Genomic DNA, 230686 nt, shown 5'->3' with positions numbered 1-230686 from the left:
GACAACAGAATCAACCGAGCCGCCCGATGCCGCTGCCCGGCATACGGCTCCAACAGCGAAAGCATCACGGAGTCATCCGCATCCCGATCCCCCACCAGCGCATACCCCACGATCCCCGGCAGATGAAGATCCCCCACGGTCACCGAATCCGCCGCACCATGACTCCGCTGCACGGTCTCCGCCGAGGTCCACGGCCCGATCCCGGACACCAACTCCAACCGAGCCTGCGCAGCCCCCGGCTCCATCCCCACCGCCTCCTCCAGCCGCCCCGCCACCCGAACGGCCCGCAGAATCGTCGACGCCCGCTTGTTGTCGACCCCGGCCCGATGCCACTCCCAGGAGGGAATCAGCGCCCACGTCCGCGGCTCCGGCATGACGGACATCCGCTCCGGCGCGGGCCCCGGCGCAGGCTCCCCGAACTTCCGTACGAGCAACCGCCACGCCCGATACGCCTCGTCCGTCGTGACCTTCTGCTCCAGAACGGACGGAATGAGCGACTCCAGCACCAGCCCGGTACGCGTCAGCCGCAACCCCGGCCGCCGATGCCGCGCGACGGCGACCAGCCGATGACGAGGCTCGAAGGCATCGGGATCGTCGGCCGCGCCGAGCATCTCGGGGAGCTGTTCGAGCAGCCATTCGCTCCCCGGCCCCCACGCCTCGCCCCGTACCACCCCACCCCGCGCCGAGACCCGCAGCGTCCCGGCCCCGGCGGGCGTCCGGCTGGTCCGCCACACGGCCCCGTCCGGCGTCGCACGGAAGGTCGGATCGCGGGGTCCACGGCGCAGCGGCCCGAGCACGAGCCCGAGATCGACCGGCCAGGGCGGCGTCCAGGTGCGCGTACGCCCAGGTGCGACCGCCTGTCGAGGCACCCCGCCGGAGGCATCCGCGGGCACGGCGACATGCCCGCCGCGCACAGTCGTACGCGTCGGCCGAGGAGCGAAACGTCCAGCCACGAAAGGGGTCCTAGGAAACTCGGGGTGCCCTACGAGAGTAGGCGCTCACCCTCTCCGAACACCCGACTCCCGACGCACACCACTCTCGACGTACAAGGCACACAACTCTCACCACACCGGACGCACCACACGCGGCCGAAGACAAGGGCTGTCACCCGACCTGACGCACCACACCGGGCCGAAGCCCCCCGCGCTCCTCGACAAGGACTGTCACCACCCCCCGGCACCCACTCTCAACCCCCCGGCACCCACTCTCACCGCACCTCGACAAACGCCCCGGCATCCCGCGAGGGCCGAGCCCGCGGCTCCTCCGCCGCATGTCCGACCGCCACGGCCCCCATCGGATCCCACCCCTCCGGCAGCTCCAGCACGTCCCGTACGACATCCCGGCAGAACATCGTCGACGACACCCACGCGGACCCGAGCCGCTCCCCGGCGAGCGCGACGAGGAAGTTCTGCACCCCCGCGCCGACGGCGACCACGAACATCTCCCGCTCGGCACCGTCCCGCCGCGGATCGCCGTACGTGTGCGACCCGTCCATGACGAGACACGGCACCACGAGGTAGGGAGCGTTGCGCAGCACATCACCGCGCCGCACCCGCTTGGCGATCGACTCCTCGCTCTTCCCGTCCCGCCGCAGATCCGCGATCCACGCGTCCCGCATGGCGTCGAGCAGCCGCGTACGCGACTCCTCGGACTCCAGGAGCACGAACCGCCAGGGAGTGGTGTGATGCGGCGCGGGAGCGGTGACCGCCGCGGCCACGGCCCGCCGCACGGCGCCCGGATCCACCGGCTCGTCGGTGAAGGCCCGTACGGTACGCCGCTGGGTCACGGCCTCCCGTACGGCCTCCGACGTGCCGAGCCGGAACATGTCGTCGCGCGCGCCCCGCACCATCGCCCGTGTCCCCTCGCCGTCGTCCTCGGCCACCACGTGGGGCAGTCCGCGCACGACGGCGACGGGCAGCCCGGAGGCCTTGCCCTTCACCAGGTCACCGGCGGCGGCGAGCTCGTCGGCGGTGGCGACGACGGTGGCGCTCAGCGGATTGCCGTGCGCGTCGGTGCCGCCGCGCAGATCGTCCAGCACCCGTACGCCCGCGGCGCCGATGGCGACATCGGTGAGCCCGGTGCGCCAGGGCCGCCCGAACGTGTCGGTGATCACGACGCCGACGTCGACCCCGAGGGTGTCGCGCAGCTCGTCCCGGATGGCCCGCGCGGACGCGTCGGCGTCCTCGGGCAGCAACAGGACGGTGCCGGCCGGGGTGTTGGAGGCGTCGACCCCGGCGGCGGCCATCACGAGCCCCTGCCGGTTCTCGACGATCCGCAGCGCCCCGCGGCGCGCCACGACCCGTACGGTCTCGGCGTCGATGGCGGCCTCCCGGTCGGCGGCCTCGACCAGGCGCCCCTCGGCCTTGGACACGATCTTCGAGGTGACGAGGAGAACGTCCCCGTCGACCAGCCCGGGCTCGGCGACGGCGATCAACTTGCCGAGATCGTCGCCCTGTCGAACCTCGGGGAGCCCGGGCAGTGCCCAGACCCGGTAACCGGGAGAGGCGACGAAGGCGTCCGCCTCCCGGTCGCCCGCGCGCCCTTGTCCGGGAGCGTGTTCGGGAACGTCTCCCGGAGCCTGCTCCTGAGAAGCCGGAGAGAGCCGTCCGCTCATGACTCCCGCACCTCCTCCGCCAGCGTCAGCGCCTCGCGCGCCATCTGCGCCGCGGTGTCCAGGTCGGACATCATCAGCGGCACGGCCCGGCACCTGATCCCGGCAGCCTCGACCTGCTCCACGGCGGACGCGTCCACCGTGTCGACGAGCCAGCCGTCGAGGAGCCCCGAGCCGTAGTGCTCGGCGACCGCCGTGGCCGTGGACTCGACGCCGACCGCCGCCAGCACCTTGTCGGCCATGCCCCGCACGGGCGCGTCGCCGACGATGGGGGAGAGGCCCACGACGGGCACGCCGGCGTCGGCGATGGCCTCCCGGATGCCGGGCACGGCGAGGATCGTGCCGATGGACACGACCGGGTTGGACGGCGGGAAGAGGATGACGTCCGCCTCCGCGATGGCTTCCAGGACACCCGGTGCGGGCTTGGCCTGCTCGGCGCCGACCGGCACCACGGCCTCGGCCGGCACGGATGCCCGCAGCCGCACCCAGTACTCCTGGAAGTGGATCACCTTGCGCTGCCCGTCGATCTCGACGGCGACATGGGTCTCCACCCGGTCGTCGGACATGGGAATCAGCCGGACGCCCGGCTTCCAGCGGTCGCACAGGGCTTCCGTGACCGCGCTGAGCGGATAGCCCGCGCTCAGCATCTGCGTCCGCACGATGTGCGTCGCGAAGTCGCGGTCGCCGAGCCCGAACCACTCGGGGCCGACCCCGTAGGCCGCGAGTTCCTCCTTGAGGTGGAAGGTCTCGTCGGTCCGGCCCCAGCCCTGTTCCTCGTTGATGCCGCCGCCGAGCGTGTACATCACCGTGTCGAGGTCCGGGCAGACCTTCAGGCCGAAGAGATGGATGTCGTCGCCGGTGTTGCCGATGACCGTGATGTCCGCGTCCGGCACGGCCCGCTGGAGACCACGCAGGAACCGGGCACCACCGATACCGCCTGCCAGAACCACAATGCGCATGGGGTTCAGTCTGGCAGGCGGGTACGACAACGCGTGAGGCGGTTACGAGACCGCGGGCGCCCTCAGGCCGTGACGACGGCCGGGGCGCACTGGGCCGAATGCATCGGCATCTCGGTAAGACCCGGGTAGTAAACGTGCAGGCTCACGGCCGGTTCCAGGGAGTCGTTCACGACCTCGTGGATGTACCCCGGCGCGAACACCCGCTGGGATCCTGCCCCCAACGCGCGGGTGTCGCGCTCCGTGCGCTCGGTCAACGCGCCCTCCAGGACGGTGAGTACGCCGGAGGAGCGCCCGTGGTCGTGGAGTCCGCTGCCCTGTCCGGGCACCCAGGACAGCAGCCACACCTCGTAGCCGGGTCCGGTGCGCAGCCGGTGGTACCAGCGGGAGGTCGCGTCGTACTGGACGAGGTGCTCCCACTGGGAGCGGTCGGCGGCGATGGAGCGGGCCAGGCCGACGAACTCGGACACGGTGGCGGGGTGCTCGCGCGGCGGCTGGAGCAGGTGCGGTACTTCGAGGATGTCGCCGGCGATCTGGAGGTCGCTGTCGCTGTTCATGGGTGCGGTGGTTCCTCGGCGGAGAGCTGGGGTGTCGCGGGGCCGTATCCGTCCGGGTCACGGACGGGGAGGGTGCCCTGGTACGGGCGAGCGCCCCGGAAACGGGGCGGGGATTCGCCTCAGTGGCGGCGAGGCAGCCGGAGCGCGGTACGGCTCAACAGCTGGGACAGCAACAACAGCTACAGCGAGCGCGGGCAGCACCGTGGGACCCGGCGGTGCGGGTCGAGGTGAGCGCCAAGTTCGCGAGCATGCCCATAAGGACACCGGTTCACACCTCGACTGTCAACTTCATGTCCGCTATATGGGAAATGTTTCACCTCATCCGGTTCATCTGTGTGACGAAAGGTTTGCTCTCGAGCCACCCCGGACACATGGCGCACAACCGGGCGCGCAAACCTCGATGTGATCCCGTGATCCAAATGTGATCCGGTTCGCATCGGAGTCCACGTCGGAACGAGATCGAACTTCTGGGCGTCCTCCCCAGTAGCGGGTCGGGAGTCCGGGCGCACCCTTTGGGGCTGTCAGGGTTTATGCCGATTTGAACACTTTCCGCATAGCCTTGGTTCCGCAGAGTGAATAAGGGGCCCAATAGCAGATCTCGGCTTGACTGGCCCGTATCGGCACACTTGTAATTTCACTCGTGTCGTTCAGCCGAAATCGGGAACGGCAGCATCACGGGGACGCGAAAGACAGACGAGGGGCGCACATGACCGAGCTGGTGCAGCAACTGCTGGTCGACGACGCGGACGAGGAACTCGGCTGGCAGGAGCGCGCGCTGTGCGCCCAGACCGACCCCGAGTCCTTCTTCCCCGAGAAGGGCGGCTCCACCCGCGAGGCCAAGAAGGTCTGTCTCGCCTGTGAGGTCCGCTCCGAGTGCCTGGAATACGCGCTCGCCAACGACGAGCGGTTCGGCATCTGGGGCGGTCTGTCCGAGCGCGAGCGCCGCAGGCTGAAGAAGGCCGCCGTCTGACCGCACGGCGTGCACCCCTCGTACCGATACCGGCAGGTAAGAACGGCCCGTCGCAGGTGGGTTATCCACAGGCGGCGGGCCGCTGTGTTGCCCAGCCGTTAGTGTGGGCCCTCGTCCGAGACGTCCCGCTGTCCCCGCCGGACACAGGCGTCCACCGCAGTCCATCGAACCGGGGCCCGTACCTCGATGTCCGTGCACAGCCATTCGGCAGTCCCACACGACGCCGCCACACCTGAGTTTCCGCGCCACGTGGTGACCGCGGTCCTCGTCTCCCACGACGGCGCCCGCTGGCTGCCCGAAGCGCTCGCCGGGCTGCTCGGCCAGGAGCGCCCGGTGCAGAACGCCGTGGCGGCCGACACCGGCAGCGCGGACGACTCCGCCCAGCTGCTGACCGACGCACTCGGCGCCGACCGGGTGCTGCACCTCGCCCGGCGCACCGGCTTCGGCCAGGCCGTCGAGGAGGCCATCCGCGGCGCTGGCGTGCTCACCCCGGATGACCTGCCCTATCTGAAGCGCCCCAGCGGCTGGGACCCGGTCACCCGGACCTGGCGCGACGACGCCTACGACATGCCGGAGCTCCCGCACGGCGAGCCCGAGCAGTGGCTCTGGCTGCTGCACGACGACAGCGCCCCCGAGCCCGACGCCCTGGCCCAGCTGCTCCGGGTCGTGGAGAGCGAGCAGGAGTTCGGCAGGGAAGTCGCCGTGGTCGGCCCCAAGCTGCGCGGCTGGTACGACCGGCGAGCGCTCCTGGAGATCGGCGTCACCATCGCCAACTCCGGCCGCCGCTGGACGGGCCTGGACCGCCGCGAGCAGGACCAGGGCCAGCACGACCACGTCCACCCCGTGCTCGCCGTGTCCACCGCCGGCATGCTGATCCGCCGCGACGTCTACGAGGAACTCGGCGGCTTCGACCGCCGGCTGCCCCTGATGCGTGACGACGTCGACCTGTGCTGGCGCGCCCAGGCCGCCGGACACCGCGTCCTCGTCGCCCCCGAAGCGGTCGTCCGGCACGCCGAGGCCGCCTCCCGCGAGCGCCGCACCGTCGACTGCGTGGGCCGCACCGCCGCCTCCCCGCACAAGGTCGACAAGGCGGGTGCCGTCTACACCCTCCTCGTCAACGCCCGTACGGCACAGCTGCCCTGGATCCTGATCCGGCTCGTCCTCGGCACCCTGCTGCGCACCGTCGCCTACCTCGTGGGCAAGGTCCCCGGACAGGCCGTCGACGAGATCCGCGGCCTGCTGGGAACCCTGCTGCGCCCCGAGCGGATCCTCGCGGGCCGCCGCAGACGCGGTCGCCCCCAGGTCGACAAGGGCGAGCTGCGCCCGCTGTTCCCGCCGCCCGGCGCCACCGTGCGCGCCACGGTCGAGCAGGTCGCGGGCAACTTCATGGGCAGTGACGACCCCGACGCCACCACCGGCGCCGGACGGCACGGCGGCGCCGTCGAGTCCGGACCCGGCGGCGACGACGCCGACTTCCTGCAGATCGAGCAGTTCGCCCGCCTCAAGCGCATCGCCCGCAACCCCGGCCCGATGCTCTTCCTGGTGCTGCTGTTCGTCTCCCTCCTGGCCTGCCGCGGCCTGCTCGGCAGCGGGTCGCTCGCGGGCGGCGCGCTGCTGCCCGCGCCCGCCGACGCCTCCGAGCTCTGGTCGCGCTACGTCGACGGCTGGCACCCGGTGGGCGCCGGCGGCACGGAGACCGCGCCGCCGTACCTCGCGATCGTCGCCCTGCTGTCCTCCCTGCTCCTCGGCTCCACCGGGCTCGCGGTCACCGTGCTCCTGGTGGCCTCCGTCCCGCTGGCCGGCTTCGCCGCGTACTTCGCCTCGCGCCCCCTGGTCGAGTCGCGCCTGCTGCGCGCCTGGGCGTCCGTGACGTACGCCTTCCTGCCCGCCGCCGCCGGCGCCCTCGCCGGCGGCCGCATCGGCACCGCCGTCCTCGCGATCCTGCTGCCGCTCATCGCGCGCGCGGGCGTCGCCGCCAGCGGGCTGACCCACTCCTCCGGCGCGCGCGGCAGCTGGCGCGCCACCTGGGCGTACGCCCTCCTGCTGACGTTCACCACCGCGTTCACGCCGATCGTGTGGCCCATCGCGCTGGTCCTCGGAATCGCCCTCCTCGTAGTGCGCCGAGGGGAAATCACCGCCTACGGGCCGCGTTTCCTGGCCCAGCTCGGCACCCCGCTGCTGGTTCTCGCCCCCTGGTCGCTGACGCTGCTCCCGTTCGGCTTCTTCAAGGAAGCCGGGATGCCCTACGGCGCGAGCGCGGCCTCCGCGCTCGACCTGCTCGGCGCCAGCCCCGGCGGTCCCGGCACGGTCAGCGGACTGATGCTCATCGGCATCGTGCTGGCGGCACTGGCCGCCCTGACGCGCAGCGCGCGGCAGCGCGCGGTGTGGGCCGCCTGGGTCGTCGCCCTGGTGGCGCTCGTCTTCGCCGTGCTGTCCAACAAGTCGGCCTGGGCGGGACCCGCCACCCTCGTCTACGGCCTCGCACTGCTCGCCGCCGCCACGGTCGGCGCCGACGGGGCACGCGCGCGGGTGGCCGAGCAGAGCTTCGGCTGGCGCCAGCCGGTCGCCGCGCTCATCGCGTTCGCCTCGGTCGCCGGCCCGCTGCTGGTGGCCGCCGGATGGGTCCTCGGCGGCGCCGACGGCCCCGTAGAGCGCCGCGACCCGGTGCAGGTGCCCGCGTTCGTCGCCGAGGAGAGCGGCACCCGCGACCAGGCCCGCACCCTCGTCCTCGACAGCGACTCCGGCGCCCGCGTCGGCTACACCCTCGTCCGCGGCTCCGGCGCCCGCCTGGGCGACGGCGAACTCGCGGCCGAGGGCGGCGAGAACAAGAAGCTCGACAAGGTCGTCGCCAACCTCGTCGCGGGCTCCGGCGCCGACCAGGCCAACCAGCTCGGCGGCTTCGCCGTGCGCTACGTCCTGGTCCGCAAGGGCGCGCCCCGCGAGATGAGCCGCGTCCTGGACGCCACCCCGGGCCTGACCCGGCTCAGCCAGCAGGACGGCAGCGCCCTGTGGCGCCTGGACAGCCAGGTCTCGCGCGCCTCGATCGTCCCGAAGTCCGGCGAGGCCCTGCCCATCGCCGCCGGGCCGGTCGAACTGCACACCACCATCCCCTCCGGGGGAGAGGGCCGCGTGCTGCGCCTCGCCGACACGGCCGACGCGGGCTGGACGGCGACCCTGGACGGAAAGCCGCTCACCCGCACCACCGTCGACGGCTGGGCGCAGGGCTTCGAACTGCCCGCGAGCGGCGGCAGGCTGGACGTCACCTTCGACGCCCCGATGAGCCACACCGGCTGGCTGTGGGCCCAGGGCGCGCTCGCCGTCGTCCTGGTGGTCCTCGCCCTGCCCGGGCGGCGCCGTGACGTCGACGACGACCTCCCCGACGAACCGGTCGTCCCCGCCCAGGACGTCACGGGCGAGGGCCGCCGCGCCCGCCGCCTGCGCGCCCAGGCCGAGGCGGAGCAGTCCGACCAGGCCGTCCAGGATGAGGGCGCCCTTCCTCCTCCGGAGGAGGAGGCCGAGCAGACGCCCGTATCGGTCCCGCAGCAGCAGGCGTACGACGAGTGGGACGCGTCGACCTACGCGGGCGCCGAGTACGGCACCTACGGCGGTGAGCAGTACCAGGGCCAGCAGCAGTACCCGGCGGGCACCTACGAGCAGCAGCCGTACCAGGCGGACCCCTACCAGGCAGGCCAGTACGACCCGTACGCCTACGGGGGCACGGCACCGTACGACCCGATGCAGACCTACCAGGGCTACGACGGGACTGGCCAGGGCTACGACGCCGCCTACGACCCGAACACGCCCCCGCAGCCGCCGCACGGCACCGACAGTGAGCGCCCCGACGGGAGCCAGCAGTGAACCGCACCACCCTGTCCCTGATCGCCGGCGCGACCGCGCTCGCCGCCGTCACCGGATTCGCCTCGCTCAACGCGCCGGCCGCCTCCGGCGACAACACCGCCAAGGCGGCCACCCAGCAGCCCGTGGAGCGCACCAGCCTGCTCTGCCCGCAGCCCAGTACCTCCGAGATCGCGAAGACGTCGTACACGTCGTACACGCCCGTCACCCAGGGCACCGCCGACAGCGGCAAGGCCGAACTGCAGGCCGCGGCCGTGGAGTCGGCGGACTCCACGAGCGGCAAGAAGGCCGGCAAGAAGACCGTCAAGCCCGCCCTGAAGCCGGCCGAGCCCGGCAAGCCGGCCACCGGTGACGGCTCCGGAGCCGAGCCGCCCGCCCTCGTCGGCACCGCCGAGGGCAAGTTCGCGCCCGGCTGGACCGTCCAGGAGACCACCGCGGTCGCCGTGGGCACCGGCCGCGGTCTGCTGGGCACCAACTGCACCGCTCCGGACACCGAGTTCTGGTTCCCGGGCGTCAGCACCGCCACCGGCCGTACCGACTATGTGCACTTGACCAACCCCGACGACTCGGCGGCCGTCGTCGACGTCGAGATGTACGGCAAGGACGGCGCCCTCAAGTCCACGGTGGGCGAGGGCATCACGGTCCAGCCGCACGCCAGCGAGCCGATCCTGCTGAGCACGCTCGCGAGCGGGCAGCAGACCGACCTCACCGTCCACGTGACCGTCCGCAGCGGTCGTGTCGGCGCCGCCGTCCAGGCCCTGGACGACAAGATCGGCGGGGACTGGCTGGCCGCCTCCACCGACCCGGCGGGCGGCCTCGTCATGCCGGGCATCCCCAAGGACGCCACGGCCGTGCGGCTGGTCGCCTTCGCGCCCGGCGACCAGGACGCCGATCTGAAGGTCCGCCTCGCCTCGCCCTCGGGCCTGATCACACCGGCCGGCAACGAGACGCTGCACGTGAAGGCCGGCATGACCGCGGCAGTCGACCTCGGTGACGTCACGCGCGGCGAGGCGGGCTCCCTGGTGCTCACCTCCACCGGAACCTCGGCGCCGGTCGTCGCGGCCCTTCAGGTGGTGCGCGGCAAGGGCAGCAAGCAGGAGATGGCGTTCATCCCGGCCACCAACCCGGTCGGCGCGCGCGCGACGGTCGCCGACAACAGCTCCAAGGGCACCACGCTCGCCCTGTCCGCCCCCGGCCAGAGCGCCCAGGTCAAGGTCACCGCGTCCGCCGGCAGCGAGGGCGGTACGGCGGCGACGAAGACGTACACGATCAAGGGCGGTACGACCCAGGACGTCGACGCACCGGTCCCGGCCGGCCTCAAGGGGACGTACGCCCTGACGGTCGAGCCCGTCTCCGGAGGCCCCGTCTACGCCTCCCGGACCCTCGCCTCCGCCCAGGAGGGCGTCCCCGGGTTCACGATCCAGACCCTCCCGGACGACCGCGGGACGGTGGCGGTGCCGGAGGCGGACCAGGATCTGTCGGTGCTGCTGAAGAAGTGATCCCGTACGGGTGATCCACCGGGTCCTCGAGGGGGATCCGGTGGCGCCGTGAGCCTGCTCCCGGTACCGCTCGGGCGGGCCTCAGTCCTCGCCGTAGCGCGGGTCCACCGTCTCCGGTGTCAGCCCCAGCAGCTCCGCGACCTGCTCCACGACGACCTCGTGCACCAGCGCCGCGCGCTCGTCGCGGCCCTTGGTGCGGATCTCGACCGGGCGACGGTAGACGACCACGCGCGCGGGATGGCCCTCGTGCGCCGGGATCGTGCCCCCCAGGGGCACCGCCTCGTCGCTCCAGCCCTCGCCGGAGCCGTCGAGGCGGGGCACTTCGAGGACCATGAAGTCGATGTCGGCGAGTTGGGGCCAGCGCCGCTCCAGCCGCTCCACGGAGTCCTGCACCAGGTCCGCGAAGACCTCGGCGCGGCTCGCGGCGAGCGGCACCTGGGGTGGCGCGACGGGGCCGCGCATGCCCCTTCCGTGGCGATCGCGACGGCGGGGCCCGGGTGCGGCGGCGGTGGGCGGTACGGGGGTGTCCATCACTGACGAAGAGTAGTCCCCACGAGGTCCGCGTGCCCGGCCCCCACGCGGCTGCCCGCGGCGCGGGGCAGGAAGCCCGGCGCATGTTCCGGATGTCGCAGGATGACCATTCCAGCCAAGCTTGGGCTCGATTCCGTATCCCTCCGGGACCGTCGCTCACATGGCAATTGACGTGGTTTGCACCAAGTGGTGACCGGATTCAGGTCCGTTCGGCGTCTCGTCGCGGGATGTCGCCCCAGGTCAGGACGGGTGATCCGAAGGCTTGTGTGGGTGGACTCACAGCACGACACGGTGGGGTGACCTGGGGGAGAGTCGTCGCGGCCCGCTCAAGAGTGCGGTACCGTCCAACGTCGTGAGCCCTGTACGTCGCTGTTCGCGAACCGCTTGCGGCCGTCCCGCCGTCGCGACGCTGACGTACGTCTACGCCGACTCGACCGCGGTCCTCGGCCCGCTCGCCACCTACGCCGAGCCCCACTGCTACGACCTGTGCGCCGAGCACTCCGAGCGTCTCACCGCGCCGCGCGGCTGGGAGGTCGTCCGGCTCGCCGACGCCTCCGCTCCCTCCCGCCCCAGCGGTGACGATCTGGAAGCGCTCGCCAACGCGGTGCGCGAGGCGGCCAGGCCGCAGCAGCGCGCCGCCGAGGCCGGTGGCGGCGCCCGCTCGGCGGACCCGATGGAGGTCGCGCGCCGCGGCCACCTACGGGTGCTGCGCTCGCCGGACAACTGAGCGTCCGCCCCCTCCGTATCCAGGGTCGCCCCCGAGCTTCCTCCCTCGGCTCCACCGAGTCGTGCACGCCCATCGACGAGGGCTTGTGGCGCACACGACGGATACCTCACCTGCGAGAACACGCTTTCCGCATCGCGGACCCCCCGCGCGGCGCAATCCGGCGAGGCGCTCGCGCACTGCCAGGAACTGGAACCCGTGGCCGACTCGCTGGCCGGCTGGCTCGCCTACGGCATGCCGGTCGGCCAGACACTGGAAGCCCTCGCGGGCTTCGGCGCGATGGGCACACCGGTCGTCGCCCTCGCCCAAGTCACCGGCCTGCCACTGGATTCCGTCGCCTCCGCGATGGTCCGTCAGACCCCGCTGCCGGCCTTCGTCGTGCCCCTGGTGCTCGTCGGACCGGTCGACGGTCGGCTCGGGTCGCGCGAGACCTGGGCGCCCGCCCTGGCGTGCGGAGTCGCCTTCGCCGCCGCCCAGTTCGCCGCCTCGAACCACGTCTCCGCGAATGGGCGGCGACGGTACGCGAGTTGAGGTTCGCGATCGACCTGCTGCGCGAAGTACTCCCGTGGAGCGCCGGGCTGCTGTTGATCATGTGCCTGATCGTGCTGGGCCAGAACTCACGCGTCCTCGACTGGATGCTGCCCTGACGGCCGGAGCTGCCTCCGTGCGTTACTCCCGGGTGACGGTTGGGGCTCCCAGGTGACGGGTGAGCGTCCGATCGGCCCCTTCACGGCGGGCTGTCAGCCGGTACGGGTAGTTTGGGGCGACCGAAGTGGACTTCTGGAAGGTTGGCCGTGACTGCTGATCTGTCGCAGCTCGTGAAGGCGTACGACGTACGCGGGGTGGTCCCGGACCAGTGGGACGAGTCGATGGCCGAGCTGTTCGGCGCGGCCTTCGTCCAGGTGACCGGAGCGGACGCCATCGTGATCGGGCACGACATGCGGCCCTCGTCGCCCGGCCTGTCGCGTGCCTTCGCACGCGGGGCGGCGGCACGCGGTGTCGACGTGACCGAAATCGGCCTGTGCTCCACCGACCAGCTGTACTACGCGTCCGGTGCGTTCAACCTGCCGGGCGCCATGTTCACGGCCTCGCACAACCCCGCCCAGTACAACGGCATCAAGATGTGCCGCGCGGGCGCCGCCCCGGTCGGCCAGGACACCGGCCTGGCCGAGATCCGCGAACTCGTCGAGTCCTGGCTCGACTCGGGCCTCCCGGCCTCCGACGCGACACCGGGAACGATCACGCAGCGTGACACGTTGGAGGACTACTCGGCGTACCTCCGCTCGCTCGTCGACCTGACCGACATCCGCCCCCTGAAGGTCGTGGTCGACGCGGGCAACGGCATGGGCGGGCACACGGTGCCGACCGTCTTCGCGGGCCTCCCCCTCGACCTCGTACCCATGTACTTCGAACTGGACGGCACGTTCCCCAACCACGAGGCGAACCCGCTGGACCCGGCGAACATCGTGGACCTCCAGCAGCGTGTGCGCGAGGAGAGCGCCGACATCGGCATCGCGTTCGACGGGGACGCGGACCGCTGCTTCGTCGTCGACGAGAACGGGGACCCGGTCTCCCCGTCCGCGATCACCGCCCTGGTCGCCGCCCGCGAACTCGGCAAGCACGGCGGCGGCACGGTCATCCACAACCTCATCACCTCCTGGTCGGTGCCCGAGGTCGTCCGCGAGCACGGCGGCACCCCGGTCCGCACCCGCGTCGGCCACTCCTTCATCAAGGCCGAGATGGCCCGCTCCGGCGCGATCTTCGGCGGCGAGCACTCCGCGCACTACTACTTCCGCGACTTCTGGAACGCCGACACGGGCATGCTGGCCGCCCTGCACGTCCTCGCCGCCCTCGGCGGCCAGGACGGCACGCTCTCCCGGCTCGTCGCCGAGTACGACCGCTATGTCGGCTCCGGCGAGATCAACTCCACGGTCGACGACCAGGCGGCCCGCCTCGCCGCGATCAAGGCCGCGTACGAGGGTCGCGAGGGTGTCACCATCGACGAGCTCGACGGTCTGACCGTCACCTTGGACGACTCGTGGTTCAACGTCCGCCCCTCCAACACGGAGCCCCTCCTCCGTCTGAACGCCGAGGCGAAGGACGAGCCGACGATGGCGAAGCTGCGGGACGAGATCCTGCACATCATCAGGGGCTGACCCCCTCCCGGGGTGCCGTCTCCGTCCGCCGGTTGTCCGGCTGCGGGTGGGTGGGGGCTGATCGCGCAGTTCCCCGCGCCCTTAAAAGCCTCGGTCCGCACGGCGTTGCGGGGCCGGGGCCGGGGCCGGGTCCGGGGCCGAAAACCAGACCCCACCCACCCCAGGCCCACCCCCTCAGCCGACCCGAAGACCGCACCCCGCCCACTCTGCCCATCCCACCCACCCCGGCCCGCACGTCCAGCCCGTCGGGCGTTTGAGGCCGGAGGCGGGAGGCCGTACCTCACCGACCCCGGCCTGCGCTTCCAGCCTGCCGGGCGTTTGAGGCCGGAGGCGGGAGGTCGTACTCCACCGACTCCGGCCTGCACCTCCAGCCTGTCCGGCGCGTGAGGCCGAGGTCGGGGGTCGATTCCCACCCACCCCCGGTCCACCCGCCCACCCCGGCCCGTATCCGTCAGCCTGTCGGGCGTGTGAGGCCGAGGCTGGGGGTCGATGCCCCACCCCCCGGTCCACCCCACCCACCCGGTCCCGTATCACTCAGCCCGTCCGGCGTTTGAGGACGAGCCCTTCGGGCGATGCGGGGGTCCGGGGGCGGAGCCCCTGGTGGGGTTGAAGGGGCGGAGCCCCTGGGGATGGGACGGGTAGGGGCGGCGGGGGCGAAATCACCACGTCCACACACCCCGCCACCCCACCCCCCACAGCGGTACGCTGACCAGGCCGCATCCACCCCGTTCGAAAGGACACCCCATGCCGCTCGAAGCCGGCCTCCTGGAGATCCTCGCCTGCCCGGCCTGCCACGCCCCGCTCAAGGAGCAGGAGAGCGAGCTGCTCTGCACGGGCCAGGACTGCGGCCTCGCCTACCCCGTCCGCGACGGCATCCCCGTACTCCTCGTCGACGAGGCCCGCCGCCCCGGTTAACACCCCACCGGCGACACCCGCCACACAGGCGAATCAGGCGACAGAGGCAACACACCGGCGATCGGGAGGCTGCCGACCCATGCTCGACGAATCGCTGCTCGACGACCCAGAGGCGCTCGCCCGCGCCGACCGTCGCGAGCTGCTCCGGGGCGCCGCGGAGGCGGGCGCCCGTGTGCGTACCGCAGTCCGGCACGCCGCGGAAGCCGGAATCGCGGAACTGAAGCCGGACGGCCGCCCACGCGCCGTCCTGATCGCCGGCCCCGGCCTGGCCGCCACCGGCGTCGCCGAACTGCTCGGCACCCTCGCCGGAGCCAGCTGCCCGATCACCCGGCTCACCCCCACCGGCGTCGCCCCCGCGGGCGGCGCCCTCCGCTGGGAACTGCCCGGCTGGGCGGGCCCGGTGGACCTCCTGCTGATCGCCACCCCCGACGGCAGCGAACCAGGCCTCGAACTCCTGGTCGAGCAGGCGTACCGGCGCGGCTGCTCCGTCGTAGCGGTGGCCCCCGCCGGCACCCCGATCGTGGAGGAGGTGCAGGGCACGCACGGCCTGTTCGTACCGATGGCGACCGCCCCCTACGAGCCGACCGAACCCCTCGCCGCCTCCGCCCCCGGCGTCCTGTGGGCCCTGCTCACCCCGTTGCTCGCGCTGCTGGACCGCACCGGCCTGGTCTCCGCCCCGCCCGAGGCGCTGGAGAAGGTCGCCGACCGCCTCGACCGCGTCGCCGAACGCTGCGGCCCGGCCATCGCGCCCTACAGCAACCCGGCCAAGACGCTCGCCGCCGAGCTCGCCGAAGCACTCCCGGTGATCTGGACGGAAGGCACCTCCGCGGGCCCCGCCGGCCGCCGCTTCACCGCCGCGCTCGCGGAACTGGCCGGCCGCCCCGCCCTCACCGCGGAACTCCCCGAGGCGCTCGCCGCCCACAGCGTGCTGCTCTCGGGCGCACTCGCCGCCGGCGCCGACCCCGACGACTTCTTCCGCGACCGTGTGGAAGAGGCCCAGGTCCTGCACGCGCGCGTGGTGCTCCTGCGCGACCGCCCGGCCGGCGGCCTCACCGCCGCCCCGGCCGCCCGCGAACTCGCCCTCAGCCACGACACCGCTCTCAGCGAGCTCGAACCGGAGGAGGGCCCCGAACTGGAGACCCTCGCGGAACTGATCGCCGTCACGGATTTCGCCGCCGTTTACCTGGCGCTCGCTTCAGGGGCCTGATCTTGTAGCCAGGCACCCGGGTCGGCCTCGGCCGACCCGGGACTCTTGACCAGCGCAGCGCACGTACGGAGAGAACGACACACATGGACCGCCTCGACAACACCGTCCGCCCCTACGCCTGGGGCTCGACCACCGCCATCCCGCGGCTGCTCGGCGTCGAGCCGACCGGTGAACCGCAGGCGGAGATGTGGATGGGCGCCCACCCGGGCGCGCCCTCCCGCACGGCGCGCGGCCCCCTCGACGAGGTTATCGGCGAGGACCCCGAGAAGGAACTCGGTCGCGCGGCCGTCGCCAAGTTCGGCCCCCGCCTGCCGTTCCTGCTCAAGATCCTCGCCGCGGGCGCGCCCCTCTCCCTCCAGGTGCACCCCAACCTCGAACAGGCGAAGGAGGGGTACGAGGACGAGGAGCTCCGCGGCATCCCGATATCCGCCGCCCACCGCAACTACAAGGACGCCAACCACAAGCCCGAACTGATCTGCGCCCTCACCGAGTTCGACGGCCTGTGCGGCTTCCGCAGCCCCGACGAGACCGCCGAACTGCTCGCCGGCCTGGACGTCGACTCCCTCAAGCCGTACGTCGACCTCCTGCACGCCCACCCGGAGGACGCGGCGCTGCGCGAGGTCCTGACGGCGGTGCTGAGCGCGGACCCCGACGACATGGCCCACACGGTCACCGAGACCGCGGCCGCCTGCGCCCGTCTCGGCGGCGCCTACGCCCCCTACGCCGACATCGCCCACCACTACCCGGGCGACCCCGGCGTGATCGCCGCGATGCTCCTCAACTACGTCCAGCTCCAGCCCGGCGAGGCGTTGTTCCTGGGCGCCGGCGTCCCGCACGCCTATCTGAACGGCCTCGGCGTCGAAATCATGGCCAACAGCGACAACGTCCTGCGCTGCGGCCTGACCCCCAAGCACGTCGACGTCCCCGAACTCCTGCGCGTCGTCCGCTTCGAGGCGAGCGACCCCGGCGTCCTGCGCCCGGAGGCGTCCCCCGACGGCGAGGAGGTCTACGCGACCCCCATCGACGAGTTCCGCCTCTCCCGGTACGCCCTCGCGGAGGGCGCCGCCCCGCACGACCTCACGCGCGACACCCCCCAGATCCTGCTCTGCACGTCGGGTTCCGTACACGCCGACGGCAACACGCTCGCCCCCGGCGAGTCGGTCTTCGTACCGGCGGGCGAAAAGGCAGAGGTGTCCGGATCCGGCACGATCTTCCGTGCGACAGTGGTGGCCTGACGAGGCGACTGTGGCGGCCAGACGTACCGCCGTCGGACCGGGCTGCAACAATGGCCCACCGCAAAGGGCGGGCAAAGCCCGGACCGGCGTACGAGCGTACGAACGGGGCCCGGACGGCGTACGAAGGGACAGCAGGAGCACATGAGCGCTTCAGGCGGCACCAGGGCGATCGTGGCGGCACTCGGCGCCAACCTCGCGATCGCGGCATCGAAGTTCGTGGCGTTCGCCTTCAGCGGCTCGTCCTCGATGCTCGCCGAGGGCGTCCACTCGCTCGCCGACTCCGGCAACCAGGCCCTGCTCCTGATCGGTGGCAAGAAGGCCCAGCGCGAGGCGACCCCCCAGCACCCCTTCGGCTACGGCCGCGAGCGCTACATCTACGCCTTCCTCGTCTCGATCGTCCTCTTCTCGGTCGGCGGCATGTTCGCCGTCTACGAGGGCTACGAGAAGATCAAGCACCCGCACCAGATCGAGCACTGGTACTGGCCGGTGGGCGTCCTGGTGTTCGCGATCATCGCCGAGGGCTTCTCCTTCCGTACGGCCATCAAGGAGTCCAACGAACTGCGCGGCACACACTCCTGGTCGCAGTTCATCCGCCGCGCCAAGGCCCCCGAGCTGCCGGTCGTCCTCCTGGAGGACTTCGGCGCGCTCATCGGTCTGGTCCTCGCCCTCGGCGGCGTCGGCCTCGCCCTGCTCACGGACGACGGCGTCTGGGACGGCATCGGCACGCTCTGCATCGGCATCCTGCTCATCCTGATCGCGCTGGTCCTCGCCGCCGAGACCAAGTCCCTCCTGCTGGGCGAGGCCGCGGGCGTCGAAGAGGTCAAGAAGATCGAGGCCTCCATCGTCGACGGCCACACGGTCACCGGCATCATCCACATGCGCACGCTCCACCTAGGCCCGGAGGAGCTCCTGGTCGCCGCGAAGATCGCCGTCCAGCACGACGACACGGCCGCCGAGGTCGCCACCGCGATCAACGCCGCCGAGTCCCGCATCCGCGCCGCCGTCCCGATCGCCCGCGTGATCTACCTGGAACCGGACATCTACAGCGAGGCGAAGGCCGCGAAGGGCCCGAACCCCGAGGCGACCCCCGGGGGCCCCGCCCAGACACCTTCCGAGCACTGACCCACCCGGCACTGCCCCCCGAACTCGCCCGCCCGAAGACGAGCCGCACACCTCGCCCGGAACGACCGTTGGCCGGAGCCGGACTGGGGCGGCCCGGGGCGACCGGTGTAGCTTGGTGGCTGAGCCAGACGTCGCTGCTGATGGCGGTCGGGCGGTCCCACCGCGGACCGGCCGAGGGAGAGAGGGCCTCCGACGGACTGCGCTGCGCGCACCAGGCACACATGTGCCCTGCTGCGGGGCACGTCCGTGCCCTGCTCGGGCATGCGTATGCCCCGCGCCGCGCAGACAGCCGTATCCACCTCGCCCCAATCCAGACCCCGAGGAGCAGCTCTCAATGACGACTGTCGACAACCGACAGGACTTCAAGGTCGCCGACCTCTCCCTGGCCGAGTTCGGCCGCAAGGAGATCACCCTCGCCGAGCACGAGATGCCCGGCCTGATGTCGATCCGCAAGGAGTACGCCGCCACGCAGCCCCTCGCGGGCGCCCGCGTCACCGGCTCCCTGCACATGACGGTGCAGACCGCCGTCCTCATCGAGACCCTCGTCGCCCTCGGCGCCGAGGTCCGCTGGGCCTCCTGCAACATCTTCTCCACCCAGGACCACGCCGCCGCGGCCATCGCCGTCGGCCCGAACGGCACGCCCGACAACCCGCAGGGCGTCCCGGTCTTCGCCTGGAAGGGCGAGACCCTGGAGGAGTACTGGTGGTGCACGGAGCAGGCTCTGACCTGGCCGAACACCCCCACCGGCGGCCCGAACATGATCCTGGACGACGGCGGTGACGCCACCCTCCTCGTCCACAAGGGCGTCGAGTACGAGAAGGACGGCAAGGTCCCGTCCGTCGACACCGCCGAGTCCGAGGAGCACCGCTTCGTCCTCGAACTCCTGCACCGCACCATCACCGACGGCTCGCAGAAGTGGACCCAGCTCGCCTCGGAGATCCGCGGCGTGACCGAGGAGACCACGACCGGTGTCCACCGTCTCTACGAGATGCACCGCGACGGCACCCTCCTGTTCCCGGCGATCAACGTGAACGACGCCGTCACCAAGTCGAAGTTCGACAACAAGTACGGCTGCCGCCACTCCCTGATCGACGGCATCAACCGCGCCACCGACGTCCTCATCGGCGGCAAGACCGCAGTCGTCCTCGGCTACGGCGACGTGGGCAAGGGCTGCGCGGAGTCCCTGCGCGGCCAGGGCGCCCGGGTGATCATCACCGAGATCGACCCGATCTGCGCCCTGCAGGCGGCGATGGACGGTTACCAGGTCACGACGCTCGACGAGGTCGTCGACAAGGGCGACATCTTCGTCACCACGACCGGCAACAAGGACATCATCATGGCCTCGGACATGGCCAAGATGAAGCACCAGGCGATCGTCGGCAACATCGGTCACTTCGACAACGAGATCGACATGGCCGGCCTCGCGAAGATCCCGGGCATCGTCAAGGACGAGGTCAAGCCGCAGGTTCACACCTGGAAGTTCCCCGACGGCAAGGTGATCATCGTCCTGTCCGAGGGCCGCCTGCTGAACCTGGGCAACGCCACCGGCCACCCCTCGTTCGTGATGTCCAACTCGTTCGCGGACCAGACCCTGGCCCAGATCGAGCTGTTCACCAAGCCCGACGAGTACCCGACCGACGTCTACGTGCTGCCCAAGCACCTCGACGAGAAGGTCGCCCGCCTCCACCTCGACGCCCTCGGCGTCAAGCTCACCACGCTCCGCCCGGAGCAGGCCGCGTACATCGGCGTAGAGGTCGAGGGCCCGTACAAGTCGGACCACTACCGCTACTGAGCACCCCGCCGAGCAGCGGTACCACCGCTCGGCGTACGGATGTCAGCAGGCCCCCGCCCCCGTGGCGGGGGCCTGTCCCCGATGAGGACCTGAACGCCCATGCCCCGCGGTCGCTATTCGCTCCATGATCCCCACGATCACACCCCCCTCGCCGAAGAACACTTCCATTGCGCGCCCGGCCCCTCCGGCTGGCGCTACGTCTCGCAACTGACCACCCCCTCCGGCGACCATGCCGGCTCGGTCGACCTCGCCCTCGACGAGCTCGGCCGCCCCATCCGTCTCGAACTGCACGCCGCGAGCTGGCAGGTCCGTGGCGCCGCCCTCGACGGCGTGACCTGGGTTCGCACCGACCCCACCGGCACCGAGGCCACCGAAGGCAATGTCCGCGCCCACGCCTTCACCGGCACATCCCCCGCCTTCCTCGTCGCCACCGCCCGCCTCCTGCGCCTCACCCCCGATGCCTCCGCAACCCGCGTACGCCTCGTCGCCTTCACCGACCCGGTCCTCGCCCCGCGTACCGTCGACCAGTCCTGGGCCTTGATCTCGAGAGAAACACACGCCACTGACAACGGCCCCCTGACCGTGGACGAATACCAGGTCACAGCCCTGGACACGGGGGAGCAGCACGCCGTACACCTCGCGGGAGACGTGGTCCTGGCGGCGCCCGGCGTGGAGCTCGAGCACCTCGAATCCCCGCCGTCGTTCTTCGCCTGACGACGCCGGGACACCGTTCGGAGCGGGTTCAGGCGGGCGGCGCGAACCCGGTCGACGGGCGTTCGACCGGCTCGTCCCGCGATGCCGCGGGCGGCGGCGCCTGCTGCGCCGACGCGGCCGTGCCCTCCGAGGCCGGGGACGCCGAGGGATAGGGATAGAGGTCCCGCGCCGAAGCGGGCGAGGAAGCACCTGCCTGCGGATAGGCCTGCGCGCCTGGCTGCCCCAGGACGGGGCCGCCGCCCGCGCCGGGCATCCCGGCGACGAACCCGCCCGGACCCCCTGGCACCGCCGGAGCGCTCCCGCCGGCGAAGGCCCGCCGAGCGTCCCGCGCCTGCCGTTCCTGCACCACGGCCGCCAGATAGGCGGCCGCCGGCACCCCCTGCGGCGCCGGAGCCCCCGTACGGGCGGCCAGATCGGACGCGAGCCGCTCCGCCATCGCCCCGCCGACCTGAGGGTCCAGCTGCCGCATCCGCGTCAGGTACTGACGAATGGCCAGCCACAGGCCGTCCGGCACGGCCGACAGATCAAGTCCGGAGAACCGCCCCGCCAGCCAGGGTGGCGGCGGAGGCACGAAGGCCGTATGTCCGACGGGAATCCGTTCCCGCACGACGAGGGTCCCCGCGAACACGTCACCGAGCCGCCGCCCTCGAGCCGACACGAGCGAGGCGATGCACGCGATGATCCCGAACGTCATCAGAATCTCGACCACACCGATCGCACCACGCACCAACGCGTGCCGGAACCGGATCGGCCCTCCGTCGTCCCGCACCACCCGCAGCCCGAAGGCCAGCTTTCCGAGCGAGCGGCCGTGACTCAGCGTCTCCACCGCGATCGGGCCGCCCACCAGCAGCAGAACGAAGCTCGCGATCGACACCGCGATCCGCGCCGCATCGTCCAAGGCCGCCGTCGCGGCCAGCAGGCCGATGGTGACGATCAAATAGGCGGTCATCGACACGGCCAGATCGAGCAACACCGCCAGCGCCCGGCTCGGCAGTTTCGCGGGGCGCAGCTCCAGCGCCACCGCCTCGCCCGTCACTAGCTCACTCACACTCGCCGTCCTTCCCCTGACCTGCCCTGAGAACGGTCAGTCTGCCAAGCTGAGGGCACATCGCGCCGCAGTACGACAAGCTGACACGCAGTACGAGAGGACGAGGAGCAGCAGAACCGATGGACCTCGACGTCTTCGTGTCCGCCCACCGCGCCGAGTGGGACCGTCTCGACGCCCTGCTGCGCCGCCAACGCCGGCTCACCGGAGCCGAGGCCGACGAACTCGTCGCCTTGTATCAACGTACGGCCACGCACCTCTCGCTGATCCAGTCCAGCGCGCCGGATCCGCAGCTCACCGGTCGTCTGAGCCAACTGGTGGCACGCGCGCGTGGTGCCGTGACAGGCAACCGCCGCGCGTCCTGGCGCGATGTCACCCGCTTCCTCACGCAGGGCTTCCCGGCGGCGGTGTACCGCTCACGCCACTGGTGGGTCCCCACGGCGCTCCTGTCGACGCTGGTCGGCGTCGTCCTGGGGTGGTGGATAGGTACGCACCCCGAGGTCCAGTCCTCGATCGCGGCCCCCAGCCAGCTGCGCCAGCTCACGCGCCCCGGCGGTGAGTACGAGACCTACTACTCGAGCCACCCGGCCGCGTCCTTCGCGGCCCAGGTCTGGACGAACAACGCCCAGGCCGCCGCGATGTGCCTGGTCCTGGGCATCTTCCTGGGACTACCGGTTCTCTGGATCCTCTTCCAGAACATGCTCAATCTCGGCGTGGGCATAGGCCTGATGTCGTCGGCGGGCCGCCTCGACACCTTCCTGGGCCTGATCCTTCCGCACGGCCTCCTGGAACTGACCGCCGTCTTCGTGGCCGCGGGCACCGGTCTGCGACTGGGCTGGACCCTGATAGACCCGGGCCCCCGCTCGCGCCGTACGGCACTCGCCGAAGAGGGCCGCGCCGCTCTCGGCATGGCGATCGGCCTGGCTCTGATCCTCTTCGTCTCGGGCGCCATCGAAGGCTTCGTCACCCCGTCCGGACTCCCCACCTGGGCCCGCGTCGGCATAGGAATCGCCGCTGAACTGGCCTTCCTCACGTACGTCTATGTCCTGGGCGGTCGCGCGGTACGGGCCGGCGACACCGGTGACGTCGACGAGTCCGAGCGCAGCGCGACTCTTCCGACGGCCGCTTGATGTGCGTTCACCGCCGTTGACCTGCTAGTCTCCTCTTCGCCCCACAGGAGCCGTTGACACGGAGCCGATGGGGAGGTAGATTCGAACAGTTGCCTAGAGCTGGACAAGTCCAGACGGTGGCAGTTAGGATCTGCCAGCTTCTTGTGAATGCGATTCCCAAGACGCACCTCCCGATTATTCAGGACTGAGCGGCCGGTAAGGCCGGTCAAAAACTTCTGATAAAGTCGGACTCGCCGAAAGAGAGCCGGAAGGCAATCAAATAGGCAAAGGCCCTCCAACGGCCACCGGAAATGAATTCCGACCGGAAACGGAACGGAAAACGGATCTGGTAAGGTTGGAAACACAGAAGGGAAGCGCCCGGAGGAAAGCCCGAGAGGGTGAGTACAAAGGAAGCGTCCGTTCCTTGAGAACTCAACAGCGTGCCAAAAATCAACGCCAGATATGTTGATACCCCGTCTCCGGCCGATCGGTCGGGGCGAGGTTCCTTTGAAAAAGTCCTGCCGGGCATGGTCTCGGTGGGCGCACAGCGAGGACGCTGTGAACCGAGGGGATTATTCCTCCCTTCGGTTCCGCTCTCGTGGTGTCGTCCCGATTACGGGAAAACATTCACGGAGAGTTTGATCCTGGCTCAGGACGAACGCTGGCGGCGTGCTTAACACATGCAAGTCGAACGATGAAGCCCTTCGGGGTGGATTAGTGGCGAACGGGTGAGTAACACGTGGGCAATCTGCCCTTCACTCTGGGACAAGCCCTGGAAACGGGGTCTAATACCGGATAACACCTGCCCGGGCATCCGGGTGGGTTAAAAGCTCCGGCGGTGAAGGATGAGCCCGCGGCCTATCAGCTTGTTGGTGAGGTAGTGGCTCACCAAGGCGACGACGGGTAGCCGGCCTGAGAGGGCGACCGGCCACACTGGGACTGAGACACGGCCCAGACTCCTACGGGAGGCAGCAGTGGGGAATATTGCACAATGGGCGAAAGCCTGATGCAGCGACGCCGCGTGAGGGATGACGGCCTTCGGGTTGTAAACCTCTTTCAGCAGGGAAGAAGCGAAAGTGACGGTACCTGCAGAAGAAGCGCCGGCTAACTACGTGCCAGCAGCCGCGGTAATACGTAGGGCGCAAGCGTTGTCCGGAATTATTGGGCGTAAAGAGCTCGTAGGCGGCTTGTCACGTCGGGTGTGAAAGCCCGGGGCTTAACCCCGGGTCTGCATTCGATACGGGCTAGCTAGAGTGTGGTAGGGGAGATCGGAATTCCTGGTGTAGCGGTGAAATGCGCAGATATCAGGAGGAACACCGGTGGCGAAGGCGGATCTCTGGGCCATTACTGACGCTGAGGAGCGAAAGCGTGGGGAGCGAACAGGATTAGATACCCTGGTAGTCCACGCCGTAAACGGTGGGAACTAGGTGTTGGCGACATTCCACGTCGTCGGTGCCGCAGCTAACGCATTAAGTTCCCCGCCTGGGGAGTACGGCCGCAAGGCTAAAACTCAAAGGAATTGACGGGGGCCCGCACAAGCAGCGGAGCATGTGGCTTAATTCGACGCAACGCGAAGAACCTTACCAAGGCTTGACATACACCGGAAAGCATTAGAGATAGTGCCCCCCTTGTGGTCGGTGTACAGGTGGTGCATGGCTGTCGTCAGCTCGTGTCGTGAGATGTTGGGTTAAGTCCCGCAACGAGCGCAACCCTTGTTCTGTGTTGCCAGCATGCCCTTCGGGGTGATGGGGACTCACAGGAGACTGCCGGGGTCAACTCGGAGGAAGGTGGGGACGACGTCAAGTCATCATGCCCCTTATGTCTTGGGCTGCACACGTGCTACAATGGCAGGTACAATGAGCTGCGAAGCCGTGAGGCGGAGCGAATCTCAAAAAGCCTGTCTCAGTTCGGATTGGGGTCTGCAACTCGACCCCATGAAGTCGGAGTTGCTAGTAATCGCAGATCAGCATTGCTGCGGTGAATACGTTCCCGGGCCTTGTACACACCGCCCGTCACGTCACGAAAGTCGGTAACACCCGAAGCCGGTGGCCCAACCCCTTGTGGGAGGGAGCTGTCGAAGGTGGGACTGGCGATTGGGACGAAGTCGTAACAAGGTAGCCGTACCGGAAGGTGCGGCTGGATCACCTCCTTTCTAAGGAGCATCTAGGCTGCCGGGCTTGCCCGGTGGTCCAGGGCCATTACGTCGGCACACGTTCGACGGTGGTTGCTCATGGGTGGAACGTTGATTATTCGGCATCTTCAGTCATCTCAGGCTGTGAGTACTGCTCTTCGGGGCGTGGAAAGCTGATCATGAGTGGCGGGGGTGTCGGGCACGCTGTTGGGTGTCTGAGGGTATGGCCGATTGGCTGCCTTCAGTGCCGGCCCCAGTGCACTCGAACCGGAAGGTTCGGGGTGATGGGTGGTTGGTCGTTGTTTGAGAACTGCACAGTGGACGCGAGCATCTGTGGCCAAGTTTTTAAGGGCGCACGGTGGATGCCTTGGCACCAGGAACCGATGAAGGACGTGGGAGGCCACGATAGTCCCCGGGGAGTCGTCAACCAGGCTTTGATCCGGGGGTTTCCGAATGGGGAAACCCGGCAGTCGTCATGGGCTGTCACCCATACCTGAACACATAGGGTATGTGGAGGGAACGCGGGGAAGTGAAACATCTCAGTACCCGCAGGAAGAGAAAACAACCGTGATTCCGGGAGTAGTGGCGAGCGAAACTGGATGAGGCCAAACCATATGCGTGTGAGACCCGGCAGGGGTTGCGTATGTGGGGTTGTGGGATTTCTCTTTCACGGTCTGCCGGCCGTGAGACGAGTCAGAAACCGTTGATGTAGGCGAAGGACATGCGAAAGGTCCGGCGTAGAGGGTAAGACCCCCGTAGTCGAAACGTCAACGGCTCGTTTGAGAAACACCCAAGTAGCACGGGGCCCGAGAAATCCCGTGTGAATCTGGCGGGACCACCCGCTAAGCCTAAATATTCCCTGGTGACCGATAGCGGATAGTACCGTGAGGGAATGGTGAAAAGTACCGCGGGAGCGGAGTGAAATAGTACCTGAAACCGTGTGCCTACAAGCCGTGGGAGCGTCGGGCAAGCACTTGTGCTTGCCTCGTGACTGCGTGCCTTTTGAAGAATGAGCCTGCGAGTTTGCGGTGTGTTGCGAGGTTAACCCGTGTGGGGAAGCCGTAGCGAAAGCGAGTCCGAATAGGGCGATTTAGTAGCGCGCTCAAGACCCGAAGCGGAGTGATCTAGCCATGGGCAGGTTGAAGCGGCTGTAAGAGGTCGTGGAGGACCGAACCCACCAGGGTTGAAAACCTGGGGGATGACCTGTGGTTAGGGGTGAAAGGCCAATCAAACTCCGTGATAGCTGGTTCTCCCCGAAATGCATTTAGGTGCAGCGTCGTGTGTTTCTTGCCGGAGGTAGAGCACTGGATAGGCGATGGGCCCTACCGGGTTACTGACCTTAGCCAAACTCCGAATGCCGGTAAGTGAGAGCGCGGCAGTGAGACTGTGGGGGATAAGCTCCATGGTCGAGAGGGAAACAGCCCAGAGCATCGACTAAGGCCCCTAAGCGTACGCTAAGTGGGAAAGGATGTGGAGTCGCAGAGACAACCAGGAGGTTGGCTTAGAAGCAGCCACCCTTGAAAGAGTGCGTAATAGCTCACTGGTCTAGTGATTCCGCGCCGACAATGTAGCGGGGCTCAAGCGTACCGCCGAAGTCGTGTCATTGCAGCAATACGCCCAACGGCGGCTGTGATGGGTAGGGGAGCGTCGTGTGCCGGGTGAAGCCGCGCCGGAAGGCAGTGGTGGACGGTTCACGAGTGAGAATGCAGGCATGAGTAGCGATACACACGTGAGAAACGTGTGCGCCGATTGACTAAGGGTTCCTGGGTCAAGCTGATCTGCCCAGGGTAAGTCGGGACCTAAGGCGAGGCCGACAGGCGTAGTCGATGGATAACCGGTTGATATTCCGGTACCCGCTGTGAAGCGTCAAACATTGAACCAGGCGATGCTAAGTCCGTGAAGCCGCCCCGGAGCCTTCGGGCAAAGGGGAGTGGTGGAGCCGACGGACCAGACCTGCAGTAGGTGAGTGATGGGGTGACGCAGGAAGGTAGTCCATCCCGGGCGGTGGTTGTCCCGGGGTAAGGGTGTAGGACGTCAGGTAGGTAAATCCGCCTGGCACATAGTCTGAGACCTGATGCCGAGCCGATTGTGGTGAAGTGGATGATCCTATGCTGTCGAGAAAAGCCTCTAGCGAGTTTCATGGCGGCCCGTACCCTAAACCGACTCAGGTGGTCAGGTAGAGAATACCGAGGCGTTCGGGTGAACTATGGTTAAGGAACTCGGCAAAATGCCCCCGTAACTTCGGGAGAAGGGGGGCCATCACCGGTGAGAGGATTTACTCCTTGAGCTGGGGGTGGCCGCAGAGACCAGCGAGAAGCGACTGTTTACTAAAAACACAGGTCCGTGCGAAGCCGTAAGGCGATGTATACGGACTGACGCCTGCCCGGTGCTGGAACGTTAAGGGGACCGGTTAGTCACTCTTCGGGGTGGCGAAGCTGAGAACTTAAGCGCCAGTAAACGGCGGTGGTAACTATAACCATCCTAAGGTAGCGAAATTCCTTGTCGGGTAAGTTCCGACCTGCACGAATGGCGTAACGACTTCTCGACTGTCTCAACCATAGGCCCGGTGAAATTGCACTACGAGTAAAGATGCTCGTTTCGCGCAGCAGGACGGAAAGACCCCGGGACCTTTACTACAGTTTGATATTGGTGTTCGGTTCGGCTTGTGTAGGATAGGTGGGAGACTTTGAAGCGGCAGCGCCAGCTGTTGTGGAGTCGTCGTTGAAATACCACTCTGGTCGTGCTGGATGTCTAACCTGGGTCCGTGATCCGGATCAGGGACAGTGTCTGATGGGTAGTTTAACTGGGGCGGTTGCCTCCTAAAGAGTAACGGAGGCGCCCAAAGGTTCCCTCAGCCTGGTTGGTAATCAGGTGTTGAGTGTAAGTGCACAAGGGAGCTTGACTGTGAGACCGACGGGTCGAGCAGGGACGAAAGTCGGGACTAGTGATCCGGCGGTGGCTTGTGGAAGCGCCGTCGCTCAACGGATAAAAGGTACCCCGGGGATAACAGGCTGATCTTCCCCAAGAGTCCATATCGACGGGATGGTTTGGCACCTCGATGTCGGCTCGTCGCATCCTGGGGCTGGAGTCGGTCCCAAGGGTTGGGCTGTTCGCCCATTAAAGCGGTACGCGAGCTGGGTTTAGAACGTCGTGAGACAGTTCGGTCCCTATCCGCTGCGCGCGTAGGAATATTGAGAAGGGCTGTCCCTAGTACGAGAGGACCGGGACGGACGAACCTCTGGTGTGCCAGTTGTCCTGCCAAGGGCATGGCTGGTTGGCTACGTTCGGGAGGGATAACCGCTGAAAGCATCTAAGCGGGAAGCCTGCTTCGAGATGAGTATTCCCACCCCCTTTGAGGGGTTAAGGCTCCCAGTAGACGACTGGGTTGATAGGCCGGATCTGGAAGGCGGGTAACCGCTGGAGGTGACCGGTACTAATAGGCCGAGGGCTTGTCCTCAGTTGCTCGCGTCCACTGTGTTGGTTCTGAAACCACGAACAACCCCGTTGTCGGGCCACGGCAATGGTGCGGTAGTTACAGTTTCATAGTGTTTCGGTGGTCATAGCGTGAGGGAAACGCCCGGTTACATTCCGAACCCGGAAGCTAAGCCTCACAGCGCCGATGGTACTGCAGGGGGGACCCTGTGGGAGAGTAGGACGCCGCCGAACTAATTGTAGGGAGAACCCCCGTACCGGGAAATCGGTACGGGGGTTTTCTGCGTTCGGGATCATTTTTTGGGGCCTCTCGATTCGAGAGGCCCCTTTTTTTGTGCCGGCTTACAGCCGTCCCGCCGCCTTGAGTGCCAGATACGCATCCGCGAGGGCAGGGGCCAGGTTGTCCGGAACCGCGTCGACGACGGTTACTCCGTGGCGCTGGAGTTGTTCGGCCGTGCGATGGCGTTCCGTTTGGGCCTGGGTCGCGGCTGCCGCCTCGTACACCGCCTCGGCACTTCCCCGAGCCGTAGCCATGTGTGCGATATGCGGGTCGGCCACTGAGGCCACGAGGACGGTGTGGCGGTGGGTGAGACCGGAGAGTACGGGGAGCAGGCCCTCTTCGATGGGGGCCGCGTCGAGGCTGGTCAGCAACACGATCAGGGAGCGGCGAGGGGCCGTACGGAGGGCCGTGGCGGTGAGGCCGCGGGCGTCCGTTTCGACGAGCTCCGGCTCCAGGGTCGCCATCGCGTTGACCAGGGAAGGGAGGACGTCGCCGGCTGAGCGGCCCTGGACCAGGGCGCGTACTCGGCGGTCGTATGCGAGGAGGTCCACGCGGTCGCCGGCCCGGGAGGCCAGGGCGGCCAGGAGGAGTGCCGCGTCCATGGAGGCGTCCAGACGGGGGGCGTCGCCCACGCGACCGGCGGAAGTTCGGCCCGTGTCGAGGACCAGGAGGATGTGGCGGTCGCGCTCGGGACGCCAGGTGCGTACGGCGACCGTGGTGTGGCGGGCCGTGGCGCGCCAGTCGATGGAGCGGGTGTCGTCGCCGGGAACGTACTCGCGCAGGCTGTCGAATTCCGTGCCCTCGCCGCGGGTCAGGACGCTGGTGCGGCCGTCGAGTTCGCGTAGGCGGGCCAGTTTGGAGGGGAGGTGCTTGCGGCTGGTGAAGGGTGGCAGGACTCGTACGGTCCAGGGCACCTGGTGGCTGCCTTGGCGGGAGAAGAGACCGAGGGGGCCGTACGAGCGGATGGTGACGCGGTCCGCCTGGCGGTCGCCTCGGCGGGTGGGGCGCAGGCGGGTGGTCAGGCGTCGACGCTCGCCGGCGGGGACCGTCAGACGGTGGCGGGAGGCGGCCACCTCGGTGCCCGGCTCCCAGCTGCTGGGGGGCCAGGCGTCACGGAGGCGGGCGCGCAGGAGGCGGCCGGAGGGATTGGTGACGGTCAGAGTGACATCGGCGGTCTCGCCGAGGCGTACGGAAGTGTCGCCGGAGCGCGCCAGGCCGAGGCGGCGTACGGGTGCGGCCAGGGCGGCGTCGCAGGCGCAGGCCAAGGCCAGGGGAGCGTTCACGGCGAGGATGCCCGTCCAACTCGGCTCCCAGATGCCGACGGGGAGGGTGCCGAGGGCCGCCAGCAGGGCGGCACGTCCGGTGAGTGCCATCAGCGGGGGACGGGGACGTGGGCGAGGATCGCGTTGATGACCGAGTCGGCCGTCACGCCCTCCATCTCGGCCTCGGGGCGGAGCTGGATGCGGTGGCGGAGGGTGGGCAGGGCCAGGGCCTTCACGTCGTCAGGGATGACGTAGTCGCGGCCGGTCAGCCAGGCCCAGGCGCGGGCGGTGGCGAGGAGGGCGGTCGCGCCGCGCGGAGAGACGCCGAGGGTGAGGGACGGCGATTCGCGGGTGGCACGGCAGATGTCGACGACGTAGCCGGTGATTTCGGGGGAGACCGATGTCTTGGCCACGGCGGCGCGGGCGGCCTCCAGGTCGGCCGGGCCCGCCACGGGGCGTAGGCCGGCGGCGCGCAGGTCGCGCGGGTTGAAGCCCTCGGCGTGGCGGGTGAGGACGTCGATCTCGTCCTGACGGGACGGAAGAGGGATCGTCAGTTTCAGGAGGAAGCGGTCCAGTTGGGCTTCGGGCAGAGGATACGTTCCCTCGTACTCGACCGGGTTCTGGGTCGCGGCGACCAGGAAGGGTTCCGGGAGCGGGCGGGGGGTGCCGTCGACGGTGACTTGACGCTCCTCCATCGCTTCGAGGAGGGACGACTGGGTCTTGGGCGGAGTGCGGTTGATCTCGTCGGCCAGCAGGAGGTTCGTGAAGACCGGGCCGGGCTGGAAAGAGAACTCGGCGGTGCGGGCGTCGTAGACGAGAGAGCCGGTGATGTCGCTCGGCATCAGGTCGGGAGTGAACTGGACGCGCTTGGTGTCGAGTTCGAGCGTGGATGCGAGCGCGCGGACGAGCAACGTTTTGGCGACTCCGGGGACTCCTTCCAGTAGAACGTGTCCGCGGCAGAGGAGGGCGACGACGAGGCCGGTCACGGCGGGGTCCTGGCCGACCACGGCTTTGGCGATCTCGGTGCGCAGGGCTTCCAGGGAGGAGCGGGCGGTGCCCGCATCCCCGGCGTACCCGGCGTTGTCAGTGGTCGGGGCCATCATGAACGGCGTACCTCTCTTTCGAGGGCGTCGAGTTGGTCGGCGAGGGAGATGAGGGCCGCGTCGTCGCTGGGCGGCGGGCCGAAGAGGAGGGCGTGCAGGGCCTGTCCGTCGCCGTCGAGGCGGGCGGGGAGCAGTGCCTCGGGCGCGTGCGCCTGAGCGGGGGATACGCCGATGAGGGGGGCGAGTCGGGTGCGGGTGGTGGAGCGAAGAGCGGTGGCCGCGCGGTCGCGGGCGTTGGCCTTGCGGTAGAGGCGGGCGCGGCCCTCGACGGTTTCGGAGGCGCGGATCGCGACGGGGAGGCGTTCGGGTACGAGGGGGCCGAGTCGGCGTGCCCGCCACAGGGCGGCCAGGCCTGCCGCGATGAAGAGCTGAAGGGTGCCCCAGAGCCAGCCCGAGGGGAGCAGGTCGAGGAAGGTCTTCTTGCCCGCGTCGGTGGCCGAGGTGTCGGAGAGGGAGGGGAGGTACCAGACCAAGTGGGGGCGGGAACCGAGCAGTTGGAGGGCGAGCGAGGCGTTGCCCTGCTTGTCGAGACGGTTGTTGTAGAGGATGTCGGGGGCGCCGAGGACGACGGTGTCACCGTTCCCGGTGGCCGCCGGGATGCGCAGCAGGGTGGGCAGGCCGTCGCTGGGGTAGCAGACATCGGCGCCGGGGGCGCTGGTGCTGTAGCGGATGCCGCCGGTGTCGGCGCTGCCCGCGCGGCGGGCGGCGGGCAGGTCGCAGCTGGGGGAGAGCGTCGAGCGGAAGCTGATCGCGGGATCGGCGGTGACTCCGGGGGCGAGGGTGCCGAGGGAGGGCGAGTCGGGGGCGATCAGGATCGTGCGGCCGCCGGAGTTCTTGGTCGCCGCGCGGAGGTCGGCCTGCTGATGGTCGGTCAGCAGGTCCGGGGCGGCGACGAGGAGAGTGGTGTCGGCGCCGGCCGCGGAGCGGGCCTCGTCCAGGGTGGTGACCACGCGCGTGGAGACCCCGCGGTCGCCGAGGAGTTCGGCGGTGGCGCGGCTGCCGTAGGGGTCGGCGGAGCGTGGGTCGAGGCGGCCGTGCTGGGCGCCGGAGCGGATCGCGGCGATCGCGACGGCGGCCGCCAGCAGGACCACGACGGCGAGGACGATGCCTCGGGTGCGGGTCCACACCTGGCGGGCGGTGGGCGAGGCCGAGGTGGACGTGAGGGTGGCCTCGGTCATGAGGCGGCCCCCTGGCGGCTGTTGTGGTCCGTGCTCTGGGCGCTGCTGGTGAGTACGGGTTTGGTGCGCTCGAGGTCGCGGTCGAGTTCGGTGAGGCGGTGGTATGTGTCGGAGCCCGCGGACCGGCCGCCGTATGTGACCTCGTCGAAGTCCCGGGCGGCGGCGCGCAGTCGGTCCGTGTGGGAGGGCAGTGTGCGGCCCGCTTCGGCGGCGGCCTCGTCCGCGGTGCGGCCGGGGCGTGGGTCGAGCAGAGCGCGTTCCTCGAGGGAGCGCACGACAGCGCGCATCCGTTCCTGGACGGCTTGGTTCCAGTGGCCCTGGGCGGCGTGTGCTTCGGCGGCCGCGCGGTGTTCGGCGGCGCTGCGGGGGCGGTCGTCGAAGAGCGTGGCGGAGGAGGTGGGGGTGCGGTGCGGGGTGCCGAGGCGCCACCAGAGGGCGGCCACGACCGCCAGCACCGCCACCACGATGACGACAAGGCCGAGCGTGCCGCCGGGAGTCGCCGTGGAGGCGGCGCTGAACAGTTTGTCGACCCAGTCCCAGAAGGCGTTCAGAGCGCGTTGCACCGGGCTGGGGTCGTTCTCGTGGTACATCCGTTTGGACAGTTCGCGCTTGGCCGCCTCCCGCGCGGGGTCGCGCGGGATCGTCACCGGTGGTTCGTCGTCGCGCGGCAGCGCGAGTACGGCCGTGGCGCTGGTGCGTGGCAGTGCCAGTACCGCTGTGAGAACTCCCCCCGCCGGACTCACCGCATCAACTCCCCGGAGTGGTGCGGGGGGAGTCGGAGCCGTAGTCCTGGACACCGGCGGCGCGGGCCAGGTCGAGGTCGAGGGCCTCGCGGCGGATGCGCTGGTCGATGTAGAGGAGCACGGTGACGCCCGCGGAGATCGGGAAGGTGATCATGGAGCCGATCACCGAACCGATTCCGCTGACGATGAGGAACGTCCAGCCGGGGCTGCCGCTGCTGCCGAGGAAGCCGGCGACGCCGTCGCCGCTCAGGGCGGAGGCGATGATCGCGAAGGGGATCACGACGATCGACGCCACGATGTTGGCGATGATCGTGGCGAGCAGCTGGATGCCGAAGACTCGCCACCAGGAGCCGCGGACGAGCTTCGCGGAGCGGCTCATCGACTTCAGGACGCCTTGCTTCTCCAGCATCAGGGCGGGCGAGGCGAGCGAGAAGCGGATCATCAGCCAGAGGGCGACGACGCCCGCGCCGAGCCCGCCGAGGACCGCGAGTGCGGCGCCCGCGCTGCTCGAGCCGGCGACGGCGACGAGCAGGCCGGGAAGCGTGCCGACGGTGATGATCGCGACGGCGATGAGCGGCAGCAGGAAGGTCAGGGCGAACAGCCTCGGCAGCCGGGGTCTGGCGTCGTGCCAGGCCTCGGCGGTGGTCACCGACTTGCCGAGCACCGCGCGGCTGGTCACGGAGGTGAGCAGGGCCGTGGCAACGATGGTGCCGAGCAGGCCGATGAGCACCACGACGCCGGAGCTCAGCAGGGTGTCGCCCAGGGCGCGGCTCAGCTCGCCGGCGGTGGCGTTCGGGTCGTTGAGGACGTCCGTGCTCGCGCTGTCGTCCAGGACCAGGCCCTGGAGCAGGATGACCGCGATCTGTGTGACGACGGCGACGGTGAGCGAGATGCCCAGGACAGTGCGCCAGTAGGTACGCATCGTGGAGACCGCGCCGTCGAGGATCTCGCCGACGCCGAGCGGGCGCAGGGGGATCACGCCGGGCTTGGCGGCGGGCGGCGGGCCGCCCCAGTTGCCGCCCCAGCCACTGGGACCTCCTGGGCCTCCGTAGCCACGGCCTCCCCAGCCGCCGCCCTGGCCTCCGTAGCCGCCCGCGCCAGGAGGCTGCCGACCGCCCCAGCCGGGGCCGGGGGGCGGTGGTGGCGGGGCCTGGCCGGGACCCTGTGGGCTGGGAGCGGACCACTGGCCGGGCGGGGGCTGCTCCTTGGACCACTTCGAGGGCGGCTCCGGCTGGTTCGTGCCACCTTGGTCCGCGGGCTGCTCCGGGGGCTCGGCGGTGCCGGAGTTGTCCGGCTCCTGCCCGTCGGAGGGGGCAGATCCGGGCGAGGCCCAGCCCGGAGTGTCTTTCATCGTCGCTCCTTCACGGTGCCCGTCCGCGGTCGCGGCGGCAGGTTGGCAGCCATCGTGCCACGGTGTGCCCGGCATGGGACCGGCCCCCGTATGGGGTGGACACCTTCAATTGTCCGCCTGCTACGGGGCAGACTGGGCGGATGGCTGATCAGTACGCGCAATTCCGCGAGGGCGACGGGCCACTGGAGATACCGGCGATCCGCTGGGACGAGCCGCCCGAAGGGCCGGTGGTGGTCCTCCTCGACCAGACACGGTTGCCGGCCGAGGAAGTCGAGTTGGTGTGCACGGACGCTCCCGCGCTGGTGGAGGCGATCCGCACGCTGGCCGTGCGAGGGGCGCCGCTGCTGGGTATCGCCGGGGCGTACGGAGTCGCGCTCGCCGCCGTGCGCGGCTTCGACGTGGACGATGCCGCCCGGGCGCTGGCGGGCGCCCGGCCCACCGCGGTGAACCTGGCCGTCGGTGTGCGCCGGGCGCAGACGGCGTATCGTGCCGCGCTCTCCGGCGGCGGTGATCAGGGGCAGGCCGCCGGGGCGGCGCTCGAAGCGGCGCGGGCGTTGCACCGGGAGGATGCCGCGGCCAGCGCACGGATGGCCGGGCACGGGTTGGCGCTGCTCGACGAGCTGTTGCCGGGTGGTGGGCATCGGATTCTGACGCATTGCAACACCGGGGCTCTGGTGTCCGGCGGGGAGGGCACGGCCTTCGCGGTGGCCCTCGCGGCGCATCGCGCGGGGCAGCTGCGGAGGCTGTGGGTGGACGAAACGCGTCCGTTGCTGCAAGGTGCTCGCCTGACGGCTTACGAGGCGGCGCGCCGCGGAATGGCGTACACCTTGCTCACGGACAACGCGGCGGGATCACTGTTCGCGGCGGGGGAGGTGGACGCGGTGCTCATCGGGGCCGATCGGATCGCTGCCGACGGTTCGGTGGCGAACAAGGTGGGGAGCTATCCGCTCGCGGTGCTGGCCCGGTATCACCATGTGCCTTTCATCGTGGTGGCGCCGGTGACGACGGTGGACCCGGACACCCCGGACGGAGCATCCATCGAGGTCGAGCAGCGTCCCGGTCATGAAGTGACAGAGGTCACAGCACCCCAGGTGCCTGTGGCGGGAGTGGAAGCGGGAGGCGGGATACCGGTGGCACCCCTGGGGACCCAGGCGTACAACCCGGCATTCGATGTGACGCCCCCCGAGTTGGTGACGGCGATCGTGACCGAAGAGGGCGCTGTGTCGCCCGTGACAGCAGAGGCACTCGCTGAGCTGTGTGACAGGTCACGCCAGGTAACGATTTAGTTAATGGGATGATGTCGTTTATGAAGGGACGAGTCCTTGTCGTCGATGACGACACCGCACTGGCCGAGATGCTCGGCATTGTGTTGCGTGGTGAAGGTTTTGAGCCGTCTTTCGTAGCAGACGGCGACAAGGCGCTGGCCGCTTTCCGTGAGACCAAGCCCGATCTGGTGCTCCTGGACCTGATGCTTCCCGGCCGGGACGGTATCGAGGTGTGCCGCCTGATCAGGGCGGAGTCCGGGGTGCCGATCGTGATGCTCACAGCGAAGAGCGACACCGTCGATGTCGTGGTCGGCCTCGAGTCCGGCGCCGACGACTACATCGTGAAGCCGTTCAAGCCAAAGGAGCTGGTGGCGCGGATCAGGGCGCGGCTGCGTCGTTCCGAGGAACCGGCGCCCGAGCAGCTGGCCATCGGCGATCTTGTGATCGATGTGGCCGGTCACTCTGTGAAGCGGGAGGGGCAGTCGATCGCCCTGACGCCGCTGGAGTTCGATCTGCTCGTGGCACTGGCCCGCAAGCCGTGGCAGGTGTTCACACGGGAGGTGCTCCTGGAACAGGTGTGGGGCTACCGGCACGCGGCGGACACCCGACTGGTCAATGTCCACGTCCAGCGGTTGCGCTCCAAGGTCGAGAAGGACCCGGAGCGGCCGGAGATCGTGGTGACCGTTCGCGGTGTCGGCTACAAGGCCGGACCGAGCTGACATGTCCCGGGACAGTGCCGCTTCGGCGCCCGGCGAGTCGGGGGTCCGTTCGGGGCGGCCTGTCGGCCGGAAGGTGACGGGCTCCCGTTGGGGACGTTTCTTGGAGGGCGGGCTGCTGCAGGGCGGAGTCCAGGGCAGCCCGGTCCTTCGGTTGTTCATGCGCTGGGTGCGCCGTCCGTTGCTGCCCGTGATGCGGCTGTGGCGGCGCAACATCCAGCTCAAGATCGTCGTCACGACGCTGCTGATGTCGCTGGGTGTCGTGCTGCTGCTCGGCTTCGTGGTCATCGGGCAGGTGCGCAACGGTCTGCTGGACGCCAAGGTCAAGGCCTCGCAGAGTCAGGCCACGGGTGGCTTCTCGGTCGCCAAGCAGAAGGCGGACGCGGCAGCCACGGCCAACGGCGACGACGGTTCGACTGCGGACGGCCGTCCGTCCAAGAACGTCAGCCAGTGGATGAACGACCTCGTCGTCTCCCTTTCCAGCGGCGGCCAGGGCGCCTTCGACGTGGTGACGCTCAGCTCCACCGCGGCCGGCAACGGCGGTGCCGGGCGGGGTCCGCGTTCCTCGGGTGACGTCGATCCGACCGTGAGCATCCCGGAGGACCTGCGCGCCCGCGTCGACAGCAACACGATGGCGGCCCAGAGCTACACCAGGGTCGTCTACAAGGACGGCACGGAGTCGCAGGCCGCGCTGGTCATCGGCAAGCAGGTCCTCGACCCCAACGGAGACGCGTACCAGCTCTACTACCTCTTCCCGCTGACGCAGGAGGAGAAGTCGCTCAGCCTGGTCAAGGGGACGCTCGCGACGGCCGGACTGTTCGTCGTGGTGCTTCTGGGGGCCATCGCCTGGCTCGTGGTGCGCCAGGTCGTCACTCCGGTGCGGATGGCTGCCGGCATCGCCGAGCGGCTCTCCGCCGGGCGCCTGCAGGAGCGGATGAAGGTCACCGGCGAGGACGACATCGCGCGGCTCGGCGAGGCCTTCAACAAGATGGCGCAGAACCTTCAGCTGAAGATCCAGCAGCTGGAGGACCTGTCGCGGATGCAGCGACGGTTCGTGTCCGACGTGTCGCACGAGCTGCGTACGCCGCTCACGACCGTCCGGATGGCGGCCGACGTCATCCACGACGCGCGCGTGGACTTCGATCCGGTGACCGCTCGGTCGGCCGAGCTGCTCGCCGATCAGCTGGACCGGTTCGAGACGCTGCTCGCGGACCTGCTGGAGATCAGCCGGTTCGACGCGGGTGCGGCGGCGCTGGAGGCCGAGGCGATAGACCTCCGGGAAGTCGTACGGCGTGTCGTCAGCGGGGCCGAGCCGCTCGCCGAGCGCAAGGGCTCGCAGATACGTGTCGTCGGCGACCAGCAGCCGGTGGTCGCCGAGGCGGATGCCCGGCGGGTGGAGCGGGTGCTGCGCAATCTCGTCGTCAACGCCGTGGAGCACGGCGACGGCAAGGAAGTGGTGGTCAAGCTCGCCACAGCGGGCGGCGCGGTCGCCATCGCGGTGCGTGACTACGGCGTCGGCCTCAAGCCCGGCGAGGCGACCCGGGTGTTCAGCCGCTTCTGGCGTGCCGACCCGGCACGCGCGCGTACCACCGGCGGCACGGGGCTCGGGCTGTCCATCGCCCTGGAGGACGCCCGGCTGCACGGCGGCTGGCTGCAGGCGTGGGGTGAGCCGGGCGGCGGTTCGCAGTTCCGGCTGACGCTGCCGCGTACCGCGGACGAGCCGCTGCGGGGGTCTCCGATACCTCTGGAACCCATGGACTCGCGGCGTAATCGTGGACTTAATGACGCGGGACTGCCCTCAGGCGGCGGCGACAAGCTCGCCACGGTGCCGATGCAGGCCGCGGGCGGGAAGGCGGCACCGCCGAGGCAGCGGACGTCCGTGATGCCGCGGCTGGCCGGGGCGTCGCCCACGGCCGATCCGACGGCGCTGCCGGGCAACGGCGCGCGTGTGGTGCCAAGGCCCTCCGGGACCGTGCGGAGGCCGGACGACATGCCCACCGCGGGTGGGGAGCGGAGCGTGCAGGAACGTGGCCGGGACGGCGGCGGGCCTGAAGAACTCGGACAAGCAGAGCCCGAGGAACTCGGGCAAGGGGAGGCATTTCGTGGTCGCTGACCGCGAGGGGAGCGGCCGTCGGCGTCCCACGCGCGTGGGGGTGTACATCGGCTGCGGCGCACTGCTGCTGACCGGGTGTGCCTCGATGCCGGACAGCGGGGATCTGCGCGGGGTCGAGTCCACGCCGAGGCAGGACTCGCAGGTCCGCGTCTTCGCGCTGCCGCCCCGCGAGGACGCCCCGCCGTCGGAGATCGTGCAGGGCTTCCTGGAGGCACTGACCAGTGACGACGCGCAGTACGAGACGGCGCGCAAATATCTGACGGCGAGCGCCCGCAAAACGTGGGATCCGTACCGCTCCACGACCGTCCTCGCGGACGGGCCCAACCCCGAGTCGCAGCGCTCGGGCACCAGGGAGGGCGACGACTCGTACACGCTCTCCGGCAGCAAGGTCGCCACGGTGGACGAGCAGCACGCGTACGCGCCGGATGCCGGTTCGTACCGGACGACGGTGCACCTCACGCTGCAGAAGGACACCAAGCAGTGGCGCATCGACGCGCTGCCGCAGGGCGTGGTGATGGGCAACTCCGACTTCCAGCGCAACTACGTGTCCGTCAACAAGTACTACTTCGCCTCGAATGTGCCCTCCGGGTCGGGCGGACCGCTCGGGACCGTCGCCGATCCCGTCTATGTGCGGGACAAGGTGGACCCGATGACGGAGATGGTCCGGTCGCTCCTGAAGGGGCCCACGCGCTGGCTGGATCCGGTGGTGACGTCGAGCTTCCCCTCCGACACGGAGCTGAAGAAGGGCGTCACGTCACTGTCGCCCGACGACCGCAACAGGGTGACGGTCCCGCTGAACAAGAAGGCCGACCGGGTCGGAGAGACCCAGTGCAACAAGATGGCCACCCAACTCCTCTTCACGCTCCAGAACCTGACGCCCACGGGCGTCGACGAGGTGGAGCTGCAGCGGTCGAACGGTTCGCAGTTGTGCGTGGTCACCGAGAGCCGCGCGGAGACCGTCGCTTCGCACGGCACGGCCAAGCACCCTGAGTACGAGTACTTCATCGACGCCAAGCAGCGGCTCGTACGGCTGCCCAGCGGCAACCGTGACAAGCAGCCCGAGCCGGTACCCGGTGCGCTGGGAGTGGGCGACAAGAAGCTGCGGTCGGCCGCGGTGTCCCGGACCGAGGACAGCGCGGCCGGTGTGTCGGCCGACGGGAGTTCGCTGTACGTCGGATCGCTGGTGTCGGGCGCCTCGCTGGGGGACGCGGTGCTGCACAGCCAGGGGGCGAAGGCGGACGACCGGCTGACGACGCCCAGTTGGGACGGACAGGGCGACCTGTGGGTGGCCGACCGTGATCCGAAGAACCCGCGGCTGCTCCTGCTGGAGAAGGGCGCGGGTACCCCGCTGGCGGTCACCGCGCCGGGCATCGACGGCCGTGTCCAGGCGGTGCGGGTGGCCGCCGACGGGGTGCGGATCGCGCTGATCGTGCAGAAGGACGGCAAGAGCTCGCTGCAGATCGGGCGCATCCAACGCGACACCAAGACGGGAGGGCGGCCCCTCATCTCGATCCTCGAGCTGAGCTCCGTGGCGCCGCAGCTGGAGGAGGTCACCGCCATGTCGTGGGCCGGGGACAGCCGGCTCGTCGTCGTCGGGCGCGAGTCCGGCGGGGTGCAGCAGATGCGCTACGTCCAGGTCGACGGCTCCACTCCGGTGGGCACCGCGCCCTCCGCGCTGACGGGGGTGAAGGAGGTCGCCGCGTCCGAGGACGAGCGGCTGCCCCTGGTGGCGCACTCGGAGGAGGACGGGATCGTGCGGCTGTCCTCCGGGGAGCAGTGGCAGAAGATCGTCAAGGACGGCACGGCACCGGTATATCCCGGGTAGCGGCCTCTTTCTTCCGGGTACGGACTTGCCGGGCCTGCCTTTTCGGGCAGGCCCGGCTGCCGTACGGGGTGGGTCTGGCCGTCGTAGGGGCGGCGGACCTGGCCGCCATTGCGCGCTGGGTCCCCCGGACGGGTGATGGCCGTGGAGTTGTCCACAGGCGGTTGTCCACAGGGGTGGCCGGTCGGCCCGCGCGTTGGCACAGTGGTGGGCATGCGGGGGTGGTGGCAGGACCTCACCGATCTGGTGCTGCCGGCCGAGTGCGGAGGCTGCGGAAGGCCTCGCACGGTGCTCTGCCCGGAGTGCCGTGCCGCCCTGAGCGGGGCCGCACCGCGCCGGGTGCGACCGGATCCGGAGCCGCCCGGGCTGCCGGTGGTGCACGCGGCGGCGCCATACGAGGACGAGGTGCGCGCGACGCTCCTCGCCCACAAGGAACGGGGGGCACTGACACTTGCGAGACCTTTGGGGACGGCCCTGGCGGGGGCTGTACGGGCAGGGCTGGGGCACTTGCGCCTCCCGGTCCCGGAGGGGCTGCCCACGGCCTGGGACGGGCGCCTGAGGGGTGGCAACGGGCAATTGCGTCCCGGGGGCGGTCAGGGGCGCGCGTCGCTTTCCGACACGGGTCCTCTGCTGCTCGTTCCCCTGCCGTCCTCGCGGCAGGCGGTGCGGGCGCGCGGGCATGATCCGGCGCGGCGGATCGCGCTTGCGGCGGCGGGGGAGCTGCGGCGCACGGGGACACCGGCCCGGGTGCTGGCCGTGCTGCGGCAGCGGCGCGCCGTGGCCGACCAGGCGGGGCTCAACTCGCGGCAGCGACTGGACAATCTCGCGGGCGCCCTGGAGGTGGCAGCCGGAGGTGCCCGGCTGTTGGCGAGCGGGGGCCGGGTCGTGCTTGTGGACGACCTGATGACGACGGGCGCCTCGATGACGGAGGCGGCCCGTGCCGTACGGGTGGCGGTGGCGGAGATTCATCCATACGGGGACGTCGATGCATGCGTCGCGGAAGCGGGGGAAGCAACGGGGGAACGGATGACCGAGGCAACGACAGTGGATACCGACCGGACACAAGGAGCCTGGGAAATGGCGGGCATGAGCGGAGTCGGCGACATGATCTGCGCGGCTGTGGTCGCGGCCCCGCCGGACTCTTTCGAAATAAACCGGAACTGACCGGGAACTTCCATCGTTGCAGGTAATGACCAGGTCAATTCACCTGAACGGAGGTACGCAGCAGTAGAGGGTGACGACATCCGTCCAGGCGAGATATGTTCGGTTGTGAGGCAATGGCGCAGGCCGTACCTCGCCCATCCGAATGCTGTGCTGCGGGTTTCTGAATCACCCGTAGCGGTGGGGTGTAGATCTTGCCCATGGGGGAGGAGGAGGTGAAAGTCACCAAGTCCGAGGTTCCGGCACTCACCGGGGCCTGGTGCAAAAGGGAGATGCTCCGCCAGTGCAGCGGAGCAATCCGGGAACGGAGTTCTGCGTGGACATCGTCGTCAAGGGCCGCAAGACCGAGGTGCCCGAGCGGTTCCGCAAGCACGTGGCCGAGAAGCTGAAGCTGGAGAAGATCCAGAAGCTCGATGGCAAGGTGATCAGCCTCGACGTGGAGGTGTCCAAGGAGCCCAACCCCCGGCAGGCCGACCGTTGCGACCGAGTGGAGATCACGCTCCACTCCCGCGGTCCGGTGATCCGGGCGGAGGCGGCGGCAAGTGACCCGTATGCGGCACTCGACCTGGCGGCGGACAAACTCGAAGCCCGTCTGCGCAAGCAGCACGACAAGCGCTACACCCGCCGCGGCAACGGCCGGCTCTCGGCCGCGGAGGTCGCCGACCACGTTCCCGGCGCCGCGACGCTGAACGGGAACGGCGCCGTCGTCCACGAGGACGACACGGACAGCGTGCCGACAAAGAAGATCGGCTCCCTCGAGGTCATGGGCGAAGGCCCCCTCATCGTTCGCGAGAAGACCCACGTGGCCGCCCCGATGACGCTCGACCAGGCGCTCTACGAGATGGAGCTGGTCGGGCACGACTTCTATCTCTTCGTCGACTCCGAGACGAAGGAACCCAGTGTCGTCTACCGGCGGCACGCGTACGACTACGGCGTCATCCACCTCAGCACGGACCCCATGGTCACCCAGGCCGGACCGGACGCGCCGGGCGGTGCGCTCGGCGGCTGACCCGCCCCGATGACGGCTGAGCCGGTGCCCCTGGAGCGCGTGTGCGCCCCCAGGGGCACCGGTGTGCGACCACTTCGCGACCCGCTCTGTCACCCCACTGTCGTCCGGGCATGGAATCATGGCCGAACCGGCCCCAACCGGTGGGTCGTTGCCTCGGATTGGCAATGGCACAGGAACGCAGGCCACGGCCTTCAGGGGGAGGAACGATGCCGGACAGCTTCGGACCGATGCGTGACGGGGATGCCGACGGCGGCGTCGTCGGCATGGGCCCGGACGCGGGCTCTCCACGCAAGGAGCCCATTCGGGTCCTCGTCGTGGACGACCATGCCCTCTTCCGCCGCGGCCTGGAGATCGTGCTCGCGGCCGAGGAGGACATCCAGGTCGTCGGCGAGGCGGGTGACGGGGCGGAGGCGGTCGACAAGGCGGCCGACCTGCTTCCTGACATCGTGCTGATGGACGTACGTATGCCGAAGCGGGGCGGCATCGAGGCGTGCACCTCCATCAAGGAGGTGGCTCCGAGCGCGAAGATCATCATGTTGACGATCAGCGACGAGGAAGCCGATCTCTACGACGCGATCAAGGCGGGCGCTACCGGTTATCTCCTCAAGGAGATCTCCACGGACGAGGTGGCCACGGCCATTCGCGCGGTGGCGGACGGGCAGTCGCAGATCAGCCCGTCGATGGCGTCGAAACTTCTCACCGAGTTCAAGTCGATGATTCAGCGGACGGACGAGCGCCGGCTCGTGCCCGCGCCGCGGCTCACGGATCGCGAGCTGGAGGTTCTCAAACTCGTCGCGACCGGGATGAACAACCGGGACATCGCCAAGGAGTTGTTCATCTCCGAGAACACCGTGAAGAACCATGTGCGCAACATCCTGGAGAAGCTGCAGCTGCACTCCAGGATGGAGGCGGTGGTCTACGCGATGCGGGAGAAGATCCTCGAGATCCGGTGAGCCTGCGTGAGGCCAGTCAGGTCGGCCAGTGAGGTTGGCCGGTCAGGTCAGGCCAGTGCGCGGGTGAGTTCCTTCGCGAGGGGCTCGCGGAGGTCCGGGGCGTCCACCCGTTCCACGCGTACGTTTGTGCAGTCCACCCAGCTCGCTGCCTCCAGGAGGGCCTGGGCCACGGCAGGGACCGCCTTGGCGCCGTCCAACGTGACCTGTTTGGCGACCAGGGTGCGGCCCTCGCGGGCGGGGTCCACGCGGCCGACGAGCCGGCCCCCGGCGAGGACCGGCATCGCGAAGTAGCCGTACACCCGCTTCGGCTTGGGCGTGTACGCCTCCAGGCGGTGGGTGAAGCCGAAGATCCGCTCCGTGCGGGCCCGCTCCCAGATGAGTGAGTCGAACGGGGACAGCAGCGTCGTACGGTGGCGGCCGCGCGGCGGTGTCTCCAGGGCCGCCGGGTCCGCCCACGCGGGCTTGCCCCAGCCCTCCACCGTCACCGGGACCAGGCCCGAGTCCGCGATCACCGCGTCGACCTGCTCGCCCTTGAGACGGTGATAGTCGGCGATGTCCGCGCGCGTGCCGACGCCCAGGGACTTGCCGGCCAGGCCGACCAGACGGCGCAGGCACTCCGTGTCGTCCAGCTCGTCGTGGAGCAGGGCCTCGGGGACGGCGCGCTCGGCGAGGTCGTACACGCGCTTCCAGCCGCGGCGCTCCGTGCACACCACCTCGCCGTACATCAGCGCGCGCTCCACGGCCACCTTGGTGCCCGACCAGTCCCACCACTCGCTGGTCTTCTTCGCGCCGCCCAACTCCGTGGCCGTGAGGGGGCCTTCCGTGCGGAGCTGCTTGATGACCTGGTCGTAGGTGCCGTCCGGCAGGTCGTGGTTCCAGTGCGGGCGGGAGCGGTAGGCGCGGCGGCGGAAGGCGAAGTGGGGCCATTCCTCGACGGGGAGGATGCAGGCGGCGTGGGACCAGTACTCGAAGGCGTGGGTGTCGGTCCAGTAGGCCTGGTCGACGGTTTTGCGGCTTACCGCGCCCAGGCGGGCGTACGGGATGAGCTCGTGGGAGCGGGCCAGGACGGAGATCGTGTCGAGCTGGACCGCGCCGAGGTGTCGCAGGATTCCGCGGACGCCGGCCCTGCGGTCGGGGGCGCCCAGGAAGCCCTGGGCCCGTAGGGCTATGCGGCGGGCTTCTTCGGCGGAGAGGTCGGTGGTGGGACGCGGGAGGCTCGTCATGTTCCACACGGTAGGCGGTGCCACTGACAGTGGACTCGCCCCCGCCGCCCCTACCCGACCCATCCCAGGGGCTCCGCCCCGGACCCCCGGCGGGGCTGCGCCCCTGCACCCTGACGGGGCTGCGCCCCTGCACCGCGTCACGGGCCCGGCCCCGGACCCCGGCAGGGGCTTCGCCCCCGGACCCCGCCAGGGGCTCCGGCCTCGGACTCTGGCGAGGCTGCGCTCCTGCACCGCGTCACGGGCCCGGCCCCGGACCCCGGCGGGGGCTTCGTCTTACCCCAGCTTCCGCCAGGGCAGTGCGCCCGCCCCCGCGGGGCCCCTATGCCCTGCACCCTCCTGGGGAGCTACGGAGTGGAGGGTGGGGCGGGCAGGTATGGGGCCGTTGAGGGCAGGCCCAGGTCTGAGGGGAGTAGGGAGCCGATCCAGCAGTCTCGGCGTACGCCCTTGTTGTTGAGGGCGGAGCGGAGGGTGCCTTCCAGGGTGAAGCCGGCGCGTTCGGCGACCGCGCGGGAGCCCTTGTTGCCGACCTCGGCGCGCCATTCCAGGCGGTCGACGGCGAGGCTGGTGAAGGCCCAGCGGGCGGCGGTGAGGGTGGCCTCGGTGATGTAGCCGTTGCCGCGGTGCTCCTTGGCCGCCCAGAAGCCGACCTCGCCGACGCCGAGTGAACGCATGCTGATGGAGAGCATGCCCGCCAGGTCCCCCGACAGGAGGAAGGCACCGAAGGTGAACATGGAGCCGTCCGCCCAGCCGCCCGGCACCATCTGGTCCGTGAAGCCCGTCGCGTGCTCGCGGAGATAGGGCGAGGGGATCGTGGTCCAGCGCTGGATGTCGGGGTCCTGGACTGCTTCGTACACCGAGTCGGTGTCGTGCGAGTCCACGGCGCGCAGGAGCAGCCGGTCGGTGGTCAGCGTGACGGGGTCCATCGGCCGATTCTGCTAGGACCACCGAAAGGGCGCCATTCCTTTGCGGCGAGTGACGGTTCGGTTACTTTTCGCAGCGCGGACGCGGCACCTTCCGCAACCCCTGTCCGTTGTCCTAGTGGCTGTCACTGGCAGACCTCCCGGCGCGGTGGGGTCCTCGCTTACGATGGCCGTTGCTCAAGCTGTGATTTGAATCTGACATTGAACCCGACCGTCCCAGGCCCGACCGGCAAGGAGACAAACCCCCGTGTCCGTCCTCTCGAAGATCATGCGTGCAGGCGAAGGCAAGATCCTGCGCAAGCTGCACCGCATCGCGGACCAGGTCAACTCCATCGAAGAGGACTTCGTCGACCTCTCCGACGCCGAGCTGCGCGCCCTCACTGATGAGTACAAGCAGCGGTATGCGGATGGGGAGAGCCTGGACGACCTGCTCCCCGAGGCCTTCGCCACCGTGCGTGAGGCCGCCAAGCGCGTCCTCGGACAGCGTCACTACGACGTGCAGATGATGGGTGGCGCCGCGCTCCACCTCGGCTACGTCGCGGAGATGAAGACCGGCGAGGGCAAGACCCTCGTCGGCACGCTGCCCGCGTATCTGAACGCCCTCTCCGGAGACGGCGTTCACCTGATCACGGTCAACGACTATCTGGCCGAGCGCGACTCCGAGATGATGGGTCGCGTCCACAAGTTCCTGGGTCTGACCGTCGGCTGCATCCTCGCCAACATGACGCCGGCCCAGCGCCGTGAGCAGTACGCGTGCGACATCACGTACGGCACGAACAACGAGTTCGGCTTCGACTACCTGCGCGACAACATGGCCTGGTCGCAGGACGAACTCGTCCAGCGGGGCCACAACTTCGCGATCGTCGACGAGGTCGACTCCATCCTCGTCGACGAGGCCCGTACGCCGCTCATCATCTCCGGCCCGGCCGACCAGGCCACCAAGTGGTACGGCGACTTCGCCAAGCTGGTCACCCGGCTGAAGAAGGGCGAGGCCGGCAACCCCCTCAAGGGCATCGAGGAGACCGGGGACTACGAGGTCGACGAGAAGAAGCGCACCGTCGCCATCCACGAGCCCGGCGTCGCCAAGGTCGAGGACTGGCTGGGCATCGACAACCTGTACGAGTCGGTGAACACGCCGCTGGTGGGCTACCTGAACAACGCCATCAAGGCCAAGGAGCTCTTCAAGAAGGACAAGGACTACGTCGTCATCGACGGCGAAGTCATGATCGTCGACGAGCACACCGGCCGTATCCTCGCCGGCCGCCGCTACAACGAGGGCATGCACCAGGCGATCGAGGCGAAGGAAGGGGTGGACATCAAGGACGAGAACCAGACGCTCGCCACGATCACCCTGCAGAACTTCTTCCGCCTCTACGGCAAGCTCTCCGGCATGACCGGTACGGCGATGACCGAGGCCGCCGAGTTCCACCAGATCTACAAGCTCGGCGTCGTCCCGATCCCGACCAACAAGCCGATGGTCCGCAAGGACCAGTCGGACCTGATCTACCGCACCGAGGTCGCCAAGTTCGACGCGGTGGTCGACGACATCGCCGAGAAGCACGAGAAGGGCCAGCCGATCCTCGTCGGTACGACGTCGGTCGAGAAGTCCGAGTACCTTTCGCAGCAGCTCTCGAAGCGGGGCATCCAGCACGAGGTGCTGAACGCGAAGCAGCACGACCGTGAGGCCCCGATCATCGCCCAGGCCGGCCGCCGGGGCGCTGTGACCGTCGCCACGAACATGGCCGGTCGAGGCACGGACATCAAGCTCGGCGGCAACCCCGATGACCTCGCCGAGGCGGAGCTGCGTCAGCGTGGCCTCGACCCCGAGGAGCACATCGAGGAGTGGGCCGCAGCCCTCCCCGCCGCCCTGGAGAAGGCCGAGCAGGCCGTCAAGGCGGAGTTCGAAGAGGTCAAGGAGCTCGGCGGGCTCTACGTGCTGGGCACCGAGCGCCACGAGTCGCGTCGTATCGACAACCAGCTGCGCGGTCGTTCCGGCCGTCAGGGCGACCCGGGCGAGTCCCGCTTCTACCTGTCGCTCGGTGACGACCTGATGCGCCTGTTCAAGGCCCAGATGGTCGAGCGCGTGATGTCGATGGCCAACGTGCCGGACGACGTGCCGATCGAGAACAAGATGGTCACGCGCGCGATCGCCTCCGCCCAGTCGCAGGTCGAGCAGCAGAACTTCGAGACGCGCAAGAACGTTCTGAAGTACGACGAGGTGCTCAACCGGCAGCGCGAGGTCATCTACGGCGAGCGCCGCCGCGTCCTGGAGGGCGAGGACCTCCAGGAGCAGATCCAGCACTTCATGGACGACACGATCGACGCCTACATCGCGGCCGAGACCGCCGAGGGCTTCGCCGAGGAGTGGGACCTGGACCGGCTGTGGGGCGCCTTCAAGCAGCTCTACCCGGTGAAGGTCACCGTCGACGAGCTGGAGGAGGCGGCCGGCGACCGTGCCGGTCTGACCGCCGAGTTCATCTCCGAGTCCATCAAGGACGACATCCACGAGCAGTACGCGGCCCGTGAGGAGCAGCTCGGCTCCGAGATCATGCGGGAGCTGGAGCGGCGGGTCGTCCTGTCGGTCCTCGACCGCAAGTGGCGCGAGCACCTCTACGAGATGGACTATCTCCAGGAGGGCATCGGCCTGCGTGCCATGGCGCAGAAGGACCCGCTGGTCGAGTACCAGCGCGAGGGCTTCGACATGTTCTCCGCCATGATGGACGGCATCAAGGAGGAGTCCGTCGGCTACCTGTTCAACCTGGAGGTTCAGGTCGAGCAGCAGGTCGAGGAGGTCCCGGTCGAGGACGCCGCGCCGTCGCTGGAGAAGAGGGAGGACGTCGTGCCCGCGGGTGCGCGTCCCGAGATCCGCGCCAAGGGGCTCGACGCCCCGCAGCGTCCCGACCGGCTGCACTTCTCCGCGCCGACCGTGGACGGTGAGGGCGGCATCGTCGAGGGCGACTTCGCCAACGACGACGACGAGCCCGTGCGTTCCGAGGCGGACGGCCTCACGCGCGCGGAGCGCCGCAAGCAGCTGAAGAGCAACGGGCGGCGCCGCAAGAAGTGACCGATCGGCTCGCGAGAGCCGATGAGCGCTGAGAAGCGGTGAAGGGCCGGGCACCTGTGGGTGTCCGGCCCTTCGCGTCGGTCAGCGGGGGTTCAGGGACCCAGGGGCTGCTCAGTCGTCGTCCGGGCGGGGCATGCGGGGTCCGCCCAGTTCCACCGCCGTGCAGCGCCAGCGGAGGTCGGGGCCCTGTTCCAGGCGGAAGGCCATCGCGCGGAGCCGGTCGCCCGCGCCGATGCGGGCGAAGGCCTCGATCGCGCCGGGCCGCGGCACGTAGTAGCCGATGTCGCGGACGACCGGGCGGGCGCCGCGGGTGCGCAGGGGGCCGCGTTCGGCGAGCCAGGCCAGCTCGTCGTAGGCCCGGCCCGCGGTGTGGCGCAGCATGCAGTGGACGGGGCGTTGGCCGCTGAGCACGGCGAGGAGGCGCTCGGCGAAGAGGTCGGTGGGGCGGGGCTGCGGCGGCGGTGAGGACGGCGACGAGGACGGCGGCGACGGCCGTGGGGACAGGAGGCGGGTACGGGATGCGGCCTCCTCCGGGGGTGCCTGCGGTGCGGGTGCCTGCGGTGGGCTGTCTCCCGGGGCCGGGCGGGGTGCGCCTGCGCCCGGGGTGCGCGGTGGGGTGGTGCCGGGGCGGCGGGTGTCGTGGCGGCCGGGTGGGCGGGTGCCCGGGCGGCGCTTCGTCCTGGTCATCACCTTGTTCATGCGTCGTCCCCGTTCAGCGTCGGCCCCGCTCACCGCGACCGGTCGATACCGGGCGGTAACTTCGTGTTGGGGATCTTCTACGAGGCGGGAGCAGGTCCCCGCAAGGACGCCGGGTGCGCGCCGCGGCGGCAGGAAGGTTCACCTATCAGAGTGAGCGGGAGGGGTGGGAGGCCCGGCGGGGAAGGGATGTTCCGGGTGAATCGCGGGCCGGGGGTGGACGCCGTACGGGGGAGGGACCGGGACCCGAAAGGGGACGCCCGCACGTATCCTGAAGGCCTTCCCGGGAGGCGCGGGACCGCCCTTTCGGGAGCCCTCCGACCCGGGAACCCTCCCGACTACGAAAGCGGCCAGCCATGCGCGTCTACGTCCCCCTGACCCTCTCCGGTCTCGCCGAGGCGTACAAGACGGGGGAGCTGGCGGCGGGACCGGTCGTCGCGTACGCCGTCACGCCCGCGTTGCGCGAGTGGTACCTCTCCGACGACATCGAAGAACTCGAGTACGCGGCGCTGAACCGGGCCGCGCTGGCTTCGCTGCGGTTGCTCGCGGGGGAGCCGGGGGCCGTGCGGCGGCGGGTGGTCGTCGCGGTCGACGTTCCCGACCGGGCCGCGGTCGCCGATCCCGACCGGGGACTCGATCCGGTGGCGCTCGGTGAGGTGCGGGTGTCGGGGCCCGTGGCCCTGTCCAAGGCGGCCGCGGTGCACGTGGACGCCGATGACGCCGGGGAGGACGTCTCGGCCGCCGTGGACGCGCTCGGGGCGGCCGATCACGGGGACGACGACGCGCAGTTCATCGTGGACGGGGCCGAGGACCACGAGTTGTTGTGGTTCGCGACGCAGGAGATTCCCAACCTGGTGGGGCTGGAGGACTGAGCCTGCGCCGAGGGGCGTTGTCAGTGCGGGCGGGTAGTTTCTTGGTATGGGGAAGCAGGGCGCAGCAGCGCACATCGTGTGGGACTGGAACGGGACGCTGTTCCACGACAACGCCGCGATCATCGGAGCGACGAACGCGGCGTTCGCCGAGTTGGGGTTGGAGCCGCTCACGCTCGAGCGGTACCGGGAGTTGTACTGCGTGCCGGTGCCTAAGTTCTACGAGCGGCTGATGGGGCGGCTGCCGACCGATGCCGAGTGGGAGGTCATGGACGACACCTTCCATCGGTACTACGCGGAGCACCGTGTGACGTGCGAGCTCACCGAGGGGGCGTCGACGTTGCTCGCGGACTGGCGGTCGGCGGGGCGCAGCCAGTCGCTGTTGAGCATGTATGTGCACGAGGAACTGGTGCCGCTGGTGCGGGGGTTCGGGATCGAGCCGCACTTCGTGCGCGTGGAGGGGCGGGTCGGGCCGTCCGGCGGGAGCAAGGCCGAGCACATGGTGCGGCACATAGGCTCGCTCGCGGGCGTGGACCCGGAGCGCACGGTGGTGATCGGGGACGCCGCCGACGACGCGGTGGCCGCCCTGCACGTGGGGGCGCGCGCCGTGCTCTACACCGGCGGTTCGCACAGTCGCGCCAGCCTCGAAGGGGTCGGCGTGCCCGTGGTGGACAGCCTGGAGGAGGCGGTCGAGGAGGCCGAGCGACTGATGGCGGCGTAGGCCTGCCGTCCGCGCCCGCCGCCCGGGGTGTGCGGCGCCCCTCGCCGGCGGGGCAGCCGCTTACCCGGCTCCGATCTCGCTGGTGCTGAGCTGCCTACCCGGCTCCGATCTCGTCGGCGCTGAGCCGCGTACCCGGCTCACACCTCCCACGTCATCGCCCCCGAGTCGTTCAGCCCACCGGTGCCTTCGCCCTCAGTACCTTGAGGAACTCGCGCATCCAGGCCGGGTGGTCCGGCCAGGCGCGGGCGGACACGAGGGTGCCGTCGACCACCGCCTCCGCGTCCTGGAAGGTCGCTCCGGCGGCCTGCATGTCCAGTTCCAGTGCCGGGTACGCGGTGACGCGGCGGCCGCTCAGGGCGTCTGCGGCGGCCGTGAGGAGCGGGCCGTGGCAGATCTGGGCCACGGGCTTGTCGGCGTCGAAGAAGGACTTGAGGATCTTGCGGAGTTCGGGGTCGTTGCGGAGGTACTCGGGCGCGCGGCCGCCCGGGATCACCACGGCGGCGTACTGGCCGGGGTCGACCTCCGAGAACGCGAGGTCGGCGGGCCAGGTGTAGCCGGGCTTCTCCGTGTACGTGTCGAAGCCGGGTTCGAAGTCGTGGACCACGAAGCGGAGCTGCTTGCGGGTGGGGGCCGCGATATGGACCTCGTAGCCCTCCTCGCGCAGGCGCTGGTAGGGGTACAGGACCTCCAGTGATTCCGCCGCGTCGCCGGTGACCATCAGGATCTTCGGTGTCATGTCGGTGCCGCTCCCTTCGGTGGAGCTTCGGTGGAGCTTCAGCGGGCCCGGTGGGTCCCAGGGGCCCCAGCGGGACTCCAGGCCCCAGTCGGACCCCGGTGGCCCGAGCGGGTCCCAACGGGACTTCAGAAGGACTTCAACGGGACTTCAGCGGGGCCCCAGCTCTATTCCGCCTCTGCGCCACCGTCCTCGTCAACGTGGTGCCGCAGGAGAGGGTTACCGGAGGACTGCACGTTCCCGTCCCATTCGTCCCTGTGCATACTGTCAAAGTTCCACCCCCGGTTTTGTACACATACGGCTCATGACGGGCCCCGGGTAGGGAGCGATAGCCTGGTGGCGTGATCAGCGCGATATCTCGCGGGGGCCCAGTTGCCCCTGCCTCGCGCCCGGAGCGCACGGACGACATCCGTGACCGGGCGGCGATCGCTGATCTTCATGGGCGGGACGGAGCGGCGACCGCGGCAAGCACCAGCGGAAACGCGGGCGCAAGCGGAATCGCGAGCGTTCTCCGTAGGCCGCGGACACCCCGGGGACGGACGACGCAGAGATCAGCGTCACAGTCGCCGAGGGTGCCGAGAATGGCCGATACCCCCCCGCTCATCTCTCCATGCGGCATAGCGTCGGACCAGACCGGACACCCCGCGTCACGGCGTTACGTCGGAGAAGAGACCGTACTTCCTTCTACGTCACGCAACGGCGCGCGACAGGAGCCAGAGGACAATGCAGACCAAGCTGGACGAAGCCAAGGCCGAGCTGCTCGAGAGGGCTGCCCGGGTAGCTGAGAACAGCCCGGTCGGGGGGCACCTACCGACTGGGACGACGAGCGAGGGCACTCCGGACAAGGACACCGTGCTCGCGTTCCTCCAGCGCTACTACCTGCACACCGCCCCGGAGGACCTGACCGACCGCGACCCGGTCGATGTCTTCGGAGCCGCCTTCTCCCACTACCGACTGGCCGAGAACCGCCCCCAGGGCACGGCCAACGTCCGAGTGCACACGCCCACCGTCGAGGAGAACGGCTGGACCTGCAGCCACTCCGTCGTCGAGGTCGTGACCGACGACATGCCCTTCCTCGTCGACTCGGTCACCAACGAGCTGTCCCGCCAGGGCCGCGGCATCCACGTCGTCATCCACCCGCAGTTCGTCGTACGGCGCGATCTGACCGGCGAGCTCATCGAGGTGCTGCCCGACCGCCCCACCATCGAGGGGCTGCCGCACGACGCGCACGTCGAGTCCTGGATCCACGTCGAGATCGACCGTGAGACCGACCGCGCCGACCTGAAGCAGATCACCGCCGATCTGCTGCGCGTCCTGTCCGACGTCCGCGAGGCCGTCGAGGACTGGGAGAAGATGCGCGACGCCGCGCTGCGCATCGCCGAGGAACTGCCCACCGAGCCGACCGCCGACGACCTGCGCGACCAGGAGGTCGAGGAGGCCCGTGAGCTGCTGCGCTGGCTCTCGGACGACCACTTCACCTTCCTGGGCTTCCGCGAGTACGAGCTGCACGACGACGACTCGCTGGCCGCCGTCCCCGGCACCGGACTCGGCATCCTGCGCTCCGACCCGCAGCACGGCGGTGACGACAGTCACCCGGTCAGCCCGTCCTTCGAGCGGCTGCCCGCCGACGCCCGCGCCAAGGCCCGTGAGCACAAGCTGCTCGTCCTCACCAAGGCCAACAGCCGTGCCACCGTGCACCGGCCGTCCTACCTCGACTACATCGGTGTGAAGAAGTTCGACGCCGAGGGCAACGTCGTCGGCGAGCGGCGCTTCCTGGGCCTGTTCTCCTCGGCCGCGTACACCGAGTCCGTGCGCCGTGTCCCCGTGGTCCGCCGCAAGGTCGAGGAGGTCCTCAAGGGCGCGGGCTTCTCGCCCAACAGCCACGACGGCCGCGACCTGCTCCAGATCCTGGAGACCTACCCCCGCGACGAGCTCTTCCAGACGCCCGCCGACGAGCTGCGTGCCATCGTCACCAGCGTCCTCTACCTCCAGGAACGGCGCCGGCTGCGCCTCTACCTGCGCCAGGACGAGTACGGCCGCTACTACTCGGCCCTCGTCTACCTCCCGCGCGACCGCTACACCACCGGGGTGCGCCTCAGGATCATCGACATCCTGAAGGAGGAGCTGAACGGCACCAGCGTCGACTTCACCGCCTGGAACACCGAGTCGATCCTCTCCCGACTGCACTTCGTGGTGCGGGTCCCGCAGGGCACCGAGCTGACGCAGCTCAGCGACGCAGACAAGGACAGGCTCGAGGTGCGGCTCGTCGAGGCCGCCCGCTCGTGGGCCGACGGTTTCGCCGAGGCGCTGAACGCGGAGTGCGGCGAGGAGCGCGCGGCCGAGCTGCTGCGCCGCTACGGCAGCGCCTTCCCCGAGGGCTACAAGGCCGACCACACCCCGCGTGCCGCGGTCGCCGACCTGGTCCACCTGGAGAAGCTCACCCGCGACCGGAGCAAGGACTTCGCGCTCAGCCTGTACGAGCCGGTCGGCGCCGGTCCCGGCGAGCGCCGCTTCAAGATCTACCGCACCGGCGAGCAGGTCTCCCTCTCGGCGGTCCTGCCGGCCCTCAACCGCATGGGCGTCGAGGTCACCGACGAGCGCCCCTACGAGCTGCGCTGCTCGGACCGTACGACGGCCTGGATCTACGACTTCGGGCTGCGCCTGCCCAAGTCTCTGAACGGCAACGGCGACTACCTCGGCGACGACGGCCGTGAGCGCTTCCAGGAGGCCTTCGCCGCCACCTGGACCGGCGAGGCCGAGAACGACGGCTTCAACGCCCTCGTGCTGAGCGCCGGGCTGTCCTGGCGGCAGGCGATGGTGCTGCGCGCGTACGCCAAGTACCTGCGCCAGGCGGGCTCCACCTTCAGCCAGGACTACATGGAGGACACCCTCCGAAACAATGTCCACACCACCCGGCTGCTGGTCTCGCTCTTCGAGGCGCGGATGTCGCCGGAGCGCCAGCACGCGGGTGTCGAGCTGACCGACGCGCTGATGGAGGAGCTGGACGCCGCTCTCGACCAGGTGGCCAGCCTGGACGAGGACCGGATCCTGCGCTCCTTCCTCACCCTCATCAAGGCGACCCTGCGCACCAACTTCTTCCAGGAGGCGCTGGGCGGCAAGCCGCACCAGTACGTCTCCATGAAGTTCGACCCGCAGGCCATCCCGGACCTGCCGGCGCCGCGACCGGCGTACGAGATCTGGGTGTACTCGCCGAAGGTGGAGGGCGTGCACCTGCGCTTCGGCAAGGTCGCGCGCGGTGGTCTGCGCTGGTCCGACCGGCGCGAGGACTTCCGGACGGAGATCCTGGGCCTGGTCAAGGCGCAGATGGTGAAGAACACCGTCATCGTGCCCGTCGGCGCCAAGGGCGGCTTCGTCGCCAAGCAGCTGCCCGACCCGTCCGTGGACCGCGACGCCTGGCTCGCGGAGGGCATCCGCAGCTACCGCACCTTCATCTCGGCGCTGCTCGACATCACCGACAACCTGGTAGCCGGTGCGGTCGTGCCCCCGGTGGACGTGGTCCGGCACGACGGGGAGGACACCTATCTCGTCGTCGCCGCCGACAAGGGCACCGCGACCTTCTCCGACATCGCCAACGAGGTCGCCGAGAGCTACAACTTCTGGCTCGGGGACGCCTTCGCCTCCGGCGGCTCGGCCGGATACGACCACAAGAAGATGGGCATCACCGCGCGCGGTGCCTGGGAGTCCGTGAAGCGGCACTTCCGGGAGCTGGGCGTCAACACCCAGACCGAGGACTTCACCGTCGTCGGCGTCGGTGACATGTCCGGTGACGTGTTCGGCAACGGCATGCTGCTCTCCGAGCACATCCGCGTGGTCGCCGCCTTCGACCACCGGCACATCTTCCTCGACCCGACCCCGGACGCGGAGACCTCGTACGCCGAGCGGCGGCGCCTCTTCGAGCTGCCGCGCTCGTCCTGGGCCGACTACAACACCGAGCTGATCTCGGCCGGCGGCGGAGTCTTCCCGCGGACCGCGAAGGCGATCCCGGTCAACGCGCACGTCCGCGAGGCCCTCGGCATCGAGGCCGGTGTCACCAAGATGACCCCGGCCGACCTGATGAAGGCGATCCTGCAGGCGCCGGTCGACCTGCTGTGGAACGGCGGCATCGGTACGTACGTCAAGGCGTCCTCGGAGTCGCACGCGGACGTCGGCGACAAGGCCAACGACGCCATCCGCGTCGACGGCGCCGACCTGCGGGTCAAGGTCGTCGGCGAGGGCGGCAACCTCGGTCTGACCCAGCTGGGCCGGATCGAGTTCGCGCAGCACGGCGGCAAGATCAACACCGACGCCATCGACAACAGCGCGGGCGTGGACACCTCCGACCACGAGGTGAACATCAAGATCCTGCTCAACGCGGTCGTGACCAACGGCGATCAGACGGTCAAGCAGCGCAACAAGCTGCTCGCCGAGATGACCGACGAGGTCGGCGCCCTGGTCCTGCGCAACAACTACGCGCAGAACGTGGCGATCGCCAACGCGCTGGCCCAGTCGCCGAGCATGCTCCACGCCCAGCAGCGCTTCCTGCGCTTCCTGGTCAGGGAGGGTCACCTCGACCGGGCGCTGGAGTTCCTGCCCAACGAGCGGCAGATCCGTGAGCGGCTCAACTCCGGGCAGGGCCTGACCGGTCCGGAGACGGCCGTGCTCCTCGCGTACACGAAGATCACGGTCTCCGACGAGCTGCTCGCCACCTCGCTGCCGGACGACCCGTACCTGCAGAGCCTGCTGTTCGCGTACTTCCCCACCGCGCTGCGTGAGAAGTTCCGCGAGCAGATCGAGGCGCACGCGCTGCGCCGCGAGATCGTGACGACCGTCCTGGTCAACGACACGGTCAACACGGGTGGTACGAGCTTCCTGCACCGCCTCCGTGAGGAGACGGGCGCGTCCCTGGAGGAGATCGTCCGGGCGCAGACCGCGGCCCGCGCGATCTTCGAGTCGAGCAAGGTGTGGGACGCGGTGGAGGCGCTCGACAATGTCGTCGCCGCCGACGTCCAGACCAGGATCCGGCTGCACTCGCGCCGTCTCGTCGAGCGGGGCACGCGCTGGCTGCTCAACAACCGGCCGCAGCCGCTCCAGCTCGCCGAGAACATCTCCTTCTTCCGCGAGGGGGTCGCGCAGGTCTGGGGCGAGCTGCCCAAGCTGCTGCGCGGTGCGGACCTGGAGTGGTACCAGCAGATCTTCGAGGAGCTCACGGGCGCCGGCGTCCCCGAGGGGCTGGCCACGCACGTGGCCGGGTTCTCCTCGGCCTTCCCGACGCTGGACATCGTGGCGGTGGCCGACCGCACCGGCAAGAACCCGATGTCCGTCGCCGAGGTCTACTACGACCTCGCCGACCGCCTGAACATCACCCAGCTCATGGACCGCATCATCGAGCTCCCGCGTGCCGACCGCTGGCAGTCCATGGCCCGCGCCTCGATCCGCGAGGACCTGTACGCGGCCCACGCGGCGCTCACCGCGGACGTGCTCGCCGTCGGCAACGGCACCTCGACCCCGGAGCAGCGCTTCAAGGCCTGGGAGGAGAAGAACGCGGCGATCCTGGGCCGCGCCCGCACCACCCTGGAGGAGATCCAGACCTCGGACTCGTTCGACCTGGCGAACCTGTCGGTGGCGATGCGCACGATGCGGACGCTGCTGCGGACGCACTCGTAGATCACGGTGACGCACGAGTGGATCGCGGTGACGCACGCGTGGGTCGAGGTGACCCACGCGTAGGGTCACCTCCTGGGTTCGCTTGACCCACTCGTGAGTGCACTTGTTTCACTCGATCGGATGTACATCGACGGGGCAGCCCCGGCCGGGATGGCCGGGGCTGCCCCTGTTTGTGCAGGTAGGCGCAAGCGCCTTGGCCGCCCTCTTGCCTCGCTCTTGCGGATCTCTCGGGGAAACCTGAACTGGAATTTACCTATTGCTGATAAAAGGGACAATTGTGACTGTGAACCTCTCCGAGGGGCGGGCCCGTGTAGGCCAACAGGCCCCCGCACCGCCCCAGCCCGCACCAGCCGCCACTCCTCCCGGGGCGATCGAAAGGACCCGGCGGATCGTCCTCGAACTGGTGAAGTTCGGAGCCGTCGGCGGTAGCGGTATCGCAGTCAACTTCCTGGTCTTCAACCTTCTCCTGCATGGTCTGGCGTGGGCCCCGATGGCCGCCACGGTCATCGCCAGCTGTGTCGCCATGGCCAGCAACTACCTCGGCTTCCGCTTCTTCGCCTACCGTGACCGGGCCTCGCGCACCCGGCGCCAGATCGCCCTGTTCTTCGCCTTCAGCGGCATCGGCGTCATCATGGAGAGTGCGCTGTTCTACGTCGGCTACCACGGTCTGGGCATGGACACCCCGCTCGGATCCAACCTGGCCAAGGCGCTGTCGATCGTGCTGGCCTCGGCGTTCCGTTTCCTCGTGTACCGCACCTGGGTGTTCGAACAGGTGAAACACAGCCGCTAGACAGCCGCTCGGACCCCTTTTGCGGGCGATCGGTATCCACCTAGGTGATACGCAAATGGACTAGATCGCCTAGGTTGGACCGTCAGGAATGTCTAGCATTAATAGGATGAGTGTGGATCACCCCTGCCCGCCAGCAGAAACAGCAGCCGTGCCCGCCGTGTCCGTGGTCGTGATCGTCTACAACGACGCGTCCCGGCTGACGACGGCCGTGCGCTCCGTTCTCGACCAGACCCTGCGCGATGTCGAGGTCGTCATCGTCGACGACCGCAGCACGGACGGCTCGTACGACGTGGCACAGCGACTGGCCGCCGCGCACCCGGACCGGGTCCGGGCCTTCAGGCTGCCCGAGAACAGCGGCGGCTGCGGCGCCCCCCGCAACCACGGCATCCAGCAGGCCCGCGGCGACTACGTCATCTTCCTCGACAGTGACGACGTCCTGGAGCGCAACGCCTGCCGCAACATGCTGGAGGCCGCCGAGTCCACCGGCGCGGACCTCGTCTCGGGCCTGTGCGTGCGTGTGCACGTGGACTCGCGCACCGGCAAGGAGGTCAAGTGGTACCCCTGGCTGTACGACCGCACCCGCACCCTGGAGTCCATCTCCGAGCTGCCCGACCTGCTGGTCTTCGACACGCTGTCGACGAACAAGTGCTACCGCAGGCAGTTCCTGCTCGATGAGGGCCTCGAGTTCCCGGTCGGCATCCACTACGAGGACCTGCTGTTCTCCGCGCAGGCCTACGTGGCCGCCCGCCGCATCACGCTCATCCCGAACCGGGTGTACGAGTGGCGGATCGTGGACAAGCCGAAGACGGCCGTGAAGTCCATCAGCAACCGGCGCGACGAGATCGCCAACTTCACGCACCGCATGGAGATCCACCGCCGGGTCGACCAGCTCCTGGCCGACCACGGCCTGCTGGAGCTGAAGTTCGCCAAGGACGTCAAGTGGCTCAAGCACGACCTGGTGCTGCACCTGCGCGAGCTGCCCTTCCGTGACGAGACCTACCGCCAGGAGTTCGCGCAGATCGCGCGCACCTACCTGGAGTCGATCGACCGCATCGCCTTCGACGAGATCGAGCCGATCCACGCCATCTGCGCGTACCTCCTCCACGAGGCCGACTGGGACAACCTGCTGCCCGCCGTGGACACGCTCAGCAACCGCGACAAGATCTCCTCGCCGCTCGTCGAGCACGAGGGGCGCGTGTACTGGTGCGCCGAGCACATCGAGCACGACGCCTTCGCCCGGCACGTCCTGGACGTCACCGAGCTCGGTTACCACACCAAGCCGGTCGAGAAGATGTTCTTGCGCAACGCGCTGACCGGATACGCGGAGGACGACGGCACCGTCCGGCTGGCCGGGCGCATCACCAACCCGCTCGGTGTGATCCCGCCCGACGCCCGGCTCTCCGCGCAGCTGGAGTTCTACGCCCGCCGTCCGGGCGTGCGCTTCCAGACCTTCCGCTTCCCCGTGGCCACCGTGCGGCACGAGGGCGAGGCCATCGCCTGGGAGACCTCGGCCGACCTCGCCAAGGGCCTGCGCCCGCTCGGCATCGTGGACGCGGTCTGGGACGTACGCCTCCACCTCGCCGTCGCAGGTGAGGGCCAAGGCGCGGGGACGGTCCGCACCACGACCCGGCTCACGGCCTCCGAGCCCGAGCTGGCCCAGGGGCACCTGCCCGTCCGGCCCCGCCTGACCCGGCTGGTCGCCGACCGCATCGAGCCCGAGGTCTCCTCCCGCGGCCACCTCTCCTTCCGGCTCGTCCCGGACAAGAAGGCCAGCGAACTCGTCCAGCGCGGTGTGCAGGGCCCGACCGGGCGGCTCGCCAAGACCGGCTACCGCAAGGCCAAGGCGCTGCGCAAGGAACTCACCTCCGGCGACACCAAGCTCCGCGTCTACCACGACGTGTTCAGCCGCCTGCCCGTCAAGAAGGGCCTCGTCGTCTTCGAGAGCCACCTGGGCCGGCAGTACAGCGACAGCCCCAAGGCCATCTACGAGGAGATGCGCCGCCAGGGCCTCCAGTTCGAGGCCGTGTGGGCCTACGCGGACAGTCCCCAGGGCTTCCCGGACGACGCCACCCTCGTACGCCGCTGGTCGCTGCCGTACCTCAAGGCGCTCGCGCAGGCCGAGTACTGGGTCGACAACCAGAGCTACCCGCTGAAGGTCACCAAGCGGCCCGAGACGACGTACATCCAGACCTGGCACGGCTCGGCGCTCAAGCGGATGGGCTTCGACGAGCCGGAGTGGAAGCTCAAGTCCCGCGAGGAGCAGGCCGAGCAGCAGCGCACCCTCGACCGCTTCGACCGCTTCCTGATCCGCTCCGAGCACGACGTGCGCACCCTCGCGCGGGCGTTCCGGCTCCAGGAGCGGACGCTGCTGCGGGTGGGCTACCCGCGCAACGACGCGCTCGTCCAGGCCAAGCAGCGCGAGGGGGCCGCCGGGCACCGGGAGCGCGGCGCCCTGGCGGCCGAGTTCGGCATCCCGGAGGACAAGCAGATCCTGCTGTACGCGCCGACCTTCCGTCAGCGCGGTGGCAAGCGCCGGTTCGAGCTGCCCTTCGACGTGGAGCGCTTCGCCGACACCTTCGGCGACCGCTATGTCCTCCTGGTCCGCTCGCACTACCTCAACCACGTCGTGCTGCCGCCCTCCGTGCGCGGCCGGGTCATCGACGTGACGGACTACCACGACATGACCCCCCTGCTGGCGCTCGCCGACGGTCTGATCACCGACTACTCGTCCGTGATGTTCGACTACTCCCTCCTCGACCGCCCGATGTTCTTCTTCACGTACGACTACGACGAGTACGTGCACGAGGGCCGCGGAACCTACTTCGACCTGCTGGAGAGGGCCCCCGGCCCGGTCGTCCGCACCGAGGACGAGCTGCACGCGGTCCTGGACTCGCTGGAGGAGCAGAAGGTGAAGTACGCGGCCCCGCGCGAGCGGTTCGTCGCCGACTTCGGCGAGTTCGACCAGGGCAACGCCGCGCAGAGCATCGTCGACCAGTTCTTCTCCCAGTGGAGGCGCGCGTGACCGCGTACAGCGAGCGGGACGTCTTCTTCGTCTCCAACAGCGTCGACGAGCTCGGCGGCGTGACCAGCTGGTCGCACCAGATGGCCCGGCTGTTCACCGAGCGCGGCCACCGCGTCCACGTCATCGGCATCACCGAGCCCGCGGTCGTCCAGGAGCTCGGCGAACTCCCTTACCCCACCACGACGTTGTACGACGTACACCCGCCGCGGGTGGGCTCCGCGCGCGGCATCAAGGGGCGGCTCAACGTCGCCGAGCGCAGGCTGCGTGTCGAACGGGCCACCGGAATGCGCGAGCAGGCCGCCAAGCTGACCCGGCTGTTCCAGGCCGCGCGGCCCGGCGCCGTCGTGATCGTCACGCAGGTGTGGGCGATGGAGTGGGTGGAGCTCGCCGACACCACCGGCCTGACCGTCATCGGCATGAGCCACGAGTCCTTCGCGTACTCGAAGGCGACCTCGCGCTTCGGGCGGGTGCAGAAGCACTACAAGGACGTCGACCGGATGCTCGCGCTCACCCGCGAGGACGCCGACCTGTGGATCCGCCAGGGCCTCGACAACGCGTCCTTCATGCCGAACCCGATCCCCTTCATGCCCGAGGTGCCCTCCTCGCGGACCGAGAACGTCGTCGTCAGCGTCGGCCGGCTCTCGGACCAGAAGGGCATCGACATGCTCCTCGACACCTGGGCCGAGGTGGCGCCCCGCCATCCCGACTGGACCTTGCGGATCTTCGGTTCCGGCGAGGACGAGGAGATGCTCAAGAAGCAGTGCACCGCCCTCGGCCTCGACGACTCCGTCGAGTGGATGGGCCGCACCGGCGACGTACCCGGCGCCCTGCGCGGCGGTTCCGTCTTCGTCCTGTCCTCCCGCGGCGAGGGCTTCCCCCTCGCCCTCATGGAGGCCATGGCGACCGCCCTCCCGTGCGCCGCCTTCGACTGCGCCCCCGGCGTCCACGAGATCATCGAGGACGGCGTGGACGGTCTGCTGGCGGCCCTGGGCAACACCGGCGAACTGGCCCGCCGTCTCGACACCCTGATGTCCGACAAGGACCTGCGCGACCGCATGGGCGAGGCGGCCCGCGTCAACATCCAGCGCTACACGACGGACGAGATCGTCCGCAGGTGGGAAGACCTCTTCACCTTCTTGGAGAGGTAGAAGCGAATTCGGTGGGCCGGTCGATTCCGGCCCACCGAGGCGCGCCCAAAGGGGCGCGGGGAACTGCGCGCTCAGCCACGTACGACCCGCAGCCGACAGCACACAGTTCCCCGCACCCCCTGAGTCGCCCCTACTTCCCCGTGAACTTCTCGTACTCCGCGAGCACGTCCTCCGTGGGCCCGTCCATCCGCAGCTCACCGCGCTCCAGCCAGAGCACGCGGTCGCAGGTGTCCCGGATCGACTTGTTGTTGTGGCTCACCAGAAACACCGTGCCCGCGCTCTTGCGCAGCTCCCGGATCCGCTCCTCGGAGCGCTTCTGGAAGGAGCGGTCTCCGGTGGCGAGGGCCTCGTCGATCATCAGCACGTCGTGGTCCTTGGCGGCCGCGATGGAGAACCGCAGCCGCGCCGCCATCCCGGAGGAGTACGTCCGCATCGGGAGGGTGATGAAGTCGCCCTTCTCGTTGATGCCCGAGAAGTCGACGATCTCCTGGTAGCGCTCCTTGACCTGCTCGCGGGACATGCCCATGGCGAGCCCGCCGAGGTAGACGTTCCGCTCACCCGTGAGGTCGCTCATCAGGGCCGCGTTGACGCCGAGCAGCGAGGGCTGACCGTCGGTGTAGATCTTGCCGTTCTCCACGGGAAGGAGGCCGGCGACCGCCTTGAGCAGGGTGGACTTGCCCGAGCCGTTGGTGCCGATCAGACCGATGGCCTCGCCGCGATAGGCGGTGAAGGACACGTCCTTGACGGCGTGCACCTTGCGTACGCCCGCGGCCTTCTCGGCCTGCTTGCGCCGCAGCATGCGGTTGAGCGCGGCGGTGGCGCTGCCCCGTCCCGCACCCGTGCCGTTGACCCGGTAGACGATGTCCACGTGGTCGGCGACGACGGTGGGGACGAGCGCCTCGGCGCTGCCGACCGCATCCTGGGGCCGGGCGTCCTGCGTGAGGGTGTCAGCCATGTCAGCCACGTCCGTACGTCTCCTCGGCCTTCCAGAAGTAGATGAAGCCGCCGACTCCGGCGAGCAGCGCCCAGCCGATCGCCAGCGCCCACACGTGGTGCGGCAGCTGGTGGGCGCCGAAGCTGTCGATCAGCGCGTAGCGCGTCAGGTCGATGTAGACGGCGGCCGGGTTGCTCTCCAGCGCGACCATCGCCCAGTGCGGCATGTGGCTGTGCTTGAGCGTCGAGGCGATGCTCCACATGACACCGGAGACGTACATCCAGGTGCGCAGCACGAACGGCATGAGCTGAGCGATGTCCGGCGTCTTGGCGCCCATCCGCGCCATGATCATCGCGACGCCCGCGTTGAAGACGAACTGCAGCGTCAGGATCGGCACGACGAGCAGCCACGACGTGCTCACCGGAATGCCGAAGCAGAGCAGGATGACGACCAGCGCGGCCATCGAGAACAGCAGCTGCTGGAGCTGCTGGATGGCGTACGACACCGGCAGCGCGGCCCGCGGGAAGTGCAGGGCTCGGACCAGGCCGAGGCTGCCGGAGATCGCCCGGGTGCCCGCCATGATCGAGCTCTGTGTGAAGGTCCAGATGAAGACGCCGGTGACCAGGAACGGCACGAAGTCACGCACGCCGTGCTTGGTGCCGAGCAGCACACCGAAGATGAAGTAGTAGACCGCCGCGTTCAGCAGCGGGTTCGCCACCTGCCAGACCTGGCCGAGCTTCGCCTGGCTGTACTGGGCGGTGAGCTTGGCGGTGGCGAAGGCGGTGATGAAGTGACGCCGTGCCCAGAGCTGGCGGACGTACTCCGGCAGGGTCGGGCGGGCGCCACTGACGGTGAGGCCGTACCGGGCGGCGAGCGCCGCGGGATCGTCGGTGGGGGAAACCGACGTCGGCGGTGTGTGGAGGACCTGGCTCACATCCGCTGCTTTCGCTCGGGGGTGGGATGCGCGGGCCGTCCTTGACGTTTCTTAACTGCTGCTTTGCCAGCTTGTTACGTCGGGACGGGACCGTATCGTCGCAACGCGAGACTATGGCTTCTTGACGTCGGAACGCAACCGTTTCGTCGTCACGCCCTATGCTGGAAGGCATGACGACGAACGCCGACACCACGAGTGCCGCCGCGAACGCGGGGAGTGCCGCCGGGAAGGCCCCGCGTCGTAGGGCTCCGGCGGGGGCGGCCGTGCTGCGCGAGGACGTGACCGAGGCGATCCGGGCCGCCGTCTTCGAGGAGCTCGCGGCCGTCGGCTACGCCCGGATGTCCATCGAGGGCATCGCGCGCCGCGCGGGCGTCGGCAAGACGGCGGTGTACCGGCGATGGCGTTCGAAGCTGCACCTGGTGCTCGACCTGGTCTCCGCCATAGCGGTCCAGGGACTGCCCGCCCCCGACACGGGCTCCCTGGAGGGCGACCTGCGCCTGCTGTACGAGGTCACCTCCCGTGCGCTGCGCCACCCCGTGGCCGGCCAGATCATCCCGGACCTCCAGGCGGAGGCGGCCCGCAACCCCGACATCGCGGACGCCATGCAGAAGGCGCTGCGGGAGGGCCAGCAGGGAGTGGCGAGCGGAATCGTCGCGGCGGCGGCCGCGCGGGGCGAGGTGCGCGAGGGGATCGACCAGGAACTCGCGCTCGACCTCATGTCGGGCCCGCTGTACTGGCGGGCGGTGGTGGTCCGCGGGCCCAAGCTGCCGAAGGGGTACCTGGCGAGCCTGGCCCGGGCCACGGCGGCGGCGCTGCGGGCGTTGTGAGGGCGCCTGTCCGACGGGCGGCGGGTTCCACACGCACCTGTCGAAGGCCCCTCAGGCGGCGTGCTGTCCCTCCTTGCGGCCCTTGAGGAGGGCGCTGCCCGCGCCGAGGGAGACGACCCCCATGCCGACCGCGGTCGCGACGCCCTGCGCGCCGTCGACGACGAACGGGGCGACCGCGGCGACGACGAGGTTGAACAGGAACAGGAACCAGAGGACCGGCTTCGACGACAGGAGCGCCTTCATGAGGATGTTTCCTTCCAGCGGGGCCTGGGACGGCCTGTTTTCCGAGGTCAACGGGGTGTTTCCCGTTGAGATCAACTCTGCCGTCGCCTGATCGCCACCACGAGGGAGCGCCCTCCCGAACCCCTGGTGCAGTGGGCTACACCTCACCAGGTCACCCGTCCGCCCGCCGGGGCTGCCGTTCGCCTAACCTGTGGCCATGCGAGAGACGGTGCGGCAGGCGGCGCGGGCCACGGCCGGCCTCGTCATGTCCGCCGCGCTGGCCTTCGGCACGATCATCTTCATCACCGTGCTGCTGATCACGGCCACGCTGACGCTCGCGGTCGTCGGCGCCGGGCTGCTGCCCGAGACGGTGCTGCTGATCCGGCGGATCGCCGGGGCCAAGCGGAACCTGGTGGCCCAGTGGACGGGCAAGGTGATCCCCGAGGCCTACCAGCCCATCGAGGGCCCGCTGCGCCGGCGACTGCGCACGGCGGTCCGCGGCCCCGGCACGCTCGGCGACTTCCGCTGGATGATCTGCCACTACGTCTACGGCTTCCTCGGACTGCTCACCGCTCCGCTGTGGCTGCTGGGCCTGCCCGTCGACGGCGTACGACAGGGGCTGCTCGGCCGTTCCCCGCTCGTCCTGCCGCTGATCGGCCGGCTCGCGGACCTCGACGCCGCCTGGTCCACCGCCCTGCTCAAGCCCTCCCCGGAGGCGCTGCTCGCCGTCCGGATCGAGGAGCTGACCGAGACCCGGGCCGGTGCGATCGCCGCGCACGGCGCCGAACTGCGTCGCATCGAGCGCGACCTGCACGACGGCACCCAGGCCCGGCTGGTCTCCCTGTCGATGCGCATCGGTATCGCCAAACGGGCCTACGAACGCGACCCGGAGACCGCGCTCAAACTTCTCGAGGACGCGCAGAGCCAGGCCGAGGAGGCGCTGACCGAGCTGCGCCACGTCGTCCGCGGCATCCACCCGCCGATCCTCACCGACCGGGGACTGGCCGGCGCCGTACGGGCGCTCGCCGCGAGCAGTGGGCTGGACGTCACCGTCGTCGTGGACGGTCTGGAGGACGGGGCCCAGAGCGGGTCCCGGGCCCCGGCGGCGGTCGAGGCGGCGGCGTACTTCGTGGTCGCCGAGTCGCTGACGAACGCGGCCAAGCACAGCGGATCCGAGCGCGCCGAGGTGCGGCTGGTGCGCAACCGGGGCGGGCTGAGCGTCCGGGTCGCCGACGAGGGACAGGGTGGAGCCGGGGGCACCCCCCAGGCTCTCGGCTCCGGGGGAGAAGGGGGTGGCTCCGGGCTGCTCGGTATGCAGCGACGCGTGGCTGCGCTCGACGGGACCCTGCTGTTGACCAGCCCCGTCGGGGGGCCGACCGTGATCGAGGTGGAGCTGCCGTGCGTGTGGTGACCGGGACAGTGGAGACGAGGCCGCCGTGCGTGTGGTGATCGCCGAGGACAACGCCCTCCTGCGGGAGGGGATGGTGCTGCTGCTGACCTCCGCCGGGCACGAGGTCGTGGCCGTCGCGGGCAGCGGCCCCGAGGTGCTGCCCGCCCTCCTCGAGCACCGGCCGGACGTCGCCGTGCTCGACGTCCGGATGCCGCCGGGCTTCCGTGACGAGGGCCTGCGCGCGGCCCTGGAGGCACGCAAGGAGATGCCCGGCCTGCCGGTGCTCGTGCTCTCCCAGTACGTCGAGGAGTCGTACGCCGCCGAGCTGCTCGGCGGTGGTGCGAGCGGGGTCGGCTATCTGCTCAAGGACCGGGTGGGCCGGGTCGACGAGTTCCTCGACGCGCTCGACCGGGTCGCGACGGGCGGTACGGCTCTTGACCCCGAGGTCGTCACCGAGCTCCTCACCCGGCGCCGTGACGACCCGCTCGACACGCTCACGCCCCGCGAGCGCGAGGTCCTGAAGCTGATGGCCGAAGGCCGCGACAACACGACCATCGCCAAGACGCTGGTCGTCACGGAACGCGCCGTCAGCAAGCACATCGGCAACGTCTTCCTGAAGCTGGGCCTGCCGCCGAGCGACAGCGGCCACCGCCGGGTGCTCGCGGTACTGGCGTACCTCAACAGGGACTCGTGAGCCGTACCCGGTACACACCGGGTACGCGTCGGCTCCCGACGGCCGGCCCTCACCCCGCCAGCCGCCGGGCCAGGCCGACGAGTTCGGCCGCCCTCACCACCCGCCCGCCGAACCCCGGCAACGGCACGTGCAGCGCCGCCACCCACGGCTCCGGAATCCCGCCCACCCCGTAGACGGCTCCGGCCAGCCCACCCGTGACGGCGGCGACGGTGTCCGTGTCGCCGCCGAGATCGACGGCGGCCCGTACGGCGTCCTCGTACGAGCCCGTGCTCCGCACCGCCCACAGGGCGGACCCGAGACAGGGCCACACCGCCCCGTTGAACTCTGTGGCTTCATCGGGGTGCCAGGCGTCGGCGAGAACGACGGCGTACCGAGCCCGATGGTCGGGATGCACGGCCTCCAGGACGTCCGGTACGGCGGTGACCGGATCGCCGCCGTCGAGCGCGACCCGGATCAACTCGTGGAAGATCGCGGTGCCTTCCCACGCCGCGCGGTCGCCGTGGGTGAGCGCGGCGATGCGGCGGCCGGCCTCCATGGTGGCGTCCCGCCCCTGCCGCGCGAAGTACACGGCGGACGTGGCCGCCCGCATCAACGCCCCGTTCCCGGCCGCCCGTTGGCTGACCTGGAAGTGCAGGGCCGCGGCGAGGTCCCAGGGGTCCTCGCCGGTGAGCACGGCCTCGGTCTGCAGGCCGATGTCCTTGGGGTCGGCGGCGGCCCAGCGGCGGAATCTGCCGAAGATGTCGGGGAGTTCGAGGGCGTCGTGGTCCGTCAGGGACTCGCCGACCAGCACCGCCATCTGGGTGTCGTCGGTCGCCTCGCCCGGGTCCCAGCCGCCTCCTCCGCACATCTCCCCGCCCTGCCCGGCGGCGGGGAAGCGGGCCGAGAACGCTCCCTCGGGCCCGAACTCGAAGGGCGCGCCGAGGGCGTCTCCCACGGCGGAGCCGAGAACGGTGCCGACGGCGCGTTCCTGAGGGCGGGGCATGGGGTCAGCGCGGTGCGGGGGAGTCGGGGGCGCAGCCGCGGAGGGTGTGGGCGATGACGTGTTCCAGGTCCCGGTCCAGGGTCGCGCTGGGCAGGGTGACGCTGACCGCGAGCCGCGCGAAGCCGTTGAGGGTGCTGAAGATGGGGATGGCGATGGCTTCCAAGGGGCCTTCGCGGACCTCGCCCCGGAGCTGGGCGTCCGTGATGAGTTCCGCGGCCAGGCCCCCCATGCTTTGGGAGGCCTTGACCAGGGCCTCGGACGCCTCCGGGTCGTGCTTGACGGCGAACATGAGGTCGAGGAGTTCCGCGTTGGCGGTGGCGAAGCCCACGTAGGTGTGGGCCAGGGCGCCGAGCCGGTCGGCGAAGGACTCGCCCGCGGTGTCCTGCGACGCGGTCAGGGTGGCCAGGAGCCGTTCGAAGCCGGCCAGGGCCAGCGCGTCCAGCAGGGCCTGCTTGTCCTTGAAGTGCCGGCTCGGGGCCGCGTGGCTGACACCCAGGTCGCGGGCCAGTTCGCGCAGGGACAGGGCGCCGGGGCCCTTCTCCGCGAGGGTTTCCTCGGCGCGGGTCAGCAGTGCGGCGCGCAGGTCTCCATGGTGGTAGCGGCGAGGGCGGGTCTGCATGCCCGACAGTCTATCCGGTATGTAACCGGCGACTACATTGTTGGCGCTGTCAGCTTTGTTGGCATCGTCATCATTGTTGTCGTTGACATCATTGTTGTCGGCGTCTACATTCAGGGCATGGCTACCAAGCACTCGGCTGACCGGAACAGCAAGTGGAACGCGAGCGACATCGGTGACCAGCGCGGCCGTACGGCCGTGGTCACCGGCGCCAACAGCGGGCTCGGCATCGCCACCGTCGACGCCCTCGCCCGGGCCGGCGCCCATGTCGTCCTCGCCGTGCGGGACCCTGAGCGCGGAGAGGCCGCCGCCCGCACCGTCAACGGAAGCGTCGAGGTGCGCCGACTGGACCTCGCGGACCTCGCGTCCGTGCGCGAGTTCGCCGCGTCCTGGCGGGGCGAGCTCGATCTGCTGATCAACAACGCGGGCGTCATGAACATCCCCGAGGCCGGCACGAAGGACGGCTTCGAGATGCAGTTCGGGACCAACCACCTGGGGCACTTCGCCCTGACGAACCTGCTGCTGCCGCACCTCACCGACCGGGTGGTCACCGTGTCGTCGGGGGCGCACAAGATGCCCGGCACCCCGCGCATCCACTTCGAGAACCTGAACCTGACCGGCGAGTACTCGCCCGTCGTCGCCTACAGCCAGTCCAAGCTCGCCAATCTGCTGTTCACCCTGGAGCTCCAGAGCCGGCTGGCCGCCGCGGGTTCGTCCGTACGGGCCCTCGCCGCGCACCCCGGCTGGGCCGCCACCGGTCTCCAGAGCCGGGACGCCAGCGTGCTGCGGCGCACACTGATGGCGGTGGGCAACCGGTTCGTCGCCCAGGACAACAAGGCCGGCGCCCTGCCCACGCTGTACGCCGCGACGCAGGACCTGCCCGGCGCCAGCTATGTGGGACCCGACGGGTTCGGCGAGATGCGCGGCGCGCCGACACTGGTCGGGCGCTCGGCCGCGGCCAGCGACCCGGTGTCCGCGGTCCGCCTGTGGGCGGCCTCCGAGGAACTGACCGGCGTCACCTTTCCCCGGCTGGAATCCGAGCAGAGCCAGAGCGGGACCCCGCAGACCGTCTCCGTCTAGGTCCGGCCCGCCGCACAGGACACCGGGCAAGGCTGACAAGGCCTCTACCGACGGGGCCTGGGTCGGCAGAGGCCTGGGTCGACGGGGCCTGGGCCCGCCGGCGCTACGAGCGCGCCGCGCCGGGGTGCAGCCGCACCCACCCGGCCCATGCCGACGTGATCATGTCCTGGACGTCGTACTTCGCCTTCCAGCCCAGTTCCACCGCGATGCGGTCGGCGGAGGCGACGACGCGCGCCGGGTCGCCGGGGCGGCGCGGTGTGGTCACCGCGGGACGGTCGTAGCCGGTGATCGCGTTGATCTTGTCGATCATCTCGCGGACGGAAACGCCTTCCCCGCGTCCGATGTTGAGAGTCAGGTCCCGCCCGGGCGAGGCCTCGAGGGCGCGAGCCGCGGCCACGTGGGCCTCCGCCAGGTCCACCACGTGGATGTAGTCCCGGACACACGTCCCGTCGGGCGTCGGGTAGTCGTCACCGAAGATGCGCGGCGGCGCGTCCTCCGTGAGCTTCTCGAAGACCATGGGGACGAGGTTGAAGACACCGACGTCGGCGAGTTCGGGGGTCGCCGCCCCCGCCACGTTGAAGTAGCGCAGCGACGCCGTCGACAGGCCCGTGGCGCGGCCCGTGGCACGGACCAGCCACTCGCCCGCCAGCTTCGTCTCGCCGTACGGGCTCATGGGTGCGCAGGGGGTCTCCTCCGTCACCAGGTTGACGTCCGGCATGCCGTAGACCGCGGCGGAGGACGAGAACACGAAGGAGCCGACGGACGTCGCCGTCACCGCCTCCAGGAGAACCCGCAGGCCCTCGACGTTCTCGCGGTAGTAGTGCAGCGGGAGGTCGACGGACTCACCGACCTGCTTCTTCGCCGCGAGGTGGACCACGCCCGTGATCGCGTGCTCCTCGATCGTGCGGGCCAGCAGTGCGGCGTCCAGCGTCGAGCCGACCACCAGCGGTACGTCGGCGGGGACCCGCTCGGCGATGCCCGTGGACAGGTCGTCGTAGACCACGGCCTGCTCGCCCGCGTCCCGCATCGCGCGCACCACGTGCGCCCCGATGTAGCCGGCGCCGCCGGTGATCAGCCAGGTCATGAACGGTCGTCCCCTCGGGAGTGTGATCGGTCTGGGCTCGGTGTGAGCTCGGTGTGAGATCGATGTGTCGGTGTGACGTCAGTGAAGCAGGCGCTTGAGCCGACGGCGAACCACGTCGGTCGTCCCGCGCAGTCCGGGCGCCAGACGCAGCGCCAGCGCCCCCGCATGGGTGCGGTACGGCTGCACCAGCAGGACGCCGTACCGCAGGTTCGGGACCGCGCGGCGGCGCAGCAGGCCCCCGCCGCCGACCGCGTGCGCGGTGACGTCCCGGCTCGAACCGTCACGGTAGTGGACCCGCAGCCGCAGGTCCCAGGTGCCCGAGCCCAGCGCCGACAGGTCCACCGGCAGCTCGCCCGACCAGGTGGCCCGGTCCGCGTCCGGTGTCAGCTCGACCGGCAGGCTCAGCCCGATCCGGCCCTCGTCCCGGTGCGTGAACTCCACGTCCGCCGAGGCCGGACCGGCCTCCGCGAGCCGTCCGTACAGGTCGTGCAGGCGCAGCCGCAGCCGTGCCGCACGCGCATGGGGATACAGTTCCGCGTCGACCGCGGCGGGCAGCATGTGCGCGGGGCGTTGCAGATAGTGGTCCAGCGTGACCTGGGGGAGGGCGTCCGACCAGACGGGCGTGCCGTCGGCGGCACGGGCGTACGGCGGGCGCAACCGGGCCGGGCGGGCGGCGAGTTCCTTGAGGCGCGGCAGGTCGCGGGGCTCTTCGGAGGCGAGCACGACACGGGCGATCAGCCGGCCGGGGGCGGTCGGGTCGACGGTGAAGTCGCTTGCGTCGAACGTCGACAGGTACGTGCGCGTGAGCTCCCACCAGGCCTGCCGGTAGTCGGCGTCGCGCAGCTCCAACTCGCGGGCGTACATGCGCAGTTCATGGTCGAGGAACTTGGCGTTGACGGCCCGGGCGAGCTGCTTCTCACCGGCGCCGAGCAGGATCTCGTAGGCCGTGTGGTGCGCCTCGGTGCGGGAGCGCCAGTTCTCGATGTCCGCGCGGTCCAGCGAGATCGACAACTGCTGGGCGCCGCGCCGCACATGCCACACGTACACCGTGTCCGGGATCAGCGCGATGCGCGGCCCGGCGGCCAGCACGCGCGCGGTGAACACGAAGTCCTCGTAGGGGTGACGGCCCTCGGGGAAGCGGATCGCGTGTTCACGAAGGAAGTCGGTTCGGTACAGCTTGTTGACGCACAGCGTGTCGTGGACCAGACGGGGCCGCTGCGTCGGGTGGGGGATCAGCGCGGGCTTCGCGTACAGGTCGCGCTCCCAGGGGACCTCGCGGCCCGAGGGGAGTTCGCGGCGTACGCACAGACCCGCCGCGACCTCGGTGCGCTGTTCCCGCGCCGCTTCGAGCAGCGCGTCCACGGCGCCCGGCGGCAGCACGTCGTCGCTGTCCAGGAACATCACGTACGGGGCGCTCGCCGCGTCGATCCCGTCGTTGCGGGGGCTCCCGCAGCCGCCGCTGTTCGCCGAGCGGCGTATGACCTTCACGCGCGGCTCATCGGCGGCGAGGCGGTCGAGGAGGTCGGCGCTGCCGTCGGTCGAGCGGTCGTCGACGGCGAGCACCTCCAGGACGGCCGGGCCCTGAGCGAGTGCCGAACGCACCGCGTCCGTCACGTGGTCGGCGTCGTTGTAACCGATGACGACGACGCAGACCTGCGAGTGGTGAGGTTTCATTGGATCCACGGGCCGAAATCGTAGGGCTTGACAGTAATTTTCCGTTAAGAGGTACTTAGTGTCCGTGTCCGGTCCGGAAGACGACAGGAAGCGGGCGTGGGTTCCGTTTCTGCGCGTCGTTTTTCGGCCGATCCACTACGAGCACGGGAAGTCCGGAGTGCCAGAGCCGGGTGAAGGACAGCACCGCCGCGGTCGCCAGCAGACCGTTGCGGATGAGCATGAGCGAACAGCCCGTCCAGGTGCTGTCGATGACCTCCCTGTACAGGGCAGGGTAGGCCACGGAGCTGACCGCCGTCGCCGCGACGACGAGCGCCGCCACCGGGCGCTGTGTGGTGTGCCGCGAGGTCAGGCACACGGCGGCCAGACCGAGCAGCCACACCATGTACTGGGGGCTGATCACGCGGCTCGTCACCGTGAACATCAGCACGGCGGCGAGCGCGGCGTCGTACGGGGTCGCCGCCGTCCAGTGCCGTGCGCGCACCCGCCACAGCAGCAGGAGCGCGAAGGAGACGGCCGTCAGGCCGAGCGAGAGGGTCGCGACGGTCTGGACGTAGGGGCCCACGAACTCCATCGCGCCGTACTGGTAGCGCACGCTGCCCGGCCAGCCCGCGTGGCGCGCGAAGCCGAGCACCGTGCCGCCGAGCGACTCGATCTGCACGCCCCGGCCGCCCTGCTGGCGCAGGAAGTCGAAGGGGTCGCTGAAGGCCGTCGCGAGGACGGTGAGCAGGGTGACCGCCGTGAGCGCCGCCGCCGTCAAGGCCTCCCGGGTCGTACGGCCCCGGGGCGTGCCGATGAGGACGAGCGCGGGCCAGACCTTCACCAGGGCGCCGAGCGCGGCGAACGCGCCGCCCACGCGCGGGGAGCGCTTCAGTGCCAGCAGGGAGACGACGGCGAACGCCGTGACCTGTACGTCGTAGCGGGCGAGCGGGATGTGCAGCAGCAACGGCAGGCCCAGCGTCCACAGTGCCGCGCCGCGCAGGCTGCGGCCGGGTCGGCTGCCCGCGCGTGCCAGGGCCAGCACGATCACGGCGTCCGCGAGGAGCGTCAGGGCCACGAAGGCCTGCAGGTACGTCAGGCCCGGCAGCAGCCCGGGCGAGAGCAGTACGGGGCCCGCGCCCGGCGGGTACTGCCACAGCCGGTCGCCCACCGGATAGGTGCCGTGCGACAGGGTCTCGTACCAGCGGAAGTAGAGGTGACTCGCCTCGCGGGAGACCCCGCCGCTGCCCAGCACGGAGAGGTTGTCGTGCGCGAGCAGCCACAGCATCAGGGCGCGGGTCGCCACCCAGGCGGCGGCGAGGGGGAGCAGACGGGATCGGCCTCGGGGGCTCAGGTAAGCGCTCATCAAGCCCGGATCGTAAGCTCTCGGATGCCTCACGAGAACTGATACGTCATCAAAAGTTAACGAAGGTTAGATAATAGTAAGAAATGGGACATGGGGGTAAGCGTGTTAATGAAACGGTCCGGAGCCGGCCGTCAGGAGGCTCCGGAGGTCTCGGCCGAGCCCGTGGCGCGGGTCGTCGCTGTGGTCCTGCCCGTGCTCGTCATGCTCACGCTCGGGCTCTGGAGGCTCGACCGTGGGGGCATGTGGCGTGACGAGGCGGCCACCTACCAGGTCGCGCGGCGCTCGGTTCCGCAGATCTGGCATCTGTTGCACCACGTCGACGCGGTGCACGGCCTGTACTACCTCTTCATGCATCTCGTCCTCGCTCCCGCCCCCGGCGAGGTCGCTCTGCGCCTGCCCTCGGTCGTCGGCGCCGCCGCGACCGCGGGTCTCGTCGCCGCCCTCGGGATCCGTCTGTGCAACCCCCGCGTCGGCCTCTGGGCGGGACTGCTGTACGCGGTCACGCCCCTGACCGGGCACTTCGCCCAGGAGGGCCGCTCGTACGCCCTGGTCGCGGCCGGGGCGACGGCGGCGACGCTGCTCCTCGTGCGGGCCCTGCGCGGGGGCAGGGGCTGGTGGGGGTACGGCGTGACCGTCGCCGTCACCTGCCTGCTGCACGAGTTCGCCGTATTCCTCCTGCTCGCGCACGGGGCGACCCTGGCGCTGACACGGATGCCGTGGCGGGCGTGGTGGCGATGGGGCGTCGCGGCGGGGGCCACGTTGCTCGTCCTGGCGCCGCTCGCGCTTGTCTCCCATCGGCAGTCGGCGCAGGTGGCATGGCTGGCGGTGCCGAACCGCAAGAGCGTGGACCACCTGATGCACGCGTTCCTCAGCCAGGCCCAACTGGTGTTCGTGCCCTACGTGTTCCTGATCGCACTCGCCCTGTGGCGCCCGTTCCCGCGGCGCGGCGAGGTGAACCTCGTGTCGGTCGCCCTGCCGCTGCTGCTGGTCCCGCCGGCGGTCCTGATCGCGGTTTCCCGCTTCCGGCCGCTGTACGACGAGCGGTATGTGCTCTACGCGCTGGCGGGGGCGCCGCTGCTGGCCGCGGCGGGGGCGGAGCGGCTGACCGGGTGGGTGTCCCGGCTGCCGAGCGCCGCGGCTCCCCGCCTCGTCGCCCTCGCCGGTGTCCTCGCCATCTCCCTCGTCCTCGCCGTCCAGTTCCCCCTGCTCCGCAAGGACCGCGACCCCGCGCACCGTCCCGACAACCTCGCCGCCGTCTCCGCCGCCGCCGGTCGCGAACTACGGCCCGGCGATCCGGTGTTGTACCTGCCGTCGCTCACACGTCGCTCGGCGCTGGCCTATCCGGCGGGCTTCCGAGGGGTGCGCGACGTCGCCCTGAAGACGTCCGCCCTGGCGTCCGGGACGCTGTACGGGACGGAAGTGGGCCCGCGCGAACTGCGCAGCCGGCTCGAGCGGCTCGACCGGGTGTGGCTCGTCTGTGAACCGTTCGTGTTCCGGCCGAACTGGCATCCGGACACCTCGGTCGCGACCGAGGAGGCCAAACGCGCCGTACTCGCCAGGGAATTCACCCTGCGCGAGCAGATCGTCCGCAGGGGTGTCACCCTTCGTCTGTACGTACGCCACCGCTAGGGCCTGTCCGGTGTACGTACGCCACCGCTAGGGCCTGTCCGGCGGATCGGGCCCTAGGAGACGTCCGCGCCGGCCGCGTCCAGGGCCGCGGGGTCGAGCGCCGCCGCGTCCAACGCCGCCGTGAGCCGGTCGAGCCGTGCCTGCAGTTCCCGGATCTCCTCGAGGTTCGCGCCCGTCGCCGCGGCGATCCGGCGCGGCACGCGCAGCGCGCGCTCGCGCAGGGCCGTGCCCTCGTCCGTGAGATGGACGTGCACGGAGCGCTCGTCCACCGCACTGCGCTCCCGCCGCACCAGACCGGCCGTCTCCAGCCGCTTGAGCAGCGGGGACAGCGTCCCGGAGTCGAGCCGCAGATGCTCGCCGACCTTCTTCACGGGCAGCTCGCCGTGCTCCCACAGCACCAGCATCACCAGGTACTGGGGGTAGGTGAGCCCGAGGTCCTTGAGGATCACCCGGTACACGCCCCCGAAGGCGCGCGAGGCGGCGTTGAGGGAGAAGCAGATCTGCTGGTCGAGACGGAGGTAGTCCCCGTCGGACGGGGCCTGGGTGCTCGGGGTCGGCATGGCGGTCATGACTCCAGGATAGCTCTCGCCCGCCATTGAGTTGTGCGCAATTGAATTGCGTGCTCTAATTGAGGCCGTGAGGCGGTCGGACCGGCCGCCCCGGCAATACCTTGACTTGAGAGGGATGGTCTCCATGGACGCGCTCTACACCGCTGTCGCCACCGCCACCCACGGCCGCGAGGGTCGCGCCGTCAGCTCCGACGGCAAGCTCGACCTCCAGCTGGCCATCCCGGTGGAGATGGGTGGCAGTGGCCAGGGCACCAACCCCGAGCAGCTGTTCGCCGCCGGCTACGCCGCCTGTTTCGCCAGCGCCCTCGGCCTCGTCGGCCGCGCCGCGAAGGTCGACGTCAGCGAGGCCGCGGTGACCGGCGAGGTCGGCATCGGCAAGCAGGGCGAGGGCTTCGGCCTGGCCGTCACGCTCCGCGTCGAGCTCCCCGACTCCGTGGACGAGGCCACCGGCCGCAAGCTGGTCGAGCAGGCCCACCAGGTCTGCCCCTACTCCAACGCCACCCGCGGCAACATCCCGGTCGAGCTCGTCATCGAGTAGTTCGGGAGCGAGTGGTCCAGAGGTGGTGACGCCGCTCAGTACCCGCGCCCCGTCCGGGGCGCGGGGCTGTGCCATGTGCGGCTCCGCCGCGTGGGCCCGACCGGCCACGGACGACCCGCACCCCGCGCATCACCTGCGGCCTTTCTGTCCACTCCGCGGAGCGACCCTCGCGAGGACCTCGCCCGTACGCCGGCTCCAATCCACCACCGTCGCCTCCTCCGGCACCCGACTCCACCGCGTCAGCAACAGCCATCGCACGTGATAGCGCCGCACCACCGCGGAGCGCCGCGCCCGCGTCGACGCCGGGTCGAGGTATCCCCGGACGGCCGCGAGCCGCCGCACCCGCTCCCGTTCGTCCAGTCCCGCGTCCGGCCACACGGGCGCCGCCAGGTTCGGGCCGTAGCCCGGGATCAGACGGGGGGCGTAGTACCCGTCGGCGATCACCACCTCGCCGGGCTTGATGTGCCGCGCCGCCCAGTCGTACGAGGGCCAGCGCGGCGGCTGGTCGAATCTCACCGGATCGAGTGAACGCGGTACGACGGCACCGGCCTGCACCGTGACGAAGCCGACGCAGGCGCCGACGGCCGCCACCATCCCCAGCGCCCGCCGCCACACCGGCCACGGCCGCGCCGCCGCCAGCTCGATCGCGAGCGCGAACTGCGGCGCCACGAGCGCGAGTCCCAGGATCCTGCCGTAGGTGTAGTGCCCGCTGACCCAGCCGAACGCCACCGCCAGGCAGTCCAGCGCGAACATCAGCACCAGTGGGTCCCGCCAGGAGCGTCGCGCGCGCAGCCACAGTGCCGGTACCCCGATCAGCGCCAGCCAGTAGTGCCCGGGCACCCCCTCGTACAGCCGCCGGTGCAGGGCGTCCATGCTGTGGTTCCCGGGCAGCGTGAGGACGTCGAAGTACGGCCAGAGGTGGGCGACCATCAGCGCGGCCGCCCCCGTGACCGCCCACCGGGCCACCACGGCCGCCCGCCATCCCCGCTGCCACCCGGCCACGAACGCCAGCGCCCCGAGCGCCGCCGCCGACGCGGTGATCGGATGGACGAGCAGGATCAGGCCGTAGAGAACGCCGAGCCCCTTGTACCCGGACAGGCTCCGCAGTCCGCTCGGGCCGACGTACCGGACCGGGCCGCCGATCCCTCCCGCGAGCGTGCCCGTGAGCGCCCAGGCCCAGAAGGTGAGTCCGATGGCGAACGTCGACGGATAGCCGAGGTTGCCCGTCATCGACATCAGTCCGAGGTAGCCGCTCGACCAGGCCCGCTCGGTGCCCCACAGCAGCACCATCGCGAGCAGCGCGCACACCGGTGCCCAGGGGCGGCGGGGCGCCAGGACGCGCACGAAGCGGCCGATCCCCGTCAGCAGCACCCACAGGTTCAGCGGCGCCGAGAGGCGGACCACCTCCCAGCCCGCGAGGCCCGTCAGCCGGGCGAAGGCGCCCTGGGCCACGGTGTACGGCGAGTAGAAGGGGCTGCCCTCGCCCGGCAGGTCCGCCGTCGGATGGGCCGGATGCAGGAGGTTCGCCTTGAGGCGCTCGACGACCGCCGCGTGCTGGCCGAAGTCGCAGCACATCGGCACCCGCCAGGAAGCGAGGCACAGCACCAGCCAGAACAGCCCGCCGAACACCTGATAGGGCGTGGGGTGCCAGGGGGTGCCGCCGCGCAACGCGGTCGCGCCACGGGCGGTCCGCCGGACGGGGAGGCCGACCTCGGTCTGAGCTGTTCGGGTCATTTGTCGTATATGCCCATCGAGGCCCAGGGCTTTGCCGAACTTCACCTCATCGAGCGACTCCGGCGTCCAGTCCGGCGCCCGTCCCGGCGTCCATCGCGGTGTTCGGCCCCGCGTCCCTCCGAGGCGGGCCCGGCACCGTGTCGAGCCCCCGCACCCGCGGCCGTACGACCTGTTCCAGCAGCAGCGGAAGTCCCACCACCGGCAGCACCCACGCCAGCACGATCAGCCGGTCGCCGTAGATGTTGATGTCGGGGTGTCCGGCCTGGTTGAGGACGCCGGTGAGCGCGCCCGCGACCAGGAACACCCCGAAGTCAGGACGCTGCCGCAGCGCGCCCCAGGCCCCGGCCAGCAGGGCCGTCGGGAAGAACGGCTGCCAGAGCTCGCGACGCAGCCACTCCACCCAGAAGTTGACCTCCAGGTGGAGGAAATCCGACCACGGACGGCTGCGGTCGGGCCGGGAGAAGTGGGCCGTGAGCAGGTCCTGGAGGGACTCCGACTCGGACGGGTAGCCCAGTACCTTTGCCGCGAGCAGGGTGACGGCGACCCCGCAGGCCGCCACCACCCCCACCTCCCGCAACGGTCGTGCGAGCCTCCGCAGCGGTTGCCGTAGCCCGCCGCGCCGGACGCCGAGCACCGCGCAGGCGCCCGCCAGGCACAGCCCGAGGAACAGGGCCTGCGAGTGCTTGACGGCGAAGAGCGCGGCCAGGGACCCGCCGACCAGCGCGGTCGCGGCCCGCGTCCGGCCCTCCAGAGCGAGTGCACAGCCCCACAGCGCCGCCAGTGTCAGGGTCAGCAGCAGGCCCTCGGTCGTGGGTCGTATGGCGGTCGTGCCGCACGGCAGGACGTAGAAGAGGGCCTGTCCGGTCAGGGCGGCGACGGTGGGGGCGCGCAGGGTGCGCAGCACCAGGAAGGCGAGTACGCCCCCGGCGACCGTGATGAGGACGCTCGACGTCCACAGGCCCCACTTCACGCCGAGGACGGTGATGAAGGGGACCAGGAGGACCGGGTAGCCGGGGCGCGCCTCGAAGATCCGCATGAAGCGCGGCGGTATGAACGGCACGGTGTGGCCCGCCGTCTGCCCGGCGCTCAGCCGTTTCGACACCCACCCCCACTGGTCGCGGCGGCACTCCTCGACGACCCGCCGGGCGGGGCTCGGCTCGCGGAAGTGGACGACGTCGACGCTCTGGTCGCGGCGCGCGACGGACGCCCGGCCGGCGCAGGCGTAGTCGATGGTGGCCGCGGCCGCCTCGTGCTTGTTCGTGCCCCGCAGACTCAGGGCGTACGAGAGGTAGTTCTTGGTGTCGGGGGTGTCGCGGCCGCTGACGTTCGCGAGCTGGAGCAGGGCGAAGACGGCGGCCAGGACGACCACCCAGAACCGGGGCGGGCGCCGCTTCATGAACGGGCCGACGACGGTCATGAGGGCGCTCGCGACGACGTGAGGACGTCGTGTCCCGCCTGCGCGGGCACGACCGCAACCGGCACCGGGTGCTCCACACGCTCGCCGAGCATCAGCGTCCGTACCACCCGCTCGGCCGCCCGCCCGTCGTCGAACGCGCAGAACCGCGCCCGGAACCCGGCCCGCAGCCGCGCCGACTCCTCGTCCCGCCAGGACCCGGACGCGAACAGCCACGCCAGCTCCCGGTAGGAGTGGGCCACATGGCCCGGCGCGTCGGCCGTGATGTCGAAATACGCGCCCCGGCTCGCGGCGTACGCGCCCCAGTCGTCCGCGTGGATCACGATCGGCCGGTCCAGGTTGGCGTAGTCGAACATCAGGGCCGAGTAGTCCGTGACCAGCACGTCGGAGGCAAGCATCAGGTCCTCGACGTGCGGCTCGTCGGTCGCGTCGAGCACGACCCCGCGCCGGTGCAGTTCGGACAGGCCCATCCCGCGCGAGGGGCCGTCCGTGAGCGAGGGGTGCAGCCGTACCAGGAGGGTGTGGCCCTCGCCGAGGTCGTCGGCGAACCGGGCGAGGTCGATCCGGTCGACGAGGCCACCGCGGACGTAGTCGCGGCGCGTCGGCGCGTACAGCACCACCCGGTGGTCGGCCGGGATGCCGAGGCGGGCGCGGACCGCCGCACCGTCCTCGGGCCGGGCCCTTACGAGGACGTCGTTGCGGGGGCTGCCGGTGCGCAGCGAGGTGAAGTGGCAGGGGTAGGCGCGGTCCCAGACCAGTTCGGAGTGGCGGTTGGCGACCAGGCTGTAGTCCCAGCGGTCGGCGCGGCGCAGCATCTGCGGCACGTCGAAGCCGTGCCGGGCGCCGGGCTTGTCGCGCAGGTCGGCCCCCATGTACTTCAGCGGGGTGCCCTGGTGGGTGTGCACATGGACGCTGCCCGCGCGCTTGACCAGGGTGCCGGGCCAGTTGACGTTGTTGATGAGGTACGTGGCGCGGGCGGTGACCCGGCGGTAGCCGAGCGAGTCCGGCAGGACGTACTCGACGCCGGGCGGCAGCAGCGGCACCTGGTCCTCGCGCACCACCCACACCCCCCGGACGTGCGGGGCGAGTTCGCGTGCCGCGTGGTAGATCGCGCCCGGGTCGCCGAGCACCCCGCGGTGCGAGAACGCCGAGTACACCGCGAGGTCGGGGTCCAGCGGCCGGTGTTCGTGCGCCGCGGACCAGCCGCTCTTGACCCGGGTGGCCGCCACCTTGCGCACCTGGAGCCCGCGCCGTCCGAGTTCCGCGCCGAGTCGGCCGGACCGGCTCCGGGCGAGGTAGGCCACGTAGCCGCCCTGGAGGACGCGCAGTTCGCGCGGCACCGGGCCACCGCCCTTGTGCTTGCGGAAGAGGGCGGCCGTACGCCGGAAGAACTCGCCCTTGTCGGACGCGGGCAGCCGGTCCGGCTTGGCGAGGATGTCCAGACAGTGTTCGCCCATCTTGCGGTGCAGGAACGGGCGCCAGCTCGACAGCCGCGGGCGGGAGTCGACGAAGGCGAAGACGCGCTCGTACTGGTCGTGGATGTCGAAGTGCTTGCGGCTGGTGGTGGACAGGATGTTGCCCTGACGGCGCTGCCGGTAGTTCAGGCAGATCCGGTCCAGGGTGGCGATCCGCTCCGCGCTGAGCAGGACCGGAAAGGTCCAGGGGGTGTCCTCGTAGTAGCCGGGCGGGAAGGTGAAGCCCTCCCGCTCGACGAACGCGCGACGGTGGACCTTGTTCCACGCGACCATCAACAGGTCGAGGATCTCCGGGTGTTCGGCGGCCGTGAAGCAGCCGTCGCCACCCTCGGCCAGCACCTGCGCGAGGACGTTGCGGCGCGTACCTCCCCACCAGTAGGTGCGCGCGTAGTCGAAGACCAGTACATCGGGGTCGGCCGTCTCGTCGAGGCGGTCGGCCATGGCGCGCAGGGCGCCCGGCGTGAGGGTGTCGTCGCTGTCGAGGAAGAGGAGGTAGTCCCCCGTCGCGTACGGCATTCCGGCGTTGCGGGCGCGGCCGAGGCCCACGTTCTGCGGCAGGTGCAGCACCCGCAGGCGCGGTTCGCGGGCCGCGTACTCGTCGAGGATCGCGCCGCAGCCGTCCGGTGAGCAGTCGTCGACCGCGATCACCTCGATGTCGGTGTACGACTGGTCCAGGACCGAGTCGAGGCACTCGCGCAGAAAGCCCTGCACCCTGAAGACGGGGACGATGACGCTGAAGCGGGGCACGTCAGCTCCTTACGAGGGTGGACGCGGCGGGGGCCGGAAGGCGCTCGGCGAGCGGGATCACCGGCGGGATCGCCTCGGGCGGCCGGCCCAGCAGCACTCTGCGGACGACCCGCTCGGCGGCCTGCCCGTCGTCGAACTGGCAGAAGCGCTCACGGAACGCGGCCCGCAGGGCGCGCGAGGAGTCGTCCGCGTAGGAGCGGTCGCGGAAGGCCCCCGCGAGCTCCCCCGGGGTGCGCACCACCGGGCCCGGCGGTGCCTCCATCAGGTCGAAGTAGACGCCCCGCGTCTCCCGGTAGACCTCCCAGTCGTCCGCGTACACGACGATCGGGCGGTCGAGGTTGGCGTAGTCGAACATGATCGACGAGTAGTCCGTGATCAGCGCGTCGGCGGCCAGACAGACGTCCTCCGAGGACCGGTGCCGGGTCACGTCGATGATCCGGCCGCCGCCCCTGCGCCTGCCCTCGTCGTAGAAGTAGTGGGCGCGCAGCAGCACGACGAACTCGTCGCCGATCTCCTCGCAGAAGGCCTCCAGGTCGAGCCGGGACTCGAAGCCGGTGCTGTAGTCGCGGTGCGTGGGCGCGTAGAGGAGGGCGGTCCTGCCCTCGGGGACGCCCAGCCGGGCGCGGACGCGGGCCACGTCCTCGGCGGTCGCCGTGTAGTAGACGTCGTTGCGCGGATAGCCGTACTCCAGGGTCTCGTACGTGCCCGGGAAGGCTCGCTCCCACATCTGGGTGGAGTGCCGGTTGGAGGAGAGGTTGTAGTCCCAGCGGTCCATCCGGGTCAGCAGCTTGGCGAAGCTGCCGGTCGCGGCGGCCACGATCGGATACGTCGACTGGTCGACGCCCATCGTCTTCAGTGGCGTGCCGTGCTGGGTCTGCAGATGCACGCTGCCGGGCCGCTTGACGACATCGTCCGCGAAATTGGCGTTGTTGACCAGGTACTTGGCACGGGCCAGCACCTCCCAGGCGCGCGGGCTTCCGATCACCGCGTGGTCGACACCGTCCGGGACCTGGTCCACCGCGTCGGCCTCGACCAGGAACACCGAGCGCAGATGCGGGGCGAGTTCGAGGGCCTTGGCGTGGATCGCGGCCGGGCTGCAGGCGTAACCGCGGCCCCAGTAGGCGCAGTACACGACGAGGTTCTCGTCGAGGGGGAGGCGCAGTTGCGCGGCGTACCGCGCGCGGGCGCTCAGCCGACGGGGGCGCGGCAGTTTCCCCCAAGCTCTCGACTTCGCTCGACCAGGGGGGACCCCCATTCCCGCCCTCGTCATCCGTCGGCTGACGCCGCGCAGCGCGCGGAAGGCGCTGTACGCCCCGGCCGCCAGGAGCCGGTACTGCACCCCGATCCGGCCCGGCGGCGGCCGGAACCCGGCGGGCCGGTGGCGCCGGTAGAGCCGGCCCGCACGCCGGAAGAAGGCCCGGCGCCGGTGCAGCGGAAGCCGCTTCGGATGGGCGGCCGACTTCAGCACCGCCGCGAAGAGGTCACCGAACAGCGCCCGCGACCGCTCCACGGACAGCTGCTCCTCGGCCGCCCGGCTCAGCACCAGGTCGACCTGGTCGAGAAGCTGGAACTGGTGCTCGCCCGGCGCGTTCAGGAGGCTGCCCTGCCGCCGCACACGATGCCGTACGACGACCTGCCGCAGCACCGCCAGCCGCCCGGCGGCGACCGTCACCAGGCCGCCCCAGCCGAGATCCGTGAAGTGCCCCGAAGGGAAGGCGAGGCGCCGCTCCCGAAGGAACGCCCGGCGGTAGGCCGCGCTCCACGCCGGAAGGCCCGCTCCGGTCAGCCGCGGCGCCCGGTCCGGGGTGAACACCCCCTCCGGGGCCTTCGGGAGGGGCGGTGTGCTGGTCTCGGCGTCCCACCAGTGGACGCGTTCGTGTCCGAAGTAGAGGACGTCCGCCTCCTCGGGCTCCTGCTGGAGTGTGCGGTCCAGGGCGGCCAGGGCGCCCGGCACCAGGACGTCGTCGCCGTCGAGGAAGAGCAGATACGTGCCGCTCGCCGCCCCGGTCCCGGTGTTGCGCGCCCCGCTCAGTCCGTCCGCGGGCGGTGAGTGGACCGGGGCCACCCGGGAGTCCCGCGCGGCGTACCCGGCGGCGACCTCGCCCGCCGGGGAGTCCGGCCCGTCGCAGACCGGGATCAGCTCGAAGTCGCCGAAGGACTGGTCGAGAACCGAGTCCAGTGCGAGGGCCAGTCGCCCGGCGACTCCATGAGTGGGGACGATGATGCTGAAGCGGGGCATTCTGCTCTTTCTCTGCTTACTTCTCTGCTACTTCTTTGCTTGCTTCTCGGGCTGCTGCCGGGGTGCCGGTCGGTGTCAGCGCCCGGGCCGCCCGGCGGGGCGCCAGGTGACGGGTCTCGTCGGTGTGGGCCGGGAGGGGCTGGAAGGCATGCCTGCTCCGGTTCAGAGGATCTCGGCGACGGGGACGGGGGTGCCGGGCGCGGTCGCGGGCGCGGGCACGGTGGCCAGGGGGGTCCGGGGACGGGCGGCGGCCGACGGGACCGGGTGGCGCTGCGTGGGCGGCAGTACCCGTGGCAGCCCGGCGCTCTCGCCCAGCACGACATGGCGTACGACCCGCTCGGCGGCGCGCCCGTCCTCGTACGGGCAGAACCGCTCGCGGAACGCGGTCCGCAGCTGGGTCGAGCGGGAGCCGCGCCAGTGGCCGGTCGCGAAGATGTCGATCAGCTCGTCCTCGCTGCGCGCGACCGCGCCCGGCGGGAAGTCCCGCAGGTCGAAGTAGGTGCCCCGGGAGGCCTGGTACGCCTCCCAGTCGTCCGCGTGGATCACGATCGGCCGGTCCAGGACCGCGTAGTCGAACATCAGGGAGGAGTAGTCGGTGACCAGCGCGTCCGAGGCCAGGCAGAGGTTCTCGATGCTCGGGTGGTCGGAGACGTCGATGAGCCGGGCCCCGGAGCGGTTGCTCAGCGCGGCGGCGTACGAGTGGTGGGCGCGGGTCAGGACGACGAACCGGGGGCCGAGCCGGCGCAGGACGCGCTCCAGGTCGAGGGCGAGACGCTGGGTGCGGCGGTAGTCGCGGTAGGTCGGCGCGTACAGGATGGCGACCGTGCCCTCGGGGATGCCGAGGGACTGCCGCAGCCGGGTGACGTCCGTCGAGGTCGCCCGCTGGAACACGTCGTTGCGGGGGAGGCCGTACTCCAGCGTCGTGTACGCGGCGGGGAAGACGCGCTCCCAGATCAGGGTGGAGTGGCGGTTGCCCGACAGGCAGTAGTCCCACTTGTCGACGCTGCGCAGCAACTCGGCGAAGTCGGTGTCACGGGCGGCCGCCGGGCGGTCCTGGAGGTCGAGGCCCATGTACTTGAGCGGGGTGCCGTGCTGGGTCTGGATCATGATCTGGCCGGGGCGCTTGACCAGCCGGCGGTCGAAGTTGACGTTGTTGACGAGGTACTTGGAGCGGGCGAGCGCCGTCCAGTACGCCGTCGTACCGGGCCGCAGACGGCGCGTCGAGGCCGGGATCGTGTGGTGGTACTCGGGGTGCGCGATCCACGCCGTACGGATGTGCGGGGCGAGTTCGCGGAACGCGGACTCCAGAGCGCCCGGGTTGCAGCCGTGGCCGCGCCCCCAGTAGCTGGAGAAGACGGCGCGGTCGGCGCGCAGCGGCAGGCGGAGCTGGACGCGGTAGTGGAACTGGAGGGCGCCGCCGCGGACCTTGCGCAGCAGTCCCTTGACGCCGCGCAGCGCCTTCTTGTGGGTACTCGTGGCCAGGCCGAGCAGTCGGTACGTGCGGTGGTTGCCGAGCCGGACCAGGGCGTGCCGGAGGCGGGTGCGGGGGCGGACGGGGGCGCCCGGCGCGCGGTAACGGCGGTAGTGGGTGCGGGCCTTGCGCAGGAACTCGGCGCGGGTGCCGCGCGGCAGCCGGCCCCGCTTGGTGAACACCGTGGAGAGGTGGTCGACCATGCGGCGGAACAGGACCGGACGCCACCGCGCCAGCTCCGGGTGGGCGTCGAGATGCGCGAAGACGCGGTCGTACTGCTCGAAGATGTCGAAGTGCTTGCGGCTGCTGGTGCCGAGGATGTTGCCCTGACGGCGCTGGCGGTAGTGCACACAGACCCGGTCGAGGGTGGCGATCGTCTCGGCGGAGATCAGCGCCGGGTAGGTCCAGGGGGTGTCCTCGTAGTAGCCGGGCGGGAAGGAGAGGCCCGCACGCTGGACGAACTCCCTTCGGTACGCCTTGTTCCACACCACCATCAGGACCCTGAGCAGCCCCGGCCGGTCGTCGAGCCGGAAGGGCGCGTGTCCCCGCTCGCTGAGCTGCTCCGCGAAGTGGTTGCGGACGATGTCCCCGTTCCAGTAGGTGCGCGCGTAGTCGTAGACCAGGACGTCCGGTTCGGAGGTCTCCTTCAGCCGGTCGGCGATCGCGCGCAGGGCGTCCGGGGTGAGGGTGTCGTCGCCGTCCAGGAAGAGCAGGTAGTCGCCGGTGGCGTGTTCGAGCCCCGCGTTGCGGGCGCGGCCGAGGCCCACGTTCCCCGGCAGGCGGACGGGGTGGACCCGGGAGTCACGGGCGGCGAACTCGTCGATGATCGCACCGCAGGCGTCGGGCGAGCAGTCGTCGACGGCGATCAGTTCGAGGTCCGGATAGGACTGCTCCAGCACGGATTCGAGGCATTCGTGCAGGTACGCCTGAACCTTGTACGCGGGGACGATGACACTGAACCTGGGCAAGGGACATCCATGGGTCGGCGCGGGCATACTGCCCGGCAACGGCCGAAGGGGTGACTTGGTTACGCCAGATGTGGCATACGGGGGATTCTGGGTGAACGCCGAGGGGCGAGCCGGTGTCCGGCTCGCCCCTGATGTGGTTATTTGTCCGGCTACTTCACCGCGCCCGCCATCACCCCGGACACGAACTGGCGCTGGAACGCGAAGAACACGGCCAGCGGGATGACCATCGAGATGAAGGCGCCGGGCGCCAGCACGTCGATGTTGTTGCCGAACTGGCGTACCTGGGTCTGTAGTGCGACCGTGATCGGCTGGCTGCCCGCGTCCGAGAACACCAGCGCGACCAGCATGTCGTTCCACACCCACAGGAACTGGAAGATGCCGAGCGAGGCGATCGCGGGACCGCCGAGCGGCATCACGACCCGTAGGAACAGGCGCAGTTCACCGGCGCCGTCGAGCCGGGCCGCCTCCAGCAGCTCCCGGGGGATCTCCGCGAAGAAGTTCCGCAGCAGGAACACCGCGAAGGGCAGACCGAAGCCCACGTGGAAGAGGATCACCCCGAAGATCGTGCCGAAGATGCCGATCCTGCCGAAGAGTTCGGCGATCGGGATCAGCGCCACCTGCACGGGGACGACCAGCAGACCGACCACCGCCAGGAACCACCAGTCGCGGCCCGGGAACTCCATCCAGGCGAAGGCGTAGCCCGCGAGCGCGCCGATGACGACGACGAGAACGGTCGCCGGGACGGTGATCAGCACCGTGTTCCCCAGGGAACTCGTGATGTCACCGTTCTCCAGGAGCTTCTGGTAACTGTCCACGGTGAGCTGGGAGGGCTCGCTGAAGACCTTCCACCAGCCGGACGCGCTCATGTCCGCCGGTGCGCGCAGCGAGGACAGCAACAGCCCGATCGTCGGCACCAGCCAGAACAGGCCGACGAGGAGGAGGAAGACCCGGACGATCCCGCCGCTGACACCGCTCGCGAGCCGTGAGCCGAGCGACTCCCGGGCCTTGGCGCCGGTGACGGGCGCGGTCTTCGTGAGACCGCCGACCTGGGTGGTCATCGTCGTACCTCCCGCCGCAGACGACGCACGTTGAACCACACCACCGGGATCACGAGCAGCAGCAGGAACACCGCGATCGCGCTCGCGATGCCCGGCTGGTCCTCGGAGAAGCCCTTCCGGTACAGCTCCAGGGCCAGCACGTTCGCGTCGTCCTGGGAGGAGCCCGGCGGGATGATGAAGACCAGGTCGAAGACCTTCAGCACGTTGATCATCAGCGTGACCAGGACGACGGCGAGGACGGGCGCGAGCAGCGGCACGGTGACCCTTCGGAACACCTGCCACTCGTTCGCCCCGTCCACCCGCGCCGCTTCGAGGAGTTCACGCGGCACGCCCGCGAGCCCCGCCGCGATGAGCACCATGGCGAAGCCGGCCCACATCCAGACGTACGCTCCGATCACGGCCGGGGTGACGAGCGACGGGCCGAGCCAGTCGACGCCGTTGTACGGCTCACGGAAGTTGCTCGCCGGGAGCCGGAGCCGAGCCCCGTCCGCCTTGTCGGAGAGCGTGAAGGTGCCGTCGGCCCGTACCTTCGCCGAATCGACGACCTTGCCGTCCTTCACCGCCTCGATCTTCATGCCCGGGTAGCCGAGTTCGCCCGGGTCGACCTGGCCGAGCCTGCCGACGCCCTTGCCCCGGGTGAAGTCCTGCCAGGCGGTGCCGGTGACCTTGCCGGGCTCGGACGGTGCCTGCACGGCCTTCTTCGCGCCGCCCGGCATCTTGTCGGGGGCGACGCCGACGAGGGGAAGGGAGACGGACTGCCCGGCGTGCACGGCCTGTTGGGTGAGGAAGCCGCCCTTCTCCGGGCGGAGCGGCGACTGCCGTCCAGGGTGGGCGTTCGGGAACGCCGACGACTCGGCGAAGGTGTCGTGCACCCCCACCCAGACCGCGTTCGCGACGCCCTTGTTCGGGTCCTGGTCGTACACCAGCCGGAAGATGATCCCCGCGGCGAGCATCGAGATCGCCATCGGCATGAAGACGACCAGCTTGAACGCCGTGCCCCAGCGGACCCGTTCGGTGAGGACCGCGAAGACGAGACCGAGCGCGGTCGCGACGGTGGGCGCGAACACGACCCAGATGACGTTGTTCTTGAGGGCGGTACGGATGCCGTCGTCGGTGAACAGCGCCTTGTAGTTGTCGACGCCGGCGAAACCGTCGCCGGACTGGTTGAGGAAGCTGCGGATCAGCGAGTACCCGATCGGGTAGACCACGAGCGCGCCGAGCAGCACGAGGCAGGGCAGCAGGAACAGCACCGCCACGGTCCTGCGGGTGCCGGTCACGCTCTTGCGTGTGCGGGCCGGAGGAACCGGTGCGGTTCCTCCGGCCGTTGCCGACGTCATCGCCGGATCAGCTTCCGCTGCCGTACGCCGCCGCCGCGTCCTTCTCCAGCGTCGCCTGGGTGCCCGCGACGTCGGTCGGGTTCTTCAGGAAGTCCTGGAGGTCCTTCCACTCACCCTTGCCGGGCGTGCCGCCGAAGGCCTGCGGGGCCTGGTCGGACATGTCGAAGCGGAAGTCGTCGCCCGACGCGATCAGCGACTTGGCGATCTTCTGCTGCACGGCGTTCGGGTACGCCGAGTTCGGCACGTTCTTGTTGGGGGAGAGGTAGCCGCCCAGCTTGGCCTGGATCGTCGCCGCGTCCGGGGAGGCCAGGAAGGTGGCCAGTGCCTGCGCCGCCTTGGAGTCCTTCAGGATGACGGCCGCGTCGCCGCCGGAGACCACGGGCGCCGCGCTGCCCACGGCCGGGAACGGGAACACCTTCGCGTCCGTGCCCACCTTGGCCTTGGTCTCGCCGATGTTGACCTGTGCGAAGTCGCCCTCGAAGACCATGCCCGCCTTGGGCTGGTCGCCGCCGGTGAAGGTCTGGGTGACGGAGGCCGGGAACTCCGTCTGCAGGGCGCCGTTCGCGCCGCCCGCGATGTAGTTCTTCTTGCCCCAGATCCCGGCGAGGGTGGTGAGGGCCTGCTTGACGGACGGATCCGTCCACTTGATCTTGTGCTGGCTCAGCTGGTCGTACTTCTCCGGGCCCGCCTGGGAGAGATACACGTTCTCGAACCAGTCGGTGAGGGTCCAGCCGTCGGCGCCGCCGACGGAGAACGGGGTGACACCGGAGTCGTAGACCGTCTGCGCGGTCGTCAGCAGGTCCTGCCAGGTCTGGGGCTCCTTCGCGCCCGCGTTCTCGAAGACCTTGGCGTTGTACCAGATCAGCGACTTGTTGGCGGCCTTGTAGTACACGCCGTACTGCTTGCCGCCCACCTTGCCGATGTCCTGCCAGCCCTGCGAGTAGTTCTTGGCGAGCTCGGCCAGGGCCTCGGGGCCGAGGGGTTTGGCCCACTTCTTGTCGACGGCCTGTTTGATGGCTCCGGGCTGCGGCAGCAGCGCGACGTCCGGCGGCTGGCCGCCCGCGATCTTCGAACCGAGGAAGTTGATGATCGGGTCCTGGGCCGCCACGAAGGTCACCTTCGCGCCGGTGCGCTTCTCGAACTCCGCGAGGACCGTCTTGAAGTTCTTCTGCTCCTCGCCGGTCCAGACGGCGGCGACTTCGAGGCTCTCGCCGTTGAGCTTGGGGAGGGTGACGGTGTCGCCGCTCGCACTGGCGCTGCTCGTGCCGCCGTTGCTGTTCTTGTCCTTGCTGCCGCCGCCGCACGCGGTGAGGGCGAGCGCGACGGCGACGGCGACGGCGGCTGCGGCGGCCTGCGCGGCCCTGGGTGACCTGCGGTGGTGTGCGGCTCTGCGTGACCTGTGCGTCGAGTGGTTGGGCGACTTGTGTGTACGAAGAGCTCTGTGCATCACTGCCCCGTTCTCGTTCTTCGTCGAACGTCCGGCGCTGTCCCGTGCGCTCTGGTCTACGCCCGGGGCATCGAGGGCGGCAAGAGCGCCTGCGCTGTCAAGTGGGTGATCGTGATTGGGTCGTGACGTGGGCGGCTGTGCGAACGCGGTGCGGACTCTGTGCGGCGCACGCGCTCCGGCGGTGGAATGGGAACAACGAGGACCCGAACGCCGGGTGACGGCAAGTCAGCCGGATGACGGCGGGTCAGTCGGGTGGCATGAGGTGGACGGGGCCGGTGTGGACAGCGCCGTCGCGAGGGGGCTGCCGTAGGTGCGGGTGCCCGCGCTGAAGGCGCCGTCGGTGAGCACGGGCACGGTCGTACTCGCGTCCACCTCGACCGCGATCGCCACGTCGTCGGCGAAGCCGCTCCGGACCAGCTCCAGAGCGGAGGAACACGCGGCCACGGCACCGGCCGCGTCGGGGGTCCCGGTGAAGGCGGTCCGGGCGGCCGCCGCCTCGGGCGACAGCGGTCCGGCGCCGCCCGCCGCCTGGAGTGCGGCGATGACCGCTCCGGCCCCCATCAGGTCCTCCAGACCCGGCCGCAGGCTGCCGTCCGGCCAGCGCTCGCCCGCGGCGATCACGGCGAGGGGCCGTTCCAGGGTTCCGTGACCATGGAGCGCCAGCCATCGGCCGACGGCCGACGCGTTGCGCAGACAGCCCGCGACCACGGTCGAGCCGCCCGCCGCCGCGGCGATGGCGGATCCGTTGGGCGAGGGGAGGACGAGCCGGGGGGTAAACGGGGCCCGCCGGAGCGCGGCGGGGGACAGCGACCAGGGAGAGGCCGCGGTGACCGCCCGCCGTCCGACCGCCAGTTCCGCGGCGTTGTCCCGGGCGAAGACGGACGCCGTCTTGTCCCGCCAGGCATAGGGGTGGACCCGGGTCCCCGCCTCGACGGCGACGTTCACGGAGGTGCTGAACGACAACACGTCCACCACCACGAGACACCCGACCCCGCCCGCGACCCGCTCCGCCCCACCGGCCCCCCACTCGAACCGGACCCCGTACTCCTGCTGCAGATACCAGTCACTCATGTCACCCATGTCCCTCATGGGGGCCGAGTGTCGCGTACGGGTGTCGAAGAGCTACAGCAACGACGGCATCTCCACCGCCGCCACCGACTTCGCCGCCCGCTCCAGCGCGCTGGCCAGCAGGGCCAGGTCCGTGGGGCCGTTGCCGAGTTCGCGGACGGGGCGGCGGGCCGGGGGGTCGCCCATGCGGTGCCATTCGAGGGGGACGACCGTGGGGCGGAGGGTGGCCGTGCGGGGGATGCGGCCCGTGACCCGGCCGGCCTGGAAGGGCGTGAGGCGGCCGTCGGGAGTGGACAGACGGCCGCGGCCGGGGGCGGGTTCGTCCGCGCCGGGGGACACCGGGTCGAGGGAGATACGGAGCGAGGCGGCGCGGCCCAGTTCGGTGGTCGCCGTGCGGCCGTCGTCCGCGGCGGCCGCCACAAGGTGCACACCGAGGCGGTCACCCTCGCGGGCGACGGCCTCCAGCGCCCGTACGACCGAACCGGCCGCCGGTCGTCCCGGGGAGCCCAGCGCGGGGGAGAGCAACGCGTCCAGGTCGTCGATGATGACGAAGAGACGGGCCAACGGGGGGCCCGGTTCCGTCCGTTCGCGGGCAGCGGCCGGGCGCAGCCGCAGGGTCGAACTGGGGGGCGTGTCGAGATCCGCGGCGCCGGAGGAGGAGGGGGAGACGGAGGGGGAGCCGGAGCCGGGCTTCGCTCCCGGGGAGGGTTTGGGGGTGCGCTGGGCGACCATCCGGCCCGACATCTCGCCGCGCGTGTGCCACTCCGCGAAGTCGAGCCGACCGAGGAGCTCGGCCCGCCGCTTCAGCTCGGCGCTGAGTGCCTGGGCGAACTCCCGCATCCGTACGGGGTCGTTGGCGGTGAGGTGGGTGGTGACGTGGGGCAGGTCTGTACAGACCCGCAGCCCCTCCGCCCCTTGGCCCGCGCCGTGGCCTCCGGTGCTGTCCCGCCCGTCCATCAGCACGATCCCGAGCCGGTCGGGGCGCTCCGCGGCGGCCAGGGACGCGGCGATCGCGCGGAGCAGCTCCGTACGACCGCTGCCGGGCGGGCCCTCTATCAGCAGGTGCGGGCCCTCGGTGGGGAGGTCCACGGCGACCGGGCCGCGCGGGCCGGCGCCGAGGACGGCCCGGCCGCGGCCGCCGAGCGCCTCCGTGTCGTCCGCCGCGTCCGCCCAACGCGCCATGAGGGACGCCGGGGTGGCCCGGGCCAGTCCCAACTCGTCCAGCAGACGCGCCGCTTGAGGGAGCGGCGCGGATACGCGCGCGTGGCGGTCGGCGTGCGCCCCGTCCGTACGGAGGGGGGCCAGTGCGCGCGCGAAACGCTCCGCCCAGGCCAGTGACACCGCGTCCACCGCGGCGACCGTGCCGTGCCCCACGGGCCCGTCGGATCCCACCCGCATCAGTCGCAGCGCCGTCGCCACATCCCCGCTGAGCAGCGCGACCGCCCCGCACTCCCGGAACGCCGGTGATGCCTCGCAGGCCGCCTCGTACGTCTCCGTCACCGGGGACGCGGGCGACGCGGACACGGTCTCGGCCAGACACACCACGTGTATGCCCGCCCGCGCGCCCTCGTGCGTCAGCCGCAGCACCGCCTCCCGTACGTCGGCGCCTCCGGGGTCCCCGTCCACGACGAGCACGGTGAACGGCCCCTCGAAGTCCGGGTCGGCCCCCGTCGGGTCCTCGTCGCGGGCCCAGGACGGGCGCCGTGCGCCGCCCCGCGCGTCCACGGGGACGCGGTCGGCCTTGTCGTACGCGCCCCGGGCGCCGCCCGTTTCGGTCAGCTGGTCGTCCAGGCGGCGCAGGAGCTCGTCCGTGCGGGCCGTCGCCTGTTCACGGTCGTAGGCGAGGAGGAGACGGCAGTCCTGGCCGTGGGTGGGGCGCAGATGCGGGAGCCAGCCGAGCCAGGACCACTCGGCGGTGCGCTCCTCCACGGGGCGGGAGCGGTCCGCGCTGATCAGGACGATGTCGAGGGCGTCCGGGGAGTGCAGCGCGGCGAGCTGGGCGACCACCGAGCGGGTCAGCCCGGCCAGCCGCGCCCGCGGCCCCGCCAGGCCCAGCGAGCCGACCTCCCGCAGGCCCGCGGTCACCGGCACCGCGGGCACCAGCCCCGAACCGTCGGGGGCCGCACGGTCCGCCGTGCCCAGCCGCACCGTCAGCGTCTCCGGGTGGCCCGGGCCGCGCTCCCACAGCCGCGGTCCCGGACCCAGCGCGGTGAGCAGCAGCGTCGCGGGATCGGGCCAGCTCTCCGGGGCCTGTGTGGGCAGGGCGGCCACCAGGAACTCCGCCGCCCCGTCATCCCCTTCCGTGTCGTACGGATCCCCCGGGCCGGTGCCCGGCAGTTCGTCCCGGGCGCCGGTCAGCCGACGCGCCCACGCGCCGAACCCGCTCCGCTTGCGCACCCCGGGTGGTACATCGGTGCCCCGTGTGGGCGTGCCTTTGCGGGTGCCCGGCTCCGGACCGGCCGCGGTCCGGGGCGTGACTCCGTCCCCCGGGGTGTCGGGGTCGGACGGCCGCGCGGGCCTGCTCTCGATCCGGGGTGCCCGGCCCTGCTCGGGCACGACCGGGCCGTGCTCCTGTCCTCCGGGGACGCCGCCCGCGGCTCCCCACTCCGCCGATCCGAAGCCGTGATGTGTGTCACCGACGGGCGGCACGGGCAGCGCGCCGGCTCCGGAGGCGCCCCCCACGCGCGCGTGGGGCACGACAGGAGCGGAAGGACCGGCGGGGGCGGTGGGACCGGCGGGGGACGACGAGGGGCCGGGGCCGGTGGGCGGCTTCGGGCGGGTGGCCGTGCCGGTGAGGGTGGTGACCCTGACGTGGCCCTCCCCGTCCGGCGTCGTGCCCACCGGATCCGCGCCACCGGGCGGAGCCAGCCGCAGGGCGGACTCGCCGACGCGCAGCAGCGCGCCCTGCCCGAAGCGGACCGGGCGGGTGCCGACCTGGGTGCCGTCCAGCGTCGTGCCGTTCGTCGAGCCCAGGTCGGCGACCGAGACGCGACCCTCGGGGGTGACCGTGACCGCGCAGTGCAGGCGGGAGACATCGGGATCGTCCAGCGGGACGTCCGCGTCGGCGGAGCGGCCGATGTCGATCCGGCCGCCGTGCAGCAGGTGGACGCCGCCCGCGTCGGGGCCCGCGACGACATGGAGCCGGGCCGCGACCCCGTCCACGTCGGGACCGGGTTCGGCGGGGCAGCCCAGGGACAGCACGGCGCCGTCCGTCAGGGGAGGCTCGCCCAGTGTGCAGCGCTGGCCGTCGAGGCGCTCGGCGCCCGCGTACAGCACGACGGGTCCTCCGCCGACCTCTCGGCCGCGCTCGTGCTGGCCTGCGCCCTCACCGCCGACCGCCGAGGCCAGACCCGCCGCCACCGCCGCCAGCGCCGTCCCGGCGGGAGCGGTGACCAGCACATCGCAGGCCGCGGCTCGCCCCCGCGGCTCCGAGGGCGAGCCCAGCGGGTCTACGACGGTCAGCCGGATCTGCATCGCCGCCAGCGGTCCCTTCCGCGCAGGCGCCCGCGAGGAGGGCGAGGCTGTGCCGCGGTCCCCCACCGCAGATTCCCCCACCGCACACGGGCACGTCGGCCAGTACTGAAGGCATCCTCGCACCTGTCACTGACAACACGCCCGCCACCCACCGGCAAGTGATCTTGATTGGTCGGCTCTGCCCGTAAAAGTGCCTGACCAGTGCCCGACCGGTGCCCGCTTGAGATCGGTCACGTCGCCCCCGCGGACGCCGATCGGCAACCAACCGCCACATGCGAGCGTCTTTCCATCGAACATGTACGGGAACGCGTACGTAAGCGCTTATGCGAAGCACAGGTGCTTGTGGGAAGCAGTGGGAAGCACAGGAAGACGACAGTCCGGTGCCATGTGTCTCGGCACTACAGTGGAGCGGAAACCGCCACAGCACGCTGACGACGGCGGACGGACCAGGCAAGCAAGCAACAGGGAGCGCATGACGTGCGGCCGGTAGGGAGCAAGTACCTCCTTGAGGAGCCGCTTGGGCGCGGCGCCACAGGCACTGTCTGGCGAGCCCGCCAGCGGGAGACCGCGGGCGCCGAGGCGGCCGTCGCCGGCCAGCCCGGCGAGACCGTGGCGATCAAGGTCCTCAAGGAGGAGCTCGCCAACGACGCGGACATCGTGATGCGGTTCCTCCGGGAGCGCTCCGTCCTGCTGCGCCTGACCCACCCGAACATCGTGCGGGTACGGGACCTCGTCGTCGAGGGCGACCTGCTCGCCCTGGTCATGGACCTGGTCGACGGCCCCGACCTGCACCGCTATCTGCGCGAGAACGGCCCGTTCTCGCCCGTCGCCGCCGCCCTCCTCACCGCCCAGGTCGCCGACGCGCTCGCCGCCAGCCACGCCGACGGCGTCGTGCACCGCGACCTGAAGCCCGCGAACGTCCTGCTCAAGCAGGACGGCGGCCAGATGCACCCGATGCTCACCGACTTCGGCATCGCCCGGCTCGCCGACTCCCCGGGCCTCACCCGGACCCACGAGTTCGTCGGCACGCCCGCGTACGTCGCGCCGGAGTCCGCCGAGGGACGCCCGCAGACGTCCGCCGTCGACATCTACGGCGCGGGCATCCTGCTGTACGAGCTGGTCACCGGGCGTCCCCCGTTCGCCGGCGAGTCCGCCCTCGAAGTGCTGCACCAGCACCTGAGCGCCGAGCCGCGCCGCCCCTCCACGGTCCCGGACCCCCTGTGGACCGTCATAGAGCGCTGCCTGCGCAAGAACCCGGATCAGCGGCCCAGCGCCGAGAACCTCGCCCGCGGGCTGCGCACCGTCGCCCAGGGCATCGGTGTGCACGCCAACTCCGCGCAGATCGCCGCCGCGGAGGGCGTGGGCGCGCTGCTCGCCCCCGACCCGGCGCCGGCCGCGGTGCCGGGCGTGCCCGGCGCGGCCGACCCCACGCAGGTGCTGCCGCACAGCGCCCCGGGGGCCTACGACCCGAACGGCGCGACCAGCGTCCTGCCGCACACCGGCGCCCCTGGCATGTCCGGCGCCGCCGACCCCACCGCCGTACTGCCGCACCGCGGCGCCGCCGACCCGACCGCCGTGATGCCGCCGGTGCCCCCGCACCAGCCGGGACAGCCCGGGCAGCCGGGGCAGGGCGAGGACCCGCACCCCTGGCAGAGCCAGCTGCGCGCGGCGCGGGACCGCAACGAGCAGACCCAGGTCCAGTACCTCGACCCCGACCAGGACCCGCTGCGCCGCCGTCCGCAGCGGCAGGTCGCGCGTCCCCAGCAACAGCAGCGCCCGCCGCAGGGGCAGCAGCCGCCGCCCGGATACGGGTATCCGCAGCAGCAACAGCCGCAGCAGTACGCGCCTCAACAGCAGCCGCAGCGTCGTCAGCGGCAGCAGCAGGGGTACGCCCCCGCGCCTCAGCAGCAGGCGCAGCCTCAGCGGTACGCGCCCCCGCCGCAGCCCGAGGCGCCGGCGCCCCGGCAGTCGCGCGAGCCGCGGCAGCGCAGCGCCAACCCGATGAAGATCCCGGGACTCGGCTGCCTCAAGGGCTGCCTGTTCACGATCGTCATCCTGTTCGTCGCCGGCTGGCTGGTCTGGGAGTTCAGCCCGCTCCAGCACTGGATCGGCACGACCAAGGGGTACTGGGGTGTGCTGAAGGACGGGTTCAACACCGCCACCAAGTGGATCGGGGATCTCGGCGGTTCCGGTAATTAGCTCCCGTCGATTCCCTTTTGATTCGCGGTGAATCCCTCGCGGTTCTCTCGCGACTCTGGGGATTTGTCGACATCTGACGGGTGATTTCCGTCTCCGGAGTGAAGGTTGGCTCTTCGGACGCGTACTTTTAGCGGCAACACGCGTCAGTAGGAGCAGTCTTGGCACGGAAGATCGGGAGCCGGTACACCGCCCACCAGATTCTGGGGCGGGGCAGCGCCGGCACGGTGTGGCTCGGTGAGGGACCTGAGGGGCCCGTCGCCATCAAGCTGCTGCGCGAGGACCTCGCGTCCGACCAGGAGCTGGTGGGCCGCTTCGTACAGGAGCGCACGGCTCTGCTCGGGCTCGATCACCCGCATGTCGTGGCGGTGCGGGACCTCGTCGTCGACGGCAATGACCTCGCGCTCGTCATGGACCTCGTACGGGGCACGGATCTGCGCACCCGGCTCGACCGGGAACGGCGGCTGGCGCCCGAGGCCGCGGTCGCGATCGTGGCCGACGTCGCGGACGGGCTGGCGGCGGCGCACGCGGCCGGGGTCGTGCACCGGGACGTGAAGCCGGAGAACGTGCTGCTGGACATGCAGGGTCCGCTGGGCCCGGGGGGCTCGCACCCCGCGCTGCTCACGGACTTCGGTGTGGCCAAACTCATCGACTCGCCGCGGCGGACCCGGGCCACGAAGATCATCGGGACGCCGGACTATCTCGCGCCCGAGATCATCGAAGGGCTGCCGCCGCGGGCCGCCGTCGACATCTACGCCCTGGCGACCGTCCTGTACGAGCTCCTCGCCGGGTTCACGCCCTTCGGGGGCGGGCATCCCGGGGCGGTGCTGCGGCGGCACGTGACCGAGACGGTCGTACCGCTTCCCGGTATCCCCGAGGAGCTGTGGCAGCTGATCGTGCAGTGCCTGGCCAAGGCGCCGGCGTCGCGGTTGCGGGCCTCCGAGCTGGGGGCGCGGTTGCGGGAGCAGCTGCCGCTGCTGGCGGGGATGCCGCCGCTGGACGTCGACGAACCGGACGGGGAGTCGACGGAGGACGTCCCCGAGGGGGGCGAGACGGCGGAGCCGACGGTGCCGGCCTCGCGGGTGCGGCGGGGGGCGGTGCCGTTGGTGCCGGGGGCTGCGCCGGACTCCAACCGGGACACGCACACGTCGATGCGGGTGCCGGGGCCGGACGAGCTGGCGGGTGGGGCGCGCGGGACGGCTCGGGCGCCGCGGGCGGCGGGGGCGCCTCGGCCGGGGTCGGCCCGGCACCGGGCGTCGGCGCGGCGACGCCGGATCACGTTGGGGGTGGCGGGGGCCGTTCTGGTCGCCGCGGTGGGGGTCGGTACGTGGCTGGCCACGTCGGGTGACGACGCCGGGGCGACGCCGCACGACACGAAGAACTCGGCCCCGGCGTCCCCCTGACCCCCGCTCCGACCTGGGGCTCCGCCCCGGACCCCGGGTTGTCCGGCTGCGGGCCGGTGGGGGCTGGGCGCGCAGTTCCCCGCGCCCCTGGAGGCCGGGGCTTCGCCCCTGGCCCCCGGCTGGGGGTTGTTCGGCTGCGGGCCGGTGGGGGTTGATCGCGCAGTTCCCCGCGCCCCTGGAGGCCGGGGCTTCGCCCCTGGCCCCCGGCCGGGGGTTGTTCGGCTGCGGGTGGGTGGGGGCTGGCCGCGCAGTTCCCCGCGCCCCTGGAGGCCGGGGCTTCGCCCCTGGCCCTCGGCCGGGGGTTGTTCGGCTGAGGGCCGGTGGGGGGTGATCGCGCAGTTCCCCGCGCCCCTGGCCCCCGGAGGGACCCTGCGCTGCCCCCGTCGGACGAGGGGCGAGCCTCGCTTGCGGCAGCCGTTACGCTGGAGGCGTGGCAGTCGTCGATGTATCCGAAGAGCTCAAGTCCCTCTCCTCGACCATGGAGTCGATCGAGGCCGTCCTGGACCTCGACAAGCTGAGGGCAGATGTCGCCGTGCTCGAGGAGCAGGCGGCCGCGCCGTCCCTGTGGGACGACCCCGACGAGGCGCAGAAGATCACCAGCAAGCTGAGCCACCTCCAGGCGGAGGTCAGGAAGGCCGAGGCGCTGCGCGGGCGTATCGACGATCTGAGCGTGCTCTTCGAGATGGCCGAGGAGGAGGACGACCCGGACACCCGTGCCGAGGCCGAGTCCGAGCTCGTCTCCGTCAAGAAGGCGCTGGACGAGATGGAAGTGCGGACGCTGCTCTCCGGGGAGTACGACTCCCGTGAGGCCGTCGTCACCATCCGTGCCGAGGCCGGCGGCGTCGACGCCTCCGACTTCGCCGAGAAGCTCCAGCGCATGTACCTGCGCTGGGCCGAGCGCCACGGATACAAGACCGAGCTCTACGAGACCTCGTACGCGGAAGAGGCGGGCATCAAGTCCACCACCTTCGCCGTCCACGTCCCGTACGCGTACGGAACGCTCTCCGTGGAGCAGGGCACCCACCGCCTCGTGCGCATCTCGCCGTTCGACAACCAGGGGCGCCGCCAGACGTCCTTCGCGGGTGTCGAGATCCTGCCCGTCGTCGAGCAGACCGATCACATCGAGATCGACGAGTCCGAGCTGCGCGTCGACGTGTACCGGTCGTCCGGCCCCGGCGGCCAGGGCGTCAACACCACCGACTCCGCGGTGCGCCTCACCCACCTCCCCACCGGAATCGTCGTCTCCTGCCAGAACGAGCGGTCGCAGATCCAGAACAAGGCGAGCGCGATGAACGTGCTCCAGGCCAAGCTGCTCGAGCGGCGCCGCCAGGAGGAGCAGGCCAAGATGAACGCCCTGAAGGGCGATGGCGGCAACTCCTGGGGAAACCAGATGCGTTCGTACGTCCTGCACCCCTACCAGATGGTCAAGGACCTGCGGACCGAGTTCGAAGTCGGTAACCCCGAGGCCGTTTTCGGCGGGGAGATCGACGGATTCATCGAGGCCGGAATTCGCTGGCGCAAGCAGCAGGAGAAGTAGTTCGAGGTATCAACATCACCTCGATGCCTCTTTGTCGACAAGGCAACTGCCGCCCATCGGGCGGCAGTTGCCTTTTGTGTGGGGGAATTCTGGGTTTTACGTCACAGTCACATGTTCGCACGGCAGGCAAATGTCACTGATCCGGACATCGCGTACGCAACGACCTTGACGTTGCTGTGAAAACTGGGAATGGTGGCGCGTGGCATGCGTATCTCCGGGGCGCATGTGAACCGGGGGGCTGAGCGAGCCACCTGTGACGCCGTGGCCCCGGGCGCTGCTCCATTGACGATCAGCTACTGGGGGTAGCAAACAAATGACCATGAAGACGCGGATCCGCGTGGCACGCATAGCAGCCGGTGTGGTGATCGCCGCCGGTGCTTCGCTGACTGCCGCGGGTGTCGCCTCGGCTTCCGGCGACGATGGCGGTGTCGGTATCGGTGTCACGCTCCCCGACGGAGACCCGAGCGCCACCCCGACCGAGACCGGCATTCCCAGCGGCCCGGCCTCCCCGACGACGGAGCCGGCCACCACGCCCCCGGCGACGCCCACCATCCCGAGCACGCCGACCGGCCCGGCCACGCCGACCACCACGCCGCCGACCGACGAGCCCACCGACCCCACCGAGAACCCCACCGAGCCCACCGACCCGACGGACAGCCCGACGGACGGTTCCGGCACCGGCACCGGTGGCAATGACAGCAACCCCGACGGCGGCTCCAAGCCCGTCGAGCAGGGCAAGGGTTCCTCCGGTCTGACCGACACCGGCGCGAACACCTCGTCCGACACCTCCGCCCAGGGCAAGAAGGGGCAGCTGGCCGAGACGGGTGCCGCCGAGACCACGTTCCTGCTGGTCGGCGCCGCCACGATGATCGCGGGCGGTATCGGCTTCCGTCTGCTGCCGCGCCTCGTGAACGGCCGCGGCGCCGCTGCCTGACGCAGCTGAGCACAGCACGAGAGGGGCCCGGAGCAGCTTGCTCCGGGCCCCTCTCGTGTCAGACGCATCAGCGATGCTCGGGATGGTTCACAGGGTGACCGACCGTCTCGGACGGTGACCATCATGAAGAACACCGTGACGGTCATCATGACGGCCACCATGATGACCACCTGAGATGGTGACCGAGGTCACACCGTCGCTCTCAACAGACTCATACCGTCTGGTGCGCCAGCAGCGCCACCGCCGCGATCAGCACGGCGAGCAGCGCGATCAGCGCCATCGGGTTCATTCCCGCGAAGGGGCTCTCCTGCTGCAGCCGCTCCCGGTTCGCGCGGCAGACCGGGCAGCGGCCCTCGCTGACGGGCGCCGCGCAGTTCGCGCACACCAATCGGTCGTACGTCATGCGCTTGCCCTCCTTGCGCCATCCTCCGCCGTTTACATAACGCTGCGGGGAACGCAACCGTTCCCCTTCCACTGTGCCAGGTTCCGCGGGAAACGGCGCGGCTCGCCTTATCCTGCCCTGTGCTCCGCGGGTTAGGCGGGGAAACGGGCGCTTCCGGAGGGGTGGGCGGCGTCGGGTTCACGGCTGCCGGCCGGTGGGGGCCGTACGGGCCCGTACAAAGACCCGTACAAAAGGACCCCGCCAAAGACCTGTACAAAAACGCACAAGCCCCGCACAACCCCCGCGCAACCCTGACCGGCGACTGCGCTCGTGCACCCGGTTCGCGTATGGTCACGCTCACCTACCCCCGGCGACCCGTGGTGCATCCGTGATCCGATTCGACAGTGTCTCCAAGGTCTACCCCAAGCAGACCCGCCCCGCTCTCAGGGATGTCACCCTGGAGGTCGAGCGTGGTGAGTTCGTGTTCCTCGTGGGGTCCTCCGGCTCCGGAAAGTCCACCTTCCTGCGGCTGATCCTCCGCGAGGAGCGGACCAGCCACGGCCAGGTGCACGTCCTGGGCAAGGACCTCGCGCGCCTCTCCAACTGGAAGGTGCCGCAGATGCGCCGCCAGCTGGGGACCGTGTTCCAGGACTTCCGCCTGCTGCCGAACAAGACGGTCTCCGAGAACGTCGCCTTCGCGCAGGAGGTCATCGGCAAGTCCCGCGGCGAGATCCGCAAGTCCGTGCCCCAGGTGCTCGACCTCGTCGGGCTCGGCGGCAAGGAGGACCGGATGCCCGGCGAGCTGTCCGGTGGTGAGCAGCAGCGCGTGGCCATCGCGAGAGCCTTCGTGAACCGGCCCAAGCTCCTCATCGCCGACGAGCCGACCGGTAACCTCGACCCGCAGACCTCCGTCGGCATCATGAAGCTGCTCGACCGCATCAACCGGACGGGCACCACCGTGCTGATGGCGACGCACGACCAGAACATCGTGGACCAGATGCGCAAGCGCGTCATCGAGCTGGAGCAGGGCCGCCTCGTCCGCGACCAGGCGCGCGGCGTCTACGGCTACCAGCACTGACGACGGTCCACGGAAAGGCTTAGCAGACGCCATGCGCGCCCAGTTCGTTCTGTCGGAGATCGGTGTCGGTCTCCGTCGCAATCTGACGATGACCTTCGCGGTCGTCGTCTCGGTCGCCCTCTCCCTCGCCCTGTTCGGCGGTTCGCTGCTGATGAGCGACCAGGTGAGCACCATGAAGGGCTACTGGTACGACAAGGTCAACGTCTCGATCTTCCTCTGCAACAAGAGTGACGCGGAGTCCGACCCCCACTGCGCCAAGGGGGCCGTGACCGCCGAGCAGAAGGACCAGATCCTCGGCGACCTCAAGAAGATGAGCGTCGTCGAGAGGGTCTCGTACGAGTCGTCGGACCAGGCGTACAAGCACTACAAGGAGCAGTTCGGCGACTCCCCGCTGGCCAGCTCCCTGACGCCGGACCAGATGCAGGAGTCGTACCGCATCAAGCTGAAGGACCCGCAGAAGTACCAGGTCATCGCGACCGCCTTCGACGGCCGTGACGGCGTGCAGTCCGTGCAGGACCAGAAGGGCATCCTGGACAACCTCTTCGGGCTGCTCAACGGCATGAACTGGGCCGCGCGCGCGGTGATGGCGATGATGCTCGTCGTCGCCCTGATGCTGATCGTCAACACGGTGCGCGTCTCGGCGTTCAGCCGGCGCAGGGAAACCGGCATCATGCGGCTCGTGGGCGCCTCCGGGTTCTACATCCAGGCGCCGTTCATCATGGAGGCCGCGGTCGCCGGACTGATCGGCGGAGGCGTCGCCTGCGGGTTCCTGTTGGTCGCGCGGTACTTCATCATCGATCACGGCCTCGCGCTGTCCCAGAAGCTGAATCTGATCAACTTCATCGGCTGGGACGCCGTGCTCACCAAGCTGCCGCTCATCCTCGCGACGAGTCTGCTGATGCCCGCGCTTGCGGCGTTTTTCGCGTTGCGCAAGTACCTGAAGGTGTGACGCATGCCAAGGGGGCCGTACTGCCAACCGGCGGTACGGCCCCTTGCGTTGTCCTAGACTCACCGCCATGTCAGGCCGAGACCTGTTCTGCCAGCCCCGCCGTGCAGGCCGCGGGGCCGCCCTGACATTGCTTTTCGCGAGTGTCCTCGTCGCGGGGGCCGCGACCGGGTCCTTCGGTGATCCCGACCGGAAATCCCCGTCTCCCTCGGCGCGTTCGACCCCGGCTGCCCACCGTGAGACGGTCACCGACGCCGCCGCCGAGGCGATGGCCGACGGCAAGTCCCCCATGGAGGCCGCCGAGCGGGCCGTCAGCCGCAGCGGGGACCGCTGGGGCGCCGTCTACTCCCAGGGCGAGTACGAGGAGTTCGAGGAGGCCCTCGACGGCCAGTACACGGGCGTGGGGCTGTGGGCCCGGCGTGAGCGTGACGGCCGGATCGAGGTGACCCGGGTGCAGAGCGGCTCGCCGGCGGCCGCCGCCGGGATCCGCACGGGCGACCGGCTGCGCAGCGTCGACGGCGAGAAGGTGGACGGCCGGCCGGTCACCGAGGTCGTCTCGTTACTGCGCGGGGACGCGGACGACGCCGCCGCCGGTACGAAGGTCTCCCTCGGCCTGGAGCGCGGCACACGCGCGTGGAGCGAGACGCTGCGCCGGGCGAGGCTGTCCACGGACTCCGTGACCGTCCGCAAGCTCCCCGGCGGCGTCACCGTGATCAAGGTCGCCGCCTTCACCAAGGGCGTCGGTGACGCCGTACGGACCGCCGTCGAGCAGACCTCCGGGCACGCCGGGATCGTCCTCGACCTGCGCGGCAACTCCGGCGGACTGGTCACCGAGGCCGTCACCGCCGCCTCCGCCTTCCTCGACGGCGGCCTCGTCGCCACCTACGACGTCAACGGCGCGCAGCGCTCCCTGCACGCCGATCCCGGCGGCGACACCACCAGACCCCTGGTCGCGCTCGTCGACGGCGGCACGATGAGCGCGGCCGAACTGCTCACCGGGGCCCTCCAGGACCGCGGCCGTGCGGTCGTCGTGGGCTCCAGGACCTTCGGCAAGGGCTCGATCCAGATGCCGAGCCGGCTGCCCGACGGCTCCGTCGCCGAGCTGACCGTCGGCCACTACCGCACCCCGGCCGGGCACACCGTCGACGGGCGGGGCATCACGCCCGACCTGGAGGTGGACGCGGAGGCCCTGGAGCGGGCGGAGACCGTACTCAGCGGTCTCGGCGACCCTTCGTAGCCATCGGCTCGGCGCTCTTGTAATCGGCTTTCCCCCGGACCCCCCTGTAGTGCGAAAATGGTCAGCACTATGAGCAAGGGAATGTACGTACCGAAGGAGTCCCAGCCCAAGCAGGGCGGAGGGGCCGCGAAGGCCAAGGACGGCAAGCGCAAGATCGTCGCGCAGAACAAGAAGGCACGGCACGACTACGCGATCATCGACACCTACGAGGCCGGGCTCGTCCTGACCGGCACCGAGGTGAAGTCGCTGCGCCAGGGACGCGCCTCGCTGACCGACGGCTTCGTCCAGATCGACGGGAACGAGGCGTGGCTGCACAACGCCCACATTCCCGAGTACAGCCAGGGCACCTGGACCAACCACACGGTCCGCCGCAAGCGCAAGCTGCTCCTGCACCGCGAGGAGATCGACAAGCTGGCGTCGAAGTCGGAGGAGACGGGTCACACGATCGTGCCCCTCGCCCTGTACTTCAAGGACGGCCGCGCCAAGGCCGAGATCGCGCTCGCCCGCGGTAAGAAGGAGTACGACAAGCGGCAGACCCTGCGTGAGAAGCAGGACCGCCGGGAGTCGGACCGCGCGATCGCGGCGGCGAAGCGGAAGCAGCGGGGCGAGTAGCCACGGGGAATACGGTGGCATCGACGTGCGTTGGTCACGTACGATGGGATCTGCACCTCACAGCGGGTGCGCAACCCTCTTCGGAGGGGCTTGAAAAAACAACATGGGGATGATCGGTTTCGACAGCGGCTGTCGAAGCAGGGGAAGCGTGTCGAGGAAGCGACAATGATCTCGTTAACCATATGTCGCAACCAATAATCGCCAATTCCAAGAGCGATTCCCAGTCCTTCGCCCTCGCTGCCTAATAACAGCGACTGAAGGACCCTAAATGGGTGTCAGCCCGGGGGTGTTCCCGACCCGGACCCTGGCATAATCTAGGGAACTAAACCATCGAGCCCGGTCACGGGGTTCGATGGGAAATCAAACAGTGACTGGGCCCGTCGGCGACTTGTTCGCGTGATCGCCGGGGCCGAGAAAATCACAGCGAACTGCACACGGAGAAGCCCTGATTCTGCACCGGTGGACGCGGGTTCGATTCCCGCCATCTCCACGATCAGGAGGTCCCCCCGGACCTCCACATCCCATGTGGGCAAAGGCCTCGTCGCTTTCGAGCGGCGGGGCCTTTGTCATGCGTCATCATCCAGCTGAAGTACGTGGGCAAGTCTCATCCGCCCGAACACCTCGCGAGGAACTCATGGCGGAACAACGGGAAGCACGCTTTTTGATCCACGACGAACCCCAGCACCTGCTCGTCCGAGCCGGAGGCGAGCCGTCTCCTTTGTACGAGCCGGCGGATCCCAGGGACTACGAGGACCTCGGCGCCTTCACCCGTAGCACCCCGCTGGACGATGACGGGCTGGTCCTCCCGGCGGACTTGGCGGATGCGCTGCGTTCCTGGTCGTTGTCCCGCCCATCGGACGGTTTCCCGTCCCGCCGGCACATGCGGAAGCACGTCGAACGGGGACTGGAGCTCGGCCAGGCGTTGGCGAGGCATCTGGGGCCCGCTTGGGTGGTGCGGTACTGGGACGAGAGGCAGGGCAGCGCGAAGTTCGTGTGCTGGGGGTGCGGACGCCTGGACTGGGCCCTTGAGGAGCACGGCGAGCCCCCGCACCCGCTCGACATCGTGGTCGAGGGCGAGTTCAAGTGGTTCCCGCTCCGCGCGGAGGGGTTCGGGGACTTCGCGCCGGACGGTCCTGTCGGCAGTCTCCATCTGTCCGAGGAGTTGGTGGCCGATCTGTACGCGTGGGCGAAGAGCATCGACACCACGGTGAACCTGGACCTGCGGGACCGGGAGGACGGTAAGTACGACGACGAGTGGGAGCGGCTGTTCCACGAGGGGACGGAGCTGGCGAGACGTGTCGCGCACGAGCTCGGCCCCGCCCGGAAGGTGACCTACAAAGGCCTGGCGAACGGCGGTACGGCCGCCATGACGTCGGTCACCTGGCAGGGGGACCGGAAGCTGTGAACGTCCGCCGAACACGACGACCGGTGACGTGCGGTTCGTGTGCGCCGTGAGAGACCTGAAGGGCTGGAGGGGACGACTGTGACGGGACGGCAGGAGCCGTACTACGTGGACTACGACGCGGACTTCGGACTCAGTGGGCTGGCCGAGGCGTTCACGCTCTCACCCGCTCCGGAGGACACCGGCGCGGCACTCGGGCTCGTCACGGCAAAGCTCGACGCGTATGACCGTGAGTGTCCCGTGGGCAGCGTCGACCATCTCAGCGCGGATGAGCGGAGCATCCTCGGCTATGACACCAGCCACGACGACTGGGGGTACGCCGAGGAGCTGCGCGAGGACGTGCGCGGGCTCGTCGAGTCCCCGCTGGCGGACGAGGCGATCCGGGCCGTGTGGCGAGCCGCCGCCGGGGGCGGGTGGGATCCCGCGGCGCACGGCATGAGCGCCCGTGACTGGCTGCGGCGCATCGACGAGACCTGCGCCGCACGCCCGCCCCGGAAAGTCCCCGGGCGGCGCCCGGCACCTGGCTCGTGGTGGGGCGCCTGGCGGCCGGCGGCCGACGAAGTGCGTGACGACGTCGTCGCGGAGATCGCGGAGATCGCGGAGATCGCGGGGATCGCGGGGATCGCGGAGGCCGCGGAGACACGGTCCTGTCGCGAGCGGTCGACCGGTTTCCTCCCTTCCCCCGACATCCTGGCGGCCCTCGAAGAGGTGGCCGCCCGCGTGCATCCCGAACTCGGCTTCCGGCTCTTCCTGCGCGCGCTGAAGGTGTACTCCGTGCGGATAGAAAAGGCGCGGTACGACCGGTTCCAAGCGCTCGGTGAGAGGTTCGGCCACCCCGCCGCGCTCATCGACCTCGGTCTCGACATCGCGTGGCCGCCCATCGACACCGCCCGCCGCGACGCCACCTGGGACTTCGGGTTCTCCCACCTCGCCGGGCAGGCCCATCAGGACTGGCGTGAAAGCCGGGAGGAGATCCGGAAGACAGCCGCGGGCGACGACTTCGGGCAGACCCCGGGCTCCGCGGCGGCCGTCCTCCTGGAGGACACGCTCCGGCTGCTGCGGTCCGCACTGCCCGACGCCGCGGTCACCGCCCTGTGGACCGGGGCCTCGAACAGTCCAGGGCGTACCGACGGCCGGGACTGGCTTCGGCTGATCGCGGACGTGTGCCGGGAGCGGCTGAGGGAGGCCGCCCCCGCGTACACACCCGTCGTGGCGCCCGCCCGCACCGAACTCGCCGACACGGTGCTGCGGGAAGTCCGGGAGACTGCGCCCGCGGTGGCGGACAAGGCTGCCAGCCCCCACTGGCATCCCGTTCCCGCCACGGACGTCATGGACGCGCTGGAACACGTGGTCACCCGGATCGATCCCGATCTCGGGTTCCGCTTGTTCCTCCGCGTCCTGATCACGCTGTCCGTGCCCCTCACACGGGAGCAGTACGACCGGTACAGGGCGATCGGCGAGCGTTTCGGGTACGGCGAGTATCACGTCTCCGACGTGGATCACCTGATCGAGGCCGGCTGACCCGCCTCAGCGCAGGGTGAACGTGGACAGCCGCACACCCCCGCTCAGCACCAGATACACGCTCGTACGCCCCTTCGCCGCGCCGGTGAGGGCGGCGGTCACCGTCGTGTAGTCGTACGGGGATGCCGTGCCGCCCGTACGAGCGGTGCCGACGAGCGGGCCGGTCGGCGAGCCCAGCCGGACCTCGACCGTGCCGGACGATCCGGCGACGCGTGCGCTGAACTCGGACACTCCAGAACCAAGTCGGACGTCCGCGAACTTCAGCCAGGCCCCGTCGGCCGTCGCGCCCACCGCCGTCCCGCGCGCCTTCGACTCGTCGACCAGACGGACGGAACCGGGGGAGTAGTCGTCGAAGTTCTCCGCCCGGGTCACCTTCGTGAGGTCCCGGGGCGGGATCGTCTCGCCCCGTACCGTCCATGACGTCCGGGAGCGGATGTCGGTGGACGAGGCGCCGACCAGCACGTCGTACGTGCCGCTCTCCACCACCCACTTCGAGCGGGTGACGTCCCAGTGCGCGAGGTCCGACGGTCGTACCTTCAGTCGGACCGTCTTCGTCTCGCCCGGTTTCAGGGACACCCTCGCGTACGCCTTCAGTTGCTTCAGGGGCTGCTTGTCCCTCGATGCCCGCTGGTGGGTGTAGAGCTGGACGACCTCGTCGCCCGCCCGCTCGCCCGTGTTCGTGACCGCCACCTCGTAGCCACCGTCCACCCTCTTCGGCGCGCCGTAGCGGAACGTCGTGTACGACAGGCCGTAGCCGAAGGGATAGAGCGGCCGACCCTTGAAGTACTGGTAGGTGCGGTCGGACTTGATGATGTCGTAGTCGAGGATCGAGGGAAGGTCCGATGCCGACCGGTACCAGGTCTGGGTGAGGCGGCCCGCCGGGTTCGTGTCGCCGTAGAGGACGTCGGCGAGCGCGTTGCCCGTCTCCTGGCCCGCGTGGGTGGTCCACAGGAGGGCAGGGACCTCCTTCTGGAGGGTGCCGAGGGTGGTCGGGTAGCTGTTCTCCACGACCACGACCGTCTTCGGGTTCGCCGCGCGCACCGCCCTGACCAGGGCCTCCTGCGACGGGGCCAGACCCATGTCCGTACGGTCGTGGGCCTCGCGGCCGTTGATCGCGGGCATCGAGCCGACCACGACCACCGCCGTGTCCTTGCCCCGCACCGCGGCCACGGCCTCGTCCACGCCGCTGCGGACGACGTCCTTGGAGTAGTGGGCGGCCGCCGACTTCTCGACCAGACCCAGGGTGCCGTCGGGACCCGTCGGGCCGAGGTAGACCGGGTTCGACCACCAGGACTCGGTGGTCTCGTATCCGGCGTACCGGAGCAGGTACGTCCCGTCGTCCTGCCGCTCCAGTTCGAACTGCTGCTGGACGTACCAACCGTTGGGCTGAACCTGGTCGTTGACGAAGTTCGACCAGTTGTAGCCGACGTACTTGCCGTTGGCGGCCGAGCGCAGGGTCACGATGCCGGAGCCCCAGTCGAACGCGTCGAACTGGGCCGTCACCCCTGTCTCGGTGCTCTCCTTCAGGGCTCCACCGGCCTGAGACGCCCCCGCCGTCACGTACTTCCCCGTCGCCGTGTCCCTCAGCGCGATGCGGTCGACGCCCTCGCTGCTCGCCACCGAGGCGCCCAGCTTCGTGGCGATGCCGTCGGCGGGCGTGACCGCGTACGGCAGCGTGCCCGAGTACCAGTCCGTGTAGAGGGTGTCGGCGAGCGGGCCGACCACGGCCACGTTCTTCGCCGAGGTCTTCAGGGGCAGTACGCCGTCGTTCTTGAGCAGGACCGCGCTCTTTGCCGCCGCCTCGCGGGCCAGCTTCCGGTGGGCCGGACTGTTGATGACCGACTGGTCGATCGAGCCGTACCTGCCGCCGTTCGGGTCGAACTCGCCGAGCCGGACGCGGACGGCGAGGATGTGGGAGACGGCCGTGTCGACGTCCGACTCCTTCAACAGGCCCGTACTCAAAGCGGACTTGACGGCCGTGGTCGTCGGGGCCGAGTCGCCGTTGTTGTCCGTGAAGCTGTCGATGCCCGCCTTGAGCGCCGCCGCGTCGCCCTCGGCGAGGGTGTCGTAGTAGTTCTGGGTGCCGGGGAGCAGGTTGCCCGGGGCGAAGGCGTCGGTGACGTTCAGGAGATCTCGGGAGGTCCACGTCCGTACGACGTCGTCCAGGTCCGGGTTCACCGTGTCGGGGCGGCCGTTGACCAGGTTGTACGACGCCATCACGCCCGTCGTCGCGTCCGCCTCGACGGCCGGTCTGAAGGCCGCCTCGTCGTACTCGTGCTGGACGCGTGGGCGCAGGTCGGAGGAGGTGGTCGCGCGGTTCACCTCGTTGTTGTTGGCGAGGTAGTGCTTGAGGGTGGGGGCCGTCTTGAGGTGGTCGGGGTCGCCGCCGGTCAGGCCCTCGCCGTACGCCGTGGAGATCGAACCGGTGAGATACGGGTCCTCGGAGTAGCCCTCCTCGTTGCGTCCCCAGCGCGGGTCGCGCAGCAGGTTGACCACGGGCGCCCACAGGTTGAGGCCCCAGCCGTCGGGGCGCTCCTGCTGGAAGCCGCGCGCCTCGTCGCCGACCGCCGAGCCGACCTGCTGGATGAGCGCCGGGTCCCAGGTGGAGGCGAGACCGATCGCCTGCGGGAAGACGGTCGCCCTGCCGAGCCAGGCGACGCCGTGCAGGGCCTCGGTGCCGGTGCGGAAGGACTGGATGCCGAGGCGGGGGATCGCGGGCTCGTACTGGTGGAGGAGGGAGACCTTCTCGTCGAGGGTCAGCCTTCCCAGCAGGTCGTTCACGCGTTCGGTGACGGGGAGACGGGGGTCGCGGAAGGCGTACGCGGGGTCGTCCGCCCCTGCCGGAACGGTGGCTGTCAGACCGACGGTCAGCGCCAGCGCCAGGACGAGGGAGGCCCGCTGTCTTGTCCTGCTTCCTCTGTTTCTCTTGCCTTTCCTCATGTCACGGCTCCTCAAGAGATCAGCGTGCGCGGTGCGGTACTCGCGCGTTCCGTCAGCCGGGGTGCGAGGAGCGTGGCCTCGGGTACGTCGGTGCCGCCCAGCTTCTTCATCAGCAGTTCCACCGCCCGCGCGCCCACCTCGGTGGACGGGATGGCGACGGAGGTGACGGGGACACGGACGTTCTCGGCGAGCTCGTCCGGGCAGATCGCGGTGACGGAGAGGTCGACGGGCACGCGCAGACCGAGCTGCTCGAAGGCGTCGATCAGCGGTTCCAGGACCGGTTCGTTGTGCACGACGACGCCGGTGAGCGCCGGCTGTTCGCGCAGGAGCTGTTCGGCGACCCGGCGGGCGGCGGCGGGCGAGGCCTCGCAGGGGTGGACGGAGGACGCCAGCCCATTGCGGTCGGCGGCGGCGGTGAACCCCTCCACCACGCGCTGGGCGAACGCCGTCCCCCGTACGTACACCTCCGGCGGCGACCCGACCAGCGCCACGACCCGGTGCCCGAGCCCCGCCAGCCGCTCGACGCACAGCTCGCCCGCCGCCTTGAAGTCCAGGTCGATGCAGGTCAGCCCGGCGGGCCCGGCAGGGAACCCGATGAGGACCGAGGGGCGGTCCAGGGCGCGCAGCAGCGGCAGCCTGGGGTCGTGGAGCTGGACGTCCATCACGATCAGCGCGTCCACCAGCGCGGTGTCCGCGACTCGCCGCAGCCCTTCCTCGCCCTCCTCCTGCGTCAGCAGCAGGACGTCGTGGTCGTGTTGCCGTGCCGCCGTCACCACCGACACCGCGAACTGCATCACCACCGGCACATGGATGCCCGCCCGCAGCGGCACCACCAGGGCCAGGACGTTGGACCGGCTGCTCGCGAGGGCGCGCGCCCCGGCGTGCGGGCGGTAGCCCAGTTCGCTGATGCTGGCCTCGATGCGCCGGCGGGTCTCCTCGGAGATGGGGCGCTTGCCGCTGAGGGCGTAGGAGACGGTACTGGGGGAGACCCCGGCGTGCCGCGCCACATCGGTGATCTTCACCATCAGGCCGGCTCCACCGTGAGGAACCCGGTCCCCGCCTGTGCCCGCGCGGTCCGCTCCCCTGAGGCCAGCCCCCAGGGTGCCGAGGGATCACTGCAGGACGCCCGGAGCGTGTCTCCTTCCCGTACGACGGTGAAGGTCACGTCGCCGACCGGCACCGTCACCTGGGCGCCCCGCTCCAGGCCGTACGCCCTGAGCGTGACCCCGTCGGCGTGGACGTAGTCGGGCCGGTCGTCCACCGCGCCCACCGGGATCACCGCGCCCGGCCGCACCAGCAGCGGCACGCTCAGGAAGCCGTGCCGCTCGCGCACCCAGCGCGGACCGGTCACCGTGCGCCCCGTGAGGTAGTGGGTCCAGGTGCCGTCCGGAACGTAGTAGGAGACGTCTCCCTCGTCGCTGAACACGGGCGCGACCAGCAGGTCCGGGCCGAGCATGTACTGCCGTTCCAGGTGCGCGCACCCCGGATCGTCGGGGAATTCGAGGACCATCGCCCGCATCATCGGCACGCCCTCCGCGTGGGCGGCGCGGGCGACCTCGTACAGATAGGGCATGAGGCCGAGCTTCAGCCGGGTGAACAGCCGCAGTACGTCCACGGCCTCCTCGTCGAACAGCCACGGCACCCGGTAGGAGGACGAGCCGTGCAGCCGGCTGTGGGAGGAGAGGAGCCCGAAGGCGATCCACCGTTTGAAGAGGGCCGGTGTCGGTGTTCCCTCGAAGCCGCCGATGTCGTGGCTCCAGAACCCGAAGCCCGACATGCCGAGGCTCAGCCCGCCGCGCAGCGACTCCGCCATCGACGCGTACGTCGCCTCGCAGTCGCCACCCCAGTGCACCGGGAACTGCTGGCTGCCGGCGGTCGCCGAGCGCGCGAAGACGACGGCCTCCGCCTCGCCCCGGTGCTTGCGCAGCACCTCGAAGACCGTGCGGTTGTAGAGGTAGGAGTAGTAGTTGTGCATGCGTTCCGGGTCGGCGCCGTCGGCGTACGCCACGTCGACGGGGACCCGCTCGCCGAAGTCGGTCTTGAAGCAGTCGACGCCCTGGTCGAGCAGCGCCTCCAGTTTCGAGGCGTACCAGTCGCGGGCGGCCGGGCTGGTGAAGTCGACCAGCGCCATGCCCGGCTGCCACAGGTCCCACTGCCACACACTGCCGTCGGGCTTCCGGAGCAGATGGCCCAGGGCCTTGCCCTCCGCGAAGAGCGGGGAGCGCTGTGCGATGTACGGGTTGATCCACACGCAGATGTGCAGGCCCTTGTCCTTGAGTCGGGTCAGCATGCCTTCCGGGTCGGGGAAGACGCGCGGGTCCCACTGGAAGTCGCACCAGTTGAACTCGCGCATCCAGAAACAGTCGAAGTGGAAGACGGAGAGGGGGAGTTCGCGCTCCCGCATGCCGTCGATGAAGGAGGTGACGGTGGCCTCGTCGTAGGAGGTGGTGAAGGACGTCGACAGCCACAGGCCGAAGGACCAGGCGGGCGGGAGGGCCGGGCGGCCGGTGAGCTGCGTGTACGTGCGCAGGATGTCCTTCGGGGTCGGCCCGTAGATCACGTAGTACGTCAACTGCTGTGTCTCGGCGCTGAACTGGACCCGGGAGACCGCTTCCGAGGCGACCTCGAAGGAGACACGGCCCGGGTGGTCGACGAAGACGCCGTAGCCCGCGTCCGTCAGATAGAAGGGGACGTTCTTGTAGGCCTGCTCGGTGGCGGTGCCGCCGTCGGCGTTCCACATGTCCACCACCTGGCCGTTCTTGACGAGCGGGCCGAAGCGCTCGCCGAGGCCGTAGACCTGGGTGCCGACCCCGAGGTTCAGCTGCTCGCGCAGATAGTGGGCGCCGGCCGCGTCCCGCATGATGCCCATGCCCTTGGGGCCGCTGGTGGTGAGGACGCGGCCGTGGGCGAGGAAGTCGACGTGCCAGGGGGTGGTGCGGGCGACCCGCACGGACAGGGCGCCCGCGGTGAGGGTCGCGTGCTCGTCGTCGTACTCCACGGTGGGGGTGCTGTGCTTTTCCGGGGGACCCCCAGACCCCCGGACGCCCCTGTGCAGCTCGAAGCGGGGGCCGCGCGGTTCCTCGCCCTGGAAGTGCGTGAACGTGACGCCGATGACGTCCGGCATCGGCGCGTGCGCGCTGATCGTCACGACCGGTCCCTTCAGCAGGTCGCCGCGGTGGCGGATGGGCTGGGTCGGCGCGTGGATGTCGAGGGTTCCGTCGGACACGCTGACGTCGAGGACCTCGACCGGGTGGGCCGCGGTGACGCCCTCGCGCAGCAGCCAGTAGCCGTCGGTGAACTTCACGCCCACACCCCTTACTTGACCGCGCCCACGGCGATGCCGCGGGTCAGTGTCCGCTGGAAGACGAGGAAGAAGACGATCGCGGGGAGCACGCCCAGGAGGGCCGCCGCGTTGGTCATGGTCGCGTCCATCAGGCGTTGGCCCTGAAGGACGCCGAGCGCCACCGACACCGTCTGGTTGTCGTTGGAGATCAGCATGACCAGCGGCAGCAGGAACTCGTTCCAGGTCCAGATGAAGAAGAAGACCAGGAGGACGCCGATGGTGGGGCGGCTGACGGGGACCACGATCCGCCACAGCACCTGCCACTTGTTCGCCCCGTCGATCCGGGCGGCCTCGATGATCTCGCGCGGGAACTGCCCGAGGACGGAGGACAGGAGATACGTGCCGAAGGCCGCCTGGACGACGGTGAACACGATGATCACGCTGAGCCGGGTGTCGTAGAGGCCCGCCTGCTTGCTCAGGTAGTAGATCGGGTAGACCAGCGCCTCCTGCGGCAGCATGTTCGCCAGTACGAAGAAGGCGAGGACCCAGGTGCGGCCCTTGATGCGGCCGATGCCGATCGCGTACGCGTTCAGGACGGACAGCACGGCGGCGCCGATCGCCACCGAGCCGGAGATCAGGGTCGAGTTGACGAGCTTCTGGCCGTAGTCGACGCGCTGCCAGAAGTCCTTGAGGCCGTCGAGGTAGAGGCCGTGGGGCAGGCTGAGGGGTCCGTTCGACGAGTACTCGGTGGGGGACTTGACCGCGTTGATCGCGACGATGCCGAAGGGCAGCACCATGAAAAGGGCCGCGATGATCAGGGCCACGAGGACGGGGTAGCGGCGTACGGCGGTCATGCGCGGAGTCCTTCCTCGGCGTCCTCGGCGCGGGTCTGGAGCTTCAGGCCGACCAGGGCGAGCACGAGGATGATCACGGTCAGCACGGTGGAGATCGCGGCGCCGTAGCCGACCTGGGTCTTCTCGAAGAAGGTGGTGAAGGAGAAGTAGGACGGCACGTCGGTCGCGCCGCCGGGACCGCCCTTGGTGAGGACGTACACCGCGCCGAACACCTTGAGCGCGGCGATCGTGCACCAGAGGAGGACGACGTAGATCTCCGGGCGGATCTGCGGCAGCGTGATGTGCCAGAAGCGGCGCCACCAGCCCGCGCCGTCCAGCTCCGCCGCCTCGTACAGCTGCGGGTCGACGCGTTGCAGCCCCGCCATGAAGACGACCAGCGGGAAGCCGATCTGGACCCACACCATCACGCCCATGACGCTGTAGAGGGCGAAGTCGGGGTCGCCGAGCCAGTCCCGCTGGAGCGAGCCGAGGCCCACCGCCTTCAGGAGCGCGTTCAGGGAGCCGTTGTCGGGGGCGAGGATCCAGCTCCAGACGATGCCGGCGACGGCGATGGGCAGGACCTGGGGGAGGTAGAAACAGGCGCGCAGGACGGCGGCGATCTTCGTGCCGAAGTGCTTGCCGACGAAGTCGAAGAGGGCGGCGGCCAGCACGAGCCCGAGGACCGTCGGTACGGCGGCCATGGCGACGACCATGAACAGGCTGTGCCGGAAGGACGCCCAGAACTCGGAGTCGTGCGTCAGCTCGCGGTAGTTGGCGAGCCCCGACCACTTCGGCGAGCCGACGCCCTGCCAGTCGGTGAAGCTCACGCCGGTGTTCATCAGGAACGGCACGACGATCACCGCGAGGAAGGCGAGGACGCCGGGGAGCAGGAAGAGGGCGTAGGAGGAGTGGGGGCGGCGTGGGCGGGCCGTGCGGCTGTGCTGCCGCCGGACCACCTCACCGCCCCGTTCGACGGTGACCGTCATGTCTTCGGCGCGCCCTTGTCGTACGCCGTCTGCAGCGCGCTCAGATAGGCGTCCGGTTTCTCGCTCCCCGTGATCAGCTTCTGGGTCTCGGAGACGAGGACGTCGTAGAAGCCGGCGACCGGCCAGTCCGGGTAGAAGGCCAGACCGTCCTTGCCGGAGAGCGTGTTGAAGTCGGCGATCAGGGTCTTGGCCTTCGGGTCGGTGATGGCGGCGGTGTCGGCGCCCACCGGGACCCCGCCCTTGTTGCCGAGCAGGTTCTGGATCTTCTGCGACATGGTGATGTCGATGAAGTCGTAGGCGAGGTCCTTGTTCTTGGCGCCCTTGGGGACGACCCAGAGGTTGCCGCCGGAGCCGAGGGTGAGATTGCTGCCGGGCCAGAGGAAGGTGCCCCAGTCGAACTTGTTCTCCGTCTGGAAGCGCCCGTACCACCAGCTGCCGCTGAACAGGATCGGGCTCTTGCCCTGGATGAAGGAGACGCCCGCGTCCTCGGCCTTGAGCGAGGTGGACTTCTTGCTGATGTAGCCCTTCTTCACCCAGTCGGCGAAGGTCGTGGCGGCGTACGTCCAGGCGGCGTCGTGGAAGTCCGTCTTGCCCTTGTAGAGCTCGTACTTGTCGACCCAGGAGCGGTCGGCCCGGGAGAGGGCGAGCTGGTACAGGTACTGCTGGGCGACGTACTCGGCGCCCGCGTTCGCCAGCGGGGTGATGCCCTTCGACACGAACGTGTCCATGGCGGCGGTGAGCTGGTCGAGGGTGGTGGGCTCGGCGATGCCGTACTTCTTGAAGAGGTCCTTGTTGTAGAACACCATCGTGTACTCGGCGTAGTTGGGCACGCCGTACCACTTGCCGGAGCCCATGACCCCGTTGGTGTCGTACTGGCTGGTGGTGCGCACACCAGCGCTGAGCTTCTTGTCCCAGCCGCGCTTGGTCGCCTCGGCGGTCAGATCGGTGAGCAGCCCCTGCTTGGAGAGCAGTCCGGCCGTCGCGTTGCCCTTGTTGTACTCCATGATGTCGGGCGCGTCGTTCGAGTTGAGGACCATCGGGGCCGTCTTCTGGATCTGCTCGAAGCCCTTCTCCTCGAACTTCACCTTGACGCCGGGATGCTTCGCCTCGAACTCCTTGATGGCCTCGTTCCAGGCCACGCCCATCGCGCTGTCAGGCCCTTCGTAGTGCCACAGTTTCAGCGTCTTGCCGTCCGAGGAACCGCTGTCCGAGCTGCCGCAGGACGCCAGCAGCAGGGAGCCCGCCAGGGCCACCGCCGCCGTCGCCACCGCACGCCTTCGTGTCGTCAACATCCATTGCCTCCAGGGGAGTTGGATGGGTTTCGGGACCGTCACGCGGCGTTCGTCGAATCGTTTCGATGCGTGACGTCGAAGCGCTTCGACGGGGGAAGGTATGTGGGGGGCCCGGGTGCGTCAATGGGGTGCGTCGGAATTGGGGCCGAGGGATTGACGGCGGTTCGGCGGGTCGGACGCCGGCGGGATCGTGAGGGAGATCGCGAGCGCGCTTCCCGCCGCCGCGATCGGCACCCCGTACCCCGCCGTCGCCGAGAGGTGTTCGACCAGCCAGCCGCCGGTCGCCGAGCCGCAGGCGATCCCGCCGAGCAGGCCCGTCACCGCGAGGGTCATGCCCTCGTTCAACCGGCCCTCGGGAGTGCGCCGCTGGACGAGGGCCATGCCGGTGACCATGGTCGGCGCGGTCGCGGCCCCGGCGAGCAGCAGCGCGCCCGCGAGGGCCGGGAGCGAGGCGGTCAGCCAGGCCGCGAGCAGGGGGAGGGTCATGAGGGCCGTCATGGCGGCGAGACACCACGGATGGCGCCGCTCGGCCGGACCGGTCGGCTTCCGCGCCCCGTACAGCAGCCCCGCCACGCACGACCCGGCCGCCTGGAGGGCGAGCACCGCGCCCGCCGCCGACCGATGCCCCTGTGCGTCCGCGAAGGCGATCGTGACGACCTCCATCGAACCGAAGACGGCGCCGGTGGCGAGGAAACAGAGGAGCAGGGGCGGCATTCCGGCGGCCAGGAGGGGGGACTTGGAGGGCGTACGGGGCTGGGGCGGCGGCTCCGTCGAGCGCTGGGCGGCGAAGATCAGCACCCCGGTCATCATCAGCACGCCGGCCACCAGCGTGCCCGCCTCCGGAAAGAACGTCCCGCACAGGAAGGCCGCGCACACCGGGCCCAGCATGAAACACAGCTCGTCCGCGGCCTGCTCGAAGGAGTTCGCTGTGTGTGCGGCGGCCGGGTCGTCCCGCAGGAGGTGGGCCCAGCGGGCGCGTGACATGCCGCCCGTGTTGGGGGTGGTGGCCGTGGCGGCGTACGCGGCGAACAGGGTCCAGTCCGGCGCCCCGAAGCGCACGCACAGCAGCAGCGCGACGCTTCCCAGCAGGGCGAAGGCGGTGGCCGGCACCGCGATCCGGGCCTGACCGTGGCGGTCGACGAGCCGTGCGGTCCAGGGGGCGACCAGCGCGGTCGCCGCGAGGCCGGTCGCCGTCACGGCACCGGCGAGGGCGTACGAACCACGCGAGCCCGCGATCATGATCACCGCGCTGACGCTGAACATCCCCATGGGGAGCCGGGCGAGCAGGTTCCCGACGGTGAAGGCGCGGGCGCCGGGGATGGTGAAGAGGCGGTGGTACGGGGTTGTCCGGCGGTGCGGGGCCTTTTGACGGCGTGGAGCCTTCTGACGGCGTGGAGCCGTCTGGCGACGGGGGCGGAAGTCGGCGATCACCAGGCTGTCGCCGGTGGCGGTGAGCAGGGGCGGGAACGCGTGCTCGGAGGGCTGTTGCGGCATGGGCCAACCGTCGCCGGGTGGGGGGTGGACGGTCCAACACTTACTCCGTGGCCATTGACGCACCTGCGTTGTAAGTTCGCGTGATGCCTGCCCCTGCCGACCGCTCCTCCGACCGCTCTCCCGGCTTCTCTTCCGGCCTCCCTCACCGCCATCTCGACCCCCGGCTCCTGCGCGGGTTCCTCGTCGTCGCCGAGGAATTGCACTTCACGCGGGCCGCCACCCGGCTGTACGTCGCCCAACAGGCCCTCAGTCGTGACATCCGGCGACTGGAGCGCGAACTCGGGGCGGAGCTGTTCGTGCGTACGACCCGGCAGGTGACGCCGACCGCCGACGGTGAGCGGCTGGTGCCGTACGCGCGGCGGGTGCTGGAGGCGCAGGACGCCCTGCTGTCCGCGTTCGCGGGGGACGGCCCGGAGCGGCCGCTGCTCGTCGACGTCAACTCCCCGGGTCTCGTCTCCGGCCGCGTCCTGGACCGGGCCCGTGCGCTCGCGCCCGACTGCGAGCTGATGGCCCGCTTCGAGAGCGGGCTCACCGGCGCGGCGGGGGAGATCCTCGCGGGGCGCCTGGACGCGTCGTTCGGACGGTTCGCGGGCCTCGATCCGGCGGTCCGGGCGCGGCTCGAACAGCAGCCCGTACGGTACGAGCCGATGGCCGTCGTGCTGCCGGAGGACCATCACCTCGCCGGCCTGGACGCGGTGCCGCTCGACGCGCTCGCGGGCGAGACGGTGTACGCCGGGGCGGGGAACCCGCGGACGCGGGAGTGGACCGACTTGGCGCTTCACCTTTTCGAGGGACGCGGTATCGCGCTGGCGCCGCCCGCGCCGTTGGCCGTCGGAGCCGATGAGTTCAGGCGGGTCATGGCCAAGAAGCGGAATCCTGTCCTCGCTGTGGTGGATTTTCCGGCCATGCCTGAAACCGTGCGGAAACCTCTTGTTGGACCCGTTCCGTTGTCACCCGTGTCTTTGGTGTGGCGCAAGGGGCTGGTGCACTCCGGGATCGATGCCCTTCGACGAGCCGCCGGCGAGCTGGCTGCCGAGGAGGGGTGGCTGCGGCGCCCTGCGGACGGTTGGATTCCGGCCAGCGATGAGCTGGTGATGGCGGGGCAGGATTGACACATAAGCACACGGGTCTTCCGCATGCGCTACATTCATCGTCCGGGTGCAGTGTGGTAAAGGGGGGCGCTCGGGACGGGTGGGGGCTCGTTCCGAACGACATATACGTAATGCCCGGAGTCGTGCGCGCACCCGAAACCTGTCCCTGGGGGGATGTGCGTGCACGTGGAGAAGTGGCGAAAAGACGCCCAACCTGATCACCGAGATGACGATCAGGTGGACGGGCGTGGAACCGGGGAGTCGGCTGCGCCGACCGCGCCGACGGGATCCGGAGAGTCGGTGGTGTGGCCCGAGGCCGCCCGTGCGACGTCGACGTGGCCCCAGATCGTGGGGGCCGCCGCCGTGGGGCTCGCCGCGGAAGCGGAATCCGACACCGATGTCGAACGCGGTGTCGAAAGAGAGCCTGGAGCTGGCGGCCAAGGCCGACCGGGCGCCGATACGAGAACGGGCGCGGAACGTGGAGTGGGCGCGGAACGTGGAGTGGGCGCAGAGGGTGCGTTCGGCGCGGGCCGGGTGCCGGGTGCGGGGCGTTCGTCTGGTTCTGAGGGGTTGTCCGGTGCGGGTCGATCGTCCGGTTCTGAAGGGCCGTCCGGTGCGGGCCGTTCGTCCGGTGGCGGTGGTCGGGCTGGGGTTGAGCGACGGTTCGATGGGGACCGTCGGGTGAGCGCGGACGACGACGCGGGCGCCGACCGCCCCGGCGCGGAGCGCCACGACGAGGCGAACGATGGAGAAGAGGCGGACCTGCGGGCCGGGGCGGTCGGCCGCGCCGGGGTCGTCGACCCGGCGGGCCGACCGGACGGCGCCACCGGGGTGCCCGACGGGGCCGCTGGACCGGACGACCTTGCCGGGGTTCCCGATCAGCCCGCCGGGCCGCGTGACCGTACGGGAGTGGACCGGAGAGAAGAGGCTGCCCTGGGGGCCGGGTTGGCCGGCCGGGCCGGGACGGTTCGCCGTGCTGGGTCGAACCGTCGTACCGGGGTCGCCGACGTGGCGGTCGGATCGGACGACGCCACCGGGGTGCCCGACGGGGCCGCTGGACCGGACGACCTCGCCGGACTTCCCAACCAGCCCGCCGGGCCGCGTGACCGCATCGCACCGGACGGCCTCGCCGGAGTTCCCGACCAGCCCGCCGGGCCGCGCGACCGCGCCGGAACGGATCGGCGCGCCGGGGTGCGCGATCAGTTCGCCGGGTCCCACGACCGGGCCGGGACGGATCGGCGCGCCGAGGCGTCCGACCAGCCCGCCGGGCCGCGTGACCGCATCGCACCGGATCAACTCGCCGGAGTACCTGACCAGCCCGCCGGCCCGCGCGACCGCGCCGGAGCCGAGCGACGCGTCGGCAAGGACGATCGGCCGGCCACGGGTGGCTGGCCGGACGCGCGCAGGCGCCCCGACACTTTTGGTCGACCTGACACCCTCGGCCGATCCGACGCCTTCGGTCGGCCGGACACCCTCGGCCGACCCGACGCCTTCGGCCGATCCGACACGCCCAGCGGATCCGACACCTTCGGCCGATCCGACGCCTTCGGTCGACCCGACACCCTCGGTCGACCCGACACGCCCAGCCGACCCGATCGGGGAGGCTGGCCGGTTGTGGAGCGCGGGGCGAACACGCTCGGGCGGGTCCAGGGGGACGGTCGGACGACCGTGGGCCGGGGGGCCGACACGCCCGGCGGGTCCGCTGCCGTGTCCTGGGAGCAGTCCGGTGAGCCGGGACACACCCACGATCCGCACGAGGTGACGGTTCAACTCGACGGAGTCGGACGGCGGAAGACGGACGACTGGCTGGTTCAGCAGGCCAAGGACGCCCCGGGCGTCCAGGACGGCTCGGACGGCCCGGTGTTCGTCGACGAGTCCGGCCGCCGCAGCCGCAGGTTCCGCCGGCTCGGCATCCTCGTCGGCATCGCCTGCGCGGTGTACGCCGTCGTCATCGTCGCCACCCTCCTGTCCGGCAACTCCAACGCGCCCTGGCTGCCGGTACCGGGCCAGCAGGACGACACGCCGGCCGGGAAGGTCGACACCTCGCCGCTGCCCACCGACTCGGTGTCGCCGTCCGGCGCGAGCAGCGCCGCGCCCGGCGCGAGCGCCTCGGCGAGCGACGGTACGGCCCCCGCACCGGGCGTCAGCCCGACACCGGGCGCCTCCGCGAGCGCCACCGACCCGGGCACGTCCGCGGACCCGAAGCCCTCGACGTCCGCCACCACCAGGCCGAAACCGAGCACCAGCACCACCAAGGACCCCGTCACCCCGCCGTCCCTCCCGGTGTCCGGCTCGCCCGACCCCAGCCCCTCCGAGGACGGCGCCGCCTCGCCGAGCCCCTCGGAGAGCACGGTCGGCGCCGGCGGCATCGGCACGGTCGCCGACAGCCCCGTAGAACCGGGCCCCATCGCCTCCGAGCGCGGCATCACCAGCTCCTCGTCCCCGGAGAACCCGGTGAGCCCGGCGACCCCGCAGAACCTGGAGAACATCCTCTGATGGCATCCCGCACCCACGCGCACGGGCCCGCTCCCCGTGCGCGGCGTCCGGCACCCGATGTCCGGCGCCGACGGCTGCCCATGCGCTGGCTGCTGCCCTCGCTGCTCCTCGTCGCCATGCTGGCGATGCTGATGCTGCGCGGCTATGTGCACAGCGAGATCCTCGCCGACCACCGCATCCAGTCCGAGGCCGCCACCGACAAGGTGCCGGACAAGATCCTCGACGGCGGCCCGGTCATCGACACCCGGGGTGGCCGCACGAACAGCCTGACCGTCCCCGACCACCGGCTCGTCCTCACCTTCGACGACGGCCCGGACCCCACGTGGACGCCCAAGGTCCTCGACGTGCTGAAGAAGCACCACGCCCACGCCGTCTTCTTCGTCACCGGCACCATGACCTCGCGCTATCCGGAACTGGTGAAGCGCATGGTCGAGGAGGGCCACGAGGTCGGCCTGCACACCTTCAACCACCCCGACCTCTCCTTCCAGTCCACGAAGCGCATCGACTGGGAGCTCTCCCAGAACCAGCTGGCGCTGGCCGGCGCGGCGGGCATCCGCACCTCGCTCTTCCGGCCCCCGTACTCGTCCTTCGCGGACGCCATGGACAACAAGTCCTGGCCGGTGACGGAGTACATCGGTACGCGCGGTTACATCACCGTCGTCAACAACACCGACAGCGAGGACTGGCAGAAGCCGGGCGTCGACCGGATCATCCGCAACGCCACGCCCAAGGGCGGCAAGGGCGCGATCGTCCTGATGCACGACTCCGGCGGCGACCGCCACCAGACCGTGCAGGCGTTGGACAAGTTCGTGCCGGAGCTTCAGGAGCGCGGGTACCGGTTCCAGAACCTCACCGAGGCCCTCGACGCGCCCAGCGCGCACACCGAGGTCACCGGCCTCGAACTGTGGAAGGGCAAGGCCTGGGTCTACCTGGTGCGGGCCTCCGACGACGTCACCGACGTCCTGGTCGTCGGTATCGCGATCATCGGCGTGCTCGTCTTCACCCGCTTCGGCATGATGCTCCTGCTCTCCGCCCTGCACGCCCGCCGGGTGCGGCGCAAGGACTTCCGCTGGGGTCCGGCGCCGGTCACCGAACCGGTGTCGGTGCTCGTGCCGGCGTACAACGAGGCCAAGTGCATAGAGAACACGGTCCGTTCCCTGATGGCGAGCGAACACCCCGTCGAAGTGCTCGTCGTCGACGACGGTTCGAGCGACGGCACGGCGCGGATCGTCGAGGACCTGCTGCTGCCGAACGTCCGCGTCGTGCGCCAGCACAACGCGGGCAAGCCCGCGGCCCTCAACCGGGGCCTGGCCAACGCCCGTCACGACATCGTCGTGATGATGGACGGCGACACGGTCTTCGAACCGGCCACCGTCCGTGAACTCGTCCAGCCGTTCGCCGACCCGAGCGTCGGCGCGGTCGCGGGCAACGCCAAGGTCGGCAACCGCGACTCCCTCATCGGGGCCTGGCAGCACATCGAGTACGTGATGGGCTTCAACCTCGACCGCCGGATGTACGACATCCTCGGCTGCATGCCGACCATCCCCGGCGCGGTCGGCGCCTTCCGCCGCTCCGCGCTGGAGCGGGTCGGCGGCATGAGCGACGACACGCTCGCCGAGGACACCGACATCACGATGGCCCTGCACCGCGACGGCTGGCGGGTCGTCTACGCGGAGAAGGCACGCGCGTGGACGGAGGCGCCGGAGTCCGTCCAGCAGCTCTGGTCCCAGCGCTACCGCTGGTCGTACGGCACGATGCAGGCGATCTGGAAGCACCGCAGAGCGCTCGTCGAACGGGGCCCGTCGGGCCGCTTCGGCCGGGTGGGCCTGCCGCTGGTCTCGCTGTTCATGGTCCTGGCCCCGCTGCTGGCCCCGCTGATCGACGTCTTCCTGCTGTACGGGCTCGTCTTCGGCCCGACGCAGAAGACGGTCCTCGCGTGGCTGGGCGTCCTCGCCATCCAGGCGGCCTGCGCGGCGTACGCGTTCCGGCTGGACCGTGAGCGCATGAGGTACCTGATCTCGCTCCCGCTCCAGCAGATCCTCTACAGGCAGTTGATGTACATGGTCCTCCTCCAGTCCTGGATCACCGCGCTCACCGGCGGCCGGCTGCGCTGGCAGAAGCTGCGGCGCACGGGCGTCGTGGAGGCACCGGGATCGATCCCGCGGCAGCGGACGGCACAGAGCGGGAACGATCGGAGGCCGGTCGCGTGACCACGCACGAGTACACGACGGGTGCGACACCGCCGCTGGGATCGGCCCGGATCCACCCCGAACCGGCACCATCGCCGACATCCGCCCCCACACCCGCGCCGACACCCACCCCGGGGTCAGCCCCGGGATCGGCCGCGCGGTCCGCTCCCGCGCCCAAGAAGCCCGGCCGTGACCGCTACCTGGACCTGCTGCGCTCGATCGCCCTGGTCCGTGTGGTCGTCTACCACCTCTTCGGCTGGGCATGGCTGACGGTCGTCTTCCCTTCCATGGGCGTGATGTTCGCGCTGGCGGGCTCGCTGATGGCCCGCTCGCTCAGCCGCCCGGCCCTCGGTGTGATCCGCGGCCGCGTCCGCCGTCTCCTGCCGCCCCTGTGGGCGTTCAGCGCGGTGGCCCTCGCGCTGATGTTCGCGGGTGGCTGGAACGTGGTGAAGGACCCCGACAACGGCGGCACCTGGGGCCTCGTCAAGCTGATCGACTACGTCATCCCGATCGGCGCCCCGCCCTTCCCCTGGCACGTCGGCTCCAAGTCCGGCCTGCTGGAGGACAGCTGGGCGGTCCAGGCGGCCGGCCCGCTCTGGTACCTGCGCGCCTATCTGTGGTTCGTGATCGCCTCGCCCCTGCTGCTGTGGGCCTTCCGCAGGGTGCCCTGGGCGACGCTGCTGGCCCCCCTCGCCCTGACGGCGGTCCTCGGCACCGGCCTCGTCACCATCCCCGGCGAGACGGGCAACGCGATCTCCGACTTCACGGTCTACGGCGGCTGCTGGGTCCTGGGCTTCGCCCACCACGAGGGCGTCCTGCAACGCGTCCCCCGCTATCTGGCGATCTCCTGCTCGGCCCTGCTCATGGCCTTCGGCCTGTGGTGGGCCTCGGGACACCTGGGCCCCGACGGCTGGGACCTGAACGACATCCCCCTCGCCCAGGCGGCCTGGTCCTTCGGCTTCGTCGTCATCCTGCTCCAGTACTCCCCGTCCTGGCAGGAACTCCCCGGCCGGCTGGCCCGCTGGGACAAGCTGATCACCCTGTCCAACAACCGGGCCGTCACGATCTACCTCTGGCACAACATGCTGATCATGGCCACGGTCCCGATCATCGACCAGGCCTACAACCTCCCGTTCATGCAGAGCGACAGCGCGGTGGCCGCGCTCGACTCCTCGTACATGGTGTGGATGTTCCTCCTGGTCTGGCCCCTCATCGGCCTGACGATCCTGGCCTTCGGCTGGATCGAGGACATCGCCGCCAAGCGCAGCCCGAGGCTGTGGCCCAACGGCGCGAAGAGGAAGAAGAGCGGCTCGCGGGGGAGTCACCGGGTCTAGACGCAGGCAGGGGGCGACGGCACCCCGGACGTCCTCATCCGGTCTTCACCGGGGCGTCCTCACCCGGACGTCCTCACCGTCGCCCCCTCGCTCTCGTGAGAGCAACGTTCCTTTCCGGTCACTCACAGCCACAGCCTCGAAACGCGTCCTCCCTACCTTCGGGACTCAGTCAGTCGTTGTACGACACCTGGGCACCGCACCGGAGAACCGTGGAGGCGTCATGACAGCCCCTAATACAGCCCCCGCACCGAGCAGGGGAGGCCGCTGGATCCAGGAGTGGGACCCGGAGGACGAGACCTTCTGGAAAGAGACGGGTGAGAAGGTCGCCCGGCGGAACCTGCTCTTCTCCGTGCTCTCCGAGCACATCGGGTTCTCGATCTGGACCATGTGGTCGGTGATGGTGCTCTTCATGGGCCCCGAGTACGGGCTCACCCCGGCCGACAAGTTCATGCTCACCTCGATGGTGACGCTGGTCGGAGCCGTGGTGCGGGTGCCGTACACCTTCGCGGTGGCGATCTTCGGCGGCCGGAACTGGACCATCGTCTCGGCGAGCCTGCTGCTCGTCCCGAGCGTCGCCGCGTTCGCGGTGATGAAGCCGGGGACCTCGTTCGACACCTTCCTGCTCGTCGGTCTGCTCGCCGGCATCGGCGGCGGCAACTTCGCCTCCAGCATGACCAACATCAACGCCTTCTTCCCGCTGAGGAAGAAGGGCTGGGCGCTCGGTCTCAACGCGGGCGGCGGAAACATCGGCGTGCCCGTCATCCAGCTCGTGGCGCTCGCGATCATCGGCGCGAACGGGGGACCGAGGGTCCTGCTGGGGATCTACATTCCGCTGATCGTCGTCGCCGCCGTGCTCGCCGCCGTCTACATGGACAACATCGCGTCCGTGAAGAACGACACCGGCGCCGCCAGGGACGCCGCGAAGGACGCCCACACCTGGATCATGTCCTTCCTCTACATCGGCACCTTCGGGTCGTTCATCGGCTACAGCTTCGCCTTCGGGCAGGTGCTCCAGAACCAGTTCGGCCGCACTCCGCTGCAGGCGGCCTACGTCACCTTCATCGGCCCGCTGCTCGGCTCGCTGATCCGCCCCGTGGGCGGCTGGCTCGCCGACCGCTACGGCGGCGCGCGCATCACGCTGTGGAACTTCGTCGCCATGGCCGGCGCGACCGGTGTCATCGTCGTCGCCTCCACCCAGAAGTCGCTTCCCCTGTTCACGATCGCGTTCATCGCGCTGTTCGTGCTCACCGGGCTCGGCAACGGCTCGACGTACAAGATGATCCCGGGCATCTTCCAGGCCAAGGCCGTCGCCAAGGGACTGGAAGGGGAGGCGGCGGCCTCCTACGGGCGGCGGCTGTCCGGCGCCTCCATGGGCCTCATCGGCGCGGTGGGCGCGCTCGGCGGCGTCGGCATCAACCTCGCCTTCCGGCAGTCCTTCCTGTCCTACGGCTCCGGCACCGGCGCCTTCGTGGCCTTCCTCGCCTTCTACGCGCTGTGCTTCCTGGTGACCTGGGCCGTATACCTTCGCGGCCCCGCCACCCAGACCCGTACGGCCACTGCCGCAGAGGCGAAGCCGCAGCTCAGCTACGTCGAGGTCTGACGTAACACGGGTGACATCAAGGGGAACCGAGCCTGTCACGGGGCGTTGACAGGCTCGGTCGGCCGTGACCGTACGTAGACCCCCAGCGCGAGACGAGAGCCATGGACGACGAACAGCAGCGACCGGCCGGGCAGGACTGCGGCCCCCTCGCGGGGTTCACCGTGGGTGTGACGGCCGCGCGTCGGGCCGACGAACTCGGGGCTTTGCTCCAGCGACGCGGCGCCGTCGTCCAGCACGCGCCCGCCCTGCGCATCGTGCCGCTCGCCGACGACAGCGAACTCCTCGCCGCCACCAAGGAGCTGATCGACCAGGCGCCCGACATCGTGGTCGCCACCACCGCGATCGGCTTCCGCGGCTGGATCGAGGCCGCCGACGGGTGGGGGCTCGGCGAGGCCCTGCTCGGTCGGTTGCGCGGGGTCGAACTGCTGGCGCGCGGCCCCAAGGTGAAGGGCGCCGTACGGGCCCAGGGGCTGACCGAGGAGTGGTCGCCCTCCTCCGAGTCCATGGCCGAGGTGCTCGACCGGCTCCTGGAGGAGGGCGTCGAGGGCCGCCGTATCGCCGTACAGCTGCACGGCGAGCCGCTGCCCGGGTTCGTGGAGTCGCTGCGGGCCGCCGGAGCCGAGGTCGTGGGGGTCCCCGTCTACCGGTGGATGCCGCCGGAGGACATCGGGCCCGTCGACCGGCTCCTCGACGCCGCCGTCACCCGCGGTCTGGACGCGCTCACCTTCACCAGCGCGCCCGCCGCCGCCTCCCTGCTGTCCAGGGCCGAGGTCCGCGGTCTGCTGTCCGAACTCCTCGCGGCCCTCCATCACGACGTCCTGCCCGCCTGCGTCGGCCCCGTCACGGCGCTCCCTCTGCAGGCGCACGGCATCGACACCGTCCAGCCCGAGCGCTTCCGGCTCGGCCCCCTCGTCCAGCTGCTCTGCCGGGAACTCCCCGGCCGGGCCCGCACGTTGCCCATCGCCGGCCACCGGGTCGAGATCCGCGGCCACGCCGTGATGGTCGACGGGGCGCTGCGGCCCGTACCGCCCGCCGGGATGTCGCTGCTGCGGGCCCTGTCCCGCCGCCCCGGCTGGGTGGTCGCCCGGGCCGAGCTGCTGCGGGCGCTGCCGGGCGCCGGGCGGGACGAGCACGCCGTCGAGACGGCCATGGCCCGGCTGCGTACGGCACTCGGCGCGCCCAAGCTCATCCAGACCGTCGTCAAGCGCGGCTACCGACTCGCGCTCGACCCGGCCGCCGACTCCAAGTACGCCGACGTGTAGGTGCGGTGGCGGTACAGGAGCAGGGCCCGGGTGAGGCAGGCCAGGGCGAGCGTCGACAGCAGGGCCCGTACGACGTTCCAGGCGACCCAGGTGTCCTCGAACCGCCGGCGTACGGCCGCCGGGTCGGCGATCGTCGCGGGGTTTCCGGCGTCCGCCAGGCGGTTGTTGAGCGGGATGTTCACGGCGACCGTGAACAGGAAGGCCAGCGCGTACGCGGCGAGGGCGGCGAACACCCACCACCGGTGGGGGGACTTGCGCGACTGCCAGGCGGAGACCGCCGTGAGGACGAGCGCGCCCATGAAGCTCAGGAAGAACACCGGGTTCTGGATCACGTCGTTGATGTTCTGCATGACCTCGATGAAGACGCGGTCGCCACTGCGGGCCAGTGACGGCATGACGTCGCAGGCGAAAATGTAGAAGACCCCGGCGATCAGGCCCATCGCGACCGTGGCCGCACCCAGGACACCTCCGGCGGTGCTACGCCGCCCCGTGCTGTTCTCTGTCATGTCGTCGAGTCAACCGGCGTGGTCCGGCGCCGGACATGGCCGAGGCGCGCGGTCTCATAAGCGGACGTCCACCCCTCTGACCGGCACAGGTCTTCCGGTCGCGGGTGCGGCCATGCACTGTAGGGGGTACGACCCCCACCGACCCCTCACGGCGGTAATCCCAAGGCGGTGACAGGCACATGGCATCGGGCATGGCCACGGCCTCGTACGAGCTGAGGTTCGACTCCGGGCGGATCTGCCTGGACCTCCTCGCGACCACCCACCCAGAGGAACGGCTCGACTCGGTGGACCGGCTGCGTGCCTGGATCACCCGCTCCGGGCTCGTCCCCGCGGGCACCCCGCTCGCGGCGGCCGACATCTCCTGGCTCGTGGGCTTTCGCGAACTACGCGGTCATGTCGCCCAATTGGTCCGCGGTGAGCTGGACGCGCGGCCCGCCGACATCGCGCTCGCCCGCGTCAACGCCGTCGCGCTCGCCGCCCCGCCCGCCCCCTGGGCCGTACGCGCCGACGACGGCTCGCTGCGGCGCCGGCTGCACACCCCGCCCGGCCGCCCCGGGTTGCTCGCCGTCATCGCCCGCGACGCCCTCGAACTGCTCACCGACCCGGTGGCGCGCGCGAGCCTCAGACAGTGCGAGGGGGACACCTGCCCGATCGTCTACCTCGACACCTCCCGGGGGCGGCGCCGACGGTGGTGTTCCAGCGAGGTGTGCGGAAACCGGGAGCGGGTGGCCCGGCATCGGCGCCGGGCGGCCCTCGCCCGCGCGTGAACCGGGTGCGACGCGCGTGAACCCTGTATGAAACGCGTCACAGCGTCCCGCGCTCGGCGACTCGATCCGGAGCCTTCGCTTCACCCGTACGTGATGTGTCGATCGCTTGCAGTGATCAACAAACTTCCTTCACAACTCTTCCAAGAAATATGTCCCACCTCTTTGAACATGCGCACGCCCAGACACGTACTCCGGGACGAGCGACCGACTGGGGGATCCCCCGGACACCGGAGGTAGGCGTGCGCAAGGATTCCGCCGTGGCTGATGAACGAAGGTCAAGGGCCCGACATCGCATGAATCCGTCTGCGTCGGCTTCGTCGAACGAACCCGACGAGGAGCTGATGCGTGCGCTGTACCGGGAACACGCGGGTCCGTTGCTCGCGTACGTGCTGCGGCTGGTCGCGGGGGATCGGCAGCGTGCCGAGGACGTTGTGCAGGAAACACTCATCCGTGCCTGGAAGAACGCCGGTCAGCTCAATCGGGCGACCGGTTCGGTACGACCCTGGCTGGTGACGGTCGCCCGGCGCATCGTCATCGACGGCCACCGCAGCCGGCAGGCCCGGCCGCAGGAGGTGGACCCGTCACCGCTGGAGGTCATCCCCGCGGAGGACGAGATCGACAAGGCGTTGTGGCTGATGACACTGTCGGACGCGCTGGACGACCTGACCCCTGCTCACAGGGAAGTTCTGGTCGAAACGTACTTCAAAGGGCGTACGGTCAATGAGGCGGCCGAGACGCTCGGCATACCCAGCGGCACCGTGCGCTCCCGGGTGTTCTACGCCCTGCGGTCGATGAAGCTGGCGCTGGAGGAGCGGGGGGTGACGGCATGAACACATACGGGGGTTACGGAACGGGCGGTCCAGGAGCCATGCAGGGACCACGGGGACAGCAGAACCCCGGTGACAACATTCACGAAACCGTCGGCGCCTACGCCCTCGGTATCCTCGACGATGCCGAGGCGACAGCCTTCGAGGCCCATCTCGCCACCTGCGAATGGTGCGCCCAGCAGCTCGACGAGCTGGCCGGGATGGAACCGATGCTCGCCGCGCTCGCGGATCTGCCCGCCTCGCAGGGCACCCCGGCCATCGGCGAGTCGCTGGCCGCCCGCCCGAGCCCACGGCTCGCGGAACGGCTGGTCGACGAGGTGTCGGAGCGACGCGCGGTCAAGCGCCGACGCGGCCTCTACCTCGTGGCCGCCGCGGCCGCGCTGATCATCGGCGGCCCGCTGACGGTGATGGCCGTCAACGGCGGCGGCACCACCACCACCGCGTCGCCCGACAAGGCGATGGCCACCAGCCCGGCCAAGGCCGCCTTCGACGTCATGACGGACAAGAAGTCGGCCACGGACCCGAGCACCAAGGTCAACGCGGTCGTCGCGATCGAGAAGAAGGACTGGGGCACCCACGCCGTCCTCCAGCTCAAGAACGTCAAGGGCCCGCTGAAGTGCTCCCTGATCGCCGTCGGCAAGAACGGCGAGCGCGAGACGGTGACCTCCTGGGCCGTCCCGAACTGGGGCTACGGCATCGAGAACGCCAAGACGGAAGAGGCGAAGAAACCCCTCTACGTCCACGGCGGCGCGGCCTTCAACCCGAACGAGATCGACCACTTCGAGGTCATGACCTTCGACGGGAAGCGGCTCGTCGAGGTGAACGTGTGAGCGATCTCAGGGCGCGCACGTAGCCTCACGGGGTCCCCTTCGCGTACGGTTGACGGCTGCCCAGCACGTCAGAAGGGGGCCCGGTGGCCGCTCAGGCTCAGCAGGAAACCGCGCTCGACCAGATCCACGATTCCGCACAGGACGATTCCGTACGGGATCGTGAGATCAGCGTCGAGCAGCAACATCTGGACCGGGTGTACCGGCGCCTCGAGGAGAAGATCCACGAGGCGGAGTTCCTGATGAACGACGCCGCCCAGCGCGGCCAGGTCGGTACACCGGGGGCGCTCGCGGAGCGCGACGCCCAGGTGTTCCGCGCGGGGATTCATCTGAATCGCCTGAACAACGAGTTCGAGGACTTCCTCTTCGGCCGGATCGACCTGCTCCTCGGGAAGGACGGCAAGAAGGGCCCGGACGGCGCCTACACGGCCGTCGAACCGGCCGAGGGTGTCGTACAGGTGGACGAGACCGGCCAGTACGCCTCCATCGCCGAGACGCTCCACATCGGCCGCATCGGGGTGCTGGACGCGGACTACGCGCCGCTGGTCATCGACTGGCGGGCGCCCGCCGCGGCCCCCTTCTACCGCTCGACACCGGTCGACCCGGGCCGCGTCGTACGCCGCCGGGTCATCCGCTCCAAGGGCCGCAAGGTCCTCGGCGTCGAGGACGACCTGATGCGCCCCGAGCTCAAGGCCACCCTCGACGGCCGGGAACTCCCGGTGATCGGCGACGGCGCCCTGATGGCCGCGCTCGGCCAGGCCCGCAGCCACACCATGCGGGACATCGTGGCGTCCATCCAGGCCGAACAGGACCTGGTGATCCGCGCCCCCGCCGCGTCGGTGACCTACGTGGAGGGCGGCCCCGGCACCGGCAAGACGGCCGTGGCCCTGCACCGGGCGGCCTACCTCCTCTACCAGGACCGCCGCCGGTACGCGGGCGGCATCCTGATCGTCTCCCCGACCCCGCTCCTGGTCGCCTACACCGAGGGCGTGCTGCCCTCCCTCGGCGAGGAGGGCCAGGTCGCCATCCGCGCCATCGGCTCCCTCGTCGACGGCGCGGAGGCCACCCTGTACGACTCCCCGGCCGTCGCCCGCGCCAAGGGCTCGTACAGGATGCTCAAGGTGCTGCGGAAGGTCGCCAGGGGCGCGCTGGAGACGCCCGGCGGCAGCCCGGGCCGGTCCACCGCCGCCGGGGACCGGTCGGAGCAGCTCGCCTTCGGCGAGGAGGCCGCGTCGGCCCCCGCGGGCACCCCCACCCGCCTGCGTGTCGTCGCCTTCGGGCGGCGCCTGGAGCTGGAGGCCGCCGAGCTCGACCGCATCAAGCACAACGCGCTGAGCGGGACCGCGCCGGTGAACCTGCTGCGCCCGCGCGCCCGCAAGCTGCTGCTGGACGCCCTGTGGGCGAAGTCCGGGGCCGGTACGCGGCACACGGACCCGGAGCTGGCCGCCGAGCTGCGGTCGTCCTTCGACGAGGACGTCGCCTCCGAGGACAGCTTCATCGACTTCGTGAACGCGTGGTGGCCCGAGCTGACCCCGCGGGGCGTCCTCGCCGCCATGGCCGACGAGCGGCGCCTCGGCCGCTGGGCGCGGCGGATCCTCAACCCCGGCGAGGTGCGCCGGGTCGCGCGCTCGCTGAAGCGGGACGGGCTGTCCGTCCACGACGTGGCGATGCTGGACGAGCTCCAGGCGATCCTGGGCATGCCCGTCCGGCCCCGCAAACGCCGGGAGCTGGACCCGCTGGACCAGCTCACCGGTCTCGAGGAGCTCATGCCCGTACGCGAGGAGTCGCAGCGCGAGCGGGCCGAGCGGCTGGCGCAGGAGCGCGTCGAGTACGCGCACGTCATCGTCGACGAGGCGCAGGACCTCACGCCCATGCAGTGGCGGATGGTGGGCAGACGCGGTCGGCAGGCCACCTGGACCGTCGTGGGCGACCCGGCGCAGTCCTCGTGGTCGGACCCCGACGAGGCCGCGGAGGCCCGTGACGAGGCCCTGGGAAGCCGTCCCAGGCGCCGCTTCGCCCTCACCGTCAACTACCGCAACCCCGCCGAGATCGCCGAGCTGGCCGCCAAGGTCCTCGCCCTGGCCATGCCCGGCTCCGAGTCCCCCTCAGCCGTACGGTCCACCGGGGTGGAGCCGCGTTTCGTGGCGACGAACCACGCGGGCGCCGGCACACGGGACTCGCTCGCGCAGACCGTGCGCGCCGAGGCCGCGCGGCTGCTGGACCGGGTGGACGGCACGGTGGGCGTCGTGGTGGCCATGAACCGGCGCGAGGAGGCCGCCCGCTGGCTCGCCGGGCTCGGCGAACGGGTGGTGGCGCTCGGGAGCCTGGAGGCGAAGGGACTGGAGTACGACGCGACGGTGGTCGTCTCGCCGGCGGAGATCGCCGACGAGTCGCCCGCGGGGCTGCGGGTGCTGTACGTCGCCCTCACCCGGGCCACGCAGCAGCTGACGATCGTCTCCGGCGACCGCGACGAAGCCGACGCGAACGGGGTGCCGGATCTGCTTCGGGACTGACCCCCGCCGCGGCCGACGCCCCGAATGAACTCTCGGGGTGGGAATTGCCTTACGGGGATCGTTTGTTACCGTGGATGTGACACCGGCCCGATCCAAGCCCCCGGGCCCAACCTTCGTCGCTACGAGCGACCACTTGCCGCGAGGCGAGCATGGCGGGTCGGTGTCACTGAACGAGAAGAGGCTCACGTCACCCGACGTGAGCCTCTTTCGTCGTCCGGCTCACGTTGGCCGACCGTTTCCCCTGAGGTTCACGTACTCTCGTATGGTGGAAGTTGTCTTCCGGAATCGCCCGCCTTGCCTGCGAACAAAACGTTCGCAATCCGGGGCGGCTACCACGTACTGAGGGGTAGGTGCGACGATCGGACGGCATACCCGCGAGACAGCGCGACCCAGCAGTACACGGTGAAAGCAGAGGAAGTCGGCCATGGCAACGGCGCCCAGCGTCTCCTACTCGATTACGGTCCGACTGGAGGTGCCCGCGAGCGGAACCGCGGTCTCCCAGATCACCACGGCCGTAGAGTCCCACGGAGGCTCGGTGACCGGCCTCGACGTGACCGCCTCAGGCCACGAGAAGCTCCGGATCGACGTCACCATCGCGGCGAGCTCCACGGCCCACGCCGACGAGATCGTCCAGCAGCTGCGCGGCATCGAGGGCGTCACGCTGGGCAAGGTCTCCGACCGTACGTTCCTCATGCACCTCGGCGGCAAGATCGAGATGCAGTCGAAGCACCCGATCCGCAACCGTGACGACCTCTCCATGATCTACACCCCGGGCGTGGCCCGCGTGTGCATGGCGATCGCCGAGAACCCCGAGGACGCCCGCCGTCTCACCATCAAGCGCAACTCCGTTGCGGTCGTGACGGACGGCTCGGCCGTGCTCGGCCTCGGGAACATCGGCCCCAAGGCCGCCCTGCCGGTCATGGAGGGCAAGGCGGCCCTCTTCAAGCGCTTCGCCGGCATCGACGCCTGGCCGCTGTGCCTGGACACCCAGGACACCGACGCGATCGTCGAGATCGTCAAGGCCATCGCCCCCGGCTTCGCGGGCATCAACCTGGAGGACATCTCCGCGCCGCGCTGCTTCGAGATCGAGGCCCGGCTGCGCGAGGCCCTCGACATCCCCGTCTTCCACGACGACCAGCACGGCACCGCGATCGTCGTCCTCGCCGCCCTCACGAACGCCCTGCGTGTGGCGGGCAAGGCCATCGGTGACATCCGGGTCGTCATGTCCGGCGCGGGCGCGGCCGGTACGGCCATCCTGAAGCTGCTCATCGCCGCGGGCGTCAAGAACGCCGTCGTCGCCGACATCCACGGTGTCGTGCACGCGGACCGCGCGGACCTCGTCGACGCGGCCTCCGATTCGCCACTGCGTTGGATCGCCGACAACACCAACCCCGAGGGCCTCACGGGCACGTTGAAGGAGGCCGTGCGCGGCGCCGACGTGTTCATCGGCGTCTCCGCCCCGAACGTGCTCGACGGCGACGACGTGGCCGCCATGGCCGACGGTGCCATCGTGTTCGCGCTCGCGAACCCCGACCCCGAGGTCGACCCGGCAATCGCCCGCCAGACCGCGGCAGTTGTCGCCACCGGCCGCTCCGACTTCCCCAACCAGATCAACAACGTGCTGGTCTTCCCGGGCGTCTTCCGCGGCCTCCTGGACGCCCAGTCCCGCACGGTCAACACCGAGATGATGCTCGCCGCCGCGGCCGCGCTCGCGGACGTGGTGACCGAGGACGAGCTGAACCCGAACTACATCATCCCCAGCGTCTTCAACGACAAGGTCGCGGGCGCGGTCGCCGGAGCGGTGCGCTCCGCGGCGAAGGCGGCGGGTGTGACAGCGGCGGAGTAGGGCACTCGGCGCCGGTGCGGGCGTCGCCGGGGGCTCGCCGCCCCCGGATCCGGCGGTGTGACTTGCTGTGACGATCGCCACGACCGCCGCGCGTCGGCGCGTCGCGGGATGCGGGGTCCCCGGCCGCCCTCTAGGGTGGCGGCCAGGCTCAGGCCTCCCAGGCCCTGCGGTCCGCTGCCGGGAGCGGACGGAGCGTCACCACACTGAGGCAGTGGCGCTTTTCGTGTGACTCCCAAGGGTGTTCGTGTGACTCCCAGGGGTGCCGGATTGGCTTTCCCGCCGCAGGTGGGGGCAGGATGCGTCTTCGGGCGCGAGGGTCTGGCTACGGACCCGGGTCCGGGGACCGACCGAGGGCCCTGGCAGCATCGGCTTCGCCGCATCCAACATGCGGCTCCGCCGCGTGGCACGCCTCAACGGCAAGAAGAACACGGGAGTAACAACATGAACCGCAGTGAGCTGGTGGCCGCGCTGGCCGACCGTGCCGAGGTGACCCGCAAGGACGCCGACGCCGTTCTGGCCGCGTTCGCCGAGACCGTCGGCGAGATCGTCGCCAAGGGCGACGAGAAGGTCACCATCCCCGGCTTCCTGACCTTCGAGCGCACCCACCGTGCCGCTCGCACCGCGCGCAACCCGCAGACCGGCGACCCGATCCAGATCCCGGCCGGCTACAGCGTGAAGGTCTCCGCGGGCAGCAAGCTCAAGGAAGCGGCCAAGGGCAAGTAAGCCGCGTCCGTGTGCCACGGGACGGCACACGAACCGCAGTAACGCCAATGGGGCGGCCCCCTTGACCGGGGGGCCGCCCCATCGTCGTACGCACGCCGCGCGCGGGCCGTGCTGCCCGCGCGCCGGCCGTGTTATCCGAGTGCCTTGCCCGGCAGTTCCACCTTGGCGCCCAGTTCCACGAGCTTCTCCATGCTGTGTCTATCCGGGGGATAACCCCCGGACCCCCAGCCGGGAGCAGCTGCCCGGGCCGGAGGGGAGAGGCTGAGGTCAGCCGAGCGCCTTGCCCGGCAGTTCCACCTTGGCGCCCAGTTCCACGAGCTTCTCCATGAAGTTCTCGTAGCCGCGGTTGATCAGGTCGATGCCGTGGACGCGGGAGGTGCCCTGGGCCGCGAGGGCGGCGATCAGGTACGAGAAGCCGCCGCGGAGGTCGGGGATGACCAGGTCGGCGCCCTGGAGCTTGGTCGGGCCCGAAACGACTGCCGAGTGCAGGAAGTTGCGCTGGCCGAAGCGGCAGACCGAGCCGCCGAGGCACTCGCGGTAGAGCTGGATGTGCGCGCCCATCTGGTTCAGCGCGGAGGTGAAGCCGAGGCGGGACTCGTACACCGTCTCGTGGATGATCGACAGCCCCGTGGCCTGCGTCAGGGCGACCACCAGCGGCTGCTGCCAGTCGGTCTGGAAACCGGGGTGGACGTCCGTCTCCAGGGCGATGGACTTGAGCTGCGAGCCCGGGTGCCAGAAGCGGATGCCCTCGTCGTCTATCTCGAACGCGCCGCCCACCTTGCGGTAGGTGTTCAGGAACGTCATCATCGAGCGCTGCTGGGCGCCACGGACGTAGATGTTGCCTTCGGTCGCCAGCGCCGCGGAAGCCCAGGAGGCGGCCTCCAGGCGGTCCGGGAGGGCCGCATGGGTGTAGCCGCCGAGCGAGTCCACACCGGTGATGCGGATCGTCCGGTCGGTGTCCATGGCGATGATCGCGCCCATCTTCTGCAGTACGCAGATGAGGTCCTCGATCTCGGGCTCCACGGCCGCGTTGGACAGCTCGGTGACGCCCTCCGCGAGCACCGCCGTCAGCAGTACCTGCTCGGTCGCGCCGACGGACGGGTACGGCAGCTGGATCTTCGTGCCGCGCAGCCGCTGCGGAGCCTCCAGGTACTGGCCGTCCGCCCGCTTCTCGATCCGCGCGCCGAACTGCCGCAGCACCTCGAAGTGGAAGTCGATCGGCCGGCCGCCGATGTCACAGCCGCCCAGACCCGGGATGAACGCGTGCCCCAGACGGTGCAGCAGCGGGCCGCAGAAGAGGATCGGGATGCGCGACGAGCCCGCGTGGGCATCGATGTCGGCGACGTTCGCGCTCTCCACGTGCGACGGGTCGAGGATCAGCTCGCCCGGCTCCTCACCCGGACGGACCGTCACGCCGTGCAGCTGCAGCAGCCCGCGCACGACGCGCACGTCGCGAATGTCGGGGACATTGCGCAGTCGGCTCGGAGCGCTGCCCAGCAGGGCGGCGACCATGGCCTTCGGCACGAGGTTCTTCGCACCGCGGACACGGATCTCGCCCTCGAGCGGGGTTCCGCCGTGGACAAGCAGTACATCGTCAGAGCCGTTGACGGTCATGTATCTCGCGTTCCGATGAGTTGGGCAGGAGTATGCGTCGGCAGGCCGGTTGGGCGGGAGCCGAAGAGCAAGGGTAATCGCCGCCCACCCCCCTTAAGTAAGCCCAAGGACCACCCAGCAACGTCATAGCTTTGCCACAACACGAACCGTTCCGAATCGGGCACACGGGGTCACCGACAACGGTGTGCGCGGGTGACGCTTCTCTGCGCCCTGAGCTGCATTCACTCGGGTACGGGTATTGGGTCCCCCTACCCGGGGAAGATGCGGGATCATGTCTGGCATGACCGAGGTGTCCTCGCTCACAGGGCGGCTGCTCGTGGCCACGCCCGCCCTGGCGGACCCGAACTTCGACCGCGCGGTGGTGCTGCTCCTCGACCACGACGAGGAGGGCTCGCTCGGTGTCGTCCTCAACCGGCCGACCCCGGTGGACGTCAGCGACATCCTGGAGGCCTGGGCCGACCTGGCCGGGGAACCCGGCGTCGTCTTCCAGGGCGGCCCGGTGTCGCTGGACTCGGCGCTGGGCGTCGCGGTGATCCCGGGCGGCGTCGCCTCCGGGGAGCGCGCGCCACTCGGCTGGCGGCGGGTGCACGGCGCGATCGGCCTCGTCGACCTGGAGGCCCCGCCGGAACTCCTCGCCTCGGCCCTCGGCTCCCTGAGAATCTTCGCCGGGTACGCGGGCTGGGGCCCCGGACAACTGGAGGACGAACTGACCGAGGGCGCCTGGTACGTGGTGGAATCCGAGCCGGGAGACGTCTCCTCCCCGTCCCCGGAGCGCCTCTGGCGCGAGGTCCTGCGCCGCCAGCGCAACGAACTCGCGATGGTGGCGACGTATCCGGACGACCCTTCACTCAACTGATGTCCGTGACCTTCAGTACCCTTGGCCTTTATGAGCACTCTTGAGCCTGAGACCCAGCCCCAGCGAGGCACTGGGACGGGAACCCTCGTAGAGCCGACGCCGCAGGTGTCGCACGGCGACGGGGACCACGAGCGCTTCGCCCACTATGTCCAGAAGGACAAGATCATGGCGAGCGCCCTCGACGGCACGCCCGTCGTGGCCCTCTGCGGCAAGGTGTGGGTCCCGGGCCGCGACCCGAAGAAGTACCCCGTGTGTCCCATGTGCAAGGAGATCTACGAGTCCATGGGCGCCGGCGGCGACAAGGGCAAGGGCGGCCAGGACAAGTAACGGGCCCCGCCGAGGACCGGCGGCCCGACGATCACAAGGCCCTCGGGGCGCGTTCCGGCGCGCCCCGAGGGCCTTTGCGTCGTGTGCGCCGGCGATCCTCGCGCCGGGCGGCGTTGCACATGGTGCGCCCCGTGGTCACAGAGTGGTTGAGACCTCTTGTGGACATGTTCATGTAGTCCATAGCCTCCGATGTGTTGTGCAGAGCGAAACCGCCATTGCGTATGTTGCAACGCCCCCCATCGGAGGATGCTCGATGAAGCTCTCTGTGAAGCTGCCCGTGAAGCTCCCCGCCCGAACGGCCGTCGCCCTCGCCGCCCTTGTCGTCGCCACCGCCTGCGCCCCCCAGACCTCCGACAACTCCTCCTCCGGAAAGGACGAGAAGACCGGCACACTGCGGGTCTGGCTCTTCCAGGAGGTCAACAACGGGCCGAAGGAGAAGGTCGTCGACGCGGCCGTCAGCACCTTCAAGAAGGCCCACAAGGACACCAAGGTCACCATCGAGTACATCCCCGTGGAGACCCGCGCCCAGCGCATGAAGGCCGCCTTCAACGACCCGAAGAGCGCCCCCGACGTCATCGAGTACGGCAACACGGACACCGCCGGCTACGTCAAGGACGGCGGACTCGCCGACGTCACCGGGGAGTTCGCCGACTGGAGCGAGGCCAAGGACACCGACCCGACCGCCAAGCAGTCCGTGACGGTGGACGGGAAGATCTACGGCGCCCCGTTCTTCGTCGGCGTCCGCGCCCTCTACTACCGCACCGACATCCTCAAGGACCTCGGCCTCGAAGCCCCCAGGACCCAGGCCGAGTTGATCTCCACCGCCAAGAAGATCCGCGCGGCCGATCCCGACCTCTACGGACTCGTGGTCGGCGGCGCCTACACGTACGGCGCTATGCCCTTCATCTGGTCCCAGGGCGGCGAGATCGCCGAGGGCAAGGGCGGCTCCTACGCCGCGACCATCGACAGCGCGGCCGCCCAGAAGGGCATCAAGGCCTACACCTCGCTGTTCGGCGCCGACAACTGTCCCGCCGCCAAGTGCGCGGGCATGACCGGCAACGACACCGTCACCGCGTTCTCCTCCGGCAAGGCGGGCATGGCGATCGGCGGCGACTTCAGCCACGCCGCGATCGAGGCAGGGAAGATCAAGGGCAAGTACGCGGTCGTGCCGTTGCCCGGCGTGAAGCCGGGCTCGGTCGCCCCGGCGTTCGCGGGCGGCAACAACATCGGCGTCCTGAAGAGCACCTCGCACCGCACCCTCGCCGTCGACCTGATGGAGCAGCTGGCGAGCAAGAAGACCCAGAGCGAGCTCTTCGACGCCATGGGGTTCCTGCCCACGTACACCGACGTGCGGGACGCGGTCGCGAAGAAGCAGCCGTTCGTCGCGCCCTTCGTGAAGACCCTCGCCTCGGGCACCAGGTTCGTGCCCGCCTCGGCCGCCTGGTCCCAGATCGACGCCTCGCTCGTCCTGCCGACGATGTTCCAGGAGGTCATCAGCGGCAAGAAGGGCGTCGCGGCGGCCTCGAAGGACGCGGCGAAGAAGATGAACGACGCGTTCAGCTCCGTGGGGTGAGCGGATGACCACGCAAGAGGCCGTCGCCCAACCGGTCACGGTCGCGAAGGCCGTGGCCACCCTCCCCGGCCGCCGGCGCGCCCGCTGGACCCCCTGGCTCTACCTCGCCCCCGCCCTGGTCGTCCTCGGCGCCCTGCTCGTCTACCCCATCTACCAGCTCGGCCTGATCTCGCTCCTGAAGTACACCCAGGCACAGGTCAGCGGCGGCGAACCGACCGCCTTCGAAGGGTTCGGCAACTACACCACGCTCTTCGCCGACGACCAGTTCTGGCAGGTCCTGACCGCCACGCTGGGGTTCGCGGCGGCCTGCGTGCTCTCCACCCTGGCCGTCGGCTGCGCCCTCGCCGTGCTCCTCACCCGCGTACGGGCCCTGCCGAGGCTCGCGCTGATGCTGGCCGCGCTCGGCGCGTGGGCGACCCCGGCGGTCACCGGGTCCACGGTCTGGCTGTTCCTGTTCGACCCCGACTTCGGGCCCGTCAACCGGGTCCTCGGAATCGGCGACCACTCCTGGACGTACGGGCGCTACAGCGCCTTCGCGCTCGTCCTGCTCGAAGTGGTCTGGTGCTCCTTCCCGTTCGTGATGGTGACGGTCTACGCGGGGATCCGCGCCGTACCGTCCGAAGTGCTGGAGGCGGCCGCCCTGGACGGCGCCTCGCAGTGGCGGATCTGGCGCTCGGTGCTCGCACCGCTGCTCCGCCCGATCCTGGTGGTCGTCACCATCCAGTCGGTCATCTGGGACTTCAAGGTCTTCACGCAGATCTACGTGATGACGAACGGCGGCGGCATCGCGGGCCAGAACCTCGTGCTGAACGTGTACGCCTACCAGAAGGCCTTCGCCTCCTCGCAGTACGGCCTCGGCTCGGCGATCGGCGTGGTCATGCTGGTGATCCTGCTGGCGGTCACGCTGGTGTACCTGCGGTTGCTGCGCAGGCAGGGGGAGGAACTGTGAGCGTGATACCCGGCTTCGTACGGCGTCCCCGGCGCCCCTGGCGGCTCGCCGCCGAGGCGTCCGCGCTGCTGATCGCGGTGGTCGTCGCCTTCCCCCTCTACTGGATGGTGCTCGGCGCCTTCAAACCGGCCGGGGAGATCGAGTCCACCGAGCCCCGGCCGTGGACGCTTTCGCCCTCCCTGGATTCCTTCCGGCGCGTCTTCGGGCAGCAGGAATTCGGCCGTTACTTCGTCAACAGCCTTGTGGTGGCGGGGTCCGTGGTCGTCGTCTCGGCGCTGATCGCGTTTCTCGCGGCGACGGCGGTCACCCGATTCCGCTTCCGTTTCCGGACCACCCTGTTGATCATGTTCCTGGTCGCGCAGATGGTGCCCGTCGAGGCGCTGACGATCCCCCTCTTCTTCCTGATGCGGGACTTCGGTCAGCTGAACACGCTGGGCTCGCTGATCCTGCCGCACATCGCCTTCTCGCTGCCGTTCGCGATCTGGATGCTGAGAGGTTTTGTGAAGGCGGTTCCCGAGGCGCTGGAGGAGGCCGCGTACATCGACGGGGCGAGCCGTACGCGATTCCTCTGGCAGATCCTTTTCCCGCTCGTCTTCCCGGGGCTGGTGGCCACGAGCGTCTTTTCCTTCATCTCGGCCTGGAACGACTTCCTGTTCGCCAAGTCCTTCATCATCAGCGACACCTCGCAGTCCACCCTGCCGATGGCCCTCCTCGTCTTCTACAAGCCCGACGAGCCGGACTGGGGCGGCGTGATGGCGGCGTCCACGGTGATGACGATTCCGGTGCTCATCTTCTTCGTACTCGTACAGCGACGCCTGGTCTCCGGCCTCGGCGGAGCGGTGAAGGACTGACGTGAACGATGTGATTCCGGCGCCCCGCGCCGTAGAGGGCCCCATGCGCTGCGGGGTCGAACTCGACGCGGAGACCACCCTGTGGGCCGCTCCCGGCACGGACACCACGGAGCGCTGGCTGCGCGCCACGCTCGGCGCCGCTCTCGGCCTGCCGCTGCGACCAGGGCCGCAGGACGCCCGCAACGCCGTACGGCTGCTCCTCGACGACACCCTGGAGCCGGAGGCGTACAAACTCGGCGTCGTCGTCAACTGGGGCATCGAGATCCGCGGCGGCGGCGCGGCCGGGGTCTTCTGGGGTGCGCAGACGCTGCGTCAACTCCTCGGCCCCGACGCCTTCCGCCGCGCCCCCGTCCGGCCGGGGAGGACGTACGGAATCGCGCACCAGATCATCGAGGACGCCCCTCGATTCCCCTGGCGCGGTCTCATGCTGGACGTCTCCCGGCACTTCATGCCCAAGGACGGCGTCCTGCGTCACCTCGACCTCATGGCCGCCCACAAACTCAATGTCTTCCACTTCCACCTCACCGACGACCAAGGCTGGCGTGTCCAGATCAAGCGGTATCCGAAGCTGACGGAGGTCGGATCCTGGCGGGCGCGCACGAAATTCGGCCATCGTGCCTCGCCCCTGTGGGAGGAGAAGCCGCACGGGGGCTTCTACACGCAGGACGACATCCGCGAGATCGTCGCGTACGCGGCCGAGCGGCATATCGGTGTCGTCCCCGAGATAGACATCCCGGGGCACTCGCAGGCCGCCATCGCCGCGTATCCGGAACTGGGCAACACCGACGTCATCGACACGACCTCCCTGACCGTCTGGGACACCTGGGGCATCTCCAAAAACGTACTCGCCCCCACTGACAACACCCTGCGCTTCTACGAGGGGGTGTTCGAGGAACTCCTGGAGCTCTTCCCGGCGGATGCCGGTCCGTTCTCGGGGTTTGTGCACATCGGCGGCGACGAGTGCGCCAAGGACCAGTGGAAGCGGTCGCCCACCGCGCAGGCGCGCATCAGGGAACTGGGGCTCGCGGACGAGGACGAGTTGCAGTCCTGGTTCGTCCGGCACTTCGACAACTGGCTCTCCGCGCGCGGGCGTCGGCTGATCGGCTGGGACGAGATCCTGGAGGGCGGGCTGGCCGAGGGGGCGGCCGTGTCCTCGTGGCGCGGCTACCAGGGCGGCGTCACGGCCGCCCGCGCCGGCCACGACGTGGTCATGTGCCCCGAGCAGCAGGTGTACTTGGACCACCGTCAGGCCGCGGGCCCGGACGAGCCGGTACCGATCGGATATGTCCGCACCCTGGAGGACGTCTACCGCTTCGAACCCGTTCCGCCCGAGCTCACCGAGGCGGAGGCCCGGCATGTGCTGGGCACTCAGGCGAACGTGTGGACCGAGGTGATGGAGGACCCCGCGCGTGTGGACTACCAGACCTTCCCCCGGCTCGCGGCCTTCGCCGAGGTCGCCTGGAGCGCCCTGCCCGCCCCCGCCGAGCGGGACTTCGCCGACTTCGAGCGGCGGATGGCCGCCCACTACGGGCGACTCGACGCCCTGGGCGTGGCCTACCGCCCGCCCGCGGGCCCTCTTCCGTGGCAGCGGCGCCCAGGTGTGCTCGGACGTCCTATCGAGGGGGCGCCCCCAAACGTGTGAGGTGACCCCCGACCGGCGTGTCCCGGCCCGTTCGCCCCGGCGCAGTGGCCCCACAAGGCAAAAGGCACCCAAGGGGCACCGAAGAGTGGCAATTCGTACTGACCGGCGATGCCGTAGGAAAACGGACCATCTCCCTGGTGAGGGGGCGAATGCCTCCTAGCGGACCCCCGCGTCGAGGGCCGGGGAAGATGTGCCAGAGTTGCCACGTCCGCCCTGTCAGCACGTACCGTACGCGCAACACAGGTGGGACCAGGTGGGGCAGCGGGAAGGGGCAGCCGGTTTGACCACGCACGCACCGCAGGCGGCGCAGGCCGTGACGCTGCCCGCCTCGCTGGACGAGGCAGTGGCGGCGCTGGCCGCCATGCCCGCCGCCGTCCCCGTGGCCGGCGGCACCGACCTCATGGCCGCCGTCAACTCCGGACAGCTGCGGCCCGCCGCGCTCGTCGGCCTCGGCCGGATCAGCGAGATCCGCGGCTGGCAGTACCAGGACGGCCACGCGCTGCTCGGCGCCGGCCTCACCCACGCCCGCATGGGGCGCCCCGACTTCGCGGCCCTCATCCCGGCGCTCGCCGCCGCCGCGCGCGCCGCGGGACCGCCGCAGATCCGCAACGCGGGCACCCTGGGCGGCAACATCGCCTCGGCGGCCCCCACGGGGGACGCGCTGCCCGTGCTGGCCGCACTGGAAGCCACGCTGATCATCGCGGGCCAGGGCGGAGCCCGCCGTGAGATCCCGGTGTCGCACCTGCTCGCGGGCATGGAGATGCTCCGCGGCGGCGAACTCATCGGCTACGTGCGTGTGCCGCTGCTGCACGCGCCGCAGGTCTTCCTGAAAGCGACCGGACGCACCGGACCCGGGCGCGCCATCGCGTCCGTGGCGCTCGTCCTGGACCCGGCGCGGCGCGGTGTGCGGTGCGCCGTGGGTGCCATAGCGCCGATGCCGCTGCGGCCCCTGGACGCGGAGGCGTGGGTCGCCCAGCTGATCGACTGGGACAACAACCGGGCGATCGTGCCGGAGGCGCTCAACGCCTTCGGGGAGTACGTCGCCGCGGCCTGCATCCCCGATCCCGTCCCGGCCGAGGACGGCTCCGTACAACAGCTTCCGCCCGCTGTACTGCACCTGCGGCGCACTGTCGCCGCGCTGGCCCGACGAGCACTGGGGAGGGCACTGTCGTGACCGACGACCAGCACGGAGAGGGCACTCCGCGGACCCGCGGCAGGTGGGACCCCCTCCCACAGGGGGACTACGACGACGGCGCCACCGCCTTCGTCAAGCTGCCCGAGGGCGGAATCGACGCCCTTTTGGCGGAACGTGAGACGCCTCTCGCGGCGCCCGGCCACGGCTATGTGCCCCCCCGGATCACCACGGCGCCCCCGGCGGCCGACCCCGGGGCGACGGGCACCTGGGCCACGCCGGCCGAGTCCGTCCAGTGGCCGGACCCCAACGCCGCGCACCAGGAAGCCGTGCGGCACGAGACCGGGCATCAGCAGGCCGCGCACGACGGGTTCTCGTACCACCCCGGCGCCACCGGACAGTGGGACTTCGGGGAGGCCACCCGGGAGGGCGCCCCCTCCGGTCACCACCCGGCCGACGCGCCCGGACACGACGTCACCGGACAGTGGTCGATTCCCGTCGCCGGGGGTGATCTTCCGGACGAATCGGGCGAGTTCACCACGTCGGCCCTGGTCGAGCAGTGGGGCGGCACGCCGCCCGCCACGCTCCCGGGCGGCGCGGCGGCGCCCTGGGCGACCTCGGAGATCGGCGAGCCGTGGTCCGCCGCACCGCGCGCGGCGACCCCCGAGGCCCCGGGGGCCTCTGAGGGCCCCGTAGAGCCCGCGCGACACATGCGTGCGGAATCGGCCGCCGAGGCCGCCCAGACGGCCGCGCAGGCCGCTCACGAGGCTCCTGAGCCGGTCGCCGGGCCCACGCCCGCGACGGCCGATGCATACGGGACCCCGGACGGGGCCGGACCGGACCACGACCCGGCCACGCGAACCGCTCCGGCAGCGGTCCCGGAGGACTCGTCGGAGTACCTTTCGGAGCATCCCGAGACCCCGGCACCGGACGCCCCCGCCGCGGTGGAGGGCGACCCGGACACCCCCGCGCCGCCCCCGCACGACGAACACCCCCTGGCCTCCTACGTCCTGCGCGTCAACGGCGCCGACCGCCCCGTGACCGACGCCTGGATCGGCGAGTCGCTGCTCTACGTCCTGCGCGAGCGCCTCGGCCTCGCGGGCGCCAAGGACGGCTGCTCGCAGGGCGAGTGCGGAGCCTGCAACGTGCAGGTGGACGGGCGGCTCGTGGCGTCCTGCCTGGTGCCCGCCGTCACCGCCGCGAGCAGTGAGGTGCGTACGGTCGAAGGCCTCGCCGCCGACGGACAGCCCTCGGACGTGCAGCGCGCCCTGGCCAAGTGCGGCGCGGTGCAGTGCGGTTTCTGCGTCCCGGGCATGGCCATGACCGTGCACGACCTCCTCGAGGGCAACCCGGCCCCCACCGAACTCGAGACCCGCCAGGCGCTGTGCGGCAACCTGTGCCGCTGCTCCGGCTACCGCGGGGTCCTGGACGCCGTACGCGAGGTCGTCGCCGAACGCCAGGCGCACAGCGCGGCCGCCGCCGAGGCCGCGCCGGACGCGGGCGAGCCGCGCATCCCGCACCAGGCGGGGCCCGGCGCGGGCGGCGTCAACCCCTCGGCGTTCGAGGACCCTTCTCCGTACGACTCCCAGGCGCCGCATGAGCAGCCGTACGGTCAGGACGGAGGCCAGGCGTGAGCAACGAGACCGCGACCGCGACTCCCGCGGCACCCGACACCGGCCCCGAGCCGCTGCCGCACGGGCTCGGCGTGTCGCTGCCCGCCGCGGAGGCCCGCGCCAAGACGGAGGGCACCTTCCCGTACGCGGCCGACCTGTGGGCCGAGGGCCTGCTGTGGGCGGCCGTGCTGCGCTCGCCGCACCCGCACGCGCGCATCGTGTCCATCGACACCAGCCACGCGCGCGAGATGCCCGGCGTACGGGCGGTCATCACCCACGAGGACGTGCCCGGCTCCGCCCTGCACGGCCGCGGCCGCGCGGACCGCCCGGTGTTCGCCTCCGAGGTCGTACGCCACCACGGCGAACCCATCGCGGCCGTCGCCGCCGATCACCCGGACACCGCGCGGATGGCCGCCGCGGCCGTCATCGTCGAGTACGAAGTACTCGACCCGGTGACCGACCCCGAGCAGGCGTTCGAGGCCGAACCCCTGCACCCCGACGGCAACCTGATCCGGCACATCCCGCTGCGCCACGGCGACCCGGACGCGGTCGGCGAGGTCGTCGTCGAGGGCCTGTACCGCATCGGCCGCCAGGACCCGGCCCCGATCGGCGCCGAGGCCGGACTCGCCGTGCCCCGCCCGGACGGCGGCGTCGAGCTCTACGTCGCCTCCACCGACCCGCACACCGACCGCGACACCGCCGCCGCCTGCTACGGCCTGGAGCCCGAGCGCGTGAAGGTCGTCGTCACCGGAGTGCCCGGCGCCACCGCCGACCGCGAGGACCAGGGCTTCCAGCTCCCGCTCGGCCTGCTGGCCCTGCGGACCGGCTGCCCGGTGAAGATCACCGCGACCCGCGAGGAGTCCTTCCTCGGCCACGCCCACCGGCACCCCACCCTCCTGCGCTACCGCCACCACGCCGACGCCGACGGCAGGTTGGTGAAGGTCGAGGCGCAGATCCTGCTCGACGCGGGCGCCTACGCCGACACGTCCGCCGAGTCGCTGGCCGCCGCGGTCTCCTTCGCCTGCGGCCCCTACGTCGTCCCGAACGCCTTCATCGAGGGCTGGGCCGTGCGCACCAACAACCCGCCCTCCGGCCATGTGCGCGGCGAGGGCGCCATGCAGGTCTGCGCCGCCTACGAGGCGCAGATGGACAAGCTCGCCAAGAAGCTCGCCCTCGACCCCGCCGAACTGCGCCTGCAGAACGCGATGGCCACCGGGGACGTGCTGCCGACGGGCCAGACGGTGACCTGCCCGGCCCCGGTCGCCGAACTGCTCCAGGCCGTACGCGACTACCCCCTGCCCGCGCTCCCCAAGGACACCCCCGAGGACGAGTGGCTGCTCCCGGGCGGCCCCGAGGGCGCGGGCGAGCCCGGCGCCGTACGCCGCGGGGTCGGCTACGGCCTCGGCATGGTCCACATGCTCGGCGCCGAGGGCGCGGACGAGGTCTCCACGGCCACGGTCAAGGTCCACGACGGCGTCGCCACGGTGCTGTGCGCGGCCGTCGAGACCGGCCAGGGCTTCACCACCCTGGCCCGCCAGATCGTCCAGGAGACCCTCGGCATCGACGAGGTGCACGTGGCACCGGTCGACACCGACCAGCCGCCCGCGGGCCCCAGCTGCCGGGGCCGCCACACCTGGGTGTCGGGCGGAGCGGTCGAACGCGCCGCGAAGATGGTCCGTACGCAGCTCCTGCAGCCCCTGGCGCACAAGTTCGGCATGTCCACGGAGCTCCTCCAGATCACCGACGGCAAGATCACCTCGTACGACGGCGTGCTCTCGACCACTGTCACGGAGGCGATGGACGGCAAGGAGCTGTGGGCCACCGCGCAGTGCCGCCCGCACCCGACCGAGCCGCTGGACGAGGCGGGCCAGGGCGACGCCTTCGTGGGCCTGGCCTTCTGCGCGATCCGCGCGGTGGTGGACGTGGACATCGAACTGGGCTCGGTACGGGTGGTGGAGCTGGCGCTCGCCCAGGACGTCGGCCGGATCCTCAACCCCGCCCAGCTCACGGCCCGCATCGAGGCGGGCGTCACCCAGGGCGTCGGTGCCGCGCTCACGGAGAACCTCCGCACCGCCCGCGGTCTGGTCCGTCACCCCGACCTCACCGGTTACGCCCTCCCGACCTCCCTGGACGCCCCCGACATCCGCATCGTCAAGCTCGTCGAGGAGCGCGACGTCGTCGCCCCCTTCGGCGCGAAGGCGGCCAGCGCGGTGCCGGTCGTCACGTCCCCGGCGGCGGTCGCGTCCGCCGTACGGGCGGCGACGGGCCGCCCCGTGAACCGCCTCCCGATCCGTCCGCAGGCCGCCGTGGTGACCACGCCATGAGTACCCCCGAGCCGACGACCCACGACCCCGAGCCGACGACCCACCTGCCCGAGCAGCCGCGCTACGAGCCCCCGCCGAGCGTCGGAAAGCTGGCGCTGTGGGTCCTGCTGTTCGTCGTGGCGGCCGTGGTGGTGGTCCTGGGCGGCCTGTACCTCACCTGAGCCGGGCGGCGGCCGCGGCTGATCGTTGGTGTCGGCCACGACCGGGCGCCCCCCGATGGCTTGAACCCGCGTGTTTCCGGGCCGTACGTCCTGCGTGCCTGCGGGTTTCCGGCGTTGTCAGTGGGGCGGCGTATGGTTCTCGGTCAGTGGGGAACTGCCGCTGGGCGGCGGCGAGTTCCCCGCGGGAAGCACATATGCGTTCACATGCGCGGGGGAGCCATGAGCACGACTGACACCGATGTCGTCGGCGCGATCACGCTGACCGAGGACGAGCTGGATCCATACATCACGCACACGGACACACGGCAGTGGCTGACGGGGCCCGGACTGCCGGCCGAGGGCACTTTGCTGGGCTTCGGCGCCCTGCGGGAGCACGGGCTGCGCAGGGTCGAGGACCTGGCCGGTGACGCCGACAAGCTCGCCACGGAGCTCCAGGACCAGCTGGTCGTGGGAGCCCTGCGGACCTTCGACCGGGACCTGGAGTCGATCGTCCTGGACGGGGCGACGGGGGAGGTCGCCACGACGTACTTCTTCTCCGACCCGGCTCTGATGGACCTCGCGCCCCTGGCCCCCTCCCTGGAAGCCCTGGTGCGTTTCTCGGCGGCCACGGAGGAACTGACGGCGTCCCGCGGACGGTTCGCCTCCTACGAGGGCCGGTTCGGCGCGAAGGCGGTCACGGAGGCCTCCGAGTCCCTCGCCGCGGTCTTCGAGGCGGGCGCGGGAGGCGAGGTGGCGCCGTACTGGCGGATGGCCGCCCTGATCCGCCCCCTCGCCCGGATCGCGGGCCCCGGTGAGGGCCTCGTCCTCGACCTCCCCAAGCGGCTGCTGGACGAGGAGTTCGGCGCGGGCGCGATCATGCGCTTCGAGGACGTCGACTTCCCGCCCGCGCTCGTGCACGAGCCGACCCGACGCTTCCTGCGCGAGACCGGCCTGCCCGAGGACGGCCTCCTCTTCCAGCTGGACACGGAAGTGCCCCTGCCGGCCCTCGCCGACTACTACGCGGACCAGCGCCCCGACGACTTCTCCGCCGACGAACTGCCCCCGACGGCCGACCGCCTGATACGCCTCGGCTACCTCATCGAGGACACCAGCCTCGTCGTGGACGGCACCACGGGCGCGGTCCTCGCCTGGAGCGAGCCCGACATCACCCTGCGCCCCCTCAACGCCGACATCTCCACCCTCGCCTTCACCCTCTGGCTGCTCCACCGCGAGAAGGCCCTCGACGCGACCCACGACCTCACCGACTCCTACGAACAACTGGCCGCGACCATGGCCCAGACCCTCGCCACGGTCGACCCGATCGCCTGCGACCCCACTCCCACGCTGGAGGGCGACGACGGCTGGCGCTACTGGCCGGAGATATTCGAGGACGAGGCGGGCGGCACCCTCCACGGCTAGCCGCCCGCGACCGCTCGCCCTCGGTCTGCGGCACTGTGACCACGACGGGATCCGGTTGTCCTAGTTTCCTTCGCGCAGGGTGGCGTAAGCCGCCGCCACCGACGCGCAGTTCACCCGCGGGTTCCCGGCGGGCACCGACTGCTCCAGGTGCTGCAGGACGCTGAATCCGTCCTCGTCGTTGACACCGTTCTTCTTCAGGTCCTCCAGCGTGGAGGTGACGATGGCGGTCAGGCGCGGGCGGTTCTCCGTGCAGCGTGGCGCCAATGCGTCGAGAACCTGCTGGTACATGCTGGCGGGCCGACCGATCCCATCGAGGTCGGCCAGCTTCTGCGCCGGCCCAGGCGTCGACGGGTGGGTGGCCAGGGCCCGCTTCTTCTTCGCTGACGGCGTCGCCGCCGGACCGCTGTGGCTCGCTCCAGGCGTCGCGGCCGCTGCCGAGGTGTCGTGTGTGGCGGCACCCTTGACTCCAGAGATCACGCCTGCGACGAGCGGCGGAGCTGCGATCAGTACCCCGATACCGATGGCGATCTTCTTTCCCCTGCTCAGTGGCTTCTTCGGCGCCGGAACGGGCTGCTGACCCACGATTCCCCCATACAGGCCGGGCGCCCCTCATCTCGGCGCAGGATCGGGACCGTACACCTCACGTGCGCCGGTCCGTCACCAGGCCCCCTCGTACCGGCCGACTGAGACGGGAACTGAGACGGGAACTGAGACGGACGACCAGAAGGGCGGCACCCTCGGAGGGTGCCGCCCTTCTGTTTTGCCTCGTCGAGGCACTGGAGGCCGTGGCGGGAATTGAACCCGCGTAACTCGCTTTGCAGGCGAGCCCCTGAGCCACTCGGGCACACGGCCGTTCTCAGGTGCGGCACGGCTCACTCGTTCCGAACCTGATGGGTTGAACGTAGGCGGGGCGGAGGGTGGGCTCAAGAGGTGCGGGAGCGCTGCAACGGGACTGCCACACGCCGTTCATGAACGCCGGTTCCCGGACCTGTGGCGTACGACCAAAGACCCAGGCGATCACGGTCTTTGGACAGGAGTCACTGTCAGTCGTGGCCCTTACGCTGGCGGCCATGACAGCGCTGGAAGCACGTGATGCCGCGACCGCCCCGGCCGAGGGCAAGGGGGAGGGGGGTGTGCTGAGCCGTCCCTATCGGGCGCTCAGCATCGGGATCGTGTTCGTGGAGCTGCTGATCGCCTTCGAGGCGACGGCCGTCGGGACGGCGATGCCCGTCGCGGCGCGGGAGCTCGACGGGGTGTCGTTGTACGCGTTCGCGTTCTCGGCGTATTTCACGACGAGCCTGTTCGGGATGGTGTTCGCCGGACAGTGGGCGGACCGCGACGGGCCCCTGGCACCGCTGACCACGGGGATCACGGCCTTCGCGGCGGGCCTGCTGCTGTCCGGGACGGCCGGGACCATGTGGCTGTTCCTTCTCGGGCGGGCGGTGCAGGGGCTCGGCGGCGGGCTGGTCGTCGTGGCGTTGTACGTCGTCGTGGTGCGGGCCTACCCGGAGCGGCTGCGCCCGGCGATCATGGCGGCGTTCGCGGCGAGTTGGGTGATTCCGTCCGTGGTCGGACCGTTGATCGCGGGCACGGTCACCGAGCACCTGGGCTGGCGGTGGGTGTTCACCGGGATACCGGTGCTGGTCGTGTTTCCGCTGGCGCTCGCGCTGCCGCGGATACGCCGGCTGTCGTCCGGGCGGTCGGCGGACGGGGGGACCGCCGGTCGCGAGCCCTTCGAGCGGCGGCGCATCCGGCTGGCGCTCGGGATCTCGCTCGGCTCCGGACTCCTCCAGTACGCCGCCCAGGACCTGGCCCCGCTCTCCCTCGTCCCCGGCCTCGCGGGCGCCGCGCTGCTCGTCCCGGCCGTCCTCGGGCTGCTGCCGCGCGGCACCTACCGGGCGGCGCGCGGGCTGCCGTCCGTGGTGCTGCTGCGCGGGCTGGCCGCCGGTGCCTTCATCGCCGCCGAGTCCTTTGTGCCCCTCATGCTGGTCACCCAGCGCGGGCTGTCGCCGACGCTCGCCGGGTTCTCCCTCGCGGCGGCCGGCGGGACCTGGGCGCTGGGGTCGTATGTGCAGTCGCGGCCACGCGCGGAGCCGTACCGGGACCGGCTGATGTTCCTCGGGATGGTGCTGCTCGCTGCGGCCGTCGCCGTCGTGCCCAGCGTGCTGATCCCCGCTGTGCCCGTGTGGATCGTCGCCGTCGCCTGGGGGTTCGGCTGCTTCGGGATGGGGCTGGTGATCGCCTCGACCAGCGTGCTGCTGCTGCGCCTCTCGACGCCGGAGGAGGTCGGCTCCAACTCCGCCGCGCTCCAGATCTCCGACGGCCTCTCCAACATCGCGCTCCTCGCGGCGGGCGGCGCGGCGTTCGCGGCGCTGGGCGGCGGCAAGGTCGCGGAGACGGCCACCTCGACGGCCGACGGCTCCCACCCCACCGCGTTCGCCGCCGTGTTCCTGCCGATGGCCGGGGTGGCGTTGGTGGGGGCCTGGGTGACGACGCGATTGCGAGAGCGGTGATCTGGAAGGAGAGCGGCGCTCCGGATCGGGCGAGTACGGCCCCGTGCACCGGCCGGCCTCGTACTACCTGGTCATCGACGTGGCGGCCGGTGTGGAGCACGGCGCCGGGGTGATCGGTGGGCGGTTGCGGGGTTTGTGAGGTGGGTCCCATCCGTGGCTGACCCGGCGTCGTCCGCGCGTTGACAGCTCCGGGGCGCCGGTAGGGTGGCCCGGTTGTCATACGTAGCCGAGCCGCTCGACCCCACCACGGAGACCGTGACTACCACCGCCGCCAGCGCATCCACCTCGCACCACCTCTCACCCGCCTTCCCCGGCCGCGCCCCCTGGGGTACCGCCAGCAAGCTGCGTGCCTGGCAGCAGGGGGCGCTGGAGAAGTACATCCAGGACCAGCCCCGCGACTTCCTGGCCGTCGCCACGCCCGGCGCCGGCAAGACGACGTTCGCGCTGACGCTCGCGTCCTGGCTGCTGCACCACCACGTCGTGCAGCAGGTGACCGTGGTCGCGCCGACCGAGCACCTGAAGAAGCAGTGGGCGGAGGCCGCCGCGCGGATCGGGATCAAGCTGGATCCCGAGTACAGCGCCGGTCCGCTCAGCAAGGAGTACCAGGGCGTCGCCGTGACGTACGCGGGCGTGGGCGTGCGGCCCATGCTCCACCGCAACCGTGTCGAGCAGCGCAAGACCCTCGTCATCCTGGACGAGATCCACCACGCCGGTGACTCGAAGTCCTGGGGCGAGGCCTGCCTCGAAGCGTTCGAGCCCGCCACGCGGCGGCTCGCGCTCACCGGTACGCCCTTCCGGTCCGACACCAATCCCATTCCCTTTGTCACGTACGAAGAGGGAAACGACGGGATTCGGCGGTCGTCCGCCGACTACACCTACGGGTACGGGTCCGCGCTGGGGGACGGCGTCGTGCGGCCCGTCATCTTCCTCTCCTACAGCGGCAACATGCGGTGGCGCACGAAGGCGGGGGACGAGATCGCGGCCCGGCTCGGCGAGCCGATGACCAAGGACGCCATCTCGCAGGCCTGGCGCACCGCGCTCGACCCGCGTGGCGAGTGGATGCCCAGTGTGCTGCGCGCCGCCGACCAGCGGCTGACCGAGGTCAGGAAGGGCATCCCGGACGCGGGCGCGCTGGTCATCGCCTCCGACCAGGACTCCGCGCGCGCTTACGCCAAGCTCATCCGTGAGATCACCGGGACGAAGGCGACCCTCGTCCTGTCCGACGACACCGGCGCGTCCAACAGGATCGACGAGTTCAGCCACAGCGAGGACCGGTGGATGGTCGCCGTCCGCATGGTGTCCGAGGGCGTCGACGTGCCGCGGCTCGCCGTCGGCGTGTACGCCACCACCATCTCCACGCCCCTGTTCTTCGCGCAGGCCGTCGGCCGTTTCGTACGGTCCCGGCGGCGCGGCGAGACCGCCTCCGTCTTCCTCCCGACCGTCCCCGACCTCCTCGGCTTCGCCAACGAGATGGAGGTCGAGCGCGACCACGTCCTCGACAAGCCCAAGAAGGAGGGCGAGGAGGACCCGTACGCCGAGTCCGAGCAGGAGATGGACGAGGCGAACCGGGAGCAGGACGAGGACACCGGCGAGCAGGAGCAGTTCTCCTTCGAGGCGCTGGAGTCCGAGGCCGTCTTCGACCGAGTGCTGTACGACGGCGCCGAGTTCGGGATGCAGGCCCACCCGGGGAGCGAGGAGGAGCAGGACTACCTCGGGATTCCGGGGCTGCTCGAACCCGACCAGGTGCAGCTGTTGCTCCAGAAGCGGCAGGCGCGGCAGATCGCGCACAGCCGCAAGAAGCCCGACGAGGAGGCCGACCTCCTCGAACTGCCCGCCGAGCGGCGGCCCGTGGTCTCGCACAAGGAGATGCTGGAGCTGCGCAAGCAGCTCAACACCATGGTCGGCGCGTACGTCCACCAGAGCGGCAAGCCGCACGGCGTGATCCACACCGAACTACGCCGCGTGTGCGGGGGTCCGCCGAGCGCGGAGGCGACGGCGGGTCAGCTGCGGCAGCGGATCGCCAAGGTGCAGGAGTGGGCCACCCGTATGCGGTGACGCCGGGCGCTGTGCCTGGGCGGTCGCGGTTCGTGGGGCGACGGGTTGTGCTTCGGCTGAGGGCCGGTGGGGGCTGGTCGCGCAGTTCCTCGCGCCCCTTTCAGGGGGCGTTCTGCGCATGTGCGCGCTGTGTGTAGGGGGCGTGTGCGACACGTGGTGTGCGCCGTGCTTATCAGGACAAAGGATCGACAAAGGGGAGGAGTTCGTGCCAGGTCGTGACCGGATTCTGGACGGAGACTTCCGCTGAGCGAACCGGCTCGCTACTGTCCCGCTACGCACACGCCCCGTGGCAGCGCCGCCGCGGAGCGCAGCCGTGTAGCGACTCCGCCCGGGAAGAGCCCGGGTCGTCAGCCGACGGCGGCCTCTGAAGCGCGTCGCCGACGGGACTCGGAGACGCAACCGCCGCGAGGGGCCGCCGACCTCACCACTAAGGAGTGGGCGTCGTGACCGCGGAGACCTCTCAGACGCTCGACCGGGGACTGCGTGTCCTCAAGCTGCTCGCCGACACGGACCACGGGCTGACCGTCACCGAGCTCTCGAACAAACTGGGCGTCAACCGGACCGTTGTGTACCGCCTGCTCGCCACGCTGGAACAGCACGCGCTCGTACGCCGGGATCTGGGCGGCCGCGCCCGGGTCGGGCTGGGGGTGCTGCGGCTGGGGCGCCAGGTGCATCCGCTGGTACGGGAGGCCGCGCTGCCGGCGCTGCGCGCGCTGGCCGAGGACATAGGGGCCACGGCCCATCTGACGCTCGTCGACGGCACCGAGGCGCTCGCCGTCGCCGTCGTGGAGCCGACGTGGACGGACTATCACGTCGCCTACCGCGCCGGGTTCCGTCATCCGCTGGACCGGGGCGCCGCGGGCCGCGCGATCCTCGCCGCCCGGCAGCCCGGTCCGGCGGACGCCCCGGGATACACGCTCACGCACGGGGAGTTGGAGGCGGGCGCGAGCGGGGCCGCCGCTCCCCTGATAGGGGTGACCGGGGTCGAGGGCAGCGTCGGTGTCGTCATGCTCGCGGACTCCGTGCCGGAACGGGTGGGGCCGAGGGTCGTGGACGCGGCGCGGGAGGTCGCGGACGCACTGCGCTGAGCCCCCGGGCCCGCACGGTGCTGAGTCGACGCCCCGTACTCCGTCGCGCTGACGGCCCTTGTTTCCAGTCACTCCCTGGCTTTGGCCGACCCGCCAAACCGTCCCCGCCATCTCTGGCCGATGCTCCCACCGTCCGCCGCCCCGCCCTCCGCATGATCAGGGCACTGAAGGCGGATCGGTGAACGGCGCAGGGAGACAAGGCGTGGAGACGGAGACGGTACGTACACGGCCGGACGTCGGCCGAGGAGGCGGACGGGCGGCTCGGCTGACCCGGCGTCAGGGCGTCGGATCGCTGGTCGCCGAGGCCGCCGGGAGCCCGCTCAGGCGGACGATGGGCGTCGGGCAGCTCACCCTGCTCAGCGTGGGTGCCACGCTCGGCACCGGGATCTTCGTGGTCCTCGGCCAGGCGGTGCCCGAGGCCGGTCCCGCCATCGTCGTGTCGTTCGTCCTGGCCGGTGTGACCGCGCTGTTCTCCGCGCTGTCGTACGCCGAACTGGCCGGCATGATCCCGGGCTCCGGCTCCTCCTACAGCTACGCGTACGCCACCCTCGGCGAGCTCGTCGCCTGGGTGTGCGGCTGGTGTCTGATCCTGGAGTACGGGGTGTCCGTGGCCGCCGTCGCGGTGGGCTGGGGGCAGTACGTCAACGAACTGCTCGACCTGACCGTCGGGGTCACCCTCCCCGACACGCTCAGCGCGCCGCCCGGCGCCGGCGGTGTCCTCAACATCCCCGCCGCCGCCATCGTCGTCCTCGCCATGGTCGTGCTGCTGCGCGGAGCCAAGGAGAGCGCCGTCGCCAACACCGTCATGGTCGGCGTGAAGATCGCCGCCCTGGTGATGTTCTGCGCGGTCGCCTTCACCGCCTTCCGCGCCGGGAACTTCACGCCCCTCTTCCCGCTCGGCACCGCCGGCATGAGCGCGGGCGCCGCCTCGCTCTTCTTCTCCTACATCGGCTTCGACGCCGCCTCGACGGCGGGGGAGGAGGCGAAGAACCCGCAGCGCGACCTGCCCCGCGCGATCATCCTCTCCCTCGTCCTCGTCACCGCCCTGTACGTCCTCGTCGCGGTCGCCGCGCTCGGCGCGATGCCGTGGAAGAGGTTCGAGGGCACGGAGGCCACGCTGAGCGAGGTGCTCGTGCAGTCCGTCGGCGGCGGCAGCCTGTGGCCGATCCTGCTGTCCGTCGGGGCGGTCGTCGCCACCACGAGCGTCGTGCTCACCGTCCAGTACGGGCAGATCCGCATCCTCTTCGCGATGTCGAGGGACGGGCTCGTGCCGCCGCTGTTCTCCAAGGTGCACCCCACCACCGGGGTGCCGCGCGCCAACACGGTCATCGTCTCCACCTTCATCGCCGTGCTCGCCGCGCTCGTCCCGCTGGGCGCGCTCGCCGACGCCACCAGCATCGGCACGCTCTTCGCCTTCATGCTGGTCAACCTGGCGGTCGTCCTGCTGCGCCGCCGCAGCCCGGAGGCACCCCGCTCCTTCCGGGTGCCCTTCTCGCCGGTGACGCCGATCCTGGGTGTGGGCTTCTGCGTCTACATGCTGTTCAGCCTGGGGCCGGACACCTGGGCCGCGTTCGGCGGGTGGATGGCCGTCGGCCTGGTGATCTACTGGCTGTACGGGATCAAGCACTCCAAGCTCGGCGACAGACTCGGCTCCGGCGACAAGGTCGGCTCCGGCGACAAGGTCGGCTCCGGCGACAAGCCCGGCGACAAGGAAACGGCGTGAGCACCCTCGGCCACACCCTCGATCTCACCGCCGACGTCGTCGCCCTCACCCGCGCCCTCGTCGACCTCCCCTCCGAGAGCGGCGAGGAGGCCCGGCTCGCGGACGCCGTCGAGGCGGCCCTCGCCACCCTCCCGCACCTCACCGTGGAGCGGATCGGCAACTCGGTGGTCGCCCGCACCGACCTCGGCCACCCCGAACGGATCCTGATCGCGGGCCACCTGGACACCGTGCCCGCCGCCGGGAACCTGCCGTCCCTCCTGCGGGGCGACCTCCTGTACGGGCTCGGGGCCTGCGACATGAAGGGCGGAGTCGCCGTCGCACTCCGGCTGGCGGCGACGGTCCCCGAGCCCACCCGCGACCTCACGTACGTCTTCTACGAGTGCGAGGAGGTCGAGGGCGAGCGCAACGGGCTCGGCCGGATCGCCGCCGTACGGCCGGAGTTGCTGAACGCCGACCTCGCGATCCTCATGGAGCCGTCCGACGCCGGGGTCGAGGCGGGCTGCCAGGGCGTGCTGATGGCCGACATCACGGTCCGCGGCGAGCGCGCACACACCGCGCGCGCCTGGCGGGGGGTGAACGCCGCGCATCGCGCAGGGGCCGTCCTCCAGCGCCTCGCCGACCACACCCCGGAGCGGGTCGTGATCGACGGCCTGGAGTACCGGGAGGGGCTGAACGCCGTCGCCGTACGCGCCGGGGTCGCGGGCAACGTCGTCCCCGACGAGTGCGTGATCACCATCAACTCCCGTTTCGCTCCGAGCCGTTCGGCAGCGGAGGCGGAGACGTACGTACGGGATCTGTTTCCCGAGGACGAGTACGAGGTCGACGTCACGGAGGTCGTGCCGGGCGCGCTGCCCGGGCTCGACCGGCACGCGGTCGCCTCGCTCGTCCGCGTGCTGGGGGCCACGCCCCGTCCGAAGCTGGGCTGGACGGACGTGGCCCGTTTCGCCGCCCTCGGCACGCCCGCCCTCAACTACGGCCCCGGCGATCCGGTCCTCGCCCACACGGCGGGGGAGTACGTCCCCGTGGCGCAGCTGCGGGCGTGCGAGGAGCGGCTGACTCGGTGGCTCAGGCGGGCAGGCCGCTGAGCCACTTCAGCAGGAACTCGGTGAAGACGCGGGGCTGTTCCATGTTGGCGTAGTGGGCGGTGCCCTCGACGGTGGCGGTGCGGCCGTCGGCGACGGCGTCGACGAGCCGGTCGGCCATCGCGATCAGACCGGCCGCGTCCAGGGCGCCGTTGATGGCCAGGACGGGGACCGTGATGCTCTTGGCGCGCGCCGGGATGTCGGTGACGGGGACGGACCGGTCGGGTTCGTCGGGCGTGTGCTTGGAAATGGTCCCCCGCGCCATTTCCCGTACCCGCCGTACGACCTCCGGGTCCACCTCGTCGAGCGTGCGATGCGGGCCGGCCACGGCCGAGGCGAAGATGTCGACCCAGCCGTCGATGTCGCCGGCGGCCAGGGTGCCGTTCCAGCTGTTCTGGATGTCCAGGGTCCAGGCGTCGATGTCCTGCGGGTCGGCGATCCCGGCGCCGCTGACGACGAGCGCGCGGACGAGGTCCGGGTGCTCCAGCGTGGTGTCGACCGCGGTGGCCCCGCCCATCGACATTCCGACGAGGATCGCGGGACCCGTGCCGAGGTGGCGCAGGAGGGCGGCGAGGTCGTCGGTGGGGCGGAAGGGCTTCGTCGCGTTGGCGGACCGGCCGTGGCCGCGGGCGTCGGGCGCGATCACCCGGTGGTCGGCCGCGAGGAGCGGCACCAGGTCGTCCCACATGCGGTGGTCGGTGAAGCCGCCGTGCAGCAGCACCAGCGGGGGACCGGTGCCGACGTCGCGGTAGGCGAGCGGACCGTCGGCGGACTCGAACATGAACACCTGTGCGGCATCGGTCATGACCACTCCTGAGAGGCATCCGAGAGGCATCAGCTATGACAACTAAGGTGTCATGTTGGCTCCAACTTGGCAACCAGGGTGTCATCCTGTTTCCGTGACCCACACCAGCAAGCCCGACACCGGCAAGCCCGACGACTCCAAGCCGCTCCCGCCCGACGACCTCGCCCCCCGCCTCTACGAGGTGTTCGCCGTACTGGGGCCCCTGTACCGGCGCGTGACCCGCAAGGTGGAGCTGAACGAGCCGATCGAAGGCCTGTCCATCGGCGTGCGCGCCGTCCTGGATCTCCTGCGCGCGCAGGGGCCCCTGACGGTCCCCCAGATGGGGCGCGCGCAGGCGCTCAGCCGTCAGTTCGTGCAGCGGATGGTCAACGAGGCGGCGGCCCACGGCCTGGTCGAGGCCGTCGCCAACCCCGCGCACCAGCGGTCCTCGCTGATCCGGCTGACCGACGACGGTCGTACGGCCATCGACGCGGTGATCACCCGCGAGAGCGCGCTGCTGAAGCGGGTGGGCGGCGACCTCACCGGCGCGGACGTGGAGAGGTGCGTACGGGTGCTGACGCGCATGCTGGAGGTCTTCGAGGACGTGGACGTCAACTGACGGCCGGGCCCGAAGGGCGGCTCAGTGGCGGCTGCCGAGCCCGCCCAGCGTCCTCAACTGGAGCCACAGCACCAGCCGTTCGTCGGGATCGTCGAGGTCGATGCCGAGCTGCTGCTGGGCCTGCCGGAGGCGGTAGCGGCAGGTGTTGGCGTGCACGGCGAGCAGCCGCGCCGCGCCCGCCATGTCGCAGCCCGCGTCCAGCCAGGCGACGAGGGTGCGCGCGTACTCGGTGCCGTGCTCGGCGTCGTGCGCGAGGACCCGTCGCCACCCGCCCGCACTCAACTCCCGCCGCTCACCCAGGACTTCGGTCAGCCGCAGCAGGGTGACGCGGGGCCTCACCTCCTCCACGGTCGCCACCGGCAACTCGGGGCCCAGGACCCGCAGGACGAGGTCGGCGTCGTCCCGGGAGGCCCGCACCTCCGCGAGCCCGCCGACCACATCCCCCAGCCCGGCCCGCACGGGCACGCGCAACGCCTGCCCGGCCCGCCTCACGATGTCCTCCGCCAGCCCTCTGTGGCTGTTTGTTCGCCTCCGGGGCGCTCCGCCACGCTCCCCGAGCGCCGGCAGCAGCGCGTACACGACCCCGTCGACGAGGACGACCGCGTGCCGCCCGTAGCGCGCCTCGCACTGCAGGCGTACGAGGTCCAGGAGCCGTAGCGCGGTCTGTTCGACGTCCGCCGCCGAGACGCTTGAGTCCAGGACGAAGGCCGCCACGCGCACGGGCGCTGGGTTTCCGTCCGGGCCGAGGCCCATGCCCAGGCGGTGGGCGGCGCCCGCCGGGTCGGCGGTGCCGTCGAGCAGGCGGCGCAGCAGGTCGCCGTTCTGGTGGCGGGCCAGCTCCTGCGCGGCGCGGGCCCGCAGCAGGAGCAGCGCCGCCGTGGACGCGCCCTGGGCGAGGGCCTCCTCGGCGTCCGGCGCGAGGCCGTCGTCGACGACCCAGAGCGAGCCGAGGGTCTCGCCGCCGGCCCGCACGGCGACGGCGAGCCGCGGCAGGTTGTCGCTGCCCGCCAGCGCGGGCAGCCGGACCACGCCCTCGGCCGCGAACAGCACCCGGTACTGCTCCGAGTTGGCGGGGCTCCCGGGTACCTGGAGGCCGAGGATGCCCGTGCGGCGGTCCTCGTCGACCGGCTGTCCCGGAACCGTCGAGTAGGCGAGGATCCGCTGCCGCGGGTCCTCGATCGCGGTGGCGCCACCGACGGCCGCGGCCACCGCGTCGGCCAGCGCGAACAGGTCCCCCAGACCGCTCCCGGTGGCCGAAGGCCGGGCGCCGATCGCGGAGGCCAGCAGCAGATGTACGTGGTGCCACGCGGCGTCCTCGTCCACGGACAGCAGGGCCACACCCGCCGACTCCGCCTCCGCGAGCGGGCCGTCCGGGCCGCGTACGACCAGCCCGCTCATCCCCGCCTCCGCCGCCGCCCGGGCGAGCGGCCCCGCCGCGGACGCCCGCACCCCGACCGCGAGCAGCAGCGCCCCGGGCGCACGGGGCAGCGGCGCGTGGGCGTCGTACAGCAGCGCCTCGGTGACGGGCACGGCGAGCCCGGCGGGCGCGGTCTGCAGTCGTACGGAGGGGCCGCCGACGACGTCCAGCAGGTCACCGAGGGTGCAGGCGTCCACGCGGCTCCTTCCCGAGGGGATGACGATGGCGATGGCGATGGCGATGGGGATGGCGATGGCGATGGGGATGACAAGGATGGTCGGCCGGTCTCGGCCGGGCGTGGTTGGCCGATCTCATCAGGAACGTACGCATGTGTTGTCCTGATGTACAACGCGGGCGCCGCCACGAGCTTCGACACTCGGTTCCATGACCGAAGAAGTGAGCATCCGTACCGTTCACGACGTCGCCGGGATCGCCGCGGTGGCCGACCTCTTCAGCGACGTCTGGCAGATGCCCCGCAGCAGCCCGCCCTATCCGGCGGAGGTGCTGCACAGCCTGGTGCACGCCGGGGGCGCGGTGCATGCCGCGTACGACGGGACACGGCTGGCCGGAGCCGCCGTCGCCGTGTTCGGGCAGCCGGGGCGGCAGGACACGTACTCCCTGGTCGCCGCGGCCGATCGCGGGCTCGGGTACGCCGTGAAGCAGGCCCAGCGCGGCTGGGCCATGGAACGCGGCGCCCGCACCATGCGCTGGACCTTCGATCCGCTGGTCGGCCGCAACGCCCGCTTCAACCTGGTCAAGCTGGGGGCCACCGGCACGGAGTACCTGGTCGACTTCTACGGGCCCATGGCGGACGGGGTGAACGACGGGGACGAGAGCGACCGGCTGACGGTGACCTGGGATCTGACCGCGCCCCGTACGCCCCGGGAGACGGGCGACCGTGACGCCGCGCCCGTCACCCACCTCGCCCCCGACGACGCCTTCCTCGCCCGCCGCGACACCTCCGACCGGCACATCTGGTGCCGGGTCCCGGACGACATCGTCAAGCTGCGCGCCGCCGACCCGACGCTCGCGCTGCGCTGGCGCCACGCCGTCCGCGCGGTCTTCACGGAGGCCTTCGCCGAGGGGTACGTCGCCACCGGGATGTCCCGCGACGGCTGGTACACCCTCACCCGCCCCACCACGGAAGGCGCCGCATGAAACTCGAACGCGTCGAAGTCGTCCACATCGCGCTGCCCCTCGTCACCCCCTTCCGTACCTCCTTCGGGACCATGACGACGAAGGACACCTTCCTCCTCCATGTCGTCACGGACGCGGCCGAGGGCTGGTCGGAGTTCGCCGCCGACCCCGAGCCGCTGTACTGCTCGGAGTTCGTGGCCGGCGCCGAGATCGTGCTCCGCGACTTCCTGCTGCCGCGCGTGGCCGCCCTCCCGCACCTCACGGCCGCCGCGCTCGCCCCCGCGACGGCGAAGATCAAGGGGCACGAGCTGGCCAAGGCGGCCCTGGAGACGGCCGTCCTCGACGCCGAGCTGCGCTCCTACGGCATGTCGCTCGCGACCTGGCTCGGAGCCGTCCGCGACCGCGTGCCCGCCGGGGTGTCGGTCGGCATCAAGGACTCCGTCCCGGCACTCCTCGACGACGTCGAGCGCTACCTCGCCGAGGGGTACGTCAGGATCAAGCTGAAGATCGAACCCGGCTGGGACCTGGAGCCCGTACGGGCCGTGCGCGAGCGCTTCGGGGACGCCCTGCCGCTCCAGGTGGACGCCAACACGGCGTACTCGCTCGCGGACGCCGAGCACCTGCGCCGGCTCGACGCGTTCGGACTGCTGCTCATCGAGGAACCGCTGGAGGAGAACAACCTCCACGCGCACGCACGGCTCCAGCAGCGCATCATCACCCCCGTCTGCCTCGACGAGTCCCTGCACAGCGCCCGCGACACCGCCTCCGCGATCGCCATGGACGCCTGCCGGGTGGTCAACGTGAAGCCCGCCCGGGTCGGCGGCTACCTGGAGGCGCGCCGCATCCACGACGTCGCCCACGCGCACGGGGTACCGGTCTGGTGCGGAGGCATGCTGGAGACGGGCATCGGCCGGGCCCCGAACCTGGCCCTGGCGGCCCTGCCGGGCTTCACCCTCCCCGGTGACACCTCCGCCTCCAGCCGCTACTTCGCCGAGGACATCACCGAGCCCTTCGTCCTTCAGGACGGTCATCTGCCGGTGCCGCGCACCCCGGGCATCGGGACCGAGCCGCTGCCGGAGGCGCTGCGCCGCTTCACCACCGCCCGGCGGGACCTGTACGGAGGCCGCGCCGAGCGGTGACGTTAGATTGATCCTGTGCTCTCTCGCCTCACGCGCCTCCAGGCCATCACCGTCTGCGCCGTTCCCGTCGTGGCCCTGCTCGCCACGGCGGCGTTCGCGCCGCTGCCGTTCTCCGTGGCGCAGCCTGGCATGACGGCGAACGTCCTGGGCGAGAACAAGGGCGACCCCGTGATCACGATCAGTGGAGCGCCCACCCGCAAGACGAACGGGCAGCTGCGGATGACGACGATCGAGGCGACCGGGCCGGACGCGAGCGTCAGCCTGGGTGACGTGATCGACGGCTGGTTCCGTACGGACCGGGCCGTGATGCCGCGCGACTCGGTCTACCCGAGCGGGAACTCCGTCAAGGAGATCGAGCAGCACAACGCCGACCAGATGAAGCAGTCCCAGGACACGGCCACCAAAGCGGCCCTGTCCTATCTGCACGAGAAGAACGACGTGAAGGTCACGCTCAAGCTGGCCGACGTCGGCGGGCCCAGCGCCGGACTGCTCTTCACGCTCGGAATCATCGACAAGCTGGACGGCGACGGCAGCGGCGGCGACCTCACGGGCGGTCGCACCGTCGCGGGTACGGGGACGATCGACGCCGACGGCAAGGTCGGCGCGGTCGGCGGGGTCGCCCTGAAGACGCAGGCCGCCCGGCGCGACGGCGCGACGGTCTTCCTGGTCCCGAAGGCGGAGTGCTCGGACGCCAGGTCGGAACTGCCCAAGGGGCTGCGACTGGTTCCGGTGACCACGCTCAACGGCGCGGTCGACGCGCTGGTGTCCCTGGAGAAGGGGAAGGGCTCGGTCCCCAGTTGTTAGCCGGCGGCCCGCGTCAGTGCGCGACGGCGACGCGGGGCGCGGCGGCGAGCCGCAGGCCGACCTCCACGAGGGTCCAGCCGAGGCGCGTCCGCAGTTCACCGGGGCGCCGGGCGGAGGCGGCCAGGCGGTGCGTCTCGGCCTGGGCCCGGAGCTCGGCGGCGCGGGTGTGGTGCAGGGCGAGGTGGGTTTCGGCGTGCGTCATGGGTGCGTCTCCGTTCGGTCCTGCGTGAGGGGGAAGGCGTGGGTGTGGAAGCGGACCTGTGCGGCCTCGGCGTCGTCCTCGGTGGCGGCCAGGTCGCGGTAGCTGTCGACGAGCGCGTGCATCTTCTCGACGAGTTCGCGGGTGAGCTCAGGGGTCAGCCGTAGCGTCGCGCTGCTCATGTCCCAGACGCGGGACCATTCCTCCGGCCACTGGGCCCGGTTGCCCAGCCAGGTCGACAGGTCCCGGGTCTGCGCGGTCGCGACCTCGTGGAGGTACATGTCGGCGGCCCCGCGCACGACCGGGTCGGTGTCCGTGAGCAGAGAGTCGTCGAACCTCAGGCCCCGGTGGGCCGCCTTCCACCACCGCTCCCGCCCCTTGCCCCGCTCCGGGGCGTCCTCGACGAAGCCGTGGGCGGCGAGTTGTCGCAGGTGGTAGCTGGTGGCACCGCTCGACTCGCCCAGCTTCTCGGCGAGCTGGGACGCGGTGGCCGGACCGCCGAAGCGCAGAGCGTCCAGAAGCTGCATGCGCAAGGGATGTGCGAGCCCGCGCAGCGAGCGGGCGTCGAGATTACGGACCTGGGGATCCTGGGGCTCTTCCATGCATCCAAAGGTAACGTTGCAAAGAAGTGGTTGCAAGGGTTTCTTTGCAACCACTTCTTTGGAAGTCGTCGCCCCGCTCACCCTCCCTTGACGAACCCCTCCTGCTTCATCCAGTCCAGCGCCACCTGGCCACGCCCACACGCTGCTGCTGGCCGCCGGAGAGCCGGCGCGGACAACGGCCCTGGAACTCGGCCGGGTCGAGGCCGACCGGGTCCAGCATCTCCTCGACGCGCGCCCTGACCCTCGACTTCGACCAGCCGACCATCTTCGGTACGAGGGCGATGTTCTGGGCGACCGTCATGTGCGGGAAGAGCCCGGACGCCTGGATGGCGTAGCCGATCTTGCGGCGCAGCTTCACCGGGTCCATGTCGGTGACGTCCTCGGCGTTGATGCGGATGCGGCCGCTGGTCGGTTCGATCAGCCGGTTGATCATCTTGAGCGTGGTGGACTTGCCGCATCCCGACGGGCCCACGAAGACGACCAGTTCGCCCGCCTTGATCTCCATGTTGACGCTGTCCACGGCGGGTTCCCGGCTGCTGGGGTAGCGCTTGGTGAGGTTCTCCAGCTCGATGGTGGCGCCGGTCGTGGAGGTGTGCGCGCCCTCGGGTGGCCCTGCGACCTCGGTCGTCTCAGGCACGGATCCCCCTCGGAATCGTCAGCCGACCGATGAGGACTTAGGCGGCGTCGAACAGCAGCGCGAGGATGATGATCCCGATCGTGCCCGCGAGTACCTGGTTGAGCGCGTTCCTGCTGCCCAGGGACGCGAGGCCGCGGAAGATCTCGTTGCCGAGGCCGGGGCCGGAGGCGTACGCCGCGATCGCCGCGATGCCCATCAGCATCTGCGTGGAGACCCGGATGCCGGTGAGGATCGGCGGCCAGGCCAGCGGCAGCTCGACCTTCAGCAGCCGGGCCGGACCGGACATGCCGATGCCCTTCGCCGCGTCCACCAGCGCGGGGTCGACCCCGCGCAGGCCCACGATCGCGTTGCGCACGATCGGCAGCAGCCCGTACAGCGTCAGCGCGATCACTGTGGGCGGCACGCCCAGGCCCACGATCGGGATCAGCAGACCGATCATGGCGAGCGACGGGATGGTCAGGATGGTGGAGGTGGTGGTCGTGGCGACGCCGCCCGCCCAGTCGCTGTGATAGGTGACGACGCCGATCACCACACCGATGAGCGTCGCGACGACCATGCACTGGAAGACCACGCCGGCGTGCTGGTACGCGTCCGTGAGCAGTTGCTGATGGCGGCTGCTCACGTACTGCCAGAAGTTCACGCCACCTCCCGGGTCCTCGGTCAGTGCTCGGTCGCCGCCTGCTCCACCAGCGGGATGATCCGCAGCGGAACGGGGTTCTCCATGACGATCGCCGTGGAGGCCCGGACGATGCCATCAAAACCGACGACCCGGTCGATCACACGTTGGAGGTCGGCGTTCGAGCGGGCCACCAGGCGGCACAGCATGTCGCCGCTGCCGGTGGTCGTGTGCAGCTCCAGCACCTCGGGGACGGTCGCCAAGTGCGCCCGTACGTCGGTGCCTTGTCCCTGCCTGATCTGCAGCGTCGCGAAGGCCGTGACGGGGTAGCCGAGCGCGGCCGGGTCCACCTGCGGACCGAACCCCCGGATGACTCCATTCGATTGAAGGCGGTCCAGCCGGGCCTGCACGGTGCCGCGCGCGACCCCGAGCCGCCGGGACATCTCCAGCACGCCGATGCGCGGCTCCTCGGCCAACAGCACGATGAGCCGGCCGTCCAGGTGATCGATCGCCATGCCGCCCTCCCGGGGTGGTCATCATGTACAGAACGCCCGCTCAGGTGGACGTTTTGCTGAGCACATTGTCCAGCTCTCCCGCAAACTATTGCGCACCTTGTGGAACGGAGAGAGTCTGCGGCCATGACGCAGACCACACACCTCACTCCCGACACCGCCCGGCAGGCAGACCCCTTCCCGGTCAAGGGAATGGACGCGGTCGTCTTCGCCGTCGGCAACGCCAAGCAGGCCGCGCACTACTACTCCACGGCCTTCGGCATGCGGCTGGTCGCCTACTCCGGACCGGAGAACGGCAGCCGCGAGACGGCGTCGTACGTCCTCGAGAACGGCTCGGCACGCTTCGTCCTCACCTCCGTCATCAAGCCCACCACCACCTGGGGCCACTTCCTGGCCGAGCACGTGGCCGTGCACGGCGACGGGGTCGTCGACCTAGCCATCGAGGTCCCGGACGCGCGCGCCGCGTTCGCGTACGCCGTCGAGCACGGCGCCCGCCCGCTCGCCGAGCCCTACGAGCTCAAGGACGAGAACGGCACGGTCGTCCTCGCCGCGATCGCCACGTACGGCGAGACCCGGCACACGCTCGTCGAACGCACCGGCTACGACGGCCCGTACCTCCCCGGGTTCACCGCCGCCGCCCCGATCGTCGAACCGCCCGCCCACCGCACCTTCCAGGCCATCGACCACTGCGTCGGCAACGTCGAACTCGGCCGCATGAACGAATGGGTCGGCTTCTACAACAAGGTCATGGGCTTCACGAACATGAAGGAGTTCGTGGGCGACGACATCGCGACCGAGTACAGCGCGCTGATGTCGAAGGTCGTCGCCGACGGCACGCTCAAGGTCAAGTTCCCGATCAACGAGCCCGCCATCGCCAAGAAGAAGTCCCAGATCGACGAGTACCTGGAGTTCTACGGCGGCGCGGGCGTCCAGCACATCGCGCTGAACACCAACGACATCGTGCAGACCGTACGCACCATGCGCGCGGCCGGGGTCCAGTTCCTGGACACGCCCGACTCGTACTACGACACCCTCGGTGAGTGGGTCGGCGACACCCGGGTCCCCGTCGACACCCTGCGCGAGCTCAAGATCCTCGCCGACCGCGACGAGGACGGCTATCTGCTCCAGATCTTCACCAAGCCGGTCCAGGACCGGCCGACCGTCTTCTTCGAGATCATCGAGCGGCACGGCTCGATGGGCTTCGGCAAGGGCAACTTCAAGGCGCTCTTCGAGGCGATCGAGCGGGAGCAGGAAAAGCGCGGCAACCTGTAGGAATCATCTGCGGATATCTGTTATCCGTCATCTGTCAGCCGATGTCTGTCAGCGGCTATCGCTCGCCGGTCAGCGGTCAGCGGTCAGCGGTCAGCGGTCAGCGGTCAGCGGTCAGCGGTCAGCGGACAGCGGACAGCGGTCAACGGTCGCCGGTCAGCGTGACGCCGAACGCCGTGGTGCCGGCGCCGGCGCCGGCGCGTGTGGCCTGGGTTGACGGGTAGCCCCCGGGTTCGCCGGATTCACGGCGGTGCCCGGCGGCCCCGCCGCGCCCTCCGTTTCCGCCGGGGTCTCGTCCTTCGGCTCGGGCGGCGGCTCCGCGGGCGGTTCGCCGAGGGCGGCCAGATCGTGCCGGGCCTGGGGGGCGAGGACGGGGGAGAAGTACGGGTTGATCTGGAGGGACTCCGCGAGGTGGCGGCGCGCGGGCGCGAGCAGGCCCAGCTCGCGTTCGATCTGCCCCCGGTGGTAGACGTACAGCGCGCTGCGGACGCCGCCGCCCTTCGTCTTGTCCGTCGCCTGCGTCGCGAACTTCAGCGCCTCCTCGTCCTCCTCGGCCCGGTGCAGCGCCCACCCCAGCGCGTCCGCGACGGCGACCCCGGGCTGGCGCGCCCACTCCTCGCGCAGCCGGCGCACCGCGTCCTCCGGATCGCCGTGGTCCGCCTCGAACAGTCCGAGGACCAGTTCGTCGTCGACACCGGCCGCGGCGTCGGTGCGCACCCGCTCCCGCAGCAGGGCGTACTGCGTCTGTGCCGCGTCGCGCACCCCCAGCGTCTCGTACAGCTCGCCCAGCTCCAGCGCGTACCGCGGATCGGGCTCCTGGGCGAGCGCCGTCCGGTACGCGCGCAGCGCCTCCGCGCTGCGTCCGAGTGCTGCCAGCGCACGCCCTTGTCCGGCGAGCGCGCCGTACTGGTCGGGGTCGATGCTCAGCGCGGCCTCGTAGTAGCGCAGCGACTCCTCGCGGTCCCCGCGCTCCCAGGCGAGCCGGCCGGTCTGCGCCAGCCACGTCGCCCGCTCGGTCGGAGCGGTGGCGGCCGCCGCCGCGTCCGCGAGGGAGGCCACCGCGTCCTCGCGCCAGCCGCGGTCCCAGTACACCTGGGCGGCCTCGGCCAGCACCGGCGGCCCGTGGTGCAGCCCCTGGAGCTTCTCCAGCGCGCCGCGGCTCGCCTTGTAGTCACCGAGGCCGCTGCAGGAGTCGATCAGCAGCGGATACGCCGTCCACCGCTTCGGCGCCAGCTTCAGCGCCTCCTCGGCCCACTTCCGCCCGGTCCGGAAGTCGTTGCGGGCGTTGGCGAGCGCGGCCAGCCCCTCCAGCGCCGTCAGGTTCCCCTTCGGTTTCGTCTCCAGCGACGTGCGCAGCGCCTGCTCGGCCTTCGGGAAGTACGCGGATGCGGCCGTCCGCCGTCCCTGCTCCACATACGCCGCGCCGAGCACCGCCCACGACCGCTCGTCGCGCGGATGGGCGCGCACATGGGCCTCGTGGTCGCCGATGAGCGCCACCAGATCGGGCAGCGCGACGGGCATCCCGGCGACCACCGCCGTCGCCGCGCGTGCCGCCGGACCCGAAGACGGCGGTGGCGCGGTCCGCCGATGCGGGGGCAGCAGCACCAGCACCCCGCCGAGGACGACAGACCCCGCCACCAGGCCGATCAGCACGTGCTTGGCGACGGAGGGACGCCGCCCGGAGGGCCCCTGGGGCGCGAGCCCCGTGAGCACCGCCTGTCGCTCTTCGATCTCCATGCCGCTCACTGTGCGTCAATACGAAGACCACACCCCGGCACGCCAAGCCCCGCGCGGATGGGGTTCACACCGATGGCCCCGAGTGCGACGCTGTGATCATGAGCCGTATCGAAGCCCCGCGCGACGAAGTCACCGGCAACCTCGTGGACCGCCTGCTGAGCGGCCTGCCGGCCGAGGCCGTCCTCATCGACCCGGACGTCACGGCCTCGTACGCGAACGACATGGCGAGCTTCTGCGAGGCGGGCACCCCCGCCGTCGTCGTCCTGCCCCGTACCGTCGAACAGGTCCAGCACGTCATGCGGATCGCGACCGAGCTGCGTGTCCCGGTCGTCCCGCAGGGCGCCCGCACCGGCCTGTCCGGCGCCGCCAACGCCTCCGACGGCTGCATCGTGCTGTCGCTGGTGAAGATGGACCGCATCCTGGAGATCAACCCGGTCGACCGGATCGCCGTCGTGGAACCCGGCGTCATCAACGCCACCCTCTCCCGCGCCGTGAACGAACACGGTCTGTACTACCCGCCGGACCCCTCCAGTTGGGAGATGTGCACGATCGGCGGGAACATCGGCACGGCCTCCGGCGGCCTGTGCTGTGTGAAGTACGGGGTGACGGCCGAGTACGTCCTCGGCCTCGACGTGGTGCTGGCCGACGGACGGCTCATGTCCACCGGCCGACGTACGGCGAAGGGGGTCGCCGGGTACGACCTCACCCGCCTCTTCGTCGGATCCGAGGGCTCGCTCGGCATCGTCGTACGGGCGATCCTGGCGCTCAAGCCGCAGCCGCCCCAGCAGTTGGTGCTGGCGGCGGAGTTCGGATCGGCGCGGGCCGCCTGCGACGCCGTGGTCCGGATCATGGAGGGCGGGCACGTCCCCTCCCTCCTCGAACTCATGGACCGTACGACGGTCAAGGCCGTCAACGACCTGGCCCACATGGGCCTCCCGGAGACCACCGAGGCGCTCCTCCTCGCCGCCTTCGACACCCACGACCCGGCCGCCGACCTGGCCGCCGTCGGCGCCCTGTGCGAGGCCGCGGGCGCGACGCAGGTGGTCCCCGCGGAGGACGCGGCGGAATCCGAACTGCTCCTCCAGGCACGGCGGTTGTCGCTCACCGCGCTCGAAGCGGTCAAGGGCACCACGATGATCGACGACGTGTGCGTGCCGCGCTCCCGGCTCGGCGACATGCTCGAAGGCATCGAACGCGTCGCCGAGAAGTACTCCCTGACCATCGGTGTCTGCGCGCACGCGGGCGACGGCAACACCCACCCCACCGTCTGCTTCGACGCCGACGATCCCGACGAGTCGCGGCGCGCCCGCGAGTCCTTCGACGAGATCATGGCCCTCGGTCTGGAACTCGGCGGCACCATCACGGGCGAACACGGCGTGGGAGTCCTGAAGAAGGAGTGGCTGGCCCGCGAGCTCGGACCGGTGGGCGTGGAGATGCAGCGCGGCATCAAGGCCGCCTTCGACCCCCTGGGCATCCTGAACCCGGGCAAGGTGCTCTAGCGCCCCGCCTCGGCCACCACGCGACGCGGGCCCGGTCGGCGCGCACCGGGCCGGTATCGGAAACAGGGACGCGAACGGGTTCACTCGCCGTCCTTCGACTCGTCCGACGGCCACGGGTCGCGCAGCCACAGGTCGTCGGCCGGGGTCGGGGTCAGCAACTCGGCGAGGCCCTCGTCGATGCCGAGCCGATCGGCCTCGAAGCCCGGCGGGACCGCTTGCAGGGTGCGCTCCAGCCAGGCGGACACCTGCGCGGTGGGCGCCTGGAGGAGGGCGTCCCCGTCCGGGGAGCTGAGCGCCATCAGGACGACGCCGCGGCCCGCGACCTTCGTCGGCCACACCCGTACGTCGCCGTGACCGCACGGCCTGAACACCCCCTCGACGAGCAGTTCACGGGCGAAGGTCCAGCCGACGGGATGGGCGGAGCCGATGTGGAAGGTGATGTGGACGGCGTACGGGTCGTCGGAGCGGTAGGTGAGCCGGGCCGGTACGGGGATGCTGCGTTCGGGCGACAGGACGAGGTCGATCTCGAGTTCGCGTTCCACCACGATGTGCATGTCGATGCGCTTCCTTTCGGGTACGGGGCCCTCAGGGCGGGCCCGTACGAGTGGAGAGCGCGATCACACGGAACCATTACGCGGGTTCGAAGAAGTTTTTTGGCGGGCGTTCCGAGACCGTGTGCCGGGCGGCGACCGCTTGTGGCGGAACCTTGCCCGAAAGAGGTGGGTACGGCGGGAGCGCCGCTGACAGGCGCGCCCGTCTGATAGATGTGGAACCCCCAAAAACCCCCGAGCAGATACGGGACGACGGACATGAGCGCCCCAACCCCGGCCCCCGGTGACGACCGGCCCCGTGAAGGGTATTACCCGGACCCCTCCATTCCTGGATATGTCCGGTACTGGAACGGTGCCTCCTGGGTACCGGGTACGAGCCGTCCCGCGCCCTCCGACGGGGTACCGCTCACGCCGCCGTCCGGTACCCGGCCGGCGGCCTCCGTTCCCGCGCCCGCTCCGGCCCCCGCCGAGGAGACCGGCCCGCACTTCTTCGACGAGGACCCGCGACCCGCCGCCGAGCCGCGCCGGGTGAGCCCGGCCGAGGCGCAGCACGGCAACAGGCCCGGGCCCGCGGCCGCGTGGGGCGCCGACCGCTCCCAGCAGTCCGGCTTCGGCGGCGAGCAGGACCGCCGAGTGTCCTGGGGCGCGCCCCCGACGGCCGACCCGCGGCTGGCACGCGCGGCCGAACCGGGGGACGCCGTCGTCCAGCCGGACGGTGAGTCCGCCCGCGCCGACGGCACGGCGACGATCCCGCCCGCGGACCGGGGCGACGCCGCGCAACCTCCCGCGTCCGGCGGCACCGTGGTGTTCCGTCGCCCCACGGGACCGGCGCGGGCCACCGGCGCCGAGGGCGCGTCCGCGGCCCCGGCGAGCGGCGCGCAGTTCGCCGGCACCGATCACCCCGACGGCGCCGCGGAGCCCGCCCCGTCCGAGGGCACCATGATCTTCCGCCCGTCCGCCCCGCGCACGGGGCCGCAACGGGGGGCGCAGACCGGGGGCACGGCTCCGGCCACCGGCGCACCGGGGGCGGACACGCCCGCGGCGGGCGGCCCCGCCGGGGCCGGGGGAGGCTTCGGTGCCGGGCAGGCCGCCCAGGCCGCGGCGGAGGCGGCCCAGTCCGCCCAGTCCGCCGCCCCGAGGCAGCCGGCCACCCCCGCACCCTCCACCCCCTCCACCCCCTCCGCGCCCTCTGTGCCCCAGCAGTCCACCGGCCCCGCCGCCACGCCCCTCACCAGTGGCCCGGGTGGGGGACAGCCGTCCTGGGCCCAGCAGGTGCACCGGCTCGCGGGTGACCAGGGCGCCGACGGGCAGCCCGTCGTGCCGTGGAAGCCGCCGGTGGACGACGTGTTCCAGGCCGCCGCCCGCAGACAGTCCGAGGCGCGCCCGGCGAGCCTCGGCAGGCGGCTGCTGGCCCGGATCGTGGACACCGCGGTACTGGCGACCGTCACCGCCGTGGCCGCCGTACCGCTGGGCACCAAGGCGATCGACCACATCAACGAGAAGGTCGACGCGGCCAAGCGGTCCGGCCAGACCGTCACGGTGTGGCTGCTCGACGGCACGACCACGGGCTACCTCGGGATCGTCCTGGCCGTCCTGCTCCTCTTCGGCGTCCTGTACGACGTGCTGCCCACCGCCAAGTGGGGCCGCACCCTCGGCAAGAAGGTGTGCGGCATCGAGGTCCGGGACATCGAGGGCCACGAACCGCCGTCCTTCGGGCGGGCCTTGCGCCGCTGGCTCGTGTACGCGGTTCCCGGCGTCCTCGTCATCGGTGTCGTCGGCGTCCTGTGGTGCCTGTTCGACAGGCCCTGGCGCCAGTGCTGGCACGACAAGGCGGCCCACACCTTCGTGGCCGCGTAGCCGCCCGTACGCCGTCGTGGTGGCCCGACTCCCCGCGCGGCGGCGCGGCCGGTCGGGAGCCCGGTCCCCCGGACGGCCGCTCGCCGGATGCGCGGCGGCGGGGTTCGCGGTCGACTCGGGCCATGAGCAGCGAACCGCCGCCCCCGGGTTCGGGTCAGCCACCGGACGAGGATCCGTTCAAGAAGCAGCCCCCGCCCGCCGAGGGTGGCGGCGGCTCCCCCTACGACGGCCCTTCACCGCCCACACCGCCCCAGGGCTCCCCGTACGACTCCCCGTACGGCGACCAGCCGCCCCCGCACGGCGGGGGCGACCCGTACGGCCCCGGCGGCCCCTACGGCGGCGACCCGCTGGCCGGCATGCCCCCGCTCGCGGACAGCGGCAAACGCACGGTGGCCAGGATCATCGACATGATCCTGGTGGGCATCGTGGTGTGGCTGCTGTCCTGGGCCTTCGGGGTCATGCAGTACAACATGAACGCCGACAAGATCGAGTACAGCAGGGGCTTCGGGCAGTCCGTGATCGCCGCGGTGCTCTACACCGGCTACGACACCATCATGATCAGCAGGTCGGGGCAGACCCTCGGCAAGAAGCTGTTCAACCTGAGGGTGGCCAACCTCGACAACGGCGCCACGCCCTCCGTGCAGACCACGCTGGTGCGCTCGCTGGTGCTGTGGATCCCGTTCGCGTTCTGCTGCGCGTGCATCTGGACCGCGATCGCGGGCGGGTGGAGCTACTTCGACAAGCCCTACAAGCAGGGCCTGCACGACAAGGCGGCCAAGACGGTGGTGGTCAGCACGGGCTGACATACGCGATCAGCCGCACTCCACGAGGAGACGGCTGACCGGGAGAGCGGCGGGTACGTGGAATCACGGGCCCGCCGGTTCGCGTACGGCGGAGACGGACGCCGACGACACGGACGACACGGACGACAAGGACGCAGAGACGGACGCGGTCTCGCGCTGTGCGGGCACCCGTTCCTGAACGGGGGCCGGTGCGGGAGCCGGTACGGCGGCCAAGGAGCCGGAACGCACGCGCTTCGGCAGCGGAACCGTTACGGCGACGAGCAGTCCGAGAGCGAGTGCCGAGAGGGTGATCACCGCGATCCCCAGGCCCGAACTCGTCTGAGACAGCAGCAGCATGGCGAGGGTGGAGAAGATCACGGTGCAGGAACCGTAGGCGAGCTGTGCGGCGGTCGGACGAGGCATGGCGATTCCTCGGGGTGGGGGTACTCCCCCCGTGCCTCTCGCGATGGGGGAGGATGCGGACAACAACGGGACCGGACGGCGACCGGGACGATCGACAACGGGAGTGTGCCGCCGGTCAGGGTGGGGCTGCGAATCGCGGGACGACAACGGTGTCGACTTGTCAATCCGTTGACATTCCAACGTTCCGCCAATCGACTCTATTCGCCTGCATGCCCTAGTGGAACGTCCGGTAAGCGTGACCTTACCCACGGTGCCGGAGCACAGGGGGCGCACGGAGTCATCGCGTCCACCAAGTGGACGGACGGACGCGCCCGTTGAGGGGGCCGATCACGGTTCGGATACCGAACTCCCGCTCCGCATAGTGCAGTTGCCAGGTTCAAGTCAAGATCTGTCTTTTCTTTGGTAACTCCGGTCGAATGTCGTCACTTGACACGCGTATACGCGCGCGGACCTCCATCACCCCGGGATCCCCCCATCCGCGCGAACGGACGCAGGGGAGGACTTCAAGTGACCAGCAGACCATGGACGTTCAGAGCGGCCGCGGTGGGTGTCGCCCTCGCGGCGGCCACCGCCACGTTCTCGACGTTCGCCGTTGCGCAGGCAGATGATGCCGCGTCGGCGGCGGCCTCGGCGAGCGCGAACCGCCACGAGCCCCGGCCGGCCGGCAACGAGGCCGGACACGACCTCGACGGCCCGCTCAGCAAGACCCAGGAAGCACAGCGCGAAGAGGCCCTGAACCAGGTCATATCCGGGGACGCGAAGGTCCAGGACCGGAACGGTTCGCAGGTCGTCAAGCTCAAGGGCAAGAACAAGTACGTCGAGCTCGGCCGCGAGAAGACCGACAAGATCTTCACGATCCTGGTCGAGTTCGGCGACCAGGTCGACAGCCGCTACGGCGGCACCGTGGGCCCGCTGCACAACCAGATAGCCGCGCCCGACCGCACCAAGGACAACAGCACGGCCTGGCAGGCGGACTACAACCAGGCGCACTTCCAGGACCTCTACTTCGGCACCGGCAAGAACACCGAGTCGCTGAAGAAGTACTACGAGAAGCAGTCCTCGGGCCGCTACTCGGTCGACGGCGAGGTCACCGACTGGGTCAAGGTCCCCTACAACGAGGCCCGTTACGGCTCCAACAAGGCGTCCACGGGCGCCTGGTACGCGGTCCAGGACGGTGTCACCGCCTGGGTCGCCGACCAGAAGGCGGCCGGCAGGTCCGACGCGGACATCAAGGCGGACCTGGCCAAGTACGACCAGTGGGACCGCTACGACTACGACGGCGACGGCAACTTCAACGAGCCCGACGGCTACATCGACCACTTCCAGATCGTGCACGCCGGTGAGGACGAGTCCGCGGGCGGCGGCGCGCAGGGCGAGGACGCGATCTGGGCGCACCGCTGGTACGCGTTCGGCACCGACGCGGGCGCCACGGGTCCGGCCGGCAACAAGCTGGGCGGCGCCGCGATCGGCGACACCGGCATCTGGGTCGGCGACTACACCATCCAGCCGGAGAACGGCGGACTCGGCGTCTACGCGCACGAGTACGGCCACGACCTCGGTCTGCCGGACGAGTACGACACCACCAACTCGGCCGAGAACTCCACGGGCTTCTGGACCCTGATGTCCTCCGGTTCCTGGCTCGGCACCGGCAGGAACGCCATCGGTGACCTGCCCGGCGACATGAACGCCTGGGACAAGCTGCAGCTCGGCTGGCTGAACTACGACACGGCCAAGGCCGCGACGAAGTCGAAGCACAAGCTGGGTGTCGCCGAGTACAACACCAAGAACAAGCAGGCCCTCGTGGTCTCGCTGCCGGACAAGGCGGTCACCACCGAGATCGTCGCCCCGGCACAGGGCTCGACCCAGTGGTGGAGCGGCAGTGGCAACGACCTCAAGAACACGCTGACGCGTTCCGTCGACCTCACCGGCAAGTCGTCGGCCGCCCTCACGCTCGACGGCTGGTACGACATCGAGGCCGACTACGACTACCTGTACACCGAGGTCTCCACCGACGGCGGCGCCAACTGGACCGCGATCGACGGCACGGTGGACGGGCAGCCGATCCCGCGCGACGGCAGTGGCAAGCCCGCGCTGACCGGCACGGTGGACGCGTACAAGAAGCTGTCGTTCCCGCTCGACGCCTACGCGGGCCAGAAGATCGACCTGCGGTTCCGCTACCAGAGCGACGGCGGCGTGGCGCTGAAGGGCTTCGCGGCCGACGAGATCTCCGTGACCGCGGACGGTTCGGCGCTCTTCTCGGACAACGCCGAGACCGCGGACGCCGCGTGGACCGCCGCCGGCTTCTCCCGCGTCGGCGCGTCCTTCACCGACGACTACCCGCAGTACTACATCGCGGAGAACCGTCAGTACGTCTCGTACGACAAGACCCTCAAGACCGGTCCGTACAACTTCGGCTTCTCGACGACGCGTCCGTCCTGGGTGGAGCACTACCCCTACCAGAACGGCCTGTTGATCTGGAAGTGGGACACCTCGCAGAAGGACAACAACGTCAGCGCGCACGCGGGCTCCGGGCTGATCCTGCCGATCGACTCGCACTCCACCGCGCTGAAGTGGTCCGACGGAACGCTGATGCGCAGCCGGATCCAGTCGTACGACTCGCCGTTCAGCCTGTACCGCACGGACGGTCTGACGCTGCACAGCGCGGACGTGGCGACGAAGATCCCGTCGAAGCCGGGGGTGCCGGTCTTCAACGACCACACCAGCACCTACTACGACACGACGGCCCCGACCGCGGGTGTCAAGATCACTGACACCAACACCAAGATCAGGATCGCCAAGGAGGCCCGTGACGGGTCGACGATCTCGCTCGAAGTGGGCCCAGCGGTGAAGTAAACGGTATTTGCGCAGGTCAGAAGCGTATCGGCGGCGACCCCCTGGCGGGTTGCCGCCGATCGTGTTTAGGTGCGTCCTGTGGATTCCTTATTGACACCGGTGCGCACGGGGGTGTGACTGCATGGCCGCAGGAGGTTTTTGCAAGCTGCCGAACGGCAGCGTGGTAGTGGCGCTGAACCTGCCCAGCCCGGCGGGCCCGGGCCCCGGCTCCGTGCGCTTTCTGGTCGTGGCCCAGAACCGCGCCCGCGCCCTGACGCGCCTGCGCAACCTCGGCCTGCGCGCGGTCTACCTCCGCGGGAACGCGGCCCCGCCCACCCCCGACGAGATCACCGCCGTCCTGCACCACCCCGACGGCCTCATATGGCGCACCACCCCGGACGGCGGCGTCCAGGGCCCCGACCTCACCCAGGAACTGTGGCGCCCGTTCAAATCCCTCCTGAGATGTCCGGCACCCCAGGCATGACCGGCGACGGCTCGGCGGCACGGACGTAGGCACCGGGCGGGCGGCCCGACAGCGGTTTCGGCCAGGACGGCTAGACGACCGGCTTTCCTGTCAGGTCCACGCCTGCTTCTCGGAGTTCTTCGAGGGCGCGGTCCGTGGTCTCCTCGGAGACCCCGGCCGTGAGGTCCAGGAGGACCTGGGTGCGGAAGCCGTTGCGGACGGAGTCCAGGGCGGTGGCGCGGACGCAGTGGTCGGTGGCGATGCCGACCACGTCCACCTCGTCGATCTCGCGGGCGCGCAGCCAGTCACCCAGCGCGACCCCGTTCTCGTCGGCGCCCTCGAAACCGCTGTACGCCGCCGCGTACGCGCCCTTGTCGAAGACGGCGTCGACCGCGCCGGAGGCGACCGCCGGAGCGAAGTTCGGGTGGAAGCCGACCCCCTCCGTGCCGGCCACACAGTGCGCGGGCCAGGAGTGGACGAAGTCGGGGTTGTCGGCGAAGTGGCCACCGGGAGCGATGTGGAGGTCACGCGTGGCGACGACATGCCGGTAGCCGGCGGGCGCCTGCCCGATCAGCTCCGTGATGGCGGCGGCCACATCGGCGCCTCCGGCCACCGCGAGGCTGCCCCCCTCGCAGAAGTCGTTCTGCACGTCTACGACGATCAAGGCGCGGCGCATGGTCGGTGTCCTTCGACTGTGTCGAGTATGGGGTCGGTGAATGTGGCAGGGGGTGTGCGGGACCGGCCTGTGGAGCCGAGCCTAGAGACTTCACGTGCGGCGCGGGAGGGGGCATTCGGTTACGGCCCGTTGCGGCGGCCGGTGCGGTGTGCGTGTTGCCGTTGCATTCCCGCTGACCGCCCGTTCATTCGTGTTTGCCCAAGGGTGGCCGGAGCCGGCCGGAGCGCCGCCCGCGCGCGCTCCGGCGCACCCCGCGCGCATTGCGTGGGCCGTATCAGATGTATTCCGTCGGAATGACCGGTTCCCCGCGCGAGAGCTGTGTCGCCGACAGCGGCAGGTTGGCGAGGGAGGCCGCGTGCCGGTCGCGCACGACGTCGAGGGGCTCGCGGGACAGGACCTGCCCGCCCTTGACGAGCTCCACCAGCAGTTGTCGGTCGGCGAGTGCCACGGGGACCACCCCGATGCCGATCACCTCGGCCTCGGCGACCCCCCGCTCGTCGAGCCGCCGCGCGGCCCACTTGCGCCCGCCGATCGAGGTCTTGCCGCCGGTGGACCTCTTGGCCACGGGCTCCAGCGGAGCCCTCGGGTCCGCCGACTCGGCGCGGGCGACCAGCTTGTAGACCATCGAGCAGGTGGGATGGCCGGAACCCGTCACCAACTGCGTACCGACGCCGTACGCGTCGACGGGCGCCGCCGCCAGCGAGGCGATCGCGTACTCGTCCAGGTCCGAGGTCACGATGATGCGCGTGTCCCTCGCGCCCAGCTCGTCCAACTGCTGCCGCACCCGGTGCGCGACCAGCAGCAGGTCCCCGGAGTCGATCCGTACGGCCCCGAGTTCCGGCCCGGCGACCTCGACCGCCATCCGTACCGCCTCAGCGACGTCGTACGTGTCCACGAGCAGCGTCGTCCCCCGGCCCAGCGAGTTCACCTGGGCCTGGAAGGCATCCCGCTCCCGGTCGTGCAGGAGGGTGAAGGCGTGTGCGGAGGTGCCGACGGTCGGGATGCCGTAGCGGAAGCCCGCGGCCAGGTCGGAGGTGGTCGTGAAGCCCCCGACGTACGCGGCCCGCGCCGCCGCCACCGCGGCCAGCTCGTGCGTCCGCCGGGCGCCCATCTCGATCAGCGGCCGGTCCCCGGCGGCGGAGGCCATCCGGGAGGCGGCGGCCGCGATGGCCGAGTCGTGGTTGAGGATGGAGAGGATCACGGTCTCCAGGAGCACGCACTCCGCGAAGGACCCCTCGACCCGCAGGATCGGCGAGCCCGGGAAGTACACCTCGCCCTCGGGATAGCCCCAGATGTCCCCGTGAAAGCGGTACGAGGCGAGCCACTCCAGGGTCGGCTCGTCCACGATGGCGTTCTCGCGCAGGAAGCCGAGGACGTCGGCGTCGAAGCGGAAGTTCTCGACGGCGTCGAGAACCCGCCCGGTGCCCGCGACGACGCCGTAGCGCCGCCCCTCCGGCAGCCGCCGCGTGAAGACCTCGAAGACCGAGCGTCGCTCGGCGGTCCCCGCGGCGAGTGAGGCCTGCAGCATCGTCAGCTCGTACTGGTCCGTGAAGAGCGCCGTCGAGGGAACGTCCACCGGCAGCCCAAGGTCCGCTGTGTTCATAAGCCTGGATGGTACCCCCATCTCGTCACTCTGACGATTTATGGAGGTCGCTGTATTCCGGTTGTATCCCGTTGTATTCCGGGGGTCCGTTTGTGCGGGCCCCCCTCTCTGGTGGCAGCATGGGCCGTGTGACCGCTCCCGCACCCCTAGAGATCGAAAAGACCGAGTCGGCGGAGGAGGTCTTCGCCGTACCCGAGCCCGACGTCCCCTGGGTCACCATCGTGCACAACGACCCGGTCAACCTCATGAGCTATGTGACGTATGTCTTCCAGACGTACTTCGGCTACACGAAGGACAAGGCCACCAAGCTCATGCTCGACGTCCATCACAAGGGCCGGGCGGTCGTCTCCAGCGGCACGCGCGAGGAGATGGAGCGCGACGTACAGGCCATGCACGGCTACGGTCTGTGGGCCACCCTTCAGCAGGACCGGAAATAGCGGGACCGGAAGTCGTCGGACCGGCGGCCGTCGGACCGGCAGCAGCCCGAGCCCTCCCTGTAAACCGCGAGCAGGACCGGAAGTAGCGAACTCACTCCATGCCAGGACACTTCGAACCGCTCCCCGGCGGCGGCGCGGCCGTCGCGCTCGACGAGGTCGAGATCTCCATCATCCGCTCCCTCGCCGTACAGCTCCTGGAGCTCATCGGGCCCGGCCCCGCGGAGAACGCCCCCGACGACCCGCTCGCCGAACTGTTCGCGGAGGGCCCCAGTGAGCCGCCCTCCGACCCCGTGCTCCAGCGCCTCTTCCCGGACGCCTACAGCGGCCCCGACGTCGAGGCGTCCTCGCCGGAACAGGCGGAGGAGCAGCGGGCGTACTCCTCCGAGTTCCGCCGCTTCACCGAGAACGACCTGCGCGCCGGCAAGCGCGAGAACGCCCTCGCGGTGATCCGCTCGCTGGACGCCCTCACCACGGCGGGCGACGGCGGCGCGGTCCTCAAGCTCTCCCCCGGGGAGTCCGAGCAGTGGCTGCGCGCCCTCAACGACCTGCGCCTGGCCATCGGGGCCCGGCTCGACGTCGTCGACGAGGAGGACACCGACCTCCTCTACCGCCTCCCGGACGAGGACCCGCGCAAGCCGATGGTGATGGCGTACCTGTGGCTGGGCGGTCTCCAGGAGACGCTCGTCGAGACGCTGATGCACTGATCGCGCCGAGATGCCCTGATCAGGGGTTGGTTCAGGGTTCAATCGGTGTTCGCTCAGAGGACGCTCAGATCCGGATAACGATCCCGTCACCGTCCTGGCCTGGTATGCACGCCTGAGTGCTTTTTGTCCGCTTCTCCCTGTGGCATGCCTTACACCATCCGCAGGCTGCCCATGTTGCGGCCGTGATAAATCTTCACGACCGCCCGACAGGACACCACCCATGTCCGGTCGGGTGCGCCACCGAGCCGGCGACCGCCGGCCAGGCACAGCTCCATCACATCCGGGGGGATCGGAACCCGATCCGAAGCCAAGTGACTGGCTCGGACCGGCATGGAGAAAGGCGCACCACACATGACCTCATCGCAGGTCGACAAGACCGACGAGCCGCGTATCGGCAGTGAGGCCGTGGGCGGCGACGCCCCCGAAGAGGGGTACGAGCGCGGGCTCGGCAGTCGCCAGGTCCAGATGATCGCGATCGGCGGCGCCATCGGCGTCGGCCTCTTCCTGGGCGCCGGGGCGAACATCGCCAAGGCGGGGCCCAGCCTCATCTTCATGTACGCCCTCGCGGGCGTGATCATCTTCTTCATCATGCGGGCGCTCGGCGAGCTGCTCCTGTACCGCCCGGTCTCGGGCTCCTTCGCGGAGTACTCCCGCGAGTTCCTCGGCCCGTTCTTCGGCTACTTCACCGGCTGGACGTACTGGCTGATGTGGGTGGTCACCGGCATGGCGGAACTCACCGCCGCCGCGATCTACGTCCACTACTGGTTCCCGTCCATCCCCCAATGGGTGACGGCACTGGTCTTCCTGGTCGTCCTCTTCGTGGCGAACCTGATCTCGGTGAAGCTCTTCGGAGAGATCGAGTTCTGGTTCTCGATGGTCAAGGTCACCGCCCTGATCGGCATGATCGTGATCGGCCTCGGCGTCCTCACCTTCGGCTTCAGCTCGGCCGGTGACACGGCCTCCGTCGCCAACCTCTGGCAGTTCGACGGCTTCTTCCCCAAGGGCATCGGCTCGTCCCTGATGACCCTCCAGGGCGTCATGTTCGCCTACCTCGCCGTCGAGCTCGTCGGCGTCACGGCGGGCGAGTCCGAGGACCCGGAGAAGACCCTCCCCAAGGCGATCAACACCCTCCCGTGGCGCATCGCGCTCTTCTACGTCGGCGCGCTCACGGTCATCCTCTGCGTCGTGAAGTGGACGGAGTTCGCCCCGGGCGTCAGCCCCTTCGTCGAGGCCTTCGCGAAGATCGGCATCCCGGCCGGCGCCGGCATCGTCAACTTCGTGGTCCTGACCGCCGCCCTGTCCTCCTGCAACTCCGGCATGTACTCCACGGGCCGCATGCTGCGCACCCTGGCGGACAACGGCGAGGCCCCCAAGGTCTTCAGCAGGCTCTCCTCGACCAAGACCCCGGCGATCGGCATCACCGTCTCCATGCTCTTCATGGGCATCGGCGTGATCCTGAACTACATCGTCCCGGAGAAGGCCTTCGGCTACGTCACCTCCGTGGCCACCGCCGCCGGCATCTGGACCTGGCTGATGATCCTGGTCAGCCACATCCTCTACCGCCGCGCGGTCGACGCCGGACGCCTGCCCGCCTCCTCCTTCCCGGCCCCGGGCGGAGCGAAGTGCAGCTGGATCGCGGTCGTCTTCCTGCTCTTCGTCACGGGCCTCATCGCCTACGACGCCGACTCCCGCGTCTGCCTGTACGTGATGGCCGGCTGGGCCGCGGCCCTGGCCATCGGCTGGTGGGTGCTCAAGGCACGCAACCCCCAGGTCACCGAGCGCCGCGAACCGGCGTTCGAGAAGGTCGGCTGACCTTCCCGGTTCAGCATGTGGGCCGCTCCGTACCACCCCTCGGTACGGAGCGGCCCTTCTGCTTATCCTGACCGACATGCTGACCATCACCCAGGCCCTCGTCGACCAGATCGTCGCCCACGCGCGCCAGGACCACCCCGACGAGGCGTGCGGCGTCGTCGCGGGCCCGGCGGGCTCGGGCCGCCCCGAGCGCTTCATCCCGATGCTCAACGCCGCCCGCTCGCCCACGTTCTACGAGTTCGACTCCGGCGACCTGCTGAAGCTGTACCGCGACATGGACGACCGCGACGAGGAGCCGGTGATCATCTACCACTCCCACACGGCGACCGAGGCATACCCCTCCCGCACCGACATCTCGTACGCCAACGAGCCCGGCGCGCACTACGTCCTCGTCTCGACGGCGGACGCGGACGACGCGGGTCCCTTCCAGTTCCGCTCGTACCGGATCGTCGAGGGAGAGGTGACGGAGGAGGAGGTCACGGTCGTGGACGCGTACTGACGCCGCTCCGACTGCGCCCCGACGTCGCTCCGATCCCTTGCTCCGGCTCCGCTCCGATCCTGCTCCGGCTCTGCCCCGATCCCGGACTTCGGGCAGAATTCATCCACCATCTGAGATCACACTCCGGGACCCGGACCGGGAATCGATACGATGAGCCCATGGTTTCCCAGGACGTGAGCGACAAGACGCCGGGCATGCTGCTCGTGGCGCGGCTGCACGTCGACCTGTGCAGGCTGCAGAGCGCCATCTGTACGCGCTGAACCCTGCCGCCGTACGGCCGTGAGCCACGGCTCCGCGGGGCCGCCACCGGCGTCCCGCTGCCCTTCCCGCGCCGCCGCGCGCCCACCGACCTGACTTTTCCTTCCGACAGGAGCCCGCAACCATGGCCATCGAGGTCCGCATCCCCACCATCCTCCGCACCTACACCGGCGGCGAGAAGGCCGTCGAGGGCGGCGGCGCGACCCTCGCCGAGCTCTTCGCCGACCTCGAGACCCGGCACGCGGGCATCCAGGCCCGGATCGTCGACGACGGCCAGCTGCGCCGCTTCGTCAACGTGTACCTGAACGACGAGGACGTCCGCTTCCTCGACGGCATCAACACCAAGCTCACCGACGGCGACAACGTGACGATCCTGCCGGCCGTGGCCGGCGGCATGGTCTGATCGGCTGCTGATCGCTGATGCGCTACGACTCCCCGCTCGCCGCGGTGGGCAACACCCCTCTGGTGCGCCTGCCACGCCTTTCGCCGTCCGCCGACGTCCGGATCTGGGCGAAGCTGGAGGACCGCAACCCGACGGGCTCGGTCAAGGACCGCCCGGCCCTGCACATGGTCGAACAGGCGGAGAAGGACGGCCGGTTGACGCCGGGCTGCACGATCCTGGAGCCGACGAGCGGGAACACCGGCATCTCGCTGGCCATGGCGGCGAAGCTCAAGGGCTACCGCATGGTGTGCGTGATGCCGGAGAACACCTCTCAGGAGCGGCGGGACCTGCTGGCCATGTGGGGCGCGGAGATCATCTCCAGCCCCGCGGCCGGCGGTTCCAACACCGCCGTGCGCGTCGCGAAGGAACTGTCGGCCGAGCACCCCGACTGGGTGATGCTCTACCAGTACGGGAACCCCGACAACGCGGGCGCCCACTACGCGACGACGGGCCCCGAAATCCTGGCGGACCTCCCCTCCATCACGCACTTCGTCGCCGGCCTGGGCACGACGGGCACCCTGATGGGCGTCGGCCGCTACCTCCGGGAGAACAAGCCGGACGTGAAGATCATCGCCGCGGAGCCGCGCTACGACGACCTCGTGTACGGCCTGCGCAACCTGGACGAGGGATTCGTTCCCGAGCTGTACGACGCGTCGGTCCTCACCTCCCGCTTCTCGGTCGGCTCCGCCGACGCGGTCACCCGCACCCGTGAGCTCCTCCAGCAGGAGGGCATCTTCGCGGGCGTCTCCACCGGGGCCGCGCTGCACGCCGCGATCGGCGTCGGCAAGAAGGCGCTCGCCGCCGGGGAGTCCGCCGACATCGTCTTCGTCGTCGCCGACGGCGGCTGGAAGTACCTGTCGACGGGCGTCTACACCGCCGCGACCACAGAAGAAGCCATCGAAACCCTCCAGGGCCAGCTCTGGGCGTAGGCCGCACGGGCGGCGGCGCGGATGTGTTCTCGCCCCCGCCGCCCCTACCCGTTTCATTCCTACTTGGGGGCTCCGCCCCCAAACCCCCGATCGGCCTGAACGGCCTCGTCCTCAAACGCCGGGCGGGCTGAGGCTCTCAGGGGCGCGGGGAACTGCGCGACCAGCCCCCACCGGCCCGCAGCCGAAAGACCACCCCTCGGGGTCTGGGGCGGAGCCCCAGGAGGATGATGGGGGTCCCCCCTGCTCGAGCGAAGCCGAGAGCTTGGGGGAGGGTAGGGGCGGCGGGGGCGAGGGACGGGCTCAGCCGGCCAAGTAGCGGACCTGGTCCCAAAGGACCGGATCCACCACCCCCACCCGCCGCCGAAACTCCCACATGGGCACCTCGCGCAGCTCATCCGTCTCCAGGAAGCTCGCCCGCCCATGGGCATCGCCGACGGCACCCGGCGGCAACGGAATCACCCCGGCCCGCTCGTCGTGGTACTTGCTCGTGATCTTCGCGACGGTCACCCGTTCGCCCCGCACGGCCAGCACCAGACACGGCCGGTCCTTCTCCCCGGGCCCGTCCTCGTACGGAACCTTCGCCCACCAGATCTCCGCCGGCCGCGGCCGAGGCACCCGGGGCCGCTTGCGCACCCCGGCCGGCGGCCGCCCGGGCGGCCGAGTCCGACCGACGGCGCGGTCCGGGCGGCCCGCTCGGCGCCCACGGCGCCCACGGCGCCCCCAGCCGTCCACCAGCGTCGCGACCAGCGCGAGCAGCACCACGGCCGCCAGCGCGAGCCACCAGGACGTGTCCATACCAAAGAAGGTACCGGCGCGCACTCCGCCCCGCCCGCCGCCCGCGAGAACCGGGGATCCGACCTCCGGTCGACCATCCATCCGAACCGGTGACACCACAGGTGAGTTCGCCCACAACAGCCCCTGGTGGAGGAGCGACCCGCCCTTTTGCGCCTTACGCTCGACGGACCGCACGACCCCCGTTCCCGTATCTGCACCCGAGTACCTGCACCCCGCATCTACTCTCTGCACTTCCTGTCAGCGCGGAGGTTCCAGCTCCTATGAAGCTCACCGTCGTCGGCTGCTCGGGGTCGTTCCCGTCCGCGGAATCGGCCTGCTCGAGCTACCTCGTCGAGGCCGACGGCTTCAGGCTGCTTCTCGACATGGGCAATGGTGCCCTTGGCGAGCTGCAGCGCCACTGCGGTCTCTACGACCTCGACGCGATCTTCCTCAGCCATCTGCACGCCGACCACTGCATCGACATGTGCGCGTACTTCGTCGCGCGCTACTACCGCCACGACGGCGGCCGCTGCGACCCGCTCCCCGTCTACGGACCCGAGGGCACGGAACAGCGACTGACCACCGCGTACGCGGACACTCCCACCGCCTCCTCGATGAGCGAGGTCTTCGACTTCCACACCGTCAAACCGGCCACGTTCGAGATCGGCCCGTTCACCGTGCACACGGAGCGGGTGCGCCACCCCGTGGAGGCGTACGCCATCCGCATCGAGCACGACGGGAAGTCGCTGACGTACTCCGGGGACACCGGTGTCACCGACGCGCTGGACGAACTCGCCCGGGACACCGACCTGTTCCTCTGCGAGGCCGCGTTCACGCACGGCAAGGAGAAGATCCCCGACCTGCACCTCAACGGCCGCGAAGCGGGCGAGAGCGCCGACCGCGCCGGCGCCCGTCGCCTGCTGCTCACCCACATCCCGCCGTGGACGGACCCCGCGGTCAACCTCGCCGACGCACGCGAGGTCTTCGACGGTCCGGTGGAGCTGGCGGTGCCGAGGGTGACGTACGAGATCTAGATCCTGGGGGGACCCGGTCCGTACAGGCGGCCCCAGGACCTGTCCGGGCATCGGGCAGCGGTCAGTCGTGGACCGTCATTCCGAAGCCGCCGTCGAGGCGTATCGACTCCATCAGCATGAAGGCGTTGCTCTCGGTGAAGACGTCGGCGGCGGCGAGGGTCCCGGTGTACTTGGTCACGACCGGGCGTGAGGCCACCGCGATCACCTCGTCGAGGTAGGTCTTCACCGCGGCCCAGGTGTTGTTGCCGTACTTGACGAAGTACGGCGTCGCGTCGACGGTCGTGAGTGCGCGGCGGATCTCCGTGTCGAGGTCGGCCATGTAGTCCTGGTGGATCTTGAGGTCGTGCCGCGTCCCCAGCCGGCCGAGGTGGCCTCCGATGAAGGTGGTCCACGGGTACGTCAGGGCCTTGGCCGGCGCCAGCAGCGAGCCCGGGATGTCCTCGTTGATGTTGAGGTTCGCGAACGGCACCCAGCCGGGCAGGGCGATGTCCACGAGCATCAGCGTGTCGTGGTCGGGCAGGTGGATGTAGATGTTGTCCGGGGTGTGGTTGGCGCCGTGCCACGCGAGTTCGATGCGCTCCCCGCCGATGTGGAGCACCCGGTGGTCGTCGAAGGTCTCCTCGGGCGCCGGCTTGTTGGGGTCGTTGTCCCGTATGAGCAGTCTGCGGGTCTCGGAGTGCCCGATCCGGGTCACCCGCCGGCCGAAGATGCCCGACCCGCCCGCGTGGTCGGAGTGGTGGTGCGAATAGATCAGGTGCGTGACCTTGTTGGTCAGCCCGCTGGGCTTGGTCACGTCGTCGATCGCGCGCTGGATGTTGTGGCCGAGCGACGGCGGCGCGTCGAGGAGCACCACGCCGTCGCGGGTGGTCAGGAAGGCCGAGACGTAGGTTCCGTCGGTGACCCAGTACAGGTTCCGTTTGATCCGACCGACGTAGTAGCCCTGGCTGTTGATCGCCGGGCCGAGCGACGACGGGGGAACCGGGGCGTAGTCGGGCAGGTCGGTTGTGTCGGCGGCGACGGCCGGTGAGCCCAGTGCCGTGTCCGCGACGACGGAGCCGATCGCGGGCACCGCGGCGAGCGCGGCGGCGCGTGCCAGGAGGCTTCGGCGGGTGGCGTGGGTATCCATGTTCCGGACCTCTTCTCTGCAAGGCCTATGACGTGTCTCCGCAAGGCCTGTGACTTGCTTGACGGAGCAACCATAGAATCATTTGATTGCTTGGGCAAGGAATCTGACTGCCTCGTGGACGCCGCGGGCCGACTTCTGCCGGCTGCTGTCGATCCGTGCCGGCCGGCGGCGTCCGGGGCCTGCAACTACGGCTGTGGGATCAGAAGTTCGCGCCGGCGAGCGCGTTCAGGAAGACCTGCGGGTTCCAGTACTCCCGGTAGTTCACGATGAGACCGTCGCGGAAGGTCACGAAGGTCGCGTAACTCATGTTGTAGGGATTGCCGTTGGACACCACGCTGCCCTTCACGCTCCACTCCGCGATCGCCACGTTCTCGTCGTCGGTCGGATAGACGCGCACCGCCGGGATCTCCCGCACGTCGATGACGTCGGGGTAGCCGCGGAGGTAGTCGAAGAGGGCCTCGCGCCCCTCGATGCGCGCCGGCGCCCCCTCCGGGGCGAACGGGAACTCGGCGACGACATCGTCGGCGCACAGGTCCGTCCAGGCCTTCATGTCCTTTGCGAGGAAGGCGTCGAGGCTGCGCCGCAGCAGGTCCACAGCCGAGGGGGTGTTGCTCATCTTGCGCTCCGATCGTGGAAGGCGTCCGCCGGGGGAGGCGGCTGCCTGGGGGATTGACCGTGATGGTCCGCAGGGCTCTCGGAGTCGGGGACCGTCGCACGCGCACTCATGACTCGGGCGAGCGGTTTCGGCACCCCGTCGGCCCGGCGGATGCCCCGAGATTATCACTGTGTAAGTGACACAGCGACACTTATGGCGAAGCGGGACCACGGAAAGCGGGACCACGAGCCACCCCGTCGGGCGCTCACCATTCGAGCGGCATCGTGAACTTTCCGAGACGGGCGACCGCGTCGGCGAGTTCCGCGATCGTGGTGTGGTCCAGCTCCGCCTCGAATGCCTCGCGAGCGCGGGTCAGAGCGGGCTGGAGGGCGTCCACGATGTTGCTGCCGACCGCGCAGTCGGCCGGCGGCGGTGTGCGGTGCATGGTGAACAGCCGGGTGTCCTCCACCGCCTCGTACACCTCCAGCAGTCGCATCTCCTCGGCCGGCTTGGCCAGGAGCGCGCCACCGCCCGCCCCGAGTTGGGACTTGGTGAGGCCCGCGCTGCTCAGCCGGGAGAGCAGGCCCCGGATCACGACAGGACTCGTGTGGGCCGAGTAGGCGAGGTCTTCGGAGCGCAGGGGCTTGTCGCCGCTGACCGCGAGGGCGACCAGGGCGTGGACGGCGACGACGAAGCGGCTGCTGGTAGGCATTGCGGTCCCGAAGTGTGTAAGGGCGGGTGCACGCGCGTCCGCACCGGCCCGTACCCGGGAGGTGCTGCGGCGTGTGGCGGTATCACGTCCCACTATGCCGCAGCGGCGGCGGCCCTGAGCCGGTCGCCGCCGCGCCCGGCGGCCGGGGGTTCCCGGCGCCTGTGACCTACGTGACTTGCCGTGTGGTCGACAGTGGGCGCACAATTGCTTGCCAGAGCAAGTTGTTGCGTGGAGCGCCGCGCTCGCGGCCACCGCGGTCCACCGACCGGCGTCGCGAAACGAGGAGATGAACCATGACTGATGTCTCGACCTCACGGGTCGCGGTGGTGACCGGCGGAGACGGCGCGATCGGCGGGGCGATCGTCCGTGAACTCGCCCGGCTGGGCCACCGCGTCGTGGTGCTGGACCGCGCCGGGGACATCGCGTGCGATCTCGGTGTGGAACAGGACGTACGGAGGGCTGCCGCCGAAGTGCTCGAGACGTACGGCCGGGTCGATGTTCTCGTCCACTCGGCCGCCGCGAGCGACCTGGTGGAACTCGACACCGTCGACCTCGCCACCTGGCGACGGATCCAGGCCGTCAACGTGGAGTCGGCTCTGTTGTTGTCCCAGGCCTTCACCCCCGGTATGAGGGAGCGCGGGTTCGGCAGGATCGTGCTCATCACCTCCGACACCGTCTGGAAGCCACCCAGCGCCGACCTGCTCGGCTACATCACGAGCAAAGGAGCCCTCACCGCGTTCGGGCGCACCCTGGCCGTCGCGCTGGGCAAGGACGGTATCGCCGTGACGTCCGTGGCGCCGGGGCTCACCCGCACCCCGGCGACCGCGTATCAGCCCGACGAGGCGTTCGCCATGGCCGAGGCGACCCAGGCACTGCCCCGTCCGCTCGTCCCCGAGGACGTCGCGGCAACCGTGGGTTTCCTGGCCTCCGAGGCCGCGGAGGCGCTGACCGGCCAGGTCCTGACCGTGGACGGCGGCAGCCTGATGCGATGAGGGTGCCGACGTGACGAAGGCCCCTGCGGCCCAGCGATCGCTGGGCCGCAGGGGCCTTCGTCACGTCGTGGTTCGGTCACGTCGTGGCGGGCCTCACGCCTTCGTGAGGTCCTCGAGCTCCTCCTCGGGCTCGCGGCCCGGCGTGGGGAGATTCCACTTGATGATGGCGAAGCGGAAGACCGCGTAGTAGACCACCGCGAAGACCAGGCCGATCGGGATGATCATCCAGGGCTTGGTGGCCAGGTTCCAGTTCAGGAAGTAGTCGATGGCACCGGCCGAGAAGCTGAAGCCGTGGTGGACGCCCAGGGCCCAGGTGACGGCCATCGACAGGGCGGTCAGGACCGCGTGGATCACGTACAGGACCGGCGCGATGAACATGAAGGCGAACTCGATCGGCTCGGTGATACCCGTGACGAAGGAGGTCAGCGCGAGCGACAGCATCATGCCGCCGACCGCCTTGCGTCGCTCGGGACGCGCGCAGTGCGTGATCGCCAGGGCGGCGGCCGGGAGCGCGAACATCATGATGGGGAAGAAGCCCGTCATGAACTGGCCGGCGGTCGGGTCACCGTGGAAGAAACGCGGCAGGTCACCGTGCCACACGGCACCGGTGGAGTCCTTGTAGGAGCCGATCTCCTGCCAGGCCACGGTGTTCACGAACTGGTGCATGCCGACTGGGAGCAGCGCGCGGTTGATCGCGCCGAAGATGCCCGCGCCGACGGCGCCGAGGCCGGTCATCCACTGGCCGAAGTCGGTGATGACGTTGCCGATCGGCTCCCAGACCAGACCGAAGAACACGCCGACGGCCGTGCCGATGAAGGCCATCAGGATCGGGACCAGGCGGCGGCCGTTGAAGAAGCCCAGCCAGTCGGGAAGCTTGGTGCGGTGGAACCGCTGCCAGGTGACGGCGGCTATGAGTCCCATGATGATGCCGCCGAGGACTTTGGGGTCGTTGTACGTTGCGGCGACGTCCGCGCCCTTGGTGACCTTGGCGTCGGTGATCGGGAACGCGGTGAGTACGTTCTTGTAGACCAGGAAGCCGACCAGCGCCGCCAGCGCCGTGGAGCCGTCGGCCTTCTTGGCGAAGCCGATGGCGATGCCGACGCAGAACAGCAGCGGCAGGTTGCTGAACACGGCGTCGCCGGCGGTCATGAACACGGCCGCGACCTTGTTCCAGCCGAGGCCGTCCTTGCCGAACACGTCGGCCTGTCCGAGGCGGAGCAGGATGCCCGCTGCCGGCAGCACGGCGATCGGGAGCTGCAAGCTGCGGCCGACCTTCTGCAGGCCCTGGAACAGACCGGATCCCCGCTTCTTCGCGGGTGCCGCCGTTGCGCTGGCGGTGCTCATAGTTCCTCCATGTGCCGGTGCTGCCGGGGGACGGGAAGGGCAAAGAATGGGGCGGGCAGCATCCGCGTGGTCTACACCACTCAGTGGTGTAGACCTGTTGTAGCACGGTGAAGGTGAGATAAGGAACCCGCGAATTTTGTGGCCCGGGTCATAAGAGGACGAACCGGTTCCGGACACGCCGAAGCCGCGCCCCGAAAGAGGCGCTGGCCCGCGGCCCGTGAACGAACCGCCTACGGCTTGGTCGTGTCCTCGTGCTCCTCCTCCGGCTCCCTGCCCGGAGTCTTCAGGTCGAACTTCGTGATCGCGAACCGGAAGATCACGTAGTACACGACGGCGAAGCACAGCCCGATCGGCACGATCGCCCACGGCTTGGTCGCCAGATGCCAGTTGATGACGTAGTCGATGACTCCGGCGGAGAAGCCGAAACCGTCATGCACGCCCAACCCCCAGGTCACCGCCATCGACACCCCCGTCAGCAGCGCGTGGATCACGTACAGCACGGGCGCGACGAACAGGAAGGAGTACTCGAGCGGTTCCGTGATGCCCGTGACGAACGAGGTCAGCGCGACCGACAGCATGAGCCCGCCGATCTCCTTGCGGCGCTCGGGCCGGGCGCAGTGCGTGATGGCCAGGGCCGCCGCAGGCAGCGCGAACATCATGATGGGGAAGAAGCCGGACGTGAACTGCCCGGCGTTCGGGTCGCCCGCCAGGAACATGGTGATGTCACCGTGCACGACCGTCCCGTCCGGCGCGGTGTAGCTGCCGAACTGGAACCAGACGGGCACGTTCAGGAACTGGTGCAGACCGACCACCAGCAGCGCCCGGTTGGCCACGCCGAAGACACCGGCACCCCAGGAGCCGAGTCCCACCAGCCAGTCGCTGAAGTGCTCGAGGCCCCGCCCCACCGGCGGCCAGACCCACAGGCACAGCACGGCGAACGCGATCGCCGCGAACGCCATGATGATCGGCACCAGCCGCCGCCCGTTGAAGAACCCGAGCCAGTCGACCAGCCTGGTGCGGTGGTAGCGCTGCCAGACGTACGCGGTCATCAGCCCCATGACGATGCCGCCGAAGACCCCCGGATTCTGGTACGTGAACGGGGCCACCGAGGAGTCGGCCGCCTGGCAGCCGATGTTCGTGAGAGCCTTCGCCCCGCCCGGGCAGCTCACCGGGAACTGGCGCAGCACGTTGTAGTAGACGAGGAAGCCGGCGACCGCCGCGAGCGCCGTCGACCCGTCCGACTTCTTCGCCATGCCGATGGCCACGCCCACGCAGAACAGCATCGGCAGCCCGAGCGAGCCGTCGAGCAGCGCGCCGCCGGCACCTCGCATGATCTTGGAGACGTTGTCCCAGCCGAGCCCCTCGGCGCCGAACACGCCAGGCTGGCCGAGCCCGATGAGAAGACCCGCGGCCGGCAGCACGGCGATCGGCAGCTGGAGGCTGCGGCCCATCTTCTGCAGCCCCTGGAACAGCTTGTTCCAGCGGGCCCGTGCGGGCGCGGGGGCGCTGTCGGCACTCATGGGCGTCCTCCGGGCGGGGCCGGGTTGGCGACTGCACGCCCACTGGTGTAGACCAGTCGACGAACGGTTGCGCTGTCGTGAACGCCATCATTCGGTACGCGCGACATGGCCGCTCGCAAAGATGGGCCAACTGTGGGTTACTGCGACAAAGCGGTTCTGATCAGGGAGTAGGACATGGCCACGAAGGCTGAGAAGATCGTCGCCGGGCTCGGCGGCATCGACAACATCGAAGAGGTCGAGGGCTGCATCACCCGCCTGCGTACCGAGGTCGTGGACCCGAGCAAGGTCGACGAGGCCGCCCTGAAGGCCGCCGGCGCCCACGGAGTCGTCAAGATGGGCACCGCCATCCAGGTCGTCATCGGCACGGACGCCGACCCCATCGCCGCGGACATCGAAGACATGATGTGAACCGAGAAGTCACGATACGAAGCGACGCGAACCGACGTGCGTCGATGTGAGTCGATGTGAGTCGATGTGAGCCGAAGGGGCACCCTTGAGCCCCCCACCTCACCCTTGAGTGGCCGCTTCCGCAACCGGAGGCGGCCCCTCAGCCGTATGCGGCTAGGCTCAACGCCATGTCTCGAATCGACGGCCGCACCCCCGAACAACTGCGCCCCATCACCATCCAGCGCGGCTGGAGCAAGCACGCCGAGGGCTCCGTCCTCGTCTCCTTCGGCGACACCAAGGTGTTCTGCACCGCCTCCGTCACCGAGGGCGTCCCGCGCTGGCGCAAGGGCAGCGGAGAGGGCTGGGTCACCGCCGAGTACTCCATGCTTCCCCGCGCCACGAACACCCGCGGAGACCGCGAGTCGGTCCGCGGCAAGATCGGCGGCCGCACGCACGAGATCTCCCGCCTCATCGGCCGCTCCCTGCGCGCCGTCATCGACTACAAGGCGCTCGGCGAGAACACCATCGTCCTCGACTGCGACGTCCTCCAGGCCGACGGCGGCACGCGCACGGCGGCCATCACCGGCGCGTACGTGGCGCTGGCCGACGCGATCACCTGGGCGCAGGGCAAGAAGCTGGTCAAGCCCGGCCGCAAGCCCCTGACCGGCACCGTCTCCGCCGTCTCGGTCGGCATCGTCGGCGGGATCCCCCTCCTGGACCTCTGCTACGAGGAGGACGTGAAGGCCGACACCGACATGAACGTCGTCTGCACCGGCGACGGACGCTTCGTCGAGGTCCAGGGCACCGCGGAAGCCGAGCCCTTCGACCGCAAGGAGCTGAACGCCCTGCTCGACCTCGCCGTCGCCGGCTGCGACGAGCTCGCGGCGATCCAGCGGGCGGCCCTCGAGGCAACCGCGGAATAACCCTTCGCGTTCTTAGGGGTACGGGCGTACGGTCCAGCCGTGCGCCCCCGTCGGCCCTCGCACGGGCCGAGCCGACCGCGCCACGGGGTCGACCACATGTTTGTCCACGGGGAGGGACCGTTCCATGGCCGCGCGCCACCGACGCCGCACAGCCGCATTCGCCGTCGCCGCCGTACTCGTCGCCCTGCCGGCGGCCGTGGGCTGCGACGCCGTCAACAAGGCCCTGGACTGTGTCCAGACCGCCGACTCCATCGCCGACAGCGTCACCAGCCTCCAGCAGGCCGTGGAGAACGCGGCGAACGACCCGACGCAGACCGACGAGTCCCTCAACGCGATCGAGAACAACCTCGACAAGATCGGCGACAAGACGGACAACGCCGACGTCAACAAAGCGGTCGACGACCTGAACAAGGCCGTCGGCAACGTCCGTACGGCCATCAAGAACGGCGACAACACCCCCGACGTCAGCCCGGTCACCGACGCGGCCGGAGAGCTGACCAAGGTCTGCACGCCGTAACGACCACCGGGCGGACCCGGGAAAGGGCCTCAGCGATACTGATGGCCATGACCCGCCTGATCCTCGCCACCCGCAACGCCGGAAAGATCACCGAGCTGAAGGCGATCCTCGCCGACGCAGGTATCTCCCATGACCTCGTCGGCGCGGAGGCCTATCCGGACATCCCCGACGTCAAGGAAACCGGCGTCACCTTCGCCGAGAACGCCCTCCTCAAAGCGCACGCCCTGGCCCAGGCCACCGGCCTGCCCGCCGTCGCCGACGACTCCGGCCTCTGCGTGGACGTCCTGAACGGCGCCCCCGGCATCTTCTCCGCCCGCTGGGCGGGACGGCACGGGGACGACCGCGCGAACCTGGACCTGCTCCTCGCCCAGCTCTCGGACATCTCCGAGGAACACCGGGGCGCCCACTTCGCCTGCGCGGCGGCGCTCGCCCTGCCGGACGGCACGGAGCGCGTCGTCGAGGGCCAGCTGAGGGGCACCCTGCGCCACACCCCCACCGGCACCCACGGCTTCGGCTACGACCCCATCCTCCAGCCGGAGGGCGACACCCGAACCTGCGCCGAACTCTCCCCCGAGGAGAAGAACGCGATCAGCCACCGGGGGAAGGCGTTCCGGGGGCTGGTGCCGGTGGTTCGGGAGCTGTTGGGCTGAGAGCGCACACGAGAACGGCCTGCGCATCTTCCGATTCGCAGGCCGTTTGCTGTGCGGCGGAAGGGATTCGAACCCTCAAGCCGTTTCACGGGCCACAGATCCTAAGTCTGCTGCGTCGCCGTTGCGCCACCGCCGCTCGCCGCCTGCCATCGTACCGGGAGTCGCCCGCCGCTTTCCGCCTCCCCTGCACCAGGTGCTCGTGCCCGCGTGGCAGTTGGGGCGCGGCAACCGCGGATTCCCACGCCGGTCGTCATGGGTCCGTACGAGGAGTCGACCGAGGCCGAGTACCGGCTTCGATCGACGTCGCCGATCGCGTTGTGGGATGCGTACGGGCTGCCCGGGAGGCGCGCGGACCTGACCGGCGTGCAGGATCGGCCGCTTCCGCTGGAGCAACTGCGCATCGCCGACGGTGCTTTGGTGTTCCGGTTGGAGAACCGGGTGCCCGGTCAGTGCCCCGACGTCATCTTCAGGCCCACCACCGCGACCAGGAGCAGGCAGACGAAGAAGATGCGGGCGGCGGTCGCCGGTTCGCCGAGGACGAGCATGCCCAGTACCGCCGCGCCGGCCGCGCCGATGCCGACCCAGACGCCGTAGGCGGTGCCGATGGGGAGGGACTTGGCGGCGTAGGAGAGCAGGACCATGCTCGCGATGATGCCCGCGCCGGTGAGGACGCTGGGGACGAGGCGGGTGAAGCCGTCGGTGTACTTCATGCCGATCGACCAGCCGACTTCGAGCAGACCGGCGACGAGCAGCAGGATCCAGGCCATGAGAGGCACCTCCGTGAGTGATCAACAGGGGTGCGTCGTCTTTGCCTGGGAGCGCATTCGCTCTCCGCCCGGTACGGCGCGTCTCGTCGGGGTCCTTCCAACGCCTTCCACGGTAGCAAAGCACAGGCAAAAGGGGCTGGTGACCATGGTCACCAGCCCCGTCAGATCGGCTACGCCCTACAAATACAAGCCGGTCGAGTCCTCGGAGCCCTCGAAGCGGTCCGCCGCCACGGCGTGCAGATCGCGCTCGCGCATCAGCACGTACGCGATTCCCCGCACCTCGACCTCGGCCCGGTCCTCGGGGTCGTAGAGGACACGGTCGCCGGGTTCCACCGTCCGTACGTTCTGCCCGACCGCGACGACCTCGGCCCAGGCGAGGCGCCGCCCGACGGCCGCCGTCGCGGGGATCAGGATGCCGCCGCCGGAACGCCGCTCGCCCTCGGCGGCGTCCTGCCGGACCAGCACGCGGTCGTGCAGCATCCGGATGGGCAACTTGTCGTGGTGGGGGGTCTGCTTGTCCCGATTGGCGCTCACGTCCCGAACCTACCTGCCTTTGAGCCGTCCGTACGCAGCCGGGTCGCGCCCGGCCGGGTCGAGTCGAGCCGGGGTCGAGCCGAGTCGAGCCGCGGTCGAGCCGAGCCGGAGTCGAGTCGAGCCGTTGTCAGCGCTTGCGGCGCCGTGAGCCCACGACGAGCAGGCCCACGACCCCGACCGCCACGAGCGCCAGGGGCACGATGCGCTCCAGGCGCGGCGCGCCGTCCTCGGTGACGAGCTGGCCCTTCGCGTCGCCGACCACCCGGTTGACGCCGACGTAGGCGCGGCCGAGCGTGTGGTCGATCTGGGAGGCGACCTTGGCCTTGGCGTCCCCGACGATCGTCTTCGGGTGGACCCGCACGCCGATCTCGTCGAGCGTCTCGGCGAGTGTTTCGCGGCGGCGCTTGATGTCCGCCTCGATCTGCGCCGGAGTCCTGGTATCCGACGTTCTCGACGTATCCGACACCGCGCTGCCTCCGTGGTCGTGTTCCGATCTTTGTCTCTGTGCCGCCGACAGTCTGTCAGCTCGGGCCGCCGCTCACCCCTCGGCACCCCCATTACGCTCGTTCCCGTAGTTCCGTAAGCATTCACCCCGGCCACGTGAGGTTCCGATGAGCGAGCGACTCCAGCCCGGCGACACCGCCCCCGCCTTCACCCTGCCCGACGCCGACGGCAACGAGGTCTCCCTCGCCGACCACAAGGGCCGCAAGGTCATCGTCTACTTCTACCCGGCCGCCCTGACCCCAGGCTGCACGAAGCAGGCCTGCGACTTCACGGACAACCTCGACCTGCTGGCCGGTGCCGGGTACGACGTCATCGGCGTCTCCCCGGACAAGCCCGAGAAGCTCGCCAAGTTCCGCGAGAAGGAGTCCCTGAAGGTCACCCTGGTCGGCGACCCCGACAAGACCGTCCTGGAGGCGTACGGCGCCTTCGGTGAGAAGAAGCTGTACGGCAAGACGGTCGTCGGCGTCATCCGCTCCACGGTGATCGTGGACGAGGAGGGCAAGGTCGAGCGGGCGCTGTACAACGTCAAGGCGACCGGCCACGTGGCGAAGATCATCAAGGATCTGGCGATCTGAGGATCCGGGTTCCCGCGGGTCACTGTTGCGGGTCACTGTTTTCGTGACGTCAGTCCGCTCAGTGGCCCGGCTCCCGCGGTCGTCCCCGCCGTACCGCCGCCGTCCGTGCTCCCGCCCGACGGGGCCGCGGTGTCGCCACCGGTGGTGGTGCCCGCGTCCGTCGTGCCGCCGGTGGTCGTCCCGTCGGTCGTGCCGCCCCCGGTGGTGGTGCCGCCGTCGGTCTGGCCCTGCGTCTGCCCTTGGGTCTGGCCGTCCGTCTGGCCCTGGGTCTGGCCGTCGGTCTGCCCCTGGGTCTGGCCCTGTGTCTGATCCGGGGGCGGGCTCTGGGAGGCCGTCCCGCCGGTGGTCTGGCCCCCGTTGTCCTGGCCACCGGTGCCGGGGGTCTGGTCGGTGGGGCCGGTGCTCGGGAGCTGCTGCTCCTCCGCGCCCGGCTGGAGCCGCAGGTCGAAGTCCTTCGGGCTGCTGCCCTTGAGCGCGGCCTTCGTGTACTGCGCCCAGATCTGCGCCGGGTAGCCGCCGCCGTTGACACGGGCCTGGCCGAGGGCGCCGTAGAGGGACTCGTGGGTGCCGGTGTCGGGGTCCTGGCCCATGACGGAGACGACGGTGGCGAGGTCGGGTGTGTAGCCCGCGAACCAGGCCGCCTGGTCCTCCTCCGCGGTGCCGGTCTTGCCCGCGGCGGGCCGGCCGGCGGCCAGCGCGGCGGTACCGGTACCGCCCTCGACGACGCTCTGCAGGATGGACGTGGTGGTGTCGGCGGCCTCCCGGCTCACCGCCTGCCTGGTGTCCTGCTTGGGCAGGCTCACGGCCGACGTGCCGTCCTTGGTGACCTTCTCGACGAGCGTGTACGTGCCGTGCTTGCCGTGGTTGGCGAGTGTCGCGTACGCCTCCGCCATGTCGAGGACGCTGGCCGTGGACGGGCCGAGCGCGATGGACGGGGTGGCGGTCAGGTCGGGTGTGGTGGAGGGGACACCGAGGTCGACGGCGGTCTGCTTGACCTTGCTCGGGCCGACGTCCACGGCCATCTGCGCGTACACGGCGTTCACCGACTTGTCGGTGGCGGTGCGTACCGTGATGGGCCCGTACGAGCGGTTGTCCTCGTTCTCGGGCGCGTACGAGCCGCCGCTCCAGCCCTGCACGGGGCGCTTGTTGGTGCCGTCGTAGACCGTGTTCGGGGTGATCGTGCGGCCGTCCTGCGTCTGCGAGCCGTTCTGCACGGCCGAGGTGAAGACGAACGGCTTGAAGGTCGAGCCGACTTGGTAGTCACGGCGCGTCGCGTTGTTGACGTACTGCTTGGTGTAGTCGATGCCGCCGTACATCGCGACGACCTTGCCGGTGGCCGGGTCGATGGAGACGCCGCCGGCGCGGACGTACCGGTCGACCTTGCGGTTCTTCTTGTCGAGGTTCGACATCACCTGGTCGTCGACGGCCTTCACGAAGGCGTTCTGCCGCGACTTCTGGAGCGTGGTCGTGATGCGGTAGCCGCCGGTGGTCAGGGTGTCCTCGTCGATGATCTTGTTCGAGACGAGGTAGTCCTTGACCGCCTGCACCAGGTAGCCGCGCTGGCCCGACATGGCGGCGGCGACCACTTCCTGCTTGGGCTGCGGGAAGGTGACCTTGGTCCGGTCCGCCTGGGTCAGCCAGTTCTTCTTGACCATGCCGTCGAGGACGTAGTTCCAGCGGGCGACGGCCGCGGACTTGTTCTCCGGGTGCGCGACCACGTCGTACTCGCTCGGCGCGTTCAGGAGCGCGGCGAGGTAGGCACCCTGACCGACCGTCAGGTTCTTTGCGTCGACGCCGTAGTACGCCTGGGCGGCGGCCTGGATGCCGTACGCGTTGCGGCCGTAGTAGCTGGTGTTGAGGTAGCCCTCGAGGATGTCGTCCTTGCTCTTCTGGCGGTCGAGCTTGATGGAGATGAAGAACTCCTTCACCTTCCGCGTGGCGGTCTGCTCCTGGCCCAAGTAGTAGTTCTTCACGTACTGCTGGGTGATCGTCGAACCGGACTGCTTGCCCTTGCCGGTGGCGGTGTTCCAGCCGGCGCGGATCATCGCCTTGGGGTCGACGGCCGACTCGGTGTAGAAGTCGCGGTCCTCGGCGGCGAGCGCCGCGTGCTGGGCGTCCTTCGAGATCTCCGCGAGCGCCACGTTCTCGCGGTTGACCTCGCCGTCGCGGGCGAGTTGGCTGCCGTCCGCGTACAGGTAGACGTTGCTCTGCTTGGTCGCGGCGGCGTTCGCGGGCGGGATCTTGACCAGGTAGTAGCCGAGTGCGAACAGGCCGATCACGAGCAGTATCGCGCCGAGGAACGTGCCGAGCACCATCCGCCAGGTCGGGATGAGCCGCCCCCAGCCCGTCCGCTTCCGCCTGGGCTTCTTCCCCGGCTTGCCCGGCTTCCCCGGCGCGTCCGTCCCACCCGGATCGCCCGGTGTGTCGTCGCTGCCCGGCCCGCCCGGTGCCGCTTGGGGCCCCGGTTCCGGTTCCTTCGGGGCCCAGCCCTGGCTGCTCTGCTGCGGCTGCGGCTTGTCACTCATCTGTTCGCCGGACTCCTGTTTCGCATCGTACGTTCCCGTACGCCCTCATACGCCTGGTGCGCCCCCTGATGAAGACTGTCGCACCAAGCGTTCCGTTCCCGGATCCCGGCACGTGTCGCGCCTGAAAATGCCTGGCAGGCGAAGCCGGGCGGGGCTAGGCTCCTGCGCTTCGGCCACAACGGCCCTTTTGACGCAAGGAGGGACATCCTCGTGGGGACAGGGCGGTTGTACACGGCCGTCGCGATGGGCGGGTTCCGGCGCTACGCCACTTATCGGACGGCGACGGCGGCGGGAGTGTTCACCAACACCGTCTTCGGGCTGATCCTGGCGTACGTCTTCATGGCCCTGTGGGACGAGAAACCGCACCTCGGCGGCTATGACCAGGCCCAGGCGCTCACCTATGTGTGGCTCTCCCAGGCGCTGCTCATGGCGATGGCGACGATGGGCGGCGGCTTCGAGGACGAGTTGATCGAGCGCATCCGTACGGGTGACATCGCGATCGACCTGTACCGGCCCGCCGACCTCCAGCTGTGGTGGCTGTCCCAGGACGCGGGGCGAGCCATGTTCCATCTGCTGGGGCGCGGAGCGGTGCCCCTCGCGTTCGGCGCGCTCTTCTTCGAACTGGCGCTCCCCGCCGACCCGCTGACCTGGATCGCGTTCCTGATCGCGGTCGCGCTCGGAACGGTCGTCAGCTTCTCGCTCCGCTACCTGGTGGCCCTGTCCGCGTTCTGGCTGCTCGACGGGGCGGGCGTGGCGCAGATGTCCATGATCGCGGGTGTCTTCTGCTCGGGGATGCTGCTGCCGCTGAACGTCTTCCCGGGCGCGCTGGGCGAGGTCGTACGCGCCCTGCCCTGGTCGTCCCTGGTCCAGGGCCCCGCGGACGTCCTGCTCGGCACCGCGGACCCCCTCGGCACGTACGTCTTCCAGGCGTCCTGGGCGCTGGGGCTCCTGGCCCTGGGCCGACTGATCCAGTCAGTGGCGACAAGGAGGGTGGTGGTGCAGGGTGGCTGACTCGGTGGAGGTACCGGAAGCCGCACGGGGCTCCGGGGACCCGGTCACCGCACGGGGCGGCTCCGGGGACTCGGTCACCTCCGGGGAGCGGGCGGCTTCGGCGGTGCTGGGTGCGCCGCAGGGGACGTATGCCCGGGTGCGGGACGGATTCCGCGCCTACCGGATGATCGCCGGGATGTGGATCCGCTCCACGATGGCCTACCGCGCCTCCTTCGTGATGACCACCTTCGGGAACTTCGCGGCGACCGCCCTCGACTTCGTGGCCGTCCTGCTGATGTTCTCGCGGGTCGACCGGATCGGCGGCTACAGCCTGCCCGAGGTCGCCTTCCTGTACGGCGTCTCGGCCACCTCCTTCGGGATCACGGACCTGGTGGTCGGCTCGATGGACCGGCTCGGGCGCCGGGTGCGCGACGGCACCCTCGACACCCTCCTCGTGCGCCCCGTCCCCGTGCTCGCCCAGGTCGCCGCCGACCGCTTCGCGCTGCGCCGCCTCGGCCGGGTCACCCAGGGGCTGTTGGTCCTCGCGTACGCGATCGCCGTGCTCGACATCGACTGGACGCCGCTCAGACTGCTCATGGTCCCGCTGATGCTGCTCTGCGGCGCCGCCATCTTCGCGGCCGTGTTCGTGGCGGGCGGAGCCTTCCAGTTCATCGCGCAGGACGCCTCCGAGGTGCAGAACTCCTTCACGTACGGCGGCACCACGCTCCTCCAGTACCCGCCGACCGTCTTCGCCAAGGACCTGGTGCGCGGGGTCACCTTCGTGCTCCCGCTGGCCTTCGTGAACTGGCTGCCCGGGCTGTACGTGCTGGGCCGGCCCTATCCGCTCGACCTGCCGACCTGGATCGCCTTCACCCCGCCCCTGATCGCGGCGGGCTGCTGCGCGCTGGCGGGGATCGCCTGGCGGGCGGGACTTCGTTCGTATCGCAGCACGGGGAGTTGAACCGACATGGAAACAGGCCTGATGACGGACCCGGTCAGGGATCCGGTGGGCGACTTCATCGAACTCGACGGTGTCGAGAAGGTCTTCGACGTCCGCAAGAAGACCGGCTTCCTGCGCAGCGAACGGCGCCAGGTACGGGCCGTGGACTCCCTCTCCTTCACCGTGGCGCGCGGTGAGATGGTCGGCTACATCGGCCCGAACGGCGCGGGCAAGTCGACCACCATCAAGATGCTCACCGGCATCCTCACGCCGAGCGCCGGCCGGCTGCGGGTGGCGGGCATCGACCCCTCCCGCGAGCGGACCCGGCTCGCGCGGCGCATCGGGGTCGTCTTCGGGCAGCGTACGACCCTGTGGTGGGACCTTCCGCTGATCGACTCCTACCGGCTGATGCACCGCATGTACCGGATCCCGGACGCCCGTTACCGCGAGAACCTCGACCGCTGTGTCGAACTCCTCGACCTGGAGGCCCTGTTGGACGTGCCGGTGCGCCAGCTCTCGCTGGGGCAGCGGATGCGCGGCGACATCGGGGCGGCGCTGCTGCACGACCCCGAGGTCCTCTACCTCGACGAACCCACCATCGGCCTCGATGTGATCAGCAAGGCCAAGGTCCGTTCCTTCCTGCGGGACCTGAACGCCGAGCGCGGCACGACGGTGCTGCTGACCACGCACGACCTCACCGACATCGAGCAGCTGTGCCGGCGGGTGATGGTCATCGACCACGGGCGGCTGATGTACGACGGTCCGCTGACCGGGCTGCACGAGGTGGGGGAGAGCGAGCGGACCCTCGTGGTCGACCTGGAGCGGGAGCTCCCGCCGATCGAGGTGGACTCGGCACGGGTGGTGAAGGTGGAAGGGCCCCGGCAGTGGCTCGCCTTCCCCGCGGCGGCGTCGGCGGCGGAGCTGGTGGCGCGGATCGCGGCCGAGTTCCCCCTGGTGGACCTCTCGGTGCGGGAGCCGGACATCGAGGCGGTCATCAGCCGCATGTACGCGGAGAAGGCTCTCTCGTAGGCTGAGTCCCATGACCGAAAATGCGCCTTCCAGGGGAAGCGACGACCCGCGACCGACGCCGCCGGACCCCGGATCCCCGAGCCCGGAGCTGCGGGCCTCCGACGCCGATCGTGAACGAGTCGCCGAACAGCTGCGGGACGCCCTCGCGGAGGGCCGCCTCGACATGGAGGAGTTCGAGGAGCGGCTGGAAGCGGCGTTCAAGGCACGGACGTACAGCGAACTGGCGCCGCTCACCCGCGATCTGCCGGGCGCGCACGCCGTGGACCCGGTGTCCATGGTCAAGCAGCCCGAGGAGAGCGGGAGTTGGGCGGCGCGGATCGTCGGCGGCGAGGGCTCCTCCTCGTGGGGCGTCGCGATCCTGTCGGGCTTCGAGCGCAAGGGCCGCTGGACGGTCCCCAAGCGCTTCAACTCCGTCGCCTTCATGGGCGGCGGTGAGATCGACCTGCGCGAGGCGAACTTCGCGGACCGCGAGGTCGTCGTCAACGTCGTCGCCGTCATGGGCGGCGTGAACGTCATCGTGCCGCCCGGCGTCGAGGTCGTCGTCCGCGGCATCGGCATCATGGGCGGCTTCGACCACCGCGAGGAGGGGCGTGCCGGGGACCCGGGCGCCCCGCGTGTGATCGTCACGGGCTTCGCCTTCTGGGGCGGCGTCGGCGTGGAGCGCAAGCTGACCCGTGCCGAGCGGCTGCGCCTGAAGGAGGAGCGCCGCCAGGAGAAGCTGGAGCGCAAGAGCGCCCGCAAGGAACTGGAGGGTTCACGGCGGGACGGCCTCGGCGACATGTTCGACGCCCTCGACGACGCCCACGACCTCATCCGCGAACGCCACGAGGAACGCAGGGAGCGCCAGGAGGAGCGCCGGGAACGGCACCGGGAGCGCAGGGACGAGCGGCACAGGCGAAGGCACGGAGGTTACTAGATTCCGGCCGAGGTCACAGCTCCGCGGGCGCCGCCCCCTTCAGATCCCCGAGCTCGAACACCTCCGCCATCCGCTTGTACCCCTTGTCACTGGGGTGCAGATGGTCCCCGGAGTCGTAATCGGACCGCAGCCGCCGCGGATCGTAGGGATCCCGCAACGCCTCGTCGAAGTCGACGACGGCGTCGTACACCTTCCCCGCCCGGATCTCCGCGTTGACGGCCCGGCGCACGGCGTCACGCGAGCGCGAGTACCCGCGGTGCCCCCCGAAGGGCATCAGCGTCGCCCCGACGACCCGCAGCCCGCGCGCATGCGCCCGCCGCACCATCTCCCGCAGCCCGTCGGTGACGGTCACCGGATCGACCTCGCCCTGGTTGCGCAGGATGTCGTTGACGCCGAGGTCGATGACGACGGCCTTGACGTTCGTACGGCCGAGCACGTCGCGCTGGAGACGGTTCAGGCCGCTCGGGTTGTCGGCGGGCCGGCCGAGGCCTTCGGCCAGGACCTGGTTGCCGCTGATGCCCTGGTTGACGACGCTGTAGCGAGGTACGTCCCCGGTGCCGGCCGCGGCACGCAGCCGGTCGGCGAGGACGTCCGTCCAGCGGCGGTTGGCGCCCTGCGTGGAGGTGATGCCGTCGGTGATCGAGTCGCCCAGGGCGACGACGGTGCCGACGGATTCGTCGCTCAGTACGTCGAGCGCGGTGAGGTAGCGCCAGTGCGGGGTCTGCTCGGTGTACGCGGTGGCGGTCACGTCCTCGGTGCGGTCGCCCTGGGCGGCGTAGGAGATCTGCCGTGCGTGCGCGTGGTAGGTGACCGGGCCGGACGGGGTCGGGGAGTACGTGGTCACGAGGACGTCGGAGTCGCGCGGGACGCGTACGCGCACGGCATCGCTCATGATCTGCTGTCCGGCCGGGACGACCACGGCGGTGCTGCCGGAGAAGGTGAGGCGACGCATGGTGTCGGCCACCGCCGACGCGTCGTTCTCGGCCGCGGCGACGGCGATCGAGGCGTGCGTGATGTTCAGCGGCTGCTGTCCGTAGAGGTTGGACAGGGTGATGCGGGCTTCGGTGCCGCCGACGTCCGTGTGCACGACGTTGCGCAGGGAGCGGCCCGCCATGCCGTTCGTCTCGGTGCCGGGCTCGGCTCCGGCGGGGGAGGCCGACCAGGTGCCGACCCAGGTGCCGGCGGAGGCGGGGGCGGCCGAGTCGCGCGGGGCGCGGTTGTCGGCGGTGGCGTTGCGGGTGCCGCCGGTGCCGTCGTCGGCGGCGACACCCACGTATATGGCTCCGGATATGGCCACGATCATGGCGATGACGGCGGCCAGCAGGGCATAACCATGACGCTTGGTCATGCGGTGCGTGTCTCCTCGGGCGAGGGGAGCCCGAGGCTCCGAAGTGATGATCACATGATGGGGTACACGGTGGGGAGGAAAACGACGGGACCCCCCTCCCGTGGCCTCGAACGACCCGGAGACGCCCCGGAGGTGCCCCTGAGACGCCCCGAGATTTCCCTGAGACGGCCCCAGGATTCCCCTGAGTTCCCCCCGTCCGAACAGACGCAGGGAACTCCTGTTCCGTTCCGGGAGTCGGTCAGGAAGGGACAATGTGTACGGAGCCCTCGGACGGCTCGGCGAACGGGTGGAGTGAATGGAACGAACAGAACCGGAAGACGCGGGCGCCGAAGGGCTGTCCGCCCGGCCCGGCGCCCCCGGCAACCGCGCGACGACCACCGTCGACCAGGCCGAACGCACGACGACCGGCCCCGGCCGGGAGCGGCACGCGACGACCGCCCCCGCTCCGACGAACCGCGCGATGACCTCGTTCAGCCCCGCCGACGAGGAGAAGCGCCGCGGCGTCCGCCAGATGAAACTGACGGCCACCGGCCTGCTGCTCTTCGTCGCCGTCGTGTACGTCCTGGCGACATGGGCCTCCCACGAGGGCGCCGGACCCTGGGCCGGTTATGTCGCGGCGGCCGCCGAGGCCGGCATGGTCGGCGCGCTCGCCGACTGGTTCGCGGTCACCGCCCTCTTCCGCCACCCGCTCGGCCTGCCCATCCCGCACACCGCGATCATCCCCACCAAGAAGGACCAGCTGGGCGTCTCGCTCGGCGAGTTCGTCGGCGAGAACTTCCTCTCCTCCGACGTCGTACGACAGCGCCTGCGCGCCGTGGGCATCGGCAGCCGTCTCGGTGCCTGGCTCGCCGAACCGGAGCACGCCGACCGGGTCACCGCCGAGCTCGCCGCCGCGCTCAGAGGCGCCCTGACCGTGCTGCGCGACTCCGACGTGCAGGCGGTGGTCGGAGAGGCGATCACCCGCCGCGCCGACGCCCAGGAGATCGCGCCCGGCATAGGGAAGATGCTGGAGAAGATCGTCGCGGACGGCGGCCACAAGCGGGTCGTGGACCTGGTCTGCATCCGTGCCCACGACTGGCTGGTGTTCCACGACGAGCAGGTCATGGACGCGATCCAGGGCGGCGCGCCCGGCTGGACCCCGCGCTTCGTCGACAAGAAGGTCGGCGAGCGGGTCTACAAGGAGCTGCTCCGCTTCGTCACCGAGATGCGCGACGCCCCCTCCCACCCGGCCCGCGGCGCCCTCGACCGCTTCCTCACCGACTTCGCCTCCGACCTCCAGTCCGACACCGACACCCGCGCGCGCGTGGAGCGCCTGAAGGGCGAGGTGCTCGGCCGCGGCGAGGTCCAGGACCTGATCGCCTCCGCCTGGACGGCCGTACGGTCCATGATCGTGTCCGCCGCCGAGGACGAGCGCAGCGAGCTGCGGCTGCGCGTGCGGGCCTCCCTGCTCTCGCTGGGCGCCCGCATGGCCACCGATCCCAGGCTCCAGGCCAAGGTCGACCGGTGGGTCGAGGGCGCGGCGGTGTACGTGGTGACGACGTACCGGACCGAGATCACCTCCCTCATCACCGACACGGTGGCCGGCTGGGACGCCGAGCACACCACCAGGAAGATCGAGGCCCACATCGGCCGTGACCTGCAGTTCATCCGGATCAACGGCACGGTGGTGGGCTCGTTGGCCGGGTTGCTGATCTATACGGTGTCGCGGATCGTGGGGGCGTAGATCCCTCTCGGGAGGGCGTGACCGCACTCGGGCGGGCGTAGGCCGTGCTCCGGAGGGAACCCGGGCAGGCGTCGCTCGACGAGGAGGGAGCCTCATGTCCACCGTTGAGGAAAAGGGCCGGGGGGAAGGCCGGGATCAAGCCGGGGGCCGGGTCACCAGCGCCGTTCCCGCCCGTCTCGACCGCCTCCCGTGGTCACGCTGGCACTGGACCGTGGTGATCGGCCTCGGCACGGTATGGATCCTCGACGGTCTGGAAGTCACGATCGTCGGCAACATCGCCGGACGCCTCTCCGAGCCCGGCAGCGGCCTGCCGATCACCTCCGCGCAGGTCACCGGCACCGCGGCCGCCCTCTATGTGGCCGGCGCGTGCGTCGGGGCGCTGTTCTTCGGCCGCCTCACCGACCGCTTCGGCCGCAAGAAACTGTTCATGGTCACCCTGGCGGTGTATCTGGGGGCCACGGCCCTGACCGCCGTCTCCTTCGAGCCCTGGTGGTTCTTCACCTTCCGCTTCCTCACGGGCTTCGGCATCGGCGGCGAGTACGCGGCCATCAACTCCGCAATCGACGAGCTGATCCCCTCCCAGTACCGCGGCCGGGTCGACCTGATCATCAACGGCAGCTTCTGGCTGGGCGCGATCGGCGGCTCCCTGCTGTCGATCGTCGCGCTGGACACCGCCCTCTTCCCGGCGAACATCGGCTGGCGGCTGACCTTCGCCCTCGGCGTGGTCCTCGGCCTGGTCATCCTCCTCGTACGCCGCAGTGTCCCGGAGAGCCCACGGTGGCTGCTGATCCACGGCAGACAGGAGGAGGCCGAGCAACTGGTGGCCTCGGTGGAGGAACGGGTCCGCGCCGACCTCGGCGGCCGCGAACTGCCGCCCCCCGCCGGGGAGATCACCATCCACCAGCGCAAGACCATCGGCTTCCTCGCCATCGCCCGCACGGTCCTCGCGACCTACCGCAAACGCGCCGCGCTCGGCCTTTCCCTCTTCATCGGCCAGGCGTTCCTCTACAACGCGATCACCTTCGGCTTCGGCGCGATCCTGACCAAGTTCTACGACGTCCCGACGGGCTCCACCGGCTACTACTTCGCCGTGATCGCCCTCGGCAACTTCCTCGGCCCGCTGCTGCTCGGCAAGCTCTTCGACACGGTCGGCCGCCGCCGGATGATCGCGTCGACGTACCTGCTCTCCGGGCTGCTGCTGTTCGGCACCGCCTGGCTGTTCGGCCGGGGTTCGCTGAGCGCGGTGACCCTGACGGCCTGCTGGTGCGTGGCCCTCTTCTTCGCCTCGGCGGGCGCGTCGAGCGCCTACCTCACGGTCTCCGAGATCTTCCCCATGGAGACCCGCGCGATGGCCATCGCCTTCTTCTACGCCATCGGCACGGCGGCCGGCGGCATCAGCGGACCGCTGGTCTTCGCGGACCTCACCCAGTCCGGCGTGGTCGGCGACACCGTGCTGGCCTTCCAGATCGGCGCGGGCCTGATGTGCGCGGCGGGCCTGGTCGCCGCGTTCCTGGCGGTGAACGCCGAACGGCGCTCGCTGGAGGACATCGCGCCCCCGCTGTCGACGGTGGCACCCGCCGACTCATGAGTCCGGGAACCGAGTTCGGGCCGAGTTCGGGCCGAGTTCGGGCCGAGTCCGGGAACTGAGTACGGGAACCTGAGTACGCGTACTCTGTCGGGCCGCCGCCCGGGCGGCAACCCTCGTACGCATGACCGAGAAGCTGTTAGGCCCTCTGCGAACGCGCCCCTGGCCGGAACGCTGGCTGACGCGCGTGCTCGGCGCCGCCCTCTCCGGCGCGGCGTACCTCCTCTGCCTCCCCTGGGACCTGCGCAACCGCCCCGGGGCGACCGGGTCGGTCACCGAAACGACCTCGGTGACCGTCCTCGGCGCCGTCCTCCTCGGCGTGACCCTGCTGCTCCTGGCCGCCTACCTCGGCCGCCGGGACGCGCTGGCCTGGCCCCTGCTGCTGGTGGCGGGACCACCGGCAGCACTCATGTACATCTCCTTCCACTCCCACCCGGAGCCCCCGGACGCGGCGGTCTGGCCGCTCACCTGGGCGTTCTTCACGCTGGTGGTAGCGGCGGGGGTGTTGATCGCGACGGCGGTGGCGAGGCGGTACCGGGCGGCGGACTGGGCGGGTTCCTCGGGCTCCGGCGACTCCTGGGACTCGTCGGACGAGGCGCTCAGCCTCGCCCGGTGGTGGTGAACGTCCGGCGGGGGAGGACCCCTGGACCGTTGAAGCGACGATTCACGGACCGTAGAAGTACCGCGAGCCCTTCTCGATGAAGTACGTGGCGTAGACGCGCCCGAGGGCCGGCTTGCCGCGGTACATGCCCACGTACGGGCGGGAGGTGTCGACCACGACGGGCCGTGTCATACAGGCGAACCGGACGCGTTGGCGCTCCTCCGCCCACCGCACGGCGGCCGGGTCGACGCGGTCGCTGACCAGGACGGGGAAGGCGCCGACCCCGTTCTGCAGACCGACGGGCAGGCCGCCCTTGGTGTCCTTGGCGTACTTCGTCACCTGTTCGGTGAAGCCCTCGACGACGGGCACGGTGATCTCCGGAACCGCCGCGGCCACGGTGAACAGATGGAGCTTCGTCGCCATCCAGCGCAGCCGGAAGTCCGACCGTCGCCCCACCAGTACGGGCACCCCGGCCCAGTCCTCCCAGCGGCTGGCGCACCCGTCGGCCGTCAGCCGGCCCTCCAGGGTGGCGAGGTAGGCCGTCGAGGCCGAGGGCGTCGACGGATCGTGTGGTCCGTACACCTGTTCATGCATGAGCGGATCCTAGGGCTAGGCGCCCGTGGTGGACCCCGGTCGGACAATCATCAGGATCGTGACGGTGGCCCAGAGGAGGTTGAAGAGCCCGGTGAACATGGCGAGCCGGGCGGTGTCCCGCGGGCCGACACGGCTCGCTCCGGCGTACGCCGCACCCTGCCCGCCTCCCCCCACGCCTTCCTCTATGGACTCCTCCATGCCCTCCATGCCCTCCATGAGCGCGGTCTGCCGGGGCAGGACCAGCGCGGCGAGGACGACGGCGGCCAGGGCCGTCAGCGCGATCGAGACGATCAGCCAGGTGTCGCCGAGCACGCCCATGTTCTTGGCCGTGGCGAACCCGAACACGGGCACGGCGACGCCGACCGTCGCGTACACGCGGCAGATGCGGTGCAGCACCCGCACGGTGGAGAGGGCCTGTGCGTCTCCGGGCTCGGCGAGTGCCTTGCGCGCGCTGGGCGGGAACATGCTGGCGGCGACGGTGACGGGCCCGACGGCGACGATCGCGGCGAGGACGTGCACGGCGAGAAGGAACTTGTTCACGGGCTGACGCTAGGACCGCGCGCGATCTTGCAGAAGCGGCACTTCTGCCAGAGCCCAACGGATTCTCGCCACCAGCCGCACCACGGGCCGGAGGTGCCCCGAACGCAGCCCTACGACGCTATAGGCGCCCTACGAGGCCACGAGCCCCCCTTGGCCACAATCCGCCATATGCCTACGCTCTGGCCATGCACACCGTGGCCGTACTGGCGCTCGACCAGGTCATCCCGTTCGACCTCTCCGCCCCGATCGACACCTTCGGCTGGGCCCGGCTGCCGGACGGCCGGGAGCCCTACCGGATCCGGGTCTGCTCGCCGACGGCGGACGAGGAGGTGAGCGCGGGCCCGTTCACGATCCGCGCCCCCTACGGCCTGGAGGCGCTGGCCGAGGCCGACACGATCATCCTGCCCGGCGTCGCCGACCCGGCCGCCCCGCTCCCGCCGGGTGTGACGGAGGCGCTGCGCGCGGCGGCCGCGAACGGCACCCGGATCGCCTCGATCTGCGTGGGCGCCTTCGTCTTCGCCGCCACCGGCCTGCTGGACGGGCTGCGCGCCACCACCCACTGGGTCGCGGCTCAGGACCTGGCGGCCAGGTACCCCGCCGTGACCGTCGACCCGAACGTCCTCTACGTCGACAACGGCCAGTTCCTCACCTCGGCGGGCGCGGCCGCCGCCCTCGACATGTGCCTGCACATGATCCGCAACGACCACGGTTCGGCGGTCGCCGCGCACGCGGCCCGGATGTCGGTCATGCCGCTCGAACGGGAGGGCGGCCAGGCCCAGTTCATCATCCACGACCAGCCCCCGGTACCGTCCGGCACCACGATGGAGCCCCTCCTCGCCTGGCTGGAGGAGAACGCGGAGCGCGAGCTGACCCTGGAGGACATCGCCGCCCACGCCGGCATGAGCACCCGTACGCTCAACCGCCGCTTCCGCGACCAGACCGGCACCACACCGCTCCAGTGGCTGCACCGCGCCCGGGTCCGCCGCGCCCAGTACCTCCTGGAGACGACCACGTACCCGGTCGAACGCATCGCGACCCAGGCGGGGTTCGGCTCGCCGACGGCGTTCCGGGAGCGGTTCAAACGGGTGGTGGGAACGAGCCCGTACGCGTACCGCCGGGCATTTCAGGGAACGGGCCCCTCGGTCACGCTCCCGGTCCCGGCCTCGGGTGCGGAGTCCGTCTCCGCCGCCGCGGCCTCATAGGCGCGCAAGGTGTCGATGACCAGCTGCCGCTGATCGGGGGTCAGCGGCTCCAGCGCCTGACGCCAGGCGGTGGCTCCGCGCGCCAACCACGCGGAGATGGAGGGCCGTTGGGCATCGGTGATGCTGACGATGCGTCGCCGGCGATCGGCAGGGTCTTCCCGCCGCTCCAGGATTCCCTTACCGCTCAGCTCGCCGACCATGAGGCTGACGGTGGTCGGCGCGACTTCGAGGCGGGCGGCCAGGTCGTTCACCGTCAGAGGCCCGTCGAAGAGCAGGTACGACAGCAGCGACAGGTGCCGCGGAGCGAGCGCCAGCGACTGGAGCTCCGCGGGCACCGGGATGCGCTTGGCCCGCCCGACCATGCGGGGCATGAGCAGCAGCAGCGCCCTGACGGCGTCATCGACGCTCGTTGACATCGTCCATCCCTCTAATTAGCTTTGACGGCAAAGATGCTTTGCCGTCAAAGGGAACCTGGCGTCATGGTACCGATCCACGTGAACGGAGATCACTCATGCCACACCTCACCGTGCAGATCCGCGAGGAGACGCTCGACGGAGACGTCGAAGCGAAGCTCGTCCGGGCGCTGACCGACGCGGTGGCGGCCGTGGTCGGGGAGTGGGCGCGTGCGGTCGCGGTCGTGGAACTGTTCGGTGTCCCTGAGCACCGCTGGGGAACCGCGGGTGTACCCGGCAAGGCACCCGCACCGCTCGTCACGCTCGCCATGCGCGAAGCGGGCCTGACCCACCCTCAGATCCCCGACGCGCCCGCCCGTTTGATCAGGTCCCTGACGGAAGCGGTGACCACGGTCCTCGGCGAATCCGTACGGGAGCACGTGTCCGTGTCGATCGTGGGTGTCCCGGCCGGACGGTCGGGGGTGGGCGGGGAAGTCGTCTGACCCGGTGCCGACACAGTCGGCCCGGGACGGGACCGCCGCCGGGCTCGGCGCGAGGGGCGGGCCCGGCGGCGACCGTCGTACGTACTCAGGCCCGTACTGTCGCGTACCGGCTCAGGCCCGCCGGTCGGACACGGCCCACGAGGCGAGGGCCACGGCACCGGCGACGCCGAACACGGAGGGCCAGGCGCCCACCTTCTTGGCCAGCGGGTGGGACCCGGCGAAGGCGGCGACGTACGCGACGGTCAGCGCCCCGGCGGCCTTCCCGCCGGCCTGCCGCCGCCACTGCTGCGCGGCCGTGGCCCCGGCGGCCGCCAGCACCACCCCGCCGAGCTGCCGCTTCTTGGTCCACCGGGCCACGCCGTACCCGCCGATGAGCCCACCCGCGGCCACCGCCGCGGCCGGTACCTTCGCCATTGCTGCCTCCCGCTCCTGCCTGCGTCTTTCGAACAAACCGAGGCTAACGCGCACGAACGGACGCCCGACGACCGCCCTACCTCAGCCCTACCTCCGCCCTACCCCCGGGCGACCGTGCGGGGACTGTTGTAGGCGGACACGCCGAGCGCCGGACGGTTCGACGGCAGCGCGTGAGCCGGCCAGGACAAGGTGATCGTCCGCGACTCGCCGGGCAGCAGCCAGAGGTAGTTGTCGCTGTACAGCGTCGGCAGGACGCGCTCACCGCTGTGATCGTCCAACAGCGACAGCCGGACCATCGGGGCGAGGGCCGACCCACGGTTCTTGACGACAGCGGTCAGCTCACGTCGGGTACCGGCACCGGAGCGCGAGACACGGGTGATCGAGGCCGAGAGCCTGACCCGCGGGAGGTCGTTCAGTGCCTTCATCGCGGCCGGGGTCCGATGGCGCCAGTAGGTGTTGGCCGAGAGCGTACGACCCGCGTGGTCCTCGAGGGTCAGGCGCAGCAGGTGCAGATCGGGCAGGTCGTCGGTCCAGTCCACGGCGAAGGCGGGTGTGGTGGACGCCGACGCGACATCCACCACGGCTTTCCTGGTCCCGCCGATCCGGCGACCGGCGAGGTCGTGGAGCCGGGCGGTGACGGTCGCGCCCTCGACCTTCCCACGCGTGTGGTTCACCACGAGGAGCTGCCATTTCAGCGGGTCGGCCTGGACGTGCAGGGGCTCGCAGGCGGTGCGGGCACCGTAGTAGGTGCCGTTGACGTCGAAGTCGTAGTCGTAGGTCTGCCAGACGGTGCTGTGCCAGGCGGGGTGGGACATCCACAGCATGAGGCCGCTGGCGTCGTCCCACAGGTGGGCGTTCCACGCCTCGAACATGCTGCGCGCGTTCTCGTAGTTGACGAACTGCGCCTTGCCGGCGAAGTCGTCGAGGTCCGTCGCGGTGCCCAGGCGCGTTTCGATCGCCGCCCGGTACTGCTGCGGAGCCTGATTCCCGTGCTCACTCCAGTCGTGGTAGTACCACGCCCCGCCTATCGGCCACTCCTTCTCGTCGCCCACGAGGTTGCGCATGCTCTCGGCGGTGGAGACGACCGGCATGCCGATCTCGGTGTGGAATCCGAAGCTGTTGCTGCCGTAGGTCGACGGGTCGTAGTACTTCTCGGGCTCGACCCAGTTGTAGGGGCCGCCGCCGGTGATGATGCCTCCGGCGGAGTTGTTCTGGTAGAGGATGCCGGGGGCCTGCTGCTCGACGGCGTCGCGCATGCCCTTGTCGATGGCGGCCGGCGGGTCGCCCTCGTTGGCGCCGCACCACACCACCACGCAGGGGTGGATGCGGTAGCGCAGCACGGTGTCGCGCGCGATCGCGTTGAACGCGTCGTGGTCCGGCGGATCCATGGCCCAGGCATTGGGGAAGTCGTTCCACACCAGGATGCCGTGTTCGTCGCAACTGGCGTAGAACTCCTCGCGGTTGATGCTGCCGACCCAGTTGCGGATCATCGTGAAGTTCATGTCGCGGTGCATGCGCACCGCCGCGTCCATGCGCTCGGCCGGCATCCGCCGCAGCAGTTCGTCCCAGCCCCAGTTGCCGCCCCGGGCCAGCACCCGAACGCCGTTCACACTGATCTTCAGCGGCACCGGGCTGTTGTCCACGGACTTCACATCCGTCCAGGTGTCACCGTCGGCCGACACCTGGATGACGTACGTCTTCGGATAGGCCTGCTCCCACAGGATGGCCACCCGGTCGAAACTCTGGGCGGAGCCGAGGTCGACCTGGATCCACTGGTGGTCCTCGTACCGCGACGACCACCGGCTGTCGGGGCTGCCGTCGGTCGCGGCGGCGGCCGGATGGTCGGACTCCTCCGTGGAGGCCGCGGCCGCCTTGTGCAGTGCCAGGTCGGTGCCCGGACGGGAACTGTCGATCACCGACAGGGACCAGAGGGAGTTGCCCCAACTGGTGTGTCGCACACCGCAGTTGATCCGCACGAAGCGGGCGGTGCGGGCGGTGAAGTCCTCCACCTGCAGGCTCGCCCGGTCGGTGTTGAACGGCAGCGGTACGGCGGTGTTGTCGACGGACTTCACATCCGTCCACGTCGAGTCGTCCGTGGACACCTGGACCACGTACGTCCGGGCGTAGGCCTGCTCCCACACGAGGTCGACGCCGTCGAAGGACTGCTGGGAGCCCAGGTCCACGCGGATCCACTGATCGTCCTGGTAGGCCGAGGACCAGCGGGTACCGGGATCGCCGTCGGTGGCGTTGCCGGGGCCGTGGTCGTCGCCGTCCGTCGTGGAGGAGGTGGCGCTCGCGTGCAGGGCGAGGTCGGTGCCCGGTCTGCCGCTGTCGGTCACGGACAGGGTCCACAGGGAGCTGCCCCAGTCGGTGGCCCTGGTCAGGCACCTGACCCGCACATAGCGGGCCTGCTGCCTTCCGACCTCCAGCGACTGAGTGCATGCGTCGCCGGACGAGGTGAAGGGGAGCGGCACGTCGTACTCGTAGCCGAACTGGCGGATACCGAAGCGGGTGGTGCGCCGGTCGCTCTCCGTCCCGTCGACCGAGGCGGCCAGGGTGAGGTCGTGAAGCGCGGGGCTGCCGAGCCCGTTGGGCCACCACAGTGCGGGGTCGCGCAGCCGCAGCCGGCTGAAGGCGTCCGGGGCGAAGGTCACGTCGACGCTCCGGCCGGCCGGGACGGTGACGGCCTTGGAGACACGTACGTCGCCGAAGGACGCGGAGACGGTCGTGGTGCGCTCGACCGAATCGGCGTTGCGGACCGGGACGGTGAGGGTCAGTTCGGCGACGGAGGTGTCGGGCAGGTCCGGCAGAACCGTGTCGACCCGGGGGTCGCCGATGACCACGGGACCCGTGGACCTCAGCCGGACATGGTTCCAGATCCCCGAGACCCGGTCCCGAACGGCGGGCATCCAGTCCCACCCCGAAGCGGCCAGATACGTGGGCGAGTTGAGGTTCATCTGACCCGCGCCCGCGTCCACCCAGGACTCCCCGGCGGGACCCTTGTCCCCAGGGCTGCCGGGCACGGGCATCGGCGTGATCTTCACCGCCAGCGCGTTCTGGCCCTTCTCGGCGATCCACTCCGTCACGTCATGGGCCGAGCGGGCGAACGGGTAGGTGAGCCCGCCCACCTGGTGGCCGTTGAGCCAGATGTCGGCCTGATGGTTGATGCCGTCGAACTCCAGCCAGACCCTGCGGCCATGGCCGGTGCGCAGACCGGACGGCAGGTCGAAGTCACGCTTGTACCACCAGGAATGGCGGGAGAGCGCCTCAGGGATGTGCAGATTGTTCAGGCCGGCGACCGGGTCCGGGAGCTTTCCCTGGTCGACGAGCGAGGCGAGGACCGTGCCGGGCACGGTGGCGGGCAGCCAGCCGCTGGTGTCCACGGTCGGCTTCGACAGGTCGGGGCCCTCGCCGTCGGCCCAGTCGTCCAGGGTCAGCCGCCAGCCGGACTCCAGCGGCACCGTGCCGTCCGCCGCGACGGTCAGCCCCGGAGCCTTGCCGTGGTGGATTCCCCAGTCGGTCCAGCCGGTGACCGCGGGACGCCGCCCGCCGGCCGTGCCGTACACCTCGAATCCATTCAAGCCGAGCGGATTGGGACTGGACCGCCGCTGAGCCGTCATCCGCACCCACCGCGCCGTCACGGACCGGGTCAGCGGAATGTCCACGACCCCGCCCGTACCGGCCGTCGTGCGGTACACGCTCGTCCAGGACCTGCCGTCCCTGGACGTCTCGACCACGAAGGCGAGCGCGTAACTGGACAGGATCTCCTTACCGGTGGTGCCCTGGGCCGGGTTGCCGGTGGCGGGCGGCGTGAAAACCGGATCGCTCGCGTCGGCCTCGAAGGTGAGCCGGACCCGCGTCACCTGGCAGTCGGCCTGAAGATCGACCGATATCCACTGCGGATCGTCCCCCGCCGCCGCGCGCCATCCGCTTCCCCGGACCCCGGGCGAGGCGAGACGGTCGACCACGAACTCGCCCGGAGTCGGCGCGTAGTCCGTCGAGGAGACCGCGACGGGGCGGTAGGCGGCGAGTTCACCGGACGGCGCCGCCGCGGTGAGCGCGTCGCCGCGCCCGGCGGCCGTGCTCGTCGCCGGGAACAGAGCGTTCAGACCGAACCCGCCGAGAAGTGTCGAACCCGTAGTGACCACCGACCGCCGGGAAGGACCGGAAGGATCCCGCGGCGCATGTGACTGACCTGCCATGAACGTGAGTCCCATCAGAAAACAGCGCGGCCGACGAACACGCGGAGGCGCCGGAGGCGTGGCATGACAACGTTGCCAGAGGTTGTGACAACGTTGCCAAAGGTGGCCGCGCGCCCAAGCTCCTGTCAAGACCTCGCACACGATCACTGTTGCTCCGACGCGATCACGGCCCACTGAGCGCAAGTCGCCCCAGGGGCGGGGGAGTCATGAAGCAAGTCGCGGAACTTCCGGCGTGCCGCCCCAAGGCGCCGCCTCCGCTGGAAGCCGCCCTCCGAACCAGCAAACCAGAACGGTTGATCACTGAGGCTTTCCCGCCGGAGATCATTTCCAGTTGCCGTTGAGGACAAGGGCGGCCCGCGCTAGGTCGCCAATCCGGCTCGGGCTGAGCGTGAAGCGCTCGAGTGCGCGCCAGCGTTCCTTGCGCTCGGCGGCGGTGCGCTCGCCCAGTGCGCGCAGGTCTCTGAGTGGGACCTGGCCATGCGCCCGGATCGCAATACCGGGCAGATGCGCTCCCAAGCGAACGGCCGGAGGGAGTAGCGCTGTGGGCGCTACGAGCGGAAGGCACGTTCTCGCCCTGGCTGCCAGTTGCTCTGTCGGGCCGGGGCCGTCGGCAGCCATTGCGCGAACAGTCCCTGGCCAGGCATGATGCCCCGCGTCATTCGTGCGGCAGGGGTGGAACAGCTGTGAACCAGGAAGCTCGCAATGGCGGAGCGGAATCGTCGGAAATGGTCGGCCGAGTCCGCTATCGGGCTTCGTGGCAGCAGTCCCTGCCACTGGGCCTGATCCTCGGCGCCGTCGTGCTGATGCAGTTGTCGAACCCCTTGCTGTGGGCGCACCAGCGGCCCGGGCTGCCCGGCCCGCCGTTCGAGTCGTGGGTCCTGGCCGTGGTGCTGCCGTTCTTCGTCACGCTCGAACTGTGGGTGCTGAGCCGCTACGTCGGGGTAACCCTGACCCCTGAGGCGGTCGTCGTCCACAACCTGCGCCGCCGGACCATCCCGTGGACCAACGTGGCCGAGGTCGCGGTCGAGCCGTTCACCGGCGGACGGCGGGTGGTCCTCTACGAGACGGATGGACGCCGCACCCCGCTACGAATGCCCAGCTCCGGTTTCCTGTCCCGCGACCGCCGGTTTGACGACAAGGTCGCGACCATCCGAAGCTGGTGGCTTGCCAACGGCGGCGCGGCCCAGGTCGAAGACACGGCTGGTGAACTCGGCGCCTGGGGGCATACCCACGGCCAGCTGCCCGAGCGACTGAGTATGCGACCTGCGCCAAGCCGGTCGGTGCCCACGGCCCTGCTGCTCGGCTGGCTTGCGGCTGATGCGGTGATGGCGGGGTTCGCCGAGGGGCCCGGCGCTGATCACCCGACGCTCCTCGGCCGCACGCTCGGCGCACTCGTCGCGATTTCGCTGCTGCTGGGCGCGGGCTTCCTGAGCTTCGGCAGAGGCGTCATCCTCACTGCCGACCACCTGGTCATACGAGGGCTGCGGTCCCGAACCGTTCCCTGGGACGAGATTCAAGGGATCGCCGTCGAGCGCCACCGCGGCGGGCGCAGGCTAGTCATCCTTGAAGCGAGCAGTCGCCGAACGCCCTTGCCAGTACCGCGTGTCGGACGCGTGCTCTGGGACTCGGAGTTCGAAGCCAAGAGCGAAACGCTACGTCACTGGTGGCGCACCCGCGCGGAGATGGGCACGACCCCGACCGAAGCGGCGCTCCAACCCTCGGACCAACCACCGCTCCTTCCCTACCGCGGACCGCGTCTGTGGCAGAAGGGAGTGTTGGCCCTGGCCTGCATCGTCCTCGGCTACGAGATCCTCCTGTCAGTTCTAGTCGGAACTCTGTTCCTCACCGTCGGTCAGTGAGTAAACCTCACTCACTCCCGATAAACGGGCGGCGCCTTCCTGTACGTATGCCCGGTGGGACTCGTCCAACTGGCAATCCCGGTATGCGGATCCCGTGTCACCCTCCACCCGGGATGGTGGGTCTTCAGCCGATGATGCCGCCGACACAACGGCTGAAGATTGTCGGGAACGGTCAATCCACCCGCTTCAGGACGCTCGTGATCGAACGGCTCGACGTGATCGACATCGCAGCGATGCGCAGGCATCCGACAACTGGGAAAGGCGCAGTACTGATCGCGGGCAATGACCTGCCGCTCGGCATCAGCTGTGGGCCGGTAGGTGGTCGGATCGACCTTCACGAGCAGCCCACTGCCAGGATCGGTGATGAGCCTCCGCCAGATCGTCCCCGAAGCAAAGGCGATCTCACGTGCCTGCCCCGCGGTGATCGGCCCGTACCCCTTCAGCTCCGCAGGCCCGTCCTCGGCCCCCACCAGAACATCAAGAGGCACCGTGACCTGCACGACCGCAGCAGCCCGCCCCCGTACCGGACTCGCGCAATCTCCCACCACACCGTTCCGGTTGACCACAAGGTCGTACAACGCGTCGGTACGCTTCTGCGCCAGAGTCCGCCCGTCATTGTCGAACGTGGCCGCATGCGCATCGACGGCCTGTCCCATCTCGGCAGCCTGCTCAGCAGGCAGGACGGCGCCGAAGAGAGCCATTCCATCCTCTCGCGGATAAAGGACAGTCTCCCGATCCGTCTTGCGCCGCCGATGCCGCTCCTCAGCCCCGTCCGGATCGGCCTTATGAATCTGCCGACGCAACAAGGCCCGCGTCTGCCCGACGGCCAACTCTGGCATCTTCGCGATCACGACGGCCTCAACCTGCCCAGCCGTCTCCGGCTCGAGAACCGCACACAATTCCGTGACGGCCTCAGCCTGCAGATAGGAGATCTCCCCACGCTTCAGTAATTCCAGAGTCGCGGGATACCGAGCGCACAGCTGCTGCGCCGCATCGAGCCGCCGCGAAGCGGTGCCGCCGGCCAGCCGCAAGGCACAAGCCACTTCATCGCTCGCGGCGTCCCACTCCCGCAACAGCCGAGCATCGAAGCCCTCACCGGCTGCGGCAGCATCGGCTCCAGAATCCGCGTACTCCCCAATCGCCGCCAGCACCTCGACCTGCATCCCCTGCATCCAGGCAAGATGCCTCTCGAACACAGCCAGGGCATCAATCCGTCCCCGCGCCGAAAGCCGCTCACCGGCCAACTCGACCAGCAGCCCCAGGGTCTCCACCGAAGGTGCGCACGACCGCAATTCAGAGATCCACTCGTCTGGCACCGCAGACGACACATCGACTTCGGACTCCACCGCAACAGCCACCGCGCTCACCCCCGTCCCCCATGAGAGCGCCGAACCTCACCCACCCACCAACGGTCCGACCCCTCCATTATCGCTTACGCAGAGTGATATCCCCAGCTCATTGCCGCATTTCATCCGTCAGAATGATCCACCCCGGAACCGGGAACTCCGCCTGTCGCCGGCCAGCCCAGGCAGCACACCATCCCAGCCAGCGCCACACCGAGATGGCGAGCGTTCCGGTCCACCGCACCCACGATCCGGAAGCCGCCAAACCAACCCGGCGTGCGCGGAAGGCCATAAGCGTTCCCCAAGCCGCAGACTTCCGGCACCCGGCAACGCGGAGAAACCCCACCCCCGCTTCCCCCGCCGACCCTTTTCGGGCCGCCCGGCAAAGAGCACTCCGCGGTGGAGGGGCGAGAGTCAAGAGTGGAGCGAAGCGTAATCGGCGTAGCCGACGCCCGAAGGGCGCTCTTGACGCTCGCCCCGGAACCGCCACACTCAGCAAAACCGGGCGGCCTTGGGTGCCTTGATACCTACGTCACGTGAGTCGACGTGATCGTCGCCGGGGGCGACGGATCAGTGAGCTCCTTCAGTGTGGCCACTGATCGGGTGGAGGCGTCGGTGTCCGCAACGCACGAGCTCCCGCACTGTTGGGAGAGGTGTTCGATGTCTCAGCCCACCGACACAGGCACCCAGTTGGATTTCTGTCCTGCCGCACTCGACCTGCCCCACGCCCTGGCCGCGTGGGTCACCATGCTCATCGTCACCCGCGAGGGTGACCACCGCTGCAAAGCTCCCGCCGCACCGGCGGGCCCCGGTCGGCCTGGTGTACCTGCGCCGACATGGCACCCTCGCGTAGATCGCCGCCGGCTTCGGCCTCTCCGTCGGCGAGCGCACGCGCGCTGAGGTACTCGAATGCCAGCCCACGGCGATGTAGTCCTCGCGGCTTCTCCATGAAGAGTCGAGGCAGAAGGCCGTCCTGACCACGCGGTGCCTACTTCTCTTCGGTCGGAGCTCAGATTTTGGGTTCGACGGGGAAAGGCAGTTTGTCAGCCCAGCTGGCGAGAGACGCGGCCGCGATTTCACGGGCTTCACCATCCGCAGCTGTTTCCGCGAGCAGGGTTCGTTCGGCGTTGGGAAGGGCGAGCTGGCGATAGAACTGAAGATCTTCGAACCCGTTCACGGCAACGTCGTGGCTGTTGGCGGCGTAAACGAGGCGGGGGATACGGGCCCAGTAGCAGGCGACCAGACACATGGGGCAGGGCTCGCTGCTGGCGTACATCACGGCGTCTTCCATGAGGTGGCGCCCGAGTTCTGCACCGGCGGCGCGGAGAGCCATGACTTCGGCGTGGGCGGTGGGATCCCGGAGTTCGACGACCGAGCTGGTGCCTGTGGCGATGACTTTCCCGTCGATGACGACGAGAGCGCCGAAGGGGGTTTTGCCTTCGTCTTCGAGGGCGTGCCGGGAGAGCTCGATGGCTTGGGCCAGGAAGGCCTGGTCGTCTTGGCTCTGAGGAACGTAAGGCACCTGATCTCCAATTGTGCGGTGGGCCGATTGCGGGCGCGCGCTTACATGTAGATGGAGGGATCGGCGTCGCCGAAGGGGCCGTCGAGGTCCATGTCGTAGCCGGTGAGAGGAGTAGTGGCACCGGTGGTTTCGACGGTGTGCAGCACCAGTTCGGCTCGGTGCTGGTTGGTCCAGTCGCCGTTTTTCAGTAGTTCGACCATATCTGGGATGGGCGCGCGGGTCTGGTCTCCTCGGAGGATCAGGCGATGGACGCGGGGTGCAGGCGTGCTGCCGGAGCAGAGCAGGACGCCTGCGGCGGACAGACGATGGTGCCATTCGCCGAAGGCCCGATCGACGGCAGTCGATCGGTGGACGGTTGCCGGTGCGAGGGGGAGGCTGTGCAGGATGATTCGAGTGATGGTGAGCCGGCCGCCGCGGCGCAGCTGGGCGGTCATGAGTGCCTGGTCGACTTCGTTCCGGAAGGCCGTGAGGTCAGGGCGGAGCCAGGCCTGGTCGCACTGCACGATCACCGCGGCCGACACCTCTGATGCCTCAAGATCGGCCAGACGTTCGCGCCAGGTGGTCACATCTATGACGGAGTCGGTCATGTTCCCTCCTGGGTGTGGGCGCCGATCAATTGCAGAACCTTCAGGCCGACGGTGATGGCCTCCACGGGGTCTGATTCCACAGCAGCGCCCGGCAGGATGCGGGCAGCGAGGCGAGCGGCGGCCGTCAGAGCCGGGGAAGGGAGTGAGGCGAGGAAGGTCCGCAACTCCGTGTCGTCGTCTCCGGGGACCAGTGGGGCGAGGCGGCAGGCGATGGCCAGAATCATCGCGGCCGGGCGTTGATTCGGTTCCACGAGCGGGGCGGGTACACGGTATGTGTTGCTGCCGCGTGCCCTGAGTATCTCAGCGGCGGGCGAACCGGGAGCGTCGGCGCGGGAGACGAGACGCAGGAGTGCTTCGCGGCCTTGCACGGCGGTGGCGAAGTAGCGATGGGTGGCGAAGGTACGCAGATAAGCCCCCAATAACTGGTGATCGGGGGTGAACTCGGGACGCACCAGCTCCGGCGGGTGCGGCAGGCGGGTGTCGCGCAGAGTGGCGAGCGCGGTCACGGTGACCAGCGCCCAGAAGTGGTCGTACTCCTCTGGCGAACCGAAGGCCGCCCGGGAGGCCACGGCTTCGGGCGTGGAAAAGGCGTCCGTGTCGCCGTAAAGGGCCTGGCGCAGTTGGGTGAGGATGGAGGCGCCGTCCCAGTAGTTCCCCATGAACTTGGAACCGGTGAGGATCTCGTACGCGCCGTACAGAGCGCTGGCCTGGTGAGCGCCATGGAATTCGGTGAAATCGCCGCTCCACAGGAGCACTTGGAGCGGCTTGGTGAAAATGGTGCCGAGCTCGTCCCGCGCAGTGGCCGACTTGGGGTCGGGGTCGACGCAGCGCAGGATCTTCAGGCGAGCGTCGGTGGTGAGGGCGACGAGTTCACGGGCAGCCCGGTTGGAAGCCACGCCGCGTACCGACATCAGTAGCGCGGTGTTGGCGAGCCAGGCCAGGTAGCGGCTGAGCGCACCCAGAGGCGGAGCGGGGTCGGGCAGCCGGCGGCAGTGGCGGATGACCGAGTCGATCAGTGCGTGGGCGCAAGCGCTGACCTGAACAGGGTCGGCGCCGCCGGCCAGGGTGGCGCGTGAAAAACGATGCAGGACGTCGAGGTGGACGGTGATGGCGTCCTCGGCGGCAGCCGGCGGTACCTCCGCCTCCACTAGTTGGTCGACCAGGTTCCGGATCGCGGTGGGGTCGTTGCTGGTGCCTGCCTGACTGACGGTGCCCAGGTAGGAGTTGATGACGGGGTCGTTCTCGAGCTCGTAGAAGAAGGAGCTGAAGCCCGTCCTCTGGCGGGCCAAAGCCCCGGCCAGGGTCCGGCGCAGCAGCCGATTACGGCCGTCGATGCTGGCCAGGCCGAAGAGCTGTATGAAGGAGAAGATCCCGAAGATGTTGGCCAGCAGGAACAGAAGCGCGCCGTAGGTGGCGCTGGCGGCGTTGTCGCCGAGGAGTCCGCAGGCCGTGAACAAGGCCGCGAACCAGCCGATGAGCACCCATTCCCTGAAGGCGATGTGGCTGTCGATCGCCCGTAACGAGGGCCAGGAGCTGGCCGCGGAGAACGTGAGCGCGAAGATGACCGCCTCACCGGTCAGCAGCGTGGCGAAGAAGGCAATGCTGAACTGGGTGGCATCCACGATGTCGTCATGGCTTTGTGGATGGTGGAGTGCGACCAGGCCGAGCGCCACGGCGCACACGAACAGTGCCAACTGTCTCCACGTCTGCACCGCTGCCCCGTTCGACTCCGGACCTCACCAGCGGCGCTCAACTCTTGCAGAGAACAGTGATGTTGCCAACAGGGAGTCCGGGCCCGGGTGCGGTGACGGCCGGAAGGCGCCTGATCGCTACAGGGGCTCTGCGGCTCCGCCCGAGAGAGCTACGGGCGGGGAGATGCTGTCCTTCGAGTCATCCCACCGATGCCGTAAGAAACCTGTGCCATGCCCCGGCCGACACCGTGACATGAGGGCCGCCCGGCACTTTGGAATCCCTCACCAGCACACCTGCGGGTACGAAGGCGGCCTCCACGCACTCTCCGCCGGCACCATTGCTGTAAGACGAGGTGAACCATGCCGGACGGCCGGGGTTCGTGGGCTCTGCAACGCTCACTGTGCGTATTCCTTCAGGACGGACTTGATCAGTTGGGTGGAACGCTGAGGACTCAAGGCCGCGGCTCGTAGCCCGTCGAACGCCCTGGTGTACTCACGAACATGATGCTCTCCCTCCAGATAGACGGCATCGGTGATGCCGTCCCGGTACACCAGGTCCGGTGCTTCCTGTGCTGGGAAGCCCAGCATGGTGAAGGAACCCGAAGCTGGATAGGTGCCCGAGTCGAACGGCAGGACCTGCAGGGTCACAGTCGGCAACTCGGCTGAATCCAAGACGCGTTCAAGCTGGTCTCGCATCAGTGCCCGATCTCCGATGATGTGGCGCAGTGCGGCCTCGTTCACGATGAACCAGGCATCCGGGGCATCGGCTTGCGACAGCATGGTCTGGCGCTCCGCGCGCACCCGTACGGCCCTGTCGATGTCCTCCGCGGACATGTGGGCGCCGGTCGTGTGGAGTTCGCGGATGTATGGCTCGATCTGCATCAAGCCCGGGATCAACTCGCACTGGTACTGGCGAAAAGTGGACGCGTCCTGCTCCAGGCCGATGTAGATGCTGAACCACTCGGGCACACCGGCTCCGTGCACTTGCCACCAGCCGCGCGTATTGGCCTGCCGGGCCAGTGACTTGAGGAATTCGCGAAGTTCGTCGGCGGTGGCGTAGAAGCGGCACAGCGCGTCGATGTCGGACGGCTGGACCCGGCCGGTCCCCGTCTCCATCCGGTTCACCTTGGACCCACTCCAGTCCAGGGCCTCGCCGACCTGCGCGCAGGTCAGTGAGCTCCTCTCGCGGAGCTTCTTCAGCTCGATCGAGAGACGGCGGCGGCGTGCCGTCGGTGAACCAGCCATCTCAACCATCCCTTGAATAGTGGGTGTTCAGTCTCGCGCCAAGGTCCGTGCCTGCCAATCACTCGGAAGTGGGAATCCCGTCCTGCACATTGCACGCCGGGATGTGCTCGCGTCACTCTGGTTCACGACGCAACTCACCGTGAGGGTGTGTGACGCTCCGCTGATCATGTGGAGATGGCATGCGACGAGAGGGGTCTTCGTGATTCAGGAAGCGTGTATGTCACGGAAGCCGTGGGACCTGGACTTCACCGCGGAACCCGAGGAAGTGGCTGCCTTGCGCCGCCTCATGCGGCTGCACCTGGGGGTGTGGGGCCTGCACGAGGTCACCGACGCGGCCCAGCTCTGTGTGAGTGAGCTGGTGTCCAACATCATCACGCACGTCGGCACGGGCACCCCGGCGACGCTCGCGGTCTCGATGAACGGCGTTCATCTGCGCATCGAAGTCCATGACCCCGACACGCGCGCCCTACCCACGCTCCTCGACGCGAATGTCGAGTCCGAGTCCGGGCGGGGCATGGCCCTCATCGACGCGGTCGCCGCACGGTGGGGTGTCCAGCTCCGCCCCGACAGGAAGGTTACGTGGTGCGAGCTGGCGACGGGTCTCGCATCGCCGAACGGTCATGCGGAGGGCCCCGGGGTGCTGCGGGCCGAGGCCTTGCTGGGGCTGTGCGCGAATGCGAGACCGCCCCGACTGTCCGGGGCGGGAAGACTGGGGAGGGTTGTGGCCGAGGAGTCGGTGATCACGGTCATCACGGACTTCCTTCACTGGCTTCGGGCGCACGGCTGTGACGTGGACGATGTCTTGGACCGCGCCCAGTCCCGCTATGACGCCGAACTGAACGGCCCGGTGTGCTAATTGGCCCGAAGGTCGAGCTCCCGACGCAGGAGCGCAGCGCCAAGGTCCGAGGAAAGCCACCTGTGCGGCCGCAATGGTGGGAACCGGCAACGGAATGTCAGCTCCGCGCCGGTGCCGGGTCCCATCGGGATGGTGCATGGCCGGCGAACGGCCCGGATCTCAGCCGGACACTATGTTCGCGAAGAAGCCGAGATGAGGATCTTCCGGGGTGCCGACGAGCAGCGCGCGGTCCAACAGGATGTTGTTGTGTTCGCAGCTCGTCTCCGGGAGCATCACGCAGGCGTGGCAGGCCGCCAGGTTGATTCCGCCGGCGCCGGACGCCTCGGTCTCCATGCAGAGCGGGTCCGAGGAACACCACTCGGCACGGCGGACGGCCGAACGGACCGTGCGATCGAGAATCTCCGGCTCACCTTGAGCGACCAGACCACCCAGACTGCCCGCGGAGTCGCTCGTCGCCGTGTAGATGAGTACCCCGGCCATGTCGTCGGCGGCGTACAGGCGCTCGCGCAGGGACGCGGCCGGGTACCCCGCCTCCAGGCTCCACTCGTTGATGAGGACGTGGGCCAGGGTGTGCAGCAGCACCATGCGCGGGGTGGCGGGGGAGGGGACGACCCGGCTCGGGTCGTCGGCCCGTTGCTCCAGCACCCGCTGGTGGGCGGTACGCATCCGTTCGATCCGGGCCGCCACCGCCGGGGCCTTCTCCCAGGCGTCCAGTCGGTTCTCGTCCAGGCGGAGGAAGACTCCCTCGCCCCGCACCTCCATGGCCGGGAGCCAGCGCAGGGGGCGTTCGGACAGTGGCATCTCCTTGGAGTCGGTCGTCGACTCGGCGTCGATGAGTCGGGTGAACGCCTTCAGGGCGCGCACCTCGCGAAGCTTCTTGACCAGCATCGGGCCGGTGACGCCGAGTGGATCGAGCACGCCCTGGTCGCCCAGTGGGGTCTCGCAGACGAACTGTTCGTCGCGGGTGTGCTCGCTCTCGTCGTTGCCCGAGCGAAGACGCTCGTACTCCTTGTTGCGCAGGGCGCGGTAGCGGTGGTCGAAGGTGGGAGCCGCCTCACCATCGGGGTCCTCCTCGAGCTCTGCGTCGAGCAGCGCCATCACCTCGTCCAGCGGTACAGGACATTTTCCCTTGAAAACACCTTTGAGGTAGATCTCGACATGCTCGCGCTCGTCGTACTCACGAAGCGCGTCCCAGTGTTCGGCGAGCGGATCCGCTCGGCCGTCGCTCCACGGTGGGATGGAGAGCGCCGACTTCAGCACCGGCTGCCATACCGCCGAAGAGCCACGCTGCAATGTGCGCAGGGGAAGTCCACACTCCTGAGCGGGGGCAGCGGCACCGAGCCATGGACGGGGGCCTCGGCACTTGAGGCCCAGGTCCTTGAGCGCGTTCCTGCGGAAGGATCCCTCCATCGAGACCTCTGGAGCTTGCCCACAGGTGCAGGAGACCAGGATGGAGCGGAGCGAGGAAGTGTGCCCGGACGTGCGCAGCTTGAGCTTTCCCCCGCACTGTGCCGCCGGCGAGGCACCACGGTCTTTGGAGCGGTGAACCCACTGCCAGTACGGAAACTCGCCGAGGTGTCCGGCCTCGCACGCGACGACGAAACGGGAGGGGAC

General features: G+C 70.2%; 184 protein-coding genes, 2 tRNA genes, 3 rRNA genes, 1 other RNA gene and 3 pseudogenes (2 of these 193 cut by a window edge). 111 read left to right on the top strand and 82 right to left on the bottom strand.

All coding sequences use genetic code 11. The annotated features are described in order from the left end of the window. The 4 genes from FNV62_RS22025 to FNV62_RS22010 all read right to left on the bottom strand — a co-directional run. Nucleotides 1-953: the 5' portion of a DNA-3-methyladenine glycosylase family protein gene (locus FNV62_RS22025; RefSeq protein WP_144315558.1), read on the bottom strand. It extends 61 nt beyond the left edge of the window; the window shows 953 of its 1014 coding nt (coding positions 1-953); it begins with the start codon at nucleotides 951-953; its stop codon lies beyond the left edge, outside the window. Nucleotides 954-1207: 254 nt separating this feature from the next. Continuing rightward, nucleotides 1208-2614 (bottom strand): coenzyme F420-0:L-glutamate ligase, encoded by a 1407-nt coding sequence (locus FNV62_RS22020; RefSeq protein WP_225900328.1) that lies wholly within the window; start codon nucleotides 2612-2614, stop codon nucleotides 1208-1210. Beyond that, the gene (cofD, locus tag FNV62_RS22015; RefSeq protein ID WP_060901833.1) at nucleotides 2611-3570 is read right to left on the bottom strand and encodes a 2-phospho-L-lactate transferase; all 960 of its coding nucleotides are present in this window, start codon (nucleotides 3568-3570) and stop codon (nucleotides 2611-2613) included. Before cofD ends, FNV62_RS22020 begins: the two co-directional genes overlap by 4 nt. A 62-nt stretch (nucleotides 3571-3632) precedes the next feature. Further along, a complete protein-coding gene (locus tag FNV62_RS22010) occupies nucleotides 3633-4124 on the bottom strand; it encodes a cysteine dioxygenase (RefSeq protein ID WP_054229209.1) in 492 nt (163 codons plus the stop codon). Nucleotides 4125-4830: 706 nt separating this feature from the next. Here FNV62_RS22010 and FNV62_RS22005 point away from each other — a divergent pair. From FNV62_RS22005 to FNV62_RS21995, 3 genes are all read left to right on the top strand, one after another. Continuing rightward, on the top strand, nucleotides 4831-5094 hold the full coding sequence (locus FNV62_RS22005; RefSeq protein WP_003975777.1) for a WhiB family transcriptional regulator: 264 nt from the start codon (nucleotides 4831-4833) through the stop codon (nucleotides 5092-5094). 186 nt (nucleotides 5095-5280) lie between these two features. Next, nucleotides 5281-8952: a glycosyltransferase family 2 protein gene (locus FNV62_RS22000; protein WP_143601843.1), complete on the top strand. Its 3672-nt coding sequence runs from the start codon at nucleotides 5281-5283 to the stop codon at nucleotides 8950-8952. Then, nucleotides 8949-10448 carry a DUF5719 family protein gene (locus tag FNV62_RS21995; protein ID WP_143601842.1) on the top strand — a complete coding sequence of 500 codons (1500 nt, stop codon included), beginning with the start codon at nucleotides 8949-8951 and terminating at the stop codon, nucleotides 10446-10448. Before FNV62_RS22000 ends, FNV62_RS21995 begins: the two co-directional genes overlap by 4 nt. 81 nt (nucleotides 10449-10529) lie before the next feature. On the opposite strand, the gene FNV62_RS21990 is transcribed toward FNV62_RS21995, so the two are convergent. Then, nucleotides 10530-10979, bottom strand: a complete 450-nt coding sequence (locus FNV62_RS21990) for a metallopeptidase family protein (protein WP_079090353.1) — start codon at nucleotides 10977-10979, stop codon at nucleotides 10530-10532. A 352-nt stretch (nucleotides 10980-11331) separates the two neighbouring features. Here FNV62_RS21990 and FNV62_RS21985 point away from each other — a divergent pair, with 352 nt between their 5' ends. The 9 genes and pseudogenes from FNV62_RS21985 (at nucleotide 11332) to FNV62_RS21945 (ending at nucleotide 20844) form a co-directional block, all read left to right on the top strand. After that, on the top strand, nucleotides 11332-11706 hold the full coding sequence (locus tag FNV62_RS21985; protein WP_054229213.1) for a DUF3499 domain-containing protein: 375 nt from the start codon (nucleotides 11332-11334) through the stop codon (nucleotides 11704-11706). A gap of 89 nt (nucleotides 11707-11795) precedes the next feature. Beyond that, nucleotides 11796-12207, top strand: a pseudogene (locus tag FNV62_RS58030) (L-lactate permease); the annotation flags it as partial. Nucleotides 12208-12497: 290 nt separating this feature from the next. Next, the gene (locus tag FNV62_RS21975) at nucleotides 12498-13859 is read left to right on the top strand and encodes a phosphomannomutase/phosphoglucomutase (RefSeq protein WP_054229216.1); all 1362 of its coding nucleotides are present in this window, start codon (nucleotides 12498-12500) and stop codon (nucleotides 13857-13859) included. A gap of 744 nt (nucleotides 13860-14603) precedes the next feature. Continuing rightward, on the top strand, nucleotides 14604-14774 hold the full coding sequence (locus FNV62_RS21970) for a Trm112 family protein (protein WP_075027380.1): 171 nt from the start codon (nucleotides 14604-14606) through the stop codon (nucleotides 14772-14774). Between the two features lie 79 nt (nucleotides 14775-14853). Beyond that, the gene (locus FNV62_RS21965) at nucleotides 14854-15981 is read left to right on the top strand and encodes an SIS domain-containing protein (protein ID WP_054230213.1); all 1128 of its coding nucleotides are present in this window, start codon (nucleotides 14854-14856) and stop codon (nucleotides 15979-15981) included. An 83-nt stretch (nucleotides 15982-16064) separates the two neighbouring features. Further along, entirely contained in the window at nucleotides 16065-17216 is a 1152-nt protein-coding gene (manA, locus tag FNV62_RS21960; RefSeq protein WP_060901839.1) for a mannose-6-phosphate isomerase, class I, read from the top strand. 141 nt (nucleotides 17217-17357) lie between these two features. Further along, a complete protein-coding gene (locus FNV62_RS21955; RefSeq protein ID WP_075027383.1) occupies nucleotides 17358-18338 on the top strand; it encodes a cation diffusion facilitator family transporter in 981 nt (326 codons plus the stop codon). 334 nt (nucleotides 18339-18672) lie between these two features. Beyond that, nucleotides 18673-20130, top strand: coding sequence for an adenosylhomocysteinase (gene ahcY / locus FNV62_RS21950; protein ID WP_054230216.1), 1458 nt, complete (start codon nucleotides 18673-18675; stop codon nucleotides 20128-20130). 99 nt (nucleotides 20131-20229) lie between these two features. After that, nucleotides 20230-20844, top strand: a complete 615-nt coding sequence (locus FNV62_RS21945) for a hypothetical protein (protein ID WP_097284975.1) — start codon at nucleotides 20230-20232, stop codon at nucleotides 20842-20844. Between the two features lie 28 nt (nucleotides 20845-20872). Here the strand turns inward: FNV62_RS21945 and FNV62_RS21940 are convergent, their stop codons facing one another. Continuing rightward, nucleotides 20873-21892, bottom strand: a complete 1020-nt coding sequence (locus tag FNV62_RS21940; protein WP_205523160.1) for an RDD family protein — start codon at nucleotides 21890-21892, stop codon at nucleotides 20873-20875. A 119-nt stretch (nucleotides 21893-22011) separates the two neighbouring features. Between FNV62_RS21940 and FNV62_RS21935 the strand changes: the two genes are divergently transcribed. The 4 genes from FNV62_RS21935 (at nucleotide 22012) to rrf (ending at nucleotide 28795) form a co-directional block, all read left to right on the top strand. After that, complete coding sequence (locus FNV62_RS21935; protein WP_060901843.1) at nucleotides 22012-23019, top strand: stage II sporulation protein M; 1008 nt, start codon at nucleotides 22012-22014, stop codon at nucleotides 23017-23019. Between the two features lie 605 nt (nucleotides 23020-23624). Then, nucleotides 23625-25150 (top strand): 16S ribosomal RNA (locus FNV62_RS21930). A 314-nt stretch (nucleotides 25151-25464) separates the two neighbouring features. After that, nucleotides 25465-28586 (top strand): 23S ribosomal RNA (locus FNV62_RS21925). A 92-nt stretch (nucleotides 28587-28678) separates the two neighbouring features. Then, nucleotides 28679-28795 (top strand): 5S ribosomal RNA (rrf, locus tag FNV62_RS21920). Together the 16S, 23S and 5S rRNA genes form the textbook arrangement of a ribosomal RNA operon. 108 nt (nucleotides 28796-28903) lie before the next feature. On the opposite strand, the gene FNV62_RS21915 is transcribed toward rrf, so the two are convergent. Genes FNV62_RS21915 through FNV62_RS21895 form a run of 5 tightly spaced genes read right to left on the bottom strand, consistent with a single transcriptional unit; the run spans nucleotide 28904 to nucleotide 34478 of the window. Beyond that, nucleotides 28904-30214, bottom strand: coding sequence for a DUF58 domain-containing protein (locus tag FNV62_RS21915; protein ID WP_144315557.1), 1311 nt, complete (start codon nucleotides 30212-30214; stop codon nucleotides 28904-28906). Next, on the bottom strand, nucleotides 30214-31203 hold the full coding sequence (locus FNV62_RS21910) for an AAA family ATPase (RefSeq protein ID WP_144316512.1): 990 nt from the start codon (nucleotides 31201-31203) through the stop codon (nucleotides 30214-30216). The genes FNV62_RS21915 and FNV62_RS21910 overlap by 1 nt, the downstream gene beginning before the upstream one ends. Continuing rightward, complete coding sequence (locus FNV62_RS21905; protein ID WP_144315556.1) at nucleotides 31203-32384, bottom strand: DUF4350 domain-containing protein; 1182 nt, start codon at nucleotides 32382-32384, stop codon at nucleotides 31203-31205. The genes FNV62_RS21910 and FNV62_RS21905 overlap by 1 nt, the downstream gene beginning before the upstream one ends. Next, entirely contained in the window at nucleotides 32381-33127 is a 747-nt protein-coding gene (locus FNV62_RS21900) for a DUF4129 domain-containing protein (protein ID WP_144315555.1), read from the bottom strand. Before FNV62_RS21900 ends, FNV62_RS21905 begins: the two co-directional genes overlap by 4 nt. 4 nt (nucleotides 33128-33131) lie before the next feature. After that, entirely contained in the window at nucleotides 33132-34478 is a 1347-nt protein-coding gene (locus FNV62_RS21895) for a hypothetical protein (RefSeq protein WP_144315554.1), read from the bottom strand. Nucleotides 34479-34618: 140 nt separating this feature from the next. Here FNV62_RS21895 and mtnA point away from each other — a divergent pair, with 140 nt between their 5' ends. The 7 genes from mtnA to FNV62_RS21860 all read left to right on the top strand — a co-directional run bounded on the left by mtnA (nucleotide 34619) and on the right by FNV62_RS21860 (nucleotide 43517). Then, a complete protein-coding gene (gene mtnA, locus FNV62_RS21890) occupies nucleotides 34619-35764 on the top strand; it encodes an S-methyl-5-thioribose-1-phosphate isomerase (protein WP_097284969.1) in 1146 nt (381 codons plus the stop codon). 8 nt (nucleotides 35765-35772) lie between these two features. Then, nucleotides 35773-36462 carry a two-component system response regulator MtrA gene (mtrA, locus tag FNV62_RS21885; RefSeq protein WP_150136091.1) on the top strand — a complete coding sequence of 230 codons (690 nt, stop codon included), beginning with the start codon at nucleotides 35773-35775 and terminating at the stop codon, nucleotides 36460-36462. A gap of 1 nt (nucleotide 36463) precedes the next feature. Further along, nucleotides 36464-38572: an MtrAB system histidine kinase MtrB gene (gene mtrB / locus FNV62_RS21880; RefSeq protein ID WP_143601838.1), complete on the top strand. Its 2109-nt coding sequence runs from the start codon at nucleotides 36464-36466 to the stop codon at nucleotides 38570-38572. Beyond that, nucleotides 38562-40397, top strand: a complete 1836-nt coding sequence (locus FNV62_RS21875) for an LpqB family beta-propeller domain-containing protein (protein WP_097284968.1) — start codon at nucleotides 38562-38564, stop codon at nucleotides 40395-40397. Before mtrB ends, FNV62_RS21875 begins: the two co-directional genes overlap by 11 nt. A 210-nt stretch (nucleotides 40398-40607) precedes the next feature. Next, complete coding sequence (locus FNV62_RS21870; protein WP_143626870.1) at nucleotides 40608-41558, top strand: ComF family protein; 951 nt, start codon at nucleotides 40608-40610, stop codon at nucleotides 41556-41558. 313 nt (nucleotides 41559-41871) lie between these two features. Continuing rightward, entirely contained in the window at nucleotides 41872-42564 is a 693-nt protein-coding gene (hpf, locus tag FNV62_RS21865) for a ribosome hibernation-promoting factor, HPF/YfiA family (protein ID WP_371647066.1), read from the top strand. Between the two features lie 206 nt (nucleotides 42565-42770). Then, the gene (locus FNV62_RS21860) at nucleotides 42771-43517 is read left to right on the top strand and encodes a response regulator (RefSeq protein ID WP_054229594.1); all 747 of its coding nucleotides are present in this window, start codon (nucleotides 42771-42773) and stop codon (nucleotides 43515-43517) included. A 47-nt stretch (nucleotides 43518-43564) separates the two neighbouring features. Here FNV62_RS21860 and FNV62_RS21855 read toward each other — a convergent pair whose 3' ends face one another. Both FNV62_RS21855 and FNV62_RS21850 read right to left on the bottom strand, forming a co-directional pair. Continuing rightward, a complete protein-coding gene (locus FNV62_RS21855) occupies nucleotides 43565-44740 on the bottom strand; it encodes a winged helix-turn-helix domain-containing protein (RefSeq protein ID WP_097284966.1) in 1176 nt (391 codons plus the stop codon). A 344-nt stretch (nucleotides 44741-45084) separates the two neighbouring features. Then, the gene (locus FNV62_RS21850) at nucleotides 45085-45663 is read right to left on the bottom strand and encodes a GNAT family N-acetyltransferase (protein ID WP_144315553.1); all 579 of its coding nucleotides are present in this window, start codon (nucleotides 45661-45663) and stop codon (nucleotides 45085-45087) included. 244 nt (nucleotides 45664-45907) lie between these two features. Between FNV62_RS21850 and secA the strand changes: the two genes are divergently transcribed. Next, the gene (gene secA, locus FNV62_RS21845) at nucleotides 45908-48724 is read left to right on the top strand and encodes a preprotein translocase subunit SecA (protein ID WP_143601834.1); all 2817 of its coding nucleotides are present in this window, start codon (nucleotides 45908-45910) and stop codon (nucleotides 48722-48724) included. A gap of 111 nt (nucleotides 48725-48835) precedes the next feature. Here the strand turns inward: secA and FNV62_RS21840 are convergent, their stop codons facing one another. Continuing rightward, a complete protein-coding gene (locus FNV62_RS21840; RefSeq protein ID WP_144315552.1) occupies nucleotides 48836-49423 on the bottom strand; it encodes an Rv3235 family protein in 588 nt (195 codons plus the stop codon). Nucleotides 49424-49776: 353 nt separating this feature from the next. Here FNV62_RS21840 and FNV62_RS21835 point away from each other — a divergent pair, with 353 nt between their 5' ends. Together FNV62_RS21835 and FNV62_RS21830 are read left to right on the top strand one after the other, a co-directional pair. Further along, a complete protein-coding gene (locus FNV62_RS21835) occupies nucleotides 49777-50292 on the top strand; it encodes a DUF6912 family protein (protein ID WP_054229599.1) in 516 nt (171 codons plus the stop codon). Between the two features lie 46 nt (nucleotides 50293-50338). Beyond that, nucleotides 50339-51010 (top strand): HAD family hydrolase, encoded by a 672-nt coding sequence (locus FNV62_RS21830; RefSeq protein ID WP_054229600.1) that lies wholly within the window; start codon nucleotides 50339-50341, stop codon nucleotides 51008-51010. A 169-nt stretch (nucleotides 51011-51179) separates the two neighbouring features. Here FNV62_RS21830 and FNV62_RS21825 read toward each other — a convergent pair whose 3' ends face one another. Continuing rightward, nucleotides 51180-51746 carry a DJ-1/PfpI family protein gene (locus FNV62_RS21825; protein ID WP_054229601.1) on the bottom strand — a complete coding sequence of 189 codons (567 nt, stop codon included), beginning with the start codon at nucleotides 51744-51746 and terminating at the stop codon, nucleotides 51180-51182. A gap of 720 nt (nucleotides 51747-52466) precedes the next feature. Here FNV62_RS21825 and FNV62_RS21820 point away from each other — a divergent pair. From FNV62_RS21820 to FNV62_RS21805, 4 genes are all read left to right on the top strand, one after another. Beyond that, nucleotides 52467-57407: an NAD-glutamate dehydrogenase gene (locus FNV62_RS21820; protein ID WP_097284962.1), complete on the top strand. Its 4941-nt coding sequence runs from the start codon at nucleotides 52467-52469 to the stop codon at nucleotides 57405-57407. A 283-nt stretch (nucleotides 57408-57690) separates the two neighbouring features. After that, complete coding sequence (locus FNV62_RS21815; protein ID WP_143601832.1) at nucleotides 57691-58197, top strand: GtrA family protein; 507 nt, start codon at nucleotides 57691-57693, stop codon at nucleotides 58195-58197. Between the two features lie 106 nt (nucleotides 58198-58303). Next, nucleotides 58304-61219, top strand: a complete 2916-nt coding sequence (locus tag FNV62_RS21810; protein ID WP_144315551.1) for a CDP-glycerol glycerophosphotransferase family protein — start codon at nucleotides 58304-58306, stop codon at nucleotides 61217-61219. Beyond that, nucleotides 61216-62367: a glycosyltransferase gene (locus FNV62_RS21805; RefSeq protein WP_225900327.1), complete on the top strand. Its 1152-nt coding sequence runs from the start codon at nucleotides 61216-61218 to the stop codon at nucleotides 62365-62367. The genes FNV62_RS21810 and FNV62_RS21805 overlap by 4 nt, the downstream gene beginning before the upstream one ends. Before the next feature lie 130 nt (nucleotides 62368-62497). On the opposite strand, the gene FNV62_RS21800 is transcribed toward FNV62_RS21805, so the two are convergent. Next, complete coding sequence (locus FNV62_RS21800) at nucleotides 62498-63322, bottom strand: ABC transporter ATP-binding protein (protein ID WP_179858537.1); 825 nt, start codon at nucleotides 63320-63322, stop codon at nucleotides 62498-62500. A 1-nt stretch (nucleotide 63323) separates the two neighbouring features. Further along, entirely contained in the window at nucleotides 63324-64235 is a 912-nt protein-coding gene (locus FNV62_RS21795) for an ABC transporter permease (protein ID WP_060897401.1), read from the bottom strand. 170 nt (nucleotides 64236-64405) lie between these two features. Between FNV62_RS21795 and FNV62_RS21790 the strand changes: the two genes are divergently transcribed. Beyond that, entirely contained in the window at nucleotides 64406-65062 is a 657-nt protein-coding gene (locus tag FNV62_RS21790; RefSeq protein WP_225900326.1) for a TetR/AcrR family transcriptional regulator, read from the top strand. Between the two features lie 51 nt (nucleotides 65063-65113). Here FNV62_RS21790 and FNV62_RS21785 read toward each other — a convergent pair whose 3' ends face one another. Beyond that, nucleotides 65114-65305: a hypothetical protein gene (locus FNV62_RS21785; RefSeq protein ID WP_060897400.1), complete on the bottom strand. Its 192-nt coding sequence runs from the start codon at nucleotides 65303-65305 to the stop codon at nucleotides 65114-65116. Between the two features lie 196 nt (nucleotides 65306-65501). Here FNV62_RS21785 and FNV62_RS21780 point away from each other — a divergent pair, with 196 nt between their 5' ends. Continuing rightward, nucleotides 65502-66695: a sensor histidine kinase gene (locus FNV62_RS21780; protein WP_144315550.1), complete on the top strand. Its 1194-nt coding sequence runs from the start codon at nucleotides 65502-65504 to the stop codon at nucleotides 66693-66695. A 25-nt stretch (nucleotides 66696-66720) separates the two neighbouring features. Continuing rightward, on the top strand, nucleotides 66721-67368 hold the full coding sequence (locus FNV62_RS21775) for a response regulator transcription factor (protein ID WP_060897398.1): 648 nt from the start codon (nucleotides 66721-66723) through the stop codon (nucleotides 67366-67368). A 49-nt stretch (nucleotides 67369-67417) separates the two neighbouring features. Here FNV62_RS21775 and FNV62_RS21770 read toward each other — a convergent pair whose 3' ends face one another. Together FNV62_RS21770 and FNV62_RS21765 are read right to left on the bottom strand one after the other, a co-directional pair. Beyond that, nucleotides 67418-68350, bottom strand: a complete 933-nt coding sequence (locus tag FNV62_RS21770; RefSeq protein WP_144315549.1) for an ADP-ribosylglycohydrolase family protein — start codon at nucleotides 68348-68350, stop codon at nucleotides 67418-67420. 4 nt (nucleotides 68351-68354) lie between these two features. Next, nucleotides 68355-68969 (bottom strand): TetR/AcrR family transcriptional regulator, encoded by a 615-nt coding sequence (locus FNV62_RS21765; RefSeq protein ID WP_144315548.1) that lies wholly within the window; start codon nucleotides 68967-68969, stop codon nucleotides 68355-68357. 117 nt (nucleotides 68970-69086) lie between these two features. Between FNV62_RS21765 and FNV62_RS21760 the strand changes: the two genes are divergently transcribed. After that, the gene (locus FNV62_RS21760; protein WP_054229614.1) at nucleotides 69087-70046 is read left to right on the top strand and encodes an oxidoreductase; all 960 of its coding nucleotides are present in this window, start codon (nucleotides 69087-69089) and stop codon (nucleotides 70044-70046) included. A gap of 103 nt (nucleotides 70047-70149) precedes the next feature. Here FNV62_RS21760 and galE read toward each other — a convergent pair whose 3' ends face one another. From galE to FNV62_RS21745, 3 genes are all read right to left on the bottom strand, one after another. After that, a complete protein-coding gene (galE, locus tag FNV62_RS21755; protein WP_143601829.1) occupies nucleotides 70150-71130 on the bottom strand; it encodes a UDP-glucose 4-epimerase GalE in 981 nt (326 codons plus the stop codon). A gap of 78 nt (nucleotides 71131-71208) precedes the next feature. Then, nucleotides 71209-72804 (bottom strand): glycosyltransferase family 2 protein, encoded by a 1596-nt coding sequence (locus FNV62_RS21750; protein ID WP_060897394.1) that lies wholly within the window; start codon nucleotides 72802-72804, stop codon nucleotides 71209-71211. 55 nt (nucleotides 72805-72859) lie between these two features. After that, nucleotides 72860-74146 carry a glycosyltransferase 87 family protein gene (locus FNV62_RS21745; RefSeq protein ID WP_097284957.1) on the bottom strand — a complete coding sequence of 429 codons (1287 nt, stop codon included), beginning with the start codon at nucleotides 74144-74146 and terminating at the stop codon, nucleotides 72860-72862. 108 nt (nucleotides 74147-74254) lie between these two features. On the opposite strand from FNV62_RS21745, the gene FNV62_RS21740 reads away from it, so the two are divergent. After that, the gene (locus FNV62_RS21740; RefSeq protein WP_205523159.1) at nucleotides 74255-75775 is read left to right on the top strand and encodes a glycosyltransferase family 39 protein; all 1521 of its coding nucleotides are present in this window, start codon (nucleotides 74255-74257) and stop codon (nucleotides 75773-75775) included. 53 nt (nucleotides 75776-75828) lie between these two features. Here the strand turns inward: FNV62_RS21740 and FNV62_RS21735 are convergent, their stop codons facing one another. Continuing rightward, nucleotides 75829-76344: a MarR family winged helix-turn-helix transcriptional regulator gene (locus FNV62_RS21735; RefSeq protein ID WP_054229617.1), complete on the bottom strand. Its 516-nt coding sequence runs from the start codon at nucleotides 76342-76344 to the stop codon at nucleotides 75829-75831. 124 nt (nucleotides 76345-76468) lie between these two features. On the opposite strand from FNV62_RS21735, the gene FNV62_RS21730 reads away from it, so the two are divergent. Continuing rightward, the gene (locus FNV62_RS21730) at nucleotides 76469-76882 is read left to right on the top strand and encodes an organic hydroperoxide resistance protein (RefSeq protein ID WP_054229732.1); all 414 of its coding nucleotides are present in this window, start codon (nucleotides 76469-76471) and stop codon (nucleotides 76880-76882) included. Between the two features lie 129 nt (nucleotides 76883-77011). Here the strand turns inward: FNV62_RS21730 and FNV62_RS21725 are convergent, their stop codons facing one another. The 10 genes from FNV62_RS21725 to FNV62_RS21680 all read right to left on the bottom strand — a co-directional run bounded on the left by FNV62_RS21725 (nucleotide 77012) and on the right by FNV62_RS21680 (nucleotide 95314). Beyond that, nucleotides 77012-78616: a hypothetical protein gene (locus tag FNV62_RS21725; protein ID WP_097284955.1), complete on the bottom strand. Its 1605-nt coding sequence runs from the start codon at nucleotides 78614-78616 to the stop codon at nucleotides 77012-77014. 46 nt (nucleotides 78617-78662) lie between these two features. Further along, the gene (locus FNV62_RS21720) at nucleotides 78663-80033 is read right to left on the bottom strand and encodes a hypothetical protein (RefSeq protein ID WP_225900325.1); all 1371 of its coding nucleotides are present in this window, start codon (nucleotides 80031-80033) and stop codon (nucleotides 78663-78665) included. Continuing rightward, nucleotides 80030-82252, bottom strand: coding sequence for a CDP-glycerol glycerophosphotransferase family protein (locus tag FNV62_RS21715; RefSeq protein ID WP_143601828.1), 2223 nt, complete (start codon nucleotides 82250-82252; stop codon nucleotides 80030-80032). The genes FNV62_RS21720 and FNV62_RS21715 overlap by 4 nt, the downstream gene beginning before the upstream one ends. Nucleotide 82253: 1 nt before the next feature. Continuing rightward, the gene (locus FNV62_RS21710) at nucleotides 82254-84491 is read right to left on the bottom strand and encodes a bifunctional glycosyltransferase family 2 protein/CDP-glycerol:glycerophosphate glycerophosphotransferase (protein ID WP_144315547.1); all 2238 of its coding nucleotides are present in this window, start codon (nucleotides 84489-84491) and stop codon (nucleotides 82254-82256) included. Between the two features lie 162 nt (nucleotides 84492-84653). Then, nucleotides 84654-86930: a bifunctional glycosyltransferase family 2 protein/CDP-glycerol:glycerophosphate glycerophosphotransferase gene (locus tag FNV62_RS21705; protein ID WP_144315546.1), complete on the bottom strand. Its 2277-nt coding sequence runs from the start codon at nucleotides 86928-86930 to the stop codon at nucleotides 84654-84656. Between the two features lie 149 nt (nucleotides 86931-87079). Beyond that, complete coding sequence (locus FNV62_RS21700) at nucleotides 87080-87988, bottom strand: carbohydrate ABC transporter permease (protein ID WP_097284951.1); 909 nt, start codon at nucleotides 87986-87988, stop codon at nucleotides 87080-87082. Beyond that, nucleotides 87985-89325 carry a carbohydrate ABC transporter permease gene (locus tag FNV62_RS21695; RefSeq protein ID WP_082416485.1) on the bottom strand — a complete coding sequence of 447 codons (1341 nt, stop codon included), beginning with the start codon at nucleotides 89323-89325 and terminating at the stop codon, nucleotides 87985-87987. The genes FNV62_RS21700 and FNV62_RS21695 overlap by 4 nt, the downstream gene beginning before the upstream one ends. Nucleotides 89326-89332: 7 nt before the next feature. Further along, on the bottom strand, nucleotides 89333-90772 hold the full coding sequence (locus tag FNV62_RS21690) for an ABC transporter substrate-binding protein (protein ID WP_144315545.1): 1440 nt from the start codon (nucleotides 90770-90772) through the stop codon (nucleotides 89333-89335). A 225-nt stretch (nucleotides 90773-90997) separates the two neighbouring features. Next, nucleotides 90998-91861, bottom strand: a complete 864-nt coding sequence (locus FNV62_RS21685; RefSeq protein WP_318658470.1) for a 2-phosphosulfolactate phosphatase — start codon at nucleotides 91859-91861, stop codon at nucleotides 90998-91000. Nucleotides 91862-91894: 33 nt separating this feature from the next. Beyond that, complete coding sequence (locus FNV62_RS21680) at nucleotides 91895-95314, bottom strand: FHA domain-containing protein (protein ID WP_144315544.1); 3420 nt, start codon at nucleotides 95312-95314, stop codon at nucleotides 91895-91897. A gap of 477 nt (nucleotides 95315-95791) precedes the next feature. Here FNV62_RS21680 and FNV62_RS21675 point away from each other — a divergent pair, with 477 nt between their 5' ends. From FNV62_RS21675 to FNV62_RS21660, 4 genes are all read left to right on the top strand, one after another. Then, nucleotides 95792-97513: a serine/threonine-protein kinase gene (locus FNV62_RS21675; protein WP_144315543.1), complete on the top strand. Its 1722-nt coding sequence runs from the start codon at nucleotides 95792-95794 to the stop codon at nucleotides 97511-97513. Nucleotides 97514-97671: 158 nt separating this feature from the next. Continuing rightward, nucleotides 97672-98913, top strand: coding sequence for a serine/threonine-protein kinase (locus FNV62_RS21670; protein ID WP_097284946.1), 1242 nt, complete (start codon nucleotides 97672-97674; stop codon nucleotides 98911-98913). Nucleotides 98914-99343: 430 nt separating this feature from the next. Then, a complete protein-coding gene (gene prfB, locus FNV62_RS21665; RefSeq protein WP_097284945.1) occupies nucleotides 99344-100450 on the top strand; it encodes a peptide chain release factor 2 in 1107 nt (368 codons plus the stop codon). A gap of 313 nt (nucleotides 100451-100763) precedes the next feature. Beyond that, the gene (locus FNV62_RS21660; RefSeq protein ID WP_143601822.1) at nucleotides 100764-101384 is read left to right on the top strand and encodes an LPXTG cell wall anchor domain-containing protein; all 621 of its coding nucleotides are present in this window, start codon (nucleotides 100764-100766) and stop codon (nucleotides 101382-101384) included. 211 nt (nucleotides 101385-101595) lie between these two features. Here the strand turns inward: FNV62_RS21660 and FNV62_RS21655 are convergent, their stop codons facing one another. Further along, nucleotides 101596-101787 (bottom strand): hypothetical protein, encoded by a 192-nt coding sequence (locus FNV62_RS21655; RefSeq protein WP_054229631.1) that lies wholly within the window; start codon nucleotides 101785-101787, stop codon nucleotides 101596-101598. A 367-nt stretch (nucleotides 101788-102154) separates the two neighbouring features. Here FNV62_RS21655 and ftsE point away from each other — a divergent pair, with 367 nt between their 5' ends. The 7 genes from ftsE to FNV62_RS21620 all read left to right on the top strand — a co-directional run bounded on the left by ftsE (nucleotide 102155) and on the right by FNV62_RS21620 (nucleotide 108562). Further along, nucleotides 102155-102844 carry a cell division ATP-binding protein FtsE gene (gene ftsE, locus FNV62_RS21650; protein ID WP_054229632.1) on the top strand — a complete coding sequence of 230 codons (690 nt, stop codon included), beginning with the start codon at nucleotides 102155-102157 and terminating at the stop codon, nucleotides 102842-102844. 31 nt (nucleotides 102845-102875) lie between these two features. Then, complete coding sequence (gene ftsX / locus FNV62_RS21645; protein WP_054229633.1) at nucleotides 102876-103793, top strand: permease-like cell division protein FtsX; 918 nt, start codon at nucleotides 102876-102878, stop codon at nucleotides 103791-103793. A 67-nt stretch (nucleotides 103794-103860) separates the two neighbouring features. Then, nucleotides 103861-105027, top strand: coding sequence for a S41 family peptidase (locus tag FNV62_RS21640; protein ID WP_097284943.1), 1167 nt, complete (start codon nucleotides 103861-103863; stop codon nucleotides 105025-105027). A gap of 69 nt (nucleotides 105028-105096) precedes the next feature. Further along, the gene (gene smpB / locus FNV62_RS21635) at nucleotides 105097-105639 is read left to right on the top strand and encodes an SsrA-binding protein SmpB (protein WP_054229635.1); all 543 of its coding nucleotides are present in this window, start codon (nucleotides 105097-105099) and stop codon (nucleotides 105637-105639) included. Between the two features lie 105 nt (nucleotides 105640-105744). Beyond that, nucleotides 105745-106132: a transfer-messenger RNA gene (gene ssrA, locus FNV62_RS21630) on the top strand. A 141-nt stretch (nucleotides 106133-106273) separates the two neighbouring features. Then, on the top strand, nucleotides 106274-107044 hold the full coding sequence (locus FNV62_RS21625) for a hypothetical protein (protein ID WP_225900324.1): 771 nt from the start codon (nucleotides 106274-106276) through the stop codon (nucleotides 107042-107044). 78 nt (nucleotides 107045-107122) lie between these two features. Beyond that, nucleotides 107123-108562 (top strand): hypothetical protein, encoded by a 1440-nt coding sequence (locus tag FNV62_RS21620; RefSeq protein ID WP_164657638.1) that lies wholly within the window; start codon nucleotides 107123-107125, stop codon nucleotides 108560-108562. Between the two features lie 6 nt (nucleotides 108563-108568). Here the strand turns inward: FNV62_RS21620 and FNV62_RS21615 are convergent, their stop codons facing one another. The 7 genes from FNV62_RS21615 to FNV62_RS21585 all read right to left on the bottom strand — a co-directional run bounded on the left by FNV62_RS21615 (nucleotide 108569) and on the right by FNV62_RS21585 (nucleotide 119390). Further along, a complete protein-coding gene (locus FNV62_RS21615) occupies nucleotides 108569-111502 on the bottom strand; it encodes a glycoside hydrolase family 3 protein (RefSeq protein ID WP_144315542.1) in 2934 nt (977 codons plus the stop codon). Nucleotides 111503-111513: 11 nt separating this feature from the next. After that, a complete protein-coding gene (locus FNV62_RS21610) occupies nucleotides 111514-112527 on the bottom strand; it encodes a LacI family DNA-binding transcriptional regulator (protein ID WP_143601820.1) in 1014 nt (337 codons plus the stop codon). Then, the gene (gene yicI / locus FNV62_RS21605) at nucleotides 112527-114806 is read right to left on the bottom strand and encodes an alpha-xylosidase (RefSeq protein WP_143601819.1); all 2280 of its coding nucleotides are present in this window, start codon (nucleotides 114804-114806) and stop codon (nucleotides 112527-112529) included. The genes FNV62_RS21610 and yicI overlap by 1 nt, the downstream gene beginning before the upstream one ends. An 11-nt stretch (nucleotides 114807-114817) precedes the next feature. After that, complete coding sequence (locus FNV62_RS21600) at nucleotides 114818-115639, bottom strand: carbohydrate ABC transporter permease (protein ID WP_143601818.1); 822 nt, start codon at nucleotides 115637-115639, stop codon at nucleotides 114818-114820. Next, nucleotides 115636-116604 (bottom strand): carbohydrate ABC transporter permease, encoded by a 969-nt coding sequence (locus FNV62_RS21595; RefSeq protein ID WP_143601817.1) that lies wholly within the window; start codon nucleotides 116602-116604, stop codon nucleotides 115636-115638. Before FNV62_RS21595 ends, FNV62_RS21600 begins: the two co-directional genes overlap by 4 nt. Next, entirely contained in the window at nucleotides 116601-117896 is a 1296-nt protein-coding gene (locus tag FNV62_RS21590; protein ID WP_054229647.1) for an ABC transporter substrate-binding protein, read from the bottom strand. The genes FNV62_RS21595 and FNV62_RS21590 overlap by 4 nt, the downstream gene beginning before the upstream one ends. A gap of 120 nt (nucleotides 117897-118016) precedes the next feature. Further along, nucleotides 118017-119390, bottom strand: coding sequence for an MFS transporter (locus tag FNV62_RS21585; RefSeq protein WP_143601816.1), 1374 nt, complete (start codon nucleotides 119388-119390; stop codon nucleotides 118017-118019). An 83-nt stretch (nucleotides 119391-119473) separates the two neighbouring features. On the opposite strand from FNV62_RS21585, the gene FNV62_RS21580 reads away from it, so the two are divergent. The 6 genes from FNV62_RS21580 to FNV62_RS21555 all read left to right on the top strand — a co-directional run bounded on the left by FNV62_RS21580 (nucleotide 119474) and on the right by FNV62_RS21555 (nucleotide 129362). Continuing rightward, a complete protein-coding gene (locus FNV62_RS21580) occupies nucleotides 119474-120502 on the top strand; it encodes a LysR family transcriptional regulator (RefSeq protein WP_143601815.1) in 1029 nt (342 codons plus the stop codon). A 660-nt stretch (nucleotides 120503-121162) separates the two neighbouring features. Then, complete coding sequence (locus tag FNV62_RS55740) at nucleotides 121163-122977, top strand: hypothetical protein (RefSeq protein ID WP_225900323.1); 1815 nt, start codon at nucleotides 121163-121165, stop codon at nucleotides 122975-122977. Further along, nucleotides 122977-125187 carry a glycosyltransferase gene (locus FNV62_RS21570; RefSeq protein ID WP_060899141.1) on the top strand — a complete coding sequence of 737 codons (2211 nt, stop codon included), beginning with the start codon at nucleotides 122977-122979 and terminating at the stop codon, nucleotides 125185-125187. The genes FNV62_RS55740 and FNV62_RS21570 overlap by 1 nt, the downstream gene beginning before the upstream one ends. Then, a complete protein-coding gene (locus FNV62_RS21565) occupies nucleotides 125184-126500 on the top strand; it encodes an acyltransferase family protein (RefSeq protein ID WP_225900322.1) in 1317 nt (438 codons plus the stop codon). Before FNV62_RS21570 ends, FNV62_RS21565 begins: the two co-directional genes overlap by 4 nt. Before the next feature lie 220 nt (nucleotides 126501-126720). Next, on the top strand, nucleotides 126721-128100 hold the full coding sequence (locus FNV62_RS21560; protein WP_143601814.1) for a nitrate/nitrite transporter: 1380 nt from the start codon (nucleotides 126721-126723) through the stop codon (nucleotides 128098-128100). A 101-nt stretch (nucleotides 128101-128201) separates the two neighbouring features. Next, the gene (locus FNV62_RS21555; RefSeq protein WP_097284931.1) at nucleotides 128202-129362 is read left to right on the top strand and encodes a uroporphyrinogen-III synthase; all 1161 of its coding nucleotides are present in this window, start codon (nucleotides 128202-128204) and stop codon (nucleotides 129360-129362) included. Here FNV62_RS21555 and FNV62_RS21550 read toward each other — a convergent pair. Then, nucleotides 129311-129868, bottom strand: a complete 558-nt coding sequence (locus FNV62_RS21550; RefSeq protein WP_097284930.1) for a DUF1772 domain-containing protein — start codon at nucleotides 129866-129868, stop codon at nucleotides 129311-129313. The genes FNV62_RS21555 and FNV62_RS21550 overlap by 52 nt on opposite strands. Before the next feature lie 179 nt (nucleotides 129869-130047). Between FNV62_RS21550 and FNV62_RS21545 the strand changes: the two genes are divergently transcribed. From FNV62_RS21545 to FNV62_RS21520, 6 genes are all read left to right on the top strand, one after another. Beyond that, complete coding sequence (locus FNV62_RS21545) at nucleotides 130048-130635, top strand: CGNR zinc finger domain-containing protein (protein ID WP_097284929.1); 588 nt, start codon at nucleotides 130048-130050, stop codon at nucleotides 130633-130635. A gap of 293 nt (nucleotides 130636-130928) precedes the next feature. After that, nucleotides 130929-131465, top strand: coding sequence for a sigma-70 family RNA polymerase sigma factor (locus tag FNV62_RS21540; protein ID WP_054229655.1), 537 nt, complete (start codon nucleotides 130929-130931; stop codon nucleotides 131463-131465). 38 nt (nucleotides 131466-131503) lie between these two features. After that, nucleotides 131504-132292: an anti-sigma factor family protein gene (locus tag FNV62_RS21535; protein WP_205523158.1), complete on the top strand. Its 789-nt coding sequence runs from the start codon at nucleotides 131504-131506 to the stop codon at nucleotides 132290-132292. Nucleotides 132293-132375: 83 nt separating this feature from the next. Then, nucleotides 132376-134802: a HelD family protein gene (locus tag FNV62_RS21530; protein WP_144315540.1), complete on the top strand. Its 2427-nt coding sequence runs from the start codon at nucleotides 132376-132378 to the stop codon at nucleotides 134800-134802. A gap of 424 nt (nucleotides 134803-135226) precedes the next feature. After that, nucleotides 135227-136648 (top strand): NAD-dependent malic enzyme, encoded by a 1422-nt coding sequence (locus FNV62_RS21525; RefSeq protein WP_075029064.1) that lies wholly within the window; start codon nucleotides 135227-135229, stop codon nucleotides 136646-136648. A gap of 441 nt (nucleotides 136649-137089) precedes the next feature. Further along, nucleotides 137090-137371, top strand: a complete 282-nt coding sequence (locus FNV62_RS21520) for an HU family DNA-binding protein (protein WP_007382399.1) — start codon at nucleotides 137090-137092, stop codon at nucleotides 137369-137371. A 267-nt stretch (nucleotides 137372-137638) separates the two neighbouring features. Here the strand turns inward: FNV62_RS21520 and murA are convergent, their stop codons facing one another. Then, complete coding sequence (gene murA, locus FNV62_RS21515; protein WP_054229659.1) at nucleotides 137639-138985, bottom strand: UDP-N-acetylglucosamine 1-carboxyvinyltransferase; 1347 nt, start codon at nucleotides 138983-138985, stop codon at nucleotides 137639-137641. A gap of 280 nt (nucleotides 138986-139265) precedes the next feature. On the opposite strand from murA, the gene FNV62_RS21510 reads away from it, so the two are divergent. The 11 genes from FNV62_RS21510 (at nucleotide 139266) to FNV62_RS21460 (ending at nucleotide 151811) form a co-directional block, all read left to right on the top strand. Continuing rightward, nucleotides 139266-139841: a YqgE/AlgH family protein gene (locus FNV62_RS21510; RefSeq protein ID WP_054229660.1), complete on the top strand. Its 576-nt coding sequence runs from the start codon at nucleotides 139266-139268 to the stop codon at nucleotides 139839-139841. A 30-nt stretch (nucleotides 139842-139871) separates the two neighbouring features. Next, complete coding sequence (locus FNV62_RS21505) at nucleotides 139872-140168, top strand: DUF3039 domain-containing protein (RefSeq protein WP_075029065.1); 297 nt, start codon at nucleotides 139872-139874, stop codon at nucleotides 140166-140168. A 277-nt stretch (nucleotides 140169-140445) separates the two neighbouring features. Next, nucleotides 140446-141741, top strand: coding sequence for an extracellular solute-binding protein (locus tag FNV62_RS21500; protein ID WP_144316509.1), 1296 nt, complete (start codon nucleotides 140446-140448; stop codon nucleotides 141739-141741). A gap of 4 nt (nucleotides 141742-141745) precedes the next feature. Beyond that, nucleotides 141746-142690 (top strand): carbohydrate ABC transporter permease, encoded by a 945-nt coding sequence (locus FNV62_RS21495; RefSeq protein ID WP_143601810.1) that lies wholly within the window; start codon nucleotides 141746-141748, stop codon nucleotides 142688-142690. A 2-nt stretch (nucleotides 142691-142692) separates the two neighbouring features. After that, complete coding sequence (locus FNV62_RS21490; protein ID WP_373559073.1) at nucleotides 142693-143541, top strand: carbohydrate ABC transporter permease; 849 nt, start codon at nucleotides 142693-142695, stop codon at nucleotides 143539-143541. A 1-nt stretch (nucleotide 143542) separates the two neighbouring features. Then, on the top strand, nucleotides 143543-145183 hold the full coding sequence (locus FNV62_RS21485) for a beta-N-acetylhexosaminidase (RefSeq protein WP_225900321.1): 1641 nt from the start codon (nucleotides 143543-143545) through the stop codon (nucleotides 145181-145183). Between the two features lie 280 nt (nucleotides 145184-145463). Continuing rightward, nucleotides 145464-146357 (top strand): FAD binding domain-containing protein, encoded by an 894-nt coding sequence (locus FNV62_RS21480; protein WP_054229664.1) that lies wholly within the window; start codon nucleotides 145464-145466, stop codon nucleotides 146355-146357. After that, a complete protein-coding gene (locus FNV62_RS21475) occupies nucleotides 146354-147949 on the top strand; it encodes a (2Fe-2S)-binding protein (RefSeq protein WP_144315539.1) in 1596 nt (531 codons plus the stop codon). Before FNV62_RS21480 ends, FNV62_RS21475 begins: the two co-directional genes overlap by 4 nt. After that, complete coding sequence (locus tag FNV62_RS21470) at nucleotides 147946-150252, top strand: xanthine dehydrogenase family protein molybdopterin-binding subunit (protein ID WP_097284923.1); 2307 nt, start codon at nucleotides 147946-147948, stop codon at nucleotides 150250-150252. The genes FNV62_RS21475 and FNV62_RS21470 overlap by 4 nt, the downstream gene beginning before the upstream one ends. Further along, nucleotides 150249-150413, top strand: coding sequence for a hypothetical protein (locus FNV62_RS21465; protein ID WP_164331724.1), 165 nt, complete (start codon nucleotides 150249-150251; stop codon nucleotides 150411-150413). Before FNV62_RS21470 ends, FNV62_RS21465 begins: the two co-directional genes overlap by 4 nt. Nucleotides 150414-150632: 219 nt before the next feature. After that, nucleotides 150633-151811 carry an SUKH-4 family immunity protein gene (locus FNV62_RS21460; RefSeq protein ID WP_144315538.1) on the top strand — a complete coding sequence of 393 codons (1179 nt, stop codon included), beginning with the start codon at nucleotides 150633-150635 and terminating at the stop codon, nucleotides 151809-151811. Between the two features lie 60 nt (nucleotides 151812-151871). Here the strand turns inward: FNV62_RS21460 and FNV62_RS21455 are convergent, their stop codons facing one another. Both FNV62_RS21455 and FNV62_RS21450 read right to left on the bottom strand, forming a co-directional pair. Beyond that, the gene (locus FNV62_RS21455; protein ID WP_097284922.1) at nucleotides 151872-152393 is read right to left on the bottom strand and encodes a hypothetical protein; all 522 of its coding nucleotides are present in this window, start codon (nucleotides 152391-152393) and stop codon (nucleotides 151872-151874) included. Nucleotides 152394-152588: 195 nt separating this feature from the next. Continuing rightward, a tRNA-Cys gene (locus tag FNV62_RS21450) sits at nucleotides 152589-152663 on the bottom strand. A 218-nt stretch (nucleotides 152664-152881) separates the two neighbouring features. Between FNV62_RS21450 and FNV62_RS21445 the strand changes: the two genes are divergently transcribed. From FNV62_RS21445 to dapE, 5 genes are all read left to right on the top strand, one after another. Beyond that, nucleotides 152882-154324: an MFS transporter gene (locus FNV62_RS21445; RefSeq protein WP_144315537.1), complete on the top strand. Its 1443-nt coding sequence runs from the start codon at nucleotides 152882-152884 to the stop codon at nucleotides 154322-154324. Between the two features lie 255 nt (nucleotides 154325-154579). Next, nucleotides 154580-156379, top strand: a complete 1800-nt coding sequence (locus FNV62_RS21440; protein ID WP_054229739.1) for a DEAD/DEAH box helicase — start codon at nucleotides 154580-154582, stop codon at nucleotides 156377-156379. Between the two features lie 443 nt (nucleotides 156380-156822). Then, on the top strand, nucleotides 156823-157467 hold the full coding sequence (locus tag FNV62_RS21435) for an IclR family transcriptional regulator (RefSeq protein WP_054229670.1): 645 nt from the start codon (nucleotides 156823-156825) through the stop codon (nucleotides 157465-157467). A gap of 202 nt (nucleotides 157468-157669) precedes the next feature. Beyond that, nucleotides 157670-159190 carry an amino acid permease gene (locus FNV62_RS21430; protein WP_144315536.1) on the top strand — a complete coding sequence of 507 codons (1521 nt, stop codon included), beginning with the start codon at nucleotides 157670-157672 and terminating at the stop codon, nucleotides 159188-159190. Continuing rightward, nucleotides 159187-160275 (top strand): succinyl-diaminopimelate desuccinylase, encoded by a 1089-nt coding sequence (gene dapE / locus FNV62_RS21425; RefSeq protein WP_143608243.1) that lies wholly within the window; start codon nucleotides 159187-159189, stop codon nucleotides 160273-160275. The genes FNV62_RS21430 and dapE overlap by 4 nt, the downstream gene beginning before the upstream one ends. On the opposite strand, the gene FNV62_RS21420 is transcribed toward dapE, so the two are convergent. Continuing rightward, nucleotides 160256-161077, bottom strand: coding sequence for an alpha/beta fold hydrolase (locus tag FNV62_RS21420; RefSeq protein WP_144315535.1), 822 nt, complete (start codon nucleotides 161075-161077; stop codon nucleotides 160256-160258). The genes dapE and FNV62_RS21420 overlap by 20 nt on opposite strands. A gap of 94 nt (nucleotides 161078-161171) precedes the next feature. Here FNV62_RS21420 and FNV62_RS21415 point away from each other — a divergent pair, with 94 nt between their 5' ends. After that, the gene (locus FNV62_RS21415) at nucleotides 161172-161675 is read left to right on the top strand and encodes a MarR family winged helix-turn-helix transcriptional regulator (protein ID WP_225900320.1); all 504 of its coding nucleotides are present in this window, start codon (nucleotides 161172-161174) and stop codon (nucleotides 161673-161675) included. A 21-nt stretch (nucleotides 161676-161696) separates the two neighbouring features. Here FNV62_RS21415 and FNV62_RS21410 read toward each other — a convergent pair whose 3' ends face one another. After that, the gene (locus FNV62_RS21410; protein ID WP_143601801.1) at nucleotides 161697-163289 is read right to left on the bottom strand and encodes a PucR family transcriptional regulator; all 1593 of its coding nucleotides are present in this window, start codon (nucleotides 163287-163289) and stop codon (nucleotides 161697-161699) included. Nucleotides 163290-163476: 187 nt separating this feature from the next. Here FNV62_RS21410 and FNV62_RS21405 point away from each other — a divergent pair, with 187 nt between their 5' ends. Genes FNV62_RS21405 through FNV62_RS21395 form a run of 3 tightly spaced genes read left to right on the top strand, consistent with a single transcriptional unit; the run spans nucleotide 163477 to nucleotide 166172 of the window. Further along, the gene (locus FNV62_RS21405) at nucleotides 163477-164250 is read left to right on the top strand and encodes a chorismate synthase (RefSeq protein ID WP_143601800.1); all 774 of its coding nucleotides are present in this window, start codon (nucleotides 163477-163479) and stop codon (nucleotides 164248-164250) included. Further along, on the top strand, nucleotides 164247-165368 hold the full coding sequence (gene menC, locus FNV62_RS21400; RefSeq protein WP_097284916.1) for an o-succinylbenzoate synthase: 1122 nt from the start codon (nucleotides 164247-164249) through the stop codon (nucleotides 165366-165368). The genes FNV62_RS21405 and menC overlap by 4 nt, the downstream gene beginning before the upstream one ends. Before the next feature lie 15 nt (nucleotides 165369-165383). Continuing rightward, entirely contained in the window at nucleotides 165384-166172 is a 789-nt protein-coding gene (locus FNV62_RS21395; protein WP_143601799.1) for a PDZ domain-containing protein, read from the top strand. A 13-nt stretch (nucleotides 166173-166185) separates the two neighbouring features. On the opposite strand, the gene FNV62_RS21390 is transcribed toward FNV62_RS21395, so the two are convergent. The 5 genes and pseudogenes from FNV62_RS21390 to FNV62_RS21370 all read right to left on the bottom strand — a co-directional run bounded on the left by FNV62_RS21390 (nucleotide 166186) and on the right by FNV62_RS21370 (nucleotide 168741). Beyond that, the gene (locus tag FNV62_RS21390; RefSeq protein WP_054229678.1) at nucleotides 166186-166374 is read right to left on the bottom strand and encodes a hypothetical protein; all 189 of its coding nucleotides are present in this window, start codon (nucleotides 166372-166374) and stop codon (nucleotides 166186-166188) included. After that, nucleotides 166371-166973: an ArsR/SmtB family transcription factor gene (locus tag FNV62_RS21385; RefSeq protein ID WP_054229679.1), complete on the bottom strand. Its 603-nt coding sequence runs from the start codon at nucleotides 166971-166973 to the stop codon at nucleotides 166371-166373. The genes FNV62_RS21390 and FNV62_RS21385 overlap by 4 nt, the downstream gene beginning before the upstream one ends. Before the next feature lie 124 nt (nucleotides 166974-167097). Then, a pseudogene (locus tag FNV62_RS21380) lies at nucleotides 167098-167610 on the bottom strand (ATP-binding cassette domain-containing protein); the annotation flags it as partial. A gap of 37 nt (nucleotides 167611-167647) precedes the next feature. Continuing rightward, on the bottom strand, nucleotides 167648-168250 hold the full coding sequence (locus FNV62_RS21375) for an ABC transporter permease (RefSeq protein WP_143601798.1): 603 nt from the start codon (nucleotides 168248-168250) through the stop codon (nucleotides 167648-167650). 20 nt (nucleotides 168251-168270) lie between these two features. After that, nucleotides 168271-168741: an Lrp/AsnC family transcriptional regulator gene (locus FNV62_RS21370; RefSeq protein ID WP_054229681.1), complete on the bottom strand. Its 471-nt coding sequence runs from the start codon at nucleotides 168739-168741 to the stop codon at nucleotides 168271-168273. Nucleotides 168742-168864: 123 nt separating this feature from the next. On the opposite strand from FNV62_RS21370, the gene hppD reads away from it, so the two are divergent. Beyond that, entirely contained in the window at nucleotides 168865-170010 is a 1146-nt protein-coding gene (gene hppD, locus FNV62_RS21365; protein WP_097284913.1) for a 4-hydroxyphenylpyruvate dioxygenase, read from the top strand. Nucleotides 170011-170163: 153 nt separating this feature from the next. Here the strand turns inward: hppD and FNV62_RS21360 are convergent, their stop codons facing one another. Further along, a complete protein-coding gene (locus tag FNV62_RS21360) occupies nucleotides 170164-171744 on the bottom strand; it encodes a tetratricopeptide repeat protein (RefSeq protein WP_144315533.1) in 1581 nt (526 codons plus the stop codon). A 92-nt stretch (nucleotides 171745-171836) separates the two neighbouring features. Here FNV62_RS21360 and FNV62_RS21355 point away from each other — a divergent pair, with 92 nt between their 5' ends. Beyond that, the gene (locus FNV62_RS21355) at nucleotides 171837-173243 is read left to right on the top strand and encodes an FAD-binding oxidoreductase (RefSeq protein ID WP_097284911.1); all 1407 of its coding nucleotides are present in this window, start codon (nucleotides 171837-171839) and stop codon (nucleotides 173241-173243) included. Nucleotides 173244-173323: 80 nt separating this feature from the next. On the opposite strand, the gene FNV62_RS21350 is transcribed toward FNV62_RS21355, so the two are convergent. After that, nucleotides 173324-173797, bottom strand: a complete 474-nt coding sequence (locus tag FNV62_RS21350) for an SsgA family sporulation/cell division regulator (protein WP_054229684.1) — start codon at nucleotides 173795-173797, stop codon at nucleotides 173324-173326. A 255-nt stretch (nucleotides 173798-174052) separates the two neighbouring features. Between FNV62_RS21350 and FNV62_RS21345 the strand changes: the two genes are divergently transcribed. After that, complete coding sequence (locus FNV62_RS21345) at nucleotides 174053-175651, top strand: RDD family protein (protein ID WP_144315532.1); 1599 nt, start codon at nucleotides 174053-174055, stop codon at nucleotides 175649-175651. A 122-nt stretch (nucleotides 175652-175773) separates the two neighbouring features. After that, nucleotides 175774-176454, top strand: coding sequence for an RDD family protein (locus FNV62_RS21340; protein WP_054229686.1), 681 nt, complete (start codon nucleotides 175774-175776; stop codon nucleotides 176452-176454). Between the two features lie 63 nt (nucleotides 176455-176517). Here the strand turns inward: FNV62_RS21340 and FNV62_RS21335 are convergent, their stop codons facing one another. Next, nucleotides 176518-176856, bottom strand: a complete 339-nt coding sequence (locus FNV62_RS21335) for a hypothetical protein (RefSeq protein ID WP_097284909.1) — start codon at nucleotides 176854-176856, stop codon at nucleotides 176518-176520. Nucleotides 176857-177363: 507 nt separating this feature from the next. Between FNV62_RS21335 and FNV62_RS21330 the strand changes: the two genes are divergently transcribed. Together FNV62_RS21330 and FNV62_RS21325 are read left to right on the top strand one after the other, a co-directional pair. After that, on the top strand, nucleotides 177364-179709 hold the full coding sequence (locus tag FNV62_RS21330) for an immune inhibitor A domain-containing protein (protein WP_144315531.1): 2346 nt from the start codon (nucleotides 177364-177366) through the stop codon (nucleotides 179707-179709). Between the two features lie 121 nt (nucleotides 179710-179830). Further along, complete coding sequence (locus FNV62_RS21325) at nucleotides 179831-180172, top strand: hypothetical protein (RefSeq protein WP_097284907.1); 342 nt, start codon at nucleotides 179831-179833, stop codon at nucleotides 180170-180172. A 70-nt stretch (nucleotides 180173-180242) separates the two neighbouring features. Here the strand turns inward: FNV62_RS21325 and FNV62_RS21320 are convergent, their stop codons facing one another. Continuing rightward, nucleotides 180243-180827 carry an isochorismatase family protein gene (locus FNV62_RS21320; protein ID WP_054229690.1) on the bottom strand — a complete coding sequence of 195 codons (585 nt, stop codon included), beginning with the start codon at nucleotides 180825-180827 and terminating at the stop codon, nucleotides 180243-180245. Nucleotides 180828-181101: 274 nt separating this feature from the next. Beyond that, nucleotides 181102-182430 (bottom strand): nicotinate phosphoribosyltransferase, encoded by a 1329-nt coding sequence (locus FNV62_RS21315; protein WP_143601794.1) that lies wholly within the window; start codon nucleotides 182428-182430, stop codon nucleotides 181102-181104. A 119-nt stretch (nucleotides 182431-182549) separates the two neighbouring features. On the opposite strand from FNV62_RS21315, the gene clpS reads away from it, so the two are divergent. The 7 genes from clpS to FNV62_RS21280 all read left to right on the top strand — a co-directional run bounded on the left by clpS (nucleotide 182550) and on the right by FNV62_RS21280 (nucleotide 187511). Then, nucleotides 182550-182867, top strand: a complete 318-nt coding sequence (gene clpS / locus FNV62_RS21310; RefSeq protein ID WP_054229692.1) for an ATP-dependent Clp protease adapter ClpS — start codon at nucleotides 182550-182552, stop codon at nucleotides 182865-182867. A gap of 98 nt (nucleotides 182868-182965) precedes the next feature. Then, nucleotides 182966-183571, top strand: a complete 606-nt coding sequence (locus tag FNV62_RS21305) for a DUF2017 domain-containing protein (protein ID WP_054229693.1) — start codon at nucleotides 182966-182968, stop codon at nucleotides 183569-183571. A 351-nt stretch (nucleotides 183572-183922) separates the two neighbouring features. Next, the gene (locus FNV62_RS21295) at nucleotides 183923-185383 is read left to right on the top strand and encodes an amino acid permease (RefSeq protein WP_143601793.1); all 1461 of its coding nucleotides are present in this window, start codon (nucleotides 183923-183925) and stop codon (nucleotides 185381-185383) included. A gap of 76 nt (nucleotides 185384-185459) precedes the next feature. After that, nucleotides 185460-185882, top strand: a complete 423-nt coding sequence (locus FNV62_RS21290; RefSeq protein WP_054229695.1) for a Mov34/MPN/PAD-1 family protein — start codon at nucleotides 185460-185462, stop codon at nucleotides 185880-185882. Between the two features lie 158 nt (nucleotides 185883-186040). After that, a complete protein-coding gene (locus tag FNV62_RS57595; RefSeq protein WP_312638615.1) occupies nucleotides 186041-186142 on the top strand; it encodes a putative leader peptide in 102 nt (33 codons plus the stop codon). Between the two features lie 122 nt (nucleotides 186143-186264). After that, nucleotides 186265-186543, top strand: a complete 279-nt coding sequence (locus FNV62_RS21285; protein WP_054229696.1) for a MoaD/ThiS family protein — start codon at nucleotides 186265-186267, stop codon at nucleotides 186541-186543. A gap of 17 nt (nucleotides 186544-186560) precedes the next feature. Next, the gene (locus FNV62_RS21280) at nucleotides 186561-187511 is read left to right on the top strand and encodes a PLP-dependent cysteine synthase family protein (protein ID WP_054229697.1); all 951 of its coding nucleotides are present in this window, start codon (nucleotides 186561-186563) and stop codon (nucleotides 187509-187511) included. A 300-nt stretch (nucleotides 187512-187811) separates the two neighbouring features. On the opposite strand, the gene FNV62_RS21275 is transcribed toward FNV62_RS21280, so the two are convergent. Then, complete coding sequence (locus FNV62_RS21275) at nucleotides 187812-188306, bottom strand: type II toxin-antitoxin system PemK/MazF family toxin (RefSeq protein ID WP_144315530.1); 495 nt, start codon at nucleotides 188304-188306, stop codon at nucleotides 187812-187814. 260 nt (nucleotides 188307-188566) lie between these two features. Between FNV62_RS21275 and FNV62_RS21270 the strand changes: the two genes are divergently transcribed. After that, complete coding sequence (locus FNV62_RS21270; protein ID WP_097284902.1) at nucleotides 188567-189319, top strand: MBL fold metallo-hydrolase; 753 nt, start codon at nucleotides 188567-188569, stop codon at nucleotides 189317-189319. A gap of 61 nt (nucleotides 189320-189380) precedes the next feature. On the opposite strand, the gene FNV62_RS21265 is transcribed toward FNV62_RS21270, so the two are convergent. From FNV62_RS21265 to FNV62_RS21255, 3 genes are all read right to left on the bottom strand, one after another. Beyond that, nucleotides 189381-190445, bottom strand: coding sequence for an MBL fold metallo-hydrolase (locus FNV62_RS21265; protein WP_143601791.1), 1065 nt, complete (start codon nucleotides 190443-190445; stop codon nucleotides 189381-189383). 199 nt (nucleotides 190446-190644) lie between these two features. Beyond that, entirely contained in the window at nucleotides 190645-191061 is a 417-nt protein-coding gene (locus FNV62_RS21260) for a nuclear transport factor 2 family protein (RefSeq protein WP_144315529.1), read from the bottom strand. Nucleotides 191062-191305: 244 nt separating this feature from the next. Next, nucleotides 191306-191752, bottom strand: coding sequence for an Rrf2 family transcriptional regulator (locus FNV62_RS21255; RefSeq protein WP_060900559.1), 447 nt, complete (start codon nucleotides 191750-191752; stop codon nucleotides 191306-191308). A 293-nt stretch (nucleotides 191753-192045) separates the two neighbouring features. Here FNV62_RS21255 and FNV62_RS21250 point away from each other — a divergent pair, with 293 nt between their 5' ends. After that, complete coding sequence (locus tag FNV62_RS21250) at nucleotides 192046-192744, top strand: SDR family NAD(P)-dependent oxidoreductase (RefSeq protein WP_143655098.1); 699 nt, start codon at nucleotides 192046-192048, stop codon at nucleotides 192742-192744. A gap of 93 nt (nucleotides 192745-192837) precedes the next feature. On the opposite strand, the gene FNV62_RS21245 is transcribed toward FNV62_RS21250, so the two are convergent. Both FNV62_RS21245 and FNV62_RS21240 read right to left on the bottom strand, forming a co-directional pair. Beyond that, nucleotides 192838-194088: a PTS transporter subunit EIIC gene (locus tag FNV62_RS21245; RefSeq protein ID WP_097284898.1), complete on the bottom strand. Its 1251-nt coding sequence runs from the start codon at nucleotides 194086-194088 to the stop codon at nucleotides 192838-192840. A gap of 230 nt (nucleotides 194089-194318) precedes the next feature. After that, a complete protein-coding gene (locus FNV62_RS21240) occupies nucleotides 194319-195608 on the bottom strand; it encodes a PTS transporter subunit EIIC (RefSeq protein ID WP_060900561.1) in 1290 nt (429 codons plus the stop codon). A gap of 174 nt (nucleotides 195609-195782) precedes the next feature. Between FNV62_RS21240 and FNV62_RS21235 the strand changes: the two genes are divergently transcribed. From FNV62_RS21235 to rdgB, 4 genes are all read left to right on the top strand, one after another. Continuing rightward, complete coding sequence (locus FNV62_RS21235; protein ID WP_030569190.1) at nucleotides 195783-196016, top strand: glucose PTS transporter subunit EIIB; 234 nt, start codon at nucleotides 195783-195785, stop codon at nucleotides 196014-196016. Nucleotides 196017-196183: 167 nt separating this feature from the next. Beyond that, nucleotides 196184-196918, top strand: a complete 735-nt coding sequence (rph, locus tag FNV62_RS21230) for a ribonuclease PH (RefSeq protein ID WP_054229706.1) — start codon at nucleotides 196184-196186, stop codon at nucleotides 196916-196918. A 124-nt stretch (nucleotides 196919-197042) separates the two neighbouring features. Further along, a complete protein-coding gene (locus FNV62_RS21225; RefSeq protein WP_054229707.1) occupies nucleotides 197043-197435 on the top strand; it encodes a hypothetical protein in 393 nt (130 codons plus the stop codon). A 47-nt stretch (nucleotides 197436-197482) separates the two neighbouring features. Next, nucleotides 197483-198085, top strand: coding sequence for an RdgB/HAM1 family non-canonical purine NTP pyrophosphatase (rdgB, locus tag FNV62_RS21220; RefSeq protein ID WP_097289000.1), 603 nt, complete (start codon nucleotides 197483-197485; stop codon nucleotides 198083-198085). Between the two features lie 52 nt (nucleotides 198086-198137). Here the strand turns inward: rdgB and FNV62_RS21215 are convergent. The 4 genes from FNV62_RS21215 to FNV62_RS21200 all read right to left on the bottom strand — a co-directional run bounded on the left by FNV62_RS21215 (nucleotide 198138) and on the right by FNV62_RS21200 (nucleotide 199852). Continuing rightward, nucleotides 198138-198221: transfer RNA gene (locus FNV62_RS21215), tRNA-Leu, on the bottom strand. A 310-nt stretch (nucleotides 198222-198531) separates the two neighbouring features. Further along, complete coding sequence (gene sugE / locus FNV62_RS21210; RefSeq protein WP_054229708.1) at nucleotides 198532-198852, bottom strand: quaternary ammonium compound efflux SMR transporter SugE; 321 nt, start codon at nucleotides 198850-198852, stop codon at nucleotides 198532-198534. Nucleotides 198853-199029: 177 nt separating this feature from the next. Beyond that, on the bottom strand, nucleotides 199030-199332 hold the full coding sequence (locus FNV62_RS21205; RefSeq protein ID WP_187285621.1) for a GroES family chaperonin: 303 nt from the start codon (nucleotides 199330-199332) through the stop codon (nucleotides 199030-199032). Nucleotides 199333-199513: 181 nt separating this feature from the next. Further along, a complete protein-coding gene (locus tag FNV62_RS21200; RefSeq protein ID WP_054229710.1) occupies nucleotides 199514-199852 on the bottom strand; it encodes a DUF3618 domain-containing protein in 339 nt (112 codons plus the stop codon). 145 nt (nucleotides 199853-199997) lie between these two features. Here FNV62_RS21200 and bcp point away from each other — a divergent pair, with 145 nt between their 5' ends. After that, nucleotides 199998-200465, top strand: coding sequence for a thioredoxin-dependent thiol peroxidase (bcp, locus tag FNV62_RS21195; RefSeq protein ID WP_054229711.1), 468 nt, complete (start codon nucleotides 199998-200000; stop codon nucleotides 200463-200465). A gap of 32 nt (nucleotides 200466-200497) precedes the next feature. On the opposite strand, the gene FNV62_RS21190 is transcribed toward bcp, so the two are convergent. Then, nucleotides 200498-202990, bottom strand: coding sequence for a transglycosylase domain-containing protein (locus tag FNV62_RS21190; RefSeq protein WP_143601786.1), 2493 nt, complete (start codon nucleotides 202988-202990; stop codon nucleotides 200498-200500). A gap of 243 nt (nucleotides 202991-203233) precedes the next feature. On the opposite strand from FNV62_RS21190, the gene FNV62_RS21185 reads away from it, so the two are divergent. The 4 genes from FNV62_RS21185 (at nucleotide 203234) to FNV62_RS21170 (ending at nucleotide 206865) form a co-directional block, all read left to right on the top strand. Continuing rightward, the gene (locus FNV62_RS21185) at nucleotides 203234-204001 is read left to right on the top strand and encodes an ABC transporter permease (RefSeq protein WP_186003213.1); all 768 of its coding nucleotides are present in this window, start codon (nucleotides 203234-203236) and stop codon (nucleotides 203999-204001) included. Between the two features lie 163 nt (nucleotides 204002-204164). Then, nucleotides 204165-204941, top strand: coding sequence for an ABC transporter permease (locus FNV62_RS21180; protein WP_079090136.1), 777 nt, complete (start codon nucleotides 204165-204167; stop codon nucleotides 204939-204941). A gap of 6 nt (nucleotides 204942-204947) precedes the next feature. Further along, nucleotides 204948-205949, top strand: coding sequence for an ATP-binding cassette domain-containing protein (locus FNV62_RS21175; protein WP_179858186.1), 1002 nt, complete (start codon nucleotides 204948-204950; stop codon nucleotides 205947-205949). 10 nt (nucleotides 205950-205959) lie between these two features. Beyond that, the gene (locus FNV62_RS21170; protein ID WP_144315528.1) at nucleotides 205960-206865 is read left to right on the top strand and encodes a DUF1707 domain-containing protein; all 906 of its coding nucleotides are present in this window, start codon (nucleotides 205960-205962) and stop codon (nucleotides 206863-206865) included. 13 nt (nucleotides 206866-206878) lie between these two features. Here FNV62_RS21170 and FNV62_RS21165 read toward each other — a convergent pair whose 3' ends face one another. Beyond that, entirely contained in the window at nucleotides 206879-208213 is a 1335-nt protein-coding gene (locus FNV62_RS21165) for an SGNH/GDSL hydrolase family protein (RefSeq protein WP_097284894.1), read from the bottom strand. Between the two features lie 295 nt (nucleotides 208214-208508). Between FNV62_RS21165 and FNV62_RS21160 the strand changes: the two genes are divergently transcribed. The 3 genes from FNV62_RS21160 (at nucleotide 208509) to FNV62_RS21150 (ending at nucleotide 212143) form a co-directional block, all read left to right on the top strand. After that, nucleotides 208509-209936 carry a DUF445 domain-containing protein gene (locus FNV62_RS21160; RefSeq protein WP_169081050.1) on the top strand — a complete coding sequence of 476 codons (1428 nt, stop codon included), beginning with the start codon at nucleotides 208509-208511 and terminating at the stop codon, nucleotides 209934-209936. Nucleotides 209937-210030: 94 nt separating this feature from the next. Next, nucleotides 210031-211524, top strand: a complete 1494-nt coding sequence (locus FNV62_RS21155) for an MFS transporter (protein WP_054229717.1) — start codon at nucleotides 210031-210033, stop codon at nucleotides 211522-211524. 121 nt (nucleotides 211525-211645) lie between these two features. After that, nucleotides 211646-212143, top strand: a complete 498-nt coding sequence (locus FNV62_RS21150) for a hypothetical protein (protein ID WP_225900319.1) — start codon at nucleotides 211646-211648, stop codon at nucleotides 212141-212143. Between the two features lie 42 nt (nucleotides 212144-212185). Here the strand turns inward: FNV62_RS21150 and FNV62_RS21145 are convergent, their stop codons facing one another. Together FNV62_RS21145 and FNV62_RS21140 are read right to left on the bottom strand one after the other, a co-directional pair. After that, on the bottom strand, nucleotides 212186-212716 hold the full coding sequence (locus FNV62_RS21145; RefSeq protein WP_143613477.1) for a levansucrase: 531 nt from the start codon (nucleotides 212714-212716) through the stop codon (nucleotides 212186-212188). Between the two features lie 15 nt (nucleotides 212717-212731). Continuing rightward, a complete protein-coding gene (locus tag FNV62_RS21140; protein WP_143613476.1) occupies nucleotides 212732-213256 on the bottom strand; it encodes a DUF2269 family protein in 525 nt (174 codons plus the stop codon). A gap of 185 nt (nucleotides 213257-213441) precedes the next feature. On the opposite strand from FNV62_RS21140, the gene FNV62_RS21135 reads away from it, so the two are divergent. Continuing rightward, nucleotides 213442-214458 carry a GlxA family transcriptional regulator gene (locus FNV62_RS21135; protein WP_225900318.1) on the top strand — a complete coding sequence of 339 codons (1017 nt, stop codon included), beginning with the start codon at nucleotides 213442-213444 and terminating at the stop codon, nucleotides 214456-214458. On the opposite strand, the gene FNV62_RS21130 is transcribed toward FNV62_RS21135, so the two are convergent. Further along, nucleotides 214380-214874 carry a MarR family winged helix-turn-helix transcriptional regulator gene (locus FNV62_RS21130; protein WP_143601781.1) on the bottom strand — a complete coding sequence of 165 codons (495 nt, stop codon included), beginning with the start codon at nucleotides 214872-214874 and terminating at the stop codon, nucleotides 214380-214382. The two genes, FNV62_RS21135 and FNV62_RS21130, sit on opposite strands and share 79 nt — an antisense overlap. 95 nt (nucleotides 214875-214969) lie before the next feature. On the opposite strand from FNV62_RS21130, the gene FNV62_RS21125 reads away from it, so the two are divergent. Then, nucleotides 214970-215353 (top strand): tautomerase family protein, encoded by a 384-nt coding sequence (locus tag FNV62_RS21125; protein WP_143601780.1) that lies wholly within the window; start codon nucleotides 214970-214972, stop codon nucleotides 215351-215353. Between the two features lie 111 nt (nucleotides 215354-215464). Here FNV62_RS21125 and FNV62_RS21120 read toward each other — a convergent pair whose 3' ends face one another. Together FNV62_RS21120 and FNV62_RS21115 are read right to left on the bottom strand one after the other, a co-directional pair. Next, on the bottom strand, nucleotides 215465-215767 hold the full coding sequence (locus tag FNV62_RS21120; RefSeq protein ID WP_054229723.1) for a hypothetical protein: 303 nt from the start codon (nucleotides 215765-215767) through the stop codon (nucleotides 215465-215467). A 98-nt stretch (nucleotides 215768-215865) separates the two neighbouring features. Then, nucleotides 215866-219969, bottom strand: coding sequence for a discoidin domain-containing protein (locus FNV62_RS21115; RefSeq protein ID WP_143601779.1), 4104 nt, complete (start codon nucleotides 219967-219969; stop codon nucleotides 215866-215868). 683 nt (nucleotides 219970-220652) lie between these two features. Between FNV62_RS21115 and FNV62_RS21110 the strand changes: the two genes are divergently transcribed. Then, complete coding sequence (locus FNV62_RS21110) at nucleotides 220653-221828, top strand: hypothetical protein (protein ID WP_144315527.1); 1176 nt, start codon at nucleotides 220653-220655, stop codon at nucleotides 221826-221828. Nucleotides 221829-221839: 11 nt separating this feature from the next. On the opposite strand, the gene FNV62_RS21105 is transcribed toward FNV62_RS21110, so the two are convergent. Further along, nucleotides 221840-223195 carry an HNH endonuclease signature motif containing protein gene (locus FNV62_RS21105; protein ID WP_225900317.1) on the bottom strand — a complete coding sequence of 452 codons (1356 nt, stop codon included), beginning with the start codon at nucleotides 223193-223195 and terminating at the stop codon, nucleotides 221840-221842. Nucleotides 223196-223831: 636 nt separating this feature from the next. Between FNV62_RS21105 and FNV62_RS21100 the strand changes: the two are divergent. Then, a pseudogene (locus FNV62_RS21100) lies at nucleotides 223832-224021 on the top strand (hypothetical protein); the annotation flags it as partial. 159 nt (nucleotides 224022-224180) lie between these two features. Here the strand turns inward: FNV62_RS21100 and FNV62_RS21095 are convergent. From FNV62_RS21095 to FNV62_RS21075, 5 genes are all read right to left on the bottom strand, one after another. After that, complete coding sequence (locus FNV62_RS21095; RefSeq protein ID WP_164404876.1) at nucleotides 224181-224693, bottom strand: nucleoside deaminase; 513 nt, start codon at nucleotides 224691-224693, stop codon at nucleotides 224181-224183. A 41-nt stretch (nucleotides 224694-224734) separates the two neighbouring features. Continuing rightward, nucleotides 224735-225280 carry a hypothetical protein gene (locus FNV62_RS21090; RefSeq protein WP_164404875.1) on the bottom strand — a complete coding sequence of 182 codons (546 nt, stop codon included), beginning with the start codon at nucleotides 225278-225280 and terminating at the stop codon, nucleotides 224735-224737. Beyond that, a complete protein-coding gene (locus tag FNV62_RS21085) occupies nucleotides 225277-226992 on the bottom strand; it encodes a hypothetical protein (protein WP_144315525.1) in 1716 nt (571 codons plus the stop codon). Before FNV62_RS21085 ends, FNV62_RS21090 begins: the two co-directional genes overlap by 4 nt. A gap of 178 nt (nucleotides 226993-227170) precedes the next feature. Further along, on the bottom strand, nucleotides 227171-227371 hold the full coding sequence (locus FNV62_RS21080; RefSeq protein ID WP_144315524.1) for a DUF397 domain-containing protein: 201 nt from the start codon (nucleotides 227369-227371) through the stop codon (nucleotides 227171-227173). After that, nucleotides 227368-228216 (bottom strand): helix-turn-helix domain-containing protein, encoded by an 849-nt coding sequence (locus FNV62_RS21075; protein WP_181360892.1) that lies wholly within the window; start codon nucleotides 228214-228216, stop codon nucleotides 227368-227370. Before FNV62_RS21075 ends, FNV62_RS21080 begins: the two co-directional genes overlap by 4 nt. 217 nt (nucleotides 228217-228433) lie before the next feature. On the opposite strand from FNV62_RS21075, the gene FNV62_RS21070 reads away from it, so the two are divergent. Then, nucleotides 228434-229072, top strand: coding sequence for an ATP-binding protein (locus FNV62_RS21070; protein WP_144315523.1), 639 nt, complete (start codon nucleotides 228434-228436; stop codon nucleotides 229070-229072). Nucleotides 229073-229231: 159 nt separating this feature from the next. On the opposite strand, the gene drmB is transcribed toward FNV62_RS21070, so the two are convergent. Next, nucleotides 229232-230686: the 3' portion of a DUF1998 domain-containing protein gene (gene drmB / locus FNV62_RS21065; protein WP_144315522.1), read on the bottom strand. Its footprint extends 411 nt past the window's final position; only the last 1455 of its 1866 coding nucleotides appear in the window; the start codon falls outside the window, past its right edge; it ends in the stop codon at nucleotides 229232-229234.

It is taken from the genome of Streptomyces sp. RLB3-17, from assembly GCF_007113425.2.
Lineage (GTDB): Bacteria > Actinomycetota > Actinomycetes > Streptomycetales > Streptomycetaceae > Streptomyces > Streptomyces mirabilis_D.
The sequence above is the reverse complement of the archived record's forward strand: the minus strand, read 5'-3'. Positions and strand labels throughout refer to the sequence as shown.

What these genes read in the sequence shown, in the direction of transcription:
- FNV62_RS22020 (WP_225900328.1), bottom strand. Translation starts at nt 2,614, where the DNA reads ATGAGCGGACGGCTCTCTCCGGCTTCTCAGGAGCAGGCTCCGGGAGAC.
- cofD (WP_060901833.1), bottom strand. Translation starts at nt 3,570, where the DNA reads ATGCGCATTGTGGTTCTGGCAGGCGGTATCGGTGGTGCCCGGTTCCTG.
- FNV62_RS22010 (WP_054229209.1), bottom strand. Translation starts at nt 4,124, where the DNA reads ATGAACAGCGACAGCGACCTCCAGATCGCCGGCGACATCCTCGAAGTA.
- FNV62_RS22005 (WP_003975777.1), top strand. Translation starts at nt 4,831, where the DNA reads ATGACCGAGCTGGTGCAGCAACTGCTGGTCGACGACGCGGACGAGGAA.
- FNV62_RS22000 (WP_143601843.1), top strand. Translation starts at nt 5,281, where the DNA reads ATGTCCGTGCACAGCCATTCGGCAGTCCCACACGACGCCGCCACACCT.
- FNV62_RS21990 (WP_079090353.1), bottom strand. Translation starts at nt 10,979, where the DNA reads ATGGACACCCCCGTACCGCCCACCGCCGCCGCACCCGGGCCCCGCCGT.
- FNV62_RS21970 (WP_075027380.1), top strand. Translation starts at nt 14,604, where the DNA reads ATGCCGCTCGAAGCCGGCCTCCTGGAGATCCTCGCCTGCCCGGCCTGC.
- FNV62_RS21965 (WP_054230213.1), top strand. Translation starts at nt 14,854, where the DNA reads ATGCTCGACGAATCGCTGCTCGACGACCCAGAGGCGCTCGCCCGCGCC.
- manA (WP_060901839.1), top strand. Translation starts at nt 16,065, where the DNA reads ATGGACCGCCTCGACAACACCGTCCGCCCCTACGCCTGGGGCTCGACC.
- FNV62_RS21955 (WP_075027383.1), top strand. Translation starts at nt 17,358, where the DNA reads ATGAGCGCTTCAGGCGGCACCAGGGCGATCGTGGCGGCACTCGGCGCC.
- ahcY (WP_054230216.1), top strand. Translation starts at nt 18,673, where the DNA reads ATGACGACTGTCGACAACCGACAGGACTTCAAGGTCGCCGACCTCTCC.
- FNV62_RS21945 (WP_097284975.1), top strand. Translation starts at nt 20,230, where the DNA reads ATGCCCCGCGGTCGCTATTCGCTCCATGATCCCCACGATCACACCCCC.
- FNV62_RS21935 (WP_060901843.1), top strand. Translation starts at nt 22,012, where the DNA reads ATGGACCTCGACGTCTTCGTGTCCGCCCACCGCGCCGAGTGGGACCGT.
- FNV62_RS21915 (WP_144315557.1), bottom strand. Translation starts at nt 30,214, where the DNA reads ATGGCACTCACCGGACGTGCCGCCCTGCTGGCGGCCCTCGGCACCCTC.
- FNV62_RS21910 (WP_144316512.1), bottom strand. Translation starts at nt 31,203, where the DNA reads ATGGCCCCGACCACTGACAACGCCGGGTACGCCGGGGATGCGGGCACC.
- FNV62_RS21905 (WP_144315556.1), bottom strand. Translation starts at nt 32,384, where the DNA reads ATGACCGAGGCCACCCTCACGTCCACCTCGGCCTCGCCCACCGCCCGC.
- FNV62_RS21895 (WP_144315554.1), bottom strand. Translation starts at nt 34,478, where the DNA reads ATGAAAGACACTCCGGGCTGGGCCTCGCCCGGATCTGCCCCCTCCGAC.
- mtnA (WP_097284969.1), top strand. Translation starts at nt 34,619, where the DNA reads ATGGCTGATCAGTACGCGCAATTCCGCGAGGGCGACGGGCCACTGGAG.
- mtrA (WP_150136091.1), top strand. Translation starts at nt 35,773, where the DNA reads ATGATGTCGTTTATGAAGGGACGAGTCCTTGTCGTCGATGACGACACC.
- mtrB (WP_143601838.1), top strand. Translation starts at nt 36,464, where the DNA reads ATGTCCCGGGACAGTGCCGCTTCGGCGCCCGGCGAGTCGGGGGTCCGT.
- FNV62_RS21870 (WP_143626870.1), top strand. Translation starts at nt 40,608, where the DNA reads ATGCGGGGGTGGTGGCAGGACCTCACCGATCTGGTGCTGCCGGCCGAG.
- FNV62_RS21860 (WP_054229594.1), top strand. Translation starts at nt 42,771, where the DNA reads ATGCCGGACAGCTTCGGACCGATGCGTGACGGGGATGCCGACGGCGGC.
- FNV62_RS21855 (WP_097284966.1), bottom strand. Translation starts at nt 44,740, where the DNA reads ATGACGAGCCTCCCGCGTCCCACCACCGACCTCTCCGCCGAAGAAGCC.
- FNV62_RS21850 (WP_144315553.1), bottom strand. Translation starts at nt 45,663, where the DNA reads ATGGACCCCGTCACGCTGACCACCGACCGGCTGCTCCTGCGCGCCGTG.
- FNV62_RS21840 (WP_144315552.1), bottom strand. Translation starts at nt 49,423, where the DNA reads ATGAACAAGGTGATGACCAGGACGAAGCGCCGCCCGGGCACCCGCCCA.
- FNV62_RS21835 (WP_054229599.1), top strand. Translation starts at nt 49,777, where the DNA reads ATGCGCGTCTACGTCCCCCTGACCCTCTCCGGTCTCGCCGAGGCGTAC.
- FNV62_RS21830 (WP_054229600.1), top strand. Translation starts at nt 50,339, where the DNA reads ATGGGGAAGCAGGGCGCAGCAGCGCACATCGTGTGGGACTGGAACGGG.
- FNV62_RS21825 (WP_054229601.1), bottom strand. Translation starts at nt 51,746, where the DNA reads ATGACACCGAAGATCCTGATGGTCACCGGCGACGCGGCGGAATCACTG.
- FNV62_RS21820 (WP_097284962.1), top strand. Translation starts at nt 52,467, where the DNA reads ATGCAGACCAAGCTGGACGAAGCCAAGGCCGAGCTGCTCGAGAGGGCT.
- FNV62_RS21810 (WP_144315551.1), top strand. Translation starts at nt 58,304, where the DNA reads ATGAGTGTGGATCACCCCTGCCCGCCAGCAGAAACAGCAGCCGTGCCC.
- FNV62_RS21800 (WP_179858537.1), bottom strand. Translation starts at nt 63,322, where the DNA reads ATGGCTGACACCCTCACGCAGGACGCCCGGCCCCAGGATGCGGTCGGC.
- FNV62_RS21790 (WP_225900326.1), top strand. Translation starts at nt 64,406, where the DNA reads ATGACGACGAACGCCGACACCACGAGTGCCGCCGCGAACGCGGGGAGT.
- FNV62_RS21785 (WP_060897400.1), bottom strand. Translation starts at nt 65,305, where the DNA reads ATGAAGGCGCTCCTGTCGTCGAAGCCGGTCCTCTGGTTCCTGTTCCTG.
- FNV62_RS21780 (WP_144315550.1), top strand. Translation starts at nt 65,502, where the DNA reads ATGCGAGAGACGGTGCGGCAGGCGGCGCGGGCCACGGCCGGCCTCGTC.
- FNV62_RS21770 (WP_144315549.1), bottom strand. Translation starts at nt 68,350, where the DNA reads ATGCCCCGCCCTCAGGAACGCGCCGTCGGCACCGTTCTCGGCTCCGCC.
- FNV62_RS21765 (WP_144315548.1), bottom strand. Translation starts at nt 68,969, where the DNA reads ATGCAGACCCGCCCTCGCCGCTACCACCATGGAGACCTGCGCGCCGCA.
- FNV62_RS21760 (WP_054229614.1), top strand. Translation starts at nt 69,087, where the DNA reads ATGGCTACCAAGCACTCGGCTGACCGGAACAGCAAGTGGAACGCGAGC.
- galE (WP_143601829.1), bottom strand. Translation starts at nt 71,130, where the DNA reads ATGACCTGGCTGATCACCGGCGGCGCCGGCTACATCGGGGCGCACGTG.
- FNV62_RS21750 (WP_060897394.1), bottom strand. Translation starts at nt 72,804, where the DNA reads ATGAAACCTCACCACTCGCAGGTCTGCGTCGTCGTCATCGGTTACAAC.
- FNV62_RS21745 (WP_097284957.1), bottom strand. Translation starts at nt 74,146, where the DNA reads ATGAGCGCTTACCTGAGCCCCCGAGGCCGATCCCGTCTGCTCCCCCTC.
- FNV62_RS21740 (WP_205523159.1), top strand. Translation starts at nt 74,255, where the DNA reads ATGAAACGGTCCGGAGCCGGCCGTCAGGAGGCTCCGGAGGTCTCGGCC.
- FNV62_RS21735 (WP_054229617.1), bottom strand. Translation starts at nt 76,344, where the DNA reads ATGACCGCCATGCCGACCCCGAGCACCCAGGCCCCGTCCGACGGGGAC.
- FNV62_RS21730 (WP_054229732.1), top strand. Translation starts at nt 76,469, where the DNA reads ATGGACGCGCTCTACACCGCTGTCGCCACCGCCACCCACGGCCGCGAG.
- FNV62_RS21725 (WP_097284955.1), bottom strand. Translation starts at nt 78,616, where the DNA reads ATGACCCGAACAGCTCAGACCGAGGTCGGCCTCCCCGTCCGGCGGACC.
- FNV62_RS21720 (WP_225900325.1), bottom strand. Translation starts at nt 80,033, where the DNA reads ATGACCGTCGTCGGCCCGTTCATGAAGCGGCGCCCGCCCCGGTTCTGG.
- FNV62_RS21710 (WP_144315547.1), bottom strand. Translation starts at nt 84,491, where the DNA reads ATGCCCCGCTTCAGCATCATCGTCCCCACTCATGGAGTCGCCGGGCGA.
- FNV62_RS21700 (WP_097284951.1), bottom strand. Translation starts at nt 87,988, where the DNA reads ATGACCACCCAGGTCGGCGGTCTCACGAAGACCGCGCCCGTCACCGGC.
- FNV62_RS21695 (WP_082416485.1), bottom strand. Translation starts at nt 89,325, where the DNA reads ATGACGTCGGCAACGGCCGGAGGAACCGCACCGGTTCCTCCGGCCCGC.
- FNV62_RS21690 (WP_144315545.1), bottom strand. Translation starts at nt 90,772, where the DNA reads ATGCACAGAGCTCTTCGTACACACAAGTCGCCCAACCACTCGACGCAC.
- FNV62_RS21685 (WP_318658470.1), bottom strand. Translation starts at nt 91,861, where the DNA reads ATGAGGGACATGGGTGACATGAGTGACTGGTATCTGCAGCAGGAGTAC.
- FNV62_RS21680 (WP_144315544.1), bottom strand. Translation starts at nt 95,314, where the DNA reads ATGCAGATCCGGCTGACCGTCGTAGACCCGCTGGGCTCGCCCTCGGAG.
- FNV62_RS21660 (WP_143601822.1), top strand. Translation starts at nt 100,764, where the DNA reads ATGACCATGAAGACGCGGATCCGCGTGGCACGCATAGCAGCCGGTGTG.
- FNV62_RS21655 (WP_054229631.1), bottom strand. Translation starts at nt 101,787, where the DNA reads ATGACGTACGACCGATTGGTGTGCGCGAACTGCGCGGCGCCCGTCAGC.
- ftsX (WP_054229633.1), top strand. Translation starts at nt 102,876, where the DNA reads ATGCGCGCCCAGTTCGTTCTGTCGGAGATCGGTGTCGGTCTCCGTCGC.
- FNV62_RS21640 (WP_097284943.1), top strand. Translation starts at nt 103,861, where the DNA reads ATGTCAGGCCGAGACCTGTTCTGCCAGCCCCGCCGTGCAGGCCGCGGG.
- smpB (WP_054229635.1), top strand. Translation starts at nt 105,097, where the DNA reads ATGAGCAAGGGAATGTACGTACCGAAGGAGTCCCAGCCCAAGCAGGGC.
- FNV62_RS21625 (WP_225900324.1), top strand. Translation starts at nt 106,274, where the DNA reads ATGGCGGAACAACGGGAAGCACGCTTTTTGATCCACGACGAACCCCAG.
- FNV62_RS21615 (WP_144315542.1), bottom strand. Translation starts at nt 111,502, where the DNA reads ATGAGGAAAGGCAAGAGAAACAGAGGAAGCAGGACAAGACAGCGGGCC.
- FNV62_RS21610 (WP_143601820.1), bottom strand. Translation starts at nt 112,527, where the DNA reads ATGGTGAAGATCACCGATGTGGCGCGGCACGCCGGGGTCTCCCCCAGT.
- FNV62_RS21600 (WP_143601818.1), bottom strand. Translation starts at nt 115,639, where the DNA reads ATGACCGCCGTACGCCGCTACCCCGTCCTCGTGGCCCTGATCATCGCG.
- FNV62_RS21595 (WP_143601817.1), bottom strand. Translation starts at nt 116,604, where the DNA reads ATGACGGTCACCGTCGAACGGGGCGGTGAGGTGGTCCGGCGGCAGCAC.
- FNV62_RS21590 (WP_054229647.1), bottom strand. Translation starts at nt 117,896, where the DNA reads ATGTTGACGACACGAAGGCGTGCGGTGGCGACGGCGGCGGTGGCCCTG.
- FNV62_RS21585 (WP_143601816.1), bottom strand. Translation starts at nt 119,390, where the DNA reads ATGCCGCAACAGCCCTCCGAGCACGCGTTCCCGCCCCTGCTCACCGCC.
- FNV62_RS21580 (WP_143601815.1), top strand. Translation starts at nt 119,474, where the DNA reads ATGCCTGCCCCTGCCGACCGCTCCTCCGACCGCTCTCCCGGCTTCTCT.
- FNV62_RS21570 (WP_060899141.1), top strand. Translation starts at nt 122,977, where the DNA reads ATGGCATCCCGCACCCACGCGCACGGGCCCGCTCCCCGTGCGCGGCGT.
- FNV62_RS21560 (WP_143601814.1), top strand. Translation starts at nt 126,721, where the DNA reads ATGACAGCCCCTAATACAGCCCCCGCACCGAGCAGGGGAGGCCGCTGG.
- FNV62_RS21555 (WP_097284931.1), top strand. Translation starts at nt 128,202, where the DNA reads ATGGACGACGAACAGCAGCGACCGGCCGGGCAGGACTGCGGCCCCCTC.
- FNV62_RS21550 (WP_097284930.1), bottom strand. Translation starts at nt 129,868, where the DNA reads ATGACAGAGAACAGCACGGGGCGGCGTAGCACCGCCGGAGGTGTCCTG.
- FNV62_RS21545 (WP_097284929.1), top strand. Translation starts at nt 130,048, where the DNA reads ATGGCATCGGGCATGGCCACGGCCTCGTACGAGCTGAGGTTCGACTCC.
- FNV62_RS21540 (WP_054229655.1), top strand. Translation starts at nt 130,929, where the DNA reads ATGAATCCGTCTGCGTCGGCTTCGTCGAACGAACCCGACGAGGAGCTG.
- FNV62_RS21535 (WP_205523158.1), top strand. Translation starts at nt 131,504, where the DNA reads ATGCAGGGACCACGGGGACAGCAGAACCCCGGTGACAACATTCACGAA.
- FNV62_RS21525 (WP_075029064.1), top strand. Translation starts at nt 135,227, where the DNA reads ATGGCAACGGCGCCCAGCGTCTCCTACTCGATTACGGTCCGACTGGAG.
- FNV62_RS21520 (WP_007382399.1), top strand. Translation starts at nt 137,090, where the DNA reads ATGAACCGCAGTGAGCTGGTGGCCGCGCTGGCCGACCGTGCCGAGGTG.
- murA (WP_054229659.1), bottom strand. Translation starts at nt 138,985, where the DNA reads ATGACCGTCAACGGCTCTGACGATGTACTGCTTGTCCACGGCGGAACC.
- FNV62_RS21510 (WP_054229660.1), top strand. Translation starts at nt 139,266, where the DNA reads ATGACCGAGGTGTCCTCGCTCACAGGGCGGCTGCTCGTGGCCACGCCC.
- FNV62_RS21505 (WP_075029065.1), top strand. Translation starts at nt 139,872, where the DNA reads ATGAGCACTCTTGAGCCTGAGACCCAGCCCCAGCGAGGCACTGGGACG.
- FNV62_RS21495 (WP_143601810.1), top strand. Translation starts at nt 141,746, where the DNA reads ATGACCACGCAAGAGGCCGTCGCCCAACCGGTCACGGTCGCGAAGGCC.
- FNV62_RS21465 (WP_164331724.1), top strand. Translation starts at nt 150,249, where the DNA reads ATGAGTACCCCCGAGCCGACGACCCACGACCCCGAGCCGACGACCCAC.
- FNV62_RS21460 (WP_144315538.1), top strand. Translation starts at nt 150,633, where the DNA reads ATGAGCACGACTGACACCGATGTCGTCGGCGCGATCACGCTGACCGAG.
- FNV62_RS21445 (WP_144315537.1), top strand. Translation starts at nt 152,882, where the DNA reads ATGACAGCGCTGGAAGCACGTGATGCCGCGACCGCCCCGGCCGAGGGC.
- FNV62_RS21420 (WP_144315535.1), bottom strand. Translation starts at nt 161,077, where the DNA reads ATGACCGATGCCGCACAGGTGTTCATGTTCGAGTCCGCCGACGGTCCG.
- FNV62_RS21405 (WP_143601800.1), top strand. Translation starts at nt 163,477, where the DNA reads ATGACCGAAGAAGTGAGCATCCGTACCGTTCACGACGTCGCCGGGATC.
- menC (WP_097284916.1), top strand. Translation starts at nt 164,247, where the DNA reads ATGAAACTCGAACGCGTCGAAGTCGTCCACATCGCGCTGCCCCTCGTC.
- FNV62_RS21390 (WP_054229678.1), bottom strand. Translation starts at nt 166,374, where the DNA reads ATGACGCACGCCGAAACCCACCTCGCCCTGCACCACACCCGCGCCGCC.
- FNV62_RS21385 (WP_054229679.1), bottom strand. Translation starts at nt 166,973, where the DNA reads ATGGAAGAGCCCCAGGATCCCCAGGTCCGTAATCTCGACGCCCGCTCG.
- FNV62_RS21370 (WP_054229681.1), bottom strand. Translation starts at nt 168,741, where the DNA reads ATGGCGATCGATCACCTGGACGGCCGGCTCATCGTGCTGTTGGCCGAG.
- hppD (WP_097284913.1), top strand. Translation starts at nt 168,865, where the DNA reads ATGACGCAGACCACACACCTCACTCCCGACACCGCCCGGCAGGCAGAC.
- FNV62_RS21360 (WP_144315533.1), bottom strand. Translation starts at nt 171,744, where the DNA reads ATGGAGATCGAAGAGCGACAGGCGGTGCTCACGGGGCTCGCGCCCCAG.
- FNV62_RS21350 (WP_054229684.1), bottom strand. Translation starts at nt 173,797, where the DNA reads ATGCACATCGTGGTGGAACGCGAACTCGAGATCGACCTCGTCCTGTCG.
- FNV62_RS21345 (WP_144315532.1), top strand. Translation starts at nt 174,053, where the DNA reads ATGAGCGCCCCAACCCCGGCCCCCGGTGACGACCGGCCCCGTGAAGGG.
- FNV62_RS21340 (WP_054229686.1), top strand. Translation starts at nt 175,774, where the DNA reads ATGAGCAGCGAACCGCCGCCCCCGGGTTCGGGTCAGCCACCGGACGAG.
- FNV62_RS21335 (WP_097284909.1), bottom strand. Translation starts at nt 176,856, where the DNA reads ATGCCTCGTCCGACCGCCGCACAGCTCGCCTACGGTTCCTGCACCGTG.
- FNV62_RS21325 (WP_097284907.1), top strand. Translation starts at nt 179,831, where the DNA reads ATGGCCGCAGGAGGTTTTTGCAAGCTGCCGAACGGCAGCGTGGTAGTG.
- FNV62_RS21320 (WP_054229690.1), bottom strand. Translation starts at nt 180,827, where the DNA reads ATGCGCCGCGCCTTGATCGTCGTAGACGTGCAGAACGACTTCTGCGAG.
- FNV62_RS21315 (WP_143601794.1), bottom strand. Translation starts at nt 182,430, where the DNA reads ATGAACACAGCGGACCTTGGGCTGCCGGTGGACGTTCCCTCGACGGCG.
- clpS (WP_054229692.1), top strand. Translation starts at nt 182,550, where the DNA reads ATGGGCCGTGTGACCGCTCCCGCACCCCTAGAGATCGAAAAGACCGAG.
- FNV62_RS21305 (WP_054229693.1), top strand. Translation starts at nt 182,966, where the DNA reads ATGCCAGGACACTTCGAACCGCTCCCCGGCGGCGGCGCGGCCGTCGCG.
- FNV62_RS21295 (WP_143601793.1), top strand. Translation starts at nt 183,923, where the DNA reads ATGACCTCATCGCAGGTCGACAAGACCGACGAGCCGCGTATCGGCAGT.
- FNV62_RS21290 (WP_054229695.1), top strand. Translation starts at nt 185,460, where the DNA reads ATGCTGACCATCACCCAGGCCCTCGTCGACCAGATCGTCGCCCACGCG.
- FNV62_RS57595 (WP_312638615.1), top strand. Translation starts at nt 186,041, where the DNA reads ATGGTTTCCCAGGACGTGAGCGACAAGACGCCGGGCATGCTGCTCGTG.
- FNV62_RS21285 (WP_054229696.1), top strand. Translation starts at nt 186,265, where the DNA reads ATGGCCATCGAGGTCCGCATCCCCACCATCCTCCGCACCTACACCGGC.
- FNV62_RS21280 (WP_054229697.1), top strand. Translation starts at nt 186,561, where the DNA reads ATGCGCTACGACTCCCCGCTCGCCGCGGTGGGCAACACCCCTCTGGTG.
- FNV62_RS21275 (WP_144315530.1), bottom strand. Translation starts at nt 188,306, where the DNA reads ATGGACACGTCCTGGTGGCTCGCGCTGGCGGCCGTGGTGCTGCTCGCG.
- FNV62_RS21270 (WP_097284902.1), top strand. Translation starts at nt 188,567, where the DNA reads ATGAAGCTCACCGTCGTCGGCTGCTCGGGGTCGTTCCCGTCCGCGGAA.
- FNV62_RS21265 (WP_143601791.1), bottom strand. Translation starts at nt 190,445, where the DNA reads ATGGATACCCACGCCACCCGCCGAAGCCTCCTGGCACGCGCCGCCGCG.
- FNV62_RS21260 (WP_144315529.1), bottom strand. Translation starts at nt 191,061, where the DNA reads ATGAGCAACACCCCCTCGGCTGTGGACCTGCTGCGGCGCAGCCTCGAC.
- FNV62_RS21255 (WP_060900559.1), bottom strand. Translation starts at nt 191,752, where the DNA reads ATGCCTACCAGCAGCCGCTTCGTCGTCGCCGTCCACGCCCTGGTCGCC.
- FNV62_RS21250 (WP_143655098.1), top strand. Translation starts at nt 192,046, where the DNA reads ATGACTGATGTCTCGACCTCACGGGTCGCGGTGGTGACCGGCGGAGAC.
- FNV62_RS21245 (WP_097284898.1), bottom strand. Translation starts at nt 194,088, where the DNA reads ATGAGCACCGCCAGCGCAACGGCGGCACCCGCGAAGAAGCGGGGATCC.
- FNV62_RS21240 (WP_060900561.1), bottom strand. Translation starts at nt 195,608, where the DNA reads ATGAGTGCCGACAGCGCCCCCGCGCCCGCACGGGCCCGCTGGAACAAG.
- FNV62_RS21235 (WP_030569190.1), top strand. Translation starts at nt 195,783, where the DNA reads ATGGCCACGAAGGCTGAGAAGATCGTCGCCGGGCTCGGCGGCATCGAC.
- rph (WP_054229706.1), top strand. Translation starts at nt 196,184, where the DNA reads ATGTCTCGAATCGACGGCCGCACCCCCGAACAACTGCGCCCCATCACC.
- FNV62_RS21225 (WP_054229707.1), top strand. Translation starts at nt 197,043, where the DNA reads ATGGCCGCGCGCCACCGACGCCGCACAGCCGCATTCGCCGTCGCCGCC.
- rdgB (WP_097289000.1), top strand. Translation starts at nt 197,483, where the DNA reads ATGACCCGCCTGATCCTCGCCACCCGCAACGCCGGAAAGATCACCGAG.
- sugE (WP_054229708.1), bottom strand. Translation starts at nt 198,852, where the DNA reads ATGGCCTGGATCCTGCTGCTCGTCGCCGGTCTGCTCGAAGTCGGCTGG.
- FNV62_RS21205 (WP_187285621.1), bottom strand. Translation starts at nt 199,332, where the DNA reads ATGCTGCACGACCGCGTGCTGGTCCGGCAGGACGCCGCCGAGGGCGAG.
- bcp (WP_054229711.1), top strand. Translation starts at nt 199,998, where the DNA reads ATGAGCGAGCGACTCCAGCCCGGCGACACCGCCCCCGCCTTCACCCTG.
- FNV62_RS21190 (WP_143601786.1), bottom strand. Translation starts at nt 202,990, where the DNA reads ATGAGTGACAAGCCGCAGCCGCAGCAGAGCAGCCAGGGCTGGGCCCCG.
- FNV62_RS21185 (WP_186003213.1), top strand. Translation starts at nt 203,234, where the DNA reads ATGGGCGGGTTCCGGCGCTACGCCACTTATCGGACGGCGACGGCGGCG.
- FNV62_RS21180 (WP_079090136.1), top strand. Translation starts at nt 204,165, where the DNA reads ATGATCGCCGGGATGTGGATCCGCTCCACGATGGCCTACCGCGCCTCC.
- FNV62_RS21175 (WP_179858186.1), top strand. Translation starts at nt 204,948, where the DNA reads ATGGAAACAGGCCTGATGACGGACCCGGTCAGGGATCCGGTGGGCGAC.
- FNV62_RS21170 (WP_144315528.1), top strand. Translation starts at nt 205,960, where the DNA reads ATGACCGAAAATGCGCCTTCCAGGGGAAGCGACGACCCGCGACCGACG.
- FNV62_RS21165 (WP_097284894.1), bottom strand. Translation starts at nt 208,213, where the DNA reads ATGACCAAGCGTCATGGTTATGCCCTGCTGGCCGCCGTCATCGCCATG.
- FNV62_RS21160 (WP_169081050.1), top strand. Translation starts at nt 208,509, where the DNA reads ATGGAACGAACAGAACCGGAAGACGCGGGCGCCGAAGGGCTGTCCGCC.
- FNV62_RS21155 (WP_054229717.1), top strand. Translation starts at nt 210,031, where the DNA reads ATGTCCACCGTTGAGGAAAAGGGCCGGGGGGAAGGCCGGGATCAAGCC.
- FNV62_RS21150 (WP_225900319.1), top strand. Translation starts at nt 211,646, where the DNA reads ATGACCGAGAAGCTGTTAGGCCCTCTGCGAACGCGCCCCTGGCCGGAA.
- FNV62_RS21145 (WP_143613477.1), bottom strand. Translation starts at nt 212,716, where the DNA reads ATGCATGAACAGGTGTACGGACCACACGATCCGTCGACGCCCTCGGCC.
- FNV62_RS21135 (WP_225900318.1), top strand. Translation starts at nt 213,442, where the DNA reads ATGCACACCGTGGCCGTACTGGCGCTCGACCAGGTCATCCCGTTCGAC.
- FNV62_RS21130 (WP_143601781.1), bottom strand. Translation starts at nt 214,874, where the DNA reads ATGTCAACGAGCGTCGATGACGCCGTCAGGGCGCTGCTGCTGCTCATG.
- FNV62_RS21125 (WP_143601780.1), top strand. Translation starts at nt 214,970, where the DNA reads ATGCCACACCTCACCGTGCAGATCCGCGAGGAGACGCTCGACGGAGAC.
- FNV62_RS21120 (WP_054229723.1), bottom strand. Translation starts at nt 215,767, where the DNA reads ATGGCGAAGGTACCGGCCGCGGCGGTGGCCGCGGGTGGGCTCATCGGC.
- FNV62_RS21115 (WP_143601779.1), bottom strand. Translation starts at nt 219,969, where the DNA reads ATGGCAGGTCAGTCACATGCGCCGCGGGATCCTTCCGGTCCTTCCCGG.
- FNV62_RS21090 (WP_164404875.1), bottom strand. Translation starts at nt 225,280, where the DNA reads ATGACCGACTCCGTCATAGATGTGACCACCTGGCGCGAACGTCTGGCC.
- FNV62_RS21075 (WP_181360892.1), bottom strand. Translation starts at nt 228,216, where the DNA reads ATGGCTGGTTCACCGACGGCACGCCGCCGCCGTCTCTCGATCGAGCTG.
- FNV62_RS21070 (WP_144315523.1), top strand. Translation starts at nt 228,434, where the DNA reads ATGTCACGGAAGCCGTGGGACCTGGACTTCACCGCGGAACCCGAGGAA.